Origin of the sequence: Bacillus sp. FJAT-26390, from assembly GCF_001682865.1 — a bacterium.
GTDB lineage: Bacteria > Bacillota > Bacilli > Paenibacillales > Paenibacillaceae > Pristimantibacillus.
This window is the reverse complement of record NZ_MAQX01000011.1, coordinates 55587-286272: the sequence shown is the minus strand read 5'-3', so window position 1 is coordinate 286272 and position 230686 is coordinate 55587. Positions and strand designations below refer to the sequence as shown.

Below are 230686 nucleotides of genomic sequence, written 5' to 3'. Positions count from 1 at the left end.
CACGACCAGCTTGTTTCTAATTTTGGCATAAGGAATTAATATGCGATCATCCATAGCCCAGAAGAAGCTTTTGTCCCCGGTAAAAAGCATATGCGTCAGGAGGTTTCCCTGCTCATGCTCTAAAAAGGCTTGCAGCTTTGCTTGCTCATCTGGAGTGGCGCCGTCAATCGATAACGGTTTTGGCCGAAATAGATAAAGCAGCGACAGAATGAGCCAAGCAATCAAGAGACCAAATACCGCGACGATCGTATGCTGAGTCGGCTCTAACAGCCAATCGGCGTGGGCTCTCTTCGGAAGATGCCTAAGGAATGCCGGATGAATATGGGAGCCGACGAGGTAATACCCGTAGACGATAAGAAGCGTAACCAATCCCCAGCCAGCCGCATTATATTTGCCAAGGGGCACTGCAATACGGTAAAAGCGGTGCCTTGAAACCCATAGCAGCAGCGCCACAATGAGCAGGAATATGGCCTCCTCGTAATCGAAGGCTTTGGCTAAGGTGAAAACGGAGCCTGCGCAAAGCAGCAAGAGCGTCCAATAATAAGCGCGTCTTACCCTTAACGAAATTCCGCGTGAGAGCACGATCAGAAGGATGCCGATAATAACGCTGAGCTGGTGGGATATTCGCATAATAGGGAGCGACAGCAGCTCTTCCGTGTATCGCAGACGGTACAGCATGCCGGGCGTTGCGGCGGATAACAGCAAAATGACCCCGCTTGCGAATACAAGCTTGCCCAGCGACCAAGCGCCAATTTCGCCAACAAATCCGAACTGGCCAGGCCAGCGCCAAACCTTCTGCCATAAATTCAAGGCACGGTCCATGATGCCGCCGTCAGATTGCTCATTGCGTTTAAGGTTGATCGGAAATTCGAAAGCAGCCATCATAAGGCCGATCAGCCATGGCACGATATAGTACAGAACCCTGAACAATACGAGTACGACAGCGCACTTGTCAGGAGGAAATCCGAGCAGCTGCAAACCAAGTATCGCCGTTAAATCAAAACCTCCGATGCCTCCGGGCGCCATGCTGATAATGCCGGCAATAGCGGCAACGGTATAGATGCCTAGTGCATTCGTAAAGGTGAGATCCGGAAGGAACATCGCCCCAATAAGCCAAAAAGTCATGCCGGCAAAAAACCACTCCAAGAAGGAAGCCCCGATTGAAGCGCTCATGATGCGCCAATTAAGCTGCCCTCGATTCCGATTAATCCATTTGGAGAACAGCGACGTACGCTGCAGCAAAATGAAAAGCGGCAAATAAAGGGCTGTTGCCCACACGGCGTAAATGAGCCAATGATGTTCTTCAGTCATAGCTTTGATCGGAAAAATGCCAATGATGCCAAGCCATGCCATTAGGGATAGTCCGGTAAACGTAATCGTGGAGAGGAAAGCAACCGAAGCCGCGATGCTTGTGATTGGAATATCACGGTTGCGGTATAGGATCGTTCGCAGTCCAGCTCCTGTTAAGCCTGCGAAACCAATGAGATTGTTGGAGGTGTTCGCAATCCAGCCATAACGAAACGTATCCCATTTACCCGTGGAAAAATGAAAATGCTTGCGTATTAAAAAATCATAAGCACTCATCACGGATACAGCTAGGAGAGAAAAACTCAGCATCAAAATAATCGTTCGCGGATGAACATGGTGAAGATGACGCAGCGTTATTCCCCAATCGATCGTACGGAACTCCTTCTGTCCTTCCCAGTAAACAAGCGCGATGATCGCGAACGGGAGCAGGATTCGGAGCAGCTTAGCACGATAAAGGATCGATAAAAGTTTAATGAGTTGCAGCTTTTGTGCGATTTCGCGAATCCAATTCATTGAATTTCCCCTTGCGTCTATGTATGAGAGTGGATGGTGATAGTCACCAGACGTGTTTATGTATCGCTAAATGCTTTAGAATTTATGTTCTAACTCCATTTGTTATTATATAACAAAAGGCTCATCTTCAACAATGAAGATGAACCTTTGGATGATTTGGCTTCTATTATCAGCGGCAACTGAATATGCGGCAATCCTGGTGCCTTTAAAGATTGCGGAGTACGGCCTTTTGATCGGAAGTCGTATTTATGATCATTTTATATAGAACATACCCTCCCGCTGCTATTGAGAGCAGGAAGCATGCACACACGAGAAGCGAAAGCGGCGACCAATCGATGATGCTGCGGCCAAGATACGTCTGCCAGCCAATTACGATTAAACCGAGCAAGAAAGTAATCCCCGTAAAATGAATCCATAAGCTGCGAGCCCTTGCCGTAAATGAAGTTCGCTCAGTGAGCCAAGCGACAACGGGTACGGCTTGAAGCGCGTGGAATCCAAGGCCGTGCAGCACAATAATATTTCCCTCGGCACCAACAACGCGGCCTTGATTGATGGAAATCCAGATGCCTGCAGCAAACGAGAACAGGGTTGCGATCATAGCGTAACGTATGCCGGTGACCAGCCCTGGTCTGAGCAAATAAGCTTTTCTGCGGAAAAAATGAATGGCAAGGAACAGATAAAACAAGATGAGCAACAATGCGACGAAGGTGAAAATGGAACCGACTGCAACGTCAAAGGACGAGCCGCCATTTACAAACCTCGGGTTGGCGCCGCGGAAATTTTGCACCGTTTCGGCAAAATAGGAATATAGCGCAAGCAGGATAAACGACCATCTGAAGAAAGCTCTGCTTCTTGATCCCATAGCGGAAAAAGGAACGATCGCCGCCGTCGACAGCAAAAAGATTCCAAGTGCTGCATTAAAGGAAAATGCATGTGATGCGTTCCCATTTGGTGCGACAGGCGCTCCGTAAAGCAATACCCATACGGCACAAATCCCTGCAAGCAGGAAGCCGAGCAGCCCGGTAAGGACGAGCCCTTTTTCCCCTTCAAAAAAGGCAACTGATGGCTTCGGCTTTTCAATGGTCCTCCTCTTTCTCTCCATAGACATGGTATCTTCTCCTTATTTTCCATATTCGGCTTGATGTAATCATTGTATGGGGAGAGTAAGATGGGAAAAACATCCTCCAGTCTACCTCTTGGTTTAGACATTGGTCGTGATAACGATCAGACCAGAGACGGAATAGAAGCATGGCTCCATGAATCCTATTCCTCCGATAAAAAAAGTTTTTTTGGAATTATTGGGGTTAAAGGAAGGAAAATGAAGAATTTTGTCGAAAAATATGATACATGTAGGATAAAGCAGATGGAGGTAGTTTTATTTATGGTTCGTTCAGCAGAAAATTACGAGAAAATCTATAACCATGTTGAAAAATATATTGGCCCAATCGCAGGCGTATTTCGTGAAATCATTTCAGATAGTACAGCCATCGATATTATCGTTGCGGGTCCAACCCCGAAGCGGAATTATTATACATTGGTTACGTATGGAATGAGTGAATTGCCGATGACCGTTCCGGAAGGGGCGGAGGAATACCGCTATTCCGAGCTGATGATCTGCCTGCCGCCTACTTGGAAGATTTCAAACGAGGATTTTGAGGATGAGCGTTATTACTGGCCCGTTCGAGCGTTGAAAACATTGGCGAGATTTCCGCATGAGTTTCAAACATGGCTTTATATGGGACATACCCTTGCGAACGGTAATCCAGCGAAACCTTACCACGCGGATGTGAAGTTTACAGGCATGCTTCTCGCGCTTCCGGAAGTGGAAGATAAACCGGCGTTTTTTAATTTGAGCCTTTCCAGAGACAAAGTCGTGCATTTCTTCACATTGATCCCGATCTATCAGGAAGAAATCGACTACAATCTGAAACATGGCATGGAAGCGTTGTTCGCGAAGCTGAATAAAATCGGGACGGACGATGTCGTTAACCTGCGACGAAAAAATAGCTGCAAAAAGGTGTTTGGACTGTTTTTAACATGAACTTTAGCAGCAGCATGCACAAAAAACGCCCTCCAAACGAATCAGCATCATGATTCGTTTGGGGGACGTTTTTGATTTAAGGATGGATAACGGATTTACCTAGCTGCCGCTACTGCGGAAGGCAGAAGCGAATACACATTTTGCAGCAATAGGAGACTGCGGTTTAGCTTGAATTTTGAGCCAGAGAACGTGCACCGGTCATAATTGAAGCGAAGGGAAGAGATATGAATCGTACAGTTCGTGAACGAACAGCCGATATAATGTGATCCGTCAAAGTAAACCTCTTCATCTTTAAATGATTTGTTTAGTATATATTCCATTTCATAATCCTCCCTTAGTGAAAACTACTATTCTATTAAATGATATGTCTCTAGTTAATTGTTTATAACCAAATGGCTGTTAATTGAAACATTTGAACTACATTTTTAGGCTAAAACGAGAAACACCACGAGAGAGCGATAGGTCGCTTTTCGTGGTGTTTTTTCATTACTCGCTGCTTACGCGCGGCAGTTTTTCTATGAATGCATGCAAGGCGCTGCTTACAAAAGAGTCCTTGCGGGTAATAAACTCCGTTTTCATGTACTTGATCGTTTCGGGTATCGCATGCGTTCGGATAGCGCCCTCTGCTTCTTGTCTTACAACGACGATTTTGGGCATCAAGGAGATGCCAAGCCCAGCGGATACGCCGCCTACGATCGCTTCAAGCGTCCCAAATTCCATAATCGTCGGATTTGTTAAGCCGCTTGCTTGCAGCCATTTCTCTAGGACGGCGCGGTAGGAACAGCCCATGCTATAGACGAGGATAGGCTTAGCGAACGCTTCTTCGATGCTTCTAACGGAGATATGCGACACGATGACGAGTTCTTCATTAAATACAGCAAAGGAGCTAAGGTCCGGATGCTCGCATTCGCAGCCGATAAACGCGCCGTCAAGCTCATATTGAAGCACTTTATCCATTAAGGCTTGGGAATGTCCAGTGGTCAGCGACAGCTGCACCTTGGGATGCTGTCCATAATAGTCGGCGAGCAGCGTTGGCAGCCGGACCGCTGCAGCCGTTTGCGTTGAGCCGATCGTAAGCGGGCCGTTCGGTTCATCCGTAGAGGTGAGCGCCTGCGTTGCCTCCTCTAATAAGCCGATAATTTTGTCGGCATATGCAAGCAGCGTTTTGCCGCTTGAGGAAAGGGTCATTCCCCGGTTATGGCGGAGAAATAGTGCCGTGCCAAGCTCAGACTCAAGATTTCGAATTCTTGCGGTAACGTTGGACTGGACATAGCCTAGCTTAAGAGCAGCTTTAGTAATGGAGCCCTCGCGTGCAACCATATGAAAGACACGCAGATCCGCACTCTCCATCGTAAGTAACCTCCCCAGAAATCGTTCCGATAAATACTTTTTCTCAGCTATCACTAATTATGATACTTAATATCTTTAATGATCATTATACATAAAACCAAGGCCTGCTTACAATGGAGTTAGAACGGTAAAGCGCAAGGGGAAAAGTCGGAATGGCCAATTAAAAATAGTTAAAGGAGAGATGCACGATGGATATGAAAAACAAGGTTGCACTCGTAACAGGCGGGGGTACGGGAGTAGGAAGAGCAGCAAGCATAGCGCTTGCTGGCATGGGCGTCCGGGTAGCAGTTAATTATTCGAGATCCAAAGCGGATGCGGAGGAAACCGTCCAGCTTATTCATAGCGCGGGCGGCACGGCAATAGCGATCCAAGCAGATGTGTCCAAGGATAACGAGGTAAAGGAGATGGTGAACTCGGTTGCGCAGCTTTTTGGAACCGTCGATTTGCTGGTGAATAATGCAAGCATCACGCGCCATATTCCGCTTGATCGATTAGAGGATGTCATGGATGAGGATTGGGATGAGCTTTACGACGTTAACGTAAAAGGCATGTTTTACTGCGCACGTGCGGTTAGTCCTTATATGAAGGCAAATAATCAGGGGGCCATCGTTAACGTTGGCAGCATTGCGGGTGTAACGGGCCTAGGATCATCGCTGCCATACGCCGTTTCCAAAGCGGCGGTGCATGGCTTAACGAAATCTTTAGCACGTGCGCTTGCCCCTGAAATAAGAGTATGCTGCGTCGTGCCGGGCGCGGTTGCGACAAGGTGGTGGGAGGGACGGGAAGAGATTATGCGCCGGTTGGCCGGTCAAATTTTGCTCCAGCGGATCTCAACCCCCGAAGACATCGCAAGCTTAATATGCGCCGTATTGCAGCAAGAATCGATGACAGGTCAAATGATCACGGTAGATGGCGGGCAATCGCTATAACTTTTGACAGCTGGAATGGCAGATAGAAAGGACGTACACCATGAACAAATACAAATACATGAGTCTAATCGTTGTGACGACATTATTAATGGGCATAGCGTTTCCAATCGGTAAAATCGGATTAAACTACGCGCCGCCATTTTTTCTGATGGGGCTTAGGTACTTGCTGGCAGGCGGCTTGCTTGCTCTAATCGTAGCGAAGAGACCAAGGCCTCGCGGCAGGAAGCAATGGCTGCAGGCTGTAGTAATTGGGTTGTTCCAAACAGCTGCGGTGATGGGCTGCGTCTACTACAGCATGTACTGGATTACGTCCAGCGAATCCGCCATAATTACGAGCATTAGTCCGCTTATCGTGATCATTATTGCGACTTTGTTTGCAGGCGCAATCTACAGCAGGCGACAATGGCTCGGCGTTGTGCTTGGCTTCATAGGCGTAGCCTTCACGTTCGGTCTCCATCTGTCGCTCCAGCCGGGAACGTTCATCAGCTTCGGCGGGGCAGCCTGCTTCGCTGCTGCGACTTTGTTGATCAAGCGCTGGGGTCCAGGCTTTGATATGACCGCGCTCGCTGCTTATCAGATGCTTGCCGGCGGTGTCGCTCTGCTTCTTATAAGCGGATTCACGGAGCATCCGTATTTTACAATATCGATTAAGTCGGTAAGCGTACTGCTCTGGCTGGCGATTTTCTGCTCGATCATCCAGTTTTCGATTTGGTTTTATTTGCTGCGAAGCGGAGATGCGGCGAAAACCAGCTCCTTTTTATTTTTAGCTCCGTTTTTTGGTGTGCTCAGCAGCTGGCTTCTGCTCGGAGAGCAGGTGAAGTGGTATGCGTTAGTTGGCGGCGTATTTATTTGCATCGGCATCTTTCTGGTTAATTGGGAGAACAAAGCTAAAAGGTTTATTGAAATATAACGTTGACAAATTAGATGATCACTTCTAAAATTAGTTTGAATTCAAACAAGTTGAAGGGCGTGAGGCTCCTTATGGGAGATGATAACCATATTTCTCGTTTTCCTTGGGAGCATGAGGATAGCCATACTTTACTCATAAAGCTCGCTTTCATTAATATTCGGCGTGAAATTGATTCGGCGCTGCGTCCGCTTGGATTAACCCCGCAGCAGTCCCAATCCCTGCACTTGCTGTCGATGAAGCCGGGAGCGATGAACGCCGATTTGGAGAAGCTGCTGTTTATTGATAAATCGAGCGTAACCAGCTTAATAAATGGCATGGTAAGGAAGGGCTGGGTCATTCGTTGCGATCATGAGCAGGATGCACGAATGAAGCGGATTTATTTGACGGAGCAAGGCAACGCAATGCATCAGCAAAGCTTGCAAGCCGTCATGAAGGCAAAGGATAAAGCGAATCTGCCTCTAAATGATGAAGAGTCCGCAACCTTTCGAGCACTGATTAGAAAAATCATTAGCGCTTACGAGTAGACGTCTTGTAAGCATATTTTTTAAACATTTAGTTTGAATTCAAACAATGTTGGATTATAAGACAGAAAGGGTGTATAGGTCAAGATGGAAACCGCAAGTGTTCAGAACAACGGCGAGAAGCTTATGCCAATTTTGGCGTTCACATTAGTATTCTCCATTATGAATGCTTCCATGTTTAATGTCGTTATGCCGGTTATTAGCAAAGAATTCGCCATTTCGCCCTCGCAGGTAAGCTGGCTGCTGACCGGCTATATGATCGTATACGCAGTTGGCTCCGTTACATACGGCAAGCTTGCGGATAAATACAGATTGAAGGACTTATTAACGTTTGGCTTGATATTTTTTGCGCTAGGGTCTATCGTCGGGCTCCTTGCTAATGAATATTGGATGATTGTACTTGGACGAATATTGCAGGCTAGCGGAGCGGCAGTTGTTCCTGCTACGGCGATGATTGTTCCGGTCCGTTATTTCTCGCCTGAGAAGCGAGGCAGGGCGTTAGGTTCTGTAGCTGCCGCGTTGGCGCTCGGTACGGCGCTTGCTCCTATCGTTGCAGGTTTAGTAACGAGCCTGATCAATTGGAGATTTTTATTCCTGCTATCGTTGATTCCGCTGCTCGCACTGCCGTTCTTTAGAAAGTATTTAGACAACCAGAGGGGCGCCGCGCAAAAAATAGACTTTATAGGCGGCATACTGCTCGGTGCGGCGGTTGCTTTATTGCTGCTATCCATTTCACTAGGGAACTTGTTATTTTGTTTAGGGGGAGTTGTTTCGTTAATTCTGTTTATCGTACGGATTAAGACGGCTGCAGAGCCCTTTATTCAACCTAAACTTTTCAGCAATAAAAAGTATTCCTTTGGACTGTTTATTACTTTTCTAGCGACAGCTTTAAGCTTCGGCATGCCGTTTGTGACGCCGCAGTTTCTAGCTGGCCTGAATAACCTCTCACCGGCGATAATTGGTCTAATCATGTTCCCGGCAGCCATTACCTCAGCGTTCATGGGCCGGCGAGGCGGCAGGCTTGCCGATGAGAAAGGAAATTCTTTCTTAGTATACACAGCGATCTCGCTAAGCTTCACTTGCTTTGTTCTGCTCTCGACCTTCGTTGGAGCGTCGCCGTATCTCATTCTGTTTGTCCTCATATTTGGCAACATGGGCCAAACCTTCATGCAGATCGCAATGTCCAATACGATCTCGCGCACGCTGACGAAGGAGCAAATCGGGGTTGGAATGGGACTGATGTCCTTGCTCAACTTTATTTCCGGCGCGATGACTACGAGCGTGCTCGGAAAGCTGCTGGACGCGAAGGAAACGAAAATCCATTTTAATCCGTTCGCGCTTCATGGCGCAGCTTATCTGTACAGCAACATTTTCTTTTCCTTGGCTATACTTGCCGCAATTATAGTCGGCATCTATTATTTCGCGTTTAGCTCGTTCGGGGGGAAAGCGGGAATGAAGACGGATCTGAAGGAACGCAAATCATCCTCTACAACGGCTTAAAAGCAGCTCCTTTATGAAAAAGAGTGAGGTTGTCTCAAACAGATTACATTTTCTCGGAGATTTTTGATCCATAAGGTTGGAAGGCAGCTTGCTCTTTTGGCGGGTGGAGTGCACAGAAATAAGGCTAGTTTCTAGACTTATTTCTGGTATTTCGGCTGGTTTGAGTGAAATAGAGCTAGTTTCTAGCTCTACTTTCTCTCTCATGTTCACAATCTGGTTTAAAAAATAGCGGTACAGGAATAGCCTCCTGTACCGCTATTTTACATGTGAGCTTACAATTCAAAAAATACATATATATACAATTTTATGATTTGCATGTGCTGTATATGTTAGGTTATATATTTAAATCTAATATATTTATTAAAAAACCATTAAAAATCGAGTGATCAATTGAATGATGGAGCAATAACTAGCATTGAGGCTATGAAAGCGTTTTTTCTAGCATATTTCAATTTGTAAAAGCTAGATTAATAAATATACTAGAGTTATATATGTTAGATAACATTACACATAGGTGGATTAGGGGGAGTTTAAACACTTTTCAGTAGCTGGAATTGAGGTTATTTTCTGTATTATCGATTTACTAGTGTAATGTTTATTGACATTCCATAGACACCCAAGGAGGATTCGATGAAAAATTCACTTTTTAAAAAGCTATGTGCAGCTATCGTAACGACTACTCTATTAACAAGTCTTGCATTTATCGCAGCACCAACACGTACATATGCCCAGCAAGAGGAACCGATTGCCACGAATGAACAGGCGGCTGCCAACGTCATCACGCTGGAAGCGGGATCGCCATCGATTGGACTTAGCGGCCCTGTCCTAGCAAAGGTTGGCGAGCAGTTTCAGGTCAGCGTTTCGTTATCTACGTATGCAAGCGGAGTGAAGGCGGGCAAGTTCACGGTTGATTATAATTCGGCGCTGTTCGATTATGTGTCAGCAAGCGCGGCAACCGCCAAAACACAAATCATTAATGAAAATAAAGGCATCAGCCAAGTTACGATTGTAACGGCTAACCCGGGAGATGCGCTAGTCGACGGGGAAAAGGTGCTGCTCTTGACCTTTACCGCCAAAGTAAGGGCCGGAGTCAACAACATCCAAGTATCCGCCGAGCTTGGCGTTGATGCGGAGGGGGCTATGATCAAAGCTCCTGCATCGACGCATGGCATTGCTGTCTCAGCCGAGGAAACTGGCGTCAAGGGCGACCTTAACGGTAACATTGTCGTGGATATTGGTGATTTAGCGGTATTGATCACTTATTTCGGGATTAACAATAGCAGCCCGGATTGGTCCAAAGTAGCTGCCTCGGATTTTGACGGCAATGGCGTCATTGAAATTTCGGATCTAGCGGCGCTAGGGAAGATCATCGTCTTTGATGCCGGTAAATCATTTGATGTGATGGAGACCAGCGTCATGGATATTCAAAATGCGATGGAAGCGGGTACGTTAAGCGCGGTTGAGCTTGTGAAAATGTATTTGGCGCGTATCGCGGCTTATGATTCTGCCGGCCCCGCATTGAAATCGATTATTTCGATCAATCCAGACGCTTTGACGATTGCAAAGCAGCTTGACGATGAGCGCAAAAAGACAGGTGCGAGAAGCCTGCTGCACGGCGTGCCCATCATTGTTAAGGATAACTACAATACGATTGGAATGGCTACAAGCGCAGGCTGTACTTGCCTCAAAAACAATTTTACGACTAGCGATGCTTTTATGGTAGAGAAGCTAAAGGATGCCGGAGCGATTATTTTGGCAAAATCCAATTTGCATGAGTTTGCTTTTGGCTTATCAACAATCAGCTCGCTTGGCGGCCAAACGCTCAACCCATATGATTTGACGAAAAATCCGGGCGGATCTTCCGGCGGCACAGGCGCAGCGCTTGCAGCCAACTTTGGTGTTATTGGCCTGGGTACGGATACAGGCGGCTCCATTCGCGTTCCATCGTCCTACAACAACTTGGTCGGGCTTCGTCCAACGATCGGCTTGACTAGCCGTGAGGGCATCATTCCGCTAGCGCTGTCGCAGGATGTTGGCGGACCGATTGCAAGATCAGTAGAGGATATCGCCATTTCGATGGATATTTTGAAAGGATATGACCCGGACGATGCTGCTACATTGTATAGCGTTGGCAGAACGCCGACGACCTACACCAAATATTTGGACGCGGACGGCCTGAAGGGAGCTCGCATCGGCGTTATCGATGCACTGCTTGGAACAAATGCCAAAGTAAAAGGACTGACTGAACAAGCGATTGCAGATATGGAAGCGGCAGGAGCAACGATCGTTCATGTCGAGGTACCGAATTTAACGAAAATTTTGAATTACAGCAGCTTGAGCGGCTATGAGTTCAAATCGCAATTAGATGAGTATTTTGAAAAATATATCAATAATGTACCTGGGACGCTTGTACCTTATCGTTCATTGGGCGATATTATTGCATCGAATACCGATATGTTAACCGATCAATTGGCGTCGTATAAGACTCGTAATGCGATTGGCGATTTGAGCACGAATACGGCGTATATCGACATTATTTTGAACCGTCCGAAGCTTAGCCAGCAGTCCTTGCTGAAAGTAATGACCGATAATGATCTGGATGCTCTTCTGTATCCATCGACAGCCAACCCTCCTTCCAGCTTGTCGGGAACGAGCGCGGGCAGCGCGAATCGGTTAAGTCCATTCTCCGGGTTCCCGGCGATTTCAGTACCAGCAGGTTTCGTAGATAACGGCATGCTTCCTAAGCTTCCGCAAAATATTGAGCTGTTAGGCAGACCGTTCGATGAGCAAACGCTAATCAAGCTTGCTTATTCCTACGAGCAGCATACGCATCACCGTGAGGCGCCATCGACTACGCCTGCACTGGTAGAAGCTCCGCAGGAACAACCAGCACTGCTTGAGCCTGCTGCCTAATCGGCAATAGCAGCAATTACAGGATGAGAGGGGCTTCGATCGGTTCCTCCCATCCTTCCACTATGGACGCGAATTCAACCTGAAAGGAAGATCACAACCTATGGCACGTAAATGGCTTATCCTGTGCAGCACATTGCTTCTGATGCTGCTCGTGCTTCCAGCTGCGGCTTTCGCGGCTGAGTCGCCTGTCACCTCAATTGTCGTCTCGGACAATCAGCCTTCCTTGGGCCAGAGCGTTCAAGTTACCGTTAAAGCGGATCACATATCCGATTTGTATGCGCTCGAGCTTGCCGTTTATTATGACCCTGCTCTGCTGGAATTCCAGGCGGGCAGCGAGAAAACGGAGCTTAAAGGATTTGCCGTTCCAGTTAAGCAGTCGGAGGCAGGCGGCCATCATCTCCTTTTCGTGCATACGAAAACAGGCTCGACCGCAAGTGTGAGCGGTTCGGCAGACCTGGTTACGTTCACGTTTGTTGCCAAGCAACAATCTAACGCGGCTATTACGATTAAAGATGTAAAGCTGATTGATTCCAAGCTCAATCAGACATCAGTTACAACCCCTTCTATCGCTACGATAACGATCGCTGGCGGCGTTGGCGGACCGCCTCCTACACCAACGCCTACTCCAGGAGCTGGAGCTGAGACGGATGTGGTAGATGTCTTGGCGCAGCAGCTGACTAGCGCCGAAGGGAATAAAGTTACGGTTACTTTACCGGCTAATATAGCTAAGGTAAGACTTCCTTACAATGCTGCGGAGCTGCTTGGCAGCAGCAGTCTTGAGGTGCAAGCAGGCGGTATGAAGCTGCTGGTTCCACAGGACGTGCTCAAGCAGTTGGAAGGAAAGGTATCGGCGGATCGGCTGAAGGACAGCTCCATCATCCTGCTAGCAGAACCATTGAAGGAAAGCCTGAGCAACGAATTAATGGGCCTCGTTCAAACCAAAACAAACGGTGAAATAAAGGCAGGCGGCAGTATCTTCGATTTTGCGCTTTATTTGCAGTTTAAAGACGGCAGTACGGAAGCGTTAACGGCATTCATCAAACCGCTAACGATTAAAATGCCGCTGGCTTCCTCCATCAATGCTAAGCTTGCTGGCATTTTCTACGTGGCGAACGACGGATCGCTGGAATATGTTGGCGGCGAAGTGGTTGGCGGAGAGATGGTTGCGGAAATTAGCCATTTTAGCAAATATGCTTTATTAGAAGTGAATAAATCGTTCACGGATGTGCCAAGCAGCCACTGGGCATCAGCTGTTATTAAAGAGCTGGCCGCCAAGCAGATCGTAACCGGAACATCCGCAGCAGCATTCGAGCCGGCTCGCAGCGTAACGCGTGCGGAATTTACCTCGCTTCTAGTCAGAGTGCTGAAGCTGACGGATGAGGGCGCTTCAACCTTTACGGATGTGAATGCAACTGCTTGGTATGCGAATGATATTAATAAAGCTGTAAAAGCGGGCTTAATTCAAGGGCGAAGCGCTTTGACATTTGCTCCAGCCGAGCAAATTACGAGAGAAGAATTAGCTGTACTGGTTCTAAGAGCGTATGAGCTGAAGTCTGGTGCGGCTCAGGAAACATCGCATCCCGCCTTCAAGGATGCTTCTCAAATAAGCGCTTGGGCAGTCAAAGATGTAAACAAAGCTGCGGCGCTTGGCTTGCTCCAAGGTCGTACAACCGGGCTGTTTGTGCCAAAAGGCATCTCTAACCGCGCAGAAGCGGCTCAAGTTATTTATCATTTGTTATTCAAATAAGTAATCGGAAGTCCCCCAATGTGGGATGCTTACAGGCTATGCTTGTATACATCGCACCTTCGGGGACTTTTTTAATTGGAATAACAGGAATTCTATAAACCAATAGAATTTATTGATTAGAAAAAGATTATTAGCAGTGATAAAGTTTGTAATTACTTGGATGCTAGCCTTCAATTGGACGACTGTCATATAAACGAAAAGGAGAGAACAAAAATGAGCAAACCGCTATTAGTCATTGTTGGTGCAGGACCGGGCGTTAGTGCGGGGGTTGCAAGGAAATTCGGCAAGGAAGGGTTTCGGATCGTGCTTGCTGCTCGCAACGAAGCATCGCTTAAGCAGTATGCGAAGGAGCTTGAGGAGCTGGATATTGAGGCGTATGCTGTTATAGCTGATGCAGCAGACCCCGATTCCATTGCGAATGCATTTGCGCAAATTAAGCAGCAATTTGGAGAGCCGGACGTACTCCTTTATAATGCGGCGGTCATTTCTCAGGTTAAGCCGACTGACTTGACCGAATCCCGGCTTATCGATGAGTTCAAGGTGAATGTAGTGGGAGCTCTGACCAGCGCGAAACATGTGATTCCGGCCATGATCGAGCGGAAGCAGGGTACGCTGTTATTTACGGGCGGAGGGCTTGCTTTGGCGCCGGCAGCAGCGGTATCCTCCTTGTCCATAGGCAAAGCTGGCATTCGTTCGCTTGTTTATACATTAGCTGAGGAGCTGAATCCGCAAGGCATTTATGTCGGTACGGTAACGATAGCCGGTTATGTATCCAAAGGGACCTTTTATGATCCGGATTTAATTGCGGAAGAGTACTGGACATTGTATACCAATAGAAGCGATATTGAATTTTTATATAAACAAGCATAATTGTTAAGACTAAGAAAGCATTTGGGCCAAGTGGTTCAATATGCTTTTTTTTTGCCGCTTGACAGTCGCAACTGTATAAACTAATATTACAGTATCAAAAAAAGTTACAGTTAATGTGTGAATATAAATAGGATAACGGGAGAGATGTAAGTAATGAAATCCAATTATAAGCCATTGTTTGAATCGTTTTCTTTGAATAGCGGAGTTGAATTAAAAAACCGCGTCGTGATGGCGCCGATGACCCATTTTTCCTCAAATGAGGATGGAACTGTTTCCGAATCCGAGCTCAGCTATTATAGCCGCAGATCAGGCGGTGTTGGCCTTGTCATAACGGCTTGTATTTATGTTTCGCCAAATGGCAAAGGTTTTGCTGGTGAATTTGCGGGTGACAGCGATGAAATGATCCCTAGCCTAAGAAGCTTAGCTTCTACGATTAAAGAAAAAGGTTCAAAGGCGGTCTTGCAAATTTTTCATGGCGGCAGAGAATGTCCTCCGAGTTTAGTTCCCGGCGAAGATGTCGTTAGCGCAAGCGCGGTAGCGTCAGAGCAAAACGCGACTGTAGTTCCTAGAGCTTTGCGCGACGAGGAAATTGTGGAAATTATCCGCCACTTTGGAGAAACGACAAGAAGAGCGATTGCAGCAGGCTTTGATGGTGTTGAAATTCATGGCGCCAACGGTTACCTATTGCAGCAGTTTTTCTCATCTCATTCGAATACGCGTGAAGATAGATGGGGCGGAAGCATTGAAAATAGACTTCGCTTCCCGCTGGCAGTAGTTGATGAAGTAAAACGAGTAGTCGCTGAGCACGCAAAAGCGCCGTTTATTGTCGGTTACCGTTTCTCTCCTGAGGAAGCGACAACACCAGGCATTACGATGGAGGATACCTTCAAGCTGGTTGATGAGCTGGCGGGCAAGGAGCTCGATTACCTTCATGTATCGTTGATGGATTTCTGGTCTCTGCCAAGACGCGGCGCAGATGAGACCAAAGCACGCGTGGAGTGGATACAGGAGCGCGTTGGGCATTTAGTGCCTATTATCGGTGTAGGCTCCATTCATACGCCGGATGACGCGGTGAAGGCTCTTGATACGGGAATTCCGCTTGTTGCTATTGGAAGGGAACTTATCGTAGAGCCGGACTGGGTTGAGAAGGTGGCCGAGGGAAGAGAAGCAGAAATAAAAACAACGCTTAGCAGAGCCGACCAAGATCGTTTGGTCGTGCCAACACCATTATGGCAGGCTATTGTCCATACGCCAGGTTGGTTTCCGTTAGGCGATTAATATAGATGGAAGCAAACAGGCCAGAGATTACTCTGGCCTGTTTTTTTTTACGTTCTTAATGCTTTTATTGCGGTGCTTTCAATTAAAATGATTTGCCAGTTGTTTTAGTACTAAAGTTATTGTATCATCATATAATAGGTTGGCAACCTAACTAAATTTAATAAAATTAGTTTTGCTGCCAATGGGTCATAATAAAATAAAATGTTTAGGAGTGCAGGGCAAATGGAGCAATTAACTCAAAAGAAAAAAGTTACCATCATGATTGCTCTGATGGCAGCGATGTTCTTCGCAGCTATCAATCAGACGATCGTGAGTACGGCAATGCCGCGAATTATTGCAATTTTAGGGGGCATCGAGTATTACACTTGGGTCATCACGATCTATATGCTCACCTCAACAATTGCCACTGTGCTGGTAGGGAAACTGTCTGATATTTATGGACGAAAACCATTCCTGTTAGTCGGGATTGTACTCTTTATTATTGGCGCCTTTCTTTGCGGAACGTCATCATCGATTTTTCAGTTGATTACGTATCGAGGCATACAAGGTTTAGGAGGCGGTATTCTAATGTCCGCCACCGTCACGGCGGTAGGGGATTTATTCGCACCGCGTGAGAGAGCAAAATGGACCGGCATCATGATGGCTATTTTTGGTTTCTCCAGTGTCCTTGGTCCAACGCTTGGCGGATTCATGGTTGACCATATCGCGTGGAAATGGATTTTCTGGATCTTCCTTCCGCTTGGTCTAGTAGCATTTGGGATGATTTGGAAAATGTTTCCGAAAACAGCGCGCAAAACGACGGAATCGATCGATTACTTAGGTTCGTTATTTTTAACGCTGACGATTATCGCGTTGTTGCTTGGCTTCTCATGGGCAGGAACGAAATACGACTGGGGTTCCTTCGAAATAATCGGACTGCTTGCGGCAGCCGCTGTATTTTTAGTTATTTTGCTTCTTATTGAGCGCAAAGCAAAAAGCCCGGTGCTGCCTTTGGCGATGTTTAAAAATGGCATCGTTACGGTTTCCAACTCCATCGGCTTCCTCATGAATGCCGGAATGATGGGCGCCATGATGTATCTGCCGTTTTTCGTACAGGGTGTGCTTGGCATTTCGCCAACAACATCAGGCTTCGTTAATATGCCGATGTCGATTGCGATGATTATTCTTAGTACCTTATCAGGTCGCTGGATTTCTAAATCAGGCAAATATAAACGATTTGCAATGGCGGGTATGCCATTCATGGTTATTGGTATGCTTATGATGGCCTTTATGACCAATGTTGGCGTGGCTGTTGCCGCTATGATCGTATTTGGTATTGGACTCGGTATTGCAATGCCAGTATTTACGCTGACGGTTCAAAACGCCGTAGCGCCTTCTGAGCTGGGTGTAGCTACGGCTACTGCTACCCTGTTCCGTAACCTAGGCGGTACAATCGGGATCGCGGTAATGGGTACGGTTATGAACTCAACATTAACAAGCAAGCTGGAGGCTGCCGTAAAAGCAGGTGAAGGGCCGGATTTATCGAAGGTAGATCCTGCAACAGCCGAGAAATTAACGAGCTTCCTGAACCCGCAAATGCTTCTTGATCAGCCTAAGCTGAAAGAGCTGCACGCGACGCTTCCGGAGCAGATTCAACCATTATTTACGCACATTATCGAAATGGTACGTTCGGTACTAAGCGATTCGTTAACCGTTGTTTTCTTATTCGGCATGTCCTTGCTGATCGTTGCATTCGTACTTGTGTTTTTCTTAAAAGAAATTCCGCTTCGCACTTCGAACGATATGAAAGCCAAAGCGAATCCGGAACAGCCTGAACAAGCAGATAAATTAAAAAAAGAGCCGGCTCTTAATTAATTCTAAGGAGCGGCTCGGCAGAGGAGGGATTTCGTTGTTTGCAGCAATGCTTCCAACGGAATCCCATTTCTATATTCAGCTAATCGTTCACTTGTGCCGTTTGAAGGTAATCAAAAACTTGATTGAGCATGCCGACAAGCTGATCGCTTTGCTCTTTGCCGAGCATATCGATCATACCGGTGAAAATAGTTTGGAAGCGTTCAATTGCTTTTATTGCTAACTGCTCGCCTTTGTCCGTTAACGTTATTTCCGTAATTCTTCGGTCTGTCTTATCTGCGGAGCGCAGCACATAACCCGCGGCAATTAAGCTGTTGAGCATCTGCGTCACGGTAGGCGATGTGACTTGAAGCAATTTGCTTATTTCAGACACGTTCGTATTGGCGATGCCTTTATCATTGCTCTGCTTTACACAGATAAGCATGCGAATTTCGCTGGGCTTAAGTCCGCCCCACATCGTTTTTTTACGCCAGTCGGCTCGTCCGAAACGCTGGAAAACCTCGATTAACTGGCCGACATTTTCATATTTATCCTTGCTCATTCGATTCACCTCGGTGAATTTATTTTATCATTTAATTAGGTTGCCAACGCAATTATAGTAAGTTTGAGGTTAATAAGTCAACAAACGAACAGAAATGAGGTGCGAAATGAACGACTACGATGAATGGAAGGAGCTGTTTCCCCTGTTAAAAGGGGTTTATAAAAAGCTGAAAGCCGAGTGGTACAAGGGAATGGACTGCAGCTTCTCAGTCAATCAAACGAGAATGATTCAATATTTGGACCGCCAAAGCCCAATGAAATCGACGGACCTTGCCGAGCTCTTGTTCATAACAGCCGGTGGTGTTACGCTTATTGGGGACAAGCTTGTCGAGAGAGGGCTTATTCGAAGAAATCGGGGAGAAGAGGATAGGCGTGTCGTCTATTTGGAAATTACAGACGAGGGCAGGCGATATATCAAGTCCTTTGAAGAAAGCGATGAGGCCATTATTCGGTACATGAGCGAACGAATCTCACCGGAGGATTTGGCGCATTTGAGAAGGATTTTTACCTTGTTTGATGATTAGCAAGTTTTAGGAAGGGGAACATGAACGCATGGCAGCAATGGATCAAATGCATAAAATTAAAGAAATGAAACATCAGATTACACGTTTCTTGATGATGTACAAGTTTGCGCTTCAGGAGCTGGAAACAAAGATCGAGATTTTAAAAGAGGAATTTCATTTATTGCATGCTTACAATCCGATTGAGCACACAAGCTCACGCATGAAATCGCCGAAGAGCATATTGGAGAAGCTTTATCGAAAGCAATCCGAGCTTAATTTCACCAGCATCCGAAACAATATTAAGGATATCGCAGGACTTCGGATCACCTGTTCATTCATATCAGATATTTACCGCATTAGCGATATGCTGAAAAATCAAAGCGACCTAAAAATTTTAGAAATAAAAGATTATATTAAAAATCCTAAGCCAAACGGCTATCAAAGCCTCCATATGCTCGTTGAGGTACCGGTATTCATATCGGACCGGGTCGAAAACATGTGCGTAGAGGTACAAATTCGGACAATCGCAATGGATTTTTGGGCAAGCCTTGAGCACAAAATCTATTATAAATATCAGCAGTCCATCCCGCCGCATTTGCTGGAAGAGCTGAAAGAGGCTGCGGAATCGGCATCCGCGCTGGATCTAAAGATGGAGCGGCTCCACAATGAGATCGAGGCGATCAAGGAGGAGCGCGAGGGCGATATCGGAGATGAGATGGTTCAGCTCATCATGAACAATCAAAGCTTTTCGATTCCAGGCATGCTGCTTGACCTGTTCGACGAAGGCGAGACAAAATAATAGTCGTGAACCTTTTGCCAACGACATAAAGTGAAAGTAGTGCAATACATACTACCGATCGAAAATGCGTTGTTGAAGGGTGGTCATAAAGCGATGGTCATATCTAGCTTTCAAGCCTTCATTCAGGTGTTTGGTTTATCGATCTCCATGAGCTTAGTGGGCGGCCTAATTGGTCATTTTGTCAAAAATGGCATTATCGAATTGCCAAAGCTCGTCATAGAATATGATGAGGAAGGCTTAGCGCTGTCTTCGAATTGGCTAATGAAATGGATACAGCGGGTGTATTATTTTGTTATTTTCGTCATTGGCTTCAGGGATCATAGCAATGCAAAGAAAAAGATATTTTTTGATCTTGGTTTTTTGGGCGATTTATTGATTGCCATCGGGACGGGAATACTGGCGAAGACGGCGTTAGCCATGGCAAATACGTCGGACAATTTTGCGGTAGTGAGCAGCTCGCTCCTAGCGGGTTATGCAGGGTTATCGTATTTGAAGAGCAAGCAGAACAAAGAGTTCGCTGATTTGTTCCCGGAAGAAATGGATGATCAAAATCCGCGAACGCAGGCTAAATAACATGCAAGTTTACTTAACTGCTGCGTATAATGAGCATAGATGATTAAGGTAAAGCTTATGAATAAGTTTTTTATTCCAAAAAACTTTAAAGGAGGGCGGCGCGTGGGAAAAACAACGGTTAAAGTGACCTCTGAAGAGATGCAGGAGCTCAAGAAGCTCGCTGAGATAGTCAAAAATCCTCAACTTCCGATGTCTGACCGTCGCATAGCTAAGACCCAGTATGAGTCTATCATAAACTTTGCGAAGAACAGCAACCGCGGCATTATTTCATCTGTCTAATACGCAGCACGGTCTGATCAAGCCGTTCCTTTCCGGAACGGCTTTTTTTTGTGTGCCGGTCTTATTGAATTAGCAAATACCATACACGAACCGCAGCATTGATTGTCAGCTGTCCAGGCTCGATTGGCGTCACCGCAGCCTCTGCGGCAAAAGCCCTTTGCAAAGGGACTGGCACTGATGAAGGAGATAGCTCTTGGACTTTGCTTGGGACAGGAGCGATGGAGACGCCAAGTGTATTCGCGATCGCAACCGCTTTAAGCCGGGCGTTTTGGACGGCAAGCGATAAAGCCTGATTTTCATGCTGTTCTTTATGCTGCAACGAAAATTGAATGGACGAAACGATGTTGGCGCCGTGAGATACGGCTGTATCAACAACGATGCCCGTCTGATCGACTTGATCGACCGTAATTTGCAGAAGGTGGGTTACTTTATAGCCTTTAAAGACTTGTTGGCCATCCGGAAAATCATATTGCATTTCGATTCGATAATCGTTTGTTTGAATTTGGTCGCGTGGGATATTTAGTTGTTCTAGGGAATGGATGATGTCCGTGCTGATTTGCGCATTATCGGATTGGACCGATTGCAGCACCGTTCCTTCTGTCATGGCTCCGAGTATGATTAAGGCGCGATCTGGAGCGGCTGCAGTTGTTGCTTCTCCTATAACGTCAATGGTGGGCAGACTTCTGTGAGGAATGGGGGAAGCCGCATAATAGCTGGGGTTACCGTACATAGGCTGGACTCCTTTCATAAAAAAGGAATTAACTAATGTATGGATAAATGGCCTTGGGCATACAAAAAAAGACGGGCAAGATTAAATCTTGCACCGCCATTATTTTGAAACCCGTTACTTAAGGCAATTCGATCGTTACCTCGCGCTTGCTTGCTGCGGAGCGGAGTACGCCGTCGATAATCGCTTGGTTATACAAAATTTCCGCACCCGGAATGGGAGCCGGGCGATTATCCGCAATCGCAGCGACAAAGTCCTTAACCTTCTCGTCGAACAGATTAAGGCCGTGCTGGATAACCGGAATGGTCGATTCAATATGCTGGTTGGCGACATCATGATATAGCGTCATGCTGCCCACGCTGCCATCCCATACGCCGCTCCAAGGGCCGGTGCCGGCCGGCGTAACCTTTAGTCCGCCGTCGGTTCCGAGAAACATCGTAGCTCCGAGCGTATCCATGTGCATAGCCCAGCTGATTTTGTAATTCAGCACGATATCGCCTTCAAGGCGAACCATCGCAACGCCAAAGTCTTCCACGTCAAAATTAGCGGCTTCTCTATGGTATTTCGGGTTTGTTCCAAAATGATTGGATGTATAAGCCGATACGGTAAGCGGCTTCGGATAACCAAGCGCGTTAAGCGCCATATCAAGCGAATAACAGCCGATATCGGCCATAGCGCCTGCGCCAGCCAGCTCTTGCCGGATAAACGTGCCGCCAGGCATGCCGCGGCGTCTGCCGCCGCCTGTTTCTATAAAATAAACGTTGCCAAGCTTTCCTGATTGCACGATATCTTGAATGAGCGACATGTTGGGGTCGTACCTTGGCTGGAAGCCTACGGTCAACATTTTGCCGCTGCGCTCAGCAGCCTGAACCATATCGATGGATTGCTGAAGCGTGACGGACATTGGCTTTTCAACCAATACATGTTTGCCTGCATTTAATGCGTTTACGGACGTCTCGTGATGAGCGAAGTTAGGCGTACAGATGCTGACGCCGTCAATATCAAGCTCAAGCAGCTTCCTGTGATCTTCGAATGCGGTTGCATGAATAAGCTCTTCTTGCTCGATGAAGGCTTGCGCTCTCCCTGCCAAGCTGTCTGCTACCGCGACGATTTCAACATGGGGCATTTTCTTATAAGCTGAAGCATGCGCCCTTGCAATGCCGCCGCTTCCTATAATTCCAATTCGGATCGTTCTCGCCATCGTATATGTCCCTCTTTTCATTGTATTGCTTTTACTTTAGCACAGCTCTACTAGCCATGAAATTGCGAGAAAAGGACATCCCTTCTACAAAATCAGGACATCGACGGCTTTTTGGTGGAAAGCTTCATTTTGTACAAAAAAATGCTCGCGTTTGTCCATTGTTTCTTATTAGGCTTTTGTTTTACGATAAGATGGCTGTAAATGATAACGATTTTCATTACGCATATACAATTGATTGGATAGGAAGGAAGCTGAGTATGCTGCGTCGTTTTTTTGCTTATTACAAGCCTTATAAGAAGCTATTTATTTTGGATTTTTCATGCGCCATATTGGCTGCCTTGCTGGAGCTTGCTTTTCCGCTTGCGGTGAACCGTGTCGTGGACGATTTGCTGCCAAGCGGCAACTGGAAGTGGATTTTGTATGCCTGCATCGGACTCTTGGGCATTTATGTATTTAGTGCCGCACTGCATTATGTCGTTACCTATTGGGGGCATAAGCTTGGGATCAATATTGAATCCGATATGCGCAAGCAGCTGTTCGACCGGGTGCAGAAGCTAAGCTTCCGTTTCTTCGATAACAATAAGACCGGCCATCTGGTTTCCCGAATGACGAATGACCTCATGGATATTGGCGAAATCGCCCATCATGGTCCCGAGGATTTGTTCATTGCCTTGATGACGCTGACCGGGGCGTTCGCGATTATGCTGAGCATCAATTGGCAGCTTGCTTTAATGACCTTTGTCATTATTCCGCTTATGATTTATTTGTCATTACATTTCAGCCGTAAAATGTCGGCTGCCTTTAATCGCATGTTCTCTGATATTGCCGATTACAACGCGCGTGTTGAAAATAACGTTAGCGGCATCCGCGTTGTTCAAGCGTTCGCAAATGAAAAGCATGAGATGAAGCGTTTTGCTGAAAATAACGGCCGTTTCCGCTTGACGAAGCTTGTAGCTTACCGCGTTATGGCATGGAACTCTTCAATCAGTTTTATTCTAATGAAGCTAATCTCGTTGTTTGTGCTCGTCTGCGGCACGTGGTTTGTCATTCAAGGCGATATGAGCTACGGCGAATTTATCGCATTCGTTATGCTGTCGAACGTGTTTCTAAGCCCGATCAATCAAATCAATTCCGTTATCGAAACGTATCCGAAAGGGATTGCCGGCTTTAAACGTTATTTGGAACTGCTGGAGACAGCGCCTGATATCGACGATGCGCCGGATGCGAAACGAATGAGCAGCCTTAAAGGGGATATTCATTTTAATAACGTAACGTTTGGTTACGAGAATAAAGAGAAGGTGCTGCAAGGACTGAACCTGACCGTACGCGCAGGTGAAACGGTGGCGCTTGTTGGTCCATCCGGAGCCGGCAAAACGACGCTTTGCAGCTTGCTGCCGCGCTTCTATGATGTAGATGAAGGATCGATTACGATCGACAATGTGGATTTGCGCCGGATGACGCTGGAGTCGCTGCGCGCGAACATTGGAATTGTGCAGCAGGATGTTTTTCTCTTTGACGGAACGATTAGAGAAAATATTGCATATGGCAAGCTTGGGGCATCGGAGGAGGAGATTATGCAAGCTGCTCGCCAAGCGCAGCTGGAGGAGCTCGTCCTATCGCAGCCGGAAGGGCTGGATACGTTCATTGGCGAGCGGGGCGTCAAGCTCTCTGGCGGACAGAAGCAGCGCCTCTCGATTGCCCGCATGTTTTTGAAAAACCCGCCGATTCTTATTTTGGACGAGGCGACCTCTGCGCTTGATACGGAGACAGAAGCTGCGATCCAGCTTGCGCTTGCCGAGCTGTCTCGCGGCCGTACGACGCTTGTCATTGCCCACCGGCTTGCAACGATCAAAAATGCTGACCGCATTGTTGTGGTAGCGGAGCAAGGGATTGCCGAGCAGGGCAAGCATGACGAACTGATGCAAATGCGCGGATCATATAGCCGTCTGCATCAAGCCCAATTCGGCGCATAATCATTTAGGAGGTTTGGTTCAGCAGCTCGGGGAGCAGCGACAGCAGCTTGTCTCGGGAGGAAGCGTCTTCTTGGTTCCAATCAAGCTCATCAAGCACGTAGCTGTAACCGTTTTTGACGGCGGGAAGACTTCTCCAAATCGGGCTGCGAATCAATTCCTCCATAGCCGCTCTTGAGTCGGGACTCTTGGGCAGCATCATGAATACGCGATCTCCGGCGTATTGATTAAGGGTCTTCTCCGTTATTTCCTTGTATAGCCGGCCTGACTTCAAGACGTCCTGCACCTTGCCTGCGGGACGGAAGCCGTCGGGATGGTAAAGCACCGAGGATAAGCCGATATTGCCCATCACAAACAATCGTTTGCCGCGGTGATAAACAAAGACGGAAGCCGTTTCCTTTGGACGAAGTAGCGTCTGAAGCTGCTGCCACATTAATAAGGCATTGTTATTGTGATGAAGAAGCCATTGCTGGGCTTCTTTTTTTTTGCCCAACCATTCGCCGAGCATAAGCAGCCGATCCTCAAGCGTTCCTCGCGAGTTATAGGTGAGGGTTGGGGCGATTTGGGAAATTTCTGCATACAGCTTTTCATTGGATTGGTCGCAAATAATTAAGTCCGGCTCCAAAGAAGCGGCCTCTTCGGGATTAAAGGGGGCGTCTCTATGCATCATTTGGCTGCCTACAAGCTCAATGCCAAGCGTCTTCAAATCACCGACCGAATCACCGCAGTAGAGGATGCGGTTAGGCTGCGCAGGGATGCTGACCTCATGGCCGTCCCAATCTTTAACGAGCATGTTTTGACGCATCGAGACCGCATATTGCCTTGGAGAGAAGCCGGTCATAAGACGGAAGCGGCGGCTAAAATAATACTCATCGGTAAAGCCGACACGCTCTGCAATGTCGCGAAGCGGGCTGTCGGTATGAATCAGCCATTCTTTGGACCGGTTAATCCGAAGCTCAGTCAAATAATCAAGCGGCTTCTTGCCCGTCAGTTCCTTGAAGATGGAGGTGAACTGCCACGAAGGAACGTCAGCCATCTGGACAAGCTGCTTGACCGTTATGTTGTCCTGGAAATGGTTTTGCATATATTGAATCGTCTGCTCAACCGTTTGAGTGGAGCCTGCCTTATGATCGGTTTGCAGATTATGCTCAAGCAAAAATCCAATAAGCTTCTGGAAGTGCAACTGCTGCCGAAACGCTTCAATGTTGTCGAAGTTCGTATTGCCGGCATGCAGCTGGCCCAGCAAATCGATCCACTGTGCGAGCGGATAGACACGAAGCATAGGATTGTTTGGGAACAGCGGCTTGCCATATGGCGCAGGCTTACCCTTTTCCAAACAAAAAACATGAAAGGAGATGGTGTGGTATTCCAAAGTGTTGTCATCCAAGCTCTCGAATTGATAGGCGGTTTTTGGCGGGAGGAGGAAAGAGCTGTATGACGAGAAAAGGGAGCTGTGATTATCCGTAAATAATCTGCCGCTGCCGCTTTTGAATATAAGAAGCATATAGCCGGATGTTATTTGCTCCGCCAATACGGAGCCTGCCGAATGGCTGTGCAGCTTCATGTCTTCAAAATGAAAGACCAAGGAGCGAAGCGGTAAAGACGAATGTATGGGTTCAGACATGGCTGTAGCCTCATTTCTAATTGAGAATAATTATCAATTAAATTCATTATAGACAAAAAGAAGAAGCTAATCAACATAAGTTGAAGAGCTCCTTCCAATTAAGCAAGCAATAATAGGCTGTTATTTTTGGATAAGCGCTTTGGGCAGCTCTTCTAACAGCCATTCTCTTGAAGTCGCGTCACTGGATGCTTTAAGCAGATCGAAATTGTACACCTGGCCGTTTTTCACGGCAGGCAGCTTCAGCCACAGCTCGCTTTTCATAAGCTCATTGGTCGATTGCTGGGCGCTAGGATCAACGGGATTCAGGATGAAAATGCGGTCAGCCGCATATTCAGGCAGCAGCTCGGAGGAAATTTCAACAAAGCCTTGCTCCTTATTAATGATATCTTGGACGATAGGCGTTGGCTTGAAGCCGCCCGGCTCATACAAAAATTGCGGAAGACCGGTACCCGCCATAATAAACAACCGGTTCCCAGGATAGATCGTAAATACGGAAGCCGTCTCGCCTTCCTTGATGCCGCTCTCGTGAAGCTGCTTCCACATTTCCGCCGTTTTCTCCGCATGTGCGGCGAGCCAATCCTCCGCCTCTTTTTTCTTATTTAACAAATCGCCTAAAATGCGCATTCTCTCCTCAAGCGAACCGAAGGAGTTGAAGGTTACGGTAGGTGCAACCTTGGAAATGGCTTCATATTGCTGCTCATCCGCATTTGAGAAAATAATCAGGTCCGGCTGCAAGGTCAACGATTTCTCGACGCTCAAAGGGAAACCTACATCCTCTGCGTCTTGGAGCTGCTCCTCAAATACGGTGCCTTTAATCATATCCTTCATGAGCCCGACAGGCTTAACGCCAAGGGCAAGCAAGTCTCCGGCCGTTTCTCCATGGAAAATGACGCGCTGCGGGTTAACGGAAACTTCAACCTTATGGTTTGTCCAATCGGTAAAGGTTCGCGTAGTCGCTGCAGCTTGCTCGGTTGCCTCCGGCGCTTTCGTCGCCTCGGCAGCAGGGCTTGCCGTATTGCCAGTATTAGTAGAGTTGCTGCCGCAAGCTAGCAATAATGCCCCCATTAGTGCGAATGTAGTCAAAAGAGCGGCTGTTTTTGTACTTCGATGCATGTTGTGATTCCTCCGGAAAATGTTTTGAGATAATGATAATCATTATCGATATAATCAATCGTAATCGATTAAACGGGAGTGCTCAATGGACAAAATAAAGGAGATCTTTTGAGTTTGTCCAAATGCGGCTCTAAGAGCTGAATCCAAACCTATTGATGGCATTGAAAAGCAACTTTGCAAAGCGAAGGTTTTCTGTTATTATTAATTAGTAATTATTACGAATAAGGAGGTTGAGATTATGGCTAAAAAATCAAAAGTAGTGATGGAACAAAAGAGACAAGCGCTTGTCGCCAAATATGCGGATCTTAGAAGAGAGCTGAAGGAGAAGGGCGATTACGCTGCTTTGCAGAAGCTGCCGCGAGATTCGTCAGCTACGCGCCTGCATAATCGCTGCGAGCTAACGGGCCGCCCACACGGCTATTTAAACAAATTTAAAGTGTCGCGGATTAAGTTCCGTGAGCTGGCGCATGCGGGCCAAATTCCCGGCGTTAAGAAAGCCAGCTGGTAGGGACAGGCTGTTACCAGATTTGATGAGGTGATTTAGAGTATGATTGATCCCTTTACCGTCAAAAGGATTGATTCGATTATGAGCGGCTATATCGACCAGAAGATACCAGGGGATCTGCGGGTGTCCGTTCGGCTTAGGCATGAAATCGTCGATAATCAATTGACGTTAGCTGAGGAGAGGCCAACTTCTAAACGAAACGAGTGGGATCGCATTGACATCGTACAATTCCGCTTGGAATCGAAGCAATGGAAAGTGTATGCGAAGAATGGCGATCATAGATGGACATTTGTTGAGATGATATCTCCAAGCGCAGATTTCGAGCGGCAGCTTGAGCAGGTAGAGATCGACCAAGCGGGACTTTTCTGGAAGTCGTAAGCATCTGCTTGAAGCTCTCCCTGTAGCCCGGCGTGCTCTGAACATAGCATGAAAAGGATCGGCTGTCATAGATGAAGAGGGTATCCTTTAAGGTTAATAGCCTTGAAGGATACCCTCTTTTTTTTGTGTTGCTATAGAACAATGGCTATAAAATCTTTGACAGCTTCCGGTATTCACGGGGGGAAATCCCCTCGTGGCGGCGGAAGATCCGGCTGAAATAGTGAATATCGGAATAGCCGACGAGGCTGCCGACGTTCTCAATCGATTGATCCGACTCTCGAAGCAGCCTTCTCGCTTCACGGTGGCGAATAGATTGCACATATTCGCTCGGCGGCATGCCGGCGATTTGTTTAAACAGCTTGGCCGTATGGTCGATGCTCAAATTCATATTTTCAGCGATTGTACGATTGGTCCAGTTGGACGAAGGCGCGGCTTCGATCTGTTCCATCAATTCAGCAAGCTTTCCGCCATGCAAGGAGGCTTGACCGGAGGTGCGCGATAGGGGAGATCGAAGCAAGTGAGTGAGTATTTGGAGCATCAATGCCTTGCAGACCAGCTCATAGCCGAGCGGGCGCATCGTGAACTCGTGGACAAGCTGCTCCATCAGCTGCACGCAAACGAGCGGCGGAGTATATACCGGATGATCGGACAACGGTGCAACACCTTCGATACAGGGCTCAAGCGAAAACTTATGAGGCTGAACGGAAGCTTCATTTACTACCATGTCAGATTCGGTCTGAATATCCAGCTCATCAAAGAAATCAAAATGAATGCCCAGAAACCGAGTGTCAGAGGAAGAGACGACTTCATTTTGGTGATAAACGCCGGAAGGCAAAAAGATAAGCTGTCCGGCCTCAATGGTATAGCGCTGTCCTTGCATCGTAGTCGCGGCTTCGCCTTGGCATACGTAAAGCAGCTCGAAATCATAGAGTCTGCGCCTCGGAAGGACACCGGTCGGCATGCGCTGGAATTGCGCATAATGGACGCTTGGCGACCACTCTCGGAACTTTGTCATACGGATGCCGGGATAGTTGGAATCGAGCTTTTCCAAGAGGCAGCCCCCTTCCTGCAATGAATTAAAAAGAGAACGGAATTGTCCAAATAATCGCTTTATCAGCTAAATCTATTTACGCAAAAATCATTTATTATATACGTATTATCACATGCTCTGGCAACCAATTCAATATCACGTAATAAGTTAAAAGCATAGGAGGACTTCAAATGAAAAAAGGGATTAATATCTGGTCATTTAAAGGCGATTCTACCATTGCGGATTGCATCACAACCGCCAAAAAAGCTGGCTTCGACGGAATCGAGCTGTCTTTGAACGAAACGGGCGAGCTAAGCCTGGCGGCAACGGACAATGAAATTCGCGACATTCAAAATCGTCTCGAAGAGGCTGAGCTTGAAATCGCGGGGCTTGCAACCGGCTTGTATTGGTCTTACCCGATGACTAGCGAAAACGCGGCAACGCGGGAGAAGGCGATCGACGTCTGCAAGAAGCAGCTAGAGCTTGCGGCTGCGCTTGGCGTCGACACCATACTCGTCATTCCTGGCGCGGTAGGCGTAGATTTTATTCCGGATAGTGAAATTACCGACTATGAATACGCATATGACCGGGCGCTTGAATCGATAGGGAAGCTCGTTCCTTTCGCAGAAAGCGCAGGCGTTTCCATTGGCATCGAGAACGTTTGGAATAAATTTTTGCTTTCGCCCCTAGAGCTGCGTTCATTTATTGATGCGCATGGCTCGGCGAATGTCGGCTCTTATTTTGACGTTGGCAATGCGCTGCAAAACGGTTATCCGGAGCAGTGGATACGGATTTTGGGCCACCGCATCAAGAAGGTGCATTTTAAAGATTACCGCCGTCAAGCAGGCGGCCTGCATGGATTCGTGGATCTGCTGGCAGGCGACGTAGATTATCCGGCCGTTATGACAGCGCTTCGCGCGATCGGTTACGACAATTACGTCACAGGTGAAATGATTCCGCCGTACAATCATCATTCGGAGCAAATCATATTCAACACTTCTAAAGCGATGGATGCGATACTGGGCCGTCAATATTCATAATTCATAATTCACAATCTACTGGGAGGTTATTGTATGTTAAAGGTTGGTTTAATCGGCTTCGGGTTTATGGGACGCATGCATTTTGACAATTATGTGCGGCTTGCTGCAGAAGGCGCGCCGGTGCAGCTTGTAGCAATCTGCGATCTGCTGATCGAGGAGCTGAAGGAAGGCAAGGCGTCTGGCAATATCGCGACCGAGCAGGACGTATATGATCTTACTCCTTACAACTTATACGATAATATTGCTGCGATGCTGGAGAATGAGGAACTGGATGTCGTTGATATCACTTTGCCAACCTACTTGCATGCTGATCTAGCCTGCAGCCTGCTGGAGAGAGGGCTTCATGTGCTATGCGAGAAGCCGGCAGCAGGAAATGCGGAGGACGGCTGGCGGATGGCCAATACGGCAAAACGTACAGGAAACACGCTGATGATCGGCCAATGCCTGCGCTTCTGGCCAGCCTATGAATATTTGAAGGCCAGCGTAGAGGACAAACGGTACGGAGCGGTTACGGGCGGTTATTTCTTCCGGGGCTCAGGCGCGCCAAAGGGCTGGTTCCTTGAAGGCGACAAAAGCGGAGGCTGCCTGCTGGACATGCATATCCATGATGCGGATATGGTGCACTGGCTGTTCGGCAAGCCGGAGAAGGTGTCGACGATTGCGCGCAATGTCATTCCGGGCAGCGCCTATGACGTAGTGTCCACCAATTACATTTATCCCGACGGCAAGGTGCTGAATGCGCAAGCGGACTGGACGCTGGAGGGCGATTTCGGGTTCGCGATGACGTATCGGGTTAATTTCGAAGGCGGCAATCTAGTCTTTGAAAATGGTCAAGTGAAGGTGAATCCGAACGACGGACCGGGCTTTATCGCCGAATTGTCGGAGGATATGGGTTATTACCGCCAGATCAAATATTTCATTGAGTCGGTTGAAGCAGGCACTCCTGTATCAATCTGCTTGCCGGAAAGCGCGGTAGGCACGCTTGAAATGATCGAAGCGGAGATGCGATCGGCTGATGAAGGCGGCACATTGATCAAGCTATAAGAAGCTGCGCCCACGAGGCGCAGCTTTTTTATTTTATACTCCATAAAGCTGGCGATATACAGTTGGCGTCATCCCCTCGTGCTCCATAAACCGCTTGTTGAAGTAGCTAACGCTTGGATAACCGGCATCGCCGGCAATTTGGCCGATGTTGATCTCTTTGCGCTCAAGCAGCCATTGCTTCGCCATTTGAAGGCGGCAGCGCGTAACAAAATCCATCGGCGTCATTTCCATTACGCTGCGAAAGAGCTTGCAGAAGTAATAAGGGGATACGCCGGCATGCTCCGCCCAATGCTCAAGCACAAATGGCTGCGTTGCTTCCTGCTGCATGAGCGGTAGCAGCTCTAGGATGCGGTTGCCGGCTGTGCTTGCTTTGCTGCCCGAAATCGGAACAGCCTGCTCGACGAATACGGCGAGAATCGCATAGGTCAGCGCGGACAGCTTCGTCGGATGCAGCATCCGGTGAGACTCCGCTTCGACAAGCAGATCCTCGTGAACCTGTTCCCAAGCGGCAGGCTGGCGAATCGTCCAAAGCTGGCTTTTGTGAAAGCCTCGTTCAATCATGTAGTCCTGCAAGCCTGTGCCATAGAAATGTACCCACCTGATGTCCCAAGGATCATCCTTGCTGCTATAGTAATGCTGCCGCTGCAGCGGAAAATAAAGGACCGCCTCCCCTGCCTCAAGCGTATGCACCTTGCCGTCATATTCCACATACCCTTTGCCGGATACGACATAATGGATGTTGAAATTGTTCAATGAGCCGGCTTTGCGCATGGAATAATGCTCGGGGTGATTCCAGTAATGACCGACGGATTCGGGGAAACAAAAGAACGGATTTTGCGGGAGCGTCAGCAGAAGGGACTGCCTTTGCATAGCTTTCACCTCGATGACAATATTGTTGTAATCCATAGCAAAATAATATCATTTTATTTTTGAATGTTCTACTTTAAACTAGAGGAAAGCATAAGTTAACCGTTCTATTTCTCCTATTATTAAAGACATTCGATAAGCTGTGATGAGAACAAGCGGTACGGCTAGTTATGCTTACAATCACAATATAATAATAAAATAATAGCCGAGGTGACGGTAGGATGAAGACGGATAAGCTAAAATGGGGCATTTTGGGCTGTGCAGGAATCGCCAAAAGAGCGGTTATTCCTGGCCTTAAGCTCTCAGAGTTAAACGAGGTAGCGGCAATTGCCAGCCGCAGCTTGGACAATGCCAAGAAAACGGCAGAAGAGCTTCATATCGAGACTGCTTATGGCAGCTATGAAGAGCTGCTGGCTGATCCTTCAATTGATGTCGTATACATTCCGCTCCCAAACCATTTGCACCGGGAGTGGACGATTCGGGCCGCGGAAGCCGGCAAACATATTTTGTGCGAGAAGCCGCTGGCATTGACGGCGAAGGAAGCGGCTGAGATGGCCGAAGCAGCTGCGAAGGCTGGCGTCCTTCTATCGGAAGCCTTTATGTATAGATACCATCCAAGGTACGACATGATCAAGAAGCTGATCGACGCCGGCGAGATAGGCGAGGTTCGCGGCATCCGCAGCGCGTTCACCTTCAATAACGCAGGGCATAAGGAGAATGTCAGATACCGCAAGGAATGGGGCGGCGGCTCGATTTACGATGTAGGCTGCTATCCGATCAATGCCGCGCGCCTGCTGCTGGGCAAGGAGCCGGAAGCGGTGACGGTGCAAGCTTTGTTTTCGCCGGAGCATGATGATGTCGATATGATGGCATCGGGACTTGTGGAGTTCGAAGGTTCGGTGTCGCTGACGTTTGATTGCGGCATGTGGGCGGCTTTCCGCAACCCGCTGGAGGTGCTTGGCAGCGACGGCACCATAGAGGTTCCATCCGCATTTGTAACGGGCGAGCCAGGCAGCGGCAATTTCTTCGTAAGCGCCAAAGGTGAACGCCGAGAGGTCGAGGTGCCGCATGTAAACGCTTATACGGCGCAAGCCGATCATCTCGCTCAAGCCATTAAAGGCGGTACGCAGCTGCAATTCGGCGGATCGGACGCTGTACGCAATATGAAGGTCATTGATGCTTGCTTGGAATCGGCGCATGAGCGTAAGCGCGTTCTGCTTTAAATTAGAAGATAAACGAAGGAGGCAATAACGATGGAATATATTCAAATCGAAGGTTCGCCAAAGCCGGTATCGCGCTTAATGAAGGGTTCGGACTATTTTTATCATGATGCTTACGAGAAGGCTTCGGCTAATTTGGACGCTTTCCTTGCCATCGGTGGCAATTCAATCGACACGGCGCATATTTACTGCGGCGGACAAAGCGAGGAAGTCATCGGCCGTTATATGCTGGAGAGGGGCAACCGCGAGCAACTCGTTATTTTGACAAAGGGGGCGCATCATAATCAAGACGGCCCTAGAGTGAGCAGAGAAGCGATCCGCCAGGATTTGGCTGACAGTCTCAAACGTCTGCAAACCGACTATATCGACCTCTATGCGCTGCATCGTGATGATCCGTCGGTTCCTGCAGGAGAAGTGATCGATATTCTAAACGAGCATGTGCAATCAGGCGCCGTCCGGGCGATTGGCGTATCGAACTGGACGTGGCAGCGGATTAAGGAAGCGAATGAATATGCGGCTGCAAAAGGACTAGTTGGGTTCTCCTTCAGCAGCCCGAACCTTAGTCTTGCGAAAGCGAATGAGCCCTTCTGGTCTGGCTGCGTATCGGCTGACGAGGAAACCTGCGCATGGCATGAGGAGCAGCAGTTCCCGCTGTTGTCATGGTCTTCGCAAGCAAGGGGCTTCTTTACGGGCAGATTCTCGCCTGAGGTTCGCGACAACGCAGATCTGGTACGCGTATTTTATAGCGATGACAATTGGGAGCGGCTTGAGCGCGCGAAGCAGCTGGCAGCAGAGAAAAACGTCAGCGCGATCCAAATCGCGCTTGCCTATGTGCTGAATCAGCCGTTTCCGACCTGTGCGTTAATCGGCGCGCAGTCAGCAGAGGAGCTTCATTCCTGCGACGCGGGCTCGCTTATTCAGCTTACCAAGGCAGAGATGGATTGGCTCGACCTCGCAACGCAGAAAGTTTAATGCGGAATAGAAAATGAAAAAGGACAAAGCTACTCTCTGCGGGCAGCTTTGTCCTTTTTGTACGTTCTTGGGCTTGTGCCGTACGTATTGCGAAATAATGCGGCAAAATGATTGTAATTGTAGAAGCCGACATCGAGCGAGGCCTCGGTAGCCGTACGTCCCATATGCTCCATTAGCAGCGCAGCCTGCTCAAGCCGCAGCCGGTTCAAATGCTCAAGGACGCTAGCGCCCGTTTCCTGCTTGAAGAGATGGGAGAGCCTGGAGACGGAAAGCCCGACGGATTTGGCTAGATCCTCGATTCGGACCGCTTGCTGCATGTTGCGGGATAAATATTGCAGGGCGAGTTCGATGCGCGGGTCAAGCCGGCGCTCAAGCAGCTGTGCTGCGAGAAGAATAACTTCACGCAGCGCATTTTCGCAAAGCATATGCCAGAAGCTCGCTCTCTCGCGGGAATCGTTCAAAATATGATGAAAGGTGTGCTGCACCCTGCTTTGCATATTGCTGTCGGGCACGGTGGCCACGATACATTCTTCGTTAGGCAGGTAGTCGATTTCAGGTAGTTTCTGAAAATGCGCCCAGTAAAAATGCCAGCGGCTGCCGGGCACGGTTCCGTATTCATGCGGAATGCCGGAGCGGAGCAGCGCGATTTGTCCGCTTCGGCAGCGCTTTTCCCCATGAGGCGTACGCAAATAGCCTTCGCCCTCCAAAGTGTAAAAGAGGAGCCAGTCGCTTATGCCGTTTGGCCTGCGATACCGATAGGAATCGGATTCATCGAAAAGCCCGCTTAGCAGCGCACCGCCATTCGTCTCGGTAACCGTGTCGTTGTCGTTAGATGGATGCGTGGCGATCTCCTCCTTGGAATAAAAATAGCAGAATACCGATAGTTTTCAGCAGTAATCATTCTTCCTTAAAAATAACGAAAGCTCTATGATTATGTCAAGAACATTGATTAATTCAGTGAAGGAGAGCTAAGCGATGACAAAGCGTTTGAACGTATTGACGCAAGAGCAAGTGGATCAATTTGTGGCAGAGGGATATATCGTGATTAAAGATCTGTTCTCGCAAGAGGACATTCGCACGATTGAGGATACGTTTGAGGAGATCAGCCATACGACTGTACCGGGCTTGTTCGAGCCGGATTTGACTGGGGCCGGGGATGATCCGTTAAAACGGTTTCCTCGGGTCATGCATCCGCACAGGTTCAATGACACGGCCAAGCAATATTTGCTGCATGAGCCGGTAATGAATGTTTTAGCCGATTTATACGGCGAGGAAGCGCTGGCAGCCCAAAGCATGTTTTATTACAAGCCGCCGGGCTCACGCGGCCAAGCGCTGCATCAAGACAATTTCTATTTGCAGGTGGAGCCTGGCAACTGCATCGCGGCATGGACGGCAATCGATGCGGCAAATGAGGAAAATGGCGGCTTGCTGGTCGTTCCAAAGACAAGCGAGCACGAGATAAGCTGCCCCGAGATGGCGGATTCCACCGAATCCTTCACGACACATTACGTCAAGCCGCCTAAGGACCAGAAGGCGATGCCGGTAATTATGGATAAGGGTGACGTGTTGTTTTTTAACGGGAATCTCATTCACGGCTCCTACCGAAACAAGACGAAGGATCAATTCCGCCGCGCGTTTATATGCCATTACGCGAATGCGTCAGCAACTCATATCAGCAATCACTATCGCCCGTTGTTCCGCCAAGACGGCACGCCTGTCGATTTGGAAATCAATACAGACGGAGGTCCGTGCGGGATTGAATTCGAAAATGCGTATCCGCACTAATTTATGAAGAATATAAACGATCAATTGCAGGTGGAGATGTCTTGGTGGGGAATGAATGCGCTGGAAGGTACAGCGGGGCATGCGGCAGATACGGAAGGGAAATTCAAGCTAATTGCGGAGAGCGGCTTCGACGGCATTAACGCTTTTGTGCCGGCGCCTGAAGAGAGCGGACTTTGGAAGGAGCTCCTTCACAATTACGGCTTATCGTTCAGCGTGAACGCTTATCCTGCGTCGCTGAAGGACATGTCCGACTTTTTGGATAAGGCCGCTGCATTCGGAAATATTGACTATATCAACGCACAGGTAATGACGCCTTTTCTAATCGGCGACTCGGCGCTTGAACTGCTCTCGGGCATCGACGCGCTCGCAAGGCAAGCCGGCATTCCGGTGTTTATCGAGACGCATCGGGGAACGATTACGCAGGACCTCATTCGGACGCGGCAGTTTTTGGAGTCGCTGCCGCTGCTTAAGCTTACGATTGATTATTCCCATTATGTGCTGGCGGGTGAGATGCATACGGTATCGCCTGAAGCGGAGCAGATGCTCCAAAGCTTGCTGCCGTATGCATGCAGCATCCATACGCGCATCTCGAATGGCGAGCAAATTCAGATCGATCCCGGAGAAGCAGGCGATCATCCGATGCTGCCCCATTTTGCAAGATGGTGGGAAAGCGCCATGCGTCATTGGCTAAAGGGAGCAAGGCGGGATAATGAAATATTCCCTGTAGTGATCGAGCTCGGACCGCCGTCCTATGCGATTACGAGAGACGTCGCCGGTTCAGGGCAAACCGAAGTTAGCGATCGCTGGCTGCAGTCTCTCTATTTGAAGAAGCTCGTCAAGCAGCTTTGGCAAAATCTTTAACAAAAACCCGACTTGGACAGCGCTGTCCAGTCGGGTTTCTTATGGGTTCCGCCTTTCCATGCTACTCATCATCCCCGGTCACATCAACCTCTAGCGGATTGGATACAGCCTCCCCGTTCATGCTTCGGCCATCCGCCTCATACGTATAGCTTGCTATGACGTATCCTAATATTTTTTCTGACAAATACGCATCCGTTACGACGGCCGAATATACGATTAGTAGTCTAGATCCCGGCGGTACGCTTCCTAGCAGCCATGTTCGGTTCCCGTCATAAGCGCTTGGATTTCGTTTGGCGCCATCTACGCGGTACGTCTTCGGTAGAAGATCGACGCCATAAGGAAAGTCGCTTATGAAGGACACGTCTGCAGCCAAATTCCCGTTGTTTGTGAGAATGGCATGAATGGTTATGGCATCGCCATATTCGACGACCGCAGGCGCAACCCGCCCGCTGATTTGGATGATTGGAGCGGCGATTTCCGTTGCAGCGGAATTGGAGAGCGAGGTGTTGCTAACCACTCTGCCATCCGACAGCCGGAAGGTGTAGATGACTCTTGCAGCATTCGTTATCGGATCAATAGAGGAGATTTGCGGCGGGATTTGAGCGGCAAACGTTACGACATTTAGTGATTGCCCGAGCAGCGTGCCGAGCGTGATGCCATCCTCGAGCCTTGCGCTGGGCATTGGAATGCCATTTAGCTTTAGGCTGTTCGCAACAAACCTCACCCCGCCGGGCAAGGAATCCTCCAGTCTTGCATCGACCGCTATATGGGCTGCATTCCGAATTTGAATGGTGTAATGCAGCGTGTCGCCGGGAACCGCGAGTTCTTGATCCACCTGCTTAGTGACGATAATCTCAGGTTTGACAAGGGTAACGATTACCTCATTAGACAATACAAAGCTTGGCGTGCCGGAAATGAGATAACGAATCGCTGCTTGGCTGACAGTCTGATAGGGCGTTTCCTCGGTCGTTTGGGTGCGATAGGTAATCATAACGGTAGAATGGGGCTGCAATAGACCAAGCGGAATGCCGGATCTTGGGTCGGCTTCCGGTGAGATCACGTCGTCTACCGTTACGCTGCCGGGTACAAAAAGTACGCCGGCAGGCAGGGTAAGGAAGGCGACAGCATCTCTAAGGCTGAGATTGCCTTCATTGACGATTGTTAACGAATACGAAACAAAGTCAGAGGGAAATGTGTGACTGGTGCTGGCTTGCAGGCTTGCAGATACAGATAAAGGATTGACAGGCGTCACAAGGGCGTTGGAATAAGTGGTGCTCGTAACCCTTCTTCCCTCGGCAGTCTGGAAGACGGAATCGGCGCGCGCTTGATTAACAAGCTGCAGGCTGTTGGGCAGCGAGATGACGATGAGCTGGAAAACGATTTGGGCACTAGCCTGAGGCTCCAGGCTGCCAATGGTTATGCCGGATTCCGGCGTAGAGCCGGGAAGCGGCGTTCCGTTTAGCAGCAAGCTGTTTGCAACAAAGGATGTTCCCTCAGGCAGCTTGTCGGTAAGGGTAACATAGCCGGCTACATTGCCAGTGTTCGTGGCGATAAGTTTGTACGTTATCGTGCTTCCTAATGAGACCTCGCTTTCAAACGCGCTTTTGTTGATTTCGACGCGAGTGCCTACCAATGCGGTATTAACCGTATTGGAGTAAGTGACAAACGCTGCGCTTCCAGAAGCAAATTGAACGAGCGATTGGTTCTGCACAATGGGATTATTGCTTGAAATCAGGCTCATATCGAGACAACCAGCACTTGGAAAGTAACCGTTGAGCTGGCACCCGGAGCAATAGTGCCGATCGTGATGCCGTTATTCGGATTCGCCGAAGGCCGTGATATGCCATTAACAATGACACTGCCGGCAGTAAACGTCGTTCCAGCAGGTACAGGATCGATGAGGACAACGTTGCTGACGGCTGCAATTCCGTTGTTAGTCACGAGCATAGTATACGTAATCGTATCGCCTACGACAGCATCAACGGAGGAGGCGCTCTTCACGACCGTCACATTTGGCGAGGAAACAGGGATAGACAAAACATTGGACAAAACGGTGCCTGTCAGCAAACGGCCATCCGGCGGCGAATAGGAGTAATTGGCTGTCGCTTGATTGACGAGCAGCTGCGGTGACGGAAGCGCATCGACGGTAACCTGAAGCGTAATGAGAACGCTGACGGATGCTCCCGGTTGGACGGTACCGACGGATACGCCAGTCGCCGGATTCGCCCCCGGCTGAGGCACGCCGTTGACCAGCACGCTGTTTGGAACGAATGCGGCTCCGGTAGGAATCGTATCTAATACCGAAGCATCGGCGGCAATGTTGCCCGTATTTTTGATGGTTAATGAATAGGTGACGGTATCGCCGACAGTCGCGTTTGCGGTATCAGCCGATTTGCCAAGCGAAATCTGCGGCTGGTAAACCGGCGTGACGACAGTGTTGGAAAACGTGTTTCCAGAAAAAGCGCCGGAGGTAAAGCTTACGGTCCCCGCATTGCTTAATGAAGCAGGGCTCGGCAATGACGTAACGAGTATGCTGAAATCGACCAAAATGGTTATGCCGGGCGCTATTGTACCAAGGAGTATGCCTAATGTAGGGTCGGCTGATGGTACAGGCACGCCGTCGACGACCACGCTGCCGGTTTGGAAGGCTGCGCCAGCGGGAATCTGATCGATTACGCGCACATTGTTTATATTTTCAATACCGCTATTCGTAACGGATAAACGATACGTGAGAGTATCACCAACGACGGCATCGATAACCGTTGTGCTCTTCACGACAACGACGTTAGGAGCGGATACCGGAATCGATAGCGTATTCGTTACAAAAGAACCGTTCAAGGTGCGAGTATCAGGCAGAGTGAAGCTGTACGTTGCAGATGCTTGGTTGGCAAGCTGCTGGGTAGGCGGCAATGTATTGATGACTACGGAAAACGTGACGGTTGCGGCAGTTGTCACACTGCCAAGCGAAATTCCTGCTGCCGGATCTGCGCCGGGCACGAGCTGGCCGTTGACGATGACGCTGTTCTGGACGAGGCTTGTTCCGGCTGGAATCGTATCGGTTACGGTAACGTTGCCCGGATAGTTTCCAGCGTTCTGCACAGCTATCGTATAAACGATCGTGTCGCCAATGGTAGCGTTGCTTGTGCTGCCGGTCTTGATGCCTGTCAGAATAGGCTGATAGACGGGAACGATTACCGTATTGGAGAAAGTGACGCCTGAGAACACGCCGGAAGTAAAGCTGACAGACGAGCGGTTGCTGAGCTGTCCGGAAGCGGGCAGCGAGGTCACGGTCACGTTAAACGAAACGACAACGGTTTGCCCTTGGGCAATCGTGCCGATCGCTACTCCGGCGGCGGGATTTGCGGCTGGCCTCGCTGCCCCGTCTACGAGCACGCTCCCTGCTACGAGTGCAGTGCCAACCGGCAAAGGGTCGGTAAAGATGACATTGTTAACGGCTGCGATTCCGCTGTTAAGGATCGATATGGAATACGTAACGATGTCTCCGACAGCTGCAGCTGTTGAAGCTGTGCTCTTAACTACGCTGACGTTTGGGGCAGATACGGAAATAACGACCGTGTTGGAGCTTGCGCTTCCGCTAAGCGGACGGCCGCTCGGCAGGACAAACGAGAAGGCTGCCGCTGCTTGGTTGGAAAGCTGCTGCGGATTCGGCAGCGAATCAATGATGACGGAGAAGATGACGGTAACGGTTGTATTTGGGGCAACCGAGTTAATCGTGATGCCTGTCACAGGGTCTGTGCCGGGCTGAGGCAATCCGCCTACGAGGACGCTGTTAGGCTGGAAGATTGCGCCGGCAGGAATATTGTCCGTCAATACTACGCTTCCAGCATAATTTCCTGTGTTACTGACATCGATTCGGTAGCTAACGGTGTCGCCTAATGTTGCATTGATGGTATTGGCACTCTTCACAAGCGAAATGATTGGCTGATATACCGGTGTATTCACGACGTTAGACGTCGTCATGCCGGAAAATGCGCCTGAAGTAAAGGTGACGCTGGCCTGATTGCCGATTTGTCCGGATGCAGGTATGGCGATTACGCTTAATTTGAACGTGACGGTAACCGTGCTCGACGGTGCAATGGTGCCGAGGGGAATGCCGCCAGCTGGGACGCCTGGGACTGGCGTGCCGTTAACCGTCACGCTGCCGGCAACGAATGCCGCGCCATCTGGGACAGGGTCGGTTAAGACGACGTTATTTATCGGCTCGATTCCGCTATTGGTAACGCCTACCGAATACGTAATGATTTCGCCTAGCGCGGCATCAACTGCGGTTGTGCTTTTGACCACGGCAACGTTAGGGGCTGAGACCGAGATGGACAAGGTATTGGATTGCGCGGATCCGCTTAACAACCTTCCATCCGGCGGCGTAAACGTATAAGAGGCAAAAGCTTGATTGACGAGAAATTGCGGATTCGGAAGCGATGTGACGATTACCGAGTAAGTGACGGGTATTGAAGCGCCCGGCGGAACGGAGCCTACGCTGATGCCGGTAACCGGCGATTCGCCAGGATGCGGCACGCCTCCAACGACGACGCTGTTTGGCGCAAAGGTTGTTCCAAGCGGAAGGGGATCACTTAGCGTAAGCTGGCCTGCCAGATTCCCGGCATTGCTCACGAGCACCGTATAGGTAACGGTATCACCTACTGTTGCATTGCTCGTATTTGCGCTTAACAGCAGGGCGATCTGCGGCTGCGTTACGGGTGTCGTTGTCATATTCGACGAGGAGGAAGCCGAGAACACACCTGATGTGAAGCTGACTGTTGATTGGTTCGTAATTTGGGATGGTACTGCCATCGTCACTCTCACCTCAAATGTTACGGTAGCCGAGCCGCCTGGGGCGAGGGTACCGATTGGAATGCCGGAGGATGGGTTCGAATCCGCCCGGGGCGTGCCGTTCACAATAACGCTGTTGTTGATAAATGCAATATTACCGGATAAGGGATCGTTAATGACGACATTGTTTACGGGAGCGATGCCATTGTTGGTTACGACGGAGGTATAGGCGAATGTATCGCCAACAACGACGGCGGTAGTCGTTAATGATTTGACTATGGTTACGTTTGGCGGCGATACGGGTATCGAGACTGTATTGGATGTAGAAGCTCCATTCAACTGGCGGCCATCCGGGAGTGAATAGTTATATTGCGAAACTGCTTGGTTAACCAGAACCTGCGGCGAAGGCAGCGATGTTACGGTAACGACAAAGCTGATCTCGGTTGTTGTGCCGGGCTGCAAAGCACCGATTGGAATGCCTGTAACGGGGCTTAACCCCGGGAAGGGAACGGCATTAATCAGCACGCTGTTTGCGGCGAAGGTTGCACCGGCAGGGATATTATCCGTTATCGTCACATTCGCGGTTGTATTGCCTGTGTTGCTCGCTCTTATCGTGTAAGTGTAAGTATCGCCTTCGGTTGCGCTTTGCGTGCTTGCGGATTTCACAAGTCCTATCACAGGCTGAAAAGCAGGGATGTTGATCGTATTGGAAAGCGAAGAACCGGTAAAGGCGCCTGATGTATAGCTGACGCCTGCCACGTTGGCAATAACGGCCGGACTTGGCAGGGAGGTTACCTGAACTTGAAAAACAATCGTAATGACGGCAGAAGCATTGAGTGTACCGACAGCAATCCCGACGTTCGGGTTTGCGGCTGTTGGGACCCCGTTAATGGTTGTGCTGCCTGCCACGAAGGTGGTTCCGTTTGGCAGCGAATCCGAAATGTTGACGTTGGTTACGGATACGATGCTGTTATTTGTAACGGCAAGCGTGAAGGTAATGATATCGCCGATTGCCGCTGCGGTAGCGTTAGCGGATTTGGATATGGATACGTTTGGTGCTTGTGCTGAAAGGGTAACCGTATTCGAGCTGCTGCTGCCGGCCAAAGCTCGCCCGCTTGGCAATAGATACGTGTAGCTGGCAACAGCTTGATTGACCAGCGTTGGCGGGGACGGCAGCGTATTAAGAATAATTTTGAAGGAAACGGTCGACGATCCGGACGAGGGTATGGAGCCTAGCGAAATGCCTGTAACCGGACTGTCGCTCGGACGGGCCGTTCCGTTCACGGTTACGCTGCCTGCTATGAACGATGAGCCGTTTGGTATATTGTCTGTTAATGTGGCTTGCGCGGCAATATTTCCGGTATTCCTAACCGTGAACGAATAGGTAACGGGTCCCCCTACGGTTGCGCTTGTTGGCAAGCCGCTCTTGACGATGCTTATGATCGGCTGATAGACGGGCGTTGTCACGATTCCAGACAGAGAGAGGCCAGAGAATGCTCCCGAGCTGTATGAGACGGACGCTTGATTGACAAACGAGCCAGAGCTTGGTACGGAGAGCGCGCGGATCGCGAAAGTGACGGTTACAGAGCCGCTTGGCGCGATAGTCCCAATACTGATGCCGCTGGCCGGACTGGCCGTAGGCCTTGAAGCGCCAGCGACCACTACGCTGCCGGAAACAAATTCCGCGCCTGCGGGTATGGCATCAGTCAACGTGACATTGGTAACGGCCGCGATTCCGCTATTTGTAACTACGATCGTATAAGTAAGCGTTTCTCCTACGGCGATGTCTGTTAAGTTAGCCGTCTTAACGGCGGTTACGCTTGGAAGCCTGACCGGAATCGTAACGGTATTGGAAACTAATGAGCCTGGGAAGATTCTCCCATCAGGAATCTGGTACGTATAGGTCGCGGATGCCTGATTCACAAGCTGCGGAGGCGATGGAAGCGAATTGACCTGAACTTGGAACGTAACCGTTGATGATCCGCCTGCCGCGACGGAGCCGATTGCGACTCCGGCGGCTGGGTTAGCACCTGCCACCACAACGCCATTTACACGAAAGCTATTCGCAATAAAGGACGTGCCCGCCGGTATGTTGTCGGTTAAGGTGAGCGTTGCCGCCGAGCTGCCGGTATTGGCAACAAGCATCGTATAAGTGACCTGATCGCCAACGGTTGCATTTTGCGTATTCGCGCTTTTGACGATCGATAAATTCGGAGCAAATACGGGGACGGTTACGGTGTTTGATGGAATGACACCTGTAATGACCGATCCTCCGGCGACACTTTGGAATGTAAACGCCGCATTGGCCGTGCTTGAAATCTGTGCAGAGCTGGGCAAGGAGGTTACGACAACTTGATAAGTAACCGTGATGGAGTTCGCAAGATTCAGTGAGCCTAGCGGCGCTCCGGTTCTTATGTCGAAGGTAGGTTTAGCAACGCCGCCTACGGTAACGCTGCCCGCCACGAAAGAGACGTTCGAGGACAGCGTATCGGTTAAGACAACGCTTGCTGCGTTCGCCGTTCCTGAATTGCTCACCGTAACGGTGTAGGTGATGATGTCTCCGATCGTGGGCCCCGTTACGTTATCGCTGAGCACAACGCTGATAATAGGTGCATTGATATCAACTTGAATCGCGTTAGCGTTCAGCACATAAGCATCCCCGGAGGTTGTTAGCGACAACACGGCCGAGCTTTGGTTATTCGTAAGTCTTGCCGAAACGTCGACATTAGTAATATCCCAGCCTTGACGTCCTCCGATAATGTTTGTGCCAGGGGCACCGTTCGTTTGATTGCGGTTGCCAAAGGTTCCAGTCGTGTTTAAGGCGCCTGAATCGTTGTTGATTTGCGAGGCAAAAAAATTGTTCGCGAAATTGTTCGTTCCCGATAATGCGACTAAACTCGCTGCAGTTGGGCCAAACAGCGCTTGATCCCCTGTTCGGTTGGCGTCCCCTTCCTGCGCGCTGAACAAGGCTCTCCCGCCTAAGGCACCCGAGATCGGCGTTGCAAAACCGGTAATCGTCGTATTGACGGGCCCTGATGCGCTTTGCACAAGAATGGCTCCAGCGCGAAGAGACATATTGCGAAAGGGCAGAGAAGGGTTCTGATAGATGACGGCTAGCGTCCAGCCGGCATGATTGGCGGTAGAATCGCCTGGGATAATAATCGTCCCGACGACAGAGCCAGTCGAATATGTCCCCGCGCCGCCGGCCTGCACGAATGCGGTGACATTCGCCGACCTTACATAACCTAATGCGCCGCCTCCAAGGTCAAACGTATTGCTCGTTGCCGCATCGGGCGTTACGCTAAAGGTATTGAGCGGTGTTCTAAAGGTAACGGGATTGTTAATGGCCGCGGATAAATTGACAGTTCCATTAACATAGGTTCCGCCCCAAATAAGCTCAGCATAAAGAACGGTGCTTCCTGTGGGAAGGACAAGAATGGCAGCTGAGCTGTTCTCCAAATAGTTGCTTGTTGTTCCAAGCGGATATGTGCCGTATTGCGCGGCCGAATTCGTCGTAATGAAAGCGCCAATGCTATCGGATGTGCCAGGTACCCCCGCGACTTCTGAACGGCTGAGGCCCAGCGTATTTCCTGTAAACGTAATGGCGCCGGTTGCATTTAATGTTGCTCGGACGACCAGAGGTATTGAATTCACCCCCTTCGCAAACTAGGATTCTTGTTGCTATGCATAAATGGATTGATTAAGTGTATGAGCCTTTATTCGCAATTTTGTTTGTCTTCCTAAAATATAGTTTTAACATTATTTGGATTTAGTTTAATATTGTCCAACCATAGAGTCTAAGATTGTCCAATTAAACGCTTTCATTTACAGGATATAATGATAAAAACGCTTACAAGAAGCTGGGTTTGCGGTGATGATACAGAAACGGATACAATGGTGTCCAAGCCCGAAACCGAGCTATTGACCAATAAACCTATAGAGTAAACCGATAATGGAAATGCTAATCTCATGATCACAGTGACGTGCACCCATATAGCTGCACCGCAATCCTTTCATACGATCATCATTCCATGCGGATGATGAAAGCATATAAACTAACGCCAGCAATCGATGGGGCGTTAGTTTTTTGCACACAAAAGCTAGAATAGAAGCGGGAGGCGCAGAGCATATGTTGGCCAAGCTGATCCGTTTACTGACTGACCCCTTCCGGCGCAGTATTCGGAATAAATTGATTTTTACGATGATTTTTTTGTCCGTTATTCCGATTATAGCGGTTACCGCTTTGGCAGCCGAAAACACCCGAAAGTCGATGGAAGCGGAAGTAATCGGAACGAATTTATCCAATATGAAGTGGACGGGCGTTTATTTGGGGGAGCAGTTCTCGCAATTAAACAATCTCGTTTATTCCGTGCTCATCAGCCCTCATCTTAGTGACTATTTGGCGAGCACGGAAGGTTCGCTGCTCATTAACCAATTTGCCGCCCAAAAAAACATAATGGATACGCTGAGCAATTTATTTTATTCCGCAGGCAATCATGTGATTGGTGTTGAGTTGTTTTTGAAAGAACCGAGAAAGTTGTTTACCATAAGCGGGAACCAATATGACTTGGAGACCTCGCCAGATATCCCATCCCCGTATAAGGAGCTGTTCGAGGAAGACAAGGATTTTCTTATCCAATCCAATAGCGGGGACGAAGGCCACTTTCAGCTTATAAGGAGCATTAACCGTTTTGAGAACCGTGAGAAGCTAGGCGGCATTTCGCTTAAGATCAGATGGTCGATGCTTGATCAGACGCTGGACTTGATCGGCCGCGGCGAGGAGCATCAGGTGCTCATCGCGGGCGATGACGGGAATGTGCTTTACCAGCGTTTTGGCGAGCGCCCTTCGGACGACATTATGCTGCGGATCAAGGAGACTAAAGCGGCTCAAGGCTATTTCCGCATGCCAAAAGAGTATGTCTTCTATAACACGATTGATCCCGTCGGCTTGAAGCTGATTACGATCATTCCGACCAGCTTTATTAACAAAAGCGCGCAATCGACGATGCAATTTGGCCTTATCGTCGGCGCGATTTCAATCTTGCTTTCGATTTTGATCGCTGTGTTGTTAGCTTGGCGGACGGCCACGCCGATTGTCACGCTGGCAAGATCGATGCAGGGCCTTGGCATCATCAAGGAGACGGAGCTGCCCCAAAGCAACCGCGTGGATGAGATCGGCTTGCTCGAAACGAAGCTTTACAACATGTCCTACCGAATAAGAGAGCATATTAAAACCGAATACAGCATCAATCTGGAGAAGAAGACCGCGGAGCTAAAGGCGCTTCAAGCGCAAATCAATCCGCATTTTTTGCAAAACACGCTTCAAATGATCGGCAGCATGCTCTTTACGAAGAAGCCCGCCGAGAGCTATGAAATCATTCGATCGCTCAGCGATATGTTCCGGTACGTCATTCGTGATCCCAATGATCTCGCATCCTTAAAAGCGGAAATCGAGCATTTGAACAATTATATGCTTATCCAGAAGCAGCGGTTTTCATCCAAGCTAACCTATCATACGGAGATGGACGAGACGGCGATGCTTTCTCCGATTCCGAAGCTGACGCTACAGCCGATCGTTGAAAATGCTTTTTTCCACGGGCTAGAAAATAAATCAGGCAATTGGGAGCTCAGCGTGAGCGTGGTGCGCGAGCATGCGGGGGTCCGAATTCGAATCCGCGACAATGGCGTTGGCATACGCGAGGACAAGCTTGCCGACCTGCAAAAGCGGCTTCACCATCATAGCGGGCAAGTATGGACGCACGGCAATCGCATCGGCATTCAAAACGTTGCGTCCCGCATTCAGATGCATTTTGGCCCGGACTACGGGATTACGGTTGAAAGCGAGTTAGGAGCGGGAACGACGGTCACCGTCACTATTCCAAACAAAGCAGGGGGAGAGCAGCATGCTTAAAGTATTAATTGTGGATGATGAGAGCTGGACAAGAGACATCATTAAGGCATTCGGCGAATGGGAAAGCCTTGGCATGGAAATCGTAGGAGAAGCAGAGGACGGCAAGGAAGCGCTTCGTATGACGGAGCAATTGCAGCCTCATATTGTCATTACCGATATGCGTATGCCCGGAACGGATGGGGCAGCTCTCTTGCAGATGCTTAATGATCAATTTCCGGCGATCAAGACGATCGTCGTTAGCGGCTATGATGATTTTCAATATGCGAAACATGCTATTCGGTTTAAAGCGATCGATTACCTGCTTAAGCCAGTTGATCCGAAAGAGCTGAATACGGCGCTGCAAAATTGCAAAAGCGGGCTTGAGGCTGCCCTTATGGAGCGTGGGCCCTTATCGCTCGATCTTGATATCTCATATTCGCTGGCATCGTATAAGCAGCTTTTAAAATCGCATTTTAACGAACTGAATACAGATGGCGTCCAGGCAACGATTGCTCAAATGATGGAAGAACTCGAGCGCAGCGGAAATACGAAAGCGGTTATGCTGGAGCAGGTCGTACAGGAGCTGCTCCTGCTGCTTAAGGAATTGATGAACGCGAATTCGCAGGACAGCGACGCGCTGCATGCGCCGTACGGGCAGGAGGTCGTAGAGTCGGGTGCGAATACGTCTGCTTTTCTTACCCATCATTATTTGACTACGCTTGCGCAGCTTATTCACCAACGGAAGTTTAAAAACAAATTAAATTTGGATGAAGTCAGGCATTACATGGAGAAGCATTATTCGGAGCCGGTTACGCTGGAGCAGCTCGCAAGAGTTTTTTTCGTGAGCAAGGAGTATTTGAGCAAAATGTTCAAGCAGGAGTTCGGACGCAACGTTACCGATTATATGCTGCACCTGCGCATGGTGAAGGCGAAGGAGTGGCTGCAGGATGAGAGCATTCCCATTAAAGCGATTGCGGAAATGGCGGGCTATGAGGATATCACCTATTTTTACCGCGTATTCAAGAAACATTTCGGCATTGCGCCAGGCGAGATGAGGAAGAGCAGCGAGGTTTAAAAATGTCCAACGAAAGAGTCTAATTCTGTCCAATTAAACGCTTTCATTTTTTAGATACAATGAAAGCGCAAACAAAACAAGCTTCTGGGAGGTCAAATTAGATGAAAAAAATAGTTAAAGGTTTACTCGTTACAGCGCTTGCAACGACGCTGCTGGCTGGCTGCGGAAACAATGCAAACAATGCCGGCAGCACAGATGGCGCAGCAAGCGGCGGCGGTGAGACAAAAAGCGTGAAGCTTAAAATGTTTATTGCACTTCCGCGGTTTAAAGAGCATTTCGATAAATATATTGCGGATTTTGTGGCGAAGGAAAAAGCAGAGAAAAATATCGACGTTACGGTGCAGCTCGAAATGCCGACATCCGATAACGCGGCGCAAATTTTGAAAACGCGCCTTGCTTCCAACGATGCGCCTGATATTTTCGCGCTTCATGCCATCAACGAAATTCCTTCCTACTACAAAGCGGGCTACTTAGAGGATTTGTCCGACCAGCCTTTTGTTGGCAAGCTGCTTGAAAGCGTGAAGCCTGCCGTTACAACGACGGACGGCAAGGTAGTAGCCGTTCCTTTGGAAACATTGTCATGGGGCTACTTGTACAACAAGAAGATATTTGCCGATCTTGGGCTGACGCCTCCTAAAACATTGACGGAAATGAAAGCGGTTGTCGAGAAGCTGAAAGCGAATAAAGTAACGCCATTCGTGCTTTCTTACAAAGAAGCTTGGATTCCGCAGCTTGTGCTGCCGCTAGCGGCAGGCGCCCTTATCCAAACGGAAAAACCTGATTTCATTGATCGGATGAATAAGGATGAAGGCTCTTTTACCGAACTAAAAGCGATGTTTGACATCTTTGATCTGATTAATGCAAACGGAACGGATAAAGCGACGGAAGTTGGCGGCGATGATGGCGCGGCGGCGTTTGCTTCAGGCAAAGGCGCAATGTGGCTGCAAGGTCCGTGGTATGCAGAAACGATTCTTAAATCGAATCCGGATATGGATTTTGGAGTGGCACCGCTGCCTATCAACGATAACCCGGATGCGACTCTCATTAACCTTGGCGCTTCTACATCGCTTGCCGTTTCCAAAACGACTAAAAACAAAGAAGTTGCGCAAGATTTTATCAACTATATTTTGGATGACACAGCTTCAAACGCATTCTTCCAAGCGCTTAAATTCAATCCGATTTCTACCATTCATACGTATGACAGCTACCCATGGGTAAACGATGCGACGGCTTATGTCAAAGAAGGCAAATCCTATCAAGACCCTCATATTCCTCAATCCGTGAAGGATGAGGTGGGCAAAGGTCTGCAAGCTTACTATGCCGGCCAATTGTCTCAGGATGACGTGCTCAAGGCGCTTGATAAAGCTTGGAAATCGTACAACAAAGTAAATAAGTAATACGAATCAATCTCGGGATGAAGGGGAGACAAGGAGAATCCTGCTTCGCTTCATCCCGTTTTTAGTACAGACACATAGGAGAGGGGCGGATACTGTGCCGATCAAGAGCTACAAAAAATACATCTCGTTATTTACGTTTGTCGCGCCCGCGTTTATTTTATATGCCGTCTTCCTGCTGATTCCGACAATCGGCGGAATGTTCTACAGCTTCACCGATTGGAACGGCTTGAATCGAAGCTATGATTTTATCGGTTTTGGCAACTTTGTCGAAGCGCTTAGAGACGATCCGGATTTTGTCGGTTCGTTATTGTTCACCTTAAAGTATGTGCTGTTCATGGTTGTGCTGCAAAATGTTTTCGCGTTGCTGCTAGCCGTATTCATTGAATCGCGCCGCAAAAGCAAAGGCTTCTTCCGTACGATCTTCTTTATGCCGAACATGATAAGCACGATCATCAGCGCGTTCATGTGGACGTTCGTATTCGCGCAGGTGCTGCCTCAGCTCGCTGAGAAGACAGCGTTTACGTTTCTGGACCAAGCTTGGATCGGCGATCCAAAGATAAGCTTCTTCTCGATTCTAACCGTCTCGCTATGGAACGGTGTAGGCTACATGATGATTATTTATTTGGCTGGGCTGCAAGGCGTGCCTCAAAGCTTGAAGGAAGCAGCTGTCATCGACGGTGCTACCGCTTTCCAAACGTTCCGCAACGTGACGCTGCCGATGATTTCACATGCGATTACGATCTGTTTTTTCCTCACGCTAAACGGTGCGTTTAAAGTGTTCGAGGTCGTATATGGCTTGACTGGCGGAGGCCCGGGACGGAGCACGCAGGTTATCACGATGAACATTTACGAGGAAGCCTTCTCCAACAACTTCCGATATGGATATGCCAGCGCAAAATCGGTCATTCTATTCATCATTATTTTAATATTCACATTTATTCAAATTCGAGTCATGAAGAAAAGAGAGGTGGAAGCATGAGCCAGAAAAAATCAACCTCCCTCCTTATTACTATTATTCTGTCGATTGGGGCAGCGATCTCGTTCTTCCCCATCTACTTGGCCGTCATCAACTCGTTCAAGACGCAAGGCGAGATGTTCGAATCTTTTGTCTCTTTGCCATCGAAAATTCAATTCGATAACTACGTAAATGCTTTTCAACAAATCAATTTGCTGGGCAGCACGGTTAACTCGATCATAATTTCGGTGCTAGGCATCGGCGGAATCGTCTTTTGTGCTTCGCTTGCTGGTTATAAGCTGTCCCGTACGAGCGGTAAGATCAGCAATCTGATCTTCTTCCTGTTTATCGCATCGATGCTCGTGCCGTTTCATTCGATTATGATTCCGTTGACTAGAATGGCCAAAGCGTTGTCCGTTCAAGGCAGTACGTATGGTCTTGCAATCATATATATTGGACTCGGCGTCAATATGGCGATCTTTCTGTACCACGGCTTCGTGAAGTCCATTCCGAAGGAGCTGGAGGAGGCGGCGCAAATTGACGGCTGCAATGAATACCAAACGTTCTTTAAAATTATTTTCCCGCTGCTGGTGCCGATTACGGTAACGATAGCGATTCTGGATTTCCTTTGGATCTGGAACGATTTCCTGCTCCCGCTGCTCATGCTGACGGACGTAGGCAATTATACGCTTATCTTGTCTACGAATACGCTGTTTGGAGAGTATAACAAGGAATGGTCGCTTATTTTGGCGGCGCTCGTGCTGACCGCGATTCCGGTCATTATTATTTACTCGTTCTTCCAAAAGTTTATTATGCATGGCATTGCCGAGGGGGCTGTCAAAGGATGAATAAGCTGTTATATGGCGTCGCCTATTATGACGAATATATGCCTTATGAACGATTGGATGCAGATATTCGGATGATGAAGGAAGCGGGCATTAACGTCGTTCGAATCGCGGAATCGACCTGGAGCACGCATGAACCGCAAAACGGCGTGTTCGACTTTTCTTCCGTGGACAAAGTGCTGGATGCGATGCACGAGGCGGGTATCGCGGTTATTGTTGGAACGCCAACCTACGCCGTGCCTGCATGGATGGTCAAGGAGCACCCGGATGTGCTTGCCGTAACCCCACAGGGGCCAGGCAAATACGGCGCTCGGCAAATTATGGACATTACGAATCCTTCCTATCTCTTCTATTCAGAGCGAATCATAAGAAAGCTCATTAGCCGCGTAAGCAAACATCCGGCCGTCATCGGCTATCAGACGGATAATGAGACGAAGCACTATGATACGGCGGGGCCTAACGTACAGCTTCAGTTCGTCAAATACATGAGGGAGACCTATGAAACATTGGACGCCGTCAATCGGCTGTTCGGGCTTGATTATTGGAGCAACCGCATCAATAGCTGGGAGGAGTTCCCTTCCGTTGTCGGTACAATCAATGGCAGCTTAGGCTCGGAGTTCGCGAAGTTCCAGCGGAAGCTAGTGAACGAGTTTCTGGCATGGCAGGTCGCTATCGTGAACGAGTATAAGCAGCCCGGACAATTCGTCACCCAAAACTTTGATTTCGAATTCGCATCGCACGGCCATTCGTTCGGCGTCCAGCCGTCCGTTGATCACTTTGCTGCTTCGGAGCCTTTCGATATTGCCGGCGTCGATATTTATCATCCCTCGCAGGATGATTTAACCGGCATCGAAATCTCGTTTGGCGGCGACATGACACGTTCGCTCAAACATGGCAATTACTTGGTGCTCGAAACGCAGGCGCAGGCTTTCCCGCATTGGACGCCTTACCCGGGGCAATTGCGGCTGCAGGCGTTCAGCCATCTCGCTTCCGGCGCGAATATGGTTGCGTATTGGCACTGGCATTCGATCCACAATTCATACGAAACGTATTGGAAAGGGCTGCTGAGCCATGATTTTCAGCCAAACCCTGTCTATAACGAAGCCAAGACGATCGGTGCGGATTTTGCTAGGCTAAGCACGGAGCTTGCCAGCTTGCGCAAAAACAATCGAGTCGCCGTAATGGTCAGCAATGAGGCCTTATCCGCAATGGAATGGTTTAAGCTGCCTGGCGGTAAAACGTATAATGATGTCGTTCGCGCCCTCTATGACGAATTGTACAAGCTTAACGTCGAGGTCGATTTTATTCAGCCTTCCTGTTCTCATTTGGAAAAATACAAGCTGGTTGTCGTTCCGGCGCTTTACGCTGCCCCTTCAGAGAGTTTGGAGCGGTTAAATGAATTTGTTCATAGCGGCGGTCATGTTGTCTATACGTTCAAAACCGGCTTCGCCGACGAGGTCGTAAAGGTTCGTACTTCACAGCAGCCCGGTATCATACAAGCAGCCTGCGGCATATCCTATAGCATGTTCGTAACGCCAAATCACGTTGGCTTGAAAGGCCCGTTGATCGAGGAGAGCACGGAGGCAAGCGAGGTTGAAACGTGGATGGAGCTTATTACGCCTACAACAGCTGAAGTGCTTGCTTATTACGATCATTCGCAGTGGGGACAATATGCGGCAATTACGAGAAATCATTACGGCAGCGGAACGGCAACCTATATCGGCTGCTTGCCAAGCGCCGCAGTTGTGAGGCGCGTGCTTAGCGGTGCTTTGCAGGACGCAGGCCTTTGGGGAGCGGAGCAGGAGCTTGTTTTTCCAATCATCGTGAAAACAGGTTTGAATGCCAGCGGCAGGCAAATCCGTTATTACTTCAACTACTCGAACGAGGCTGCTGCATTTGACTATAAGCACCATTCCGGCACGGAGCTGCTGACAGGAAGCATTGTTAGAAACGGACAAAAGCTAGAGCTGGCGCCTTGGGGATTTCTCATTATAGCGACTTGAATAGTAAGAACCTTCCGATCACAAATGCTGTGGTTATGAAGGTTCTTTTGTACATTGTAAGCGATATAAAATAGGCATCATGCTTGCTAACTTGACGCATCTTAATAACTTATGTATCATTACTTACGTAAAGTAACTAGGTACGGCAAAAGAAGACGTTCTCTGTCTTTTGATCTATAAAGCATGGAAAGCGGTGTTTGACATCAAAGAGGAAATCCAGCAGGAAGCTCCTCCTGCGAAGGAGCAGGCAGGCGCATTTGAGTTTGGCATTTATACGTTAGGTGATATTAGCGCAGACCCTCTGACTGGGCAAACGCTCAGCGCGAGAGATCGCATGAAGGAAATCGTAGCGGCAGCAAAGCTGGCGGATGAAGCGGGCATTGATGTGTTTGGAGTAGGCGAGCATCATCGCTTGGATTTTGCGGTTACCTCTCCGCCCGTTGTACTCGCAGCCATTGCGCAAGCAACGAAGAAAATCCGGTTAACGAGTGCGACGACAGTGCTTGGAACCTCAGATCCGGTAAGGGTATTCGAGGACTTCTCGACCTTGGATTTGTTGTCTGACGGGCGAGCGGAAATCATTGCAGGACGCGGGGCTTACGTGGAATCCTTCCCCTTGTTCGGTTACGAGCTAGCGGATTACAAGGAGCTTTTTTATGAAAAAATCAATCTGCTGCTTAAGCTGAACGATAGCGACAGAATGACTTGGAACGGCCGCTTTCGCACCGCGCTGAAAAATGCTGAAATCGCGCCTCGTCCGCTGCAGCCGGGTCTGCCGGTATGGGTCGGCGTCGGCGGTACGCCGCAGAGCGCGGAGCTGGCGGGCAAACTAGGAGTTGGCATGGCTCTTGCCATCCTCGGCGGTGATCCTGCCCATTTCAAACCATTAGTGGATGTATACCGGGAAGCGGGCATACGAGCTGGCCATCACAAGGAAGATCTAAAGGTCGCGATCACAAGCCACGGTTATATTGCCGAGTCGACGCAGCAGGCGAAGGATGAGTATTATCCCTATTACGCAAGCTATGTAGCCCAGTTCATGGGTGGCAATGCAAGAGGCGAGAAGCTTGCGCGCGGGCAGTTCGAGCAGCTGGCGAATCCGGTGAACGCGCTGGCGGTAGGAAGCCCGGATTTGATCATCGAGAAAATTTTGGCACAGCATGAGCTGTTTGGGCATAGCCGGTTTATGGCCCAGTTCGATATCGGCGGAATCCCCTTCTCTAAGGTGGCGGCTTCGATTGAGCTGCTCGCTACCAAGGTTGCACCGGTTGTGCGCAGAGAGCTAAGCAAACCATCATAATTGAATTTTAAAGTGGAGACTCTCCAGCGTGTTGAGGCGCAGGAAGGTCTCTTTTTTTGGTGCTAAAAACCTGCCAATCGTCAAATAGTTAAGCGCGCATAGCCGATTAAGCTCATGAAATGGTACAATTAAAGAAAATAGATAGATAAGGGAGAGGCGCATGGAGGCTTCTAGGTTAGATGAATTAAGAGTAAATATCGATCAATTGGACGAGGAAATCATTGCCTTGCTGGCAAAACGGTTTCAATTAACAGAAGAAGTGGGTATTTATAAAGCAGCAAATAAGCTTACAGCGCAAGACCCAAGCCGTGAATCCAAGCAATTTGCCAAAATAACGAAGCTGGCAAGCCGCAACGAGCTTAATCCGGAGCACGCAACGGCTATATACAGATGTTTGATGGATGTCGTCATATTGCGCCACAAGGAAATTGGGCGAACCTACGGGCAAAACAATCGGATTGGACAGATATAAGCAGGCATATCGGCCTTATTGGTACGATGGAAGGGATGGCAACGATGATCGTATACGAGAAGGAAGACGCATTCATATTAATTGCACAGCATGATCATGCACGCATTTCCGGGGATCTTGTCTCAGCATGGCAAAGCGGACTATTCTTAAGCGACGAGCGCAAAGAAGAGTTAGCATATGCCGCATACGAGCATGACAGCAGCTGGATTGATTTGGACCGCATTCCCATTTGGAATGACGCCGCCCAAATCCCTTTCTCATTCCGCGATTTTCCGGGCAACATCCGATTTTTCTTTTATTCCAAAGGACTGGACCACATTCAAGAAACGAGCGAATATGCTGCCTTGCTCGGCAGTATCCTATACACGACGTTAGCAGAGCGATTCAGAAACGAGGATACGATCGCCTTTGTAGAGAAAGAGTTCGCACGCCAGAGCGCGATTATTGAACGTCTGCAATTGGATGTGAAGCTGCTCCAGCAGCACGCGAAGTCGCTGCTGTTATGCGACGAGCTGTCGCTGTTTGTTTGCATGGAGAAGCCCGGCACGCCGCGGCGGAACTATGAATGGTTTTCGAATGGTTTTCCTTATTGGTTTGACCGAACCGGAAACACTTCTTTGATAGCGGAGTGGAAGGATGAATCAACGATTGAGCTGTATCCGTTTCCATTCAGCAGGCCCGTCGAGACGTCCCTGTCCTTCAAAGAAGTAAGCAAAACGGATATTGCGAAATATGGCGTAGCCGAGGCTTATACGCGCGCGAAATTGCAGGAAAATAGGCTGGTATTTCAACAGAAGCATCAGTAGGCGCTAATAGGAATGGAAGCAGAAGGACACCGCCGAGCATTTTGAAGCGCACCCCTAATAGTAGACATTGGACTAACCCAAATGGGAAACCGATGATACGTTAGGGGTGTTTTTTGAATGCAAAATAAAGGCAGAGTCCGTAAATGGGTGTCTAGGCTTCATTAAGATAATGTGCGGGCGGTCACGTACTTTGTTAAAAGATTACATTTGTCAACGCTCCTTTCTCCGATTTTGCTCGCCGCCTACTGCTTCTGGCCGGGCAGGTGGAAGATCATCTCCATTTAATCATTGAATCGGCAGACCGGAATTTGGTCTGCCGATTTGTCTAACAAATGGAGCTTGAGCATTTAGGCAGGTTGTCCTTTTTTATTCACGCATTCATTACGTGACCGGTCCCATAGATCCGATGGACAGCTCCAATTTGACGTTAATGACCGCATCCTGAACGGCCTCGCCCCAGCGATCCTCTACTTTTTTATATGCTTCATACTCAAAGGCTCTCGCATGTACGCCGAGCCCGATCGGATCGATTTGATGCTTCTGCACCTTCTTTATTACTTTTTCTATCTCTGCATTCATTTGCTTGCCGATTAGCTGTTCAAGCTTGTTATCCTCATTTGAGACATCAAACGTAAACAATCGCTCGAAGAGTGTAATCGTCATGTTGATACGAAAATCAAATTGAAATCGGTCGTTGTGATAGGAAGTTTTGATTTTTGTTTTAATTTTGCTTGCGCTAAAGCTTATGATATCGGTTGCGAATGGGCCGGTTTTGGGCTCGCTAGGTATGCGATAGGATAAGCTGACGCCGGGTGCTGCCTTCTTTTGCAATAGGCTAAGCAGCACCGTTTCTTGTGCATTGAGCGAAGCGACATATTTGCCCTTCTGGTTGAGTAAAGCCGATCCTTCGAGTCCGATATCTTTTTTGGTCATTTTAACTTCCGCCATGTAAGGCGTGACGCCTTTCTCGTAAAACTGCCGGTGCAGCTCCTGGACAGTCGTCGCATACGTCTCTGATTTTTTGCTTTTGGTATCGACCATCCCGCGTATTAAAATGGGCATTTGCGGCTGTTCCACATTGTTTAAGTAGAAGAGCTCCGATACTTTGCCATCGACGATAACGACGCGGTCCATAACCGTATTTCTTGCATCGCGGAATAAAACATCAAGCATTTCAAACCACCCCTCATGCTGCACCAACCGTTTTCCGATCAAAATAACTTTGAGATTCCGTCCTTGCCAATTGCCTGCCGTAAAGGCATCCTGCCTCGTCTTCGCTTGCCGAAGAGTATTCGTCGTCCCGCTGCTCTGCTGGCTCTGCCGGTCTTTCTTTCGGCTATAAACGGGCATTGTAGAAAAGTATTGCAGCTTATCATTTTTATCTAAATCGATGCCAAACGCCAGCGGAGTTGCCGCGTTTTCCAAATTTAATTGGTCGCTGCACCCGGATAACGTAAGGACGGTAAGGAGAAGAAGGCTGGTGATGAGTTGTTTATTCATAAGCTATTCTCCGTCCTGAAACGTTTTCTAAGCATGAGATAACCAAGCAAAATGAAGGGAAACACATATTCCATCCCGATCCCGTACCACCCCATCCAAATGCCAAAACGATCGCTTTGATTAAAGGTTGGGATGTAGAAGTAGGAGCTTACGACAAGCAAGAAGCATAATATTTGCAGCGGCCGAATGACATTTTCGGAGCCAAACGTCCAGCTGATGCAGTATGCGGCAATATAAGTGGAAGGAATCCACGCGAGTGAATAGATGATGATGTAGTAGGAAATAAACGGAACTTCGATTCTCTCCATAAACTGAAATTCAATCGTTTTCAAAATGCTGACGATAGGCTCGTTGAACATTTTTATTTCGTCGGGACTGAAATAAATAAAGCAAGCGAGCGTGATCAGCAAATAAGCGAGCATCGTCAATCCGTTTGAGAGCACCATGTTGCGGAACGCTTTTTTCTTATTGCTTAAATATGGATATAAAATAAAGATGGTCACCATGCCAAGGCTGGGGTAAAGCAAAGCGGGCAAAGCGGACAGAATGGGCACTATGCCTTCCTTGAACATAGGGAGCAAGTAGAGCCAGTGCGCTTGCTTTAGCGTGAACAAATAGATGAACGGAATCCAGCAAGATAGAAAAAAAACGACCTCTGCGTACCTGCCAAGCACTTGGGGGCCGTGTTTGCTGATCATGTAAGTAGGCACCAGAAATAAAAACATGAACATATAGGACGGTGTAGTCGGCATTAACCATGCTTTTGTAATGAGAATGCCCCGGTCAAGACTGTCGTACATAAACGTTAGATAATAGAGGCTGAAGAGAAGGGCATAACCTTTTCCAACCCATACGCCAAAGTTCTGTGCGAGCAAATCAAGTATCGTGCCATTTGGATGATACTCCATAATTTTCACCACAACATAACAGACGACAACGTTTATCGCAAAAGCAAGCGGAATCGCCATCCAGCCATCGGTCCCGGCGGCATCGGCGAGATCTTTTGGCAGAGAAAGGATGGATACGCTTAGTTGAAGGCCTGACAATATAAAAATGAGCTGCATGGATGAGATTGGATGTCGCCGGGCGCCATTCATTCGTTTTTCTCCTTTCTCACAGCTCCTCTCCTTTTCCGCTGCAAGGGAATGCTGTTTGTCGGGCGATTTTTAATTAGCCAAATAGGAACACGAACGAGAGCATCCTTCCAGTCGGCTAATCGCATAGGTGTAATCGGGCTGCCGTAAGGCATGCCTAGTGATTTTAAGGTCAGCAGATGAGCGATCATGATCATTAAACCAACCACGAGCCCAACAAACCCAAATGCTGTCGCAAGACCCATCAAAATAAAACGGATAAGCCTTACCGCAGCCACCATATCGTAGTTGGGCAAAATAAACGAGGATATGGCCGTGAAGGCGACGACGATCACCATAATATTGCTTATTAAACCGGCCTGCACGACAGCTTGGCCAATGACGATACCGCCAACGATGCCGACCGTTTGGCCGATCGGCGCCGGCAGCCGGATGCCTGCCTCGCGAAGCATCTCCAAGGTGATTTCCATAAGAATCGCCTCTACGAAAGGCGGAAACGGAACCTGCCCGCGAGATTCTCCGAGCGTCATGAGCAGCTTCATCGGAATAATCTCAAAATGATAGGAGACGACAGCGATATAGAAGGCAGGGAGAAAGGCGGCGGTAAAAAAGGCAAACAGCCTGAGCAGTCTAAGAAACGTAGCAATCGGCCAGCGAATGCTATAATCGTCTATATTTTGAAAGAAGGTGAGAAACGTAACTGGCGCAATTAGCACATTTGGCGATCGGTCAACGACAACGACGCATCTTCCCTGCATTAACTGTGACGCAGCTGTATCGGGACGCTCCGTTGAGACAAATTGAGGAAATAAAGAGAAGGGATCATCCTCAATCAACTCAGAGAGCTCTCCCGCGTTTAAAATAACATCGACATCCACTTTGCTTATTCGCTGCTCTAATGCATCGATGAGGTCTGGATTTGTCACATCAGCCAAATACAAGATCGATACAGCCGTTTGCCCGCGCCGGCCAACGGTCATCCTTCTCATCTTCAGCTCACGATCGGTAATATAGCGACGAATCATTGCAATGTTTTGCCCGCCCGTTTCGACGAAACCTTGATGCGCGCCTTTTAAAGAAGATTCAAGCTGAGAATCTTGAATGGCTCTTTGCGGCAAGCCCCTTGTATCAAGAATGTAAGCTTCATCTCTGCCGTTTACGAACAAGATGCTGCTTCCTTGAAGAAAGCAAAATTCAAGACGGGAAAATGATTTCTCTGCTATAATTTGTCCCACATTTATAATCAGATCATCGCCTGGCTGTCCGCTGCCGGATTCTTGCTGAAGCGGACGCAATACATCATGGTTAATGGCAGAGCGCTCGGTCAAGCTTTCTAAATAGATGATTAGCGCTTGCTCGTTCGTTTGTTTGATCGTTAGCTTGCGAATGACTAGATCAGGAGTATCTGAAAACTTGCTATTGATAAGGGAAATGATTTCAAACAGGTCTGAGCTTATGTGATCCGTTTCATCATGAATCATATTTTCAGACTTATCATTCATCGCGTACGCCTCCTTATCGCTGCCATTAATGATTCGCTGCTTATTTTGTCACGTATTTCCAAAGCTATGCATCAAACAGCAAATCCCCCATGCCTAAAGGCAAGGGGGGATCGTTTTAGCATGCTATGCAGTTATGGCAAAATCAGTTAGGTGCCAGCCTTGAAAAGCGTTGCAATAGAGCCGCCTTCTGTAATGATTTTGATTGCTGTAGCCAGAAGCGGAGACATAGGCAGGACGATAAACTTATCGGAGCGCTCCTCGCCAATCGCGATCGTATCGGTGATGACGACCTCGCGAATGTTCGGATGATCCAGCTTCTCAAGCGCATTGGCTGAGAAAAGCCCGTGCGTTGCACATATGTATGAATCATGCGCGCCTTTTTTCTTAAGCGCCTCTACGACATTTACGATCGTGCTGCCCGTATCGATTAAGTCTTCAATAATGATCGGCGTCATATCCTCTACGTCACCGATAATATGCGTTATCTCGGATTGGTTATGCGCTGGACGATTTTTGATCATAATGGCAAACGGGCAATCGAGCAGGCCAGCCAGCTTCTCGGCGGTTGTTGCGCGGCCCGCATCCGGTGATACGACAACTGGGTTTTTAATTTGTTTGCCTCTTAAATATTCAATGATCAAATCAAGCGCCGTTAAATGATCGACCGGAATATCGAAAAAGCCTTGGATCGGATCGGCATGCAAATCGACCGTAATAATTCGATTGGCGCCTACGGTAGTTAGAACATCCGCTACCAGCTTCGCAGAAATCGGCTCGCGCGGAGCAGACTTTCTTTCTTGCCTAGCGTAGCCGTAATAAGGCATAACGATATTGATGGTTTTGGCTGATGCGCGCTTAGCTGCATCAATCATGACGAGCGTTTCAATTAAATGCTCATTAACGGGATGGGATAGCGACTGTACGATAAAAACATCGCAAGTACGAATCGGCTCTTGGTACGATACATGTATTTCTCCGCTTTGATGCCTGGAAATGGCTACTTTACCAAGCGGCATATCAAGTTCCTTACATAGCTGCTCGGCAAGCCTCTGGTTAGAGGTGCCGGAAAAAATTTTTACTTTTTGCATAAAATCTCTCCTTAAAATCTACGTGAATCGACATTGTTTGCTCAATCATAACAAACATAGCTTGGAAGGACAAATAATTGCTGGGCGTAAGAGGTATTGGAACAAATAATAAAAGGTGATAAAGTGAATCCATGCAAAGGAAAGCGAAGAAGGAGCTGCCGTACGTGATTGATCAAAGCAAAACACATTCGATGGAAGCGAATCCGTCAACAGGGGCAAGGCGGTTATGGCTTATTATTTTACTTGGCTCATTGTCTGCATTTGGGCCGTTGTCCCTTGATATGTATTTGCCTGCATTGCCGAAGCTAACGGATGATTTTAATACGAGCTCATCACTCGTACAATTGAGCCTGACGGCCTGCATGATTGGACTTTCCGTCGGACAATTGTTTGCGGGAACCTGGAGCGATATAAGGGGACGAAGGCTGCCTCTCCTCCTGTTTGTGGCTGTTTATGGGCTATCATCCATTTTATGCGCGCTTGCGCCATCGATTGGCGTGCTTGTCGCGCTTAGGTTTATACAGGGATTTGCCGGCGCAGGGGGCATCGTTATTTCCCGGGCTATTGTGCGGGACATGTACGCGGGTCCTGAGCTTACTAAGTCTTTTGCGATGCTTATGCTGGTCAATGGCGCAGCGCCTATTTTTGCGCCGATTGCAGGCGGACAGCTGCTTAAAGTAACGTCTTGGGAAGGCGTATTTATCGTTCTTGGCGCATGGGGTGTCGTTATTTTCGCAGCCGTATTTTTTGGCATGCCGGAAACGCTGCCGCCTTCGAAACGGATGGCCGGAGGCTTCCGCCAGACGTTATCCACCTTCGGAATGCTGCTGCGCGATCGTTCGTTTATGGGGTTTGCGCTGGCGCAGGGCCTCGTCATGGCGGCGATGTTCGCTTACATAGCAGGATCTCCGTTTGTGCTTCAAAATATTTACGGCGTTACGCCCGAAGGCTTCAGCTTATTGTTTGCCCTTAATGGTTTAGGCATTATTTTATTCGGGCAGCTGACAGGACGATTGGCGGCAAAGGTGGGAGAGCATAGGTTATTCGTTGTTGGCCTTGCAATTGCAGCGACGGCAGGCTTGGTGCTGCTGCTGATGATCCTCATCAAAGCGCCGCTTGCCGCGGTTCTTATTCCTTTGTTTTTTGTTGTATCTAGCGTAGGAGTGATCAGTACGACGGGCTTCTCGCTTGCCATGCAGAAGCATGGTCATGCCGCAGGCAGCGCATCCGCTTTGCTTGGACTACTGTCATTTACGTTCGGCGGCATTATGGCGCCGCTTGTGGGCCTTGGCGGAAGCGCAAACGCGCTGCCAATGGGCATTTGGATCGCGCTAGCAGAGCTTGGCGCTGTAGCCTGCTACATTTTTATGATCAAACGACCGCTTAAGAAACGATAGGAGCGGGCAGCTGCCATTCTGTAAAGCAGTCAATACTGCTTTATGGAATGGCTCTTTTTTTTGCTGCGGCGAAGGGTGTATAATGTGTGCTTAGAAGGGAGTGGGGAGCATGTCACAAGAGATAAGAGCTTATGAGCTGGTCGCGCTTAAGGAAATAGCGGAGATGCTTAACAGCACGAACGATATGGACCAAATGCTTAATGACGTGCTCGTCAAGCTGCTTCAAGTAACAGGCTTTACCACAGGCTGGATATTTATGATCGATAATCGCAGCGATAGGCTATGCGTAGCCACACATAATTTGCCGCAAGGGCTGAATGCGAATAATCAGGCGGTCATGTGCGGCTCGGAATGCTGGTGCGTGGAGAGCTACAAGCAGAACAAGCTGCATCATGCCGTCAATATAATAGAATGCTCCAGAATTACATATGCCAATACCCATGATTTTGGAGATACAGAGGGTGTGTCGCATCATGCGACAGTGCCGCTCAAAGCCGGCATAGACCAGTTCGGCCTATTAAACGTCGCATCCGCGGGCAAGGTTCGCCTGACAGAGGAGGAGCTGGCGCTGCTGCAAGCGGTAGCTTATCAGATCGGAACGGCGGTCAAGCGCATCCGTCTTTACCAGGTGCAGGAGCAGCATGCGATGCATTATGCGAAGCTCGGCGACGTCATCCAAAAAATCAATGCGATACAGGATATTAACCAGCTTCCGCTTCAAGCGGTTAGACATATCGGCGATACGTTTCATTGGCAGCATGTGTCGCTCTTCATGTATGAGCAGCAGCAGTTATCGCTTCGCGCCCATTATTCGGACAACCAAGTCAAAAAAGAGTGGCTGACGCTTGCGATTGATCAAGGAGGTCCGGTGAGCACCGCGTTTAGCGAAAATCGATTGGTTAAGCTATCGGATTGCCATGAAGTGCCTCGTTCGTCCCTGTCGACGATCGGCATCCCGCCATTCTCGTCGGCGGTCGCGATTCCACTCCGCATCAGAAGCCGTCCGATAGGCGTGCTGTTCATCAGCAGCCAGCTTGGCAATCAGTTCGACGATTACTTGGAGGACTTTATGTACTCGCTTGGCGATCATTTTACTCTCAGCGTAGAGAATTTACGGGTTTATGAGCAGCGGCGAGAGCTTGCACGGATGGAGGAAAGGAACCGGATGGCTAGAGATTTGCATGACTCGGTTATCCAGAAGGTGTTCTCCTTGTCCTTTCTTGCCAAAGGCGCCGAGACGGTGCTCGCTGGCAAGGAGCCGGTAGTCGAGCGCTCGCTGCAAGATATTAGGCAGCTGTCTCAGGAAGCCTTGAAGGAAATGCGTACGCTCATTTGGCAGCTTCGGCCAGCCGGGCTGGAGCATGGCTTGATCACTGCGCTTAAGCAATACGGGAAAAGCATGGATTTGACCGTATATGAGCAGGTGGAGGGCGTGCGCGAGCTGCCGCGGGCGATCGAGGAAGCATTTTGGCGAATCGGGCAAGAGGCGCTCAATAACGTGAAGAAACACGCGGAGACGAATGCCGTACATATTCGCTTGTTGAAATCGGAGCATACGGCAAGCATGGAAATTATGGACAAAGGCAAAGGCTTCTCGCCGGAGAAGCGAAGCGGCAGGCTGACGATGGGGATGCTCTCCATGCGGGAGCGTGCGGAGACGCTTGGCGGCGACTTATCGATCAAAAGCAGCAAGGGGCAGCCGACAGTCATTAAGGCTACGATTCCGGTTGCGACAGAGATGGAAATGTGGGACGAGGAATGAGGAGCGGCTGTGAAAATAAAAATTTTACTGGTAGATGATCATTTAATCGTATTAAAGGGTATTTCGTTTTTTCTGAGCATGCAGCCTGATTTTGAGCTGGTTGGCGAAGCCCATAACGGACTGGAAGCGGTGGAGAAAGCAGCCGAATTATTGCCCGATATCGTATTGATGGACCTGAACATGCCCGTTATGGACGGGATTGAGGCGAGCAACCTCATCGCGCAGAACAAACCGGAAATTAAAGTGCTTGTGCTGACGAGCTTCTCGGATCGGAGTCATATCGTTCCGGCTCTGCAATCCGGGGCAATCGGCTATATGCTGAAGGATGTGGAGCCTGACCAGCTTGCAGAGGCGATTCGCAGCGCCTATAAAGGCAATGTTCAGCTGCATCCCGACATCTCTGCCGCGCTGCTGGCACAGGCTGCTCCCCAGGCAGAGGAGGCCAAGCAGCTTCCTGGCCGCGAGCTATCCGAAGTTTTAACGCCAAGAGAGATTGAGGTGCTGCAGCTGCTGACAAAAGGAATGAGCAACAGAGATATCGCTCATGCGCTGACGGTTGCCGAGAAGACCGTAAAGACGCATGTTAGCAGCATTTTGAGCAAATTAAATTTGACGGATCGCACGCAAGCTGCCTTGTACGCGGTGCAAATGATGAATGGCAGCGATTAAACAAACAGTTCTACGCCAATAGTCTTAGGACTAGTCCTCCGCCTTTGGCGGTTTTTTTATGCCTATTTTTCGGTCTATTTGCCGATGCTGCCGAGGATAAAACTTAATACAATAAAGGTACTTACAAAAAGTAAACACAAACAAACCTTGGAGGGAATTATACTATGAGTACAGTACTATTTGTTAAAGCAAACGATCGCGACATCGAGCAGGCAACAAGCGTTAAGCTTTACCAAGCGTTTCTAGACAGCTACAAAGCAAGCAATCCAGAAGATACAATCGTTGAGCTTGATTTGTTCAAAGAAGAATTGCCATACATGAACGCGAACATGATCAACGGTAACTTTAAAGCAGCCCGCGGCTACGATCTGACTGCAGAAGAGCAAGCGGCTGTAACCGTGTCCGATAAATATATCAATCAATTCCTTGCAGCTGATAAAGTGGTATTCGCATTCCCGCTTTGGAACTTCACCGTACCGGCTGTATTGCACACTTACATCGACTACCTTTCCCAAGCTGGCAAAACATTCTCTTACACAGCTGAAGGTCCTGTCGGCCTAATTCCTGACAAAAAAGTGGCGTTGCTTAACGCTCGCGGCGGCATCTATTCCGAAGGTCCAGCAGCTTCCGTTGAAATGTCTTACAACTTCATCCGCACAGTAATGGGCTTCTACGGCGTGAAAAACCTAGAGAGCGTTATTGTTGAAGGCCACAACCAGCTTCCAGACCAAGCGGAAGCAATTGTATCAAACGGCATCGAGCAAGCTAAAAAAGTTGCAGCAGGCTTCTAATTAACAGCTACAATCGATGGCAGCCGGACTTTAATCGTCAAGGGCGCCGATAAATAATACGCAACGAGCCTTTAGAATTTTCTAAGGCTCGTTTTGCGTGTTAAAAGCCGCAACTATTCGTTCCCGCCTCCGTAATGATCATCCACCATTCCTTTCATAAGAATCGTACAGGAAAAACTCCATCTAATTTTTCTTTTATTGAAGCAAATCGATCTTTAACCGGAAAAAGTACCGTTAATCATGCTGTAAACCGGTAGCCGGGCAGTCGGATACAGCAGACGAGCCTTTCCCGCAATGGCAGGGCTTCCATCAAAAAAAGGGTTGACTTAGCAGGTCCATAGATGTTTTTATTATATAGACCGATCGTTATAATCGAGGAGTGAATCAATGTCGGAAAAACAAAATACTCGGCAAACTATATTGGATACAGCCTCGCGGCTTTTTTTCACAAAAGGGTATCATGCTACAGGATTAAGCCAAATTATTAAAGAGAGCAGCTGTCCTAAAGGCTCTTTGTATTATTATTTTCCCAATGGCAAGGAAGAGCTGGCGCTGGAATGCATTGCTTGCACCAAGGCGTTTGTCATCGAGAGATGGAAAACAAAATTTGCGGCATACGAAGACCCTTCCGAGGCGGTACAAGCATTCGTGCTTGATATGGGAGAGGATGCCGAGCAATATGATTTCCAAGGTTATATGCCGTTTAGCTTCTGGATGGCGGTCGAAACGTCGGCGATTAGCGAGAAGCTGAGAGCCGCCGGTCAGGATGTGTTTGCCTCATGGCAGGCCGTTATCTCCGACCGTTTGATTGAGACTGGCATGGTTGCAGAGAAAGCAGAGGAAGTCAGCGTGGTGCTCGTTTCCTTGCTGGAGGGTGCTTTGATCCTCGCCATAACGAAGCGGGATAAGCAGCCGTTAATGAGTGCGGCGAAGTGTGTGCCGTATTTGATTCATAAATGCCCATCTCTATGAGAGGTCATAAATAAAAGATAGATAGAATGTAGGAGAGTGGAAAGCTTGCAAGCAACAATGGCAGAAACACAGCAAAATACGGGGCAGAAATATAGAGTGCTCCCCATCATGATTTCCTTATTGTTAAGCGGATTTATCGGCATGTTCAGTGAAACGGCTCTAAACGTAGCGCTAAGCGATTTAATACGCGTATTCGACATCACCGCGCCGACCGTGCAATGGCTGACGACCGGATACCTGCTGACGCTCGGTATTTTGGTGCCGGTCTCGGGATTATTGCTCCAATGGTTTACGACAAGGCAGCTATTCATAGCTGCATTAAGCTTCTCCGTGCTCGGCACGCTAGTAGCGGCGCTTGCGCCAAGCTTTGAAGTTCTAATGACGGCGCGTGTCATTCAAGCCGTGGGCACAGCGCTGCTGCTGCCGCTTATGTTCAATACGATCCTTATTATTTTCCCGGCTGAGAAGCGGGGAGCGGCGATGGGCGTTATCGGGCTTGTTATTATGGTCGCACCGGCTGTAGGCCCTACGATTGCAGGTCTTCTTATTGAAAACTTGAGCTGGCACTGGATTTTCTGGCTTTCGCTGCCGTTCTTAGTTATTGCTTTGTTGTTCGGTATGATGTACATGCAAAACGTCTCGACGATTACAAAGCCTAAAATTGATATCATGTCTCTTCTATTCTCGACGCTAGGCTTTGGCGGCATTGTGTTTGCTTTCAGCAGCGCAGGCGAAGGTGAAGGCGGATGGGGCAGCACAAAAGTCATTGTTTCCATGGTCATCGGTATTTTAGCCCTTATCTTATTCGCGGTTCGTCAATTGAGAATGAAGCAGCCGATGATGAACCTGCGGGCATTTAAGCATCCGATGTTCGTCGTAGGTACGCTAATGGTATTTATTTGTATGATGGTTATTTTGTCTTCGATGCTCGTATTGCCGATGTACCTGATCAGCGGGCTTGGGCTTAGCGCATTAACGGCAGGACTCATTTTGCTGCCAGGCGGACTATTAAACGGTATTATGTCTCCGATTATGGGCAGCTTGTTCGATAAATTCGGACCGAAATGGCTCGTTATTCCAGGTCTTGTTATCGTCGCAGCCGTGCTTTGGTTTTTCTCGGGCATTACGACGGCATCAACGATTACACTTATCATCGTTCTTCATTCCTGCTTGATGATCGGGATCTCCATGGTATGGATGCCTGCGCAAACCAACGGCCTTAATCAGCTGCCGCGCGAGCTGTACCCGGACGGAACGGCGATTATGAACACGCTGCAGCAGGTAGCTGGCGCGATCGGAACAGCGGTTGCCGTGAGCATCATGACGGCAGGTATGAAAGACTTTATGAAGGGCGTGGCAGATCCGGCAGATCCTGCAAATGCGCCGCTAGCGATGACAGCGGGCATATCGGATGCGTTTATCTTTGCCATGATCGTTGCGATTGTTGGTTTGGTCGTCGCTTTCTTCATTAAACGGGTCCATGTTAGCAAGCAGCATTAATAGATAATAGTTTTGTGTACAAGAAGATTCGGTTGCCACGTGCGATCGAATCTTCTTTGCTGCTAGCTGCCATTCTGTTATAGACAAACCCCGGCAATCCCGATATGATTGATTCAACAATCAAATAAAGATATAGAAAAGGTGCAGACAGAGCTTGCTTTGTTTGCTTAAAAGGGAAGTCCGGTGCAAGGCCGGCGCGGTCCCGCCACTGTATGTGAAGAGCGCTTCTACCCTAACATGCCACTGTCCTCTTACTGGATGGGAAGGCTGGGAAGCGTGATGACGCACGAGCCAGGAGACCTGCCTTTTCTTATTTTGTTTCTCATTCTTCGGGGGATAAGAATGTGGAGGCGCAATCGTCAAGCAGAACGCATGATATCATTTTAATATGCTGTGCCGATCTTTTATTAGACATGCAGATCCCTTTCATTTAGGGGTCTTTTTTTATTTTTTAACGTCTTTTGGATAGTTGGATGAGAGGGAGTAGAAATAAGTTGACAGCAATGAACAGTAAAAAATGGTTTTCCGGCATAATCGTACTCCTGTTAATGATTAGTTTATTAGCTGGCTGCGCCGCTCCAGGGCAACAGGCGAACGTGGAGCCGAATCAAACGCAAGAGAGCAGCGAGGCACAAACAGAGCGAGAAGCAAATGACGGAAATGTAGAGCAGCCTACAGCTTCTAGCGTGACGGCGGAGCAAATGCAGACTGCAGTGCCGACCGAAACGCCGGCAGAAACAGAAAGCGCAGGGAAAGACAAAGCTACAGCTGCCGCAAGCGATAAGCCGGGGGCAGCCAAGCCAACGCCTAAGCCGACTGTCGCTCCTCCTGCCAAGGATCAGAAAAATCAGCCTATAGCGAAACCAAGCACTACGGCACAGCCCGTTAAGACGGAGAAAACGGCGCCAACCAAAGCGCCGCAGCCAGCCAATATCGTCACCATTTCGATCATTGCGGACGAAGAAACGGGGACTGTGCTTGATCCTACCGCGGTTGAGCTGAAAAAAGATGATACGGTGCTTGACGTGTTGAAGAGAATTACACGAAAAAATAAAATTCAAATGGAGTATAAAGGATTAAAAGCGACAGCTTATATCGAAGGAATCGATAACGTCTATGAGTTCGACCGCGGTGCAAAGAGCGGCTGGATGTACAGGGTTAACGGCGAGTTTCCGAACAAAAGCGCAGGCGCCTATGAACTTAAAGAAGGCGACGTTATTGAGTGGTTGTATACGATTGATCTCGGCAAGGATCTAGGAGCTGAATATGAATGAACACCGCCTTTGGTTCCGTACATCCGATTACGAGCTTCAGCTATTACGCGGGCGTCATAGCCTTTAGCATGCTGCTCTTCCATCCTGTATTTCTCGTGACCTCTCTTGCTGCGGTTACGCTAGTTATTATCATTCACGGCGAAGGGAAGCGGCTGCTTAAGCTGCTTCCTTATTATGTGCTGATGGGCGGCTTCGTCGCCGTTCTAAATCCGCTTTTTTCGCATCGCGGCAGACATATTTTATTTTATTTCATGGATCAGCCGATTACGCTGGAAGCGATTTTGTATGGCGTGACGATGATGCTTTCATTACTTGGGATACTGCTCACCTTCGTATCGTTTCAGTTTATTGTCACGACCGATAAGTGGATGTATTTGTTCTCTCGCGCGCTGCCGCGAACGTCTCTGCTCACGTCGATGTCGATCCGCTTCGTGCCGCTGTTTTTGCGGAGGCTGGAGCAAATAACGACCGTACAGCGGACGAAAGGTGTATCGATTATGGAAGGCAGCCTGCGCAAGCGCAGCAAGGATGGCATGCTGCTCATTCGCGTGCTGCTCACATGGTCGCTTGAGGAGGCGCTGCAGACGGCAGATTCGATGAAGGCGCGCGGCTATGGCGCAGCCAAGCGAAGCTCATATGTCATTTACCGCATGGATCGAAGGGACGTATACACGCTTTTGTTTTTGGCGGCGATGGGCATTGTGTGCGTATGGGGCTGGGTGCAGGGCTTTGGCGTGCTGACCGTATACCCGCGGCTTGAAACGATGCAATTTCACCGAGGGGAAGGCTTTGCCTATGCGTGCTACTGTGCCTTTTTGTTAACGCCAGTCGTACTCGAAGGAATGGAGAGAAGGTCATGGAAGTGATTCAAGTAAACAATTTGACGTTCCGTTATCCCGAAGCAAAGGGGGCAGCGCTTGATGACGTTTCGTTTCATGTGAAGCAGGGTGAGTTTGTTGTTTTGTGCGGCGCTTCAGGATGTGGCAAAACGACGCTGCTTCGGCATTTAAAAAAAGAGACGCTTCCGGTAGGCAAGCAATCGGGGACTGTTAGATATAACGGCACATTGCTTGCGGAGCTGCCTGCGATTGAAGCAGCAGAGCAAATCGGCATGGTGTTTCAAAATGCTGATAACCAAATCGTTATGGATCAGGTGTGGCATGAACTTGCCTTTTCAATGGAGAATGTCGGTTATGATCAGGCAGTCATGCGCAAGCGTCTAGCTGAAATGAGCCATTTCTTCGGGCTTGAGGAGCTGCTTTATAAGTCCGTGCATGAAATATCGGGAGGGCAGAAGCAGCTGATTAACCTAGCTTCCGTATTGCTGCTTCAGCCGAAGCTGCTCCTGCTCGATGAGCCGACCTCGCAGCTTGACCCGGTAGCTGCCCGTGATTTTTTGCAGCTTCTCTATCGCCTGAATCAAGAGATGTCGATGACGGTTATTATTAGCGAGCATCGGCTCGAGGATGTTATCCCGCTTGCGGATCGGATCGTGATGCTGGAGGGAGGCAGGGTAAAGCACGACGCTGCCCCAAGAGAGCTTTGCGAAGCAATCGGTGCGGATGAATCGACAAATGATCTGTCGTATTTACCGTCCGTTACGAAGCTGTTTTTGTCAGCGCAAGCGGCAGGCAAGCCTCTTGCGGCGCAAGATATTCCGCTAACAGTACGCGAAGGCAAGCAGTGGCTAGCAGGCCAAGGCGGATTAAAGCCGAACTTATCGCATCAGAATGGCGAGCGCGTCAGCAGCACGCTTGATCCGAGTCAGCGGCTGCTAACTTGCGATGAGATAACCTTCAAGTATGAGAAAACGGGTTCAGAGGTGCTGAAGAAGCTGTCGCTTGATGTGTATAAACATGAGTTTTTGGCGGTGCTTGGCGGCAATGGGGCTGGCAAAACGACGATGCTGCAGATGATGGCCGGGCTTTTGCAGCCCCAGCGCGGCAAGGTGAAGCGGGAGAAACATGTAAAGGTCGGCTATTTAGCGCAAAATCCGCTGCTTTACTTTAGCTATGATACCATTCTGGAAGAGCTGCAGCGGATGGCCGATTATGCAGGGCTCGCGGATCGTGAACGCAAGATAGCAGAGGTTGTGGAGGCGCTCCAGATCGCCGCTATTTTGCCTAAGCATCCCTATGATTTGAGCGGCGGGGAGCAGCAAAGAGCGGCGCTAGCGCTAGTGCTGCTTGGCGAGCCAGACGTGCTGTGCCTGGATGAGCCAACGAAGGGGCTAGATCCTATTGCAAAGCAGCGAACAGCAGAGCTGCTGCAGCAGCTTTGCCAATTAGGCAAGACCATCGTTATGGTTACGCATGATATTGAGTTTGCAGCGGAGCATGCGACGCGCTGCGCGATGCTCTTTGACGGAGCAATAGCTGCCGAAGCCGATCCGGCTCTATTTTTTGGAACCAACTACTTCTATACGACGGCTATAAACCGAACGGTGCGCGAGTGGCTGCCGGAAGCTTTGACGACCAAGGACGTGATTGAGCAGTGGGCAAATTAAAGCTTTGGTTTTTGGCTAGCATCGGACTGTTCATAGCAGCTATGGCGTTATCGGCGGCGATTACGGAGGACCATTACCTGCTGCTGAGCATTGTGCTCCTTTTTGTGACGATGCTGCCATTCTTCGCGAGGTTCGAGAGACGGTCGATTGAAGCGCGCGAGATCGTTATTTTAGCCGTGCTGGCTGCTATCGCAGCCGTCAGCCGCGTACCTTTTGCACCATTGCCAAGCGTACAGCCAACATCGTTCGTTATCATTATTGCGGCAATCGTGTTTGGCGCAGAGTCAGGCTTCATTATCGGAGCGATTGCCGCGGTAGTATCGAACGTTTTTCTCGGACAAGGGCCTTGGACGCCGTGGCAAATGTTTTGCTGGGGCATGATTGGAGCAACGGCTGGATGGCTTCGCCATACTTGGCTCATCAAAACCAAAATCGGCTTGCTCACTTTCGGCTTTGTATGGGGCTTTTTGTTTGGCTGGATCATGAATGTATGGTATATCATTGGATTGCCGGATGCGCTTAGCTGGAATTTAGTTATTGTCGCCTATATTCAAAGCTTTTATTTTGATCTTGCCCATGCGCTGTCCAATGTGTTTTTTCTTGCCGTGTTCGGCAGCAGCTGGATCGCGATATTAAGCCGTTTCAAGACGAAGTACGGCTTACTGGATTCCTAACCGTTCTAACCCTAACAAAGACAGGCGTCAGCCAATAGGCTGGCGCCTGTCTTTGTTAATTAAATTGGCTGGGCAAAATACATGCCAATTGGACGGTTACAGAAAGGGAAGATCCATTTATGATAAAACGAAAAGGATCAGCTAGGCAAAGCGCTCGGGATTAAAAAAGGAGACTTACATTATGAATGAACGTATTGTAAAGGTAGCCGTCGTTCAGGCGGCGCCGATCTTATTCGATAAATTGTCCGCTTTTCAACAGATAGCAAGCTATGCCAGGCAGGCCAAAGCTCAAGGCGCCAAGCTGCTGTTATTTCCCGAAGTGTTTATTGCCGGTTATCCAAGAGGACTTTCCTTTGGTGCCCGGGTCGGCAGCAGAACGATGGAAGGACGCGAGGACTTTGCCAGGTACTGGGAGAGTGCCATTGATGTGCCTGGATCAGACACGGATTTGCTTGGTGAAATCGCGAAGGAAGCAGGCGTTTATTTGATCGTTGGCGTCGTAGAGCGGGATCAGGATTATAGCCACTCGACGCTATATAATAGCATGATCTATATCGGACCGGATGGCAGATTGCTTGGCAAGCATCGGAAGCTGATGCCGACTGGCTCGGAACGATTGCTGTGGGGACAAGGCGACGGGAGCACGCTTACCGTTATTGAAACCCCATTTGGACGAATTGGCGGATTGATTTGCTGGGAGAACTATATGCCTCTTGCCAGGACGGCGATGTATGCGAAAGGGATCGATATATTATTGACGCCCACAGCCGATGCAAGAGATACATGGCAAGCGACACTGAAGCATATTGCCTGCGAGGGGAGGTGCTACGTATTGTCCAGCAATCAGTTTGTGACAAAGGCAACTTATCCTGCAGATTTGAATGGTTATGCGGAGCTTGCGCAGGACCCTGAGACATTATGCCGGGGAGGCAGCGCAATCGTTGGTCCTTTAGGTGAATATGTAACGGAGCCGGTATACGGGGAAGAAACGATTTTATACGCGGATTTGGATATGTCGCTTGTGACTAAGAGCCGCTTCGACTTTGACGTTGTCGGCCACTATAATCGCCCCGACGTCTTCCAGCTTCATGTAAATGAAACGAAGCAAAATATCGTAACCTTTACCTGATTATTTAATTATGAGGAGGAGAGCAAATGGAAGTGCCAGTAGGCGTATGGATCGCATCAGCTATTATTGTTGTTATTTTAGCATGGATTACGTTTTGGATTACGAACAAAGCTTATTCCCGTAGATGGGAAGATCAAGATACTGAAAATAAAGGCAAGCACTATTAGTTTGCAGAAGCTGGTTCCATGCAATTAGGGTGAAGCTCCCATGGCCTTGCAATTAATGCTACAATAGTAGAAAAACATGAGGGGACGAAATCGGGAACATCGCAAGAGAGATGCCCCCGGACAAACTGATGGATGAAACAGAACCTCTTGCCACGAAGCAATGCGCCAGCTGCAAGGAAGAGAAGCCGCTCACCCAATTTCTGCGACGAACGGGCAGGCGTTCAAGTGCAGGTTCACGCCGCGGCGCATGCCGGGAGTGCAGAAAGTCGAAGGCTGCGGCCCCTTTAACGGCTGTTACCGCGAAAGAGCCAATAGCAGTGAGAAGCAGCGTCAAGGCTAACAAATCGCTGCCTATGCCTCCAAGACCTTCTATTCCATTGCCGAATGATCCCGCAGCTCTAAAGACGACTCGTCAAGGGACGATTTGGATGAGGGGCAAGACGGACAAAGGTCGGCGCTGGTATCAGGAAATTGATTTGGAGCTCGCGGTAACGCTCGTGAAGGAGCATGCTGCGGTTATCGTGAATCGGCATACGATTCGAAGGCTGTTTAGCAACAAGGATTTCCGGCGCTATATTTTGGAGCGGGACAACCATACTTGTTATTTTTGCGGGCAATTTGGCGATACGATCGATCATATGCTGCCGCGTGCCAAGGGAGGGCATACGACGCCGGTCAATTGTGTTTGTGCCTGCAATGCTTGCAACCAGTCAAAGGCCGACCAAGATATAGAATCGTTTATGAAATAAGTAAAGAAGCTGCCACCGTTCCGTAATAGGGATGGTGGTATTTTGTTTGTGCCTTATTTGTCACTGAATTTCTTATGCCTCACAAAATGCATTGACCGAATAACGGAAAACAATGATTTGTTATTAAAAGTTATTAATTATTTTTTGTTGATCAAATATCGTTATTCATGTTATGTTCTAATAACAAATTTTATTATGGAGTTACATCAGCTAAGATGTGAATACCCAGTGACTGTTTTTTCATCTCTAAAGTGTTTCTAAAGGAGGTGGTGGGATCGAATAGATAGGTGGGAAGTGTACCGATTTACTTGCAGCTAGATCGATCACTAAAAGCCAGGCCTTCATCACAAAAAACAGTAGGAGGGATTTCGTAATAATGATGATCCGAAAAATGAAACTAACACTTATGTTTGCTATTATGCTGGCTTTGGTTGTTCCGTTTATTTCTAATGAGCAAAGCTTTGCAGCCAATGGGTTTTATGTAAGCGGTAACAAATTGAAGGATGCGAACGGAAATGATTTTGTTATTAGGGGTATTAATAACCCTCATGCTTGGTATGATACCCAAGCTTATAATGCTCTGAGCACGATTAGCTCAAAAAAAGTAAATGCGGTCAGAATCGTGTGGCAAACGAGCGGAACGGCAGCACGTTTACAGCAAATTATCGATCGCTGCAAGGAGCTGGGGATGATTGCGATTGTAGAATTGCATGACGTAACTGGCTCTAACAGCGCAAGCGGCTTAAACAATATGGCTAGTTATTTCGCCAGCAGCGCGGTAAAGGCTGTTCTGACCAGTAATGAAAAGTATGTGCTCGTCAATATTGCGAATGAATGGGGAGACTCCACGCTAGCTGATACGTCTTGGCGCGATGCTTACAAAACGGCTATTACAACCATAAGAAATGCAGGTATCCATAATGCAATCGTAGTAGACGGTTCTGGCTGGGGTCAAAATTCTTCTCCAATCAAGGCTTACGGAAACGCGCTTCTTTCGCATGATCCTGATCATAATGTTATGTTCTCGATCCATATGTATGGCTCTTGGAATGATTCCGCTCGAATCGGCTCGGAGCTGCAGGCGATTAAGGATCTGGGCTTGGCGGTCATGATTGGGGAGTTTGGTTATAACTATAACAACGGCAACAATAACTTGGGTAGTCAGGTTAATGCTCAGGAGGTTATGAACCAGAGCCAGGCAAAAGGAATTGGCTATATGGCATGGTCTTGGACAGGAAACGATTCGGGGAATGCTTGGCTTGATATGACGACAAGTGACTGGCAGACGCTTACGTCGTGGGGGAATCTTGTCATTAACGGAACAAATGGCATAGCGGCAACTTCAACGAAAGCAACTGTTTTCAGCAGCGGCACAGCTTCCGCCTTGTATGATTTTGAAAATAACAGCACGCAAGGGTGGACCGGTTTAAATATAACAGGCGGCCCCTGGCCGGTGACGGACTGGGCAGCAAGCGGCAGCAATTCATTAAAAGCGGACGTTACGTTAGGAGGCGGTCAATTTACGCTAAAATATACTGGGTCTAACAATTTTAGCGGAAAGTCCTCCATCTCAGCAAAAGTAAAGCATGCAGCGTGGGGAAATGTAGGGAGCGGCATACAAGCGAAGCTGTTTATCAAAACAGGAGCAAGCTATACATGGTATGAGTCCGGAACGGTAAATATCCAATCCTCAGTCGTATCGACGCTCACGTTGAGCTTGTCCGGCGCAGCTAATTTGGGTGATGTACGTGAATTGGGCGTATTATTCCTGTCACCGGCTAACTCTAGCGGAACATCCGCCGTTTATGTCGATAGTGTAACGCTTCAATAAGCGATAAGCGGAGTTGTTTGAAGGATAAGGGCTGGTATTCCAGTCCTTATCCTTTCTTTGACAAGGCGGCTGACTTAATTTCTAATCATAACCTCAGCTTGAATGAGCGTTTTTTCATAGCTGGTGCTTGGATTAAGAATGCGCCATAACATTTGATCAACCGCTCTCTTCCCGAGCAGCTCCTTATCAACATTCACCGTCGCTAAAAATGGAATTTGCGGATGCGTATTGTCGAAGCCGGTAAAAACAAGATTTTCAGGAATGTCCATCCCTATATCCTTGAGCGTTTCCAACGCAAATAATGCGAAGGTATCGTTGGCGCAAACGAACACCTCCGGCAAGCCATGCTCAAGGACAGCAGCCTTAAACGTATCGTGAAAGTTTTCGATGTCTGGTCCCATTAGAGAAGGGATCTGCTTTAGCTCGATGTCGTGATCCTCCAGCGCGGAGCGGAAGCCTAGGTAACGCTCATAGAAGCTTTGCGCATCTCTAATATTTCCTAAAAACTGATAGCTCTTGTAGCCCTTCGTAATGACCGAGTTCATGATTTCTCTCATGCTGGATAGATTGTCGGTAAAGATAGAGTCGCAATGAAAGCATGGATCATAATGGTCAACCATAACGACAGGAATGCCTAACCGTTTAATATCGAGCAGCACAGGCGTCGAAATCGATCCAACGGTTATGATGCCGAGTATAGCCTCAGGATTTAAGAGGGAAAACATAGAATCATCCGTAGGCTCCGTTAAGGTTAAAATGTTAATGCCCTTCAGGTTCAGCCTAGCCGATATGCCGTTAAATATAGGGCCCCAGTATAAGGACTCGGTGTTCTGATAACGTACATTTGGAAAAAGTACGAGAATCGTTCCTGACCAGTTCCGTGTATCAATGTCCAAAAGCTCGCTTGGAACAGGTGCAGCTTGGGCGTCCTTAAAGTAACCTAATTGGCCTGCTGCCCTTAAAATGAGCTCCCTTGTTTGTGTGCTGACTCCAGATTTCCCAGACAATCCCCGTGATACAGCGAACTTCGATAATCCAGTAAAATCAGCTATTGATTGAATCGTTACTTTTCGCCGCATATCTGTCATCCTACCTTACTATTTTTGTTTGTTAGTTAATTTGCGTTTTGTTATTTTGTTATGTGACTAAATATAGCTGGTTTTTCGATGAAATACAAGCGCTTGAACTTAAAAAATGAGCTATTGTAGCGGTTATCTCTGTTGTTATTTATAATAACATTAAGAAAACAATTGACCATATTTGTTTTTGGTGATACATTTGTTATGCAAAACAAATAGAACAAATAACAAAACAAATACGAGGCGGTGGTTTAGGGAAATCAGGCAGTCGCGTTATTTTTTTATTCCTCTATGCAAGCGCTTTATTCTTGGAAGGTTTTCGTGTAATACCCACTGATGAATGTAAAATTGGGAGGTTCGGTCATGAGAAAAATAAAAGGATTATCTGTTCTGGCATTATGTTTGATGCTTATCCTTACAGCTTGCAGCGGCGGCAATAACGGAAATAAAGGCAACAATGCCACTCCAAAAGAAAGCGCTGCCACAGAGGCGACTGCTGCACCGGAAGAGGCAGCTGCAACGCCAGAGCCAGTAGATATGGGCGGTCGCGTTATTAAAGTAGCAGCTTGGTGGGATTTGAAGCCTGCTGGAACAACAACCTCTGAGAAAGCCCGCCTTGCGAAAATCGAAGAGGTGGAGAAGAAATACAACGTCAAAATAGAATTCGTAAACGTGCCATTTGAAGAATATATGCCGAAATTCACAGCGACGATTTTGTCGGGCGAGCCGTTTGCCGATATCGTGCAAATGGAATACAAAGCGGCTTTGCCTGCTATTTTGAAAGGGCAGCTGCTTCCTCTAAGTGACTTCACGACCAATGCCTCGAACATTAACGGCGAAGCGAATCTAATCGCGAAGGCGCCTCCTATTGCAGGGAAAGATTATGCGTTCGACGATCCGGGTACAGGCGGCACGGGGCTTCATTATAACCGTGACCTCTTCAAGAAGCTTGGCCTTCCAGATCTGCAAGAGCTGTACACGAGCGGTCAATGGAACTGGGACAAATTCATGGAAATCGCTAAGCTAGCAACAAAAGATACAGACAATGACGGTAAAATTGACGTTTATGGCTACTCCGGCTGGTCGCATGACTTATTCCGCAACCTGGCTGCTGCAAACGGCGGCTTCATCGTTAACGAGACAGATGGTACACAAGGCTTCACAGACCCAAAAACAATTGAAGCGGCAGAGTTTGTAAACCGCATGTACAATGTCGAGAACGTTGTAAGAGTCAAATCAGGCAATAAAACGAACTGGGAAGAGTCGAATACATTTAAAGACGGCGATGTGGCGATGTTTATTTCCGCAGCATGGAATCTAGGCGGCTTAACTTTCGATATCGGTGTGGTTCCGATGCCGAACGGCCCTCAAGGAAGCCCGGAAGTGACATTTGCGAATAATGCCGCAGCAGCTAAGTTTATTCCGAAGGGCGTTAAAGATCCTCAGCTCGTTTATCAAATCTACGAAGAAACGTTTGACATTCCGAACACGCAAGAGTTCCCAAGCCAAGAGTGGTTGGAGAGCCTTTATAACCACGAAGAGGATATTCTCATGACTCGCGATCATATCAACGGTACCGGCCAGATTTTGCTGGATGATGCTTATCCGGACTTTCCGACTGGGAAATTCATTGAAGACATTCTTGTAAACAATCAATCGGTTACCGCAACGGCTGAGAAATACAAACCGGAAGCAGAAGCTTCTATCGCCAAGCTGGGCAAATAATCTTGATTATTCATTGATTATAGGGACTTATCATGAAGGTTGGGGGATGTCCTTGTGACCTCCCCTGATTTTATGAATAGGAGATTTCAAGCTTCCCCGCCATTGGACGGAGAAACCATTTCCGCTTGTAAGGAGGACTTCTGGTGGTAAGCAATTTGCGGTTATCATACATAACAAGGAAGATCGTGCCTGTTGTTTTGGCATTTTTAATTGTCCTTCCCTTTGGCTCTGGCGTTCAGGCAGATACAAGTTCAAGCAGTTCTTCAACGAACGAACAATTGGGAAGCGGCACTGATAAAACTGCTTCTAATAATGAACGCAAATATGCTCAGTATATGAAGGAATACGAAGGCGCTGCAAGGCCAGAGAAGGAAATCGTACTGGAAGCAGCGGGCTACAGCCGATTGGATGGAGCAGGATTCGAGAAAATCGATCAGTACGAGGGTATGGATGGCGTGTCGCTGTTGACCGGAGAAGCAGGCGAGGCAGATTGGACCTTTCAAGTTGAGGAGGCAGGCTTGTACAACCTATCGCTGCTCTACTATCCGATAGAAGGAAAAAGCTCTGCCATCGAGCGCGCTTTATGGATAGATGGAGAGCGTCCTTTCCGTGAGGCTGCTTTTTTGCAGTTTGACCGGATTTGGGACAATCAGAAGGAGAAGATCGTACAGGACAACCAAGGCAATGATTTAAGGCCGAAACAGATCGAAAAGCCGCGATGGAGCGAGAAAGCCTTTCAAGATTCCGACGGCTATGAGAACGAACCTTTTCTATTTTATTTTTCACGCGGCACTCATACGATTACGTTAGAATCCACTAGGGAACCGATGGTGATCAAGCAGCTCAAGCTATTCCAGCAGACAGCGCCCTTGCCATATGAACAAATGCTTCAGCAATATGACGCAGATGGATTAAAGGAAACGGAAGGCCAGATGATTACGATCGAAGGGGAAGCCTCGAGAGCCAAATCGTCGCCGACTTTGTATCCACTCAGTGAACGCTCCAGCGCTGCTGTATATCCATATAGCGCTTCGAAAATAAAAATCAACACGATTGGCGGCTTCAACTGGCGATTGCCAGGACAGTGGATGGAATGGGAGATCGATGTCCCAGAGACGGGACTTTACAAGATCGCCTTCAAATCTCAGCAAAATTTTGTAAGAGGCATTTATTCGACCCGGACACTTACGATTGATGGAGAAGTACCCTTTAAGGAAATGGAGAAGATCCCGTTCCGATATAAAAGCGGCTATCGGCTCGATGTAATGGGCGGCAAAGATCCTTATTTGTTCCCGCTGGAGCAGGGCAAGCATACGCTGCGGCTTGAGGTCAGCCTTGGCGAATTCGCTCCGCTTATTAGAGAAGTGGAAGAGAGCCTCTATAGCCTGAACGAAATGTACCGCAAAATATTGATGATTACCGGTACGAAGCCAGATGAGTTCCGTGATTATCAGCTTGATAAAAAAGTACCGGATTTGCTATCGGTATTTGGCTCCGAGCGTGATCGCCTGAAAGCCATTGCGAGTCAGCTTGTGAAATTGTCAGGCCAATCCAGTGACCAAGAGGCGCTGCTTAAGACGATGGCAGTGCAGTTGGATGAGATGATAAAGGATCCGGACACCGTTCCAAGAAGGCTAACGGCTTATAAGACGAATACGGGCGGGCTCGGAACATGGGTTCAGCAAGCAAGGCAGCAGCCGCTTGAGATTGACACGATCTATGTCGCCTCGCCGGATAAAAAGTTTCCGAAGAAGGGGATGGGACTTGGCTCGAAGCTGAAGCATGAAGCAACAACCTTCGTATCCTCTTTCTTCACGGATTATAACCAAATCGGCAATGTAGCCGAAGATGATGCGCAGCGATCCATTACGGTATGGATCGGCAGCGGCCGGGATCAGGCGAACACGATGAAAGCGATGATCGACGAAACGTTCACCTCCGTTACAGGCATTAATGTCAATTTGAAGCTGGTTAATATGGGAACGCTGCTTCCTGCTACGCTCGCTGGCCAAGGCCCCGATGTTGCGATGCAGATCGACAATGATATTCCCGTTAACTTTGCCATGCGGAACGCTTCCGCAGATTTGACCCAATTTGCAGATTTTACAGAGGTGAAGGATCGGTTTCGTCCTAGCGCAATCGTGCCGTACAGCTATGAGAAGGGTGTATTTGCACTGCCGGAAACGCAAACGTTCAACATGCTGTTTTACCGCAAGGATGTGCTGAGCGAGCTGGGCCTTGAAGTGCCGCAAACCTGGGATGATGTATCTAACCTGCTTGCTGTGCTGAGCAAAAACCATATGCAATTTGGTTTGCCAGTCGTCGCCCAAGCAGCTGTTCAAGGGCAGAACATTCCTCCCAACTCGATGTATGCAGCGCTTCTCTTCCAGAACGGCGGCGCATTTTACCGCGATGGCGGGAAGGAGTCGGATCTGGATTCGCGCGTTGGGATCGAGACCTTTAAGCAGTGGACGGAGTTTTACACGGATTATAAGCTGGAGCGCGAATATGACTTCGCCAACCGGTTTCGTACAGGACAAATGCCAATCGGCATAGCGGATTATACAACGTACAACCAGCTTTCGGTGTTCGCGCCGGAAATTCGCGGCATGTGGGGATTCGCGCCAATTCCGGGAACGGCGCAGAAGGATGGAGCCGTTAATCGCGAGGTGCCAAGCGGCGGCAGCGCGGTCATTATGCTAAACAAAGCCGAGGATAAGGATGCAGCTTGGCAGTTTATGAAATGGTGGACGAGCGATGCAACGCAAACGGTATTCGGCCGGGAAATGGAGGGCCTGATGGGCGCTGCGGCACGTTATCCGACTGCGAACATTAAGGCGCTGGACAGCTTGCCATGGCCGGTTGCCGATTATGAAAATTTAAAAGCACAGTTTGAATGGGTGCAGGGCATGCCGGAGGTGCCAGGCGGCTATTTCACTGGACGGCATTTGTTCAATGCCTTTTACAAGACGGTAGTCGGCCAAGTGGAAGCACGTGAGTCGATCATGGACTATGTTCAGTACATGCAGGATGAAATTCGGACGAAACGAAAAGAATTTGGTTTACCGCAATAATGGGGGAGGGTCAAGCATGCAAAATTGGTGGAGCCTGAAGTTGCGGGAAGTGAAAGCCAATAAGCATTCGTACATTTTGCTGGCGCCATACATGGTGTTGTTCGCCGTCTTTACGATATTGCCAGTCATTATTTCGATTGTACTGAGCTTTACTTATTTTAATATGCTGGAATTTCCGAAGTTTATCGGCTGGCAAAACTATACCCGTCTGTTTCTAGAGGACGATGTGTTTCTAATTGCAGTGAAAAACACGATATTGTTCGCCGTCATTACCGGCCCGATCAGCTATATTGCTTGTTTTGTGTTCGCATGGATTATTAATGAGCTGTCGCCAAAGGTAAGAGCGGTCATGACGCTTGTATTCTATGCGCCTTCGATATCCGGAAACGTATTTTTTATTTGGCTCATGATCTTCTCAGGCGACCGCTATGGGATCGCCAACGGGCTGCTTCTCAAATTAGGCTTTATATTGGAGCCGCTGCAGTGGCTGAAGACAGAAGCTTATATTTTGCCGATCATTATTCTCGTCCAATTATGGCTCAGTCTCGGAACGGGCTTCCTCGCTTTTATCGCAGGGCTGCAGACGGTGGACAGCACTTTGTATGAAGCAGGGGCAGTGGACGGCATCAAAAACAGATGGCAGGAGCTTTGGTATATTACGTTGCCATCCATGCGGCCGCAGCTTATGTTCGGAGCGGTTATTCAGCTGACAACCGCGTTCGCAGTTGCAGATGTGTCGATTGCGCTTGCGGGTTTTCCGAGCGTCAACTATGCAGCAGAAACGATTGTTACGCATTTGATTGATTTCGGCACCACCCGCTTTGAAATGGGATATGCCTCCGCAATCGCCACTGTACTGTTCATGATCATGGTGGGGTCCAATCTGATCGTCCAAAAACTTCTTCGCAAGGTGGGTGAATGAAATCATGACTTTCTCGTTTCGTATCCGCAGGAAACGGGTGAACCGATCGTTCTGGGGCAGCTTTTCCCTTTTTCTATTGCTTGCGGTGTTCGGCGCATTCATGATCTTGCCGCTCATCTACGCCATTAATAACGCATTCAAGCCATTGGATGAAATTTTCATGTTTCCGCCGACGCTGTTTGTCCGCAATCCGACGATGAATAACTTCGTTGATCTTATGGGCTTGCTCGGCAATTCATGGGTGCCGTTCTCCAGATACATTTTCAACACGGTATTTATTACGGGGATGGGGATTATCGGGCATGTGCTGCTTGCTTCGGCTGCAGCCTACCCGCTGGCTAAACATAAGTTTCCCGGCAAAAACATGATGTTCGGGGTAGTTGTTCTATCCCTGATGTTCACGCCTGCGGTTACGGCCATTCCGACGTACATGATCATGTCATGGCTCGGCTTAATTGACACGTATTGGGCGGTCATTATTCCGGCGTTCGCGTATTCGCTTGGCTTGTATCTCATGAAGCAATTCATGGAGCAAATTCCTGACGTGCTGCTTGAGGCAGCCAAAATCGACGGTGCGAGCGAATACCGCATTTTTTGGACAATCGTCATGCCTAACGTGAAGCCGGCTTGGCTTACGCTCATCATTTTGTTATTTCAAATGCTTTGGGGCAGCGATGGAAATGGTTTCATTTATAGCGAGCAGCTGAAGTCGCTGCACTTTGCCGCGAATCAAATCGTACAAGGCGGTATCGCACGCGCCGGGGCAGCCGCCGCTGTTGCGCTTATTCTAATGAGCGTGCCTATAACATTGTTTGTTTTCTCGCAGAGCCGAATTATAGAGACGATGGCAACTTCAGGAATGAAAGACTAAGGGGGGATTGCGCTTGGCAGCGAAAAAATGGCTTCTCGTGGTTGCGGTAGCATTCCTGTTGCTTGCTTATGCAGCGCCGGTACCTGCGCTGGCATCGTCGACGCCTTATGAGAGCTATAACTATAACTATTGGGAAGAAGCGGTGCCCGCGCCAGCGGCATATGTTCCGAGCCGATCGATAACCGGTTCGGACCTTGGCATCGGCGACTTTCTGGAGCCAGCCGACATGGTCGTTGCAAGCAGCGGGCTCATCTATATTGTGGACAGCGGCAACAGCCGGATCGTCTGCTTGGATGACAAGTGGAACGTGCAAAGCATAATCACAGGTTTCGACAACGCAGGCAAGTCGGATAGCTTCAAAAATCCATCAGGCTTGTACATTGATGACGAGAACAATCTTTATGTGGCGGATACGGATAATGGCCGCGTCGTCGTCCTCACCAAAGAGGGAGCTTTGCTCCGCTTGATTGAGAAGCCGCAGTCCGATATTTTAGCAGGCGAATTCAAGTTTAATCCGTTAAAGGTAACGGTGGATAAGGCCAAGCGGGTTTACGTCGTAGCCAAAGGCGTATACGAAGGCATTATGCAATTTGACGGCAACGGCAGCTTTATCGGGTATGTAGGGACGAACAAGGTGAAACGCGACTATACGGAATTTTTGTGGCGTTTCCTCTCAACCAAAGCGCAGAAGGCCCAAATGGTGCTGTTTATTCCAACGGAATTTTCTAATATCGATATTGATGCCAAAGGATTCGTCTATGCGACGAATATCGATCCAGACTCCAGGGAGCCGGTTAAACGGCTTAATCCTTCGGGCGAGGACGTTCTGAAGCGCTTCGGATATTTTGATGTTAGAGGTGATATTCTGTTCCGCAGAGTGGTTGGCCCCTCCAAGCTGATAGATGTAAAGGTGCAGGAGAATGGCATGTACAGTGTGCTCGATGCCAATCAAGGAAAGGTGTTCACTTACGATGACGAAGGCAATCTCCTTTATGTGTACGGCGGGAAAGGCAATCAAACGGGTACCTTCAAAATACCGGTAGCCATTGAGAGCTCGGGAGAGAACCAGCTGGTGCTTGACCGGGGAAAAAGCAATATCGTCGAATTCAAGCCGACGAAATTCGGCGCAAGCGTTAATGAAGCTATAGGGCTTCATTATAACGGTGAGGATAAGCTAGCCGTACCAATCTGGCAGGATGTGCTTCGGCTGAACTCGAACTACGATATTGCGTATATCGGTATCGGCAAATCGCTGCTGATGGAGAAACGGAACGGTGAAGCGCTTGAATACTTCAAGCTTGGCATGGACCGCGACGGTTATTCCGTCGCCTACAAGCGGTATCGCAGAGAAGTGATGAAAGAGCATTTTGGCACGTTCCTGACTGTGCTATTGATCCTGGCTGCCGCATGGGCGGCATTCAAGCTGGTTAGCTCTCGGAGACAGAAACGAATGCTGACGATGCCCGGTTTTGCCGCGCAAAGCCTGAAGGGGGAGAAAGCGCCATGAAGCAGGATTTCATTAAGTTTCCGCTGCACCTGATTGTGCATCCATTTGACGGCTTCTGGGATATGAAATATGACGGCAAAGGAAAAGTCCGGGTTGCTCTAGTTATACTAGCGCTGGTCGTCTTGTCTATCATTTTGCAAAATCAGTTTGCGGGTTTTCTAGTTAACTATAATGACCCGCGTTATTTGAATAGTATCTCACAGCTGCTTACGATCGTATTTCCTTTCTTCCTGTGGTGCATCTCCAACTGGGCGATTACAACCCTAATGGACGGGGAAGGGAAGTTTAAGGAAATCGTTATGGCAACGGGCTATGCGCTTGTACCCATCGTCCTCCTGTACGTGCCGATTACAGTCGCTAGCCGGTTCATGGTGGAGGAAGAGACTGCTTTTTATTATTTGGTCATTTCAATTTCTTCGATCTGGTTTGTAGGGCTCCTCTTTGTCGGTACGATGACGGTTCATCAGTATTCGGCGTTCAAGACGATCATCACGATGATTCTAACGATCATTGTAATGGGCATCATCGTTTTTCTAGGAACGCTCGTGCTTAGTATGATGCAGCAAATTTATGAATTTATCGTTAACATTTATCGAGAAATTATTTTCCGTACGTAGAGGAGGCCGCAACCGTGAGAAAACGAAAAATGCTGTTTGCGGTGCTGGCCTGCGCCGCAGCAATCTGTATCCTTGCCGTTATCTTGCTGGTGACGAACCGCGGGGTGCGGGCAATCGATGCAGCCGCTTATTTAAAGCCGACTGTAGAAATGGAAGCGGGCAGTGAGCTGAAGCTGCTGTCTGACTCGTCGGAAGGCGTGCCTGGCATGAAGCTTGTGGCGGACAACTCCGAATTATCGCTCTATTACAACGCTGACACAACTGAAATAGCGGTGAAAGACAAACGGCAGGGTGAGGTGTGGTACAGCAATCCGGCTAACCGGAGCGAGGATAAAATCGCCTCAGCGTTCGAGAAGGAGGTGTTGTCCTCCCAAATAACGGTGCTGTTCCGGGACTCTGTCGGCACATTGGACAATTTTACGAACTTTGCTCGAAGCATCAGCGCGAAACAGTTCACTGCCGAAAGCATTGAAAATGGCATTCGGATTACGTATACGATTGGCGATATGTCACTCGGCATCGACGCTTTGCCAAAGTATATTAGCAAAGCCCGCTTGGAAGAGAAGGTGCTGACTAAGCTGGACGAAACCTCGTCCAAATATGTATCGGTACGTTATTATCCGAGTGCGGCGAATCCGGATGTCATGGAGCGGCTCGATGAGCAAATCTCCAAGCAGCTTGTACTGAACAAGATGATGGCTGCCTTCCAGAAGGCGGGTTATACCGAAGACGATCTTGCTTTCGACAATGAAGAGAACGGGGCAGCAGGAGGAAGCCAGTCTTCCAAACCAAACTTCGTCATTCCGCTGGAGTATCGCCTGGATGGGGATTCTCTTGTCGCATCGATTCCGGTGAAGCAGGTGAAGGAGAGCGCAAACTACCAGATTCGCAGCATCGAGCTGCTCAACTTCTTCGGCGCAGCAGGTTCGGAGCAAGAAGGTTATATGTTCGTGCCGGACGGCTCGGGCAGCATTATTCATTTGAACAACGGCAAGGTGAAGGAAGAGCAGTATGTGCAGAAGGTTTACGGCTTCGACCCGAACGACAATAGCTTTAGACGCGGGCAAGTGAGCGAGAGCGCCCGCATGCCGGTATTCGGTCTGAAGGCAGGCAGCTCCGCATGGTTTGCTGTCATTGAAGAAGGAGACGGTATAGCGAGTATTGCAGCGGATATTAGCGGCAAGAAAAACTCCTATAACTATGTGCACAGCAGCTTTGCTCTGCGCGGCGAGGATGAGCTTGAGCTGTATACCGGCTCTACCATTCAAGAAATTCAGCTGCTGAACGATGAGATTTACCAAGGCGATATTAAGGTTCGTTACAGCTTCTTGGCAGAAGATAAAGCTAGCTATTCAGGAATGGCCGAGCTTTACCGTGATAGGCTTGTGGCGGATAAGGCGCTTCAGCCGCTGGAAGCAGGCGAAGACATCCCTTTCTATCTGGATATCGTAGGGGCAGTCGATAAGCAAAAATCATTTTTAGGCGTACCGTATCGCTCGGTTATTTCTATGACCACATTTGATGAGGCTGCTCAAATGGCTGCGGAGATGAAGCAGGATGGCGTTAACCGCTTGCTTATGCGTTACACGGGCTGGTTTGGCAAGGGCGTCAACCATAAAACGCCGGTAAAATTAAAAACGGACAGCGTGCTCGGCAGCAAGGCAGAGCTTAAGGATTTGTCCAAGCAGTTGGAGCAAGCAGGGGGGACATTATTCCCTGATGTTGCTTTCCAGCAAATCTATCATGATGATAGCGGCTTCACGCCTTCCTCCGATGCGGCACGGTTCGTGACCCGCGAGCAAGCGGAGCTGTATCCGTATAACCGGGCATTGAACCGGATGGATATGTCACTTGGAGCCTATTATTTGTTATCGCCAGCGAAGCTTCCCTTCTACGTCGATACCTTCATGAGGAAGTATGAGCCGCTCCAGATGAAGGGTATAGCGCTTCGCGACCTTGGCAGCTTGCTAAGCTCAGACTACCGAGTCAGCCGGGTCATTCAACGGGAGACGGCAAAACATATTATCAAAGAGCAGCTTGAAGTGATCGACAATGGGGTAGAGGAAACGATGCTATCAGGCGCTAACGCATATGCGTGGCCGTATGCAGACCATCTCATAAATGTGCCGACAGCATCCAGCGGGTTCAATATTACGGATGAGGAAGTGCCTTTCTACGAAATGGTCGTACATGGTTATATGGATTACGCGGGCAGCGCGGTTAATTTGAGCGATGAGCAGGATTTGAAGAAGCAGCTGCTTCGTTCGCTTGAGCTCGGCGCGGCACCTTATTTCTCATGGACCTTTGAGCCGTCTTCGAAGCTGAAGTTTACCCCTTTTGATACCATGTTCTCTACTTATTACAAAGACTGGTATGACGAGGCGCTGTCCATGTACAAGGAATCGAATACGGCTTTAGCCGGGCTTCGAAATGAGCGGATGGTCAAGCATACGCGTCTCCAAGAAGGTGTAGTGGAAGTGGAGTATTCGAATGGAACAACGATCACGGTGAACTATACGGATAAACCCGTTGCCATTCATGGAAAGACAGTCGAAGCAGAGCATTACTGGATCGGAGGCGAGCGCTCATGAACGGATATAAGCTAACCTTAAGCCGCAAGCGCTCACTGCTAGGCTTCGCTTTTGTCGCACCTTGGCTCTTTGGTTTTGTGTTTATGTTTGCAACGCCGCTTATCCAATCGATCAAATTCAGCCTCAGCAAATTAACGGTAGCGCCATCGGGTTATGAGCTGGATTATGTAGGGCTGTCCAATTTCAAGGAAGCATTGTTCATCGATGCGAACTTTAACCGGATTTTAACGCAATCGATTACTGAAATGGCCTTAAACGTGCCGATGATTTTATTTTTCAGCCTCTTCTCGGCAACGTTGCTGAACCAAAAATTCCGGGGCAGAATTATCGCGCGCGCCATCTTTTTCCTGCCTGTCATTCTCGCCTCCAACGCGATTTCGGCAGCTGAGTCAGCAGGGCTGATTAACCTTGTTGGCGATGCAAGCGTCGTGAATGAGATGGGCAGCGAGTCTTCGGATTATAACATTATGTCGATGGTGATGATGCTCAGCGAGGTTGGCTTGCCGCTCTCTTTCATTGATTACATTATTGAAGCGATTACGCGAATCTATGAAATTATAACGAGCTCCGGCGTCCAAATTCTTATATTTCTAGCCGCGCTGCAGTCCGTGCCAGGATCGATGTATGAGGTTGCGAAAATGGAAGGGGCAACGGCGTATGAATCCTTTTGGAAAATAACGTTCCCAATGGTTAGCCCGCTTATTCTGACCAATGTCATTTATACGATTATCGATTCCTTCACTGGCAGCGCCGTTACCGACATGATCTTTACGACCGCGTTCAAAACACAAAACTTCGGGCTAAGCTCCGCGATGTCTTGGATTTATACGCTAATCGTCAGTATTGTCTTGATCGTGATTGGCGTCATTCTATCGCGAAGAGTCCATTACAACTAAGTAAAAAGCAAAGGAGGAAACAGCCTATGGAAGCTTCTCAGGCGGTTCGCAACGAGGAGACGAAGTATCGGATGCAAAAAGCGAGAAACAAAACGGTCGACATGCTTTATTCGATCTTCCGGTATGCGCTTGTGATCGGCATTTCGTTCATTATTATTTATCCGCTGCTGATGAAATTTTCAGTCGCATTCAAAGCCAAAGAGGATATATATAATCCGACGATCTACATGGTGCCCGTTCATTTTACGCTCGATAACATTAAGATGGCGATGGAGATTTTGAATTACTTCCCGCTGCTTGGCAACACGCTGCTCTTTGTCATTGTCACGACTGTGCTGACGGCCGCCTCCTGCGCCCTTGCCGGATACGGATTTGCCCGGTTCTCATTCCCCGGGAGCAACGTGCTGTTCGCGCTCGTCATATTGACCATTCTCATTCCGACGAGCACGCTGATGGTGCCGATGTACCTTCATTTCAGAAGCTTTGACTTACTAGGCATTGTGCAGCTTTTTACTGGCAAAGACGGCGTGAATCTATTGAATACGTACTGGCCTTCCGTTATTACCTCGGCAACAGCGATTGGTCTGAAGGCAGGCTTGTTTATTTACATCTTCCGGCAATTCTTTAAAGGAATGCCGAAGGAAATTGAGGAAGCGGCGCTTATCGACGGCGCTGGCGGCGTAAAAACCTTTCTGCGCATTATGCTGCCGAACGCAGTGCCGCCTATGCTGACGGTCGTATTGTTTTGTTTCGTATGGCAGTATAACGATACCTTCTTCACCTCGCTGTTCATGAGCGAGACGCAGCTTATGCCGCTGAAGGTCGCATCATTATCCGCTCAAGCGAATCAGCTGATCCCGCTTATGCTGGGCGTCGGAAGCGGTGCTAACGTTAAGGCTGATCCGAACCACGTGGCGATGATTATTGACACCGGTATTTTGCTCGCCATTATTCCATTGATTCTACTCTATTTGCTCGTTCAGCGTTATTTTGTTGAGAGTGTCGAGCGCAGCGGCATTATCGGCTAGGAGCCTTGGTTTATGCAGTCTTTCATATACAACTAGAAAACAATAAGGATGGGAGAAACCGTAAATGTGGAATTTGGAGCAGCAGCCAGCATTTAAAGTAGAGCCTAAGCTGATCAATCCGAATGCGGATGATAATGCCAAAAGGCTAATGACCTATTTGTGCGATAGCTATGGAACGAGGATTTTGACTGGGCAGCAAATCGGCGTCGTATCAACCCCCGAGCTTGATATTTTACACGAGGTCACAGGCAAATATCCAGCTGTTTATGGGTTCGATTTCATGAACTATTCACCATCGCGTACAGAACGAGGGGCAACATGCTCCGATACCGATATTGCCATCGATTGGTGGCAAAGCGGAGGTATCGTAACCTTCTGCTGGCACTGGAACGCGCCGAAGGATTTAATCGATTTGCCGCCGGATAGAACATGGGGCAGCGGCTTCTATACGAAGGCAACGACCTTCGATGTGCAGAAGGCGATGGATGATGAGGAGTCTGAGGATTACCGGCTGCTTATTAGAGATATTGACGCGATAGCTGCTGAGCTTGCGCGGCTTCAAGCTGCTGGAGTGCCCGTGTTATGGAGGCCGCTGCATGAAGCCTCGGGCGGCTGGTTTTGGTGGGGCGCGAAGGGGGCTGACCCATGCATACGCCTTTGGAAGCTGATGTACGACCGTATGACTAACCTTCATAAGCTCAATCATTTGATATGGGTATGGAATGGCCAGCATTCGGACTGGTATCCGGGAGATGAGTACGTTGATATTATCGGCGAAGATATTTATCCTCCCGAGCATAATTACGAGTCTCAGCAGCAGAGGTTTGCTGCGGCGAAGGCCTATACGAGCATGAATAAAATTGTTGCGTTATCGGAAAATGGGGCGATTCCCGATCCTGATCTTATGTTGCAGGATAATGCGCTTTGGGCATGGAATTGTACGTGGTACGGCACTTTTGTCTACGATACGATTGATGGTCGCAGAGTGTATGCGGAGAAGCACACGGAGAGGGAGCAATTGATTAAATTTTACAATCACCCTTTCTCTGTTACGAAGGATGAGCTGCCTAATCTCCAGAACTATAAGCTGCGAGAGTAACGTAAAGTAGCAAGGCAAAGCCTAAACCTTTATCGAGGAGTGCGTAACCCATGACGTTGTCGGTTTGGAAGCATAGAAATAAGCTGCATCACACGCTGCAAAAAGTAAAGGATGGACGCATAAAGGTGGGTTTTATCGGCGGCTCCATTACCGATGCAAGGCCGCGCCATAATTGGCCGGAGCCGGTTATTAGCTGGCTCGCTGAGCAGTATCCGCAGACTCGCATTTCGGTTGAAAATGCGGCTATCGGCGCGACTGGCAGCGATCTGGCTGCATTTCGAGCCAAGCGTGACTTGATCGATACGGAATGTGATCTCGTGTTTGTTGAATACGCGGTTAATGATGAGAACGAACCGACCTTGAAGCGCAATCGCACGCGAGAAGGGTTAATTCGGCAGCTGCTGGCTTCCGGCCAGCGGGATATCGTAATCGTATACACGTATTCGCAAAACATGTATGAAGCGATGCAATCCGGTGCGGTTCCAGATACGATAAGCGAATTCGAACGTATCGCTGAATACTATCAGATTGGTTCGGTATGGATGGGTTTGTATGCTCTTGAGGAGGTCAAAAAAGGCAGGCTGCGCTTTGAAGAGTGGCTGCCTGACGGACTTCACCCGACGAGCCGAGGGAGCCTCAGCTATGGGCAAAGCGTCATCACGTTTCTGACAAAGGAATTGCTCGAATCGGATGTTAACGCGAAAGGGCTGGATACACCCCTCCCAGAGCCGCTAGATGCTAAGTGCTGGGACAAGGTGTACGCATTATCCTTCGATCAAGTACAAACGAGCGGTCCTTGGGTTATCCGCAGATGGCCACACCTAGAATGGATCGATCAAGTACTTGAGACAGCGGCTGTTGGAGCGGGACTCTCCTTTCGTTTCGAGGGAAGGGGCCTCGCGCTTGGTTTTGACTTTGGCAGAAGCTCCGCAGAGTTCCGCTACCGAGTAGACGGCGGCGAGTGGCAACCTTCGGAACGAGAGCGTCCCTCCTGGTTAGCGGAGGACGGCTGGTATCGGCTTAGCTTTTTTGGAGATGATTGGTCCGGTGGAGCGCATCTCTTCGAGCTTGAAGTTATGCATGGCAATCAACCTAATTGTACGGGCACTAATTTTCGATTGGCAAAGGTAGGCATTATTCAGTGATACTAAAGCAAAAGAAAATGATTATAGGCGTTGCAATCTTAACAGGTTTAGCGTTTGCAGGCTCGGGCGCCGCTCTCGGTTTGGCAGTCAAGGCAAAGAAGGAAGAGCCATTCGTTATTTATGAGGCGGAGGATGGGCAGCTATCCGGCACCATCGCCGCGCAAGGAGCGGATGGGTTCTCTGCTTCGGGTTTTGTTACCGACTTTACCGATGAGGACGACCAGCTAACGATTGAAGCAGAGGCGCCCAAAACAGCGTTATACGATGTATGGGTCAGCTATCGTGCTCCAAACGGAAATAAAGTGGCAGGCCTTTCGCTTAACGACAGTCCTCACGGCGATTTGGCGTTGGAGCAGAGCAGCTCATTTACCGAGGTCAAGGCCGGAAAAATGCTCCTAAACAAAGGAGTGAACCGTATTAGTCTTAAGCGCGGCTGGGGTTACTACGATATTGACTATATCAAATTGCAAAAAACGAAGGCGGCAGCAAAGCATAAGGTCACCAATCAATTAGTGAATCCAAACGCATCTCCAGAAGCGAAGAAGCTTATGAATTATTTGGTGAAAAGTTATGGGAACATGGTGCTATCGGGTCAGACAGGGCTGGAAAACGTAGACTTTCTGGAGAAGATAACCGGCAAGAAACCGGCCATTGTCGGATTTGACCTCATTGATTATTCTCCAACAAGAGCGGAGCATGGTGCTGTCTCTTATGAAGTAGAAAAGGCGCTAGGCTGGCATAAGCAGGGAGGCATTACGACCTTCTTATGGCATTGGAATGCGCCTTCAGGCGTGTTGGACGAGAAGGGAAAAGAATGGTGGCGCGGCTTTTATACCGATTCGGTAACCTTTGATCTGGAGCAGACGTTAAGCCATCCCGAATCGGAGAATTATAAGCTAATGCTATCGGATATTGACGTTATTGCGGAGCAGCTCAAACGATTAAGAGACGCCCATGTTCCCGTTCTATTCCGGCCGCTGCATGAAGCGGAGGGAGGATGGTTCTGGTGGGGAGCTAAGGGACCAGAACCTGCGAAACAGCTTTACCGGATTTTATATGATCGGCTCGTTAACAAGCATGAGCTGAACAATTTGATTTGGGTGTGGAACTCTGTGTTGCCGGAATGGTATCCTGGTGACGATGTGGTAGATATCGTAAGTGTGGACAGCTATCCTGCGCCGGGCGATCATTCGCCGGTCAGCAATCAATTTGATAATCTTGTTGCACTCGTAAAGGACAATAAGCTGGTGGCATTAACCGAAAACGGCTCCATACCTGATCCGGATTTAATGAAGGCCTATAGGGCGAATTGGAGCTGGTTCGTCACTTGGGAAGGTGAGTATTTGACCGATGGGAAACATAACAGCGAGCAGATTTTAAACAAAATTTACAATCATCCAGACGTCACTACACTTGATGAGCTGCCAAACTTATTCGGAATGAAAAAAGATGCAGATATAGAAGAGTGACAATCGATAGGAAAACATAACCCTTCAGGAGGACATGATGAGAGAGACACAACAAGTACTGAACAATTGGAAGTTTAAAGCATGCAAGGACAATGAATGGCTGGGGGCAATCGTTCCGGGCTGCGTCCATACGGACCTGCTGCGAAATGGCGTGATCAAAGATCCTTTCTATGCGACGAATGAGCATGATTTGCAATGGATCGACAAAATCGATTGGGAGTATGAAGCGCGTTTTGACGTTGAAGAGCGGCTGTTTAACGCCTCCTCGCTGGAGCTTGTATTCGATGGACTTGATACGTATGCAGATGTATATGTGAACGGCAAACATGTGTTGTCCGCCGACAATATGTTTAGAACGTGGAAGGCAGATGTGAAATCGCTTGTAACGGCTAAGGACAATGTTATGCTGATCAAATTCCGCTCGCCTGTCCAAGAGGATTTGCCGAAAATCGAGAAGCTTGGCTATAATCTGCCCGCGTCGAACGATCAGTCGGAGCTTGGCGGGCTAGGCGCTCAGAAGATAAGCATCTTTGCTAGAAAAGCACCCTACCACTACGGATGGGATTGGGGTCCAAGGTTCGTGACTAGCGGTATCTGGCGCGAAGCTAGGCTAGAGGGCTGGTCTGACAGCAGGATTAATGACGTTTATGTAAGGCAGGACCAGGTATCAGCATCGGAAGCTAGCCTAACGGTTAGCGTGGAAATAGAGTCAGAGCACGCTTGGAGCGGCTTGGTGAGACTGAGCGCGGACGGCCAAACTTGGGAGCAAGAGGCCCATTTGGCAGAGGGTGTTAATGTCATTGAGATTCCTGTCACGATCGAGCAGCCGAAGCTCTGGTGGAGCAGAGGGCTGGGCGATGCCCATTTGTATACCTTTACAGCAGAGCTGAGTAAAGAGCAGCAGACGATCGCTGCCAAATCCGTACGCACGGGCTTACGCTCCGTTCGTTTGGTGCGCGACAAGGATGCGGTTGGGGCAACCTTTTATTTTGAGCTGAACGGTGTGCCGGTATTTGCGAAGGGCGCTAACCATATCCCAAATGACAGCTTTATTACCGATGTGACGGAAGAGCGCTACAGGCATGAAATCGTTACGGCAGCGGAATCCAATATGAATATGCTGCGGGTTTGGGGCGGCGGCATATATGAGCAGACGATTTTTTATGAGCTATGCGATGAGTACGGCATTTTGGTATGGCAGGACTTTATGTTCGCATGCAGCATGTATCCCGGCGACCAAGCGTTCCTTAATAATGTCCGCCTAGAGGCGGAAGAAAACGTGAAGCGTCTCCGCAACCACCCGTCAATCGTGCTATGGTGCGGCAATAACGAGATTGACTCCGCTTGGGCGCAGTATGACGAGAAAGGCGGCTGGGGTTGGAAGAAGGAATATACGCAGGAACAGCGAGCTGTCATTTGGGCAGACTATGAGACGATCTTCCATGACATTTTAGCTGAAGCGGTTGACGCTCATGCGCCGGGAACACAATATTGGCCGTCATCTCCGCTAATTTCGCTGTCGGGCGACATTAATCAGCATGCGCACCCGCTCTCCACTGAAGGGGACGTTCATTATTGGGGCGTTTGGCATGCGGTTGAGCCGTTCGAGAACTACAATGTCAAAATCGGGCGCTTCATGAGCGAATACGGCTTCCAGTCGTTTCCCGAATACGATACGGTGATGACGTTTGCGACGGAGCAGGATTTGGCGCTTGATTCGAAGGTTATGCGGGCGCATCAGAAGAATGGCGACGGCAACCGTCTCATTAAGGAATACATGGATATTTATATGAGCGAGCCTAAGGATTTTAGCGCATTTCTATATATGAGCCAAGTATTGCAGGCTGAGGCGATGAAGATGGCGATCGAAGCCCACAGACGCAGCATGCCATATTGCATGGGGACGCTGTACTGGCAGATGAACGATTGCTGGCCGGTTGCATCTTGGGCAGGCATGGATTATTACGGCAAGTGGAAAGCGATGCAATATTATGCCAAAAGAAGCTTCGCCGACACGATGCTGTCGTTTGACAAAACGGATGACGGAAAGGTTAATGTGCATATCGTAACCGATTTGTTAGCGCCGCTTTCCGGTGACCTGAGGCTGACGCTGTATGATTTTGCCGGCGCGCTAATCAAGCAGGTATCGACTAAAGTTGCAGTGGCGGGCAATAGCGCTGCAGTAGTCTTCTCTATTGATGAGCAAGAATGGCTGGCAGGCCATGAAGCAGGAAACGTTCTCTTGTATGCGGAGCTTGAGCAGGAAGGTCAGCTGGTGGATAGCAAGGAGCATTATTTGGTCAAGGCGAAGGAGCAGAAGCTGACGGCGGGCACTATTCACATCAGTGAAGTAGAAGGCAGCAATGGCACTCTATTCTCGCTTGCGACGGACGTGCTTGCGAAGCAAGTATGGCTAACTGCAGAGGGCGAAGGCATGTTCTCGGACAATTTCTTTGACCTCATCCCAGGCGTTGCCAAGACGGTAGAGTTCCGCTTGCGCGAAAGCGGCGAGAGGATGAGCAAACCGGCAGCGGCCGGCAAAGTCCAAGCTCGCTCGATGATTGAGTTTTTGGCTGAAAGCAAAGTAGAACAGGCTTAACAGGATACGCGAGGGCGCTAGTGACCAAGCTTTGGTCATCTAGCGTCTTTTTTTAGGCGAAGGAGATAGCGTTAAGAGAGTGGATTGTTAAGTTTATAAAAAAAGGTAAGTAAAGCTGCAACCTTTTATTTTGAAGCTCGTCTATGAGGAAGGAACGTTCCAAAAACTAGATGAGGTGACAACGATGACAGGAAAATTTAAATTGATTACACTAGCCGCTACTGCTGTTTTAACTCTATCTATTGCTGGACAAAGCTTTGCAGCCGCATCAACGTTTACAGATCTTACGAATGGAGCTGCAAAAGATAAAATTTCCTCCCTTCAGCAAAGGGGTCTGGTGCATGGCATCAGCAGCGATCGTTTTTCCCCGGATGCGACGCTTACTGCAGCTCAAGGCATTCAGCTCATTGTGAATGCTCTTGATTTGAATATGGATCTTATCCGATTCATTAAAGAGCCTAAGGCGACGGATTATTTTGAAAAAGCGGATAATGCCGCATGGTACGCTAACACGCTGATTATCGCTGCGAGCAATAACATGGATCTGCCGAAGGATCTTGATCCTAATCAGACTTGGACCAAAGAACAATTTACGCATCAGCTGATTTTAGCTATTGAGCTTCATAGCAATTTGCCGATGATCAAACTATTGCCGGTTGAGATTGGCGATGAAGCTGATCTATCGGTTGAATATGGCGGCTCCATCCAGCGCGCGCTCGCGCTAGGGATTGCAGCTTTGGATGCAGAAGGCAACTTTAAGCCGCAGGAGAGCATTACCCGCGCGGATGCTGCTGTGCTTATCTTTAATGCGCTAGCATATATAGAGGCACACCCGGCCCCGGCACAGCCGTTGTCTTAAATGATAGGAGGGAGGCGCCTGTGGGGGGCGCCTTTCTATTTACATATTAACAAAAGCCATATACGTATATTGTAGAATAATAGTCACACATTAATCCTTTACTGCGACAAAGAGTTAATGTATCATAGTGATAAAGTTTTCAAATAACGTCTATGAAGGTGAAGCCATTTATGAGCGGAAAAATCGAGGTTCAAGCACGCAAGGAATTAAAACAAATGAAGCCTTATTCCCCCGGGAAACCGATCTGGGAGGTGCAGAAGGAGCTTGGCCTTGAGCGGGTTGTGAAGCTTGCGTCCAACGAGAATCCGCTAGGTCCTTCTCCGAAGGCGGTAACGGCTATGCAGGCGGCATTAACGGATCTCCACCGGTATCCGGACGCCCAGTCCGTACAATTGAAGCAAGCGATCGCGACCCATTACGAGCTAAGTGCCGAGCAAGTGATCGTCACCAATGGCGGGGATGAGCTGATTACGCTCCTATCTGAGACGTTCCTTGATGCCGAAGATGAAATTATTGTTCCAGGGCCTACCTTTAGCGAATATGAATTTGGTGCTCAGCTGATGGGTGCCAAAGTGATAGTAGCGCCGCTTACGAATGATCTTCAATACGATCCAGAGGCTATTGTTGCAGCCGTGACGGAACGAACGAAGATGGTGTATTTATGTTCACCCAACAACCCAACCGGCACGATTTTGTCCAAAAAAGAGCTGCAATATATTCTCGACTCCCTTCCCAAGTGGGTGCTCGTCGTGCTTGATGCCGCATATAGCCACTTTGTCTCTGCGGATGATTATTCGGATGGGATCGAATTTGTGCGCACGGGCTATCCGCTGGTCGTCTTAAAAACCTTCTCGAAAATATACGGTTTAGCAGGCATACGCGTCGGCTTCGGGGCTGCGCCGCAGGCGATTATCCAAAACATTTTGCAGGTCAAAGAGCCGTTTAACGTAAACGCCTTGGCTCAAGCGGCAGCAATTGCGGCTATAGGGGACGAAGAGCATGTATCACGTTCGCGTTCGCTTGTTGCCGAGGAGCGCCAGCGGCTGTATGCATCATTCCGCGAGCTGGGATTAAGCTATACAGAGAGCATGAGCAACTTTGTGTTGGTAGAGGTCGGCGAGCAATCGGAGTTTATCTACGAGCAACTAATGGCTAAAGGCATTATCGTTCGTCTGGCAAAAGCATGGGGGCTGAATTCGCATTTGCGAATATCGATAGGCACGCCTGAGGAGAATGAGCTGCTGATCGAGGCATTGCATCATATTTTGAAAGAAAATACGTAACAAAAAAACAGCCATTCCGGACCTCCAGAATGGCTGTTTTTTAATATCGCTGTCTTGTAATAAGTTTATCCGGTAAACTCTTGAACCCATGCGCCCTTGAAGTAAGCAATTCCGATCTTTGAAAAGCTGCCGCTTAAAATATTCGCCCGGTGGCCTTCGCTATTCATCCAATCGTTCATAACCTGCTCGGGAGTCGGCTGGCCTTTGGCAATGTTTTCGCCAGCAGCGCTGTACGTAATTTGAAACTTTTTCATCATATCAAACGGTGATCCATAGGTGGGGGAATTATGGTCAAAGTATTGGTTGTTAATCATATCCTGAGCTTTGACCTTCGCCATTTTAGATAAATCGCTGTTCATGCTAAGGGAGCCTAAACCTGCTTTGGCACGTTCGGAATTGACGATTTGCAGCACTTGCTGGTCAAATTCCAGTGAGGTTGAAGGCTGCTCCGGCGCGTAGTCAATCGGATCTTGTTTGTTCGTGATCCATTTTGGAACGTTATGTTGATTTTTTTTCATCGGCATTGCGGACTTGCCTGTTTGAGGGGTGGTAATGGAAGAAGCTTGCGTTACCTTCGGCACCGATTGGATCGTCTTTGTCTTAATTTCCGAATGAGAAACGGCAGACTGTTTGTTGGTCACGTTATGATTGGCTGAACAGCCTGTGACGATTAATAAGGCAGCGATTACGATATACCTCTTCATTGTATGGACACCTCCATATCGGATTAAATTAAGTGCATCAGACTATATGTTTGCCAATAATGACGGCTTTTATGCCGTTCTGGAGCGGGAGGGGTTAAATTTTCGACTATTTTGAAATAAGACTTGCGTATTGTAAATGCCTATGTTATATTATCAATACAAACAACAAATTTAACCTTGAATTCACATATTGAAAAGGTTGTCATTTGTATGATGATATCTTTTTCAATGTGTGATTTTTAGTTTTTCTGGAAAAAACATGTTAAAAAACTTATTGGAGGTCATTTAAAATGGAACAAGGTACAGTGAAATGGTTTAACGCAGAGAAAGGTTTTGGCTTTATCGAAGTAGAAGGCGGCAACGATGTATTCGTACATTTCTCCGCAATTCAAGGCGAAGGCTTCAAATCCCTTGACGAAGGTCAACGCGTTGAGTTCAACGTAACTCAAGGCAACCGTGGACCACAAGCAGAAAACGTTGTAAAACTGTAGTATTTTAAACAAAGAGCCCTTAACTTCGGTTAAGGGCTTTTTTTTTGTTGCTGGAGCCAGGACGAGACAAGAAAAAAAGCCACTTCGAGCAAATGAATGCTCGAGGCGGCTTTTATTGGATTTATTTATTTGAGGTTAGTAATGTTAACTTCCGGATTCACGTCCGCTTCATAATTAATGCCGTCTGTTTCAAAGCCGAACAGCTGGAAAAACTCGCGACGATAGCCTTCAAGATCGGATAGGTCATATACATTTTCCGTAGAGAGCTTAGCCCATACTTCTGCAACCTCAGCTTGAATTTCAGGTCTCATCTCCCAATCGTCAACGCGGATAAGCCCTTTCTCGTCAACGAGCGTTTCGCCCTTGCCGTATAGGCGCTCGGAGAACAAGCGATACATTTGCTCGATGCAGCCCTCGTGAATGCCTTTTTCCTTCATGACTTTATAAAGAGCGGAAATGTAAAGCGGTACGACTGGAATTGCCGAGCTCGATTGCGTAACCAAAGCTTTGTTGACGGATACGAAAGCGCGGCCGCCATTTGAGCTGAGCTGCGCGTTAAGACGCTGAGCAGTAGCTTCAAGATCGTTTTTCGCTGCGCCGATCGTACCTTCGCGATATACCGCATGCGTAATTTCTGGACCGATATACGAATAAGCAACGGTAGTTGCGCCTTCAGCCAGCGCACCTGCTTGCTGCAGCTCGTCAATCCACATTTGCCAGTCCTCGCCGCCCATGACCGCGATCGTCTGGCGAAGCTCGTCCTCTGTTGCCGGCTCGATGGTTGCTTGTGATACCTCGCCGCTGTGGAAGTTAACGGTTTTGTTCGTGTACGTGCCGCCAAGCGGCTTAATAACGGAAGCGAAAGTTTCGCCAGTCTTAGGATGTGTGCGGCGCGGAGAAGCGACGCTGTAAACGACCAAATCGATTTGTCCAAGCTCGGTGAGAATGAGGTCGATCGTTTTTGCTTTAATTTCGTCGGAGAACGCATCACCTACGATGCTGTAGGATTTACGTCCAGCAGCGGAAGCAGCCTCTTCGAATGCAGCTGAATTGTACCAGCCCGCCGATGCCGTGCGCGCTCCTTCGGCAGCTTTATCGAAGTAAACGCCAATCGTGTTAGCGCCAGCTGCAAATGAGGATACGATGCGGGAAGCAAGGCCGTAGCCCGTCGAAGCACCGATAACAAGCACGTTGCGAGGGCCTTCGATAGCTGGTTGTGCTTTAACGTAATCGATCTGGCGCTGCACTTGCTGCGCGCAGCCCTCCGGATGTGCAGTCGTACAAATAAAACCTCTCGTTTTCGGTTGAATAATCATATTGGAATATTCCTTTCTTTTATGGAATTCGTTTGTTTACAGTATGTAACGGCAAAACGGACAACTCTATCTCATTTTACCGACTTTTGCTGCATAAGGGAAGTTCCCCGTTGAGGACTAACGCATTTATTTTGCAAAATTACAGCAGTATGCAAACAAATAAGCGCCGATTCAGCCTTTAGGCGTTCTCGGCGCTTATTTATGTGAAAGTTAACGACGACCTGAGAGCTGCTGCTCAGCCATTTGAACGAGTCGGCGTGTAATTGATCCGCCGATGGAGCCCATATCGCGTGTAGTCATATTGCCGTAATAGCCATCTTGCGGAAGTTGAATGCCAAGCTCTTGAGCGACTTCGAACTTGAGTTGCTCCAGCGCTGCGCGTGCTTGGGGGACAAGAAGTTGATTTGTGCGGTTTGCCATCTTTTCTCAGCCTCCTTCTTAACCCTATTATGCGGAGCGTTGGCAGAGATTATTCGCTAATTGCACCTAAATTTACCGCCGTTTTTCAGAATGAGTCCGTGCTAAAATGGATACACGGAAGGAGGCGGCATTATGTTTATGAAGCCAATGCTCATGACGAGATATGAGAAGCCTTTTGATGATGAAAATTATATTTTCGAACCGATCATTGACGGCCATCGGCTGCAGCTTTCTTTCATGTCGAGCAAAACGAAATTATATACAAGGCACTTTAATGAAGTTACGCAGCAGTATCCCGAGCTACATAACGTTCCTTTGAGAGAGCCTGCCGACGTTGTCCTCGACGGTGAGGTTGCCTATGTAAATCCTCATACTGGAGCGATTGAGTTCGATACGCTTCAGAAGAGATTCCGGCTGAAGAAGGAACCGAGCATACGAGATGCCAAGCGGATAAACCCTGTGAAGTTTTTTGTGTTTGATATTCTCTATTATAATGGAGTTGATCTGCGGGAAACGCCGCTGCTTGAGCGCAAGAGGCTGCTGGATGCTATTTTGGAGGATAACCTTTATTATAAGAAGATGCTGTTCGTAGAGCGGGAAGGGATGGCTTTGTTCGATCTAGTCAAACGTTCCGATCTTGAGGGCGTCGCATGCAAGCGAAAGGACAGTACTTATGCCGAAGGGCGCGGGGACAACTGGTTAAAAGTGAAAAATGATGAATATGGCGTGCTGCCTATGACGGAGATGCGCAACGAAGTAAGTAACGCTGAACAGAAATGTTGTTAATGTAAATGTTAATTAATATACGTTTATTAAAGTTTGGAAAAAGATGCTGACGGCAAATGTCGTTGGCATCTTTTTTGTTGCTGATCGCTTCTAATTATACAAATACGGCTAAGAGAAGCCCGTCATAAACGATAAATTTGTTATTGACGATAAGCGGGCGAAATCGTTACAATATAATCGTTAATATTATTAGTAATCAATTAATAAATTAACAAATGTAAGCGCTCTTTTAAATGCTTGCGTGGAAGGCGAGGTGCATGGCAAAAGTTTTTGTTTTTTATTGCGAAAGCCATTCAAAACATTCGTTTAAATCGGAAGGGGAGAGGCTGCTTTATTGTGGAAAAATGGAACGCGATCGCACCAGAAGCGGCTATCCGCGGAAATAAAGCAGGAAACTAGACATATGAAACCATGCTGCGCGAGTACATGTATATCGTCCATTAGCGTTATCGATTTTACACCTGCTCTGAAAGATCGCATTTCATATGGGCAAAGATCGTAAAGCAATGAATGTTTCATATTTCGTTTAAATGTTTAAATAGGTTGTAGAAACAACGCCGCTCAATTGCCTTAAACAAAAACAAAAAAAGAGCTGCAAATCGCATTCAGCGATCGCAGCTCCATCCATAATTCTAATTGACTACGCGTCTAGCCGTTACGTAGGTTTTTGACCAGTAGCTTGTATTCAGATTTGATACGGTAACGCCTTGGCTCGAAGAACTGTGAATGATTTTGTTGTTGCCAGCGTAAATAGCTACATGGCTAATAGACTTGCCGTTTGTTTTGAAGAAAACAAGATCGCCCATGCTCAGGGAGTCCTTGGGAACCTTCTCGCCAATTGTTGCTTGAGCAGTAGAAGTCCGTGGAAGAGAAACATCCAGCCCTTTAAACAAGAATTGCGTGAACGAAGAACAGTCAAAAGCGTATGTAACGCCAGCGGGTGCACCAAATCTATATGGAGTGCCAATGTATTCTTTGCCTGTGGAAATAAGATCGATCGTTTCAGGTGTTGCTGCATGCGCTTTCTGTGCAAATGATCCGAGTGTGATAGCTGACATGACGATCGCGCTGCATATGCCTGCTTTTGCAATTGATTTCATTAGGTTTGATTTTCTCATGCTGTCAGGATGTCCCTCCGCGTTTCGTATTATGTGTAATGACTATAACACATTTACAAAACGGCAATTTTCGCTCATGAGAGCGAAAAGACAGCTATTATCGGGATTATGAGCAATTATGAGAAAAAAATGAAAAATTATTAATGAAAAACAGCAAATAATGCGCCTTAAGGCATATTTACGCCTCTAGCGCTCACAAGAAGGGTATACCATTGCTCCCGAGTCATCAATTCTGCTTGTTTTACAGCGTCTTTACAAGCCAATATGCGCTCTGGATTTACCGTGCCGATGACAGGCTGTATGCGGGCAGGATGCTTCATTAGCCAGCCAAGCACTATGGATTCAGGCGTTGTATCGTTCTCCTCAGCCAGCTGCTTAACGAGAGCGGCTGTTTGCAATTCTGCCTCGTTCGCATTCTCCGATACCTTGCCGGAAAATCTCCCTTGCGCAAGCGGGCCCCATGCTTGAATTTGAATGTTTTCCATTTGCATGAATTCCATTAGCCCTTCAGGGAAGCTGTCGTTCAGTCCGGCTTTTTGATTGACGTGAACGCCGTGGTCAACCCAGTCATGACGCAGCAGGCTCATTTCCAGCTGATTCACGACAAGGGGATCGGGCAATTCACGCTGCAAGAAACGGATCTGGCCCGGGCTCATGTTGGATACGCCAAAGTTGCGCACCTTGCCTGAGAGCTTCAGCTTCGTGAAGGCTTCAGCGATTTCATCCGGTTCCACGAGCGGATCTGGACGGTGAAGCAGCAGAACATCCAAGTACTCCGTGCCAAGCCGCTCCAAAATGCCGTCTACCGAAGGCAAAATATGTTCTTTTGAAAAGTTAAAGCGTACGGGCAGTGCGCCGTCAGACAATTGAATGCCCACTTTGGATTGAATCACAATCTGCTCGCGCAGCTTAGGCTGCTGCTTGAGCACTTGTCCGAATACAGATTCGGCTTTGCCCCTTGTATAGATATCTGCATGATCGTACATCGTAATGCCGATTGATAAAGCAGCTTCAACTGCAGCTTCCGCCTGAGAGATATGACTAGATGTAATCGGGTCTGCAAGATCCCAGCTTCCGCCAAGTCCCATGCAACCTAGCGCAAGCCGACTGTCTGATATTCCGCGACGAGCTAATGGCATCAATTTCATTTTTAATCATCCTCCGCTATATAGGTTGGAAAAACCTTCAATCGGATTCTATTATAACGCTCTATTTCCAATCATATAAGCACTGAAAAAAAGTTCACTAACTAACCTTGTGACGCATAGGCTGGATCGAATAGACGTTGTTGCAAGCCAGCATTGCAAGCGCTTCTTTTTGATGCTACATTACTTATGATTAGGTTCAGTTCAAAAATGCTAGACGAAGTAGTCTAGCTTCACTAGATCAATTGGGAGGAATATCGATTGGCTTATATTACCTGTAACTTTTTTTCGGAAGCGCTGGGCTTAAGCACGTCAATGACCGTTATTTTGCCGCAGCAGACAACCTCGCAAATCGGTATGAATAATCGCAGCAGCCAGAAGCTGCACAAAACCTTATATTTATTGCACGGCCTGTCCGACGACGATACGATCTGGTCAAGAAGAACGTCTGTCGAGCGTTATGTAGCTGAGCTCGGGCTCGCAGTAGTCATGCCGAATGTTCATCAAAGCTTTTATACGGATATGGAGTATGGCAATAAGTATTGGACTTTTCTAACGGAAGAGCTTCCTGCTGTCGCTAGATCGTTTTTCCCTTTATCAGACGCACGCGAGGACAATTATGTTGCAGGCTTGTCGATGGGCGGTTATGGCGCGTTTAAATGGGCGCTTAGGCATCCGGATCGAATCGCAGCTGCGGGCAGCTTGTCCGGCGCGCTAGATATGGCCAACCATATCAAAGATCCGGCTCATATGAAGCCGTTATTCAACCTTATTTACGGTGACAAAGAGGTTAAAGGCTCGGATAATGATTTGCTGCACCTTGTTACCGAGCTTGCACCTTCTTCGTCTCCGAAGCCGGCGCTTTACCAGTGCTGCGGCACGGAGGATTTTTTATACGACGATAACCTGGCGTTCCGCGACGCTTGCAAGCAAGCGGATTATCCGCTGACATATGAAGAAGGTCCCGGCACTCATGAGTGGGGCTATTGGGACACGCATATCCAGCGCTTCTTGCGGTGGCTGCCCATTACGAATGAATAAATAGCAGCCTTACGATGCTAGTTAATAGAGGGAGAGAGGAAAGCTACCAAGCTGATGAGGCTGGCAGCTTTCTTTTTTTATTTAAGGGTTGCAAAATGTATCCGCTCCCATTATGCTTTGTATAGAATTAATGTTTATGTTTATGGATAAATAAATACATTAATTCAACCATTGGATATGTTATTTATTCTAATCATACAAAAAGCGAGGGCGAATGAAATGGCAAACCGCGTAACCATTAACGCCGATTTGGCAGCAGGCACGATTAACCGCAATATTTATGGACATTTTTCCGAGCATTTGGGCCGATGTATTTATGAAGGCATTTGGGTGGGCGAGGATTCTCCTATCCCGAATACAAACGGCATTCGCAATGACGTTGTAGCCGCGCTTAAGCAGTTGAAAATTCCAGTGCTGCGCTGGCCGGGCGGCTGCTTTGCCGATGAGTACCATTGGAAGGACGGCATCGGTCCGCGCGAATCACGCAAGCGGATGATTAACACACACTGGGGCGGCGTGCTTGAGAATAACCATTTTGGCACACATGAGTTTTTGATGCTGTGCGAAATGCTGGAGTGCGAGCCGTACATCTCAGGCAATGTAGGAAGCGGCACGGTTCAGGAAATGTCGGAATGGGTGGAGTACATGACGTTTGACGGCGTATCGCCAATGGCGGAATTGCGCCAAGAGAATGGCAGGGAGAAGCCGTGGAACGTCAAATATTTTGGCGTCGGCAATGAGAACTGGGGCTGCGGCGGCAACATGCGTCCCGAGTATTACGCGGACCTCTATCGAAGATACCAAACCTACGTGCGCAACTACGGCGAGAACAAGATCCACAAAATCGCCTGCGGACCTAACGTTGACGATTATCGCTGGATGGAGGTGCTGATGCGTGAAGCGCATGGGATGATGGATTCGATTTCGCTGCATTATTACACGATTCCAGGCGAGTTCTGGACGCAAAAAGGCGCGGCGACGGGCTTCTCCGAGGATGAGTGGTACTCCACGCTGAAGAAAGCGCTATGGATGGATGAGCTGATCACGCGTCATTCGACGATTATGGACAAGTATGACAAGGGCAAGCGGATTGGCCTAATCGTAGACGAATGGGGAACTTGGTTCGATGTAGAGCCGGGCACGAACCCAGGCTTCCTGTACCAGCAGAACACGATTCGTGATGCGCTTGTGGCAGGCGTTACGCTGAACATTTTCCACGACCATTGCGACCGGGTTCAAATGGCAAACATCGCGCAGGTGATCAACGTGCTGCAATCGGTTATTTTGACCGAGGGCGAGAAAATGATTTTGACGCCGACGTACCATGTATTTGATATGTACAAGGTGCATCAGGACGCAACGCTGCTTACGACGTCGATTGACAGTCAGGATTACGCCCATAATGATCAGCTGATTCCTCAAGTATCCGTATCGGCTTCGAAAGACGCGGAAGGCCGCATTCATATCAGCTTGTGCAATTTGGACAATCATTCCGGCGCAGACGTTGAAATCGATCTTCGCGGCTTGGCAGGCGCAGGTCTTAAAGTAAGCGGAACGGCGCTTACCGCTACAACGAAGGATGCACACAATACGTTCGAGCAGCCTGAAGCCGTGGTGCCGACCGCTTATCAAGCCTTTAAGGTTGATGGCACTACCATTAGCGCGAAGCTCTCGCCGATGTCCGTTACGGTCCTTGAGCTGATTTCGGAATAAGGAACGCCTTATGATGAGCAGCAAAAATCAGTGCAAAGGCTGCCGCGACGAGTACATTGTGACGGACGAGCAGATCGATCGCATTTTGGCAGCGCCGATGTTTCAAACGGATATCAGCGTGCCCGATGACGTGTACGAGCAGCGCTTGATGCAGTGCGGCGGCTGCCCGAAGTTTCAATATGGAACGACATGCGCCATCTGCGGCTGCTTCGTGCGCATTGCCGCCAAATACAAAAACCGTGCTTGTCCACTGCCGGGCGATAGCCGCTGGGCGAAATATGCTTAATGAATAGAAACAGGCCGCTTTCCGGCTTCACGGAGAGCGGCCTTCTTGCATCAAAAACGTGCATGCCGCATTTGCCAACGCTCTAGCCCATTACGGAACGGCGGAAATTCACAACTTTTGACCTGATATTGCAAATACAATCCGATTTCATCTTTGTACAATAAAGCTAATCGGGAGGAAAGCTAGACCTGCGCTGAAAAGAGGGGGACCCTGCGCACATCAGCTGAATCGATAGGTTAGATGTGATACATATTGTATCGTAATGCGTGGAATATGCTGCCTAACAGCTGCTGTGATCCTCTCAACAACAACTCTATGAATCTGGAAGGGACGATTTCAATGAAAAATTGTAAGCGTTTTACGATGATGGGTTTGATAGTTCTGCTATTCGCCATGGCATTGCCGGGCTTCGCGTTTGCGGCTGAGACGCCTAGCTTCACGCTGACTCAGGATCGGTCTGACAATCAAATCAAGATTGCCATTACAGGTGATAAATTAAAAGATATGTACGCCTATGAAGTGAAAGTCGCTTTTGATACGAAGAAGCTTCGCTTCAAGAGCGCAAGCAGCGGAGTTACAGGCTTCTCGATTACGCCAATCGTAGAAGGCGCGCAGATCGTATACGCAACGACCAAAATCGGCAAAAAAGCGGGTGACAGCGGAAAGGTTGTATTATCCAGCTTGAATTTTGAAGCGATTGGCAAGGGAAAGGCGGAAGTGAAGCTCACGGATGTGAAGCTAGTAAACAGTGCTTTGGAATCCGTCACCTTGAAACCAAACGTGAAAATAGCGGCAGAGCTGGGCAGTTCGTCCATATTCTTCAAGGATATTGCGGGGCACTGGGCGATTGCATCGATTGAACGGGCAGTTGAGCTTGGCTTCATTAATGGCTATGCCGACGGATCTTTCCGGCCGAATGCGCAGGTAACCCGTGCCGAGTTTGCCGCTATGCTCGTTCGCGCTCTTGATCTGCAGACAGCAGCAGGCGCGAAATTATCGTTTAAAGACGCAGCAAGCATTCCAAGCTGGGCAACTGAGTTCGTCGGCACTGCCGTAGACGCTGGCATTATAACGGGCTATGAGGATCAGACATTCCGTGCAAGCACGCCTATCAAGCGCAGCGAGATTGCTGTCATGGTAGCCCGGGCGCTTAAATGGCAGGTTGATGCTTCCAAAAAATCATCGTTTGCCGATCGTGACAAAATTCCGGCATGGGCAGACCCCTCTATCGCAATGGCTGCGGAAGCAGGCGTCCTCAAGGGAAGAGGCGCTAATCTGTTTGTACCAAGCGCGAACGCCACACGGGCGGAAGCTGTAACGCTGCTGCTCGCTATGATCGATCTTAAAGCCTAACAGCAGGCAATTATTTGCGCACGGGGAGTAGATAGGATGAAAAGCACGATTTGGATACTAGCAGGATTTTTGCTCGCAACCGCCTTTGGCGTCGCATTAATCGTGAAAACGGACCGTACGAGCGGCGAGGAAGGGAAGAAGCTGGATGCTTCCGCGCTGGAGAGCGTGCTAAGCGTAGACCAAGAAGCGGCGCTGCATCGCAAAACATCATCGGGCGTGAAAGCACCCGCCTTTACGCTCAAAGCGCTGGACGGCAAAACCTATACCATCGGAGAAACGAGCGACAAACCGATCGTTTTGCAATTTTGGGCCAGCTGGTGCGAGGCGTGCACCGTGGAAGCTCCTACGCTGAAGAAGCTGCATGAGGCGTACCGGGATAAGGTTGATTTTTATGGCGTCAACCTGTCCTCCGAGGAGAAGCAAGCGGGCAATATCTCGTCATTCGTCCAGCAAAATGAGTGGAGCTTTACCAATCTGCTCGATGCCAATAAACGTGCCTCCTACTTATACGAGCTGCATGCGCTGCCAACCACATTCATTATTGATACGGATGGCACGCTGCTGGACACCTTTCATATGGTTGATCCGATGGAATTTGAGTTGAAGCTGGATCAGCTGACGGAAGGGAGGTGAGCACGGGATTAAGAGCTATTAAGGAGAAATCAGCTTCGAGCTCAATATAGTTGCTTGTTTATTTTGACCAAAGTCCGAGGGAGTGAAGCAAGATGAGATTCAGCGCAAAGCTGAAGCCAAGCGTGGTTATGCTGCTTATATTTGCCCTGTACGTAAGCAGCTTTCTGCCAGCTGTCCATGTAGAGGCAGCGGCGGAGGATGAGCCTGGTTTTTTCGAGGATCATTTCAATCGATCGGTCATCAATGAAAAATGGAATGTTGTCGATGGCAATTGGTCGACAGCAAGCGGCAAAATGACAGCAGAGAGCGGCAACGGCTCGAAAGCGCTAATTAAACAGACAGAGCTACAGGATGGAAGCATCGAAGCGGACATTAGCTTTGCTAATCGAAACGGCGATGCGGGCTTATTGGTCCGTACGGTTAGCGCAGCGCCTGGCGCCGACAATGTAAAAGGTTATTACGCGGGCATTTCCGCGCAAGGAACGGGCAGCGTATTTCTTGGGCGCATGGACAACAAATGGACCGAACTGAAGCGCGTTAAGATTGCGGTAGATCCAAGCACGGTTTATCGGTTTAAAGCTAGTGCCGAAGGATCGCAAATCAAGCTTTATGTGAACGACACGCTCGTTTTAGAGCAGACGGACACGACCTATACGAAGGGACAGGTGGGCGTAAGGCTCTACCAGTCGCTGCCGACATACGGCAATGTTCAAGTTGCGGATCAGCAGAAAACGGTCGTATTCACGGACAACTTTGATGCTCCCGCGCAGGAGTTGGCTTTGCCGAACTGGCAAACGATTCTAGGCGATTGGAAGCTGCAATCAGGAGGGATTACGGTTAATAAGGGCTCTAATCAAACGCTGCTTGTGAAAGAAACCTCGTTTAATGATTTTACGGCAGAGACGGACTTGAAGCTGACGGCAGCAGAGGGTGCCGCAGGGCTCGTATTTAGAACCCAGTCCAGCGAAGCAGGAAAGCTGGTTCAAGGTTACTATGCTGGCTTGCAAGCGGATGGAAGCCTCGTTCTCCGCCGTTTAAATGAGGAATGGTCCGATTTGAAAGCCGTCAAAGCTCTGGATGCGGTCGCTCCAAACAAGTTTTATCAGCTGAAAGTCGTCACGTATGGCTCGGGCATTAAAGTCTATCTGGATGATATGCACAATCCGGCGCTGGAGTACAGCGACGACAGCGCGCAGAAATTCGCTTCGGGCGGGGTTGGCGTCTGGGCTGATGCGGTGCAGCCGGCGTTTGACAACTTTATTGCCAGCGATTATTACGTGCCGGCGGAGTCGTTCAAAGAGCCGGTAGCCAATAAAGATCCGCTCCTGCAAACGCCGTTCGTACCTCTTCCGCTAGGAGCAGTGAAGGCGGAGGGCTGGCTGCTTAAGCAGCTTGAGCTTATGAAGGATGGAGCGACCGGTTATGCGGAGGATTTGTACGGCGAGCTGAACACCAATTCGGAATGGCTTGGCGGAACAGCGCCGGAATCGAACTGGGAACGCCCCGTTTATTATGTGAAAGGATTAGTAGCGCTTGCCTACACGCTGGATGACCCGGATCTGATCGCCAAGTCGCAAAAATGGGTGAATTGGATGCTGAACAGCCAGCAGGAAGATGGCAATTTCGGTCCAGCCAGCGATAATGATTGGTGGCCGCGCATGGTTGCTATCTATGTGCTGAAGGATTACTACGAAGCGACTAACGATGAGCGGGTCATTCCTTTCCTAACGAATTATTTTCACTATCAATTAAACAATTTGGATAAGCGTCCTTTATTCGATTGGGGTCAAATCCGCAGCGGCGACAACCTGAACGTCGTTCTGTGGCTCTACAACCGTACCGGTGACAGCTTTCTGATTCAATTGGCTGAGAAGCTCCATGAGCAAGGTACGGATGCGACTGATGTTTTTACGAACAATAACTTTTTGACAGCCGCTAAGAGCAATGCTGGCAACTTCTACACGCAGCATACGGTGAACGTCAACCAATCGATCAAGACACCTGCCATTTATTATCAATTATCGAAAAATGAAGCGGACAAAGACGCCTACCAAGCAGGCGTGGAGCATCTGAATCAATCCCATAACCAAATTACCGGCATCAATTCCGGTACGGAAATGCTCGCTGGCCTTGCATCGACGCAAGGGGTAGAGCTATGTGCCATCGTCGAGCGCATTCACAGCGATGCCGTCACCGCGATGATAACCGGCGATCCGACGATCGGCGATGCGCTTGAGAAGCTTACGTTCAACTCGCTCCCGGGAGCGATGAGCAAGGACATTAAGACGCATCAATATTATTCGCTGCCCAATCAAGTGCAAAGCGGCTTGACCGATCATGGCTTTAAGCAAAATTACGATTCCGGCACGGTGCAATCGCCGTATTCGGGATTTCCTTGCTGCCGCTTCAACATGCATATGGGCTGGCCTTATTTTGTGAAGGATATGTGGGCAGGCACGGCTGACGGAGGGCTTGGCGTTATCGCATACGGGCCTAGCCGCGTCTCTGCCAAAATTAAAGGCGCCAACGTCACCGTTAAGGAGACGACGAACTATCCGTTCGAGGATCAAATCCGCTTTACGATCGAAGAGGCGTCGGAGAGCGTGAAATTCCCGCTTAAGCTGCGTATTCCAAATTGGACAGAGAATGCGACGATTACGGTGAATGGTCAGCCGCAGGCAGCGGTGAAAGCAGGTGAGTATTTCTCCATTGACCGGGTATGGCAAAAAGGGGATACCGTTGTGCTGACTTTGCCGATGGAGATCAAAACCTCGACATGGGTAAACAACTCTATCGGCATTGAGCGCGGACCGCTCGTTTTCTCGCTCAGAATCGAAGAGAGCTGGGTGGAGCAATCGAATCCGGCACCTCAAGTGAAGGAACCCGGCTTCAAGCAGTACAACATCAACGCCGAATCGCCATGGAATTATGGCTTATTGCTAGATCGCGACAATCCTGAGCATTCGATCGAGGTTGTCATGTCAGACATGCCGGAAAATCCATTTATACAGGAGACGACCCCGATTAAGCTCATCGCGAAGGGGAAACGAATCCCTGCATGGGGCAAAGCGCCTAACGGCGTCTCGGCAGCGGAGCCGCCTGTCGGCCCTGTTTATTCCGCTGAGCCTACGGAGGATATTACGCTGGTGCCGTTCGGAGCGGAGAATCTGCGCGTAACTTATTTCCCTGAGGTGACGGAAGACTTGGCCATTCAACCGGCTAAGTATGAGGCTGAGAAAGCTGAGCTGTTCAAAGCAAGCGCTCGCAGCAATAACGTTCATGCCTCCTCAGGCGGCTATGTCGGCGGTATCGATTACGAGGACAGCTACGTTCATTTCAATCAGGTTGAGGCTCCAAAGGCAGGAACCTACAAAATGTTCATTTGGTACGCTCAAAACACGAACAACTACCAGCCTGCAACCGCCAAAATGATTATAAATGACGGCGTGGAGCAGACGGCACAGCTTGCCGGAACGATAAACTGGGGCAGATTTATGGCGACCAGCGTAAACGTTGAGCTGAAGGAGGGCGTCAACTCCATTAAATTTATGCGCGGCTCAGGAGCAAATCCCGGCTTTTACGAGCTGGATTACATTGCTTTGTCGGCAGCAAGCAGCGAGGATGTTGAACCGGAGTTGAAACCGGCTGCGACGTTAACAGGCGACGCAAGCGCGGCGAGCGGACAAATCATTGATCTTACGTTCGGGGTAAGCCGTGTTACGGACAGCGTCTATCAGAGCGTTTATGCGCAGGATGTGACGGTATCCTATGATCCGAGCAAGCTTGCTTTCGTAGGCGTCTCCTCGCTAAGAGAAGGGCTGAATGTGCTTGAGACTAAAGAGCTTGGACCGGGCAAAATCCGCATTCTCGCATTTGCGCAAGGAATGGGCCTAGCGCCAAACGCGGATTGGCTGAAGCTAACCTTCCAAGCTGCTTCGCTGGAGTCGGCGGAGTCAACCAGCGTCACGTTGACCAATGCGAGACTTGCAAACGGCGATGGCGCCGAGCTTGCGCTAAGCGATGCTAAGCACGCTCTGCAAATAGCGGCACGGCCGCCATCAGGCGATCTAAATCAGGATAACAAGGTTTCAATAGGCGATCTTGCCATAGTAGCTGCGGCTTACGGCAAAACGAGCGCTGATCCGAATTGGACACAGTTTAAGAAGGCAGATCTAAATCAAGACGGAAAAGTAGATATTGAGGATCTTGCGATGCTTGCTAAATTAATAATCGGCTAAAAGAACCATGGGGGAAGGCACATCACTTCCCCCACCCAATTTTAATATGAAATATTGGAGGTTCCATACATGTTGAAGCGAAGCAAAGCAATAAGTATGCTTGTAACTTTATCGATGATTTTGAGCATTGCGGCTTCCGCAATCTCGTTTGCCCCAAGGGCTGCGGCAGCGGAAGGCTCGGCGGGAGGAGCTGCGCCGGCTGCGTACCATGGCTTGAAAGCCGAATATTATACCGCGGGAGGACCTCCCAATTTTACATTCGACACCTTTAAGGGTACCGGGTATGACCCGAATCTGGACATTTCTAATCTTGAGCCGTCGATTAAAATGTATACAGGGCAAGAAAATCGCGTCGGGATTAGATGGACGGGGTTAATCCAGCCCGAATTCTCGGAGAACTATACGTTTTATATTACAGGGGACAATGGTTTCCGGCTATGGATTGATAATAAGCTGACGATCGATCACTGGGTCGCGGATTGGGATAAAGAACAAACCTCGCAGCCGGTCGCATTGGTTGCCGGTCAAAAGTACAGCATTAAGCTGGAATTATTCGAGGATTCCGGCGGCTCGAATGTACACATGCGCTGGGCTAGCCCGAGCGTAGCGAAGGAAGCGGTGCCGACGCAGGCATTTTATTTGCCGGACGGCTTTGCGCCTGGCGGCATAGTATCGGAGGATGGGCTGCAAATCGAGCTTCCCTTCGAAGCGTCGTTAAAACCGGTTACAGCCGAGCTTGTGAAACATTTGAAAGTAAATATCGCAACAGGCAGCTTGTCCCTTGCTTCTGCGGCTTTGAAGGAAGGCGATGACAAAGTCGTTGCCGTTAAGCTAACAGAGCCGCTTAATTCCAGGGATATAGGCAATGTCAAAGCGGTTTATGACGGCAAGGGCGGTCTAGAGACGCTGGCGGGCGAGGTCGTAGCTGGCTTCGATAAGCCGCTGCTTAACGGCTCGAAATATCAAATTATGTCCCCATGGGCGGATGACGTGGATAAGGAAAATGTGCTCCCGGAATACCCAAGACCGCAATTGGCGCGTGAAAACTGGGTTAATCTGAACGGCGAGTGGGAGTTCCAAGCGGCTAAGAAGGGAGAGGCAGTTCCTGCCGGCTTAACGCTGAAAGAAAAGATTCTCGTGCCATTCGCGGCAGAGGCGAAGCTTTCAGGCATCAACCGCGTCGAGGATTTAATGTGGTATAAGCGTACGTTCACCATTCCGAAAAACTGGGACGGTGAGCGCGTGAAGCTTAATTTTGGCGCGGTAGACTATTTGGCAACGGTGTATGTGAACGGACAATCGGTAGGCAGCCATAAAGGCGGCTACACGTCCTTTAGCTTCGACATTACCGATTATCTAGTAGCTGGCGACAATGAGCTTATCGTCCACGTGCTTGACGAGACGGATATGGGAGCAGACCAAGCGGTCGGCAAACAAACCGTTAAGAAGCTCGGCGGCATTTGGTACACGTCCGTATCCGGTATTTGGCAGACGGTATGGCTGGAGCCGGTAGCGGCAGCGCATATCGAGAAGCTGGATATGGCGACGGATATCCACAAGGGAGAATTGAAGCTGAGCGTTGCGGGAAGCGGCATTCAAGGCCAAACCGTTGAAGCCGTCGTGCTCTCAAATGGCGATGTAATCGGAACGGCGACAGGTGACGTCGGCTCGGAGATTGCAGTACCAGTGCCAAATGCAAGACTATGGTCTCCCGATGATCCGTTCCTCTACGATTTGAAGGTTTATTTGAAGGATGGATCGCAAACGGTAGACGAGGTAACGAGCTATTTCGGGATGAGAGAGATCAAGCTAGGCAAAGTTGATGGCGTAACCCGTCCGCTACTGAATGGAAATTTTGTGTTCCAAATGGGCCCGCTCGACCAAGGGTTCTGGCCGGACGGCATCTATACGGCGCCTACGGATGAAGCTTTGAAATTCGATATTGAAGCGGTCAAGCGCGTGGGCATGAATACGATCCGCAAGCATATTAAGGTAGAGCCTGCCCGTTGGTACTATTGGGCGGATAAGCTCGGCGTACTCGTATGGCAGGATATGCCGAGTCTGGAGGATCGCCAAGGCAATAAAGGCTCCGATATTACGCAGCCAACAAAAACGCAGTGGTTTAAGGAATACAAGGAAATGGTAGACCAGCTTCGCAGCGTTACATCTATTATTGTATGGACTGTGTTTAATGAAGGCTGGGGGCAATTCGACCAAGGCGGTCAACAGACGAGGGACGCTACGGCCTATGTAAAAGGACTGGATTCGACTCGTCTCATCAACAGCACGAGTGGCTGGTGGGATGCCGGAGCGGGCGATTTGCTCGATATGCACAGATATCCTGATCCTGGAGCGCCGAATGCAAGCGATACAAGAGCTGCGGTGCTTGGCGAATACGGCGGTCTAGGGCTGCACGTGCCTGGACATGAATGGAGTCCGCTCGTGTTCTCCTATCAATTAATGAACAGCAAGGAACAGCTTACTTCCACTTACATCAATTATATTAATAGGCTGAAGCAATTGAAGGAAGGCGGACTAAGCGCCGCTATTTATACTCAAATTACGGATGTGGAGTATGAAATCAACGGCTTGCTGTCCTATGACCGGAAAGTAGAGAAAATGGACTTTGACCGCATTGCGATCGCACATCGCGAGCTTATCGGCACAGCGACAAAAACGGATTTGCTTGCTGAAATCGCGAAGGCGGAGGCGATGGTCGGCCAGGCGAAAATCGGCACGGGTGCCGGCGAATATAAGCAAGCGGTGGTTGATGCTTTTAATGCCGTTCTAGATGCGGCTGAGGCGGTTGCTGAGAACGCGAATGCACTTGCCGGAGATATCCAAACGGCACTAAAATCGCTGCAAAACGCGCGCGGGCAGCTGTTCGCTGCCGTTAATGATCCAATTGAAGCAGGCTCGAGGGTAGATGGCTTTGATGCTGCGGCGCTAAATGAAGAATGGTCGGTATTTAAAGCGGATAACAGCAAATGGTCGCTAACGCGCAAGCCGGGCTTCCTCAGCCTAGACACGTCCGCCGGCGATACGTTCCAAGGCTCTAATAATTTGCCGAATATTTTCTTGAAAGACGCACCGGCCGGCGATTTTGTTATTACGACTAAAGTCGAAGCTCCCGTTCGGAAAAACTATCAGCAAGCAGGTCTCTTCCTATGGCAAAATGAAGACAATTACGTGAAGCTAGGCCATGTATGGGATACGGACGGTTCAACAGGCAAAAGCCTGGAGACTGCTTACGAGAAAAACGCCGCTTATGTAAAAGCAACAAACATGGCGAATCATCCAGGTTTTGATACGTCGTATTTGCAGATTCGCAAGATTGGCAATGTCGTTTCCACGTTCTATTGGAATGGAACGGCTTGGAAGGCTGCGGCAGATCCGATGACTGTCAGCCTATCCAATCTGAAAATCGGTTTCTACGGCTTATCTTCCGGGGATAAAACCTCCATTCAAGCCAATTTTGATTATTTCTCGGTTGGTCCTGTGCAAGCCGCTGATAAAGCAGCGCTTCAAGCTGCGATAACAGCCGCCGAAGCACAGCTTAGCGCAGCGGTAACCGGAACGGAGCCGGGACAATATCCGCAAGTCGCGAAGGAAGCTTTCGGCGCGGCGATTGCGGCGGCAAAAGCAGCAGCAGCTAACGCGGCTGCGGATCAAGCGGCAGTAGATGCAGCAGCAGCAGCGCTGAGCCAAGCGGCAGCAACGTTTGCAGCCGCAGTCGTACCGACTGCTCCTGCAGAGGCGTCAGCTACGCTTGCTGGTCCAGCACAGGTAAAAGCAGGTCAATCCTTTGATCTGAAGGTGGGCTTATCGAATATTACAGCAGAGAAGTTCCAGTCGCTTTATGCTCAAATTTTAACGATTACCTTCAATCCTAACCAGCTGGCGTTGTCGGAGGCTGTTTCCTTGCAGGAGGGCTTTGGCATTCTGGAGAAGCATGCCATTGAGCCAGGCAAGGTTCGCATTATTGCGGCGGGCCAAGGCAGCAGCCTATCTGCGGATGCGGAATGGTTGAAGCTTACCTTTCTCGCCAGCGTAACAGGTGCGCCTGTCCGTGCGGATATTTCCGTAAGCGGAATTGAAGTCGCCAACAGCTTAGGGGAAGAGCTTGCGGTAAATGGCGCAGCGCATACGGTACAGATTAGTGCGCAAGTAGATTTGACTGCACTGAATGAAGCTATTGCGGCAGCGGAGGCTCTCTACAACGGAGCGGTAGCGGGCACGCAGCCTGGACAATATCCAGCTGCAGCTAAAGCGGCATTCGGCGCTGCGATCGCAAAAGCAAAAGAAGTCGCGGTCAACCCGAATGCAACCGATGTACAAGTAAGAGACGCAATTGCTCAGCTTCACGCAGCTGCGACAGCCTTCCAAGCATCGGTCTTGTCAGGCGACATCAACAACGATCAGAAGATTACGGTCGGCGATCTTGGCATCGTGGCTGCTGCTTACGGTAAAACAAGCGCGGATCCGAACTGGTCGCAGTACAAAAAAGCCGATCTTAATGCCGATGGCAAAGTCGACATTGAAGATATCGCGATGCTTGCGAGATGGATTCTTGGCTAATGCGGATATAGGGCAATAAAAAAGGGTGACCAGAAGCCAAATGGCTTTTTGGTCACCCTTTTTCTCATTATTTGTAGCTTGGCAGCCAGCTGCCATGTGCTTCGATGAGCTCGTCGCAAAGCGATACGATGTCATCCATAGACAGCTCGGCAGAGGTATGGGGATCGAGCAGAGCGGCGTGATAAATATGTTCACGCTTGCCGGTAATTGCAGCTTCGATGGTCAGCAGCTGCGTGTTGATGTTCGTGCGGTTCAGCGCAGCGAGCTGAGGCGGCAGGTCGCCAACATAGGTTGGCGTTACACCGTTCGCGTCGACTAGGCATGGCACTTCTACGCAAGCTTCCTTCGGCAGGTTCGTGATCAAGCCGGTATTCATGACGTTGCCGCCGATTTTGAACGGGTTGTTCGTTTCGATCGCTTCCAAAATATAAGAAGCATATTCCAGGCTGCGGCAATGCTCAAGGTTGCGGTCGTTAACGAGCGAATCGCGCATCGACTTCCAGCCTTCGATTTGGCTCACGCAGCGGCGCGGATATTCATCGAGCGGAATGTTGAAGCGTTCGATAAGCTCCGGATAGTTGCGCTTGATGAAGTAGGGATGGTATTCGGCGTTATGCTCGGAGGATTCGGTGATGTAATAACCGAATTTCAGCATCAGCTCATAGCGGACCATGTCGCTATGCTGCTCCTTTTGCTTCTCGGCCGCGCGGCGTTTGATTTCCGGATAAAGATCGACGCCGTCCTTGCTTGCTTCAAGCAGCCATGCCATATGGTTGATGCCTGCTATTTTGTATTTAACGCCCGTTGGGTCTAGATCCAAGTGCTCGAACAGATGCGGTACGCATACTTGTACACTGTGGCATAGGCCGACGGTTTGGACGCCGCCATGCGTGTTCATCACATTGGTGAGAACAGCCATCGGGTTCGTGTAGTTCAGGAACAAGGCGTCTGGACAAACCTCGTTAATATCGCGGGCAAAATCGAGCATGACCGGAATCGTGCGCAAATTGCGGAACAAGCCTCCGATTCCAACGGTATCGGCAATCGTCTGACGCAAGCCGTATTTTTTTGGTATTTCAAAATCGGTGATGGTGCAAGGATCATAGCCGCCTACTTGGATAGCGTTAACGATATATTTAGCTCCGCGAAGCGCTTCTTTACGATCGGAGTAAGCTTTAATGTGACAGGTGCTTGCGCTGGTTTGCTTAAGATTAAGCAGCATTTGCTCCGAATCATGCAGACGCTCTGCGTCAATATCAAATAAAGCGATTTCAAATCCTTGAAGCGCTGGTGTTTGCATGACGTCGCCGAGAATATTTTTCGCAAATACGGAGCTTCCTGCGCCAATAAATGTAATTTTAGACATTAGACAATAGCCTCCTAGTGGATGATTGCTGACTCCTCTAGTATAAGGAGGAAAGAGGGAAAAGAATATGGAAGGAACGAAGCATTATATGGAGAAATGTTGCATCATTTAGTATGATAGCTAGAGCAGGCACGATTGGAGGTGTGACGTTGGAATCGCATCATAGTCTTTCATTAAGTATTAACGCAGCTCCGTTAAAAGGAGAAATGTCCGTTTTGTTTAGCGGAAAGGGACAGCCGGTCGCTGGCCATTTTATCGGACCGGCGGTTCACGATTATTATCTCATTCATATTGTGCTGGACGGCGAGGGCATGTTTGAAACGCTAGGAAAGGCTTATTCGTTGAAGAAAGGCGATGCCTTCGTTATTTTTCCCGACATTCTGGTCAAGTACGAGGCAAGCATGAGCAATCCTTGGAAGTATATGTGGGTCGCATTCTCAGGTGAGATCGTAGAGTCTTCGCTCAGCTCGATCGGCATTACGCCGGATCAAGGAGTCATCTGTGATTGCTCGCTGCCCGTCATGCAGAAAATGTTCAGGAGCATGCGCAGAAGCATGGAGAAAACGAATGCCCCCGCTCTTGGAAACATGGAGTCTTCGGGCTGGCTGCGGTTGATTTTGCATGAGCTAGGACGGCTGCACCTTACTGAGAGCACCGCGGCTGACGTGCCGGCGTCTCGCTCTTATCGCCAGATTGACCAGGCCATCCGCCTGCTTTCCTTGCAGTATGGGCAGCAGCTGTCCATTGAAAGCATCGCCCGCACGCTTGGCTACCATCGCGCTCATCTAACGAGGCTGTTCAAAGAGGCGACAGGCCTGCCGCCTATGCAATATTTGTTTAAGGTGCGCATGAAGAAGGCGGAGGAGCTGCTCGAGGGTGAGCTCACCATAGCGCAGATCGCCACTTCTGTCGGCTACAATGATCCGCTTTTTTTCACCAAACAATTTCACAAATGGAGCGGGCAATCGCCGACCGATTTTCGGAAAAACATGTTGAATGAATAGTTTTTGTCCGCTATGAAAAGTTATTCGGCTGTTAGCCGAATGGCTTTTTTATTTTGTCCAAACGCGGCAAAGGCATGCTCCATATAATGTATCGGAACAAATTAGGGGGAGCGGAAACCGTGATTACGATTAGCTTGTGCATGATTGTCAAAAACGAGGAGCAGGTTCTGGCTAGGTGTTTGGATTCTGTCAAAGAGCTAGTTGATGAGATCATCATCGTCGATACAGGATCAACTGACCGTACGAGGGATATTGCTGCTAACTATACGAATCGCATTTTTCATTTTGAATGGATCGATGATTTTTCTGCTGCGAGAAACTACTCGTTCGAGCATGCGGAAAGTGATTATATTTTATGGCTGGATGCGGATGATTGGGTGCAGGAGAAGGATTTGGAGGCGTTCAAAACGCTCAAACAAAGCTTAGATCCGGCTGTTGACGCTGTTTGCATGGACTATTACGTCGCATTTGATCCGCTTGGGCAGCCAGCGGCAGTGATCAAAAGAAACAGGCTCGTCAAGCGCTCCGCTCATTTTGAGTGGCATGACCCGGTGCATGAGCAGCTAGCGGTCTCAGGAAAGGTGGTTTTCTCAGACATTGCAGTTAGTCATGGGCGTGTGCATGCGAAGTCGGATCGGAATTTGCGAATCTATGAGAGCAGGCTAGCGAAGGGAATTAGTCTTTCGAATCATCAGCAATTGCAATATGCAATGGAGTTAACGGCTCATGGTTATTTTGACAAAGCAATCGGAATCTATCAAATAATCATAGCCGATCCATACCGTTATTTTGAAGATAAATTGTTAGCTTGTGACCGGATGGCTCATTGCCATCACGAGCTTGGTTATAAAGAGCAAGAGCTGCAATCGCTGCTGCAAACGTTTAACTACGACATCCCGCGCGCCGATTATGTATGCCGGATTGCTTACTATTTTCAGGAGAACCTTGATTTTGAAAAAGCCGTGAATTGGTATCAGCTGGCGCTGAGGCTGGAGAAACCAAAGGATCGCCTGCGCGGCATTAATCATATGGCTTGGACGTGGTTTCCCCATCTTCAGCTCGTCAAATGTTATGGCAAGCTTGGGCAGCTGGAGAAAGCTTATGAGCATAATGAAATTGCGCTTTCGTACTCTCCAAATGATCAAGCCATCTTAGACAATAAGCAAGTACTGGTGAAGCATTTGAGCAGGAGAGGTTATTTTAAATGATGGTGATCATGGCTTTCCGACAGGCTGCATTAAGGAGATTTCAGCAGCTAACGGGAAGCCTATTTCGTATAGTTAGGGCGAATATCGTATCTATTAGCTGCGGCAATCCATATGATAATTACATGCTAGCAAGATTTAACAGGTGGAGGAGAAGCAATGACGATTAAAAGAGTAGGTTTAAAAAAGCTCGTCTGCAAAAGCATCGTTCGCAAGAGTGTTAGCAAAACAATTATTTGCAAGAAGATTGTCGCCAAGAAGCGTGTGAGAAAGCCGGTTGTTTGCAAGCCGATTGTCAGGAAGAAACGCGTGTGCAAACCTATCGTGTGCAGGCCAATTATTAGGAAAAAGAGAGTCATCAAACAGCGTGTTAGGCGCAACTCTGCGTTTAGAGCGGTCTCTGGTGTTGATCAACAACTGCTTGATGGTATGACAGAGCAGGTTCAATATCAGGTCGAAGAGCTTGATCTGGGCAACGAATATAATTCGGCTACCTCGACTTTTCGCCCCAAAAAAGACGGTGTATATACGTTGTTTGCGAGCGTCTTTTTTCAAACCGTTACCGTGACAGCCTATACGCTAGATTTAGAGATTAGAGTCAATGGCGTGCCGAGAATTTCCGACCAAGAGGATTTTAACAATACGTCAGGCATTATAGAAGCTAGCGGTATCGTAGAACTAGAAGCGCGTGATAGAGTGCAAGTATTTGCTACCGTTTTTGAGAAAAACGTAGAAATTCAAAGCGGATTATCGACACGTTTTGAAGGCGCTAGAATCAGTTAAAGAGAGTATGTGAATAAGATCATATACAAAAGCGGGCGCTAGCGGCGATTCTAGGGGCTCGTTTTTTCATTTTCCTTGTTCGTTCAGCAACCCGCTTTGTGGCTACTCGATCAACCAAATATTTGTCAAACAGAACATGCACCATCCCAACAACTAACCACCCGACCAGCTGAACACGCGTCACGCCTTGACTAACCAGCTGTTCAACCAATCACACCAACCCCTTCAAACGTCCACCAACCAACCCCCGTCCCGCCAAGATACACTCTAGCATTAAGATTAACGGGAAATCTTCCCGCTAATTCAAGCGCTTTTGAGGGTGGAATCAGTATTAGAGGGAATTTCTCCCGCAAATTTTCTATTTTCAGTCGAATATGAGCGAAAGTACGATATTTAACGGGAGGTTTTCCAGATAAGTGATTTAATTTCCTTCAAATCAGAAAATTAGATGGAGAATTTCCTGTTAATGCCGTCCAACGGCATGGGGGAAGGATGGTTGACATGGTATTTCTATGGGGCGAACGAAGCGCGCGAAGGATATACGTGGACGCTGAAAACAGCTTTTTGAGAAAAAGTTACTGATGTTTTCCAGCTAGGCGATTTATTCGCAGCCACATCGACAATTTCACGTTACTCCTGTTCGACTGCGAAGGGGGACTAGGGCTGTGGCGACAAGAGACAGTCAATATAAAACGAGCCTTAGAAGCGATTCGAAGGCTCGTTTTCGTTATGATTTCTTAAAGCGTCGTTATTTCCTTCACCGACCTGCGGATCAACAAATCCGCTGGCAATACGATCTTTTTCCAAGGCAGCGCCGTTTCGCGCTCTTGAATGCGCTCGACGAGCATTTGCATCCCCATGTACCCGAATTGGTAAGCTTGCTGGGCAGCAACGGTCAAAAAAGGCTCGACCTCCGAATACGGTCCAAGATCGTCGAAGCAGACGATGGACATTTCCTCCGGCACACGCAAACCGCGGTCGCGAAGCAGCCTTAATATTTCTACGGCAAGCACGTTATTGCCCGCCACGATAGCGGTAGGAGCAGGCTCCAGCTGGTCCAGCCACTGGCCCATCTCCGTTAAATCATTTAAAGGGCCGAAGCTCGTCTCAAAAACATATCGCTCATCATACGCCAAATCGTTTAGCTTCAATCCGTCCTGATAGCCCTGCAGCCTAAGGCGCGCACTGGAGATGGAAGGAGAGCCGTTCACCATCGCGATGGTGCGATGCCCTTGCGAGGCAAGATGCTCGACGAGTCGTCTCGCGCCATCCTTGCTGTCGCCGAGCACGATGTCGCATTCGATGCCGGGCACTTCGCGGTCAAGCAGCACGAACGGAACGTTATGCTTGCGCAGCGACTCCAAATGAGGCAGCGACGGATCGCCGGCGGGCGCGACCAGAACCCCGTCTACGCGCGTGGTCAATATTGTTGTCACATAATCGGATTCCTTCTCCAAGCTTTCATCGCTGTTTCCGAACAGCAGGCGGTAGCCTGAGCGCTTGGCAGCATCCTCGGCGCCGCGGGCCAGCGTTGTATAGAACGGGTTCATAATATCGGTTATGAGCAGAAAGAGCAGCTTGGTCTGCTGGAGAACGAGGCTGCGCGCCGTTTGATTCGGTACATAACCAAGCTCCTCCATGACACGCTTTACCTTTGCTCTTGTTTTCTCGCTTATTTTACCAGTGTTATTGATAACTCTGGAGACGGTCATAGCGGATACGCTAGCCTTGGCCGCTACATCATATATCGTTACCATATTTTTGTCCCCTTATCGCTAAATCATAGTTTCTATCATACAGAAAAGTAGTCATTGACAGCAACCTTTTTTATTGTTATTTTGAGGTTATCGGTAACATTATTATAACCTAATGGAGGTTTTATTCATGACGGACACAAATTTGCGTTTCCAAAGCGGATTTCCAAAAATCGGCATTCGACCAACAATTGACGGCAGACGGAAAGGGGTTCGCGAATCACTAGAGGAGCAAACGATGAACATGGCAATCGCGACTGCGAAGCTGTTGTCGGAGCATTTGCGCTATCCAAACGGTGAGCCGGTCGAATGTGTCATTGCTGACAGCTGTATTGGCGGAGTATCCGAAGCGGCGGCATGCGCCGATAAATTTGCCAAATCCGGCGTTGGGGTATCGATAACGGTAACGCCATGCTGGTGCTACGGTACAGAAACGATGGATATGGACCCGTCCATTCCGAAGGCGGTATGGGGCTTTAACGGAACGGAGCGCCCGGGTGCTGTGTATTTGGCGGCTGTATTGTCCGGTTATGCGCAAAAAGGGCTACCTGCGTTCGGCATTTATGGCGAGCATGTACAGGATTCAGGCGACACCTCCATTCCGTTTGATGTGAAAGACAAGCTGATTGGTTTTGCTAGAGCGGCGCTTGCAGTAGCTTATATGCGCGGCAAATCCTACTTATCGATGGGCTCGGTTTCGATGGGTATTGCAGGTTCAATCGTAAACGACGCTTTCTTCCAAGAGTATCTTGGCATGCGTACCGAATATATTGACATGAGTGAATTCGTACGCCGTATGGAAGAAAATATTTTTGATCCTGCGGAGTATGAGAAAGCGCTTACGTGGGTGAAGGAAAACTGTATAGAAGGCAAGGACAACAATCCAGCCCATCTTCAAACCTCAAGAGAGCAGAAGGATACAGACTGGGAAACGGTTGTCAAAATGACGCAAATTGCCCGTGACCTCATGGTCGGCAATCCAAGGCTCGCAGAGCTTGGCTTTGGCGAGGAGGCAGGCGGACACAACGCGATCGTGGCAGGCTTCCAAGGCCAGCGGCAGTGGACGGACCATTTTCCAAACGGCGATTTCATGGAAACGCTGCTTAACTCCTCCTATGATTGGAACGGCATTCGGGCTCCCTATATGGTGGCAACGGAAAATGACAGCTTGAACGGCGTCGTGATGCTGTTTGGGAACCTGCTTACGAATACGGCTCAAATTTTTGCGGATGTTCGTACGTACTGGAGCCCTGAATCGGTGGAGCGCGTAACCGGACATAAGCTTGAGGGAGCGGCAGCGAACGGTCTCCTTCACTTGATTAACTCAGGCTCTGCAACGATGGACGGAACTGGCGAGCAGACAAGAGACGGCCAGCCGGCTATGAAGCCTTTCTGGGAAATTTCCGAGGACGAGGCGCAAAAATGTCTAAATGCTACATCATGGCGTCCTGCTTCCGTTGAATATTTCCGCGGCGGCGGTTACTCCTCTGATTACTTGACACGCGGCGGCATGCCGATGACGATGTCACGCATCAACTTGGTTAAAGGCATCGGTCCTGTTCTTCAAATCGCGGAAGGTTATTCGGTTGATTTGCCGGAGGATGTGCATAACACGCTGGATAATCGTACAGATCCAACATGGCCGACGACTTGGTTTGCTCCAACGATTACGGGCGAGGGCGCTTTCCACTCCGTATATGAGGTAATGGACAATTGGGGTGCGAATCATGGCTCGATCAGCTACGGACATATCGGCGCAGATTTAATTACGCTTGCTTCGATGCTGCGGATTCCAGTTAATATGCATAATGTTCCGGAAGAACGCATTTTCCGTCCTAGAGCATGGGGCTTGTTCGGTACGGCAAATGCAGAGAGCGCGGATTACCGTGCTTGTCAAAATTTCGGACCTATTTATAAATAAATTGGAGGTTTTACAATGAGCAGCACTAACATTCGCAATGAGCTATGCAAATATGCCCGCAAGACGGTAACGAACAAGCTGGTCGTTGGGCCAGGCGGCAATATTAGCGCTAAATTCGAGGGTAAAATGTACCTTTCGCCAAGCGGCTTCGCGCTTGATGAGGTAGAGCCGCATCAATGGGTCGAGGTGGATATCGAGACAGGGGAAATTACGGATATCGGCCTGCGTCCGTCCTCAGAGGTGCTGATGCATCTTTATGCATACCGCGCAAATCCGGATATCGGTGCAATCGTTCATACGCATCCGCCTTATTGCATTGCTTTTACGTTAGTTGAGCAGGAGCTGCCGATCATGTTCCCGGACCAAGCGGCGCTCGTCGGCAAAACCGTATACGTGCCTTATGTTCTTCCTACAACGGATAAGCTCGCTGACGCTTATGTAGCGAAAGTGAATGAAGCAAGCTCCGTCTTGCTCGGTAACCACGGACTTGTGACTTCGGGGCGCAATTTGCGCGAAGCCTACTACCGTACCGAAGTCGTGGAGGAAAGCACGAAAATTTATTTGATCGCCAAAGCGATTCGCGAGCCGAAGGTGCTTACGAAGGAAGAGTTCGAGGAGATCGCATCGCTTGAGAGCGAAGCATACCGCATCGAACTGCTGCAAAAGATGAAGTGACCGGCTGGCGCCATCATGGCGCTGGCTTTTACTCAAAGGAGGCTCTAAAGCATGACGAAGCTTGCGACCGTGCTCGCCTTTGATTTAGGCGCAAGCAGCGGCAGGGCGTTAATCGGCGAGCTGCTGCCTGATGAGGCAAGCGGGCAAAGGAAGCTGAAGGTGACGGAAATCCACCGTTTTCCGAATCAGCCGATCGCCGTAGGCGGCCATTTGCACTGGGATATATTGCGCCTCTTGCAGGAGCTGAAGATTGCGATTCGCAAAGCCTTCCAAGAAGGCTACACGCCGCAAACGTTTGGCATTGATACTTGGGGCGTTGATTTTGGGTTATTGGATGCGAATGGGGAGCTTCTGGGCAACCCGTATCATTACCGCGATCCGCAAACGGAGGGAATCATTGAAGAGCTGAACGAGCTGATCGGCAAAGACCGCTTGTATGAACAGGGCGGCTTGCAGTTCATGCCCTTTAATACGATCAACCAGCTGTATGCGATGAAAAAGGCAGGTTCGCCTAAGCTGGCGGCGGCAAGCACGCTGCTGCTTACGCCCGATCTGTTAGCCTATTTCCTGACAGGCGAGAAGGTGTGCGAGTTTACGATGGCAACCACGACACAGCTGTTCCAGCCTAAGGAGCAGCAGTGGAACAGGGAGCTGATGGAGCAGCTGGGCATTCCTAGCCGGTTGTTTCTCGAGCCGATTCACCCTGGCAAGAAGGTGGGCAGCTTGACGCCCGAAGTATGCGAAGAGCTTGATGTGCCGCCTATTACGGCGGTTGCGGTCGGCACGCATGATACGGAATCAGCGGTTGCCGCAGTTCCGGCAGCTGGCGAATCCGCATTTGCTTACCTCGTATGCGGCACTTGGTCGCTGCTCGGTACGGAGCTTGCAGGGCCGCTTGTTACGCCAGAGGCACAGAAGCTCGATTTCTCTAACGAAGGCGGAGTCGGAGGCACCTACCAGCTTCTCAAAAACATTATGGGCTTATGGATTTTGCAGGAATGCAAGCGCGAATGGGAGGAGCAGGGCAACGACTTGTCGTTCGCAGACATCGTTGTGCAAGCGGAACGCGCCGAGCCGTTCCTCAGCTTCATCCATCCCGACGATCCGTCCTTCTATGCGCCGTCTGGCATGATTGGCCGCATTCAAGCCTATTGCCGCCAAACGTCGCAGAAGGTTCCGGAGTCGGTGGGTGAAATCGCAAGATGTATACTAGAGAGCCTTGCGCTTAGATACCGTCAGGCGTTGACGCAGATGGAAGCTTTAACGGAGCAGTCCTTCAGCGGCTTGCATATGGTAGGCGGGGGCATTCAAAACGAGCTGCTGTGCAGGTTCACGGCGAATGCGATTGGCCGTCCGGTATGGACGGGTCCAGTGGAAGCGAGCGCAATTGGCAATATGCTCATGCAGCTCGTCGCGCTGGGCGAGTGCGCTGATTTACAGGATGCGCGCATGCTTGTTGCGTCGTCGTTCCCAATCGAGGAATACGCTGCTGCGCATTCGCAGGAATGGGACACGGCGTTTGCATCGTTTGAGCGGCTAGCAGCGGTGAAATAGTTACTATTAATCTATTAGGCTGGAGCATAGAAAGGACGAGGCACATATGCTGATCGGCATATCGAAATTGATTTCCCCTGAGCTGCTTAAGGTGCTCAGTGAAATGGGCCATAGCGACGAAATCGTCCTCGCGGACGGCAACTTTCCGGGCGCAAGCCACGCACAGCGCCTTATCCGCGCCGATGGGCATAACGTGCCCGAGCTGCTTGACGCGATTTTGCGGCTGTTCCCGCTCGACCAATACGTCGAGAAGCCGGCTGCGCTTATGCAGGTAGTAGCCGGAGATACGGTACAAACGCCGATATGGGACCAATATCGTTCAATCATCGAGCAGCGGACGGGGCTTTCGGAGCCTTTCGAGCAGGTGGAGCGCTTCGCGTTCTATGAGCGGGCGAAGAAGGCCTACGCCGTCATTGCGACAGGAGAGAGCGCGTTGTACGCCAATCTTATTTTGAAAAAAGGCGTTATTACGGAAGGCTAGCAGGTTATTTATTACGAATTAGGATGATCTATAAGACTGCCTCACGGTCAAAAACCGGGGCGGTCTTTTTTCCACTTTAGGAAACAATTGGGTGATCTTTTGTGTTATAGTAAGTATATACTTGTTTTCGTTGATTAAGGGGAGGTATCTGCTCTGAAAAAAAACCAATTATATCCCTCACTCATTTTTGTTGCGCTGCTTATTATTCTTAAAGATCATACGGGAACTTCGTTAGGTGACCGCATTTTTAATGCTATTGGTTTATCCCCGTGGACCAAATCCAATGATTACGGTTTTTATCTTCCTGGAATAATAGGCATAGCGCTGCTTATTGCCGCTATTGTTTTAACGCTCAAATCTTACCGGTCCAATGAGAGAAAGGTCCGTAACCGTATAATAATTGGCTGCATTTTGCTTATATGGTTGTTCCCGTTTGCTTCGGAGAAAAGCCATTTTCTGCTCCTGTATCATACATCCGCAGCGGAGAAAATGGATTATTCGTTAAAAAACAATGAGTGCACATTCAGCGGGGAAGAGAATAAAGTGAATGCGAGCTGCTCAGTTACTTTATATAATTACGGCAAAGCGGACAGCGTGTCCATAAGGCCTATGCTCAAGCATTCATCTGCAGATGTGGAATTTGATGCTAAAGTCGTTTCTATCACTCCCCACCAAAGGATGACACTGCTTATTGGTTTTGTAGGCACGCAAAAAAATGGCGGCAGCTTTTCAGGATTTAGTAAACAAGTGGAGTTTGAGCTAATGGCTCCCAATAAGGATGCAACATACAACGCTATGAGAATGCGGGAAATTGCCTGGAAATCCTTAATAGAAGAAGAGAAAGAGACCGTTACGGGCAAATTGGGCACCGAGGCGATCATAGGCAACAATTTTAGGCACTAGTGAGAAGGAGCGGGAGTTTTGAGAAATAAGACCATTTGGTTGCTTGCTGTATTGATCGTTATTGTTGGCATCTTTTACTTCGTAGATAAGGGGAAAAATACGACGGTTCAAAAAGAAGTTTTTGCTGGAATAGGTGAAATGGATGCTGTGGGGATGTCGTTAGAAAGATATTCCGACGAAACGAGAATCTCAATTAAAGACAAAGAAACTGTGGCAAAAATGGTAGAGGGTTTATCCGGTGTGAAGCTGAAAAAAGTAAGCGATTTTTCTTCCGAGAGCGAATATGCCATAAGAATATATAGCGATCATGCTGGCAATCTCGGCTTGGAAATGACAAAAGATAAAAAATATATGGCGATATTTAAGGACTCGTGCCATATCAAATATAAGATTGTTAACGATGACCACGATTTAGATATGATCGATAGCTTAGATTGGGAACAAAAGGACTTCGAAAATTGAAGTCCTTTCTGTTTATTCGGCAGCAGCCGTCTTCAAATAGTCCTCGCGCAAAATCGCGTAATAAGCGATGTCCACGTACTGATCCCATTTGCGAATATGCTCGCGGAAGGTGCCTTCGTATTGCATCCCGGCTTTTGTCATGACGCTGGATGAGGCGGGGTTTTTGGTCATGGCTGCGGCATGGATTTTGTTAAGCTGAAGCTCCTCGAAGCCGTATTTTGTAACGCGCTTAACCCCTTCGGTGACATAACCTTTGTTCCAGTAACGTTTGCCCAGCCAATAGCCAAGCTCTGCTCGGTCATGCGATTGATTAAGATTCATTCCGATCGAGCCCATAAAAGTAAGGTCTTCTTTGTTGATAATGGCAAACGTATAGCCTTCGCCATTCTGGGCGGCCTCCAGTCTACGATGGATAAAAGCTTCGGCAGAACCTTTTGGATAGGGATAAGGGATGTTTAACGTCGTGCTGGCAATTTCATAATCATCGATCAGTAACTCCAAGGCTTCAGCATCGCATGGTTCCAATTGTCTAAGCATCAGTCTCTCCGTATACATAGCAGCCACAAAGCATCTCTCCCCACATAAATTTTAATTAAGTATAAAGGAAATTTTGGAAGTTACAAGAGTTTAAAGCAGATTTAGTTAGAACGGTACTGTTTGCGGAACGCTTTAGGCTTCGTGCCTGTATGCTTGCTAAAGCTGCGAATGAAATAGGGGAAGGAGCCGAAGCCTGTATCCTCAGCGATTTTTCCGATCGGCTCATTCGTATGAATGAGCAGCTGCTTGGCTTTATCGATCCGGTAACGGGTCAAATATTCAAGCGGCGTGCAGCCGAATGTCTTTTTCATGCAAATGGCAATATAGTTGGGGTGAAAATGCAGCTCCTCCGCCATCAGCTTATAGCTGAGCGGGTCTTGATAATGGCGGCGAAAGAACAGGGCAGCCGCCTCTGCGATTTGCAAATAAGGATTGTCCGCTGCTGCCCCGCTCTCCTCCTGGAGCATTTGGAGCAGCGTATGAAATAGCTGCTGCTGCGACCAGCGGGAATGTAAGGAGGGCTGCTCCTGCAATTGAAGCAGCTCGTGCATTTTCTCTTCAATGGCTTGCGGCGTCGGCAGCTTCCCTTGCCTAGGAAGGTGAAAAGGAAAATATTCGATTTGTGCAAAGGGTAGCTCGTGCTTGGAGAGTGTAAAGGGTTCTTTTTCATTCGCAGCGTTCCACGGACCTACGGTATGAAAATGAAGCCAATAGAAGTGGGTTTCCTCGCTGCAGGGCTTCGTCGTCCGGTGTGCTCGGTCGGGACGCAAGATCGCATAGTGACCGCCTGAGATGTCGATTTCTCGTTGTTCCTCCTCCATATATAAACAACCGCGCGTCACGACGATTAGATCGAACACGCCAATATTTGAGCGGTCTGCATGTTTGCCGAAGACTGGATAAGTATCCTCGCCGACTTGCATGAAATGAGGCAGCGGCGGACATATGAATTGGAACATTCGGGCTACACTCCTTGATGAATCATTGTCGACTAATCATAAATGATTATTGCAGCTAGAGTAAAGATATCACTTTCATGTCGATGTTGTGATTGGATAAATAGTGGTTGCGATCGGCTATCCAAATGAAGCTGCTTGGCATGCTATATTCGGTTAGTGGTCATTACGCTATGAAGGAGTGTGTTAGGCATGAGTAATGGGAATGAAGCATTTGCAGCGCTGCCGCTGGGCAGCATTAAGGCCGAAGGCTGGCTATATAATCAGCTTCGGATACAAGCAGACGGATTAACGGGTCATTTGGAGGAGCAATGGGCTGATGTTGGATCAAGCAGCGGCTGGATTGGCGGGGATGGCGAGAGCTGGGAGCGCGGCCCATATTATTTGGACGGCCTGCTGCCGCTTGCTTATATTTTAGGAGACGAGCGGCTTATTGCCAAAGCGAATAGGTGGGTGGAGTGGTCGCTTGCAAGCCAGCAGGAAAACGGATTTTTTGGTCCAAGAGTAATCGAAACGGTGAATCAAGAGGTAGACAAGCAGCAGGACTGGTGGCATTTCATGATTATGCTGAAGGTCATGATGCAGTTCGAAGAGGCTACGGGAGACGAGCGGATCGTACCGTTTCTGAGCAAATTTCTAGGTTTTGTAAGGGCGACAATCGAGGAGCAGCCGCTGAGGAGCTGGGCGGAGTCCCGCGGCTCGGAGCTGCTGCTTTGTATCCTATGGCTCTATAAGAAAACGAAAGACGATGAGCTGTTGAAGCTTGCGGATATCGTTGCGAGTCAAACGCTGGATTGGACTGATATCTTTTATGATTTTCCGTTTTGGCGCAAGGTTGATGAATGGGATTTGCGGACGCATGTCGTGAATGTGGCTATGGGAATCAAGATGCCTGGCATTTTGTATGAGCTGTACGGGGAAGACATACAACGGGAGGCGGTTCATCGCGGGATAGACAGCTTGATGACCTATCACGGACAGGCGCATGGCATGTTCTCTGGGGATGAGTGGCTGTCGGGCACGCATCCGAGCCAAGGCGTCGAGCTATGCGCGGTTGTGGAGTATATGTACTCGATGGAGCAGCTTACTCGTATTTTTGGAGAAGGGCGCTTTGGGGATATTTTGGAGAAGGTGGCGTTTAACGCGCTTCCGGCTGCGATTTCCAAGAATTGGACCTCGCATCAATACGATCAGCAAGTGAATCAAATCATGTGCAATGTTGCGCCAAGAAGCTGGACCAATGGACCGGATGCGAATGTGTTTGGGTTGGAGCCTCATTTTGGCTGCTGCACGGCAAACATGCATCAAGGGTGGCCAAAGCTTGCAGCTCATTTGTGGATGGCGGAATCTGGCGGAGGATTGGCAGCCGTATCGTACGTACCATGTTGCGTGGAAGCTATCGTTGCTGGCGGCGTTGCAGCTCAGGTTCGAGTAAGCGGAGAATATCCGTTCCGCGATGAAGTGGCAATCGAGCTGACACTGGAGCGTGCCGCTGCATTCCCGCTATCGCTGCGCATACCGGGATGGTGCAAGGCAGCAAGCTTAACCATAAATGGAGAATCGATAGCATTGGATGCCGTAAACGGCTATGCGCGCGTAAATCGGGAATGGCATGACGGGGATAAGCTGCTGCTTAAGCTGCCGATGGAGGTGCTTACCATATCCCGCAACCTGTACGCGGTAAGCGTAGAACGCGGACCGCTCGTATACGCCATGCCGATTGCAGAAAACTGGCAGCTTCTCCAAGAGCGGGAAATGTTCCACGATTGGGAAATTTATCCGGGCTCGCCATGGAAGTATGGCCTGCTTGCGGATTCTGACTTTGAGGTAAAGGAAAGCGGGGAGGCTATTCCTTATCAACCGTTCGATGCATCTGCCTCGCCAATTCGCTTGAAGGCAAGCGGCAAGCTCGTGCGCGACTGGAAAATGGAAGGAAACAATGCAGGCACGCCGCCGCTGAATCCGAACACGGAAGGTCAGCCGGTAACGGAGCTTGAGCTTGTTCCCTACGGCAGCGCGAAGCTGAGAATCGGCGAGTTTCCGCTGCTGGGGCAGCGAAAGCCGGTTGGCCGCACACAGCAATTAACTAGGGAATAACAAATAAGCTGGAGCAGCTCTTAGGTGATTTCACCTAAAGGAGCTGCCCCAGCTTTTATTTATGATAGCCGCCGACTACTTCTTGAAGAAGCTGTTAAAAATTTCCGCTGTCTTCTTCTGGTCCGGCGATATGGAGAAGAGGACGAAATTTCCGCTGCGTAAAATTTGATAGTTTAGCGATTGCTCGTATTGGTCGGGCAAATAGGTTTCGAAAGCCTTTTGCACCGCTTCCGCACGCTTCTCAAATGCTGCCTCGATATCGGCATAGTCTTTCTCCGATTTGAGGTGGACGACGGAGAATTCCCCAGCTTGAATCATCATCTTAGGCTGATTGAAAATGCCGTCAACCAGCTGGGCTTCCATGTCTATGCCATAGACGTCCTTCACTTGATCGTCCTGAACAGCCGTTAGCGGTCCGAGTCCGGCATCTGCTGTTATTTTGGCTGCAATGTCGGCAACGGTGACCTTGCCGAATGGATTTTCCGGATCTGGCTTCGTTGTTGGCTTAGGCGTAGGCGATGGCGTTGCCATTGTAATGGTGGAAGGCGTTGGCGTTGCCGACGGCTTCGTGCTTGGTTCCTGTGTTGGAATAACTGCTCCCGGCTGTTTAGTTGGCATCGCTGTCGGGACGGGCTTTGGCGTTGCACCGGGCTTTTTGGTCGGCTTTGCCGTTTCCTTGGCAACCGCCTCATTGGCCGGTTTTTTGGTCGCAGCAGGCTTCTGCGTTGATGAATTCTCTGTTGGAGCTACTATCGCTGTTGGCTCCTCAGTCGCCGTTTCCTTCGCCGGTGCAGAGGTAGGTGTAGCTGTAGCTGTAGGTTGTTCGGTTAAGGCAGTTTCACTGGGCGCTAGCGTCGGTTCGGGCGCCTTCGTCGCTTCTGGCTCTTCCGTGGAATTCGTCGCTTCGGCTGCGCTTGTTGTATCTGTTGGGTTTGCGTTATTTTTCACTTGGCTTGATCCATCGCTGCAGCCAGCAGCCATGACGGCAATCAGCATCGCGAAGATCGCAACGGAGAAATATTTATTTTTAATCGGAAACATCCAGTTATCCCCTTTAATCATCGTTGTATATTAGACGCTAGCAGGGTATACAAAGTTGCTAGATTCATCATTCTCCTTTAATAGCGACTAAAAATAGTTATAATGAATGTTTTTACATGAATAATAAATCGCGCATATATATGCACAATATCTCGTTTATGTCTTCCGCGTCTGCGAAGGCGTAGTCCCTTTATACTGCTTGTACAGCTTCGTAAAATAGTTCGGATTCTCGCATCCGACCTTGGCGGCAATTTCGGTTATCGTGTCATTGCTCTCGCGAAGCAGCCGCTCCGCTTCGTTCATGCGGCAGACGTTGACATACTCCACAAAGGTGCGGCCGGTCAGTTTTTTGAATAGCTTGCAGAAGTGGTAAGGGTTCAAGCTAACTTGCTTCGCCGCTTGTTCGATCGACATTTTCTCGCCAAACTGTGATTCGATGCGCTGGATAAGCGCTTTGAAGCGATCCCGATTGACGAAGTATGGCTCCGCCGGCTTGCCTGCGAGCTGCCGTTCCATGAAGGTGCGGGAGAGCAGGGTGAACAGCGTGTGCAGCTTAGACTTTACGATAAGCTGGTAAGCAGGCGGTTTCGCGGCAAGCTCGGCGGTCACTTCATCGAGCAGCGAGTAATAGCGGAGGACTGCCTCATCCTGCGCCGACGGCTTGACGGGATAATGAAGCCGGCCCTCCAGGTAGGGAGCGACAAACTGGGCATGCACAGGATCATGAACCCAATCATTAAAGAGCGATGCGTTCAATACGATGCAATCATAATGCACATTTTCGTAACGAAGCGCATAGCCGACATGCAGACCGCCGCCAGGAATAATAATAACGTCACCCTCATTAAGGATGTATGGACGGCTGTCGATATGGAAGAGGGCGCTGCCTTCCCTCATGATGATGATCTCGAAATGCTCATGCCAATGCAAATATAGAATGCAGTCATTTGGCGCTGCGTCATGACAGCGGTTTTGAAATAGCTGGATCGGGTATGTTTTATGCTCGAGACGGGTATTTTCCCAAAGCTCCTTAGGATAGGTCAATCTGCTCACCACCACAAGATTAGACTATTATTGCTCAAGATTGTATAGAGTGATCTGCATAACTCCTAGCTATAATGGAGTTGTTACGAATACTATAAGCCAATATTGGAGTGATATACAAGGATGGATAACAAATTGCGAATTGGAACGCTTGTAGGCGGAGGAAATGCGGATCACGTCATTCCGCAAATAGTGAAGCATGGATTTGAATCATTTAATTTAACCTTTTGGCAAACGACCGGCAGCACGGATTTGGTTGAAATGGCTAAAAGGGTTAGAGCGCTCGCTGATGAGCATGATTTTGTCGTTCCAGCTGTAAGCGTTTTCGGAAATCCGTTGACAGGGGAAGGCAATAATGCCGATACGCTAGCCAGCTGGGAACGTCTCATTGACCATGCCCACTTATTCGGAGCGGATATCGTATCCGGCTTCACGGGCCGACTGACGGATCAATCGATCGACGAATCGATTCCAAGGTTCAAGGAAGTGTTCGGCGAGCTAACGAAGCGGGCTGCGGCTAAAGGCATACGGATCGCTTTTGAAAATTGTGATATGGGCGGCACTTGGACAACCGGTGATTGGAATATTGCGCATAACCCGACCGCCTGGGAGCTGATGTTTAATGCAGTGCCGGAGGACAATATCGGACTGGAATGGGAGCCCTGCCACCAAATGGTCAGCTTGATCGATCCGATTCCGCAGCTGCGCAAATGGGCGGGCAAGGTGTTCCACGTACATGGCAAGGACGCAACGATTGCGTGGGATATCGTAAAGGAGCATGGCGTGCACAGCAAGCAGCAGTTCGTATGGCACCGGACGCCGGGCTTTGGCGATAGCAATTGGTCGGATATTATTACGATTTTGAGACAGAATGGCTACAAAGGCACGATCGATATAGAGGGCTGGCATGATCCTGTGTATAAGGATGAGCTGGAAATGACTGGACAGGTTCATGCTTTGAATTATTTGAAGCGCTGCCGCGGCGGCGATTTTGTTCCAAATCCAGTTTAAATTAGCGGAGCGAAAGCGAGGAGGAAATCAAATGACAACGAAGCATCGAGTAGTCATTGCCGGCTGTGGCGGGATGGCGAATACGTGGGTGGACTATGCGAAGGATCGGGAAGACACGGAAATTGTTGGACTTGTTGATATAAAGGAGGAGTTTGCTGCGGCGATGGCGGAGCGCAAAGGGCTTGCTTGCCCAACTTTCACCAATATTAAGCAAGCTATTAAGGAGACAGGGGCGACTTTGGTATTTGACGTTACGATACCGGCGAGCCACTATGCGATTAGTACGGCTGCGATAGAGCTTGGCTGCAATGTGTTTGGCGAGAAGCCGCTCGCGGAAACGATGAGCGATTGCAAGGAGATCGTGCGAATGGCTCAAGAGAGTGGCAGGACGCATGCCGTTATGCAAAATCGAAGGTTTGATCCGCGCATTCGCGCCTTTCACGGGCTAATCGAGAGCGGAACGATCGGCAAAGTGGGGTTCGTAAGCGCGGACTTCTTTATCGGCGCGCATTTTGGCGGCTTCCGCGATGCGATGGAGAGCCCGCTGCTGCTCGATATGGCGATCCATACGTTTGACCAAGCAAGATATATTTCCGGCGCAAATCCCGTTTCGGCCTATTGCCATGAATTTAACCCTCCCGGTTCTTGGTATGCCGGAAACGCGATGGCGATCTGCATCTATGAAATGTCCGACGGCTCGGTCTTCAATTACCGCGGTTCTTGGTGCGCAGAGGGCGTGCCAACTTCATGGGAAGCGTCTTGGCGGGTGACCGGCGAGCATGGCACCGCGATTTGGGACGGCAAAGGAAATCCGTATGCGGAGATCGTTGCTGCAGGCGATCAAGACGGCAAGTTTATCCGCGATTACGAGCGGGTTGAAACGCAGCTTCCCGAAATGGCGAATACGTTCCATAAGGGCTGCTTGGATGAAATGTTCGCCGCTCTCGACGAAGGCCGCAAGCCGGAAACCGATTGCAGCGACAACATCTACAGCATGGCGATGGTGCTTGCCGCCGTAGAGAGCGCCAAAACCGGGCAAAAGGTGCTGATTTCTGATTTTATGGGAACGGCTGCGCTTAAATAAGGCTTAAAAGGACTGACAAACAGAGGGTGTCTCGGCAGCAAGTAAGCGGCCAAGGCATCCTCTTTTTGTCATGCAAAAAAACGCGATCGCGCTGGCAACATCAAGCGTCCGCTGACCTAAATGTCCGAATTGTTTAAAAAAAGACCTATATTTCTAAATACGCATGCCTGCTCTTTTTCCTACAATTGGAGGTGAAAATGGAAAGAGGTGAAGGTCAATGAGCACTGAATACGTGCTTCATATGAAAGGGATTAGCAAATCGTTTCCTGGCGTCAAGGCGCTGTCTAATGTTGAATTTGGCCTCAGAAATGGCGAAATTCACGCTCTGATGGGAGAAAACGGAGCAGGCAAATCGACGCTGATTAAAGTTGCGACAGGCGTTCATAAGTGGGATTCAGGCGAGGTGAAGCTGGCCGGACGGCCGATTGCACCCAAATCTCCGCTCGAGGCACAGCAGCTTGGCATCAGTACCGTCTATCAAGAGGTTAATTTATGCGCCAACCTAACGGTGGCCGAAAATATTTATGTAGGCAGGCATCCGAGGAAACGCGGACTTATCGATTGGGAAAAAATGTACCGGGACAGCGAGCGCCTGCTGGCGCGGCTTGATCTCGATATTGATGTGAAGCAGCCATTGTCCCATTATTCGGTGGCGATTCAACAGATGGTTGCCATCGCCCGGGCGGTTGATATTTCGAGCGGCATTCTTATTTTGGATGAGCCAACCTCAAGCCTGGATGCCAATGAAGTGAAGCAGCTATTCAAGGTAATGCGCAAGCTGAAGCAGGACGGGATGGGCATCGTGTTCGTTACCCATTTCCTTGATCAGGTTTACGAGATAACGGACCGAATTACAGTGCTGCGCAACGGCGCGCTCGTTGGTGAATATGTGACAAAGGACTTGTCCAAAACAGAGCTCGTCTCGCATATGATCGGCCGGGAATGGACTACGGAGGACGCTGCCGGCAAAAAAGCGGTGGAGCGCATTTCCGGCGAAGGTTTCCTTAAGGCGAGCTCGCTCGGGAAAAAAGGCAGCATCAATCCCATCGATCTCCAGATCGGAAAAGGCGAGGTGCTTGGGCTGGCAGGGCTGCTCGGCTCAGGCCGGACGGAAATCGCCAAGCTGATCTTTGGCATCGATAAAGCCGATGAAGGCACGCTGACGATTGACGGCGAGCAAATCACATCGATGTATCCGCAAAAAGCGATTCAGAAGGGGCTTGGCTTCACACCGGAGGACCGCAAGGTAGCTGGCATTGTGGGCGAGCTGACTATACGTGAAAATATCGTGCTTGCGCTGCAAGCGCGCAAAGGCATGTTCTCGTTCATCCCGCTGCGCAAGCAGAAGGAAATCGCGAACAAGTATATCGAGCTGCTCAAGATCAAGACGCCAAGCGCGGAGCAAAAGATCGAAAATTTAAGCGGCGGCAATCAGCAAAAGGTTATTTTGGCAAGATGGCTTGCCACTCAGCCCAAGCTGCTCATTCTGGACGAGCCGACGCGCGGCATCGATGTTGGGTCTAAGATGGAAATTCGCAAGCTCATTCTCGATTTGGCGGCAACCGGCATTTCGATATTAATCATTTCCGCGGAGCTTGAGGAGATGGTGCAGTGCTGCAACCGGATTATCGTGCTGCGTGATCGAATTAAGATTGGCGAGGTTGCCGGTGCGGACATGCGCGAGAATGTCATAATGGAAATGATTGCGAAGGGAGCGGAAATGTATGGCGGGTCTGACGGGATTGGCGCGTAGCTTAGGCAGGCAGAAAATGATATGGCCGATCCTTGCGATCGTCGTTTTATTTCTATTTAACTTAATGGTCATACCGGATTTCTTCCGAATGGAGTGGAAGGATGGCCATTTATTCGGCAATTTGATCGATATTTTGAAAAATGGCTCACCCCTCATTATTATCGCGATTGGCATGACGCTCGTGATTGCCAAGGAGGGGATCGATATTTCGGTAGGTTCCGTCCTAGCGATTTCGGGAGCCATCGCGGTCTTTATGCTTGATGGTTATCCGCTTTGGCTAGTTATTTTGGCAGGCGTCGGCGCTGGCTTGATCTGCGGCTTATGGAATGGGATGCTGGTCGCGATCATCGGGATACAACCGATGGTGGCGACGTTGATTTTATTGACGATTGGCCGCGGCATCGCCCAGCTCATTACGGGCGGCCAAGTGCTTACGACAAGCGACAAGGCATACCAGTTCATCGGCAAAGGGCATTTGCTGGGCCTTCCTTTTCCGCTGTTCATTGCAATGGGCGTTTTCCTAATCGTCTATCTCTTCAAAACGCGTACCGCTTTCGGGCTCTTTCTTGAGGCGGCTGGAGGCAATAAGACAGCGAGCAGCTATGCAGGTATCCGGCCTAAAGTGATCTTCATGACGGCTTATACGATTACAGGCGTTTGCGCAGGCATTGCCGGCATCATTATTAGCGCGAACGTAGCAAGCGCAGATGCAAATAACGCAGGACTATGGATTGAGCTCGATGCGATTCTTGCCGTCGTCATTGGCGGAACATCGATGCGCGGCGGACGTTTTTACCTCGGCGGAACGATATTTGGCGCGTTGTTCATTCAAAGCCTCACGACAACGATTTATTCGCTAGGCGTTGAGCCATCCAGCATTTTGCTCGTGAAAGCCGTAGTCGTTATTGTCGTCTGCTTAATTCAATCCGATATATTCCGGCAGTCGTTTAAATTGGCGAAAAAGAAGGTGGCGGCACAATGAAGCAGATATCGATGAAAATTAGCCATAACAACATTATTGTGCTCGCGACGCTGCTGCTTTTATTTATTTTGTACGGCTCGGGCGCTGCGCTGTATACCGGATTTTTCTCGATGCAGGTTTTTCTGAATCTATTTATCGACAATGCCTACCTCATCATAGTAGCGACCGGGATGGCTTTCGTCATTATAAAAGGCGGCATCGATCTATCGGTAGCCTCGGTCGTTGCGCTTATCAGCATGGTTTCCGCCGAATTGTTCAGGCAAGGTGCCAATGCGATTGTCGTAACGATCGTAGCGCTCGTAATCGGCACGCTGTTCGGCGCAGGGCAAGGTTATTTGATTCAACGCTTTCAGCTCCACCCGTGGATCGTCACGCTTGCGGGCATGTTCCTCGCCAGAGGGATCAGCTTCTTAATCAGCACGGAGAGCATCGTCATTAACAATCCGTCCTACGTCTGGCTATCCCAGCACAAAATACACGTATGGGGAGATAGCTTTATTACGATCAGCGTACTCATTGCGGCTGCCGTGGTTGTCGCGGCGCTCTTTATTGGCCGCTACTCTTCCTTTGGCAGAGCGGTTTATGCCATTGGCGGCAGCGAAAAGTCGTCGGTATTAATGGGCTTGCCAGTAGCGAAAACGACTATTCTGGTTTATACGTTAAGCGGTTTGTTCTCCGCGATCGGCGGCATCGTATTTACGCTGTATATGCTGTCGGGCTATTCCCTGCATTTGATGGGCATGGAGATGGATGCGATTGCGGCTTGCGTCATTGGCGGCATTTTGCTAACAGGCGGGTTTGGCTACTTGATCGGGCCGACGCTTGGCGTGCTCTGTACCGGCATCATTCAGACGATCATCATGTTCCAAGGAACATTAAGCTCATGGTGGACCAAAATTACAATCGGATTTTTATTATTTCTTTTCATGGCATTTCAACGAATTATTGTGATGAGAAAAGAAAAAAGCGCATTGCCGGCTTCCAAAAATAAACCGAAATTTGAAAATAAAGTCGTTAATTTGTAAATACAGATCAAATGTAAAATTTGTATATTGAAAGTGTAGCCAATAGATGCTTGAAAGGGAGGAAGTAAGAATGAACAGAAAGAAACCGTTTTTTATGACCATGCTTGCAACGATTATGCTAGTAGGCTTAATCGCAGGCTGCGGGAACAGCAGCAACAATGGGGGCAACAAACCGGCAAGCGGCAATGCAACGAACGAGCCTAAGACCGAGGAAGCGGCAACGGATGCGCCGGCAGAGAGCAAGAAGCTTGTCGTAGGCTTCGCGCAAATCGGTGCAGAGAGCGGCTGGCGTGATGCCGAGACGGATTCGGTTAAAGCGACATTTGGCGAAGATCCGAATTTCGAGCTGAAGTTCTCCGATGCGCAGCAAAAACAAGAAAACCAAATTAAAGCGATCCGTACGTTCATCGCTCAAAAAGTAGACGCGATTGGACTTGCGCCTGTCGTTGAATCGGGCTGGGAAACGGTATTGAAAGAAGCAAAGGATGCTAACATTCCCGTATTTCTCCTTGACCGCGGCATTTCAAAAGGCAATGAAGACCTTTATGTATCGTTCATCGGCTCTGACTTTATTCTTGAAGGCCAAAACGCAGCAAAATGGATGATCGAAGAGTTCGGCGCTGGCGCACAAGTAAACATCGTTCAGCTCGAAGGAACAGTAGGCGCAAGCGCGGCGAATGACCGTAAAAAAGGGTTTGAAGACGCGATTGCAAGTGAAGCTGGCTACAAAATCGTTTATTCCCAAACCGGCGATTTCACTCGCGCCAAAGGGAAAGAAGTTATGGAAGCTTACCTGAAAAAGGATAAAAACATCCAAGTTGTGTACGCACACAATGATGACATGGCGCTAGGCGCGATTCAAGCGATTGAAGAAGCGGGCCTTAAACCGGGCACGGATATTAAAATTATCGGCGTAGACGGCATCAAAGCAGCTTTCGAAGCGATTGCTGAAGGCAAAATGAACGTTACGGTTGAATGTAACCCGCTTCTTGGGCCGCAGCTCAAGCAAGCTATCCTTGATTACAAGGCTGGCGCAACGCTGGAAAAATGGATTAAATCCGATGAGGACGTTTATTTTGGCCAAAAAGCAATCGATGCATTGCCTAATCGTAAATATTAATTTATAAGTTAATGGAAAAGTAAGGAAAATACGAAATTACAAAAGAGAAAAATCTCTTTTGTAATTTCGTTTTTCGCATTAAAATGGAATTGCAACACTATTTTATGAGAACGGATTGGATGTCTATGCTAAGCGGGTTGTTTGCGAATAGAAGTATCCGTTTCAAGTTGTTGTTTTATTTTGTTATTATCACTTTATTTTCCATTTTAGCGCTCAGTTTTTTGGGCAGCACCTTGTACAAAAACGCCATTGAAGAGGAAACGAATGCACACACGGTGCAGATGATGGATCAGGTTAAAAACCACATCGAAGTATACATACAAGAAATGGACAACATTATTTACTACCTGTCGCAGGATTCGTCGGTCATCCAGTTTATGAAATGGTCCAATACCGATTCGAAGCTTTTTCCAGTACTGGATTCTAAAGTGAAAAAACTGCAGGGGGTCTATATTGAGAAGCATGTGGAAATTGCAGGCGCAATGATTGTAAGCGATAACAATCAGTTCGCCAGCGCCGGGTTGGAGCAGATTACTAGAGATCCGATGACGGAGGAGCAATGGTACAAGAAAGCGGTGCAGCAGCCGGATCACATCCATTTGTTCAGCCATCCGATCGGAAGAAATATTAGAGCCGAACAAAATTTAAGCGCCGATCAGGTGTTATCGTTCGTGAGAGCGGTGAAGGACCCTTCGACGGGTGAAGTGCTTGGCGTTATTTTGATCGATATGAAGCTCGACATCATCCAGGATATTATCGAATCGGCACCGCTTGGCAAGAGCGGCTTTATCTTCATCATGGACGAGAAAGGCGGTGTCGTCTATTCGCCGGTCAATCCAACCGTTTACCGCATATCGGGGAACTGGCTGGAGGGCCGCTCCGGCAAAGTTTTCCGTCATATCAATGAGCAGGAATACCAGATGGTCTATAACACCTTTCCGGAATTTGACTGGCGGATCATTGGCGTATTCCCGCTGAAGGAATCGCTGCAGGTCGTTGCCGATATTCAATTTTATACGGTTATTATTGCGCTGGTCACGCTGCTGCTGGCCTTTATGGCATCGTGGTATTTCACCAATTCAATCGTTCGTCCCGTCGGCAAGCTGCGCAGCTTAATGAAGAAGGTGGAGGAAGGCGAGCTGCATTTGCGCTTCCCAAGCAAGACGAAGGACGAGATCGGGCAGCTCGGCAGCAGCTTCAACAATATGGTGCAGGAAATCGACAACCTGATCCATCTCGTCTATTTGGAGCAAAAGGAAAAGCGGGAGGCGGAGCTGAAAATATTGCAGGCGCAAATTAAGCCCCATTTTCTCTACAACACGCTGGATACGATTCAGTGGATGGCCCAAGACCGGGATGCGGACGATATCGTCGATATCGTTGTCGCACTGACCCATCTTTTTCGGATTAGCCTCAGCAAAGGGCGCGAGGTCATTCCGCTTAGCGACGAGATCCAACATGTGGAGAGCTACCTGATCATTCAAATGGCGAGATACGAGGATAAGCTTTCCTATGAGATCGAGATTCCGCCGGAGCTAGCGGTGCAAAGCGTGCTCAAAATTATTTTGCAGCCGCTCGTTGAGAACGCGATTTATCACGGCATTAAAGCAAAGCTGGGCAAAGGCAAAATTCGGATCACGGGCAAGGAGGAGGATAGCAAGCTGGTGCTCATTGTTGAGGATGACGGCATCGGCTTTGAGGCTGAGCGGCTCGCCCAGATGAACGAATCCTTTCATGCCATCCGGCAGAGCAGCGAGGATCGGGGTTATGGCTTGTATAACGTGAACGAGAGAATCAAGCTGACGCATGGCACGGGGTACGGTCTTACGATTGAAAGCGAAAGCGGACGAGGTTCTAAGATCGTGGTCCGTCTTCCGTTAATGCTAGCATTATTTTAAGTGGCAGGGAGGGAATCGTATGTGGAAACTGCTTATTGCGGATGATGAGCCGAAGATTCGTAGAGGATTGTCTAAGGTGCTGCCTTGGGAGGAGCTTGGCATTGAGCTTGTCGGCGAAGCCGAGAACGGCTTGCAGGCGCTCGAGCTAGCGGAGGAGCGAAAGCCCGATATTTTGTTCGTTGATATTTGCATGCCATTCGTAGACGGGCTTGAATTTATTGAACGGCTGCGGCTTACGCTGGAGCGCTGCATTGTCATCGTTATTTCGGGCCATGACGAATTTCGTTATGCCCAGCAGGCTGTGAAGCTGCATGTCTTTGAATATATGCTTAAGCCAGTCGTGAAGAGCAAGCTGGAGAGCGTCGTCCGCAAAGCGATCGGCGAGCTTGAGCAGGCGCGTAATCAAGAACAAAAGCTCGTATGGATGGATCAGCAGCTCAAAACGAACTCCATTGCCATTCGTGATACCTTTCTATTGAAGTGGCTCGAAGGCATCTTGGCAGCGGAGGAGATTCATAGCCAAACGGCATTTCTGCAGCTCGGCTGGGAAGGCGCGATCGGCATGATTGCGTTTAAGGTCATTCATAACGTAGAGTCCGGCAAGGCGATGCGGGTATGGGACCGGGATTTGCTGGAATTTGCTTTGAAAAATATTACCGAGGATTTGCTCGCCGCAGGCGGAACGGGCAGACATGTCGTCCTGAACGATAAGAAGGGTCATATCATCGTGCTTGGGCGGGTAGACCACTATGCGGAATGGCTGAGGCTTGGCCAGAAAATTCAAGACAAGATGGAAGCGCTGCTGGAGAAAACGATTATCATCGAGCAGCAGGCGGCGGATTTTATCGAAGATATTCCGAAGCTGTACCGCTCATTAGTGAAGGAGCTTAGCAGCAAAGGCAGCTTGTCTCCGATCGTTATTTTGACCAAAAAATTTATTGACCGCAATTACGGCTTGCCGACGCTGACGCTTGGGGATGTTGCCGAAGGCGTGCAGGTAAGCCCGACTTACTTAAGCAAGCAGCTAAAGCGGGAGCTTGGCTTGTCCTTTATCGATTATTTGACGGAGGTACGCATTCGCAAGGCGATTCAGCTGATGAGTGATCCTTTGTTCAAGGTATATGAGATCGCGGAGAAGGTGGGCTACAGCAGCCAGCATTATTTTAGCAGCGCCTTTAAGAAGGTGACGGGAACCTCTCCGATGGTCTATAAGAAAGGGATACGTTCATGACCGCCAGGCAAATCGCAAAACGGGTACTCTTCCTTCTCATGCTCATCGTGGCGGTTGTGTTTGCCCGCTCTTGCATCATGAACTCAGAAAACGGGGATCACGATAACGGCTATAAATATTTGATCGGCGTGTCGCAGCCCAATTTGAGCGAGCCTTGGCGCGTTGCCATGAATGAGGAGATCCAGCAGGAGGTAAGCAAGCACGAGGATATGCGCGTCATCTTCACCGATGCGGCCCAGAGCAGCGATCAGCAGGCGCAGGATGTGCAGAAGCTGGTCGGCTATGGCATTGATTTGCTCATTATTTCGCTGGATGATCCGGTTGCCCTTACGCAAACAGTAAGCGCCGTGTACAACGATATTCCCGTTATTGTGCTGGGCAGAGGAGTGACGGGTTACGATTATACGCTTTATGTCGGTACGGACGACGAGATGATCGGACGCAAGGCAGGCGAATTCGCCAAGAATACGCTTGGCGCAGCCGGCGGGAATATCGTGGAAATACAAGGCCTTGCGGGCTCGCCGACCGTGGAGGAGCGGAGCAAGGGATTTCGCGATGCGATTCAGAGCTCCAAGCTGAGCATCGTACAGACGATGAATGCGGATTGGCAGCGTGATCGGGCCGAGGATTTGTTAATCGATTGGCTGAAGGAGCATCGGGACGTCGACCTGGTATTTGCCCATAATGAAGCGATGGCGCTGGGCGCTTATCGGGCGGTGCAGAGGTATGATATTAAAAATATTAACATTATCGGAATCGACGGGGTCAATTCCGAGAACGGAAGCTTGAAGCTGGTGTCCGAGAACAAGCTGACGGGAACCTTTACAAGCCCGCCTGGCGGCAAGGAAGCCATTCGGTATGCGATCGATATTTTGAACAAGGAGAAGGGCATACCGAAAAAAGTCATTTTGCGCAGCCAGAAAATAACGGATCAATGGGTGGATACGAGCCAAACCAAGTTTACGCCGTCTCCTGACCCGTCTACGGATTCTCCTGAAGCTCCGTTAGTCGTCGGATTTGCGCAGGTTGGCATGGAAAGCGGCTGGCGGATTGCGCATACGAAGTCCGTAATCGATGCGGCGAAGGAGGCAGGCGTTGAGCTTCTTTATGAGAATGCCGACCAGTCGCAAGATAAGCAAATTGAGCTCATCCGCCGGTTTATCAAGCAAAAGGTTGACGTTATTGCTTTCTCTCCGAAGACGGAGACCGGCTGGGACGAGGTGCTGCAAGAGGCCAAGCAGGCAGGCATTCCGGTGATTTTGTCCGACCGGGAAGTAAACGTCAGCGATGATACGCTTTGGACGGCATATATTGGCTCGGATTTTCGCGAGGAGGGACGGCGGGCAGCGAGGTGGCTGATCCAGCAGGCGAAGGAAGAGCAACGCTACCAGATCGTCGAGCTGCAGGGCACGCCGTTCTCGGCGCCTGCCGTTGGACGGAAGCAAGGCTTTAATGAAGTGATCGGAACGGATAATCATTTCGCTATAGTTGAATCGCTGGAAGGGGATTTCACGAAGAAGCAGGGCAAGGAGCTGATGGCCGCCGCATTGAAGCGGCAAGGCTCCAAGATTGACGTAGTCTATTCGCATAATGACGATATGGCTCTCGGTGCTGTCGAGGCTATTGAGGATTTTGGCTTGCGGCCGGGAAAGGACATTATTATTATTTCTGTCGACGCGACCAAATCAGCGCTCAAAGCGCTCAGCATCGGCAAGCTTAATTTTGCGGTAGAATGCAATGCGCTGCTTGGCCCGCAGCTTATGAAAGCCGTTAAGGATTTATCCGAGGGCAAGGAGCTGCCGATGAAGATCATTACCTCCGAAGGGGTATTTACGCAGGAGTCTGCCAAGATGGCGCTGGCTAGCAGGGAATATTAGACTTTGGCGGCTGGCACAAGCCTTTCACAATGGTTGACAAGCGGCGCCAACCAAGAGCAAAATAAAGCATATCCTTAACGAAATGAGGCGTAACGATTGTCATCCCTTATCGATAAAGTTAAGAAGCTTGCCGCTGGATTTGATGAAGAAACGCTGCGTTCCATCGAAATTAACCCGCTTCGGGTTGAAGCGGGTGCCATTCAAGAGGTTGCTCCTTACTTGAAGGAGCAGCAATATAGCCGCGTTATCATTGCGGCGGACGCTATCACTTACGAAATCGCAGGAAAAACGCTGGAAGAAGCAGTAGCCGCGCTTGGCATTTCCGTTCATGTTACTAACCTTAAGCCAGACCGTCAGGGCGACGTGATTGCTGATGAGGCATCGATCGTACAGCTTTTGCTTGATATTCAGCAGTATAAGGCACAGGTTGTCATTGCAGCAGGATCAGGAACGATTCATGATATTTCCAGATATGCCGCTTATACGGCTAGCATTCCATTCGTATCCGTTCCAACGGCGCCGTCTGTGGACGGCTTTAATTCCAAAGGCGCACCAATTATTATTCGCGGCGAGAAAAAAACGATAGCCGCGATTGGCCCCGATGCGATATTTGCAGATCTGGACATACTCGCGAGTGCGCCGGCTGCGATGGTGGCAGCGGGCTTTGGCGATATGCTTGGCAAATATACGTCGCTTCTTGACTGGAGCTTTGGCGCGTCGGAGGGCGGTGAGCCGTATTCGGTGGAAGTAGCCGAAATTACGAGAATCGCGCTTAACAAATGCGTAGAGCATATCGATCTTATCGCACGCCGCGATCCGGAAGGCATTCGCATCTTAATAGAAGCGTTGATTGAGTCAGGGCTTGCGATGCTGCTGTTTGGCCAGTCGCATTCAGCGTCGGGCTCGGAGCATCATTTGTCGCATTTCTGGGAGATGGAATATATCCGCCTTGGCAAAAGACAGCTCTTGCACGGCGCTAAGGTTGGCGTAGCGTGCGCGGAAATTTCCAAGCTCTACCACCGCTTAGCGGAAGAAGAGTCCGGGCTTGCTTTCACGGCTCATCCTGAGAAGGTGCGAGAGGCGATAGCCGCTCTTCCGGGTGAGAGCATGCTTCGCGAGTGGCTTAGCCAAGTAGGCGGACCATCAACGACAGAGGAGCTTGGCGTCGATTCGGAGCTGCTTATGCGCAGCCTGCTGGAAGCTCATCATGTAAGACCGAACCGCTACACCTTGCTGCGAGCTTATAACTCGCTTTAATGCCTGAGGCTCTTTACGCTCAAACGGCTCCGTCCCTTTAAATGGGGCGGAGCCGTTTGTTTATATATGGAGTTAGAAATTGAAGTTGTCTGGGTCCGGACCATAGCGGTGATCGCGGTTAAGCGCGCTGATCTGTGCCACTTCCTCTGGCGTTAGGGCGAAGTCGAAAATATCCGCATTTTCCTTCAAGCGAACGGGATTGATCGATTTTGGAATCGTAACGACCTCGTTCTGAAGATCCCAGCGAAGCACGACCTGAGCAGGCGATTTGCCATATTTGGCGCCAATCTCAGCGAGAATGCTCTGGTCAAGATTGCCTTGCATAAGCGGGCTCCATGCCATCAGCTGAATGTTGTTGCTCTTCGCGAAGGAGTGCAGCTCCTGTTGTGTCAGAAGCGGGTGATACTCCACCTGATTGACCATTGGAACCACCTCGCCGGAGGCGATAACATCCTGCAAGTGATGGATTTGGAAGTTGCTTACGCCAATTGCGCGAACATAGCCGTCACGGTAAAGCTTCTCGAGCGCACGCCAGGTTTCGGTATATTTGTCTTTGACTGGCCAGTGGATAAGAAGCAAATCAACAACCTCTACGCCGAGCTTGCGTCTGCTGTCCTCGAATGCGGTTAGCGTGGATTCATATCCTTGATGCGCATTCCAAATTTTTGTCGTGATAAAAATCTCATCGCGCGCGATGCCGCTGTTGCGGATGCCGGCGCCTACGCCCGTTTCATTATTATAAGCGGCTGCCGTGTCGATGAGCCGGTAACCTTCCTCGATAGCTGAGGCAACGGTTCTCTCCGCTTCACCGTCATCCTTCACCTTCCAAACGCCAAGGCCGAACCAAGGCATCTTAACACCATTACTTAATGTGGTAGAATCGATTCTTGCATTTGTCATGAATAAACGACCTCCATATTATAGTGATAATTCTAAAATAGCCTTAACATCCTCTTTCTCCAAACGTTTGAACGAACCGATAGCGCCGTAACGAACGGCTTCCTCCGCCATGCGATCAAGCTTTTCGCTTCCGATCTCGAAGTCGGCAAGACGTGATTCGGCACCGATGCGCGTGAAGAAATCACGTGTTGCTTGAATGCCTTCAAGCGCGATTTCTTGATCTGATTTTCCTTCCGGATTGACGCCCCATACACGTGTTGCATACTGAACGAAACGATCAATGCGCTCTCCATGCACGTATTTCATCCAGTTCGGGAAAATAACCGCTAGTCCAGCGCCGTGCGGGATATCATAAATGGCGCTTACTTCATGCTCGATGCCATGCGAAGCCCAATCGTTTGTCATGCCAACGCTAATAAGTCCGCCGTTTAGAGCCATCGTGCCGCACCACATGAGGTTGGCGCGAGCGGCAGCATCTTCCGGATTTTCAAGCGCGATCTCGACGTTTTCAATAACCGTTTGCAAAATAGATTCGCAGAAGCGCTCTTGCAGCGGCGTATTTTCGGTTAAGCTGAAATATTGCTCGAACACATGCGACATAATGTCGACAGCGCCGTTAACCGTATGATTGCGGGGTACCGTATAGGTTAGCGTTGGATCAAGGATTGAAAATTTAGGATACGTAAAAGGGCTGCCAAAGGCGCGCTTTAAGTTCTCTTCCCAGTTCGTTACGACGGAGGAGCCGTTCATTTCCGATCCGGTTGCTGCCAGCGTAAGAATCGTTCCAAGCGGAAGAGCTTTCTGGATGACAGCTTTGCCTGTGAAGAAATCCCATACATCGCCTTCGTAGAGAACGCCTGCTGCAATCGCTTTGGCTGCATCAATAACGCTGCCTCCGCCAACAGCTAGAATGAAATCAACGCCTTCTGTGCGGCAGATATCAATTCCTTTTTTTACTGTAGATAGGCGTGGATTTGGTTCAATATTTGGAAGCTCGTGTACCTTGATGCCAGCCTCGTTAAGAAGGCTGACCGTGTTATCGTACAAGCCTGTTTTCTTTATGCTGCCTGATCCGTAAACGAGAAGAATCGTTTTACCGTACTTGGAGGCTAGTTGGCCTACTTGACTCGCCGTGCCTTCGCCGAATACGATGTGTGTTGGGTTTACAAATTGAAATGAATTCATGACTTACCTCCTAAGTTTGTTTAGATAACTAAAAAAGCAACTAAATATCTTTTAAGTTATGTATACGCCGTTAATTCTAGTGATATTGAAAATAAATGTCAAGTTTTAATCCATTAAAGCATTGAAAGCTTAACTTTTTAGTTATATAATGAGGGGCATTAGATAGAAGCAAAGGGGTAGCGGTAATGGAAGTGGAAGTTAGCACGCGTAATATGAAGTTTCTTGAATGCTTCTCATCTCAAACGCGGGTGAAAATGATTGAACTGCTCAGCGTGCAGCCAATGAATATTAAAAGCTTGTCTGAAGCGCTAGATATAAAGTCTCCTATTGTAACGCGGCATATTCATATGTTGGAGGAAGCGGGCATTGTTCGCTGCGAAAGCTTGCCGGGAATACGCGGCATGCAAAAGATTTGCCATTTGCAGCTGACGCAAACGATGCTTCTATTTAAAGGCATGCCTGCTGCGGACGAATCCAAAAGATATAACGTATCGCTTCCGGTGGGGCATTATTCATCCTGGCAGATCAAGCCCACATGCGGGCTGGCTAACGATACCCAAATGATCGGCATGTGTGATGATCCGCGGTATTTTGCCGACCCGGAGCATGTCCATGCCAAGGTACTGTGGTTTGGCTCGGGTTTCGTTGAATATCGCATTCCGAATTATATGGTCAATAATGAAACGCCGGAATCGCTGGAAATATCGATGGAAATTTGCTCGGAAACACCGTGCAGCGTCAATCATTTGCCATCGGATATCGCATTTGTGTTAAATGGCGTAAGCATCGGAACATGGACGTATCCGGGTGATTTTGGCAGCACGCGGGGGTTGTATACGCCAGAATGGTGGCATAAGAACATAAAACATGGCTTGATTAAGACGATCCGCGTGAATGCGCAAGGCTCATTCATTGACGGCATCCAAGTTTCCAATGTGACGATCGATCAGCTTATGCTGGCTTATGACAAAGAAATTTTGTTCCGCATTTCTAGCAGCGCGACAGCCAAAAACTGCGGCGGTGTCACACTTTTCGGCAAAGGCTTCGGCAATTACAACCAAGATATTGAAGTGACGCTTCGCTGTCAATAGTGGCAGGTAAGGGACGCGCTCCGCAAAGTCATTTGTGACTTTGCGGAGCTTTTTTTGATTGGGTTTATGCGGCTGGGCTGGGTTATTCAATTGAAGAGAAAGTTTAAGAGGACTAGAGACAAGCTCCGGGGAAATGGTTGTCTTGCAGCTGAAAAAATCCAGTTGACAGGCTGCGGGTAGGGGATGAGATGCCGTTTGCTGTGAGATCTGCTATTTCGTAGCAGATCTTTTTTTTATCTGTTTTTATTTACGCTTTTACTCCTGTTTTGTTTTTGTTTTAGCGCTATAAAACGTCGCTTATCATTTCCGTTTGTGTTTGAAATATGTGTATTCAAAAATAAACAAATATGTTATGATCGATTCAAACAAATACAAAACATCATTCGGAGGTATATCCATGGTACAAAGCTTATGGGAAAATGAAAAAGCATCGCAGCTTGAGAACGGATTAGCTGAGCTTGTTTACCGCTCCAACATTATCGGCTCGGATCGCCGGGTATGCAACTATGGCGGCGGCAACACGTCCAGCAAAACAATCGTAAAAGACTTCCGCGGCCGCGAAGTTGAAGTGATGTACGTGAAGGGCAGCGGCTCTGATTTGGCTTCAATGAAGGCAGGCAACTTTACGGGTCTTCGTATGGATGATATCCGTCCATTGTTCGAGCGTTCCGAAATGCCGGATGAAGAGATGGTTGCTTACTTAGTGAACTGCATGATCGATTCGAAGCACCCGCGCGCGTCTATCGAAACGCTGCTGCATGCTTTTCTTCCTTTTAAACACGTGGATCATACGCATCCCGATTCTATTATTAGCTTGTGCTGCGCGGATAACGGCAAAGCGCTAGCGAAGGAAATTTTCGGCGACCGCTTCGTATGGGTTCCTTATGTGCGTCCTGGCTTTAACCTGTCGAAAATGATTGCGGAAGGCGTTCTCGCTAACCCGAATGCGGAGCTCGTGCTTATGGAGAAGCACGGCTTAGTGACATGGGGCGAGACGAGCGAGGAATGTTACGCGCAAACGATCAAAATCATTTCGGAAGCGGAAGCGTTCATCGAATCCCGCTTTGACGAAGCATCGCTGTTCGGCGGCGTAAAGCACGAGGTGCTGGAAGCGGATGTGCGCAGAAGCGTTGCCGCTCAAGTAATGCCAACCATTCGCGGCGCGGTTAGCGATGCGAAAAAAATGATTTTGACCTTTGACGAGGAGGCGGATGTGCTTGCATTCGTCAGCGGACAGGATTCGCCGCAACTATCTCAAGTAGGCGCTGCTTGCCCGGATCACCTTGTGCACACAAAGGTTGTTCCATTGTTTATTGATTGGACGCCTAACGCGGAGGATATCGACGGCTTGAAAGCGAAATTGTCAGAAGGTATCGCTGCTTATAAGGAACAATATAAAGCTTACTTTGACCGCAACAAAAACGAAGGCGACGTGATGTTCGAAGCAGCGCCGCGCGTTATCCTCATTCCAGGTATCGGCATGATCAATACCGGCAAGAGCTGGGCGATGGCACAGGTCAGCGGAGCACTTTATCACCGTGCGATTGCGGTTATGCGCGGCGCAACGGCACTCGGCGAATTTGTATCGCTTAGCGAGAACGAGTCGTACAACGTGGAGTACTGGCCGCTTGAGCTTTACAAATTGTCGCTTGCTCCTGCTGAAACAGAGTTTTCGCGCAAGGTTGCCTTTATTACGGGCGGCGCAGGCGGCATCGGCAGCGAAACGGCACGCCGTCTAGTGTCGGAAGGCGCGCATGTCGTGCTTGCTGATCTCAATTTGGAAGGCGCGCAGAAGGTTGCCGCTGAAATTAACGAGAAATACGGCGATCACCGTGCGACAGCCGTCAAAATGGATGTGACGAGCGAGGAGCAGGTAGTCGCTGCTTATGCGGAGACGGCGCTTGCATATGGCGGAGTTGACATCATCGTCAACAATGCAGGTCTTGCGACATCAAGCCCGTTCGATGAGACTTCGCTTAAGGAATGGAATCTGAACATGAACGTGCTCGGTACAGGCTACTTCTTGGTAGCGCGCGAAGCGTTCAAATTGATGAAGCAGCAAAGCATCGGCGGAAACATGGTATTCATTGGCTCGAAAAACTCGGTTTACGCTGGCAAAAATGCTTCCGCATACAGCTCTGCCAAAGCGCTTGAAGCACATTTGGCACGTTGCATCGCAGCGGAGGGCGGCGAGTTCGGTATCCGCGTGAATACGATTTTGCCGGATGCGATCTTGCAAGGCTCTGCGATTTGGAACGGAAGCTGGCGCAATGAACGTGCAGCGGCATACGGCATCGAGCCGGACCAGCTCGAAGAATACTACCGCAAACGCACAACGCTGCTCGTTAACATTTATCCGCGCGACATTGCGGAAGGCATTGCTTTCTTCGCATCGTCCAAAGCGGACAAAACGACGGGCTGCATGCTGACCATTGACGGCGGCGTGCCTGCTGCATTCACTCGATAGGAGGACTGATGCGATATGTTTCAAGCGCGAGGAGAAAAAAATTGGTACATTCCCGACGGTTTTATTCCGCCAGACAGCACGGGAGCGCTCATCAGCCACGAAGCGGTATGCGTGCTGAACTGTTCCTCGGAAGAAGCACTTATTCGTTTTACGATTTATTTTGAGGATCGCGAGCCGATAGAAGATGTTGTGGTTGTCGTGCCAGGCAGACGTACGAAACATATCCGCACCAGCACATTGATGAAGGAAGGAGCGTCGATTCCAATCGGCGTTCCTTACGCCATCGAGGTGCAGAGCGATATTCCGATTATCGTACAATACAGCCGCCTGGACTCTACGCAAGCTGAGAATACGTTAATGTCTACAATGGCTTTTCCAATGAAATAATAACTATAGATATGGAAGGGTGTTCAACATGTCCGATAAAGCTTATATGTTATTTGAGGAGCAGCAGCAAGCTAGAGGCATTAACATAGATGATGTGAAATCAAAATTGAAAGCGCTAAAAATCGAGACGCCATCATGGGGCTACGGCGATTCCGGCACACGTTTTAAGGTGTTCCAGAAGGAAGGCGTTCCCCGCAATCCGTTCGAAAAATTTGACGATGCGGCGCAGGTGCATAATCTGACAGGACTTGCCCCTTCAGTTGCGATACACATTCCTTGGGACAAAGTTGACGATTACGGCAAGCTAAGAAGCCACGCAGAGAGCCTCGGGCTTACGATTGGCGCGGTCAATCCCAACCTGTTCCAGGATGAGGATTATATGCTTGGAAGCGTTACGAATTCGGATGCGGCGATTCGCCGGAAAGCAACGGATCACTTGCTCGAATGCGTAGATATCGCCAAGGAAACGGGCTCGCGTGATTTTAGCCTATGGTTCGCTGACGGTACAAACTACCCAGGCCAAGGCCATATCCGCAAGCGCAAAGGCTGGATGCAGGAAGCGTTGACCGAAATGTACAATGCGATGTCGCCGCATATGCGGATGCTGATTGAGTACAAATGTTTCGAGCCTGCGTTCTATCATACCGATCTCGCGGATTGGGGCATGGCCTATAATCTAGCGCAAAAGCTCGGTCCGCAAGCCGAGGTGCTTGTTGATACGGGGCATCACTTGCCAGGGGCAAATATTGAGCATATCGTCGCTTATTTGATCGACGAGAAACGTCTCGGAGGTTTCCATTTCAACAGCCGCAAATATGCCGATGACGATCTCATTGTCGGCTCTGTGAACCCGTATGAGCTGTTTTTGATTTTCTATCAAATTCTGAACGGCGCAAATGACGCAGATGCTGCCATTCGCAGCAACGTAGAAAATATCGCTTATCTTATCGACCAATCGCATAATATAGAGCAAAAAATTCCGGCCATGCTGCGTTCGGTTTTGAACGTTCAGACACAATACGCGAAGGCGCTGCTTATTAATCATGCCGAAGTCGACGAGGCTGCTGAGCGCAACGATGTTCTAGGCGCGGAAGACGCTGTTCGGCGCGCTTTCGAATTTGATGTGACGCCGCTGCTGCATTCGCTGCGCGAAGAGCAAGGGTTGCCGCTTGATCCGATGAAAGCCTACCTGAGCAGCAGCTATGGCAAAGACATCTTGGTGAGGGGCAAGGGCGGTGCCAGCTGGTGACCATCCTCGCTTATGATCTCGGGGCGAGCAGCGGAAGAGCGCTGCTCGGAAGGTTAAATAACGGCAAGATCGAGGTTGAGGAGCTGCATCGTTTCCCGAATGATCCGGTGCAGGTCGGCGATCGGCTGCACTGGGATATTTTGCGGCTGCTGCATGAGCTTAAGCAGGGATTGCTTAAGGTGAAGCATCGCGGCATTACGCTGGACAGCATCGCTATCGATTCTTGGGCCGTTGACTTTGGCTTGATCGGAAGCAGCGGCGAGCTGCTGGGCAATCCTTACCATTACCGCGACCATCATACGGATGGGGTCATGGAGCAGGTGGTCGAGGAGCTGACCAAAGCTCGTATTTTTGAGAAGACGGGCATACAGTTTCTGCCGTTTAATACGATTTATCAGCTTGCGGCTTTGAAGAAAGCCGATTCGCCGATTTTGCGGGACGCGAAACATTTTCTGATGATTCCGGATTTGCTCCGTTATTTTTTGACTGGCGAAATGTTCAACGAACTCTCCAATGCGACGACGACTCAGCTGTATAATTCGGTAACGGGCAGCTGGGATGAGGAGCTGATAAGGGCAATCGGCATCTCGCCGGAAATGTTCGGTAAAGTTGTGCAGCCTGGAGCTAGGGCGGGCAGCCTGCGTCCTTCCGTTTGCGAGGAGCTGGGCATCGAGCCTGTTCCTGTATACGCGGCTGCGGAGCATGATACCGGATCGGCGGTTGCGGCAGTGCCAGCGCTTAACCCCTCGTTTGCTTATCTGAGCTGTGGCACATGGTCGCTTATGGGAACAGAAGTTCATGAGCCTGTTATTAATGAGCTTGCTCAGCAGCTGAACTTTACGAACGAAGGCGGCGCATACGGCACTTTCCGCTTGCTGAAAAACATTATGGGCTTGTGGATTTTGCAGGAGTGCAGACGCTCGTGGGAGCGAGCAGGAGTTTCGTACTCGTTTCCCGAATTAGTTAAGCTGGCTGATGAAGCGAAGCCATTCGCGGCGTTCATTGATCCTGATGATCCGTTGTTTCTCCGCCCAGGCGATATGCCCGCTAGAGTAGCGGAATATTGCTTGCGTACAGGGCAATCGGCACCTGAGGGTGCGGGCGCGATCGTTCGTTGTATCTTGGAGAGTCTGGCGCTTAAATACCGTTATGTGTTCGAATTGACGGAGCAGCTTTCAGGGCAATCCTTCAACGGTCTTCATATGGTAGGAGGCGGCATTCAGAATACGCTGCTGTGCAAATGGACGGCTAATGCGATCGGCAAGCCGGTATGGGCAGGTCCAGTAGAGGGCAGCGCGATCGGCAATATGGTCGTTCAGTGGATTGCAAGCGGCGAGATTGCTGATATTTGGGAAGCGCGCAAGGTCATTCGGGAGTCTTTCCCGGTTGACGCGTACGAGCCGGAGCAGCGTGCGGAATGGGAGCATGCATACGGTGCATTCAAAGAAAAAACAGGAATCGCTAAAAAGGCGAATACAAATATAAGTTAGAAAGAGGTACGCTATGCTGGTCCAGGAACGGTACGACAAAATTGTGCAGCTGGTAAATGAGAGAGGCAGCATCCGTGTAACGGAGCTAAGCGAGCTATGTCAAGTAACCGAGGAAACGATTCGGCGCGACCTTGACCGCTTGGAGCAAGCCGGACGTTTGCGCCGCTCCCACGGCGGCGCGGTTAGCGTAAAGGATCAGCAGCCGGAGATTCCGTATTTTGAGCGGGAAATTACGCGCGCGGAGGAGAAGAAGCGGATCGCTGAGGAAGCGATTAAGCTGATCCAGCCTAAGGACCGTATTTTGCTCGACGCGAGCTCCACCGCTTGGTATATGGCGGCTAGCATGCCGGACATACCGCTGACGGTGCTTACCAATTCCATCAAAGTAGCGATGGAGCTGAGCAGCAAGGAGAAGATCGAAGTGATTTCGACGGGCGGCATATTGGCATCGCGTTCCTTGTCTTATGTCGGGCCGCTCGCAGAGCGCTCACTTGATGCGTATCATGTGGATAAAGCATTTTTCTCATGCAAGGGCGTTCACTTGGAGCGAGGCGTAAGCGAGTCAAATGAGCTCCAAGCGCGCATCAAGCAGAAAATGGTCGGCATGGCCGACCAGGTGATTCTGCTGGCTGACTCCAGCAAATTCGGCGTTCAAGCCTTCACGCATGTCGCTGATTTGAGCGATGTCGATACGATCATAACCGACAGGTATTTGTCGCCTGGGCTGTTGTCACAGCTCAAGGAGAAACAAATCTCCGTCACAACGGTTTAACCGAACACGGCGCTGGCTTCAGTAGAAGCGCAGCGCTGTTTTTGTAAAAGTGCGGATGGTCTATGGCGCTGGAAAGCAAGCTGCTGACGCGGGATAGGGAGCTTTAAGCGCCAATAGGTGCTTACAGAGCTTCGAACGAACATTAGCACAATCGCGTTTCAAAATCCGATTGGACATTCTCTTTTTTAACCAAACTTGTCTGACAACCTGATAAAATAACATCAACCATGACAAAAGGGGTGCGGGTATGAAGGTTTCCTTATTTATTACTTGCTTAAGCGATGCGCTATATCCAAGGGTCGGCGAAGCGATGGTGCGCTTGCTGGCGAAGTACGGCGTCACATTGGCGTTTCCGACGGTACAAACCTGCTGCGGGCAGCCGGCTTTCAACAGCGGCTACTGGAAGGAAGCCAGGGAGTCGGCTAAGACGATCTTGGATGCTTTTGAAGACAGCGATTTCGTTATTTCGCCTTCGGGCTCCTGCACGGGCATGATTCATCATTATCCAAAGCTGTTTGAGGATGATCCGGTTATGTTAAAGCGTGCGAATAAGCTGCAAAGCAAATCGTATGAGTTTACTCAGTTTTTGGTGCAGGTGCTCGGCGTTACGGATATCGGTGCCGCATTCCCTCATAAGGTGACGTACCATCCTTCCTGCCACGGCAGCCGGATTCTCGGCGTCAAGGACGAGCCGCTCGCGCTTATTCGGAACGTGAAGGGGCTTGAGCTTGTCCCGCTTCCATTTGCGGAGGACTGCTGCGGCTTTGGCGGAACGTTTGCGGTCAAAATGGCGGATATTTCAGGGGCAATGGTGACGGAAAAAGTTGATCATGTGCTGGAGACGGAAGCGGAAGTGCTGGTCGGACTCGACATGGCATGTCTTCTAAACATTGCCGGCAACCTGCGCTATCGCAACGAGCCCGTTCGCGTCATGCATTTGGCAGAGCTTCTCTATGAAGGGGTGAAATAAGGATGGCTGGAGCAAAAACGGAAGCTACCGTAAAAGCTAGGGCAGATCTTGCGCTCAATGATGAATTTCTGCGCAAAGCGGTAAGGTTTACGACGGAGCGTCTTCGCAACGGAAAAAAGAAAGCGACAGACGAGCATGGCAATTGGGAGGAATGGCGGGAGCGCGGCAAGCAAATTAGGCTGCATACGATCGCTCATCTCGATTACTATTTAAATCTGTTTGTAAATAACGCCCGTGCGAACGGCGTCCATGTGCATTTTGCAAGCAATACGGAGGAAGCTGTGAAGCTAACGCTTGATATCGCCGAGCATGCGAATGCCAAGTCAGTCGTCAAATCCAAGTCGATGGTGTCGGAGGAGCTGCATCTGAACCACGCGCTTGAATCAATCGGCGTCGAAGCGGTAGAAACCGATTTGGGCGAATACATTATCCAGCTAGCAGGCGAGATGCCTTCACATATCGTTATTCCGGCGATTCACAAAAATCGCTATCAAATTGCCGACCTCCTCTCCAAGGAGGCGGGCTACACGCTGCCGCCGGATACGACGGCGCTTGCAGGCTTTGTTCGCAAAAAGCTGCGCGAAAAGTTTTTGGATGCGGAAATCGGCATGACCGGCTGCAATTTTGCGATTGCGGAGACGGGCTCGATGGTGCTTTTTGAAAACGAAGGCAACGCCCGTATGGTTAGTACGGTTCCCAAAACACAAATTACGCTTATGGGCATGGAACGCATTATTCCGTCATGGGCTGACCTTGAGGTCATGGCGACGCTGCTGCCGCGCTCGGCAACGGGACAAAAGCTTACGATGTATATGTCCGGCATTACGGGTCCGCGCCGCTCGGAGGATGCGGATGGTCCGGATGAAATGCATATCATTATTATCGATAACGGCCGTTCGCTGCAGCTGGGCGATCCTGAGTTTCAAGAGCTGCTGAACTGCATTCGCTGCGGCGCCTGCTTAAATGCTTGTCCCGTCTATCGCCACATTGGCGGCCACGCCTACGGCAGTACCTACAGCGGTCCGATTGGAGCCGTACTGACCCCATCCTTGAACAAAAATATCGCGGAGTGGGACGATATCGCCAACGCCTCCAGCTTATGCGGTGCTTGTTATGAAGCGTGTCCGGTCAAAATCCCGCTGCACGACATGCTCGTTTATTTGCGCAGACGCAAGGTGGAGAGCGGCAACGGCAGCAAAATGGAGTCCATCGGCATGCAAGGTTTCGCTACCGTCATGGGGAATTCCTCGCGCCTCGGCGGCGTGCTGCGGCTGGGCAAGCTGGGGCAAAAGCTCGTTGTCCGCAGCGGCGTCATCAAGACGAAGCTTGGTCCGCTTAAAGGCTGGAACACGTACCGCGTCACGCCAAGCTTGCCGAAGGAGTCGTTCCGCGATCGCTGGGATACGCTTGATCAAGAGCTGAAGCAGGGGCTCAAACAAATGGAGCCGTCGATGCAAATTCGGATGGAGGAGCTTGTGCGCCAACGCGAGCTGGATGAGAAAAACGGCAAAGGAGGACACGGTCATGGCTGATTCGCATAAACAGTGGTTAGAGAAGCTTGAGGCGGAGTCACGCGTGAAGCAGGAGCATTTTATGAACGATATCGCCGCTAAGCTGAGGCATCCTAGAATGGTGAATAAGCCGCAGCAACCGTTCCGCGGCGCGCCTGACTTTTGGAATGCCTTCGAATGGTCGGAAGATGAGCGAATCCAGCAGTTTACCGATAATTTTTTATCCGTAGGCGGTCATGTGGCGCGTCTTCAGACGATGGAGGAAGCAAAAGCTTTTATCGTGCAAAAGGCTGGGGAAATGAGCGCGAAATACGTTGTTCGCCAAAATCAGCCGGAGCTGGATGCGCTTGATCTTGAAGGCTCTCTCACAGACTCAAAAGTGTCCACATGGAATACGGATGCGGAGCAATACTGGCGTGCGCGTGCGGCAGAAGCGGATTTTGGCATCGTCATTGCGGATCATGCTGTCGCCTATACAGGCTCGGTAACCGTATTGTCGGCGCCGAACAAAGGCCGTTCGGTCAGCCTGCTGCCGACCGTCCTCATTATAATCATTCCGATAGAGCGGTTGAAAACGAGACTAGGCGAGGTGCTCGTAAAGTTTGATGAAGCGGGTCAAGGGCAGCTGCCGGCGGGGATTCATTTTATTTCCGGCCCAAGCCGCTCCTCCGATATTGAAAATGATCTGACCATCGGGGTTCATGGCCCAGGAATTGTATACGCGCTGCTGGTCGGATAGGATTAAATTCGTTACTGATAGCGAAGGGCACGATTGCAAGGCGGCGCGTGCCGTATACTGCATAGGAGGTTAGTGTCCATGCCGTCTTTAGAGGTAGAGAAGCTTTCAAAGCGCAACCACTACGAGGCAATTACCGAGCAAGTGAAGCAGCTGATCGTGGAGGGCAAGCTCAAAGTCGGAGATAAGCTGCCTTCTACGAAACAAATGTCCGAGCAATTTGGCGTTGGCCGTTCGACCACCCGCGAGGCTTTGAGCGCGCTTAAAGCGATGGGCTTAATCGACATTCGGCAGGGCGGGGGCTGCCGCGTTATTCGCAACGCGCCAATGGATATGGAGCTTCCTGAGCTTACGTCGCTTCGCTTGAACCGCGAAACGGTGCTTGAGCTATTAGAGGCTCGCGAAGCGCTGGAGGTATCGGGCGCGGCAATAGCCGCTGCGAAGCGGACGGATGAGGATGTAAAGCTGCTGCGTGATTTGATTGACGAGATGGAGCGGACAGTTGGCGATGAGACCGAAGGCGAGCGGCTAGACCTGAAGTTTCATCTTACGCTCGCAAGGGCGACACATAACTCCATCATGGTGCGCTTGTTCGAGTCGATTATGAATTACATTGAAACGGCCATCCACGATATTCGGCGAGTCGAGCTGTATGCCAGCACAGCTGTTGCGGAGCGGCTTTATAAGGAGCATCTAGCTATCTTCGAGGCGATTGAGCAGCAAAATTCCGAGCAAGCAGCCGAACGAATGAAGCAGCATTTGCAGCATATTGAGAGCATCGTGCTAAAGCATTTGGGCGAAGGCTAAATGGGCGGGATGCATATACCCATTTATAGTCCCCCTTTTTTGCAGCGCTGGATAAATCCCAAAGCGGCTGCCTCACAAAATAAAAAGCCTGTATGCCGCCGACATCATCCTGATGGCGGCGGCATACGGGCTTTCATCGACTAGTTCTATTTCACTGTACGCAAATATTTTTTGATAAATTCTCGCGCTTTCTCCGGGTTTTTGCTGTCGAGGCGTATCCCGATGATCATGTTCTCCTTGTAAAGAGGAAGCTGATCGACAAGGGCGCTTTTGCTTATATCGATGCCGTACACATGCTCCACGGTATCGTCTTCGGTCTTCGCCTTCAACGTCAAACCATCTTTCAGCAATGGTTTGAGCTCGCCGTTAACGTCGTTATCGAGGTTCATCAGTACGCCCTGATTGCCGATCCACTCAAAAATATTCCGATCCATGATGTAAACATCCGGATGCTCTGTCGCCAAAATCAGCACTGCTTTCTGCATATAAGCCATTTGCGATTGTTCGTCGGCAGGTACGAAGGTTACCGTGGAAACGAATCTTTTCCATTCGGGAAACGCTGTCAAAAGTGCGCTTTCAATCGGCTCTTCCTTAGGAGCGTCATCCTTCAGCATGTAATTGCCCATAAAAGATACGTTTAAATCGACAGGCGGCAGACTAGCAAGCCGTTCCTGCTCCTCACGGTAGTTCATGAAGCTGATTACCCCATAGATAATAAGTGCTACTGCTGCAATTGCGCCAAGCGTATGGAACTTGTAATAGCGCCAGAAATGGTCCATTTTCTGAGCTTGTCCAGCCATCTTCTTGTACTTGCCGTATTCCTGTTCGTTGAAGGCATCGGTCAGCTTGCGATCCTCATACTCTAAAATCAGCCGATACGCCTGTGTAATCTTCGCAAAAGAATCCTCCGCGTCACCCGCGTCGTCCTTCTGCTGCTGCGTTCTGGAGCGTGCTTGACGCATAAGCGTCGTATAGCGTTTCTCCACTTCCTCTTTTGCCGCTAGCTCTGGCAGCCCCATCGTTTCATAGGCTTGTTTCAACTCTTCCACTTGCGTCACCTCAATTAGTAAGTAGCTCCTGCATGATTCCTATCTATTAGTATACGGAATTCCACAGGTAACGCAAACTTTGACAGCGTTAAACGGGCATTTGTCATTTCCTGCCGCACGCTGCCATTTCCAGCGATCGTTATGCGGCGTATGCTCAGCTCGATCCTTAAATAACAAATAAACGGTACACATGTGCAGGGGGTCTGATTTTTGAACAAAATAGACGAATTATTGGCTTCCTATCCACACGTCATTTGTTATTCTACTAATAGGACAATCAACGGATAGGATGGTGCTGGCATGACTACATCGTTTCGCTTTGATTTTGGGATTGGCAACGCGCCTGCTTCCCCTTATATACAAGTGCTTCCGGATACCGTTTATAGCGAGGCGGCAGGCTACGGCTTCGAGTCTAACGAGCGTGTCAGCTCGCGGAATCGCGACGACCAGGATCGCCTGCGCGGCGCCTTCTGCATACCGCTAGATGCTGTGTTTGCCGTCGATCTGCCTAACGGCTGCTATACGGTAACCGCAACGATCGGCGATGCAATTGCCCCGACCTCAACGACCTTAAAATATGGCGTGGGGCGCATCGTACTCCACAAGGCAGTTACATCGGCGGGGCAGTATGCGGTGCACAGCTTTACGGTCAAGGTGGTTGATGGGCGTTTGCGCCTTGCTTTCTCTGGCATTGCACCGCGCATTAATGCGCTGCGGATTGAAGAGGCGAAGCAAGCGACCACCATTTATTTGGCTGGCGACTCGACCGTGACCGATCAAGATACGTTTCCGTATGCGGGCTGGGGACAAATGCTTCCGTTATTTTTTAAGACGGATGTGGCGATTGACAACCATGCGATGTCGGGCAGAAGCTCTAGAAGCTTCATTGATGAGGGACGCCTTGCAGCGATATTGGAGCAAATTAAGCCTAACGACTACTTGTGGATACAGTTCGGACATAACGACGAGAAGCCGGACGCCGAACGGGCAACGGAGCCTTTTGGCAGCTTTAAGGAGATGCTCACGATCTATGTGGAGGGGGCTCTTGCACGCGGCGCAAGGCCGGTACTGATTACGCCGATGCATCGCCGCAAGTTTGACGAGCAGGGGCGGATCATCGACACGCATGGCGATTATTTGCTTGGCATGAAGCAGCTTGCGTCGGAGCTTGACGTTCCGCTTATTGATTTGGCTGCAAAAAGCAAAGCCTTGTATGAGCAGCTGGGCGACGAGCCCTCGAAGGCGCTGTTTATGTGGGCATATCCAGGCGAATTCATTCATTTTCCTGATGGAGTACAGGACGATACGCACTTTCAAGAGCTTGGCGGTATTCAAATTGCAGGGTTGGTTGCCGAAGGCGTACGCGAGCTTGGTCTGTCGCCGCTATTCTTATATTTGAAGGGATAATTACAAAAGAAAACTCGATTCTACGTTCCTTATAGACTACAATAGCTTAGTACCTACTGCTGTAAAAAAGAGAGGAATCCATGATGTTTGATCCAACTGTATTTGAAAACTTGAAAGTCGCTTTTGAGAACCAAATTTATGACCTAGACACGCTGGATCGAAAGGTTGATATCATCAATCGGATAGACCGGTTGGAATTAGCCGTTATGTCTCGCGAGTTTGCGCTTCAATTCACGCTGGCTGGCCGCGCGGAGGTGTCAGCGGAAATACAGCTCACTGCATCGCTGAAGGATTTGGCGGCTGAGCTCTTAGAGCAAAAGGGCGAGACGCCCGCTTGTACGCTGAGGCTTCGCTTCTATATGCAGGTGAATGATGTAAACGAGCAGTGCAGGCAGATCGAGGACATCCTGCAGCGTATTTGGGAGCCGGAAATGGCGCCGACGCAAACGATAAGCTATTTATTCGGCGATGAAGCGCCGAGCTATTCGAATGTGATCGAGCTAAGTTTTAACCGTAAAATAAGCGAGGAGCAAATGGAAGACATTCCTGAGCTGTCCCAGCATGTTCTTCAGACGCTTGCAAAGCTGGTGGAGATCGTATAATAAAGCAGAAGGGAATGGAAGCTGGTTAGTAAAATACTGTCTGTTTCCATTTGCCCAAAGCTATGCTATAGTACTTGAGGATATGCAACTAAAGAAGAAATTCCGGTGCCTCGTCAATCGACTTAACGGGCGGCCGGGAGAGGTTCGCGAACTCCCTCTATAAAAAACTATGCGAAACGATTGTCCCGTCAGGTGACATCGTCGTTTTTGCGTTCGGCGCGAACCGGTTTTTTACCGTTTCGCGCCGTTTCTTTGGTTTTTTAGCAACTTATGAAGGATGTCAGGCGATCTCTATCTTCTCAAACCAGAGAGGGAGATGCAGCATGAAAAAGGAAAAGGCGGTCGTCGTATTCAGCGGCGGCCAGGACAGCACGACTTGCTTGTTTTGGGCAATGGAGCGCTTCTCGGAGGTTGAGGCCGTTACGTTCAATTATGGACAGCGGCATAAGTTAGAGCTCGAATGCGCGGCGGATATTGCCAAGGAGCTGAATATTAAGCATCATATTCTCGATATGTCGCTGCTTAATCAATTGGCGCCTAACGCGCTCACTAGAGATGACATTGCGATTGAGCAAAAGGAAGGGGAGCTCCCTACCACCTTTGTTGATGGCCGCAATCTCTTATTTCTAACCTTCGCAGCCGTGCTGGCTAAGCAGCTAGGCGCGAAGCATATCGTGACAGGCGTATGCGAAACGGATTTTAGCGGATATCCGGATTGCCGTGATATTTTCGTGAAATCGCTCAATGTCACGCTGAATTTGTCTATGGATTATCCGTTTGTCATCGATACGCCGCTCATGTGGCTAAACAAAGCCGAGACATGGGAGCTTGCCGAGACGCTCGGCGCGTTTGAATTTGTACGGGAGCGGACGTTAACCTGCTATAACGGCATTATTGCTGACGGCTGCGGCGATTGCCCGGCATGCCAGCTGCGTAAAAACGGATTGGACGAATATTTGGCCAAACGAATGGATGGAGTGAAGCAATGATGCTGCAGCAGGTGTATCCAGCAGCCGCTCACCCTTACTCTTATGAGCTGAACAAGGATTTTCAGTTCGCAGCGGCACATTATGTGCCTGCCGAGGAAGCAGGCAAATGCCGTCAGCTTCATGGGCATACGTATTATGCCAATGTGACGGTAGCGGGCGACGAGCTTGATGCGGCTGGTTTCCTAGTCAATTTTGCTATTATCAAGCAGCTGATTCATGACCGGTTTGACCATACGCTGCTTAATGACGACAAGGAGAGCTTCAGCGACACGCAGCCGGAGCGATTTCCGACGACGGAAGTGGTAGCACGCACGATTTACGAGATCGTTCAGCGTTATTTGGACAGTACGGTGAATCGCCCGCAGTGCGTTCAGGTTTATTTAAGAGAAACGCCGACAAGCTACTGTATCTACCGCCCTAAGAGAAAGGCGGGTTCGGATGCAGGCGATTAAACGAATTCCCGTTCTGGAAGTATTCGGTCCCACCGTGCAAGGCGAAGGGATGGTCATTGGCCGAAAAACGATGTTTGTTCGTACCGCAGGCTGCGATTACAGCTGCTCATGGTGCGATTCGGCATTTACTTGGGATGGAAGCGCGAAAGCAGATATTCGCATGTTAACGGCGAATGAAATCATAGAGGAACTAATGGCAATCGGCGGAAAAACGTTCGAGCATGTGACGATTTCCGGCGGCAATCCCGCGCTGCTCCCGCAGCTTAGCGTATTTATTGAAGAGCTGCACACGCGGGGGATAAGCGTAGCGCTAGAGACGCAAGGCAGCCGCTGGCAGGACTGGTTTTGGTCGATTGACGAGCTGACCTTGTCGCCGAAGCCGCCAAGCTCCGGCATGAAGACGGATTGGCAAATTCTCGACGAGATTGTATCCAAGCTAAACGAAAAGGAAGCAAGCTTTTGCTTAAAAACGGTCGTCTTTGATGACGAGGATCTCGAATACGCAACTTTTGTTCATATGCGCTATCCGAATGTTCCCTTTTACCTGCAAGCTGGAAACAGTCAATTGCAGGAAACGGAGCCGCACAGGATGCTGCCTTATTTGGTAGAGCGTTACGAATGGCTGATCAACAGAGTAATGCCGAATGATGAATTGAAGCGGGTTCATGTGCTCCCGCAGCTTCATACCTGGGTATGGGGCAATAAAAAAGGCGTTTAATAGGAAAAGGAAGGGTGGAGACGAGCATGGAAGGAAGAAGCAAGGAAGAGCTTAATGGCGTAACGCTGCTCGGCAATCAAGGCACACAATATTTGTTTAACTACTCGCCGGAAATTTTGGAGGCATTCGATAATAAGCATCCGAACCGCGACTATTTCGTTAAGTTTAACTGCCCGGAGTTTACGAGCCTTTGTCCGATGACGGGGCAGCCGGACTTTGCAACGATTTATATTTCATATATTCCCGGTCAAAAAATGGTAGAGAGCAAATCGCTCAAGCTGTATTTGTTCAGCTTCCGCAACCATGGGGATTTTCATGAGGATTGCATGAACATCATCATGAATGATTTGATCGCGCTCATGGAGCCGAGATATATCGAGGTTTGGGGCAAGTTTACGCCTCGCGGAGGCATTTCTATCGATCCTTATTGCAACTGGGGCCAGCCCGGCACCAAATATGAGCAAATGGCGGAGCATCGCCTCATGAACCATGATCTTTATCCGGAGAAAGTGGATAACCGCTAACTTAACGCATAGGAAAGGGACACCTGTCGAAGGTGTCCCCAGAATATCGGCTAAGCCCCTCATTTGGGGCTTTTTTTAGTTATGGAAGCTTACCGAAGGTCCCATCCAGCTGTCAGGATTGCTGGCCACGAATTTATAAGTGCCGGCCGGCTGATTGCCAAGATTTAATGTGCCTTGATGCATATCATGGCCAGGCCTGCCGCCTTCTTCCGAATAAGAGGTAATGAAAACATCGCCTGATGAAGTAACGCGATAAATCGTGATGTTCAAATATCCGCTTACATGCGAATCGTACGCAGAATAATAGACGAACAGGTTGCCTCCGCCGTGCGTATAAGTACCCGTTTCAACCCGGTTTGCCGCGGAAGCGGACGAAGCAAATGCAAGCAACATGACGAGTACGATGAAGCTTAAGCCCATTTTTTTCATCATTGTATTCCTCCTCTTCAAATGGTGATCGCCAATCAACGGAATGTACACATGCTCCTCCAAGCGCGGGCTCTTGGAAGCCAATCGTGTGCAGGATCGAAGTTGAGAATCACCTCCTTTAAATAAAGGAATAAAAGATGCGTTATTTCGGACTGAATGGATGGAGGAGCTCTAGGGAGCAGCCAATCAATAGAGTGCAGCAGAGGATTTGCTGGATTATCGTAAAAGTTAATAGATGATATAGGCGGGAATAATTCCCATTGTACTAGCAAGTTAACCTATTGGCAAACAAAAATGTAAGCATATGCATGTTAAGTATTCGATTATGTATGGGGTTAACCCGCCTAAAGTCTAGGCTTCTATCCTTCCTTAAGTCCATAGCTTTTTATTTTCATTGCTCTATACTTAGGAATAGAACGGCTAATGAAATAGCGAGGAAATGAGTGGAACGTCTATGATAAGAAATGTGATATGCATGTCTGTGCTGCTTTGTACGATAGCGGCGGCGCTTACGAGCTTTGATATGGCGCCGGAAAGAGTGAATGCTGCGGCGGCGGAGCAATCGAAGTATGATGTAAAGCCTCTTACGGCAGTAGCGGTTATGCAGCTTGAAGTTGAATCGGCGGCAAATTTTAATCTTCGAATATGAAACAATAGCTCAAAGAAAACGCCGCTTCCATCCCGGAAGCGGCGTTTTCTTTGGACGAAATAGGCTACTCGCCCCGAAGCCTGCGCCGGTAAGCAAAATGATTCGTAGGCCCGTGGCCATCGCCAAACCCCAGCTGGTCTTCGATGGCAGCTTGAATGAAGGCTTTGGCTGTACGAATCGCCTCGGGAACGGTTTTTCCTTGCGCGATTTCCGCCGTTAATGCGGCTGAGAAGGTGCAACCGGTCCCATGCGTATGACGGGTTTCGATTCGCCGGCTTTCCAAGTAATCGAATCGCTCTCCATCATAAATAAGGTCGACTAGCCGTGCGCTGCCCGAATCATGCCCGCCCTTGATGACGACATAACGGGAGCCTTGCTGGAACAAGATTTTTGCTGCTTCCTCCCGTTCGCTCAGCGTGCGGATAGCCATCCGTGCGAGCAGCTCGGCTTCGGGAATGTTTGGCGTCGTTACGAGCGCGAGCGGCACCAAATGTTTAACGAGCGCTTGAATGGCTTCCTGCTGAAGCAGGGAAGAGCCGCCTTTGGCTACCATGACAGGATCAATGATCAAGTTCTGCCATTGATACTGCTTTATTTTGGCAGCTACAATTTCAATAATTTCGCTGCTGAATAGCATGCCTGTCTTAAGCGCGGAAGGCGTTAAATCCTCGCCGATCGAATCCAGCTGCCTTCTGACGGCAGCGGCTTCTACCGGATATACGCCTTGGACGCCAAGCGTATTTTGCGCCGTTACTGCGGTTAGGACTGACATGCCGTAGGCGCCAAGCTCTTGAAAGGTTTTGAGATCGGCTTGAATGCCTGCGCCGCCCCCGCTGTCTGAGCCTGCAATCGTTAACGCTTTATAGATGTTCATCGACTCGTTCCCCCGATCGTATCAATTCGCTGTCTTACAAATTGGAGAAAGCATCCTCAGCCTTTATGTCTGGCGGCAGCAGATCATTGTTAAGCAGCCATTCTCTTACATGGGACCAGGAAGCCGGGTCCTGATAGCCGAAGGTTTGCTCTCCCGCATCCATAAGCGGCAGCAGGATGTCCAAGCTTTTTGTCTCGATCTCCTTGTCGAGCGGGGACGTTTGATCCTCGTGCTCGAACAGGATCGACAGCGCTTGCTCGGCATTGGCGGAAACGTATTGCTGGCCTTCTGCCATGGCTGTAATGAATTTATGAAAAAGCGCCTTTTTCTTGCTTAGACCATCGTCGCTGGCAACAAGCACCAGCTCGTAATAGTCAGGCACGCCATAATCGGCTGGGTTAATCGCGGTCATGGGATAACCTTCCTTGGCAAGCAGCAATTGCTCATGATTAATGAAACCGCCGATGATGGCATCTACTTTGCTCGTCGAGATCGCCGGAATAAAGCTGAAGCCTACGTCGATCATTTGTACAGCTTGCGGATCTCCGCCGTCCTCCTTAATCATCGTGCGCATCATCGCCTCGTAGAGGGGGATAGAGGAGTAGCCGACTTTTTTGCCGACCAGATCCTTAGGCGACTTTACGCTTCCGCCTTCAGGCACCATCAGATGATTGAGCGGATGCCTGACGATTGCCGCAATGGACTTGACAGGGATTTTCTCGCCGCGAGCCATCAGAACTTGAGGCTGGTAGCTGAGTGCCAAATCGATTTTGCCTGCGGCTACCAGCTTTAAAGCATCGTTTGTGTCGGCGGGCATCTGAATATCAACCTCTAGTCCTTGCTTCTTGAAATATCCGTTCTTCTGAGCGGCGTATAAGAAGGAATGAACGGCGTTTGGATACCAGTCGAGCATAATCGATATTTTCTCTATCTTCTGATCATCGGCTGAAGCATCGGCCTTGGAGGCTTCGTTATTGTCCGTGGCAGCCCCGCCGCATCCGCTTATTACAAGCAGCATGGCAGCAAGCGTGATCAAGCCGCTCCAGTTTTTTTTAGCTTTTGTCATCATTTCTTCGTTCCTCTTCTCTTTAAAATCATTTTCTCAAGCAGCATCGCGCTGGCAAATAAGAGAATGCCAATGAGCGATAGCAGAAATACGGATGCAAACATGGCATCGGTGTTCAAATTGCCGGACATTCGCCGGCTGTAATAGCCAAGCCCTTCGCTGCCGCCTAGCCATTCGCCTATCGTAGCGCCTACGACGGAGTAGACGACGGACAGCTTAAGACCGGAGAAGAAGGAGGGCAGGGCAGCCGGAATTTGTATTTTGCGGAAAATGTCCCATCGGGTCGCTCCCATCGTCAGCAGCAGCTCCCGATACTCCGCATCCCCTTTGCTCAGGCCGTCGTAGGTGCTGACGACGATAGGGAAGAAGGCAGTCAAAAAAACGACGGCGACCTTGCCCCAAATCGTATAGCCGAACCATAAAATGAAGATCGGCGACAGAGCAATTAACGGGATCGTCTGGCTAATGACGATGAAGGGATACAGCGCCTTCTCGAGCGTGCGGAACGCATTCATGGCAGCTGCAAGAGCAACCCCGCCTATGACGGACAAGAGGAAGCCAAGCGCGACCTCTCGCAGCGTGGCAGCAAGATGCTTGCCAAGCAGGAGGCTGCTGTCCTCGACCAATGCCCCGCCGATTGCAGTTGGCGCTGGAAGAATGAAGGCGGGAACGAAGCCAAGGTGCACGATCCATTGCCAAACGATAAGAAGGAGCATAAGCAGCAGAATAAAAAGTCCGTAATTTTGCACCCATGTGTTAAAACGTAGTTTGCGCATGCAGTCGTCGCTCCAAATCTTGCCGCAGCTTCACAAAAGCAGCTTCATAATTCAGCTCATAGTGTCTGGGGCGCGGCAGCTGAACGGCGATTTCCTGCACGCCCTGCAGGCTGCTTTCGGACATCAAATAAATGCGGTCGCTAAGCAATATAGCCTCCTCCAGATCATGCGTAATAAAAAGGACGGTTTTGCGCAGGTCGCCCCATAGCTCAAGCAGCCATTTGTGCATGCCGCGCTTAGTCATCGCATCCAGCGCGCCGAATGGCTCATCAAGGAGCAGAAGCTCTTGCCCGGTCACGAGCGTCCGCAAAAAAGCGGCGCGCTGCCGCATGCCTCCCGATAGCTCATCCGGATAAGCCTGCTCATATCCAGCAAGCCCGAAGCGGCTGAGCAGCTCCCGTATTTGCGCGGAGCCAGCTGCGCGGTCTCCTCGCGCAAGCTCAAGCGGCAGCAAGCAATTATCGAGCACGGTCCGCCATGGGAGGAGCAGATCTTTTTGCGGCATGTAGGCGACCTTGCCTAACCGGTGCGGGGCAAGCTCGCCGCGCAGCCTAATTTCTCCTTCGGCAGGCTGAAGCAGCCCGGCCATAAGCTTGAAGAGCGTGCTCTTGCCTGAGCCGCTTGCCCCGATGATCGATACGAATTCGCCGGCGTGAGCCTCCAATGATAGATTGGAGAATACAGGCTTGCTGTTAGATGGATAGGAGTAGGTCAAATGGTGAAGCGATAATAGCGCGGTAATACGCATCCCCCCGTAAACAAATAAAGACCCACCCATTTCCGGAGGGAAATGAGCGGGTCTAACGAACAAACAAGGCTTGCGCGCATGAATGAATGCTGTTTCTGCTCCACTTCCCTCCGCTGGAATGATCCAGATCAGGTTCAAAGGGTCCGGAGCATGCGCTCCATCTCAGCCGTTAGACTCCCCTAGTGAAATAAAATAGGTCCATATTCAATTTGTATTTTTTCTACTATAGCATACACTGGAGAGATGTAAACCATAATTATCCGAAAAGGCGTTGAATAAATGAAAAATTTACTCGTTACGGGCTATCGCGCGCATGAGCTTAATATTTTTAACCAGAAGCATGAAGGCATCGTTTATATTAAAAAAGCATTGACAGGCAAGCTGGTTCCGCTCATCGAGGATGGGCTTGAATGGGTCATCACACCCGGACAATACGGCGTTGACCTCTGGGCATGCGAGGTCGTCATCGCGCTTAAGGAAATTTATCCGCATCTGAGACTCTCGATTATTGCGGCGTATGCAAATCCGGAAGAAAAGTGGAAGGACGATAAAAAGGAATTTTACCAGCAGGTGCTGAAAGGGGTCGATTATTACGCATCCGTCAGCAATCAGCCGTATAACGGGATATGGCAGTTTAATGCGCGGGACGAGCTGCTCTTCCGCAAGACGGACGGCATTCTGCTCGTTTACGACGAGGATGCGGGCGAGGGCAGCCCAAAGTTTATTAAGGAAAAGGCGCTCAAGAAGCAGCAGGCGGAAGGCTATGAATATATCAGCATAAGCTCGGAGGATATTCAAAGCATCGCGGATGATGACAATTTGCATTCCGAACATTAATGGTTGAAACGGTAGGAGATACATGCGTTCCCAGTGATTTGACAAATCACGGGAACTGCATTATCATCTGATTAGATAGTTATCTAATTAGACGAATGTTAAATATACTATAAAGAGAGGATTTAAAACGATGCAGCTGGATAAAGTTGTCGCGTACCATAAGGCGCTGGCAGATGCGACGAGAATCAAACTATTGATAATGCTCGCTGATGGCGAGCTGAATGGCCAGGAGCTGGCTGAGAAGCTAGGCGTAACGCCTGCTACGGTCACGCATCATGCGACTAAGCTTCGCGAAGCGAGCTTAATTAATGAGCGAAGAGAAAAAAATACGATTTATTTTTCGTTGAACCATTATTTTATTAAGAGCAATGCGAGTGCCGCGGAGCAGCTCATTTACCGAAACGCGGGAACAGAGAGGAGGTTGGAGAGCATGGAGGAGAGCAGCAAGCGATTGCAGGACTCGGTTATCCGAAATTTTTTTACGGGAGAAGGAAAGCTAAAGCATATTCCGGCTCAGCATAAGAAGAAGCTTATCGCGCTGCAGCATATCGTGTCGCAGATGACAAGGGGACAGAAGTATACGGAGAAGGAGATAAATGCTTTTATTAAAGGCTTCCATGATGATTTTGCTACGATTCGCCGGGAATTTATTATGCATCAATACATGTTTAGAGAAAACGACATTTATGAACTGAATCCGCAGGAAATGTGGGCGAAATGGGAGACGTTAACTTAGAGGCGGTGGAAAAAATGATTATACCTATTTTGGGCCTGTAAAGCCCGCAGCTTCCCGGCTAAGATGAACGTATACCATACATTAAGGGAGCTGTTTTATTGTCTGATAGAAGTGAACTTGTTTCACAGTTGCTGTTGACTGCCGAGAAGCTTGGATTAACGGATATTGATCCTGTTATTTTAAGCAAAGGCGGAAATTTGATTATTCATTTGACTCCTCATGAGGTTATTGTCCGGGCAGCTGTTGTTCTATCCGAACAAAATGCAGGGCATGCACATGACATTTTAGAGCGGGAGGTGCGGGTAGCCTTTCATTTGCATAATTATGGCGTGCCCGTGCTGAAGCCCATGCCAGACGCGGGGCCTCACCGCGCCGCAGGCGTGTGGGCGACATTTTGGCGTTACGCGCCGCCTGTGCAGCTCGAGCCCCTTTCACCAAGCGAGGCCGTTGCGCTCGTAAACAAGCTTTCTTTAGCGATGCGCGACTTCGCTGGCCCCATGCCCGTGCTCGGCGTCTGGGAACGGGCTTGTCAGGCGGCTGCAAGGCTGAGCGAACACCCGGATGACCGTATCCAGTCTTTATTGCGGGTTTTTCGGGAGATAGACATTCAAATTCGATCGATTAAACGAGAAGCTTTGATGCCTGCCCATGGAGATGCCCATGCCGGCAATGTGCTTCCAAGCCCGGAAGGCTGGCTTTGGATCGATTTTGAGGATGTATCCTACATGCCTGCTTACTGGGATTTGGCATCGTATATATGCAACCTTGCTTTGTTTGGCGGCTCCGAGGAGCCAACCTATGTTTACTTGATGAGCCAAGCCGAGATGATAAAGGATCCTTCAGCTTTTGCGCTTGCGCTGACGGCGAGGACGTTGCTTGCTACCTTATCCAATCTCGATTTAGCGCTTGTCGGTGACGGGGATTTGCCATTCGCGATCAGGCAGCTGGAGCTTGCGGAAGCTTTTATCAGCAGGATTAACGAGAGGGTTTAACGCTTCCTATTGAATCGAACCTGTATATAGTAAAAAAGCATTGCTATATGTTCTTATTCCTCATACAATAAAGTAAATATCTGGTATGTGCGACTGGCGTAAACGTGGATAACCACGAGGAAGCACTTATTTATATCGCCGTACGCCTGGGCAAAGTATTTGATCTTTGATCAAGTACTTTTTTTTTATGATGAAAGGTCAGGTGTTTACGCATGAAGATGGCATTCATTCTGTTTGACAGCATGACGACGCTGGATTTTACCGGTTTTTATGAAGCGGTAACGTGGATGGGAATTTTGAAAGCAAAGGAAACGATGTCATGGGATTTTTGTTCGAACAAAGAGGAGATAACGGATGATCGGGGGCTTACGATGAAGATCGACCGGGTTCTGCCTGACCTGTCAGCCTATGATTTAGTATTTATACCGGGCGGGTTATCGACAAGGCAGCTCAGATATGATCCCGATTTTATGTCATGGATTCAAACTGCGCGAGATGTGCCGTACAAGGTATCCGTGTGCACTGGGGCATTGATTTTGGGTGCTGCTGGTTATTTGCATGGCAAAAAAGCGACAACCAATCCATCTGCCTACGACCTGCTTGCCCCTTATTGCGAAGAGGTGATTAAGGAGCGTTATGTGAGAGACGGGAATGTTTTTACAGGCGGAGGGGTATCGGCTTCCATTGATTTAGGTTTATTTGTCGTAGAATCCCTTACGAATGAAGCGGTGGCCCGGAAAATTCAAGAGAAGATGGATTATCCTTACTATACTGCGGGTTTGCGAAAATAGAGGTGCCGGGAGGATGGTTTAGATGCAGATTCGTTTGTTGGAAAAAAGCGATCAATCGCAAGTTGAGTACATAATGGCGGGGCACCCGCTGCAATTTCCTCCTTTTATTATGGAGAAGTATCCTGAGCGCTGGCAAGCTTTTTTGGCTATCCAAAATGACAAGCAATGCCGTTACTATGTCTATTTAGCGGAGTCAGGCGAGGTAGCGGGCCATGCCGGATATTTGTTGAACGAAGAATTGGCGCTATATGAAATCGTGGGGGTAGCGGTGTCGCCCAAAAACCAGCGGCAAGGGATCGGGAAAGCCCTGATCGATAATATTTGCAAACAGATAAGAAAGTTGGGAAGGACGCAAGTATTCTCTACACGTTAGGCCATGCGGGCAATGAAGATACGTTGTCCTTCTATCGCGGCATTGGCTTTGAAATGATGAACTGGGAGAACGATTATTTTCAAAAGGATTACCACCGGGTCACCTTCGTCAAAGGCTTATAAAACTGATTTTCATCTAACGAAGGAGGCATGCTGGCAATGAAAGGAGGTTGTCAGGCATTGCAGCCAAGTATACAATGTGTAAGGGGAAAAATAAGGACAATAATTGTTCAAGGAGAGTGCAACAGGTTTGTCATCAAGTGCTATCGCTACAACTTCACTTTCATCTCGTTTTCGTTTAATTACTTTGCTGCTGGTCGTCGTAGTTGCGGGCATGAGCCAAGGGCTGCTGCTTCCGCTGCTGTCCATTATGCTGGAGGACTCCGGCGTTTCGGCGGATATGAACGGCATTAACTCAGCGGCTATGTATATCGGAATTTTCTGTACCATGTTTTTCGTAGAGAAGCCGGTCTTGCGTTTTGGTTACAAAAAAGTGATCGTAGCAGGTATTTCGCTAGTTACGCTTGCGAGCCTGCTATTCCCATTCACCGAGTCGCTTGCCTTATGGTTCGCCTTGCGGCTCCTCGTAGGCGTGGGCGATAGCTCGCTCCATTATGCTACCCAGCTGTGGATTGTAAGCTCAAGCCCTGCCGATCGGCGCGGGAGATACATCTCGTTGTATGGAATGGCATACGGACTTGGCTTTAGTCTAGGGCCGCTCGGCATCAATCTTCTTCCGCTTGGCAGGGCGGTACCGTTTATTGTTTCTAGCCTGTTTTTTGTCACGGTGCTGCTGCTAGTGCTGCGTATGAAAAGCGAGATGCCAGAGCGAGCCCCAAGAGATGCTGCGGCTGAGAATCGGTTCGTTAGAACGTACCGGATGGCGTGGTTCGTGCTTATACCGGGCTTCTTGTACGGCTTGATGGAGGCTTCCATGAACAGCAGCTTCCCGCTGTACGGCTTGCGCATTGAATTAAGCCAGCACTGGATCTCGCTGCTTTTGCTGGCATTCGGGGTAGGGGGGCTGGTTTTGCAGCTGCCGCTTGGTATCTTGAGCGACCGAATCGGACGTAAACCGGTACTGATTGCCTGCGGAATAGTCGGGTCGCTTGCTTTCTTCGCGATTCCTGCCGCCGGGAACAATGTTGTGCTGCTATTCTTGTTGTTCGCAATTGCTGGAGGCGTGGTAGGATCGTTCTACTCACTCGGACTTGCTTATGCGGCTGATATTTTGCCCCGGGCCATATTGCCGGCAGCAAATGTCATCGCCTCGATCCATTTTAGCATCGGAAGCATTATGGGGCCGACGCTCGGCGGTTACGGCATACGTTATGTATCTCCTTCCATTAACTTTCTGTTCTTGGGCGCAGCGTTTCTCGTTTTCGCCATGCTCGGATTCGGATTTCGTCCGAAAAGGCAAGCCGGAGACGTAACCGCGTCGGTGTAGAGGTTTGCAGTAACGATTCAGCCAATTTAACGGGAAAAGACGGATTCGAATACGATTCCCGACACGCAAAATGAGCCTTAGAAGCGATTCTAAGGCTCATTTTTATTTTTGGCCGCTTAAGTTGTCACTCATACTTATTTGCACTGGATGATTTGTGCTTCGTCTCTTCCTTATGTTTCTCATCCTGCACCTGAAGCTTCAGATCCTCTACCGGTATGGGATCAACAGTCTGCTCGCTTTTGAACTTATCGAACAAGCTCTCCTTGTCTGTCGGATATTGCTCGGGGTGATCTCGTTTGCCATTCTTCGCTGCACCGTCTGCATCCTTCTCGAATTCATTCATGCGAATCCACCTCATTTCGTCGTTTCTATGTATGTACCCAAACTTTTGGCGGATCAATCGAAATGGTTGTAACTTTTTCCCAAAATTGGCGTCTAACTTTTATCTGGATAACAAATGGAAGGAAGGTGAACGAGATGAGGGGGAATTGGATGAAGCTAGTCATTGTATCGATTATTGTGGCGGCTGCGGTAACTCCGATGTCTGCTTCTGCTAACGCGGCGAAGGCGCCGCTGCTGGATGGCATTGTATCGATAGATGGAAATTATGCGCTGGACAATAAAGGCGTGTTATGGGCTTGGAATGAGGATACGTTCGAGGCCGTGCGGGTGCTGAGTGACGTTAAGAAGATTTCTGAGCGCAATGCGGCAGTAAAAAAGGACGGAAGCGTGTGGACGTGGGGAAGAAAAACAGAAAGCGTAGCTGCACCGGGCGGCGGGTTTGTTTATTTTAATTCCTTCGATCAACCGGCCCCCGTGGAGGGGCTTAGTAACGCAGTCGACATCTCTGGCCAGTATGTGCTTAAAGCGGACGGAACCGTTTGGTCGCTAGGAGGATTATGCGAGTACCAGCTGCCTTCGGACGCCTGTGCCGCAGGAGCAAGCGTGGAGGAGAAGCGCAAGCCAGGCCGGATCGGCAAGCTTACGGATATCGTGGCGATTGAGGGAGGAGGATATTTTCCGATTGCGCTCGCAAAGGACGGTACGATGTGGATTTGGGGAAGAGACAAATATAATGAGCCATTTCTTCCTAGTAAAGTGCTGGATAATACCGAGACTAACCCAACGATTTTCAAAAAAGCGGCATCCATCTCTACAGGTATGGCGATTAGCGCATCATGGGATGTCTATTTAATGAACCGATATGCTATTTATGGGCTATCCATTCCTAATTTCAACCTTGCGAAGCTGGCTCCAAAAGTGGCAGCAGTTGCAGGGGCGATGGATGATTTAGGGGATTTCTCCGCCTTCTCCTACGTTCTCATGAAGGATGGCTCGGTGTCGTATTGGATTTGGCCGAATGTGGATAAGAAGCTTTATCCATTAAAAGGGCTTAGCCAGATAAAGGCGGTTAGCGCTTTGAGCGAAGGTGGAGGCACGGCGCTTCATAAGGATGGCACTGTCTCGTCATGGGCTCGGATGAGCAATTACTACGGAGATGACAAGTTCAAATATAACCGGAAAATCATCCCGAAAAAAGTTGTCAAAGGGATCGGGATTCGTTTGAATGGCAACTATCAGCTCGTAGAAAAGCAGCCTGCGATGGTGAACGGCTCCGTGCTCATCCCGGTTCGGGGATTGTTCGAATCACTTGGCGGCACCGTCAGCTATGCGAATGACATCGTAACCGTCAAATTTGGCGCGCAAACCATCAGGATGGAAGTGTGGAAGCAGGAAGCGACTGTAAACGGTACAGAGGTGGAGCTGGCTGAACCCGTGCAGATCATCCGCGGAAGTACGATGGCGCCGCTGCGTTTCGTTGCTGAGTCGATGGGAGCAAGCGTAGTCTGGGATGCAAAGAACAGGGAAGTGCAGCTTGGATTGTAGCAAAGGCATCGACACAAACGAGGCAATCGCCGTACAGATTAGCGACGAATCATTTTTGAAGGCAAACTACGAGGGTGAGTATGAAGGAAATCATTTTAGCTGGAAAAATGTTTTTCTTTATCTTGCGGGGCTATTCGTGCTCGTCATGGTCATCCTCTTTGTGAAAAACAATTGGAAGTGAGACCAAGCGCGAGGCGCTGAGGGGGATATGAATATGGCAATGCCAACACATATTGTGGCAGTAGGCGGCATCGTTGAGGATGAGCATGGAAACATTCTGCTCGTCAAAACGCAGCATGACGGCTGGGTTTTTCCTGGCGGGCAAGTGGAGGTTGGTGAAAATTTGATAGACGCATTAAGCAGAGAGATAAAAGAGGAAAGCGGGATCGACGTCATTGTCACTCAATTGATAGGCGTCTATTCCAATACAGCGACTTATAAATGGCATGACGGAGTAACGGATGTGCCTACCAAAGTAATGCTTGACTATGTCTGCAAGCCTGTAGGCGGCCAATTGTGTACATCGGAAGAAACCTCGGAAAGCTGCTGGGTCGCCAAGAATCAAGTGCTAGATCACATTACGGCGCAGGCTATTCGCACCCGTTATCAAGCGTATTTAGACTTTTCTGGAAAAATAGCTTATATGGACTATGTAACGAAACCCGAGTTTGAGGTGAAATTGAACAGGACGATTTAAATAACGATAAAGCAGACAGTTGATTATAAAAGATTTTTACCTTTATCTGGGGAATGGGCTGCTATATGATGAGGCTAAAAAGATTAGGGGTAACGCCATGTATACTGGGCCTACAGCTTTGCGGTCCGTCCTAGACCAGAACTATTTGCAGTATGGTTTAAGCGACCAATATGATATTGGGCAGTGGAGCGAGTGTTTGTTTTGGCTGCGAGGCTTGAACGATACCTATCGCGTTCGAACGTCTAAAGGGTATTATATTCTACGTGTCTATCGTCAGGAGATCAAAGAGCAGGATGTTTCGTATGAGCTATCTTTGTTGACACAACTCAAGGCGCTCTTAAGCTCCGAGCACACGGGTGTAGCAGAACCAATAGCTAAAAAAGACAGTCGTTATTATACCGTAATCGATGCAGCTGAAGGTAAAAGGGCCGCTGTCCTTTTTCGATTTATTACGGGTACGGAGAACAGGCTGCAAGACGAAGAGTCCTGCTACGCTTTCGGCAAGTCTGCTGCTGAGCTGCATGCGGCTATGGATCAGGTTGTTTTGGATCAGCACCGTTATGAGTTGGATACCAAGTTTCTTATTGATCAACCGTTAGAGCGTATTTTGAACTACATAGGCGAAAATCATGAGTCAGCCCCTTTTCTGCAGCAGTTTGCGCTTGCATTAAAAGAACGGATTACTGCTGCCGCTGATCAAGGGTTGGATTTTGGCATTTGTCATGGTGACATGCATGGGAATAATAACGCGATGGAACAAAACGGACATTTCACCCATCTCGACTTTGAATGGGCTGCCAAGGGCTGGCGAGCCTATGATCTTGCGCAAGTTCGGGCAAGAAAAAGGCAGCAACCAGAGACAAAGGAGCAGCTATGGCATGCTTTAATGGCGGGTTATCGGTCTGTCCGACCATTTTCGGTGCAGGATGAAGCGGCGATTGAGCTGTTTGTTTTTGCTCGCAGATTTTGGGTGATGGGCCTTGATGTTGCTTTTATCCATAGCGATAACGGCGCCATTGATTACACGGAGGATTGGCTTGACGGATTTATAGCTGAATTTCGCAAAACGAATTTGGTTTAGCCATGCATAAGCGAGTGGGTGCGGCGGTTCAGCAATTAATAGCTTTTAGCTCATTCTAGAACAAAACGAAGCCACCGCCCAAGATACATGGACACACATCTATAATTGTTACTTTTGAGACAGCCTCTTATTTTTTTCATCAATCATGTAGAATAGATGAAAAGGGTTTATAAGAGGGGGTAAATAGATTGAAGCAATGGTCAAGAGAAATTGAGATAAACACTCCTATTGAACATGTATGGTCTTATTTTGATGGTTCGTTAGAACAGATGCAAAAGATTATGCCTCAAGTGGCAGAGAATAAACCAGTCCGCATTACTGAAGAGGTTGTCGGCAGCATATATCGTCAAAAGTATAAAGAAGGCAAACGCATAGAGGAATATGACGTTCACACGCTAGAATATGCGAATAATCAAAAGGACAAGAAGATGAAAATCGGGTTCACATTGGCAAATATCTTTGAGATCACTGCTTTATATGAACTGCATCGAATAAATGACCAGAAAACAAAGCTTAAATACACAGTTACCAATAAAGCATTGAAGTGGTTTGCAAAGCTGTTTATGCTATTTGCGACGGAGAAGATCGTTGTTAAATTTTTAGAAGATGTAAAAAAGGTTGCTGAATCAGAAGCTTAACCTATGTCATCCGTACATATAATCTAGCCCCAAATCCCCCTGCCCTTGCCTTGGCAGGGGGATTTTTTGTTCAGGTCAATGCAGCAAGGAAAATGTCGTAATTTCAGTATTGCGCTATAACGCATTTTTATATATTATAACATACATACGCTATAGTGTACTTTTGTGCGCTGATAAAACGAGAGTGTTTTTTAAACTTAAACCTAACTGATACGAGGTGGCATACGGATGAGAAACCAAAGATTATCTTCCATTTTACATCGGGAACTTGACGAGCTTCGAAACCGGGGGCTGTATCCGACGATTGATTCGCTGGAAGGAGCAAACGGACCTGTTATTCGGTTGAAAGGCAAGGAACTGGTGAACCTCTCTTCCAACAATTATTTGGGACTGGCGACGGACGGAAGATTAGTGGACGCTGCGGTTCAGGCAACGATCAAGTACGGAGTGGGAAGCGGGGCTGTACGGACGATTAACGGGACGTTATCGCTGCACGTTGAATTGGAAGAGAAGCTGGCTGCGTTTAAAGGAACCGAAGCCGCCGTCGCTTATCAATCGGGCTTCAACTGCAACATGGCGGCGATTTCCGCGATCATGGGTGAAGGGGATGCCATTCTGTCGGATGAGCTCAACCACGCCTCCATCATTGACGGCTGCCGGTTAACGAAAGCAAAGGTCATTCGGTACGGCCATTCCAACATGAGCGATTTGCGGATTAAGGCACAGTCAGCAAGGGAATCGGGTGTATTTGATAAAATTATGGTCATTACGGACGGCGTGTTTTCAATGGATGGCGATATCGCGAACCTGCCTGAAATCGTAAAAATTGCGGAAGATTACGACCTGATCACATACGTGGATGACGCGCACGGCACAGGGGTGCTTGGCGGAGGAGCGGGTACCGTGAAGCATTTTGGCCTTTCCGATCACATCGATTTTCAAATCGGAACCCTGTCCAAAGCAGTCGGAGTGGTCGGTGGTTACGTGGCGGGAACGCAGGAGGTCGTTGACTGGCTCAAAGCGCGCAGCCGTCCGTTCCTCTTCTCTACGTCGCAGCCGCCGGGAACGATTGCGGCATGCATTGCAGCGATCGGTATTATCCAAGACAGCAAAGAGCTGCAAGAGAAGCTGTGGAACAACGCGGCATATTTGCAGAATGGCCTCAAGAAGCTTGGTTACTCGATTGGCCATACGGTGACGCCGATCACGCCTTGCCTTATCGGCGATGAGCAGTTGACCCAGCGCTTTAGCGCGAAGCTGTATGAAGCAGGCGTCTACGCTAAATCCGTCGTATTCCCGACCGTGCCGAAGGGAGCGGGGCGCATTCGCAACATGCCTACTGCCGCGCACACGAAAGAAATGTTGGACCATGCGTTAACCGTATACGAGCAGGCGGGACGCGAGCTTGGCATCATCCTTTAGGAGGAATCGATATGAGGCGTATTCTTATTACCGGCGCGTTTGGGCAAATCGGCAGTGAATTGGCTATTCGGCTGCGTCAGATTTATGGCAATGATGCGGTTATGACGACAGACATTCGGCAAAGTTCCAGCGAAACGGCACAATCGGGGCCGTTCCAAACGCTGGACGTAACCGATGGCAAAGCCTTTTATCATGCGGTGAAATCGCATCAGGCAGATACGATTATCCATCTTGCGGCTTTACTGTCCGCGACGGCAGAAGCATTGCCAATGCACGCATGGCAGTTGAATATGGGAGGGCTGCTGAACGCGTTGGAGGCGGCAAGAGAGCTTGATTGCCAGCTCTTCACGCCGAGCTCGATTGCGGCATTCGGCATGGAGACGCCGAGAAACGGTACGCCGCAAGACACCATGCAGCGCCCTGCGACGATGTACGGCATCAATAAAGTGGCCGGAGAGCTGCTCTGCGATTATTATTTTCATAAATACAAAGTGGACACGAGGGGACTTCGTTTTCCTGGATTAATCTCCTATACCGCTCCTCCGGGAGGAGGGACGACCGATTATGCGGTCGACATGTACGTAAGCGCAGTGAAGACCGGCCGCTTCACCTCGTATATCGATAAAGGGACCTTTCTGGACCTCATGTACATGCCAGACGCAATCAATGCGGTTATTAAGCTGATGGAGGCGGACGCGTCCCGGCTTAAACATCGAAACGCCTTTAACGTGACGGCAATGAGCGTTGACCCTGAAGGGATTGCGGCCAGCATCCGCAGGTATATACCAAGCTTCGAGCTCGATTACGGCATTGATCCTCTAAGGCAATCGATCGCGGACGGTTGGCCGGATGCGATCGATCCGTCGGCGGCTCGCGAAGAATGGGATTTCGACCCTGAGTACGATTTGGATTGGATGACTGATGATATGCTCTCTAATCTCAAAGGAAAATCGACTTATAGCAAGACAAGTGCGAATCTGTTATAATACGCTTAACTTTGGCTGTATGACGGTTTGAAAAGAGGCTTCGAGAGATGGAACAGATACACAAGAAGGTCGGAAAAAATTTGCTGGCTATTCGAAAATCACGCGGCTTAAGCCTGGATAATATGGCCGAAATGACCGGCGTGAGCAAGGCGATGCTCGGGCAGATTGAACGCGGGGATTCGAATCCGACGATCTCGGTGTTGTGGCGAATCGTCAACGGGCTAGGCATCTCGTTTACGACGCTTATCGAAGACGTAGATTCGGAAGTAACGGTAGCGACGCCCGGCAATTTGGAACTGTTTTCGGAAGAAGACGGCGCTTATCGCGCTTATCCGATGTTTCCGTACAGCTTGCGAACGAAGCTTGAGTCTTACATGGTCACAATTGAACCTGGCTGCTTGCACGGCTCCGAGCCCCATAACGACGGGGTAGAGGAATATATTTTTGTTCATCAAGGTGTCTTGGAGCTTACGCACGACGAGGAGTCTTACGAAGTGCCGGCGGGCAGCGCTGTTCATTTTCATGCGAACCGGGCGCATTGGTATCGCAATACGGGTTCCGAAGCCGTACATTTCTTTACGGTTATCTTCTATGCCGACGCTGCGGCACGAGGATAATGAAGATCGCGTTGCTTAGGAAGAACAAAGGAGCTATGCGCACACAAGCCGCTTAGCTCCTTTTTTATTTTCAAATTCACACGTTTGCAGATTAAATCCTTCACACACATCTATAATTGTTGCTTTTGGGACAGCCTCTTTAAATAATTTCATTGACACTTATGTTTTCCAGTTGGTATACTATGGAACATTACATATTTCCGATCAAAACTATCGGAATTAAATTATAATGGAGGTAATGTTCATGAGAAAAACACAATCATCGTACACCAAACTGCTAGTAGCACTCCTCTTGTCCGTCTCTGTCATTTTCACACAATCCGCAGCTTTTGCCGCATCGCCAGCTGCTCCTGTGTCTCAGGTTTCACAGGTATCGCAGGAGGATGGCGCAGCACAGTATAAGCTGTTTTTAAAAGACAAGTTTGATGTCAGCCTATCGGGCAAAGTAACTAAAGGTGACTTCATTAAAGCGGTAGCGGATATTCTTGGCTACAAGCCATCCGGCAAAGAAGTAACGTTCTCCGATGTAAAATCCGGCAGCGAATGGTTTGATGCTGCGGCAGCTTTGTACGAGAAAGGCATTTTGTCGGGACCAGCCATTCAGGGCGAGCAGGTGCTAACTACTTCGGTAGCGGTATCGATTGCGGTTAGAGCAGCAGACCTTAAAGAGCTTGCTTATACATACCCGGAAGCTAAAGTGAATAAAGCGTTGACTAAGCTGAACGTAAAAAGCAGCGCGCTTGGCACAAAAGGCGCTCAAGAAACTGCTGCTGCGGTTGACACCGGTTTGCTGACAGCTGACCAATACGCCAACTTTAAGCCCAAAAATGCAGCTAGCGAGCAATTGATCAACACGCTGTTAGGTAAAGTATTGATTACAAAAGGCCTTTACAAAAAGTATATCGGCTATGTGAACGATGGCGATATTTTCGCGAAGCTGAGCAACGCATACAATACTTCTGATATTATTAATGCTCCTAAGCTGCAAGAGCTTGTAAATACGGCACTAAAACAGGATTTGATTACAGGCTACAACATTAAGGATTCCCGTTTCAACGCTAACTTCGTTGACTCCTTATCCCTCATTTATGGACATTCCGATTTTAACCATGCGATTCAGCTGATCGGCTTGCTTCGCAGTGAAGGCTTAAATGCAAAGGTACAATTTGAGCCAAAAACATCTGCTTTTATCTTCTTGGCTGAGTGGGGCACACCTGGACCAAATGTCGTAAAAATTGAAAATGGCAACTATATTTCTTACTCCAAAGAGTATGATCTTGCCTTTGAATTCGCGACAGCAGCAGATAAAGCCGCTTTCCAAGACGTTATTTTGAAATACGCTAAAAAAGATAAAGCAGACCAAACAGGTCTGATCATTGCTTCATGGTGGCAGCCGCTGTACTATTCCCAAACGGAATTGAAGGATTATGAAATTATTACGAACAACTTTATTACTGATCCGGATAGCCCGTATACGGTAAATCCTTTCTCCCTTAACGAGGATTCCGCGAAGGTAGTTGCAGGCTTGAAAGCGATCGACCCTAGCGTGAACGTTACGCCGATTCAATTCTGGGTAGATAAACCGTTCTACAGATATTTGCATGACGAAGCGGTTTAATACCAATTCAGAAGAATAATGATGAAGAGCAGCCCTGACCGTCATTGATGGTTGGGGCTGCTTTATGTTATCGTTCAAAGTAAAGGAGCTGCTATCTTATGACTGCGATTGCACAGGCGCTTGAAGCACGATTTAGGGAAAACGAAAACCCGGAACATGCATTGCCCATGGAAGCATACATGCGCGGCCAATTCGTTTTTTTGGGCATTAAAACACCAGAGCGGAAACAACTGCTGCGAGAGTTCTGGAAGCATAACGAGAAGCCTAAGGGCGAGGAGCTGCTGCTAACAGCGGAATACCTGTGGCAGCTAATCGAGCGGGAATTCCATTATGTTGCGATGGGTCTGCTTGAAAAATACAGCAAAGAGGCTGCGCCTGCTCATATCGAGAGGCTGGAGCGGTGGGTAACGACCCATTCGTGGTGGGATACGGTTGATTTTATAGCGGCGCATCTCGTTGGTTATCATCTGTCGAAATACCCGGCGTTAATAGCGGAGCACACAGAGCGCTGGATCGTGTCGGACAACCTGTGGCTGCGCCGCACGGCGATTCTTTTTCAGCTCAAATATAAGCATCATACCGATGCAGCGCGATTGTTTGGATACATAGGCAAGACGAAGGATGAAAGCGACTTTTTTATAAGGAAGGCGATCGGCTGGGCGCTGCGCGAATATGCAAAAACCGATGCATCGAGCGTGCATCGGTTCGTTATGGAAACGGCGCTCTCCCCGCTAAGCAGGAAGGAAGCGCTGAAGCATATGCTTTAGCTTAAAGCGGCTTTTTAACTCCAAGCTGCTGCCTTGACGATGAGTAATACAGCCAAGTGGCTGCAATGGCAATAACAGCAATGACGGCCATTCCCCAAAAAATATTCGAAAAAGCGCTGCTGAGCGGAAGCTTGCTTTGTGATGCGAGTACGATTCCGCTGATCGCCACGCTGAACGCACCGCTGATGAACTGCGATAGCTGGAATAAGCCCATACCTGCGCCTACATGCTCACTAGGCAAAATGCGTGACAGCTCGTTGGATACGCTCGAATTTAAGGCAGAGAAGCCAACGCTCATTAAAATATAGATAACCATAATGACGTAGATCGAACGATCTGCAAACAAGGCAAATGAAATGGCAGCGAGCAGCAAAGGCAATGGCGCAAGACGAAGCAGCATGCTGTTGCCGTGGCGATCGATGATTTTGCCAATTCGATTCGACGACAGCATCGCGACGAGCGCTCCCGGGAAAATGATCAGGCCGGCTTGACCGGGCGTCAGCTTGAATAAGTGAATGAGCACCTGCGGCAGCAGGAACAGCGTTGCGAAATTGTTAATATACGAGACGATGCCAAGCGTAATCAGACGGATATACCTTTTATTCCGGAACAAAGTGGGCTGTACAAAGGGATTTACGGCACGATTAATGCGAAGCCAAAATAATACGAGCGCCGTAATTCCGACAATGAGAGCAATCCAGAAATGGTTCGTAATATACAGCAGTACGCCGGTTGATCCGATACCGACAAGTAAAGCGCCCAAGATGTCGAAGGTGCCTTTGCTAACCGCTTCATCCGGGAGCAGTTTATAGAAGACAGGAATAAAGAGCAGCGAAATGCCGGTTACGATGAACAGGTCGTTCCAGCCTAAATACTGGGTGATCGCGCCGCCGATTACCGGACCTAGCCCAAGCCCAAGCGATGCGGCGGAAGTAATAAGCGCCATCGATTTGCCTCGTCTGTCGAGTGGAATAAACCTCGTAATAAGGACGATGGTCAAGCTGAGGACGGAGCCAGCGCCCGATGCCTGAATGAGCCGAGCGACGAGCAGCAAAATATAATGATGGCTAAAAAAACCGAGCACAGACGCGCCGCCCATTGCAATTAATCCAATCATAAGCAAACGGCGAATGGGAACGAAGTCGGAGAGCCTGCTGTAGGTAATGGATGAAATCGCAAAGACGATGGAATAACCGGTTATGATCCATGAAGCAGCGGAGGAGGAAAGCATAAACTCTGCCGTTACTTGCGGAAGCGCTAGATTGAACATCATCGTATTCATAATGACGATGATGACGGTTAAGCCAAGCAAAGGAACAACAAGGCCGTCACGAAAAGCGGGCCGAGCCTCGGCGGTTAGTGTTGGGGCGGTAATCGTTGCAGTGTTTCTCATGGAAACCTCCAAAGGGAATATTTGTCACTGAATTTATTGTTTTCATTGTACGACGATTATCGTACTATGAGAATATAGCATGATCCGTAATATCAAGCAATGAATAATTAATTGGAGAGGAGCGAAGCGGATTGAAAATTTTATTCCATCCCAATCGCGAGGATATCGAGCTTACTTCCGTGCTCTATGCATTAAGCGATCCCATTCGTCTCAGCATCGTTATCGAAATTGTGAAAAGCGGCGAGCAGCCCTGCGGCTATTTCGACTTTCCAGTAGTCAAGTCTACGATGACCCATCATGTTCGGACGCTGCGGGAGGCGGGTGTGCTGAATGTTCGCAAGCAGGGCACCCAGCATTTTTTGACGCTGCGCTCAGAGGATTTGAATATGCGCTTTCCCGGACTGCTCACGGCAATTTTACAGACTGCTTCCGTATAAAAACGTATGGAAAAGTATTTAATTTCTCGTCCTTTTACGCTAAAAAGAAGCTGCACTTTAGCAACGAGAGAAGGAACATCCGTGAGTACGCGCAAAGGCTTGAGGCTTCGATTTGTATTAGGACTATTAGTGATAGGCTCCGTTCTTTTAACCGCCGTTATAGGCGGTTATTTTGCATGGGCGGCGAATGAGGCTTCTTTAAAATCGGGTTAAAGGAAATCCGATTAGACGGATTAACAGGTCTTGCGAACAGGAAAACATTTGATTTGACCATACGGGAGTGGCTGGAGGAAAAAATTCCGTTCGCGCTAATTTTGCTCGATATCGACTATTTCAAAAAAATCAATGATGAGCAAGGCCATCTCATTGGCGATGAGGTATTGATGCATACGGCTTCGCAGATATTAGCTTTCTCCAGAAGCGAGGATCTATGCTGCTATAATTCCAACTGGCAGTCCGATCTACGTATCTATCGGCATTTCTGTGTCGATCGCTGGAGGTGCGGATGTTAAGGAAATCATTGAGATGGCGGACAAAGCGCTTTATCAGTCCAAAACGAAGGGCAGAAACCGAACGACCGTATATAAAAAAGAACAGGATGGCTAGCTCGCTAGCTATCCTGTTCTTTTTTCATTAAGGCTTCTTCAACAAGGCGCGAAAGCAGTATAATCGGCCCCATAAATCAGAATGGACAGCATCTGGCGGCGGCGTCCATTCAAAATCGTTCGCAAACGTCAGGCCCGCGGACTCTACGGCACGGTAAAGCTGCTGCAAGTCGACAGTGGGGTAATCAAAGGTGAGCGCGACTCTGCCTCCCCGCTTAACCACTCTGGCGAATTCTTTTAGGCTGAGATCCTGATCCACGTGTCTGAGATGCTCCAGTACGGAAATGCAGAAGACGATGTCAAATTGACCATTTTCATAAGGGAGATCGGTTATGCTCGCTTGCGCGTACCGTACGTTCGAATAGCCCTGATGGGCGATAATGGACGAGAGGGCTTCTTGGCCAACGTCCTGGATGATTTCTTGTTTGATTGCCTCCCATGAGACAATCCGGGGATCAAAATCGCACGCATGAGTCTCCTTGCATAGTCCGCCCAAATAAAACTTTAACGGGTGGGAAATCCCGCATGCCGCATCAAGCGCGATATCGCCAGGAGCTGCGAGCGACCGGCACCATTCGTATTCATATGGACGACTCCACCATGTTTCTGGCAAAGGATAGATAAGTGTATCCGTCTTTGCATCGGCTGCTGTGAAGAAGCGAGCTTTCTCAAGGCGATTCACATTTGGGTCTAACATCGGTTATTTCTCCTCCCGCGGAATGCGAATTTTCTCCGGGTTTGCACATGAAGCCCATTTTACAAGCTTATGATTCAGGTGGGGGAATATGTATAGCGAGCCATTACAAATGCTTTCACTTTTTTGGAGGATTGTGGTATGTTATCTGATCATGCAGGGGCAAGCGGCAGTCGGTTGAATAACCGCAAGCTGGATTATTGTTTTTATGATTAAAAGGGGCTGGGTGGATGGCGTTATCATACTCATTTCAAGTGTTTCCTCGGATGGAAACGGAGCGGTTTATTTTGCGCAAGACGCAGGAGCGGGATACAAAAGATTTGTTTGAGCTTTATTCGGAAGAGGAGGTCGTCAAATTTACCCCGTTGCTCCCTTTCTCGGCTGAGGAAGAAGCGTGGCAGGAAATGAATTGGCATTTGGAGATTTTTGCTCAGCAAATAGGCATCAGATGGCTGATCGAGGAGAAGAGCACAGGGAAGGTGATCGGTACCTGCGGTTTCTTGCATTACATGAAGGAGTATGCCCGTACTGAAATCGGCTATGATCTGGCACCAAGCCATTGGCGCCAAGGCGTTATGAGCGAGGTAGCGGCGCCGATTGTTGCTTTTGGCTTCAACAGCATGAAGCTGTACTGTATCGAAGCGAAGGTAGATCCGGCAAATCAAGCCTCGATCGGGCTGCTGTCCAAGCTTGGGTTCAAGCAAGCCGGCGACGTACGGGAATATGAGATTGAAAAGGGAACCTTCGTGGAGCTGCTTGTATTCTCGATGCTGAGGAAGGAATTTTCTATGCTGGAAAAGGGTTAAACGGCTTTCGAAAAGGCAGCGTAGCGCGTATAATAGAGAGAAGCGAATGGTTGCGAAGTAAGTTTTTTTCCAAAAACTTTTTAGGAGGGCAAAATCATGTCCATTAGCAAGGCGAAAAAAGCAAGGCAGAAGCTGGCACAGCAAGGGCGAATAACGCCGGATGTGCTGCGAGGCAGCTGGCAGGGCGTCAATCCAACGATCAAACGAACACCGACCCTACAGGAGAAGCAAGCAAAACTAAATAAGAAACACCGAAGGAATCACGCGAATTACAGCGATGGTTCCTTTTGCATTTATAAGAGGCAAAAGGCGCAAGTCACGGCGGGTTAGCTCCCTTTGAATTTCGCAATTTTGATATGGTAAAATGAAAGTTGCGTATATAGAAATACTGAACGGAGATGATCCAAACTGTTAAAACTATTTCGTGATTTGAGAACGTATTGGCTGATGATCGCATTTGTTTTTCTGCTCGTATTTTTGCAATCGCTATCAGAGCTTTATTTGCCAACGCTAATGGCGGATATCGTGAACATCGGCATCATTAAAGGAGACACGGGTTACATAATGAAGCTTGGCGGTCTCATGCTCCTGATTACCGCTGCTGGTGTCGTATTTTCGATCGCGGCCAGCTATTATTCCTCGTCCATCGCAGCAGGCTTTGGCAAGCGGACGCGCAGCAAGCTTTTTGCCCTTGTTGAAAACTTCTCCTTGCACGAATTTGATAAAATCGGAACCGCCTCGCTCATTACGCGAACGACAAACGACGTGACTCAGGTGCAGCAGGTGCTTATTATGATGCTGCGCATGATGGTCATGGCACCGATGATGTGCATTGGCGGCATCATTATGGCTGTGTCAAAGGACGCAACGCTGTCGCTTGTATTTGTCGTAGTCGTTCCCATACTTGCGGGCACGATTATTTTTATCGGCTCCAAGGGCGTTGTTTTGTTCAAAGCGATGCAAATCAAAATCGACAAGCTAAATCTTGTGCTGCGCGAGGGCTTGACCGGCATACGCGTCATCCGCTCGTTTAACCGGACGGGCTTTGAGCAGCAGCGCTTTGAAAAGGCGAATAAGGATTTGACCGACACAGCCATCAAGGTAAACAAAGTGATGGCTTTTATGATGCCTGTTATGATGCTCATCCTTAACCTGTCGAGCGTTGCCATTTTGTGGTTTGGAAGCATAAGGATCAGCAATAACGATATGCAAATAGGGGATTTGATGGCTTTTCTGCAATATGCGATGCAAATTCTTTTCTCTTTGATCATGGTTGCGATGATGTTCATAATGGTGCCTCGCGCTTCCGTATCTGCCGTTCGTATTAACGAGGTGCTGGACATGAAGCCGGACATTGTCGATAAGCATGATGCTGGAGATGGCGAACGCGCAGTTTCAAGTGACGGCGTGGAATTCCGTGACGTAACCTTCAGCTACCCAGGCGCGGAGAAGCCTGCATTGTCAGCGATTTCGTTCACCGCGAAAGCGGGCGAGACGACTGCTATTATCGGCGGAACCGGATCGGGGAAATCGACGCTTGTCAATCTGATTCCGCGTTTCTATGATATTCAGGCGGGCAGCGTGCTTGTAAATGGTTTGGATGTTCGTAGCCTTTCGCAGCATAATCTGCGTGCGAGGATCGGATATGTGCCGCAGCAGGCGGTGCTGTTCACCGGAACGATAAGCGACAATATTAAGTACGGCAAAGAAGATGCGACGGATGAAGAAATTAGGCATGCAGCGCAGGTTGCGCAGGCCGCATCGTTTATCGCTGAAATGCCGGAGGGGTATGAGTCCATAATCGCGCAGGGAGGCACCAACGTATCAGGCGGACAGAAGCAGCGGCTTTCGATTGCGCGGGCGCTTGTGAGGAAACCTGATATTTATATTTTTGACGACAGCTTCTCCGCACTCGACTTTAAGACCGACGCGCTGCTTCGGGCAGCCCTAAAGGAAGAAACAAAGCAAGCCGCTGTTCTTATTGTGGCGCAGAGGGTAAGCACGGTTATTCATGCTGATAAAATTATCGTGCTTGACGAAGGCGAGATTGCCGGCATCGGCACACATCACGATTTGATGCAAACAAGCAGCGTTTATCGGGAGATCGTATCTTCGCAGCTGTCAGAGGAGGAAATGGCATGAGTGAGCGTCCGCATGACAAAACACCATCCAAGCCGGGCGGAGGACCTGGCTTCGGTCCTCCCGGCAGAGGCCCGATGGGGCCAGGAGGCGGCGGTGGGCCAATGGGCGCGCTGGGGATGCCGGTGCAGAAAGCGAAGGATTTTAAAGGAACGCTTCGCAGGCTGCTCGCTTATTTAAGGCCCCAACGAAAAAAACTGATTGTCGTAGTCGTGATGGCTATGCTGAGCACAGTGTTCTCGATCGTCAGCCCTAAGCTTATGGGTAATGCTACGACTGAAATTTTTGAAGGAATTATGGGCGGCGGCGTCGATTTTGACGCGATCATGCGCATCATTCTTATTTTGCTCGGACTGTATGTGTTAAGCTCGCTTTTTGCATACGTGCAGCAGTATGTGATGGCTGGCGTTGCCCAGAAAACCGTATACGGACTTCGCAATGACGTTAACGCCAAGCTGGCTAGGCTTCCTCTCGCGTTCTTCGATTCAAGGACGCATGGGGAAATTTTGAGCCGGACCGTCAATGATGTCGATAACATAAGCAATACGCTGCAGCAGAGCTTGACTCAGCTGATTACCTCGGTTGTGACGCTGATCGGCGTCATTATTATGATGTTGACGATCAGTCCGTTATTAACCGTAATCTTGCTGCTTACGCTGCCGCTTAGCTTTTTTGTGATCAAGGCGATCGCTTCCAGATCGCAAGGTTATTTTAAGTCGCAGCAGGCGCAGCTAGGGAAGCTTAACGGACATGTAGAGGAAATGTATACCGGCCATAAAATTATTAAGGCGTTTGGCCATGAGCGCAAATCGGTAGCCACCTTTGATGACATTAATGATGGTCTGTACCATTCCGGCCGCAAAGCGCAATTCATTTCCGGCATTATGATGCCCCTGATGTCGTTCATCAACAATATCGGTTACGTGCTGATCAGCGTCGTAGGCGGTATTCTCGTAACCCGTCAGGCGATCAAAATCGGAGACATTCAAGCCTTTATTCAATATGCGAGGCAGTTTTCCCAGCCGTTGACGCAGACAGCGAACATCGCAAACATTATCCAATCGACGATTGCATCGGCGGAGCGGGTGTTCGAGCTGCTTGACGAGCAGGAGGAGAGCGTGGAGCCAATTGGCAAAGAGGCAGCTGTTATCGCTTCGCCGAAAGGAAATGTTCGGTTTGAGCATGTGAAGTTTGGCTACAAAGAGGATGCAGTCCTCATTGGAGATATGAATATCGATGTGAAGCAGGGACAAATGGTTGCGATCGTAGGCCCGACGGGAGCCGGTAAAACGACATTAGTCAATTTGCTCCTTCGGTTTTACGAAATTAGAGATGGCAGCATAACCATTGACGGTGTAAATATTGCGAAGCTTAGACGGGGCGATTTGCGCACGCTGTTCGGGATGGTGCTTCAGGACACGTGGTTGTTCAACGGCACGATTCGTGACAATATCGCTTACGGACGCGAGGGAGCGACGGAAGCGCAAATTATTGAAGCGGCGCAAGCGGCGCATGCCGATCATTTTATCCGTACGCTGCCCGATGGTTATGACACGATTCTAAATGAGGAAGCATCGAACATTTCTCAGGGGCAGAAGCAGCTGCTTACTATCGCAAGAGCGATTCTTGCCGATCCTGCGATCCTCATTCTCGATGAAGCAACTAGCAGCGTTGATACGCGGACGGAAGCGCAAATTCAGAAAGCGATGGGCAGGCTGATGGAAGGGAGAACGAGCTTCGTCATTGCTCACCGCTTATCGACCATCAAAGATGCCGATATGATTCTCGTCATGAACCACGGTGACGTAATCGAGAAGGGCAGCCACGAGGTGCTTCTGGAAAAAGGCGGCTTCTATGCCGACTTGTACAACAGTCAGTTTTCCGACGAATCTGGCTCGGTAGCTTGATGGATTTGTGGTCTGTAAGCACGTATGCTTGCTTATAGACAGATATCGGCGAATCGGCGTTCTGTTCCGCGTCAGCTACCGCTGTTACTATCACAGTAAAAAGGTCAGTATCGAGGCGAGGGGAATCGCTTCGATGCTGACCTTTTCTTTTTTAGCAATTGGCGCTTGCTGCCAGGCATCTACAAGCTCCCGGCTTTTAAAAAAACGACAATCTTGCTGCGATCCATATCATAAATCGTATAGACCGTCTCAAAGGCGTGCTGTTCGCTCACGATAAAATGGTCTAGCAGAAGCTGAGCGAATTCCAGCGGACTTGCCGGGGATGGCTGAGCCAGCGTGCAAGGATTAAACCGATGGCCGTTCCACAGCAAATACTCCACTTCCACATTAGGGGAGACGGTAACGTATTCATGAAGCGCGGTGCGGATGGCTTGCCCATAAACGGGATCGTCGTAATCATGAAAGGGCTTCGCATAAATTAGATGGCGCGTCCCGTCCTCGCATTCGTTGGCCGTATGCTCGAACAGGCTGCTCTGGAATACGGTTGCATTTACGAGCTTGCGCATAAAAATATCGTCTCGTGTTATCACTTCATCGGTAATGGTTCGTACTACACGCTGATCCGGCTCGGACCATTCCATGTAGGCTAGCGAACAATTCACATCGATTACCGCCTCTCTGATTTAATCTTCGTGATGGTCTCGTCATTTGAAATAACGAATAGACGGGCTTCGGCTGGTATAAGCTCGTAGAGCTAACGAGTACGAGCAAGCGTAACCAAAACAACAAAGTAATGATTTAGACGAAGAAGCTTTATCGTAAGTTTCAATAACGGCTGCATGCCTGTAACCCTCTCTTCGAATACGGCTGTATCCACCATACTATCTTTTCAAGCATTTTCCAATGTGAATACAGCCTAAGCTGATCGCCTTCTTCATAGAATGAAGCCTTCCCATCCAGCTGTTAACGGACAACCTTTGTTCTACATGCATATGTTATAGCAGCAGAATGAAGGCGAGGTGGGGATTGTGCCCCAAATATGGTTATGTTCGATTAGCGGCTTGGCAGGTGCGGCAATTACGTTTGCATTCGGAGGCTGGGCTGAGTCTCTTACCTTATTAGTAGTTGCAATGGGCATAGATTATGTTACAGGAATTGCGGCAACCATTAAAGAAGGGAAGGGCTTAAACAGCGTCTTTGGCTCATGGGGACTGGCGCGCAAAGGTTTGATGCTGCTCGTTATTTTATTAACGCACCGAATCGATGTATTGCTTGAGCTGAACAATGTGACGATGGGTGGCGCCATTTATTTTTATATTGCCAACGAATTGATATCGATTACAGAAAATTATGGGCGGATCGGGCTGCCTCTGCCCGAGCAGCTTCGCAAAATAATCGAGGTGCTTAAAGAAAAGAAGTAAATATTGGATAGACGGAAATTCACTTGCATGAAATCGTTGTCCCTGGCTATAATAAGAACAGATGTTCTTATTTGGAGGGGTGGCAATGGCCGCTAATGAGGAAGAAGCCCGCGGCAGAGTCAGAACGGCATCGCATCCGCCGATACAGACGGAGGAAGAGCTTGAGCTCGTGAAGCGTTACGTGCTGCTTGGAATCGTTATGCGTATTTTGGATCATGATATACGAGTAATCGGCACATCCGCGATTAAGCTTCCGCGGTTTTACGATTCCATGCTTCGCGGCATGCAGGATCGCGTGCTGCTTGAGCTTGCCGCGATCAGAAGACAGTTTCGGGAAACGGGCATTAAGGTATACGAGGAGAAGCGTGAAACGGACGGCTTGCATGCCGAATATGTGTGCAGAGGCTACCATCACAAGTTTTTTATGCTGTGGGGTTTCGTGAAGGCGGAGTCCGAACGAGTATTAAAACAGTATTTGTCCAGCTAATTTTGAATTTGTTCATGGTTTTGTCAAAATAACAAAAAAACTTTTCCTCTTTCGGTAGTTTAAGGTTGAGAACATCGGACCATCTTATGTAATATAAGAGGTAGACATTATGAACGCAAAGGGGAGCACATAGCAATGCATAAGTGGATTATGTTTACTTTATTTGCAGCGGCGTCGTTGCTGGGCTTATATTTGCTCACATTCGCCTTGCCGCCTAAGCCGGTTGACGAGTCAGCCTCGTTGCCAGAGGGCATGAGTTTAATGAAAGTAGTAGCATCCAACGATTTCGTATTTGATCAAGCGGAGTACAAGGTGAAAGTTGGAGACAAGGTTAGACTTAAGCTATCCAATAAAAGCGGCATTCACGGTTTGAAAATTGATGAGCTTCAAGTAGCTTTGGATAATGACCACCCAGAAACGGACTTGGAATTTACAGAGCCAGGCACCTACAAGATCTATTGCTCCATCCCGTGCGGCCAAGGACATACAACGATGCATTCTACATTAGTTGTTGAAGCTGCCTGACCCCTAAACCGATTGATGGACCGTAAACATGCGAAAGGAGCCGAAAGGCTCCTTTTTGTTGAAATAAATAGTTATCGTGCCGAGCGGGGATGGCGTTCGCTATCTCGGCCGCGCGCAATCAGCACATCGGCTACAAAGCCAAGCAGCGCCCAAGTGATGATGGTAAGTGCATACATAAGCAGGACGCTTACCTCATGCACGTCGACAAATAAATCAACGACCCATGCGGGAATGCTCAGCATGAAAAAAATAAAGTTGTGCGGGTCGTAACCCGTGTAATTAAACAAGCAGATTGCAACTCCAATTAATGTAGCAACAATTGTTACCGGGTAGCGCATAACGTTCCGATCTCCTTCGCGTTAAAGATTGCCGTAATGCGACTGCATAGGTTATTATGTGACAAAAGGACGAAAGTCATGCGACAAAATCAGAGGAGGAACAATAAATGATTACTCATATCGTATTTTTTAAATTAAAGGATGGCAGCGAAGAGAGCGTGGCACGTACCGCACAGGTGCTTAGAGATATGGAAGGCCAGATCGAAGTGCTGAAATACATTGAGGTTGGCATTGACATCGTACATTCGGAGCGTTCATACGATATTGCGCTTATTACGAAATTTGAATCCTTGGAAGCATTAGAGGTTTATCAAGTGCACCCTGTACATAAAAAAGTAATCGAGCATATGATGCAAGTTCGCGAAGCTTCCGTCAGCATTGATTTTGAGAGCTGAGAGGCAGGTTAACGGCTTATGAGTGACATGAGAGATGTTTATGAAGTGCTGACGTATTTGTTAGTCATTATTTTTAGCAGTATTATTATGGTAGCATGGCTTAAACGCAAGGCGAAAAAAAAGAAGTAAGGCTGAAAGCGGGCGACTGATTGATGTATTATGTGAATCGCGAACAAATTGCCGTACGGTTGAATTCGATTACCGAAGTTGCATCTGCGCTGCAGTCGCTTGCCGCTAATTGGCAGGGGACAGTGCTTGAAGGCTTGGCGCAGGAGAGAGCGCTGCATCTGGCCATAGAAACCGTGACGGATGTGGGCAGCTTCCTGATCGACGGATTTATTTTGCGGGATGCGAGCAGCTATGAGGATATCATTGATATTACGGGCGAGGCAGGCGCATTCCCAGCGGACATGCACGGAACGCTGACGGAGCTTGTGAAGCTGCGCAAGCCGCTCGTACAGGATTATTACGTCTGGCAGCGGACGGAGCTTCATCCCCTTACCGAAGTGCTTTCCACGCTCATGCCTGCCTTCAAGCAAGCGGTTGAGCACTATTTGGAACGCGAGCTGTAGGTAAAATATGCTTGATTTACGAAGAAGTCAAAATACGTTACAATGACGCTATCAAGCCTGCAAAGGTGGTGAAGGGTTGAAGCGGACAAGAGCGGTAGAAGCGGCAGACATGACGGCAGATTCACGGAGAGACAGTTCTACGCGCGAGAGAATTTTGATGCTGCTCAAAACTAGCGGCAGAATGAACGCCGGCGACTTGTCGAGCGAGCTTGCGCTGACAGAGATGGCGATTCGGCGGCATATGTATGCGCTTGAGAGCGAAGGCAGCGTTAACATCGTGGCTGTGCGCCAGGCAATGGGCAGACCATTGCATGCGTATGAGCTGACGGCTGAGGCGGACGAGCTTTTCCCAAAAAATTATCATGTTCTCGCGCTGGATTTGCTTGACGAGCTGGCGGAAGACCCGGATACTGCAGCGCTTATCGATCGGATGTTTGAAGGCAGGAAGAAGAAGCTGCTTGATCGCTATGAGCCGCGCATGGCGGGCAAAAGCTTGGAGCAGAAGGTCAGCGAGCTTGCTGTCATCCAAAATGCCGGGGGCTACATGGCAGAAGTGGAGACGAGGAGCGACGGCAGCTTTATGCTCTACGAGTATAACTGTCCGATTGCGCAGGTTGCCGGGAAGTACCAGCAAGCATGCCGATGCGAGCTGTCATTGTTTAAATCATTGCTTGACGTGCCTGTAGAACGAACGGAATGTTTGGCTAAGGGCGGCGGCAAATGCAGCTATCACATTGGTTAACGAACATATTTAGACAATAGCAAGGTTGTTTTGGCAGATCTGAGAAGATCTGCTGAGGCAGCCTTTTTTTGTTGGGCAAAAAATGATTTTTTTATCAGCTGTGTCCTGACAAGCCCATGCTGCTTATACTGTCATTACGCCAGTGGGCATTCGTCTAGGAGCGCAAACGTATGGTCCTGCGATTGATTGAGGGGGAGGGATACGGTCATGATCATGACATGGAGTGCGGCCATTGCAGCCGGTGCATTTGTTGTACTGGCAGCAGGCATACTACTAGCATTGCGAGCAGCGCTTAACAAGCTTGGGCAAGTGCAAGCAGCGGCTGATAAGGTGCAGCAGGATTTGCAGAAGCTGTCGCTTGAGCTTAGCGGGCTTATACAACCGGCAGAAGAGACGATTAGAGCTGCGCATAAGCAACTGGAATCCGCGAGCAAGCTGTTCGAGGCTGCGGGGCAGGTCGGGGGAGCGATTGCGCATACGACATCGGCAGCCGAGCGCATATCGTCCGTATTATCGGAGTCGGCGGAGCATCACGCGAAACGGTACGAGACGAAGCGGCAGGTCGGCGAAGCGCTTGAATGGGCTGAGCTAGGAATGGCGGCATGGCAGCTGTGGCAAACTAGCCGAAAGGCGGCGGCACCTGCTGAGAATGACATGGACGCGTACCAGAATCGGGTTCCTGATCAATAACCATAGACGAAGAGCACGCTAAAAACGAGAGGAGCAACTATAATGTCAACACGTAAACAAACTAAAGGATTTTTGCTTGGCGCATTAGCCGGAGGTGTCGTAGGTTCGGTTACTGCTTTATTATTGGCGCCAAAGGCTGGCAAGGAGCTGCGTCAGGATATTTCAGTTCAAGCGCATAAGGTAAGCGATACGACAGTGAAGGTTGCTGGTCAAGTAAGTGATACAACGGGCCGCATTGCCAAGCAAATTGGAGATCAAGCGGTTCAAATCGCGGGCAAAACACGGCAAGCAGCAAGCAGCGTCGTCAGCAGCGTAAGATCGCGCAGCAAAGGCACGGAGGAAACAGAAGCCGTTGAAGCTATCATTGAAGCGACTGACGGCCAAGAAGCAAGCGCAATCGGAGCGGTAGAAGCTGGAGAGACAGAAGCGGCTGCATCCAAGGAGCTTTAATCCAAACATAGTCATGCATGGTGTGGGATAAGGACGAAAAAAAAGGCAAACTGCTCTGAGCGATTGCTCCTGCAGCTTGCCTTTTTCTTCGAAACGAGAATTAACCCACTATGTTGCTGTGATCACGAATGGCGACTGCATGAAGAAGAGATGCGAGCGGCTCCATATTGTAATCTTTTCTGGATGGGGACGAGGCGGTTATCGCTTCGCCTGGGCCAACAACGAAGATCTCGTCGTTCAAATGGCCGATATAGGCTCCGTCATGAACGACGGCGCCTTCGCCGATAATGGCGCGATGAATAGTGACATTCCGACCGATTCTGGCGCCAGGCATAATGATGCTTTCGTATATTTCGGTATTTGCTCCAATCGACACACCCGAGCAGACGATGGAGCGGGTCACTTCCGCTTCTACGGTGGATGCCGGATGAAGAATGGAATCTGTAATCGCCGCTCGTGGACTCAAGTAGGGCTTGTCGATGGTCGTATTTTTGCCGGACATTGCAGGCCATCCGTTAGACCCAAGCCGCAGCTCGCCATCCAAGAGGTCCATGTTGGCCTCCCAGAGGCTGTCGATTGTGCCGACATCCCGCCAATAACCCTCGAACGGGTAAGCGGCCATATGAGCATTAGAGGAAAGAATGGCTGGAATGACATCTTTGCCAAAATCATGACTGGAATCCGGATTAACGGAATCCTCTAGCAGGAACCTCTTTAAATCCGCCCACCGGAACAAATAAATGCCCATGGATGCTAAATTGCTTTGCGGCTCAGCCGGTTTTTCATGGAAGGAGCTGACGCGATACTGCTCATCCGTTGTTAGGATGCCAAATCGGCTTGCCTCGCGCCATGCCACTTGCTTGACGGCTATCGTAGCTGCTGCGCCGCGTTCCTTATGGAACTCCAGCATAGGCTTATAATCCATTTCATAAATATGGTCGCCGGAGAGAATCAGCACATGCTCAGCGCCTTGCTGGTCGATATAATCCATGTTCTGATAAATCGCGTCGGCGGTTCCGGCATATCCCGTTAAGCATTTGCGTGAGGATGGGAGAAGGGAAATGCCGCGTGAACCAATATTTTCGGAAAATTCATGATCCGTGTTTGCTACATAGTTATGGACAGAGTCCGCGCAGTACTGCGTTAGGACGCCGATTGTCGTGATATTGGAATTTGCACAGTTATTCAGCGGGAAATCGATCATTCGAAAGCGATCGCCAAAAGGAATGATAGGTTTGGCTGCTTGACTCGTAAGCGGAGCTAATCGTCGACCTTCACCGCCGGCTAACAACATGGCAATGCAATCAGTATGTTTTTTCAATGAAATTTCCCCCTGTCCGTTATGAGTAGTTGCTGCGAGCGTCCGTTAACGACTAAAAATCTTTAACCTACCGAAGCGGCTTTTAAACCGAAGCGTCAAAATTAAATGTCCCGGCATAATATCCGGAAGTCGAGCGGCTTAAGCTCGAGCTGAAGCTGCTTGTCGATTGTCGCTACCTGATCGCCAGTAAGCGCGTCGCGCCAGTCGTCCGCTTCCATGCCATGCGTAAGTGTGAGCGCATCCTCCGTATTGTTCATCCAAATCGTAAAATGCTGCTTATTGTTCAAACGCTCAAAGAGCAAAGCTCCTTTTTCGTTATCGGCAAACAGGAAGCGGAATCGCCCGTCGCGGAGGGCAGGATGCTGCTTGCGCAGCGCAATCATGAGCTGGTAAAAATCAAACAGCTCACGATCCTGCTTCTCCTGGTCCCATTCCATACATCTGCGGCAATCGGGATCATCTCCGCCCTCCATGCCGATTTCATCGCCATAATAGACGCATGGAATACCCATGGATGTGAGCATAAAAACGACGGCCAGCTTTAAACGCTGCTTGTTGCCGCCGAGTGCCGTCGCCGCACGGACGGTATCATGGCTGGATAGAAGATTAAATAAGGCCTCATTGGTTTGCTGCGGGTATCTCATGAGCAATCGGTTAATTTGGTCGGCAAAATCCGATGCGAGCCCTTCGGACGAAGCGAAAAAATCCAAGACACAATTCGTAAACGGATAATTCATCGCGGAATCAAATTCATCCCCATGCAGCCAATTGAGCGAATTGCCCCATACCTCGCCGATAATGAAAGCATCGGGTTTCTCCGATCTGATCGCAGCGCGAAAATCCCGCCAGAAGGCGTGGTCGATCTCATTGGCGACATCAAGTCTCCATCCGTCGATATCGGCTTCTTTTATCCAGTAAACCGCAATATCAAGCAAATACTGCTTGACCTCGGGATTCGCCGTATTCAGCTTGGGCATATTGCCATAAAAGCCGAAGGTGGCATAATTGGCGACGCCATCTTTAACCTCAACGGGAAAATCCTTCAGATGGAACCAGTCCTTGTACTTGGAGCTTTCTCCATTCTTCAGCACGTCTTGAAAGGGTGGGAACTGCTCGCTCGTATGATTGAATACGGCATCCAGCACGACACGGATCTCAAGGTCATGGCAGGCTTTGACGAGCTTCTTAAGCAATTCGGCATCTCCGAACTGAGGATCGATTTGCTTATAATCGACCGTGTCATATTTGTGATTGGAGGGAGCAGTAAATAAAGGCATCAAATAAATCGCATTAATGCCTAGATTCGTTAGATGGTCAAGATTGCCAAGGATGCCTTGCAGATCCCCGCCAAAATGGGATTCGCCGGATGGCGGCTCGCCCCAAGGCTGCGTGCCTTCAGGATCATTGCTTGTATCGCCATTCGCGTAACGATCAGGCATGATTTGATAGAAGATGGCATCCTTCGCCCATTCGGGTGCTGCAAACAGATCGATGGCATGTATGTATGGAACATCATAATACCCGCCGGCTGGGGCAGGCTGCTCCTCAAAGATGCCGTTCTCGATAAGCCATAACGTCTCTTCGCCGCTCCGAACGCGAAAGCCGTAAGAAAAGCGCCGCTGCTCGGGTTTGATGACCGCCTCCCAATAATCGAATAAGGGGTCCGCCGCAATTTTCTCCATCTGGACGTCCAGACGATAGTTATCCCAGTCGTATTTGTCGCCTGTTAACGCTACAGCTTCTTCGACATCGTTCCGTTTAGTGCGGAGCCTGAGATGATAAGTATCGCAATCGTAAGCATATGCCCATTTCAAATCGGGCGAATGGTGCAAGCATTCCTTGAACATTGGCTCCCACTCCTCTATATATGATTTTGGCCTGCAAAAAATAAGCGTTATCCGCGAAGCAATGATTCTGCGCCGTCAATGAAGATGGCTGTACCTGATATATGGCTCGATTCCTCTGAAGCAAGGAACAATGCCAGCTTGGCCACTTGCGCGGCGCTTCCTGGCCCATGCTCCAGCGGCTGGCTGCCCTCGGGATATTCAACGGGAATCGTTACGCGCTCCAGCTCCGGCGTCCGCTCGGTGTTTTGTTCGATATTCGTCTGAATAGCGCCAGGGCAGATGGCATTGACCCGAATTTTGTACTTGGCAAGCTCCAGCGCTGCCATTTTGGCGAATGCAACCTGTCCCGCCTTGGTGCTGCTGTAAGCGCTAAATCCGATATTGGAAAATACGCGGTTGCCGTTAATGGAGCTAGTAATCAGGATGCTGCCGCCTTTTTCTTTTAATAAAGGGATCGCATGCTTAACGGTAAGGAAGGTTCCGCTCAAATTTACCTGCAGCGTCGTATTCCAATCGTCGAAGTCCATAAGCTCGATCGGTGTCAATACGCCGTTAATGCCGGCATTGGCATAGACGATATCGAGCTTACCGTAATGTTCCCCCACCTGCCGGTAGGCGTTTGCAAGCTGAATTTCATTCGAAATGTCAGTCTCGATCGCAAGGCAATCTACGTTATAGAGGCGAACACTGCGGCAAACCTCTTCCATTTCAGCTTCCTTGACATCAAGAAGGGCCAGGTCAGCGCCTTCCTTCGCAAACTTCAATGCGGTTGCTTTGCCTATTCCGGAGCCTGCCCCCGTAATGAGCGCAACCTTCCCTTGCAATCGGCCGACGGGGAATTGATTATTTGTCATCGAAAATTCCTCCTTATTCATAAAAAAGGTTTAACATACGCTGTGTAATTGTTTTAATGCTATTTACCCGATATCGAGCTAACGAAACAAGCAGCCGATTCGCATATAAAGCAAAAAAGGACCACGAAGCTACTTAACGTAGCCATTCGTGGTCCTTATTGACGCGCATAAGGCGCGTAGGTGAATCATTTTTATTACATATGATTGACTTGAGGCTCTGTGCCTGCGGCTGCTTTTTCTTCCTTCGTCTGTTGGACAAGCTTTACGTTTCTCAGCAGCAGCGTAAGGACCGTTCCGATTAGAATGAATACTAACCCAACCCAGAAGACGGTATGCAGAGAATCGATCAGCGTTGATTTTACGACGGGCACCATTTTGTCGGTAAGCTCCTTCGGAAATTGCGTCAACATCTTCGGATCAAGCAGCGTTGAATAAACGGCTTGCGGATTTGAAGCAACGGTTGCCGAGGTTTGATCCGCGAATTGCTTCGCTTCCTCAGGCAGCTGTCCGAGAAGCGGAACGAGCCGTTCCTTCAAATGGCTGCTCGATTGCATGTTCATAACAGCACCCAGCAGCGTCATGCCGAACGTACCGCCGATCTGACGGAAGAACGTACTGGAGGAGGTAACGACGCCGAGCTGCGATTTTGGATACGATTCTTGAAGGACGAGCGTGAGAAGCGGCATAACAAGCCCGATTCCGATACCCAAAATAACCATGAAGGATGATGCGGTCAGTTTAGCCGTCGATGCGTCGAGCGTTGTAAGCAGGAAAAATGCGGCTGCTACAACGATCATACCGATTGCGAGCTGCAAGCGTACGCCGATTTTGTAAACGACTTGACCGCCGATCACGCTGAAAATCATCATGGAAATCATCATGGGCATCATAACGGTACCCGACTCGGAAGCCGAAATGCCTACGATCCATTGCATGAAGAGCGGCACGAACATAATAGCGCCGAACATCCCAAGGCTCATAAAGAAGCCGATTCCGTTGATCATCGTAAAGGTTCTGTCTTTGAATAGCTTAACTGGCAAAATAGGCTCTTCTGTCGTTGCTTCGATGCGGACAAACACCGTCAAAGATACGATGGCTAGAACGAATAAGCCGATGATTTGCCAAGAAAGCCAGTCAAATTCACTGCCGCCAAGCGATAGGCCAAGCAATAGGCTGACTACCCCGATAACCATGGTGAATATACCTGGCCAGTCAAATTTGACAGGGCCTTCTGCCTTTTTGCCGCTGAGGGAGATTGCAATCAAAATCGTTGCAAGGATACCAACGGGCAAGTTGATGTAAAAGACCCAGCGCCAGTCCCAAGCATCGACGATCCAGCCGCCAACCTGCGGGCCAAGCACGGAGGAGAGGCCGAATACCGCTGCAAAAACGCCCTGCCATTTGGCACGCTGCTTGCCTGTGAACAAGTCACCGATAATGATCATCGCCATCGGCATCATAATACCGCCGCCAAGACCTTGAATCGCGCGGAAAATAATAAGCTGTTCAATATTTCCGGCCAAGCCGCATAACGCCGAGCCAATAATGAAAATAATAATACCGCTGACGTAAACGAGCTTCCGGCCAAGCAAATCGGCGAGCTTGCCAGCGATCGGGACGATCGTAGTTGAGGTAAGCATGTAGGCGGTAGTCAGCCATGCCATCAGCTCTAAGCCGCCCATTTCTCTAATAATAGTTGGCATCGCGGTGCCGACGATCGTGCCGTCAAGCGCTGCGAATAACATCGCAATGAGCAATCCGATAATCAATAAGCCGCGCTTATTGCCGGAATCGGATGAAGGTAGCGGTGCCGCCGCTTGTTTTGTGTTTTCCATCTGTGTTTAACTCCTGTTCTTCTGTTAGTCAGTCGCTTCGCGGCGCGTTAATTGTCCTTCGAAAGCTCGGCTGCTATTTTCTCAAATGTTTGTACGAATTGAAGCATTTCCGCCTGGTCCATCTCTCGCAGATGATGCTTCATCAAAGCCTGGACATCACCTTTTATACGAAGCAGCGCTTCGCTTCCTTTGTCCGTGCACTGAACAAGAACGACGCGTCGGTCTTTCGAATCGTGGATGCGCTCGGCGTAGCCGTTGTTCACAAGACGATCGAGCATCACCGTAATGGCGCTTGGTTTCACTTCCATCTTGTCGGCCAAACGGGATACGGTAATGTTTTGCTCGTTCGAAATAATGCCCAAAATAAAGCACTGGGGAGCGGTCAAGTCGTTGTCCAGCTTCTGCGAAATGAGTGATCCAAGCCTGCGATGGGTTGTCATCATGGCTCTATGGAATCGTTCTACGATAAGCTCAGAAGTCGGATCAGACTGCGGCTGCATATGGGTTCACCTCTTTTTCTGTTCAGTAATTAATAGTTAAAGCATTTAAATATTAAGTTATATACATTTAAGTTGTCAACAAGAAAATAAAGCTCACGGAACGCTGATTTTTGGCAGCCCGACCGGTCGTGAAAAAGAAGCGCAAGGCATGCTGTTTTGGGCTTTTAACTTCGTTGAACCTTGTCCGAGTTTGCGCTAAGATAGAGGTACGTTTTTGTGCCTGTTTTCATATGCTATTCTGTCTCGATTCATTACACTTTGTTTAGGAAAGCGGTGTGTTTGTGCAGCAACCGATTGCGATACTAGATTCAGGCGTAGGCGGCATTACTGTTGCCAAAGAAGTCATGCGCCAACTACCGCGCGAAAAAATCCTTTACTTCGGAGACACGGCGCGGACGCCTTATGGCCCACGTTCTTCTGAGGAGATCGTTCGCTTTACGAGAGAGATCGTTGATTATCTCATACAGTTTAATCCGAAAATGATTGTTATAGCATGTAACACAGCAACCGCTGCCGGGCTTGAGGATATACGCTCTAGAGTGGCGATCCCCGTTGTAGGCGTCATTAATCCTGGCGCCAGGGCGGCAATCGGGCTGACGGTCACGGGCTGCGTCGGCGTTATCGGCACGGAAGGCACGATCAACAGCGGCGCATACGAGCAGGCATTGCGAGAGCTTTCTCCACAGGTGAAGGTAATCAGCTTGGCGTGTCCGAGGTTCGTGCCTCTGGTAGAGAAGGGGAAGTTCCGGTCTCTTGAAACGTATGAGACGGTGCGCAGCTCTATTGGGCATTTGCGAGGATATTCGATGGATACGTTAATTCTTGGCTGTACGCATTATCCGTTTCTGTCGGAGACGATCTCCGAGGTGATGGGCCCAAATGTCAAATTGATCAGCTCGGCAGATGAAACGGCGCGCGAGATCAGCATGATCCTACATGAACAAAGCAAGCTGTCGCGGGGCGACAAGATTCCGTTACATCAGTTTTTTTGCAGCGGCGATCCCCAAATGTTCCAGTCCATTACGCAGCAGTGGCTGGGCAAGCAGATCGAGCTAACGCCCGTCATCTGGCAAATACCGAATATCGTATAAGCATCATACGCGGTTACACCGAAGCTGGGCCCTGAGCGGGCTTGGCTTCTTTTTTTGATTTCGCTTCATAGGACAAGTGCGGCGCCGCATAACATGATAGGAACAAATCGATGCAGCAGGAGGCGATTGCGGTGTACTCCTTACAAACCTACGGCTACGTGGACTTAACAGAGGGTGTGAGGCAGCTGACGGGAAGATATCCTTTTTTATCGGCGCATGTTATTGGACATAGCGTGATGGGCAAGCCGATATTAGCGCTTCGCTGCGGCAACGGCCCGCGCCGTATCCATATGAACGGCTCTTTTCATGCAAACGAATGGATAACCTCTGCTTTGCTTATGCGGTATGTCGCGGATTTATCAGCAGCCTATTGCAGCGGCGACAAAATCGGCAATCAGCATGTGGATGACCTGTGCAGGAAGGTGACGCTTTGGGTTGTTCCGATGGTAAATCCCGATGGAGTCGAGCTCGCGCAATTTGGCGCGGCGCCTACGCATCCATTTTACAGGCAGCTAATGGAATGGAACGGAGGCTCTGAGCAGTTTAGCGCCTGGAAAGCGAACGTAAGGGGCGTTGATTTGAACGATCAATTCCCGGCGTTCTGGGAGGAGGAATGCAAGCGCAGAGGGATAGCAGGACCTGGTCCGAGAGACTATCCAGGGCCGTATCCGCTTAGCGAGCCAGAGGCGATGGCGATGGCCCGTTTTACGCAAACGATCGGATTCGACGCTGTCATGGCGCTGCATACGCAAGGACGGGAGATTTACTGGAACTATCGCGATTTTGAGCCGGCAGAAGCGGAGGAGCTTGCACGCAGGCTAGGCCGCGTTAGCGGTTATGAGCCGGTTAAGCTGACGGGCAGCGACGCAGGTTACAAGGATTGGTTTATTCAGCATTTTCGCAGACCGGGCTTTACGGTAGAAGCCGGCTTTGGCGAGAATCCGCTGCCGATGGGCAACTTTGACAATATTTATATGGAACTGCAGCCGCTGCTGCTAGAGGCGCTTCGTCTTTAGCGGCTGCCCGCCGTTTGCGGGGAGTAGGTATGACGGACATGGATATGCTATAATAATCGGAAAAGATCAGCAAAGGTGGGATTCAGATGCGTAAAATGCTGTCGCTGCGCCATTGGCAGCGGACGTTTGCCCGAATTTTCCAGCTGCTTCGTTCTAAGAACGTATCTATGCTGGACAAGCTGATTTTTACCGTGCCTGTTTTCCTTTACTGGGTATTGCCTGATGTGCTTCCGCTGCCGTTTTTGCCGATAGATGATATCGCGGTGACGATGCTGCTTGCGGAATGGTTTGCCCGTAGAATGGAGACCAAGTATAATATGAAATTATGATCATTGCCGCAAGGCATAACGATAAGAGGAGCTGGATAAATGATGAACTGCAAAATTTCCAAAAACGCTGCAAAAGTTATTCAAGTAGAGCTGGACAAGCCTGAGAATGCAGGCAAAAAACTTCGTATCTACGTTACGCATTCGCACGGAGACCATGCGCATTACGGCATGGGCATCGACGAGCCAACGGAGAAGGATGAGGTCGTAACGACTGACAAAGGGATCGACGTTATTTTGGAGAAGGACAACGCTTTTCTAGACGGCGTTCGCATCGATTATTTCTATGTGCCAGAAGAAGGTTTTGCAGTTACGAATCCAACCAAGGGCAACCACGGCGATCACTAAGCAATATCCGAATCCGGTTGAAATAGGAAGTTGAATAATGGCTAACGATATAATGGTTTGCGACAAATGCAAGCATATGAAGATGAAATCAATTGTTCCTAAGCTGCAAAAGCTGGTGCCCGACACGGAAGTGCGCGTCGGCTGCAAGTCTTACTGCGGGCCCTGTGCCCGTTACGCATTCATATTTGTTAACGGCCGTTATATTAAGGCGGCATCCGAGGATGAAGCGATCGAGAAGATCCTTCCCTTTATCAAGAAATAAAAAATTTTATATGGCTGAACACACAACAGGACCCTGCGATAGCTTTATTCGTAGGGTCTTTGCGCAAATAGAGGCTATTGCCATTTGAAAGGAGCACGAGGGTGGACATAACGACGCCGCAGCTGTTATATCACGGCACGACAAGCGATACGGTGCAATCGTTTAGTCAAAAGCTGTTGAATTCGCCATATTGGCGGCCAGGCAAAGATTTTGGCGAGGGATTCTATACGACGATATCCATTGCGCAGGCTCGCAAATGGTCGCATAAGGCGGCGAAGGAGTCATGGGATGGAGGCCGTCCCTGCGTGCTGGTCGTTGAACTGACGTCGGTGCCGGAGCGGGTAGAGCCGCTGCTGTTCCTCTCCGATTCGCCGGCATGGGCATCCTTTATCTATGCTCACCGTAAGGCGGCGGTTAAAGGAAGCGATCCTTGCGAAGCCCATCCGGACATTATAATTGGTCCGATGGCGGACAATGACACTGGAAAAATCGTACATAAAGCAGTACAATTAAATAAAGATGAGCATTGGTTTTATGAACAAATTACGATTTCGCGCAAAGGCACGAAGCTGGACTCGCTGCGGCTTGGCAATCAGGTCGTCTTTTGTTCCGAACGTTGGGAAGCTCATTTGAAACTTGTCGGCTACCATATTTATACGGGAAGCAGGTGGATCTATCATGAAAGTGAAAACGCAGGTCAGGTTAAGCTTGTATGAGCGAGGCATTGTAGAGGCGTTAACAGCCGAATATGGTTACACGCCGGCTGATGCAAGAGTGCTTGTTGTCGAATATATCGAGGTTGTGCGCAAGCTTGGAGGTTATGATCATTGCGGTCAATACGCGCAGCTGCTCGATCGTGCGCGCCGGATGAATCATCCCCCTTCGCAGTGGCTTGAACGTATTCAGGATATAGAGAAGGGCGAGCTGAGAGACAGAGGCATCGGATCGGAAGAGCGCCAATATTTGCAAACGAAGTAGGACCCCGCGATACGGATCGTCGGGTCTTTTGTTTGTTTTACGGCTTAGGCATATGCTAGTCAGAGGAAGCTTAGGAGGAACAAAAGATGCTGAAGCCAGCACGTTATTACCTATTTGGACTAGCCCTTGCGCTAGCTTGCTTGGTTGCGGCAGAGCTGATTTGGCTGCCGGCACCGCTTAGAACGGGCGGTGGCATGCAATGGATCGAAATGATAGACCGGCTGTTTAACGTGCTTGCGCTCGTTCCGCTCAGCTGGGCGTTCGGCGCTTTGTTAGGCGCGTGGCAGCAGCGCAGAAGGATGGGCTTTTTTCTTTTATTGCAGCTGCTGCGGATCATAATAGCCGGGCTGGGTATTATCGGCGCGGCTTTCGTGCTGTTTGCGCCGGAGAAGCTGTTTCAGCTGCTCTTGATCATTGGCGCTGCGGCTCCGCTTGTATTTGAGGATATGCTGCTTAGCGAAGGCTTGGAGCGCGTGCGTGCGGCGAAGCTGGTGAGCTTGGAAGAAGCTGAGGGGCGGCATTCAATCGTTGGGAGAAGGCTTCGATGGCTGCCAAAGCGAGGCGCAGCCGCTTTGCTTGCTACGATCGTCTTGTTACTGGTTTTGCTATGCCCTACAGGCTACCGGGTAACTTACCCAGGCATGACGCTGAACATGAATCGGTATGCGCATGTGGAAGGCGGCAAGGAGGTTGGCACGATTAACGGCGTTCTCGTATTCGATAGGCCGGCGGTACCGGCGGATTGGTTGTATGCGAGACTTCTGCCGCTGTACAGCTTTGAGAAAATTCCGGCTGACGAGCCGCCGCTAACGGAGTCGTATGCGCAGGTCGTTCACATGAAGACCGATGCGAACAGCTTGGCTGCTGCCATAGCGATGCAAAAGGCAGGAGTAGGGAAAGGCATAACGGCGGACGGCGTCAGAGTGATTGCCGTCGTGAAGGACAGCCCGGCCGATAAGCGGCTGCAGGCAGGCGATATCATTGATAAGCTTAACGGACAAGCCGTTCGTTCGATCATCGACATGACAGACTATATGGGAAAAGCCGTTAAGCCAGGCGATTCCGTAGCCGTTACGCTGAGAAGAGGTAAGGAAGCTGCCGAGGTTGAAGTGAAAACAAAGGCATCGGAGGATGATCCTAAGCGGTCTGTATTCGGTATTTCGGTACAAACGGAGCTGCTTTTGGACACCCCTCGGAGCATCGGCTATAAAAGGTTCATGGCTCATATCGGAGGGCCGTCGCATGGCGCGATGCTGACACTGGCGTTAATCGATCAGCTGACGCCTGGCGGCGTTACGAATGGCAATCAGGTAGCAGGTACGGGTACGATTGAACCGGATGGCTCCGTTGGCCTTATCGGAGGCATTAAACAGAAGGCTTACGCGATCAGCCGTACGGACGCCGATGTGTTTTTTGTACCGGAGGAGCAAGAAGCAGAGGCTCGCAGCGGCGCGCCAGATCTGAACATCGTACCGGTGAAGACGATCGACGATGTGCTCGCATGGCTGGCGCAGCACGGGAAATAGATAAAGGGCCGACCCGCCATGTTGTTGACACGGTGGGTCAGCCCTTATTTTTTGCGCGCGCATCCGACATTCGGCTCTTTCATCACGCGGATACGTGGCAGCTTCTGCAATACAATGCTGAGAAACTACCGATTGGTGAGCACAGGCTGCAGTTGGTACAGCGGAATTAGCTCAAACTGGTCAAATAGCCGGTTAGGCGATCTATTAAGCTGCATTTGCTATCGTTGTGCGGTCACTAGGTCGCTATTGGCGCGTGCTTCCGTAGCTTTTTGCTCCTTGAAGTCATCGATTAAATCGTTCATGACGATTTGGTCGGACATGCTCAGCTCGGTGCGTGCGCTTTTGTACTCGTCCAGACATGCGTTAAGATCGCCCGGAGCGTTGTTTTGAATGTTCCAGCAGGTCCCGTTCTTCGCGACACCATCGCTAGAAGGCTTGAAGTAGAAGGTGCCGTCAGTAAATGCACCGTTTCTTAACACGATTTTTTTGCCGGAAAGGGGCTTGTCGGTTAGAAGCGGCGTTCCAATCAAATATTGATCAGCCGTCGAAATGCCGAGCAGATGCATAATCGTAGGCGTAACATCAAGCTGTCCGCCAACCTGCGTATAGGTTCCAGCATGCTCGTCACCCGGCAAATGAACAAGGAAAGGCACCTGCTTCAAAATCATTTGGCGCTCGAGCTCGTTAAGCTCCTTGCCAAGGAATGTCTCAAACAGCGACCAATCCTTAATGGAATTGTCGTGATCCCCGTACATGGCCAGTATGGTGTTGTCCCAGAGCCCTTCTTTTTTCAGCCGATCGACTAGTTCTCCAAGCGCCGCATCCACATAATGAATCGCCTGCAGGTAATCGCCCATCATCGTTCCTTTTAGCTCGCCAACATCAAGCTTTTTCTCCGCTGCCGGCATCGTGTAGGGATGATGGCTGGATAGCGTGATCAGAAACGAATAAAAGGGCTGCTTTTGCTCGGATATGACATCGAGTGATTGCCTGAAGAAAGACTTGTCCCCGAGCGCCCAGCCGATCTTCTCATCCAGCGTAAAATGCTTCAAGCTGTAAAACTGATCGTATTGCATATTGTTGTACATAATGTTCCGATTCCAGAAGCCGCCCTCATAGGAGTGAAAAACGGATGTGCCATAATCGTTTTCCTTCAAGGTTTTGGACATGCAGTCGAACGCATTGGGCGCATATTGGATGAAGACGGAACCGTTCGCTACCGGTTGCATCGAGCAGTTGGCGGTAAAATCGGCATCAGACGTTCTTCCTTGGGCCGTTTGATGATAAAACTGACTGAAATACGCGCTTTGCTTGATCAGACCGTTAAGATGAGGCGTAATCTCTTGTCCGCCAATGGATTTGTTGATCATAAAGTTTTGGAACGCTTCAAGCTGCACCATCAAGACGTTGCTGCCTCTATAGGCCCCAAATAGCGTGTCCTGCTCAAGCGAGCCGCGGAGAACGCCGCGCGCTTCGATCCATTTTTGAGCTTCCGACGATTGCTCCGCGGTTACGGTCTGAGCATCCAGGTAGTTCTGCTTCACATAACGGTAAACGTCATAGCCGTGGAAGCCAAGCGCTCCCGTGACATTGTAAATGGACAGATTCCACCAATTGCCGTCAAATATGCCCTGCCCCCATGTACGCTTGGCTTCGTTCACATTCGTGAATACAAGTGAGGAGCCGATTGTAAATATAACGGCGCTCAGTAAGATGCGGACGACTGCTTTTTGCCAAATGGCCGTCCTTCTGCGATGCTCACTTGCCCTCCGGAGATCGCCGCGGCCTCTCCAGATCACATAGAGCGCAAACGGCAATATGGCAATAAAGTCAAGGAAAAGCAGAAAATCCTTCGCGCGAAGCAGCGTTCCGATGCTTTCGCCGAGCGAGTCGACTTGGCTGAATTGAAGCAGCACGGGAACCGAGATCAAATCCTGAAAATAACGATAATAAATGAGATCGGCATATAAAACGATAGATGCGATCACATTTAGTGCGATAAGGGAAATGATTCGCCCGCGCGCGGGCAGCCAAATGGTCCAGAAGCTGAAGAGCAGAATGGAGCCAAGCTCAATCAGCGCGTCTGTGCCGGTCATTTTCATATTGGCGACATGCAGAATTTCCGAAAACAAATACATCTTGGCAAGCATTACGCCAGCAAATAGCAGCAGATCGATAGCTTTAAAGCGTTCAAGCCATATCAAAGCCGTGCTCATGCCGTGGCGTAATGGCGTTTGCCTGGTAGATAACATAAGTGAAATATCCTTCCTGTTCCGTTAATGCCGATTTCCGCGAGGGGGAAGCGGGCCGAAAAATTGCAGGTAGTTACATTCAATCCGTCCATTGAACAGCTTCCGCTTCTTGTCGGCGGGTCGGCCGAAATAATGCTCAATCGTTGTTGAAGGGCTAATCGAGAAATACGACCATGTCGGATAGTGCAGCGCCGTTAGGCCGAATTGGCGAAGCGCCGCCTCTGCCTGCACGTCATCGCCGAGCCTCTCGCCATATGGCGGGTTCGTTATAATGACGCCATAATCGCCTTGCAGCTTCACCTTGGCGACAGGCTGGACGGAAAGTTTGATCTCTTTGCCGAAGCCAGCTTTCTTTATTGCGGCCTCAGCGATCTCGATTGCGCCGGGATCAATATCGGAGCCGGCGATTTGGAGCGGGATATCGTCCTTCACTAAATCGAAGGCTTCGTCACGCGCTTCCTCCCATAGCTCACTCGGAATAAGCGGCCAGCCCTCACTATTAAAGTTTCGACGAAGTCCTGGTGCAATATTCCATCCGATCATAGCTGCTTCAATTAAAATTGTGCCGGATCCGCAAAACGGATCATAAAGCGGCCGATCAGGACGCCAGCGGCTAAGCTGAACGAGAGCAGAAGCAAGCGTCTCCCGAATCGGAGCTTCGGTAGCTACTTTACGATAGCCGCGTTTATGCAAGCCGTCGCCGGTCGTATCAAGCGTAAGCATCGCGCGGTCATTCATCAGCGTGACTTCAATGACGTAACGTCCGCCGTCTTCGGGGAACCACTCGGTGCCGTAGCGTTCGCTCATTTTATCAACGACGGCTTTTTTAACGATGCTTTGGCAAGCTGGCACGCTTGTTAGCAGAGATTTTTGCGAGCGGCCATTAACGGGGAATTCTCCGTCATTCGGAATCCACGTCGGCCAATCGAGCGCTTTCGTGCCTTCAAAAAGCTCGTCGAACGTAGTTGCAGGGAACTCTCCCATTTTAATAAGAATTCTGCCAGCGGTGCGCAGCCAAAGATTGGTGCGGCAAATATCGATCGGACCGCCTGTGAAATTCACGCGTCCGTTTTCTACTTGAAGATCGGTATAGCCAAGATCCTTCAGCTCGCGTGCGACAACCGCCTCAAGACCCATCGGCGCGGTTGCGATTAGCTGTAACTTTTCCATTTTACACTCTCTTTTCATCAATTCTTGGCGACATGAGCGTCGCATTAAAGGCTAAAGCTTGTAACCCCGTGAACAAAAACATACAATCAAGTATAGGACAAACTAGGTTGTTATTACAAATTGTAAAATTGGAGAGAGAAAAATAATGTTGCTGAACGAACAATATGTAGATTCGCTTTATGGGGCAGATGCTGATCTGGAACGCGCAAAAGCAGGAATAGCGGCAAACGGAATGCCGGATATATCGGTTGCCGACGGCTACGGAAGGCTGCTCACGATGCTAGTATCGTTATCGAAAGCTGACAATATCGTCGAAATTGGGGCGCTTGGCGGATATAGCGGCATTTGCTTGGCACGCGGGCTGAGAGAGGGCGGAAAACTAGTTTCGCTAGAGCTTTTGCAAAACTATGCAGACCTAGCCAAGGTACACATGGAAGCGGCTGGCCTAGGGGACAAGGTCGAGTATATGGTTGGCGATGCGAAGCAAAGCTTGGAGGTGCTGAAGTCTGCTGGCCGGAAGTTTGATTTCTTCTTTATAGATGCAGATAAAGAAGGCTACCCGATCTATCTGGATTATGCCATCGCACTTGCCAATCCGGGAGCCATTATCGTAGGCGATAATATTTTGCTTCGTGGCAGAACGACCGATCCGGCGAAAGAGGGGCCTTCGGTTCGCGCAGTGCGATTCTTTAATGAGACAATCGCGTCAGACGAGCGGCTGCAGAGCACGGTGCTGCCCGGTTACGACGGACTTGCGATTGCAATCGTCAAGTAAACGTAAGTTGAAAAGCATTGATCTACTTCATGTTCGCCGAAGTGGGTTGGTGCTTTTTTTTATTTGGCAAGGGAAGGGGGATAGGCACGTATGTGCTCTTAACGCCGAGGAGCAGCGAAATTTGGCTTCAACGCTCAATAAGAAAAGCGGCGCAAGAGAATGGATTTCTCTCACGCCGCTTCGCCACTACTATTTAACGGCGTCAGCCGTCCTTGCTTGGTTGTTTCTGTGGTCGCTTGCGCAGCAGCGATTGCCATACCCATCCTGCGTTAACCATAAGCATGACCGCGGATAGGAGGAACAAGCCTTGAATGCCGATCCAGCCGGAGAGAGCACCGCCGGTGATCGGGCCAATCATGTTGCCGAGGCTCATTGTGCTGGTGTTGAAGCTGTACGAGCGGCTCTCCATGCCGTCCGGTGTGTATTTGCGAATAAGGGAGTTTACCGCTGGAATAAGCCCCCCAAGAAAAATACCGAGCACAAAACGAGCAATTAGCAATTGCCAGACCGTTCCGGCCAAAGCCTGCGGGATAAAAGCAAGCGAGGCGCCGACAAGCGCGACCCCAAGCACACGCTCCGCGCCAATTCGATCGCTAAGCTTGCCAAGCAGAGGTGAGGCCACCAAATTGGAGAGGCCTGTAACCGAGCCGACAAAGCCGGCAAAAAAAGCAAGGTTAGCGGTTGTGCCGTGAAGCTCCTGCACGTAGAGCGGAATGAGCGTCATCGGGCTCATCATCGCGAACTGGATGAGGAAGGTGACAGCAAACAATGCGGTAAGCTGCGGAATTCCGCTTAGCTTCCGAAAGCCTTCAATGACGGAGGCCTGCATGCGAGCAGCTGCTTTCATCCGGTCAAAAGGTTCTTTTACAACGAACAAGGCAAGAAGAGAAGCCGCAAAAAGCAAAGCCCCCGTTAGATAGAAAATTGGGCGGAAACCGATCGTGTCCGCCATTAAGCCGCCGATGAATGGTCCAAGAATCGTACCCGCAATTCCCCCGGATTGAATCGTTCCCATCGCGAAGCCCATTCGATTTTTTGGCGTTGTTGCCGAGATCAGAGCGATTGAGGCTGGGTTAAAGCCGGAAATCGTACCATTTACCATGCGAAGCAAAAGCAAATGCCAAGGGTTGGTGGCGAAGCCCATCAATACCATAACGATCGACATGCCGAAGCCTGAGCGAAGCAGCATCATTTTGCGACCGTAACGGTCGGCCATTTTACCCCATATCGGTTGGAAAATAAACGAAGTAACAAAGTTTCCGGCAAAAATAAATCCAGCCCAAACACCGATCTCATGCTTATCCGATAAGCCCAAATCAAATTGCAGATAAAGGGACAGGAACGGAATGATCATCGTCATCCCAGCCATAACGAGAAACTGTCCGAACCACAACACAACCAGATTTTTTTTCCATTGTTCCATAAGCTGAGTATAGCATAACTTTAATGTCCATTTCCTCAAGCGAGCTTGACCAAAATCGAAAGCGCTTCCGACAATATTTATTTTTATTTTTATTATATTAATGAAGAATAATTTCTAAAAAGAAAATTTTAAGCCCATTTTCAGCTGAAATGTAGTAAAATAAAAGTGTTATTCGACACATAACGCTACTATTTTTAACATGGGAATGATTTCCTTAGTACATTAATACTACATGGATAATATTACTATTATAAATAGGAAATTATGCTTATCCAGAAAACGGAATATATAGGTCAAAAGTCATTGACAGGGATTATATAACTTGTTTTAATTAAAGCAAGTTTCATTCACCTTATCTCTGTTTCAACATGGTTTGCAAATCTATTGATAGTTGGTGATGAATTATGTCAGGTACCCGTAAGCGAATAGGAGATTTGCTAGTCGAGTCTGGCGTAATTACGGAAGAACAGCTGCAGCAGGCGTTAATTCAGCAGCGGGAATTAAAGACAAGGCTCGGCGATATTTTGATTTCCAAAGGTTACATAACCCAGCAGCAATTTATTGAAGCGTTAGAATTTCAGCTTGGCATACCGCATGTGCAAATCTATCGCCAGAAGATAGATCCTAAAATTATTCAGCTTATCTCTCAAAAGCTAGCAGATCAGCATTGTGTCATGCCGATTCGGATGGAAGGCAATAAACTGATTTTGGCCATGGCCGATCCGCTGGATTATTTCGCAATAGATGAGATACGAATCGCCACTGGTCTTCGCATTGAACCTGTCATTGCCTCCAAAGAAGAGCTTGTTCGTGCTATTAACCGCTATTATGGACTGCAGGATACGATCGAGCAGATCAGCCAGAACCTGCAGCTAAAAGATATAGACGAGGATCACGCCATTCAGGATGAGGATTCTCCTGTCGTGAAAACCGTCAATCAGGTCATTGTACAAGCCGTTCAAATGGGAGCAAGCGATATTCACTTGGACCCGCAGGATGGTAGCTTCCGCATTCGTTACCGTGTGGATGGCGTAATGAGAACCGAACGAATGCTGCCGCCTAACATGCATGGCATTATTGTCGCCCGCATCAAGATTATGGCTAATTTGAACGTTGCCGAGCGGCGCCTTCCCCAGGATGGACGAGTAGAGCTCGATATCGATTTTCGAAAAGTTGACGTTCGGGTATCGACATTGCCAACGATTCACGGCGAGAAGGTTGTTATTCGTGTATTGGATTTAGGGAATTCGCTGGCCGATATTTCTAAATTAGCATTATCCGAGCGCAACGAGCAGGTTTTTCGCAAAAGCATTGAAATGGCGTACGGTGTTGTACTCATAACAGGCCCTACGGGAAGTGGAAAGTCGACGACGCTCTATTCTGCGCTTGCCCACTTAAACAAAGATGACGTCAATATTATCACGATTGAGGACCCGGTCGAGTATCAGCTAGAGGGTGTCAATCAGGTACAGGTTAATCCGCTAAGCGGACTTACGTTCGCTAGGGGACTGCGGGCTATTTTGCGGCAGGATCCGAATATCGTCATGCTTGGAGAAATTCGCGATTCCGAGACCGCTGAAATATCGGTACGGGCCGCAATGACCGGACATCTTGTCCTTAGTACATTACATACAAACAACGCCGTTAATTCGATTACTAGATTAATAGATATGGGCGTTGAGCCCTTCTTGATTTCGTCTGCCGTCAATTGTATCGTTGCACAGCGGCTTGTGAGACGGATTTGTACGCACTGCAAGCAGCGATATACGCCGATAGACAAGGAATTAGAGCTTATTTCCAGCCACGGCATACGAACGGATCATCTGTACAAAGGCGCAGGCTGCGGAGAATGCGGGCGTACCGGATATAAAGGCAGGCTTGCGATTCACGAAGTGCTGCTCGTCGATAATGATCTTCGATCTTTGATTATTTCTAAACGATCAGACAACGAATATTACGAGCATGCGCTTAAGCAAGGCATGATTCCGATCTTGGCCGATGGTTTAAGGAAAGCAGTAGAAGGCCACACGACGGTGACCGAAGTGTTCCGCGTACTTGGGCAAGGAGAATAAAAGGCAAGTGTTCAGCAGGGAGGGTGCTGCTTATGCAAGCGGAGGAATTGCTTTATTTAGCTCATTCAAAACAAGCATCCGATATCCACATCACCGTAAACTCGCCAATTATTTTTCGAATACATGGGGAATTAAAGCCGATTAACGATGTTTTGTTAAAGCCGAGTGAAACGCTTGAGCTCGCTAAGCAATTTATGACGGACGAACGTTATGAGGCGCTTCAGCAAAATGGTGACGTCGATTTTTCTTACGGAGTTGCCGGACTTGCTAGATTTCGTATTAACGCTTATAAGCAGCGTGGAAGCGTTGGGCTAGCGATCCGTATCGTGCCTAGCCGCATTCCTTCGATGGAGGAGCTGCGGCTGCCCCCTATTGCAGCTGAATTCGCGAAAAAGCCGCAAGGCTTGATGCTTGTAACCGGACCAACGGGCAGCGGTAAGTCTACCACGCTGGCATCGATCATCGATCACCTGAACAAAACGGAAAATGCCCATATCATTACGCTGGAGGACCCGATCGAATTTATATACGATCATAAAAAATCGATGGTCAATCAGCGAGAGGTGGGCCTGGATACGCCGTCTTTCTCCCATGGGCTAAGAGCAGCGCTGCGGCAGGATCCGGATATTGTATTGGTCGGCGAGCTGCGTGATTTGGAGACTATCAGTACCGCAATTAGCGCAGCAGAGACCGGGCATCTTGTATTTGGAACCTTACATACTGCGGACGCACCGCAAACGATCGACCGCATCATTGACGTGTTCCCGCCTGCCATGCAAGCTCAAATACGAATACAGCTTGCCGCCGTTTTACTCGGAGTCATCTCGCAGCGTCTTTTGCCGAAGTCCGATGGCAGAGGAAGAATCGCTGCCTTTGAAGTGCTAGTGAATACGCCAGCTGTCGCCAACCTTATCCGTACCGAGAAAATCTTTCAAATTCGTTCTGTGATGCAGACGAACAAGGCGCTAGGAATGCAGACGATGGAGTATGCCTTAAGGGAGCTTGTCCAGCAGGGTCAAATTAAATTAGAAGATGCGCGCGAGGCTCTATTTGGATTCGGCGAGCTTTAAGCAAAACAATTGATTTGTTATGGAGTTGGTATAATGCCGAAATATCGGTACAAAGCGGTTACTTCCAGTGGCAAGAAGTCTATCGGAATTCTTGAGGCCAGCACGATGCAGCGCGCACGCGAGACATTGAGCGAGAAGGGCTTGTGGGTTACGGATATATTGGATACGAACGATACGACGTTATACAAGGATATTTCGTTTGGCGGTCCGCGTGTCAAAATGGATCAGTTTACGGTATTTTGCCGCCAATTGGCTACGATGTACCGAGCGGGTGTCAGTTTAGTAGAATCCGTTCAGATATTGAGCGACCAAACCGACAGCAAAACCTTGTCCAAATTGCTTATAGCGATCGCTGAAGAGATGCGGGGCGGCAAGCAGTTCTCTGAGTCCGTATCCGCTTACCCTACCGTATTTTCACCCATTTTCGTCAGTATGGTTCAAGCGGGCGAGGTGGCAGGGAACCTGGATACGATGCTTGAGCGTCTAGCCGTTTTCTTTGAGAAGGAGCGCAACACGAGAGAGAAAGTAAAGTCGGCGATGGTTTACCCTACGGTTATGCTCGTGATGATGGTACTCGTCGTTATTTTTATGATGCTGTTTGTTATTCCGCAGTATGTAACCAGCTTTGCAGGAATGGGCATCGAGCTGCCATTGCCGACCCGGATCGTTATGGGGATTAGTGAGTTCATGCAGCGTTTCTGGTATATCGTAATTGCGGCAATGTTTGTGCCAAGCTTAGTATGGAAGCTTATCCGGCGCACAGCTGCCGGGAGACAGAAGCTGGATTATTGGCTGCTCAAAATCCCGGTATTCGGCACATTATGGCATAAGCAAGCTATCGCCCGTTTCGCACGGACGTTTAGCTCCCTGATTGCCGCGGCTATTCCGCTTATGCAGGGCTTGTCCATCGTTTCGAATGTCGTGGGCAATGAGGCAATGGGCAAAGTCATCTCGGACATTCGGGAGAAGGTACTGAGCGGAGAGCCGATGTCGGAGCCGCTTAAGCAATCTAACCTATTTCCGCCTATGGTCGTACAAATGATTGCCATCGGCGAACGTTCAGGCGCGACTGAAAACATGTTGGATAAGGTTGCCGACTTCTACGAGACGGACGTCGATCAGATGGCAGATCGTCTGAAGGCGCTGCTAGAGCCGCTTATGATTGTTTTGCTAACTGGAGTAGTCGGCGTCATCGTAATGGCTGTAATGATGCCTACGTTTAAGATGATGCAGAGCTATTTATGAGCATCAGAAAGCAGTAAGCAGGTTGTTTCTGAGCATAGATGTACCCCTTGCTCAGAGCTGCTTGAAAGAATAATAGCTTTATCAAGCCGCATCCCATTGATTACCAGTTAGTCGTTTAGGGTAAATAGCGGTTGTAAGCAGTAGCAGTTATAAGGAATAGCATCTGTTTGCTGGAACTTAGACTGCGCATTTCATTGGTTTTACTTTTTTAAATAAGCTTTGAAAATTGAGAGGAGAATGTTTATGTTGATGGCATTAAAACGGAATCAAAAGGGTCTAACACTTATCGAGTTGCTTGCGGTGTTAGTTATTGTGGGGATTATTGCAGCGATTGCTATTCCTGCTATTAGTGGGACAATTAACAAATCAAAAGAAAAAGCAGATGCTGCAACTGATCAAATGATCATTGAATCTGTTTTGCGTTATGTAGTTGATGAAAATTTAAATGAAACGGTCACTGCTAAAAGCATTTCAACAGAGTTAGTTGCTAAGGGTTATCTAAATTCTGACCCAGTGTGGCAAGATACTTCTAAAAAGAAGTCAACCTTCACCGCGACACTTACAGGAAATAAATGGACAGTAACATTGAATACCTGACAAGTATAGAAAGGCAACCTTTGATGGTTGCCTTTCTATAAATTTTCAAGCAAGGAAGGGATAGAATGACCGCAACAGCTATAATCGCATTCGCGCTTCTTGGGTTGCTTCTCGGTGGTGTATTTAACGCTATTGCTATTCAATGGGATAGCCGGTTTCTATCTGTTTATCCACCAATATACCAACTGAATAAACAGGAAAAGCCAAAGCGATTTGCGGTTGTTCCATTAATCCCTATTCTACTCTCCAATCTACAGAATACAGCTGATCGCAAAACGATCGTTTGGCGCTATCCCATAAGCGATCTCATCACGGCTATTCTTTTTGCGCACGCTGCGTATCACATAGGCTGGAAGCTCGAACTACTCGCAGTATTATTCTTCATAAGCATCCTCGTCATCATCGTTCAAACAGACCTAACCGATATGATTATTCCAAATAAAGTGGTGGCGGCCGGTGTAGTCGGTGCAGTATGCATTCGATTATTCGTTCATCCGCTTCCGTTATTGAATTACGGTATCGCTGCTCTTGTCGGCAGCGGGGCCTTGTTAGTCATAGGCATAGTTGGAAGCTGGGTATTAAAGAAGGAGACGATGGGTGGGGGCGACATCAAGCTATATGTGTTTATAGGCTTGATCTTAGGCATTAAGCTTACCTTGCTCAGTCTGTTTCTCGCCAGTTTATTTGGATTAATCGGAGGGCTTGCCTTGATCGCAGCAGGAGCTCATTCCAGAGGCAAAACGATACCGTTCGGTCCCTATATCGCCGCAGGCGCGTTAGCGGCGTATTATTGGGGGGACGGTTTGATTGATTGGTATTTATCGTTACTGAGTATGTAACAATTAGCGCTGCGTCGTATATACGGTTGTTAAGATTTCTTTAGTTGAGTTGTTAGGAAGCTGCATGACTAACGTGATTTGCAGTTTGCCGTTATTTGCGTCAAAGCGAATGTTTTGTACGTGATCGGAGAGCACGACCTTGGTCGGCGAAGCTGCAAGCGTGCCATTTTCTTTTGCTAGGCGGTACACGACTTCAAGAGTATGAGTTGAACTGTTGAAGTTATACTGGGCGTACTGACCGTTGACGCCGTTTAAAAACAAATTGTTGGATGTGCCGTTAAGCGGCGTAGGAATTAATCCTTTCCGGACGGTATTTACAATATGACTCACGGTATCCCGCGACTGCTGCATCACATCTTCTCGTCCAGAAACTTGGTTGAGACTCGTGTTTGTATAATTAAGCAGGTAGATTAACGAACTCAAAATCATTGCAGTTAGTACAAGCACGCCTAGCACTTCTACCAGCGTTAAACCTTTTTCATTATTTTGCAGCTTCTGCATCTTGTACACCACACAATCCTATGATTTGTATTCAATATATGCTTCCAGATTGTATTTTTTGGCAGAAGCAAGCTCTTCGCAAACGATGGTAACGCGTCTGAAATAGTCGTTCGGATTGAGTATGACACTATCGAGCTGCACCGTTTCAAGCGAACCCGGATAGGATTGGATACGGAGCGAATATTGTTTGTCAGCCGCATTCGGATAATAGATGGTCGCTGATGATAGATTTCGAATGTTGGCAAGCGATAAATTTTGCTCGTAAATCGAAATCGTTGGAGTAGTTGACTTTAAATTTCCTTTAATCTCTTCCATTACATTTCGAGAGATAACGACGGATTGGTCAATCTTTTCATTCATTTTAGTATTGATCGTTGATTGCTGCAAAATGTAAGTAATTCCGAGTACCGCGATTGCTAACAGTACGAGTGAGCCAAGCACTTCGACAAGCGTCAATCCCTTTTGATTTCGCATCTTAGGCCCCTATCTATTAAAAGTAATCGTATAGATTTACTCATAGAATAAACTGATGTAGGAGGAAAACGCAATGTTTAAATGTTTTCAATCAGAAAAAGGCGGCACGCTTATGCTCGTTTTCGGATTCATTGTCATGATTGCCTTAGTCATTGCTCCGCTTGCTATGAGTACGAATATTGGCTTGCTTCAAGCGAAGACAAATGGCAATAAAGAGGCTGCATTCACTAAGGCACATTCGGCAATGACCGTATTTGCTAGACTCTATGAGGAATCGAAAATAAAAGGGGTAATAAATACAAAAGCACAGGTCGAGAAGCTTGTTGCTGCTGTTAATGGCATGAACGACCTGCATGCTGAATTGACTATCGAATCTGACAGTTCAAATAATCCGATTGCCGTACTATTCTCAGCGGATGATGGTTATGACAAGCTTAAGCGCAATGATAAGGTGCGTTATAACTTAGGACAGATCGCGCCAGAACCAACAGCGACGCCGATGCCAACCCCGACGCCAATCGTAACGCCAACGCCGATGATCCCGACACCGCCGCCATCGACCGTTACGGAGAAGGTGCTTGTGAAAGACAACACAACTACACCGAACAAACATAATAAGCTGTTTGCCGCATGTTATTATGCGCCGCCTGTCGGCGAGCCACTGCCGGACAAATATTTTAAAAACAGCTATACACAGACGCAGTTCAACAACTGGTTTGGTGCTACGGCAGATAGCTATCTAAATGCTGCCACTCTAGCCATTTCAAATAAGATTGCGGATCCAAGACTCGCTAAAGCTTTGGCACTGAGCAATACAACGCCATCGGGCGCAATTTCGATCTCGCAATCAAGAGCTGCGGTTAATCATACGGGTACGGTAAATATCGGAGGAACCAGCTCGCAAAATATTACGCAGGCCTTGCTGGTCAATTCGGATTCGAATGGGAATGCGTTAACGGCAACCGGCAATCTAGACTTTACGGATATTATCAAAAGCGAAGTTAAATTTGCCGGGAATGTTAAGGTTGGCGGCAATCTTCGAGTAAGGGATACAACTTCTGCCGGATCAATTGTATTTGGAGGAGACGTATACGTTCGCGGCGATGTCGACTTTGGTTACAACGGCGATATCGACAACATTGTCGTTGAAGGAGATCTCATCATCAACGGCAATTTGAAAATGAGCAATACGCTGCAAAAGCTCATTGTTCACGGAGACATTATCCTCGGCGGAACAACCAGCTCCACCTATCCAATCCATTTGTGGGAAGTTAGAGGGGAAATGGTTGCTAAGGGTGCGGTTACCCTGAGCAATACGGTTTACGCGTTCAAGGTAACGAAAAATGTCATTATCGGCGATAAGCTCTCTCTCAACAGCACGGTTCAAAATTACTTTAATGTTGGAGGATCGTTGCTCGTCAAAAACGATTTGACGTTCAACAACACCGTTTATAACGTGAACATCAACGAGCATATTATTGTAGGCGGAAAAGTGCAATTTACGAACACCATCGAGAAAGCGTTTATCGTAGGCCGATCTTTTGTCGCACGAGGAGACATTACATTCGCTAACGATACGAAGCAATTAATTCATATTGGCGAAAATATGATTACGAAATCGAATCTAAGCTTTAATCCTTACGGGATTGACGGAGGGCTCCAGATAGACGGCATGCTGCTCGTATTCCAAGATGCTAATTTTCAAGCCTTAGAGAAGGATTGGCATTTTAATAAAATGGAGGGCTTTTATATCGGAGGAGTGACAACGTTCTACTCTAACTATTCACAATCCTGGTATATAAACAACCTTAATTCCGGAGCTCAGCAAGAAAGCATTTGTATTACGAAATCTTAGACATCACGCACTCGCAGAGGAGGATTAGGTTGATTCAATCCATATTGCGTCAAATGAAAATAGGCAGTAAAACGCTTGGTCTTGAGATCACAGACAGCCATATAAAAATTTGCGAGACGGAGAGCAAACGAAAGGATGTGCCTCACATCCTCAAATATGCGACTGGAGTGCTTCAAGAAGGAATCGTACGCGATGGCAAGATTCTCAATATGGAGCTGCTCCATACGGCTATTAAGAATCTAATAAACGAGCATAAATTCAGTTCGAAAAATGTGCATTTTGCAATTCCGAGCCAAATGGTGATGGTACGGAATTTAAAGCTGCCGGACCTCTCGCACCATGAGCTTAAAAAGCTCGTACAGTTTGAAATTAAAAACAACCTGGCAGTAGCGTTTGAACATCCTCATTATGATTTTATTAAATTGCCGAAAAAGGTTGCGAAAGAGACGGAAAAACGGCCTTCAATGCTCAAAAAGCTGTTAAACAAAAATTTGGGCGCAAGCCCGGAGCAAACGGAGGAGCCTTCCGAGGATCATTTATGCGATGTTCTTGTTGTAGCAGCGCCAATGGACATGCTAAGGGAATATTCGGAGATGTTCGCATCTCTAAAGCTAGTGCCGCGCAGCTACGAGATTAAACCATTCTCGATACTTCGATTGCTCGAGAAGAGTCCGATCGAGTCAACGGGACTCACGATTTTGTTGGATGTAAACGAAGCAAACAGCGAGCTGACGATCGTAGAAGATGGCATTTTCAAAATTACGCGTAATGTGGAGATTTCGTTTAAGGCGCTGCAGCCAAATACAACCGAAGACAATAACCAATGGATCTCAGAGTTCACTAGTCCCGAACACACATTTGTTTCTGCGGCCGAGGATCTTATTTCTGAAATTGAACGCTTAATGAATTTTTATTACTATACGCTCAACAAGGGAAATGTCCAATTCGACTCCATCATGGTGTCAGGCAGCATTGCGAATATGGAGATTTTAGTAAAGGCTCTGGAACAACGGATGACGCAGCGGATTGTTGCAATCGATTGGATGAGCTTGGAAGTTGCTAACCATTCAGCTCACTGGAGCGTATCCTCCTATGCAGTATCGCTGGGCCTAGCTTTAAGGGGGAGCGACTGATGAAATCGATTAACTTATTGCCAGGGAAACCGAAGAAAGAGCGAAGTGTATCCTATATTACGATTCTAGTCGTTATCGCAGTCGCATTTGTAGCTCTTGTATTGCAGAGTTCCTTATATTTGGTGTGGTCAAAAAATCAAGACGAGATTGAACAGCAAATAAGTTCCTATGATGCCCAGATCATAAAATTGAAAGAGGAAGGGCAGTCCCGAGACTTAATTGATAAATTTCATTCAGCGTCTTCTACCCTCTCCCAGTTGAAGGAGCAGCGTCCCGAATACATCTCTTATCTCGCAGCCATAATCGGGTACTTGCCGAGTAGCGCAAAAGTAGTATTCATAGAAGCTTCGGAGAAGGACAAGCTTACCATGCTGATCAACTTCAAAGCTTATGCTGAATCGGTAACGTATTTGGAAAAGCTTGAAGCCAGCCCGCAACTAGGCAATGTGCAGTTTGGTTCATATACCAACAAAGTTGAGGAAAACAACGCAGCAGGCGGCAAAATGACCGTATTTGAAATGCTGCTGCAGG

General features: G+C 49.0%; 210 protein-coding genes and 4 riboswitches (2 of these 214 only partly in view). Of the genes, 157 read left to right on the top strand and 53 right to left on the bottom strand.

Annotation, left to right across the window (positions count from 1 at the left end; translation table 11 throughout):
• Together mprF and A7975_RS12960 are read right to left on the bottom strand one after the other, a co-directional pair.
• Positions 1-1821, bottom strand: partial view of a bifunctional lysylphosphatidylglycerol flippase/synthetase MprF gene (gene mprF / locus A7975_RS12965; RefSeq protein ID WP_065385368.1) — the 5' portion only. It extends 828 nt beyond the left edge of the window; only the first 1821 of its 2649 coding nucleotides appear in the window; its start codon is at positions 1819-1821; its stop codon lies off the left edge, out of view.
• Between the two features lie 205 nt (positions 1822-2026).
• Complete coding sequence (locus A7975_RS12960) at positions 2027-2929, bottom strand: hypothetical protein (RefSeq protein ID WP_065385367.1); 903 nt, start codon at positions 2927-2929, stop codon at positions 2027-2029.
• 273 nt (positions 2930-3202) lie between these two features.
• On the opposite strand from A7975_RS12960, the gene A7975_RS12955 reads away from it, so the two are divergent.
• Positions 3203-3862 carry a suppressor of fused domain protein gene (locus A7975_RS12955; RefSeq protein WP_065385882.1) on the top strand — a complete coding sequence of 220 codons (660 nt, stop codon included), beginning with the start codon at positions 3203-3205 and terminating at the stop codon, positions 3860-3862.
• Positions 3863-3957: 95 nt separating this feature from the next.
• Here A7975_RS12955 and A7975_RS12950 read toward each other — a convergent pair whose 3' ends face one another.
• Together A7975_RS12950 and A7975_RS12945 are read right to left on the bottom strand one after the other, a co-directional pair.
• Complete coding sequence (locus tag A7975_RS12950; RefSeq protein WP_053377116.1) at positions 3958-4182, bottom strand: hypothetical protein; 225 nt, start codon at positions 4180-4182, stop codon at positions 3958-3960.
• 166 nt (positions 4183-4348) lie between these two features.
• Complete coding sequence (locus tag A7975_RS12945; protein WP_065385366.1) at positions 4349-5212, bottom strand: LysR family transcriptional regulator; 864 nt, start codon at positions 5210-5212, stop codon at positions 4349-4351.
• Between the two features lie 188 nt (positions 5213-5400).
• Between A7975_RS12945 and A7975_RS12940 the strand changes: the two genes are divergently transcribed.
• From A7975_RS12940 to A7975_RS12900, 9 genes are all read left to right on the top strand, one after another.
• On the top strand, positions 5401-6141 hold the full coding sequence (locus A7975_RS12940) for an SDR family NAD(P)-dependent oxidoreductase (RefSeq protein WP_065385365.1): 741 nt from the start codon (positions 5401-5403) through the stop codon (positions 6139-6141).
• A 40-nt stretch (positions 6142-6181) separates the two neighbouring features.
• Positions 6182-7051, top strand: coding sequence for a DMT family transporter (locus A7975_RS12935; RefSeq protein ID WP_065385364.1), 870 nt, complete (start codon positions 6182-6184; stop codon positions 7049-7051).
• Between the two features lie 71 nt (positions 7052-7122).
• Positions 7123-7575, top strand: coding sequence for a MarR family winged helix-turn-helix transcriptional regulator (locus A7975_RS12930; RefSeq protein ID WP_053377113.1), 453 nt, complete (start codon positions 7123-7125; stop codon positions 7573-7575).
• Positions 7576-7659: 84 nt separating this feature from the next.
• Positions 7660-9072: an MFS transporter gene (locus A7975_RS12925; protein WP_053377112.1), complete on the top strand. Its 1413-nt coding sequence runs from the start codon at positions 7660-7662 to the stop codon at positions 9070-9072.
• Between the two features lie 630 nt (positions 9073-9702).
• Entirely contained in the window at positions 9703-11985 is a 2283-nt protein-coding gene (locus tag A7975_RS12920) for an amidase family protein (RefSeq protein ID WP_082198174.1), read from the top strand.
• Positions 11986-12085: 100 nt separating this feature from the next.
• Entirely contained in the window at positions 12086-13732 is a 1647-nt protein-coding gene (locus A7975_RS12915; protein WP_065385363.1) for an S-layer homology domain-containing protein, read from the top strand.
• A gap of 213 nt (positions 13733-13945) precedes the next feature.
• On the top strand, positions 13946-14602 hold the full coding sequence (locus A7975_RS12910; protein WP_053377110.1) for an SDR family NAD(P)-dependent oxidoreductase: 657 nt from the start codon (positions 13946-13948) through the stop codon (positions 14600-14602).
• A 153-nt stretch (positions 14603-14755) separates the two neighbouring features.
• Positions 14756-15880 carry an NADH-dependent flavin oxidoreductase gene (locus A7975_RS12905; protein ID WP_053377109.1) on the top strand — a complete coding sequence of 375 codons (1125 nt, stop codon included), beginning with the start codon at positions 14756-14758 and terminating at the stop codon, positions 15878-15880.
• A 222-nt stretch (positions 15881-16102) separates the two neighbouring features.
• Positions 16103-17734: an MDR family MFS transporter gene (locus tag A7975_RS12900; protein ID WP_065385362.1), complete on the top strand. Its 1632-nt coding sequence runs from the start codon at positions 16103-16105 to the stop codon at positions 17732-17734.
• A gap of 79 nt (positions 17735-17813) precedes the next feature.
• On the opposite strand, the gene A7975_RS12895 is transcribed toward A7975_RS12900, so the two are convergent.
• The gene (locus A7975_RS12895; RefSeq protein WP_065385361.1) at positions 17814-18272 is read right to left on the bottom strand and encodes a MarR family winged helix-turn-helix transcriptional regulator; all 459 of its coding nucleotides are present in this window, start codon (positions 18270-18272) and stop codon (positions 17814-17816) included.
• Between the two features lie 106 nt (positions 18273-18378).
• Between A7975_RS12895 and A7975_RS12890 the strand changes: the two genes are divergently transcribed.
• The 4 genes from A7975_RS12890 to A7975_RS34135 all read left to right on the top strand — a co-directional run bounded on the left by A7975_RS12890 (position 18379) and on the right by A7975_RS34135 (position 20425).
• Entirely contained in the window at positions 18379-18795 is a 417-nt protein-coding gene (locus A7975_RS12890) for a MarR family winged helix-turn-helix transcriptional regulator (protein WP_053377106.1), read from the top strand.
• Between the two features lie 28 nt (positions 18796-18823).
• Positions 18824-19573 (top strand): GTP pyrophosphokinase, encoded by a 750-nt coding sequence (locus tag A7975_RS12885; RefSeq protein ID WP_053377105.1) that lies wholly within the window; start codon positions 18824-18826, stop codon positions 19571-19573.
• A 93-nt stretch (positions 19574-19666) separates the two neighbouring features.
• Complete coding sequence (locus tag A7975_RS12880; RefSeq protein WP_065385360.1) at positions 19667-20146, top strand: hypothetical protein; 480 nt, start codon at positions 19667-19669, stop codon at positions 20144-20146.
• A gap of 102 nt (positions 20147-20248) precedes the next feature.
• Positions 20249-20425, top strand: a complete 177-nt coding sequence (locus A7975_RS34135; protein ID WP_157266023.1) for a hypothetical protein — start codon at positions 20249-20251, stop codon at positions 20423-20425.
• A 61-nt stretch (positions 20426-20486) separates the two neighbouring features.
• On the opposite strand, the gene A7975_RS12875 is transcribed toward A7975_RS34135, so the two are convergent.
• Both A7975_RS12875 and A7975_RS12870 read right to left on the bottom strand, forming a co-directional pair.
• Complete coding sequence (locus A7975_RS12875; RefSeq protein ID WP_065385359.1) at positions 20487-21155, bottom strand: SIMPL domain-containing protein; 669 nt, start codon at positions 21153-21155, stop codon at positions 20487-20489.
• A 118-nt stretch (positions 21156-21273) separates the two neighbouring features.
• Positions 21274-22353 carry a Gfo/Idh/MocA family protein gene (locus A7975_RS12870; RefSeq protein ID WP_065385358.1) on the bottom strand — a complete coding sequence of 360 codons (1080 nt, stop codon included), beginning with the start codon at positions 22351-22353 and terminating at the stop codon, positions 21274-21276.
• Between the two features lie 257 nt (positions 22354-22610).
• Between A7975_RS12870 and A7975_RS12865 the strand changes: the two genes are divergently transcribed.
• The gene (locus A7975_RS12865) at positions 22611-24326 is read left to right on the top strand and encodes an ABC transporter ATP-binding protein (RefSeq protein ID WP_065385357.1); all 1716 of its coding nucleotides are present in this window, start codon (positions 22611-22613) and stop codon (positions 24324-24326) included.
• Positions 24327-24330: 4 nt separating this feature from the next.
• Here the strand turns inward: A7975_RS12865 and A7975_RS12860 are convergent, their stop codons facing one another.
• Both A7975_RS12860 and A7975_RS12855 read right to left on the bottom strand, forming a co-directional pair.
• Positions 24331-25947 (bottom strand): ABC transporter substrate-binding protein, encoded by a 1617-nt coding sequence (locus tag A7975_RS12860; RefSeq protein ID WP_065385356.1) that lies wholly within the window; start codon positions 25945-25947, stop codon positions 24331-24333.
• A gap of 120 nt (positions 25948-26067) precedes the next feature.
• Positions 26068-27060, bottom strand: coding sequence for an ABC transporter substrate-binding protein (locus A7975_RS12855; protein ID WP_065385355.1), 993 nt, complete (start codon positions 27058-27060; stop codon positions 26068-26070).
• A 238-nt stretch (positions 27061-27298) separates the two neighbouring features.
• Between A7975_RS12855 and rpsN the strand changes: the two genes are divergently transcribed.
• Together rpsN and A7975_RS12845 are read left to right on the top strand one after the other, a co-directional pair.
• Positions 27299-27568, top strand: coding sequence for a 30S ribosomal protein S14 (gene rpsN, locus A7975_RS12850; RefSeq protein ID WP_053377099.1), 270 nt, complete (start codon positions 27299-27301; stop codon positions 27566-27568).
• 39 nt (positions 27569-27607) lie between these two features.
• A complete protein-coding gene (locus A7975_RS12845; protein ID WP_065385354.1) occupies positions 27608-27943 on the top strand; it encodes a DUF3024 domain-containing protein in 336 nt (111 codons plus the stop codon).
• Between the two features lie 145 nt (positions 27944-28088).
• Here A7975_RS12845 and A7975_RS12840 read toward each other — a convergent pair whose 3' ends face one another.
• Positions 28089-28994, bottom strand: a complete 906-nt coding sequence (locus A7975_RS12840; protein WP_141680287.1) for an AraC family transcriptional regulator — start codon at positions 28992-28994, stop codon at positions 28089-28091.
• A gap of 170 nt (positions 28995-29164) precedes the next feature.
• On the opposite strand from A7975_RS12840, the gene A7975_RS12835 reads away from it, so the two are divergent.
• Together A7975_RS12835 and A7975_RS12830 are read left to right on the top strand one after the other, a co-directional pair.
• Positions 29165-30013 (top strand): sugar phosphate isomerase/epimerase family protein, encoded by an 849-nt coding sequence (locus A7975_RS12835; RefSeq protein WP_053377098.1) that lies wholly within the window; start codon positions 29165-29167, stop codon positions 30011-30013.
• Positions 30014-30046: 33 nt separating this feature from the next.
• The gene (locus tag A7975_RS12830; RefSeq protein WP_053377097.1) at positions 30047-31057 is read left to right on the top strand and encodes a Gfo/Idh/MocA family protein; all 1011 of its coding nucleotides are present in this window, start codon (positions 30047-30049) and stop codon (positions 31055-31057) included.
• A 33-nt stretch (positions 31058-31090) separates the two neighbouring features.
• Here the strand turns inward: A7975_RS12830 and A7975_RS12825 are convergent, their stop codons facing one another.
• Entirely contained in the window at positions 31091-31927 is an 837-nt protein-coding gene (locus tag A7975_RS12825) for an AraC family transcriptional regulator (protein ID WP_053377902.1), read from the bottom strand.
• A 218-nt stretch (positions 31928-32145) separates the two neighbouring features.
• Between A7975_RS12825 and A7975_RS12820 the strand changes: the two genes are divergently transcribed.
• Positions 32146-33147, top strand: a complete 1002-nt coding sequence (locus A7975_RS12820) for a Gfo/Idh/MocA family protein (RefSeq protein WP_065385353.1) — start codon at positions 32146-32148, stop codon at positions 33145-33147.
• Between the two features lie 30 nt (positions 33148-33177).
• Positions 33178-34116, top strand: coding sequence for an aldo/keto reductase (locus tag A7975_RS12815; RefSeq protein WP_065385352.1), 939 nt, complete (start codon positions 33178-33180; stop codon positions 34114-34116).
• Between the two features lie 29 nt (positions 34117-34145).
• Here the strand turns inward: A7975_RS12815 and A7975_RS12810 are convergent, their stop codons facing one another.
• A complete protein-coding gene (locus A7975_RS12810; protein WP_231637655.1) occupies positions 34146-34907 on the bottom strand; it encodes a helix-turn-helix domain-containing protein in 762 nt (253 codons plus the stop codon).
• Positions 34908-35091: 184 nt separating this feature from the next.
• On the opposite strand from A7975_RS12810, the gene A7975_RS12805 reads away from it, so the two are divergent.
• A complete protein-coding gene (locus tag A7975_RS12805; protein ID WP_053377093.1) occupies positions 35092-35901 on the top strand; it encodes a phytanoyl-CoA dioxygenase family protein in 810 nt (269 codons plus the stop codon).
• Between the two features lie 36 nt (positions 35902-35937).
• Positions 35938-36762, top strand: coding sequence for a sugar phosphate isomerase/epimerase family protein (locus tag A7975_RS12800; protein ID WP_065385351.1), 825 nt, complete (start codon positions 35938-35940; stop codon positions 36760-36762).
• Positions 36763-36823: 61 nt separating this feature from the next.
• On the opposite strand, the gene A7975_RS12795 is transcribed toward A7975_RS12800, so the two are convergent.
• A complete protein-coding gene (locus A7975_RS12795; protein ID WP_065385350.1) occupies positions 36824-38503 on the bottom strand; it encodes a DUF11 domain-containing protein in 1680 nt (559 codons plus the stop codon).
• A complete protein-coding gene (locus A7975_RS12790) occupies positions 38500-45207 on the bottom strand; it encodes a DUF7507 domain-containing protein (protein WP_065385349.1) in 6708 nt (2235 codons plus the stop codon). The genes A7975_RS12795 and A7975_RS12790 overlap by 4 nt, the downstream gene beginning before the upstream one ends.
• Positions 45208-45682: 475 nt before the next feature.
• Here A7975_RS12790 and A7975_RS12785 point away from each other — a divergent pair, with 475 nt between their 5' ends.
• The 9 genes from A7975_RS12785 (at position 45683) to A7975_RS12745 (ending at position 56296) form a co-directional block, all read left to right on the top strand.
• Positions 45683-47464, top strand: a complete 1782-nt coding sequence (locus tag A7975_RS12785) for a sensor histidine kinase (RefSeq protein ID WP_053377089.1) — start codon at positions 45683-45685, stop codon at positions 47462-47464.
• Positions 47457-48518, top strand: coding sequence for a response regulator transcription factor (locus A7975_RS12780; protein WP_065385348.1), 1062 nt, complete (start codon positions 47457-47459; stop codon positions 48516-48518). Before A7975_RS12785 ends, A7975_RS12780 begins: the two co-directional genes overlap by 8 nt.
• A gap of 101 nt (positions 48519-48619) precedes the next feature.
• Positions 48620-49915 carry an ABC transporter substrate-binding protein gene (locus A7975_RS12775; protein ID WP_065385347.1) on the top strand — a complete coding sequence of 432 codons (1296 nt, stop codon included), beginning with the start codon at positions 48620-48622 and terminating at the stop codon, positions 49913-49915.
• A gap of 94 nt (positions 49916-50009) precedes the next feature.
• Complete coding sequence (locus A7975_RS12770; protein WP_053377086.1) at positions 50010-50894, top strand: carbohydrate ABC transporter permease; 885 nt, start codon at positions 50010-50012, stop codon at positions 50892-50894.
• Entirely contained in the window at positions 50891-51718 is an 828-nt protein-coding gene (locus A7975_RS12765; protein ID WP_053377085.1) for a carbohydrate ABC transporter permease, read from the top strand. Before A7975_RS12770 ends, A7975_RS12765 begins: the two co-directional genes overlap by 4 nt.
• Positions 51715-53718 carry a beta-galactosidase gene (locus A7975_RS12760; protein WP_065385346.1) on the top strand — a complete coding sequence of 668 codons (2004 nt, stop codon included), beginning with the start codon at positions 51715-51717 and terminating at the stop codon, positions 53716-53718. The genes A7975_RS12765 and A7975_RS12760 overlap by 4 nt, the downstream gene beginning before the upstream one ends.
• A gap of 202 nt (positions 53719-53920) precedes the next feature.
• Positions 53921-55018, top strand: a complete 1098-nt coding sequence (locus A7975_RS12755) for an LLM class flavin-dependent oxidoreductase (protein ID WP_255314309.1) — start codon at positions 53921-53923, stop codon at positions 55016-55018.
• A 160-nt stretch (positions 55019-55178) separates the two neighbouring features.
• Positions 55179-55490: a chorismate mutase gene (locus A7975_RS12750; protein WP_053377083.1), complete on the top strand. Its 312-nt coding sequence runs from the start codon at positions 55179-55181 to the stop codon at positions 55488-55490.
• A gap of 35 nt (positions 55491-55525) precedes the next feature.
• Entirely contained in the window at positions 55526-56296 is a 771-nt protein-coding gene (locus tag A7975_RS12745; protein WP_176707724.1) for a DUF3891 family protein, read from the top strand.
• A gap of 381 nt (positions 56297-56677) precedes the next feature.
• On the opposite strand, the gene A7975_RS12740 is transcribed toward A7975_RS12745, so the two are convergent.
• The 4 genes from A7975_RS12740 to A7975_RS12725 all read right to left on the bottom strand — a co-directional run bounded on the left by A7975_RS12740 (position 56678) and on the right by A7975_RS12725 (position 61480).
• Complete coding sequence (locus A7975_RS12740) at positions 56678-57796, bottom strand: Ger(x)C family spore germination protein (RefSeq protein ID WP_065385345.1); 1119 nt, start codon at positions 57794-57796, stop codon at positions 56678-56680.
• Positions 57793-58893, bottom strand: a complete 1101-nt coding sequence (locus tag A7975_RS12735; protein ID WP_065385344.1) for a GerAB/ArcD/ProY family transporter — start codon at positions 58891-58893, stop codon at positions 57793-57795. Before A7975_RS12735 ends, A7975_RS12740 begins: the two co-directional genes overlap by 4 nt.
• Positions 58890-60392, bottom strand: coding sequence for a spore germination protein (locus A7975_RS12730; RefSeq protein ID WP_065385343.1), 1503 nt, complete (start codon positions 60390-60392; stop codon positions 58890-58892). Before A7975_RS12730 ends, A7975_RS12735 begins: the two co-directional genes overlap by 4 nt.
• 146 nt (positions 60393-60538) lie before the next feature.
• The gene (locus A7975_RS12725) at positions 60539-61480 is read right to left on the bottom strand and encodes a ribose-phosphate diphosphokinase (protein WP_053377078.1); all 942 of its coding nucleotides are present in this window, start codon (positions 61478-61480) and stop codon (positions 60539-60541) included.
• Between the two features lie 191 nt (positions 61481-61671).
• On the opposite strand from A7975_RS12725, the gene A7975_RS12720 reads away from it, so the two are divergent.
• The 14 genes from A7975_RS12720 (at position 61672) to A7975_RS12660 (ending at position 76901) form a co-directional block, all read left to right on the top strand.
• Complete coding sequence (locus tag A7975_RS12720; RefSeq protein ID WP_065385879.1) at positions 61672-62877, top strand: multidrug effflux MFS transporter; 1206 nt, start codon at positions 61672-61674, stop codon at positions 62875-62877.
• 109 nt (positions 62878-62986) lie between these two features.
• Positions 62987-64639, top strand: coding sequence for a sensor histidine kinase (locus tag A7975_RS12715; RefSeq protein ID WP_053377077.1), 1653 nt, complete (start codon positions 62987-62989; stop codon positions 64637-64639).
• Between the two features lie 9 nt (positions 64640-64648).
• Positions 64649-65308, top strand: a complete 660-nt coding sequence (locus tag A7975_RS12710; protein WP_065385342.1) for a response regulator — start codon at positions 64649-64651, stop codon at positions 65306-65308.
• 164 nt (positions 65309-65472) lie between these two features.
• On the top strand, positions 65473-66099 hold the full coding sequence (locus tag A7975_RS12705; protein ID WP_053377075.1) for an FMN-dependent NADH-azoreductase: 627 nt from the start codon (positions 65473-65475) through the stop codon (positions 66097-66099).
• Between the two features lie 387 nt (positions 66100-66486).
• Positions 66487-67071 (top strand): TetR/AcrR family transcriptional regulator, encoded by a 585-nt coding sequence (locus tag A7975_RS12700; RefSeq protein WP_053377074.1) that lies wholly within the window; start codon positions 66487-66489, stop codon positions 67069-67071.
• Positions 67072-67128: 57 nt separating this feature from the next.
• Positions 67129-68571, top strand: a complete 1443-nt coding sequence (lmr(B), locus tag A7975_RS12695) for a lincomycin efflux MFS transporter Lmr(B) (RefSeq protein WP_065385878.1) — start codon at positions 67129-67131, stop codon at positions 68569-68571.
• 122 nt (positions 68572-68693) lie between these two features.
• Positions 68694-68893, top strand: a riboswitch (cobalamin riboswitch).
• A 181-nt stretch (positions 68894-69074) separates the two neighbouring features.
• The gene (locus A7975_RS12690; protein WP_255314308.1) at positions 69075-69845 is read left to right on the top strand and encodes a DUF4430 domain-containing protein; all 771 of its coding nucleotides are present in this window, start codon (positions 69075-69077) and stop codon (positions 69843-69845) included.
• Positions 69842-70711 carry an energy-coupling factor transporter transmembrane component T gene (locus A7975_RS12685; RefSeq protein WP_065385340.1) on the top strand — a complete coding sequence of 290 codons (870 nt, stop codon included), beginning with the start codon at positions 69842-69844 and terminating at the stop codon, positions 70709-70711. The genes A7975_RS12690 and A7975_RS12685 overlap by 4 nt, the downstream gene beginning before the upstream one ends.
• Complete coding sequence (locus A7975_RS12680; protein ID WP_065385339.1) at positions 70702-72351, top strand: ABC transporter ATP-binding protein; 1650 nt, start codon at positions 70702-70704, stop codon at positions 72349-72351. The genes A7975_RS12685 and A7975_RS12680 overlap by 10 nt, the downstream gene beginning before the upstream one ends.
• 41 nt (positions 72352-72392) lie before the next feature.
• A complete protein-coding gene (locus tag A7975_RS12675; protein ID WP_141680323.1) occupies positions 72393-73025 on the top strand; it encodes an ECF transporter S component in 633 nt (210 codons plus the stop codon).
• Between the two features lie 181 nt (positions 73026-73206).
• Positions 73207-74154 (top strand): carbon-nitrogen hydrolase family protein, encoded by a 948-nt coding sequence (locus A7975_RS12670; RefSeq protein ID WP_065385337.1) that lies wholly within the window; start codon positions 73207-73209, stop codon positions 74152-74154.
• A 26-nt stretch (positions 74155-74180) separates the two neighbouring features.
• The gene (locus tag A7975_RS34130) at positions 74181-74321 is read left to right on the top strand and encodes a hypothetical protein (protein WP_176707723.1); all 141 of its coding nucleotides are present in this window, start codon (positions 74181-74183) and stop codon (positions 74319-74321) included.
• A 110-nt stretch (positions 74322-74431) separates the two neighbouring features.
• Positions 74432-75070, top strand: a complete 639-nt coding sequence (locus tag A7975_RS12665; protein WP_065385336.1) for an HNH endonuclease — start codon at positions 74432-74434, stop codon at positions 75068-75070.
• A 376-nt stretch (positions 75071-75446) separates the two neighbouring features.
• Positions 75447-76901, top strand: coding sequence for a cellulase family glycosylhydrolase (locus tag A7975_RS12660; RefSeq protein WP_065385335.1), 1455 nt, complete (start codon positions 75447-75449; stop codon positions 76899-76901).
• A gap of 74 nt (positions 76902-76975) precedes the next feature.
• On the opposite strand, the gene A7975_RS12655 is transcribed toward A7975_RS12660, so the two are convergent.
• Positions 76976-77980: a LacI family DNA-binding transcriptional regulator gene (locus tag A7975_RS12655; protein WP_065385334.1), complete on the bottom strand. Its 1005-nt coding sequence runs from the start codon at positions 77978-77980 to the stop codon at positions 76976-76978.
• A gap of 363 nt (positions 77981-78343) precedes the next feature.
• On the opposite strand from A7975_RS12655, the gene A7975_RS12650 reads away from it, so the two are divergent.
• The 15 genes from A7975_RS12650 (at position 78344) to hisC (ending at position 99665) form a co-directional block, all read left to right on the top strand.
• Positions 78344-79705, top strand: a complete 1362-nt coding sequence (locus A7975_RS12650; RefSeq protein ID WP_053377067.1) for an ABC transporter substrate-binding protein — start codon at positions 78344-78346, stop codon at positions 79703-79705.
• 143 nt (positions 79706-79848) lie between these two features.
• On the top strand, positions 79849-82779 hold the full coding sequence (locus A7975_RS12645; RefSeq protein WP_255314269.1) for an extracellular solute-binding protein: 2931 nt from the start codon (positions 79849-79851) through the stop codon (positions 82777-82779).
• A gap of 16 nt (positions 82780-82795) precedes the next feature.
• The gene (locus A7975_RS12640) at positions 82796-83701 is read left to right on the top strand and encodes a carbohydrate ABC transporter permease (protein ID WP_231637557.1); all 906 of its coding nucleotides are present in this window, start codon (positions 82796-82798) and stop codon (positions 83699-83701) included.
• A 4-nt stretch (positions 83702-83705) separates the two neighbouring features.
• Positions 83706-84572, top strand: coding sequence for a carbohydrate ABC transporter permease (locus A7975_RS12635; RefSeq protein ID WP_053377066.1), 867 nt, complete (start codon positions 83706-83708; stop codon positions 84570-84572).
• A gap of 13 nt (positions 84573-84585) precedes the next feature.
• Complete coding sequence (locus tag A7975_RS12630) at positions 84586-86079, top strand: NHL repeat-containing protein (protein ID WP_065385333.1); 1494 nt, start codon at positions 84586-84588, stop codon at positions 86077-86079.
• Entirely contained in the window at positions 86076-86696 is a 621-nt protein-coding gene (locus tag A7975_RS12625; RefSeq protein WP_053377064.1) for a Yip1 family protein, read from the top strand. The genes A7975_RS12630 and A7975_RS12625 overlap by 4 nt, the downstream gene beginning before the upstream one ends.
• Before the next feature lie 14 nt (positions 86697-86710).
• Positions 86711-89287, top strand: coding sequence for a DUF5696 domain-containing protein (locus tag A7975_RS12620; RefSeq protein WP_065385332.1), 2577 nt, complete (start codon positions 86711-86713; stop codon positions 89285-89287).
• Positions 89284-90183, top strand: coding sequence for a carbohydrate ABC transporter permease (locus A7975_RS12615; protein ID WP_053377062.1), 900 nt, complete (start codon positions 89284-89286; stop codon positions 90181-90183). The genes A7975_RS12620 and A7975_RS12615 overlap by 4 nt, the downstream gene beginning before the upstream one ends.
• A gap of 26 nt (positions 90184-90209) precedes the next feature.
• Positions 90210-91211, top strand: coding sequence for a carbohydrate ABC transporter permease (locus A7975_RS12610; protein WP_176707722.1), 1002 nt, complete (start codon positions 90210-90212; stop codon positions 91209-91211).
• A gap of 64 nt (positions 91212-91275) precedes the next feature.
• Positions 91276-92310, top strand: coding sequence for a glycosyl hydrolase (locus A7975_RS12605; protein ID WP_065385331.1), 1035 nt, complete (start codon positions 91276-91278; stop codon positions 92308-92310).
• Between the two features lie 50 nt (positions 92311-92360).
• Complete coding sequence (locus A7975_RS12600; protein WP_065385330.1) at positions 92361-93455, top strand: SGNH/GDSL hydrolase family protein; 1095 nt, start codon at positions 92361-92363, stop codon at positions 93453-93455.
• A complete protein-coding gene (locus A7975_RS12595; RefSeq protein WP_053377059.1) occupies positions 93452-94924 on the top strand; it encodes a glycosyl hydrolase in 1473 nt (490 codons plus the stop codon). Before A7975_RS12600 ends, A7975_RS12595 begins: the two co-directional genes overlap by 4 nt.
• A gap of 37 nt (positions 94925-94961) precedes the next feature.
• Positions 94962-97523 carry a beta-mannosidase gene (locus tag A7975_RS12590; protein WP_065385329.1) on the top strand — a complete coding sequence of 854 codons (2562 nt, stop codon included), beginning with the start codon at positions 94962-94964 and terminating at the stop codon, positions 97521-97523.
• 184 nt (positions 97524-97707) lie between these two features.
• Positions 97708-98382 carry an S-layer homology domain-containing protein gene (locus tag A7975_RS12585; RefSeq protein ID WP_065385328.1) on the top strand — a complete coding sequence of 225 codons (675 nt, stop codon included), beginning with the start codon at positions 97708-97710 and terminating at the stop codon, positions 98380-98382.
• A 170-nt stretch (positions 98383-98552) separates the two neighbouring features.
• Positions 98553-99665, top strand: a complete 1113-nt coding sequence (hisC, locus tag A7975_RS12580; RefSeq protein WP_065385327.1) for a histidinol-phosphate transaminase — start codon at positions 98553-98555, stop codon at positions 99663-99665.
• 65 nt (positions 99666-99730) lie between these two features.
• On the opposite strand, the gene A7975_RS12575 is transcribed toward hisC, so the two are convergent.
• Positions 99731-100369, bottom strand: coding sequence for a CAP domain-containing protein (locus A7975_RS12575; RefSeq protein ID WP_065385326.1), 639 nt, complete (start codon positions 100367-100369; stop codon positions 99731-99733).
• Between the two features lie 290 nt (positions 100370-100659).
• On the opposite strand from A7975_RS12575, the gene A7975_RS12570 reads away from it, so the two are divergent.
• Entirely contained in the window at positions 100660-100860 is a 201-nt protein-coding gene (locus A7975_RS12570) for a cold-shock protein (protein ID WP_053377054.1), read from the top strand.
• 125 nt (positions 100861-100985) lie between these two features.
• On the opposite strand, the gene fabV is transcribed toward A7975_RS12570, so the two are convergent.
• Positions 100986-102176 carry an enoyl-ACP reductase FabV gene (fabV, locus tag A7975_RS12565; protein ID WP_065385325.1) on the bottom strand — a complete coding sequence of 397 codons (1191 nt, stop codon included), beginning with the start codon at positions 102174-102176 and terminating at the stop codon, positions 100986-100988.
• Positions 102177-102386: 210 nt separating this feature from the next.
• Positions 102387-102596, bottom strand: coding sequence for an alpha/beta-type small acid-soluble spore protein (locus A7975_RS12560; RefSeq protein WP_053377052.1), 210 nt, complete (start codon positions 102594-102596; stop codon positions 102387-102389).
• A gap of 132 nt (positions 102597-102728) precedes the next feature.
• Between A7975_RS12560 and A7975_RS12555 the strand changes: the two genes are divergently transcribed.
• The gene (locus tag A7975_RS12555; protein ID WP_065385324.1) at positions 102729-103382 is read left to right on the top strand and encodes an ATP-dependent DNA ligase; all 654 of its coding nucleotides are present in this window, start codon (positions 102729-102731) and stop codon (positions 103380-103382) included.
• A 632-nt stretch (positions 103383-104014) separates the two neighbouring features.
• Here the strand turns inward: A7975_RS12555 and A7975_RS12550 are convergent.
• Positions 104015-104500 (bottom strand): C40 family peptidase, encoded by a 486-nt coding sequence (locus tag A7975_RS12550; protein ID WP_053377050.1) that lies wholly within the window; start codon positions 104498-104500, stop codon positions 104015-104017.
• A gap of 167 nt (positions 104501-104667) precedes the next feature.
• Positions 104668-105648, bottom strand: coding sequence for an aldo/keto reductase (locus A7975_RS12545; protein WP_053377049.1), 981 nt, complete (start codon positions 105646-105648; stop codon positions 104668-104670).
• A 258-nt stretch (positions 105649-105906) separates the two neighbouring features.
• On the opposite strand from A7975_RS12545, the gene A7975_RS12540 reads away from it, so the two are divergent.
• The 7 genes from A7975_RS12540 to A7975_RS12510 all read left to right on the top strand — a co-directional run bounded on the left by A7975_RS12540 (position 105907) and on the right by A7975_RS12510 (position 119487).
• The gene (locus tag A7975_RS12540) at positions 105907-106686 is read left to right on the top strand and encodes an alpha/beta hydrolase (protein WP_065385323.1); all 780 of its coding nucleotides are present in this window, start codon (positions 105907-105909) and stop codon (positions 106684-106686) included.
• A 219-nt stretch (positions 106687-106905) separates the two neighbouring features.
• Complete coding sequence (locus A7975_RS12535; RefSeq protein WP_065385322.1) at positions 106906-108399, top strand: alpha-N-arabinofuranosidase; 1494 nt, start codon at positions 106906-106908, stop codon at positions 108397-108399.
• 10 nt (positions 108400-108409) lie between these two features.
• Positions 108410-108685: a DUF6171 family protein gene (locus A7975_RS12530; protein ID WP_369688919.1), complete on the top strand. Its 276-nt coding sequence runs from the start codon at positions 108410-108412 to the stop codon at positions 108683-108685.
• A 339-nt stretch (positions 108686-109024) separates the two neighbouring features.
• Positions 109025-110038: an S-layer homology domain-containing protein gene (locus A7975_RS12525; RefSeq protein WP_065385321.1), complete on the top strand. Its 1014-nt coding sequence runs from the start codon at positions 109025-109027 to the stop codon at positions 110036-110038.
• Positions 110039-110074: 36 nt separating this feature from the next.
• Positions 110075-110671, top strand: coding sequence for a TlpA family protein disulfide reductase (locus A7975_RS12520; RefSeq protein WP_065385320.1), 597 nt, complete (start codon positions 110075-110077; stop codon positions 110669-110671).
• A gap of 92 nt (positions 110672-110763) precedes the next feature.
• Positions 110764-114909, top strand: a complete 4146-nt coding sequence (locus A7975_RS12515; protein ID WP_065385319.1) for a beta-L-arabinofuranosidase domain-containing protein — start codon at positions 110764-110766, stop codon at positions 114907-114909.
• A gap of 69 nt (positions 114910-114978) precedes the next feature.
• A complete protein-coding gene (locus A7975_RS12510; protein ID WP_065385318.1) occupies positions 114979-119487 on the top strand; it encodes a PA14 domain-containing protein in 4509 nt (1502 codons plus the stop codon).
• Positions 119488-119554: 67 nt separating this feature from the next.
• On the opposite strand, the gene melA is transcribed toward A7975_RS12510, so the two are convergent.
• On the bottom strand, positions 119555-120853 hold the full coding sequence (gene melA, locus A7975_RS12505; RefSeq protein WP_053377043.1) for an alpha-glucosidase/alpha-galactosidase: 1299 nt from the start codon (positions 120851-120853) through the stop codon (positions 119555-119557).
• Between the two features lie 215 nt (positions 120854-121068).
• On the opposite strand from melA, the gene A7975_RS12500 reads away from it, so the two are divergent.
• The 3 genes from A7975_RS12500 to A7975_RS12490 all read left to right on the top strand — a co-directional run bounded on the left by A7975_RS12500 (position 121069) and on the right by A7975_RS12490 (position 123845).
• Complete coding sequence (locus A7975_RS12500; protein ID WP_483295917.1) at positions 121069-121857, top strand: AraC family transcriptional regulator; 789 nt, start codon at positions 121069-121071, stop codon at positions 121855-121857.
• Between the two features lie 119 nt (positions 121858-121976).
• The gene (locus A7975_RS12495) at positions 121977-123065 is read left to right on the top strand and encodes a tetratricopeptide repeat-containing glycosyltransferase family 2 protein (protein ID WP_065385317.1); all 1089 of its coding nucleotides are present in this window, start codon (positions 121977-121979) and stop codon (positions 123063-123065) included.
• Positions 123066-123221: 156 nt separating this feature from the next.
• On the top strand, positions 123222-123845 hold the full coding sequence (locus tag A7975_RS12490) for a hypothetical protein (protein ID WP_065385316.1): 624 nt from the start codon (positions 123222-123224) through the stop codon (positions 123843-123845).
• Positions 123846-124582: 737 nt separating this feature from the next.
• Here the strand turns inward: A7975_RS12490 and A7975_RS12480 are convergent.
• Positions 124583-125602 (bottom strand): LacI family DNA-binding transcriptional regulator, encoded by a 1020-nt coding sequence (locus A7975_RS12480; RefSeq protein WP_053377039.1) that lies wholly within the window; start codon positions 125600-125602, stop codon positions 124583-124585.
• Positions 125603-125729: 127 nt separating this feature from the next.
• Between A7975_RS12480 and A7975_RS12475 the strand changes: the two genes are divergently transcribed.
• From A7975_RS12475 to A7975_RS12450, 6 genes are all read left to right on the top strand, one after another.
• Positions 125730-127520 (top strand): L-fucose isomerase, encoded by a 1791-nt coding sequence (locus A7975_RS12475; protein WP_053377038.1) that lies wholly within the window; start codon positions 125730-125732, stop codon positions 127518-127520.
• A gap of 15 nt (positions 127521-127535) precedes the next feature.
• Positions 127536-128195: a class II aldolase/adducin family protein gene (locus tag A7975_RS12470; RefSeq protein ID WP_053377037.1), complete on the top strand. Its 660-nt coding sequence runs from the start codon at positions 127536-127538 to the stop codon at positions 128193-128195.
• Between the two features lie 51 nt (positions 128196-128246).
• A complete protein-coding gene (locus A7975_RS12465) occupies positions 128247-129749 on the top strand; it encodes a rhamnulokinase (RefSeq protein WP_065385314.1) in 1503 nt (500 codons plus the stop codon).
• 46 nt (positions 129750-129795) lie between these two features.
• A complete protein-coding gene (gene fucU, locus A7975_RS12460; RefSeq protein WP_053377035.1) occupies positions 129796-130230 on the top strand; it encodes an L-fucose mutarotase in 435 nt (144 codons plus the stop codon).
• Positions 130231-130719: 489 nt separating this feature from the next.
• Positions 130720-131133, top strand: a complete 414-nt coding sequence (locus A7975_RS12455) for a hypothetical protein (protein ID WP_141680286.1) — start codon at positions 130720-130722, stop codon at positions 131131-131133.
• 18 nt (positions 131134-131151) lie between these two features.
• On the top strand, positions 131152-131595 hold the full coding sequence (locus A7975_RS12450) for a hypothetical protein (RefSeq protein WP_065385312.1): 444 nt from the start codon (positions 131152-131154) through the stop codon (positions 131593-131595).
• A 12-nt stretch (positions 131596-131607) separates the two neighbouring features.
• Here A7975_RS12450 and A7975_RS12445 read toward each other — a convergent pair whose 3' ends face one another.
• Positions 131608-132150: a GNAT family N-acetyltransferase gene (locus A7975_RS12445; protein ID WP_053377893.1), complete on the bottom strand. Its 543-nt coding sequence runs from the start codon at positions 132148-132150 to the stop codon at positions 131608-131610.
• A gap of 83 nt (positions 132151-132233) precedes the next feature.
• On the bottom strand, positions 132234-133091 hold the full coding sequence (locus tag A7975_RS12440; protein WP_065385311.1) for a helix-turn-helix transcriptional regulator: 858 nt from the start codon (positions 133089-133091) through the stop codon (positions 132234-132236).
• A gap of 189 nt (positions 133092-133280) precedes the next feature.
• Here A7975_RS12440 and A7975_RS12435 point away from each other — a divergent pair, with 189 nt between their 5' ends.
• A complete protein-coding gene (locus A7975_RS12435) occupies positions 133281-135185 on the top strand; it encodes a beta-L-arabinofuranosidase domain-containing protein (protein WP_065385310.1) in 1905 nt (634 codons plus the stop codon).
• Positions 135186-135260: 75 nt separating this feature from the next.
• On the opposite strand, the gene A7975_RS12430 is transcribed toward A7975_RS12435, so the two are convergent.
• Together A7975_RS12430 and A7975_RS12425 are read right to left on the bottom strand one after the other, a co-directional pair.
• Positions 135261-136226, bottom strand: coding sequence for a DUF4358 domain-containing protein (locus A7975_RS12430; protein WP_065385309.1), 966 nt, complete (start codon positions 136224-136226; stop codon positions 135261-135263).
• Between the two features lie 156 nt (positions 136227-136382).
• A complete protein-coding gene (locus tag A7975_RS12425; RefSeq protein ID WP_053377029.1) occupies positions 136383-137270 on the bottom strand; it encodes a helix-turn-helix transcriptional regulator in 888 nt (295 codons plus the stop codon).
• 123 nt (positions 137271-137393) lie between these two features.
• Between A7975_RS12425 and A7975_RS12420 the strand changes: the two genes are divergently transcribed.
• The 10 genes from A7975_RS12420 to A7975_RS12375 all read left to right on the top strand — a co-directional run bounded on the left by A7975_RS12420 (position 137394) and on the right by A7975_RS12375 (position 150508).
• A complete protein-coding gene (locus A7975_RS12420) occupies positions 137394-138281 on the top strand; it encodes a sugar phosphate isomerase/epimerase family protein (protein ID WP_065385308.1) in 888 nt (295 codons plus the stop codon).
• 31 nt (positions 138282-138312) lie between these two features.
• Positions 138313-139365 carry a Gfo/Idh/MocA family protein gene (locus tag A7975_RS12415; protein WP_065385307.1) on the top strand — a complete coding sequence of 351 codons (1053 nt, stop codon included), beginning with the start codon at positions 138313-138315 and terminating at the stop codon, positions 139363-139365.
• Between the two features lie 217 nt (positions 139366-139582).
• Positions 139583-141118, top strand: a complete 1536-nt coding sequence (locus tag A7975_RS12410) for a sugar ABC transporter ATP-binding protein (RefSeq protein ID WP_065385306.1) — start codon at positions 139583-139585, stop codon at positions 141116-141118.
• Complete coding sequence (locus A7975_RS12405) at positions 141090-142100, top strand: ABC transporter permease (protein WP_065385305.1); 1011 nt, start codon at positions 141090-141092, stop codon at positions 142098-142100. Before A7975_RS12410 ends, A7975_RS12405 begins: the two co-directional genes overlap by 29 nt.
• A complete protein-coding gene (gene yjfF, locus A7975_RS12400; protein WP_065385304.1) occupies positions 142097-143125 on the top strand; it encodes a galactofuranose ABC transporter, permease protein YjfF in 1029 nt (342 codons plus the stop codon). Before A7975_RS12405 ends, yjfF begins: the two co-directional genes overlap by 4 nt.
• Positions 143126-143195: 70 nt before the next feature.
• Positions 143196-144245, top strand: a complete 1050-nt coding sequence (locus A7975_RS12395; RefSeq protein WP_082198166.1) for an ABC transporter substrate-binding protein — start codon at positions 143196-143198, stop codon at positions 144243-144245.
• A 119-nt stretch (positions 144246-144364) separates the two neighbouring features.
• Positions 144365-146143: a cache domain-containing sensor histidine kinase gene (locus A7975_RS12390; protein WP_065385303.1), complete on the top strand. Its 1779-nt coding sequence runs from the start codon at positions 144365-144367 to the stop codon at positions 146141-146143.
• 19 nt (positions 146144-146162) lie between these two features.
• Positions 146163-147374: a response regulator transcription factor gene (locus tag A7975_RS12385; protein ID WP_065385302.1), complete on the top strand. Its 1212-nt coding sequence runs from the start codon at positions 146163-146165 to the stop codon at positions 147372-147374.
• On the top strand, positions 147371-149251 hold the full coding sequence (locus A7975_RS12380; RefSeq protein WP_065385301.1) for a substrate-binding domain-containing protein: 1881 nt from the start codon (positions 147371-147373) through the stop codon (positions 149249-149251). The genes A7975_RS12385 and A7975_RS12380 overlap by 4 nt, the downstream gene beginning before the upstream one ends.
• Before the next feature lie 96 nt (positions 149252-149347).
• Complete coding sequence (locus A7975_RS12375; protein WP_065385300.1) at positions 149348-150508, top strand: sn-glycerol-1-phosphate dehydrogenase; 1161 nt, start codon at positions 149348-149350, stop codon at positions 150506-150508.
• A gap of 72 nt (positions 150509-150580) precedes the next feature.
• Here the strand turns inward: A7975_RS12375 and A7975_RS12370 are convergent, their stop codons facing one another.
• Positions 150581-151408 carry an aldo/keto reductase gene (locus A7975_RS12370; RefSeq protein WP_065385299.1) on the bottom strand — a complete coding sequence of 276 codons (828 nt, stop codon included), beginning with the start codon at positions 151406-151408 and terminating at the stop codon, positions 150581-150583.
• A gap of 18 nt (positions 151409-151426) precedes the next feature.
• Entirely contained in the window at positions 151427-152593 is a 1167-nt protein-coding gene (locus A7975_RS12365) for an iron-containing alcohol dehydrogenase (RefSeq protein ID WP_065385298.1), read from the bottom strand.
• Between the two features lie 185 nt (positions 152594-152778).
• Here A7975_RS12365 and A7975_RS12360 point away from each other — a divergent pair, with 185 nt between their 5' ends.
• From A7975_RS12360 to A7975_RS12315, 10 genes are all read left to right on the top strand, one after another.
• Positions 152779-153684 (top strand): ArsR/SmtB family transcription factor, encoded by a 906-nt coding sequence (locus A7975_RS12360; RefSeq protein ID WP_065385297.1) that lies wholly within the window; start codon positions 152779-152781, stop codon positions 153682-153684.
• Positions 153685-154081: 397 nt separating this feature from the next.
• Positions 154082-156151 (top strand): bifunctional aldolase/short-chain dehydrogenase, encoded by a 2070-nt coding sequence (locus A7975_RS12355; RefSeq protein WP_065385296.1) that lies wholly within the window; start codon positions 154082-154084, stop codon positions 156149-156151.
• 15 nt (positions 156152-156166) lie between these two features.
• Positions 156167-156538, top strand: coding sequence for a sensory rhodopsin transducer (locus A7975_RS12350; RefSeq protein ID WP_053377015.1), 372 nt, complete (start codon positions 156167-156169; stop codon positions 156536-156538).
• Positions 156539-156566: 28 nt separating this feature from the next.
• A complete protein-coding gene (gene rhaI, locus A7975_RS12345) occupies positions 156567-157787 on the top strand; it encodes an L-rhamnose isomerase (protein ID WP_065385295.1) in 1221 nt (406 codons plus the stop codon).
• Positions 157784-159277 carry a rhamnulokinase gene (locus tag A7975_RS12340; protein WP_065385294.1) on the top strand — a complete coding sequence of 498 codons (1494 nt, stop codon included), beginning with the start codon at positions 157784-157786 and terminating at the stop codon, positions 159275-159277. The genes rhaI and A7975_RS12340 overlap by 4 nt, the downstream gene beginning before the upstream one ends.
• Before the next feature lie 13 nt (positions 159278-159290).
• Positions 159291-160049: a DeoR/GlpR family DNA-binding transcription regulator gene (locus tag A7975_RS12335; protein ID WP_065385293.1), complete on the top strand. Its 759-nt coding sequence runs from the start codon at positions 159291-159293 to the stop codon at positions 160047-160049.
• Between the two features lie 247 nt (positions 160050-160296).
• Positions 160297-161019: a (Fe-S)-binding protein gene (locus tag A7975_RS12330; RefSeq protein WP_065385292.1), complete on the top strand. Its 723-nt coding sequence runs from the start codon at positions 160297-160299 to the stop codon at positions 161017-161019.
• A gap of 2 nt (positions 161020-161021) precedes the next feature.
• A complete protein-coding gene (locus tag A7975_RS12325) occupies positions 161022-162551 on the top strand; it encodes a LutB/LldF family L-lactate oxidation iron-sulfur protein (protein ID WP_065385291.1) in 1530 nt (509 codons plus the stop codon).
• Entirely contained in the window at positions 162544-163269 is a 726-nt protein-coding gene (locus A7975_RS12320) for a LutC/YkgG family protein (RefSeq protein ID WP_065385290.1), read from the top strand. Before A7975_RS12325 ends, A7975_RS12320 begins: the two co-directional genes overlap by 8 nt.
• 78 nt (positions 163270-163347) lie before the next feature.
• Positions 163348-164073: a FadR/GntR family transcriptional regulator gene (locus A7975_RS12315; RefSeq protein ID WP_065385289.1), complete on the top strand. Its 726-nt coding sequence runs from the start codon at positions 163348-163350 to the stop codon at positions 164071-164073.
• Positions 164074-164219: 146 nt separating this feature from the next.
• On the opposite strand, the gene A7975_RS12310 is transcribed toward A7975_RS12315, so the two are convergent.
• Positions 164220-165122, bottom strand: a complete 903-nt coding sequence (locus tag A7975_RS12310) for a molecular chaperone DnaJ (protein ID WP_065385873.1) — start codon at positions 165120-165122, stop codon at positions 164220-164222.
• Between the two features lie 300 nt (positions 165123-165422).
• Here A7975_RS12310 and A7975_RS12305 point away from each other — a divergent pair, with 300 nt between their 5' ends.
• The 6 genes from A7975_RS12305 (at position 165423) to queF (ending at position 169814) form a co-directional block, all read left to right on the top strand.
• Complete coding sequence (locus A7975_RS12305) at positions 165423-166529, top strand: rhamnogalacturonan acetylesterase (RefSeq protein ID WP_065385288.1); 1107 nt, start codon at positions 165423-165425, stop codon at positions 166527-166529.
• An 83-nt stretch (positions 166530-166612) separates the two neighbouring features.
• Complete coding sequence (locus A7975_RS12300) at positions 166613-167131, top strand: hypothetical protein (RefSeq protein WP_065385287.1); 519 nt, start codon at positions 166613-166615, stop codon at positions 167129-167131.
• A 133-nt stretch (positions 167132-167264) separates the two neighbouring features.
• Positions 167265-167308, top strand: a riboswitch (PreQ1 riboswitch).
• A 146-nt stretch (positions 167309-167454) separates the two neighbouring features.
• Complete coding sequence (gene queC, locus A7975_RS12295; RefSeq protein ID WP_065385286.1) at positions 167455-168120, top strand: 7-cyano-7-deazaguanine synthase QueC; 666 nt, start codon at positions 167455-167457, stop codon at positions 168118-168120.
• Complete coding sequence (gene queD / locus A7975_RS12290; protein ID WP_053377891.1) at positions 168120-168572, top strand: 6-carboxytetrahydropterin synthase QueD; 453 nt, start codon at positions 168120-168122, stop codon at positions 168570-168572. Before queC ends, queD begins: the two co-directional genes overlap by 1 nt.
• The gene (gene queE / locus A7975_RS12285; RefSeq protein ID WP_065385285.1) at positions 168559-169290 is read left to right on the top strand and encodes a 7-carboxy-7-deazaguanine synthase QueE; all 732 of its coding nucleotides are present in this window, start codon (positions 168559-168561) and stop codon (positions 169288-169290) included. Before queD ends, queE begins: the two co-directional genes overlap by 14 nt.
• Before the next feature lie 26 nt (positions 169291-169316).
• Positions 169317-169814: a preQ(1) synthase gene (gene queF, locus A7975_RS12280; RefSeq protein WP_065385284.1), complete on the top strand. Its 498-nt coding sequence runs from the start codon at positions 169317-169319 to the stop codon at positions 169812-169814.
• Between the two features lie 75 nt (positions 169815-169889).
• Here the strand turns inward: queF and A7975_RS12275 are convergent, their stop codons facing one another.
• Positions 169890-170246 (bottom strand): hypothetical protein, encoded by a 357-nt coding sequence (locus tag A7975_RS12275; protein ID WP_065385283.1) that lies wholly within the window; start codon positions 170244-170246, stop codon positions 169890-169892.
• A gap of 451 nt (positions 170247-170697) precedes the next feature.
• On the opposite strand from A7975_RS12275, the gene A7975_RS12270 reads away from it, so the two are divergent.
• Entirely contained in the window at positions 170698-170892 is a 195-nt protein-coding gene (locus tag A7975_RS12270) for a hypothetical protein (RefSeq protein WP_053377000.1), read from the top strand.
• 64 nt (positions 170893-170956) lie between these two features.
• On the opposite strand, the gene thiD is transcribed toward A7975_RS12270, so the two are convergent.
• The 4 genes from thiD to A7975_RS12250 are packed head-to-tail and all read right to left on the bottom strand — an operon-like array spanning position 170957 to position 174356.
• A complete protein-coding gene (gene thiD, locus A7975_RS12265; RefSeq protein WP_053376999.1) occupies positions 170957-171766 on the bottom strand; it encodes a bifunctional hydroxymethylpyrimidine kinase/phosphomethylpyrimidine kinase in 810 nt (269 codons plus the stop codon).
• A gap of 34 nt (positions 171767-171800) precedes the next feature.
• The gene (locus A7975_RS12260; RefSeq protein ID WP_255314268.1) at positions 171801-172835 is read right to left on the bottom strand and encodes an ABC transporter substrate-binding protein; all 1035 of its coding nucleotides are present in this window, start codon (positions 172833-172835) and stop codon (positions 171801-171803) included.
• Positions 172832-173608, bottom strand: coding sequence for an ABC transporter permease (locus tag A7975_RS12255; RefSeq protein WP_065385282.1), 777 nt, complete (start codon positions 173606-173608; stop codon positions 172832-172834). Before A7975_RS12255 ends, A7975_RS12260 begins: the two co-directional genes overlap by 4 nt.
• Positions 173589-174356, bottom strand: coding sequence for an ABC transporter ATP-binding protein (locus tag A7975_RS12250; RefSeq protein ID WP_065385281.1), 768 nt, complete (start codon positions 174354-174356; stop codon positions 173589-173591). Before A7975_RS12250 ends, A7975_RS12255 begins: the two co-directional genes overlap by 20 nt.
• Before the next feature lie 88 nt (positions 174357-174444).
• Positions 174445-174547, bottom strand: a riboswitch (TPP riboswitch).
• An 88-nt stretch (positions 174548-174635) separates the two neighbouring features.
• On the opposite strand from A7975_RS12250, the gene A7975_RS12245 reads away from it, so the two are divergent.
• The 6 genes from A7975_RS12245 to A7975_RS12220 all read left to right on the top strand — a co-directional run bounded on the left by A7975_RS12245 (position 174636) and on the right by A7975_RS12220 (position 179531).
• Positions 174636-175193 carry an SLOG family protein gene (locus A7975_RS12245; protein ID WP_065385280.1) on the top strand — a complete coding sequence of 186 codons (558 nt, stop codon included), beginning with the start codon at positions 174636-174638 and terminating at the stop codon, positions 175191-175193.
• Between the two features lie 130 nt (positions 175194-175323).
• Positions 175324-175929, top strand: coding sequence for a DUF2087 domain-containing protein (locus A7975_RS12240; RefSeq protein ID WP_065385279.1), 606 nt, complete (start codon positions 175324-175326; stop codon positions 175927-175929).
• Between the two features lie 98 nt (positions 175930-176027).
• Complete coding sequence (locus A7975_RS12235) at positions 176028-176921, top strand: aminoglycoside phosphotransferase family protein (protein ID WP_065385278.1); 894 nt, start codon at positions 176028-176030, stop codon at positions 176919-176921.
• Between the two features lie 79 nt (positions 176922-177000).
• Positions 177001-177080: riboswitch (ZMP/ZTP riboswitch) on the top strand.
• A gap of 53 nt (positions 177081-177133) precedes the next feature.
• Positions 177134-177712: a DJ-1/PfpI family protein gene (locus A7975_RS12230; RefSeq protein ID WP_065385277.1), complete on the top strand. Its 579-nt coding sequence runs from the start codon at positions 177134-177136 to the stop codon at positions 177710-177712.
• 22 nt (positions 177713-177734) lie between these two features.
• The gene (locus A7975_RS12225; RefSeq protein ID WP_065385276.1) at positions 177735-178085 is read left to right on the top strand and encodes a GNAT family N-acetyltransferase; all 351 of its coding nucleotides are present in this window, start codon (positions 177735-177737) and stop codon (positions 178083-178085) included.
• Positions 178086-178334: 249 nt separating this feature from the next.
• Positions 178335-179531 (top strand): MFS transporter, encoded by a 1197-nt coding sequence (locus A7975_RS12220; protein ID WP_065385275.1) that lies wholly within the window; start codon positions 178335-178337, stop codon positions 179529-179531.
• Between the two features lie 124 nt (positions 179532-179655).
• On the opposite strand, the gene A7975_RS12215 is transcribed toward A7975_RS12220, so the two are convergent.
• Entirely contained in the window at positions 179656-179874 is a 219-nt protein-coding gene (locus tag A7975_RS12215) for a hypothetical protein (protein ID WP_053376990.1), read from the bottom strand.
• Between the two features lie 149 nt (positions 179875-180023).
• On the opposite strand from A7975_RS12215, the gene A7975_RS12210 reads away from it, so the two are divergent.
• The 10 genes from A7975_RS12210 (at position 180024) to A7975_RS12165 (ending at position 189244) form a co-directional block, all read left to right on the top strand.
• Positions 180024-181418, top strand: coding sequence for a stalk domain-containing protein (locus A7975_RS12210; protein ID WP_065385274.1), 1395 nt, complete (start codon positions 180024-180026; stop codon positions 181416-181418).
• A complete protein-coding gene (locus tag A7975_RS12205) occupies positions 181408-181599 on the top strand; it encodes a hypothetical protein (RefSeq protein WP_065385273.1) in 192 nt (63 codons plus the stop codon). Before A7975_RS12210 ends, A7975_RS12205 begins: the two co-directional genes overlap by 11 nt.
• Before the next feature lie 33 nt (positions 181600-181632).
• On the top strand, positions 181633-182115 hold the full coding sequence (locus A7975_RS12200) for an NUDIX hydrolase (protein ID WP_065385272.1): 483 nt from the start codon (positions 181633-181635) through the stop codon (positions 182113-182115).
• 97 nt (positions 182116-182212) lie between these two features.
• Positions 182213-183196 (top strand): phosphotransferase, encoded by a 984-nt coding sequence (locus A7975_RS12195; RefSeq protein ID WP_065385271.1) that lies wholly within the window; start codon positions 182213-182215, stop codon positions 183194-183196.
• Between the two features lie 188 nt (positions 183197-183384).
• Positions 183385-183834, top strand: a complete 450-nt coding sequence (locus A7975_RS12190; protein ID WP_065385270.1) for an SRPBCC family protein — start codon at positions 183385-183387, stop codon at positions 183832-183834.
• A gap of 228 nt (positions 183835-184062) precedes the next feature.
• The gene (locus A7975_RS12185; protein ID WP_053376985.1) at positions 184063-185256 is read left to right on the top strand and encodes a glycine C-acetyltransferase; all 1194 of its coding nucleotides are present in this window, start codon (positions 184063-184065) and stop codon (positions 185254-185256) included.
• A gap of 11 nt (positions 185257-185267) precedes the next feature.
• A complete protein-coding gene (locus tag A7975_RS12180) occupies positions 185268-186242 on the top strand; it encodes an NAD-dependent epimerase/dehydratase family protein (protein ID WP_053376984.1) in 975 nt (324 codons plus the stop codon).
• 47 nt (positions 186243-186289) lie between these two features.
• Positions 186290-186859, top strand: a complete 570-nt coding sequence (locus A7975_RS12175; RefSeq protein WP_065385269.1) for a helix-turn-helix domain-containing protein — start codon at positions 186290-186292, stop codon at positions 186857-186859.
• A 244-nt stretch (positions 186860-187103) separates the two neighbouring features.
• The gene (locus A7975_RS12170; RefSeq protein WP_065385268.1) at positions 187104-188477 is read left to right on the top strand and encodes an S-layer homology domain-containing protein; all 1374 of its coding nucleotides are present in this window, start codon (positions 187104-187106) and stop codon (positions 188475-188477) included.
• Between the two features lie 98 nt (positions 188478-188575).
• Positions 188576-189244, top strand: coding sequence for a DNA alkylation repair protein (locus A7975_RS12165; RefSeq protein ID WP_065385267.1), 669 nt, complete (start codon positions 188576-188578; stop codon positions 189242-189244).
• Between the two features lies 1 nt (position 189245).
• On the opposite strand, the gene A7975_RS12160 is transcribed toward A7975_RS12165, so the two are convergent.
• The gene (locus tag A7975_RS12160; protein ID WP_053376980.1) at positions 189246-190637 is read right to left on the bottom strand and encodes an MFS transporter; all 1392 of its coding nucleotides are present in this window, start codon (positions 190635-190637) and stop codon (positions 189246-189248) included.
• Between the two features lie 131 nt (positions 190638-190768).
• Between A7975_RS12160 and A7975_RS12155 the strand changes: the two genes are divergently transcribed.
• From A7975_RS12155 to A7975_RS34860, 4 genes are all read left to right on the top strand, one after another.
• Complete coding sequence (locus A7975_RS12155; protein ID WP_053376979.1) at positions 190769-191074, top strand: ArsR/SmtB family transcription factor; 306 nt, start codon at positions 190769-190771, stop codon at positions 191072-191074.
• Between the two features lie 81 nt (positions 191075-191155).
• The gene (locus A7975_RS34870) at positions 191156-191287 is read left to right on the top strand and encodes a hypothetical protein (protein WP_255314267.1); all 132 of its coding nucleotides are present in this window, start codon (positions 191156-191158) and stop codon (positions 191285-191287) included.
• 53 nt (positions 191288-191340) lie between these two features.
• Entirely contained in the window at positions 191341-191586 is a 246-nt protein-coding gene (locus tag A7975_RS34865; protein WP_065385266.1) for a diguanylate cyclase, read from the top strand.
• Positions 191558-191680, top strand: coding sequence for a hypothetical protein (locus A7975_RS34860; RefSeq protein ID WP_255314266.1), 123 nt, complete (start codon positions 191558-191560; stop codon positions 191678-191680). The genes A7975_RS34865 and A7975_RS34860 overlap by 29 nt, the downstream gene beginning before the upstream one ends.
• Before the next feature lie 27 nt (positions 191681-191707).
• On the opposite strand, the gene A7975_RS12145 is transcribed toward A7975_RS34860, so the two are convergent.
• Positions 191708-192376, bottom strand: a complete 669-nt coding sequence (locus A7975_RS12145; RefSeq protein ID WP_065385265.1) for a class I SAM-dependent methyltransferase — start codon at positions 192374-192376, stop codon at positions 191708-191710.
• A 227-nt stretch (positions 192377-192603) separates the two neighbouring features.
• Here A7975_RS12145 and A7975_RS12140 point away from each other — a divergent pair, with 227 nt between their 5' ends.
• The 4 genes from A7975_RS12140 to A7975_RS12125 all read left to right on the top strand — a co-directional run bounded on the left by A7975_RS12140 (position 192604) and on the right by A7975_RS12125 (position 197225).
• The gene (locus A7975_RS12140; protein ID WP_053376976.1) at positions 192604-193179 is read left to right on the top strand and encodes a GNAT family N-acetyltransferase; all 576 of its coding nucleotides are present in this window, start codon (positions 192604-192606) and stop codon (positions 193177-193179) included.
• 96 nt (positions 193180-193275) lie between these two features.
• Positions 193276-193509, top strand: coding sequence for a hypothetical protein (locus tag A7975_RS12135; RefSeq protein WP_053376975.1), 234 nt, complete (start codon positions 193276-193278; stop codon positions 193507-193509).
• 78 nt (positions 193510-193587) lie between these two features.
• Positions 193588-195321 (top strand): ABC transporter ATP-binding protein, encoded by a 1734-nt coding sequence (locus A7975_RS12130; protein ID WP_065385264.1) that lies wholly within the window; start codon positions 193588-193590, stop codon positions 195319-195321.
• Entirely contained in the window at positions 195318-197225 is a 1908-nt protein-coding gene (locus A7975_RS12125) for an ABC transporter ATP-binding protein (protein ID WP_065385263.1), read from the top strand. The genes A7975_RS12130 and A7975_RS12125 overlap by 4 nt, the downstream gene beginning before the upstream one ends.
• Before the next feature lie 179 nt (positions 197226-197404).
• Here A7975_RS12125 and A7975_RS12120 read toward each other — a convergent pair whose 3' ends face one another.
• A complete protein-coding gene (locus A7975_RS12120; protein WP_141680284.1) occupies positions 197405-197887 on the bottom strand; it encodes a hypothetical protein in 483 nt (160 codons plus the stop codon).
• A gap of 357 nt (positions 197888-198244) precedes the next feature.
• Here A7975_RS12120 and A7975_RS12115 point away from each other — a divergent pair, with 357 nt between their 5' ends.
• The 3 genes from A7975_RS12115 to A7975_RS12105 all read left to right on the top strand — a co-directional run bounded on the left by A7975_RS12115 (position 198245) and on the right by A7975_RS12105 (position 199658).
• Positions 198245-198646 (top strand): phage holin family protein, encoded by a 402-nt coding sequence (locus A7975_RS12115; protein WP_065385261.1) that lies wholly within the window; start codon positions 198245-198247, stop codon positions 198644-198646.
• Positions 198647-198731: 85 nt separating this feature from the next.
• Positions 198732-199133 (top strand): YhjD family protein, encoded by a 402-nt coding sequence (locus A7975_RS12110; protein WP_053376970.1) that lies wholly within the window; start codon positions 198732-198734, stop codon positions 199131-199133.
• 135 nt (positions 199134-199268) lie between these two features.
• Positions 199269-199658: a cupredoxin domain-containing protein gene (locus A7975_RS12105; protein ID WP_053376969.1), complete on the top strand. Its 390-nt coding sequence runs from the start codon at positions 199269-199271 to the stop codon at positions 199656-199658.
• Positions 199659-199729: 71 nt separating this feature from the next.
• Here A7975_RS12105 and A7975_RS12100 read toward each other — a convergent pair whose 3' ends face one another.
• A complete protein-coding gene (locus A7975_RS12100) occupies positions 199730-199996 on the bottom strand; it encodes a hypothetical protein (protein ID WP_053376968.1) in 267 nt (88 codons plus the stop codon).
• Positions 199997-200103: 107 nt separating this feature from the next.
• Here A7975_RS12100 and A7975_RS12095 point away from each other — a divergent pair, with 107 nt between their 5' ends.
• The 5 genes from A7975_RS12095 (at position 200104) to A7975_RS12075 (ending at position 202845) form a co-directional block, all read left to right on the top strand.
• Entirely contained in the window at positions 200104-200391 is a 288-nt protein-coding gene (locus A7975_RS12095) for a Dabb family protein (RefSeq protein ID WP_053376967.1), read from the top strand.
• A gap of 152 nt (positions 200392-200543) precedes the next feature.
• Positions 200544-200963 carry a DUF86 domain-containing protein gene (locus A7975_RS12090; protein WP_053376966.1) on the top strand — a complete coding sequence of 140 codons (420 nt, stop codon included), beginning with the start codon at positions 200544-200546 and terminating at the stop codon, positions 200961-200963.
• Positions 200964-201039: 76 nt separating this feature from the next.
• Positions 201040-201705 carry a helix-turn-helix transcriptional regulator gene (locus A7975_RS12085; RefSeq protein ID WP_483295916.1) on the top strand — a complete coding sequence of 222 codons (666 nt, stop codon included), beginning with the start codon at positions 201040-201042 and terminating at the stop codon, positions 201703-201705.
• A 207-nt stretch (positions 201706-201912) separates the two neighbouring features.
• The gene (locus tag A7975_RS12080; RefSeq protein ID WP_065385260.1) at positions 201913-202395 is read left to right on the top strand and encodes a DUF948 domain-containing protein; all 483 of its coding nucleotides are present in this window, start codon (positions 201913-201915) and stop codon (positions 202393-202395) included.
• A 42-nt stretch (positions 202396-202437) separates the two neighbouring features.
• On the top strand, positions 202438-202845 hold the full coding sequence (locus A7975_RS12075) for a YtxH domain-containing protein (protein WP_053376964.1): 408 nt from the start codon (positions 202438-202440) through the stop codon (positions 202843-202845).
• A gap of 100 nt (positions 202846-202945) precedes the next feature.
• On the opposite strand, the gene A7975_RS12070 is transcribed toward A7975_RS12075, so the two are convergent.
• From A7975_RS12070 to A7975_RS12050, 5 genes are all read right to left on the bottom strand, one after another.
• On the bottom strand, positions 202946-204166 hold the full coding sequence (locus A7975_RS12070; RefSeq protein ID WP_255314265.1) for a sugar phosphate nucleotidyltransferase: 1221 nt from the start codon (positions 204164-204166) through the stop codon (positions 202946-202948).
• A 101-nt stretch (positions 204167-204267) separates the two neighbouring features.
• The gene (locus A7975_RS12065) at positions 204268-206013 is read right to left on the bottom strand and encodes an alpha-glycosidase (protein ID WP_065385259.1); all 1746 of its coding nucleotides are present in this window, start codon (positions 206011-206013) and stop codon (positions 204268-204270) included.
• A 47-nt stretch (positions 206014-206060) separates the two neighbouring features.
• Positions 206061-206867 carry an SDR family oxidoreductase gene (locus tag A7975_RS12060; protein WP_053376962.1) on the bottom strand — a complete coding sequence of 269 codons (807 nt, stop codon included), beginning with the start codon at positions 206865-206867 and terminating at the stop codon, positions 206061-206063.
• A gap of 194 nt (positions 206868-207061) precedes the next feature.
• Positions 207062-208702, bottom strand: a complete 1641-nt coding sequence (locus A7975_RS12055; protein ID WP_065385258.1) for an MDR family MFS transporter — start codon at positions 208700-208702, stop codon at positions 207062-207064.
• Positions 208703-208749: 47 nt separating this feature from the next.
• Positions 208750-209202 (bottom strand): MarR family winged helix-turn-helix transcriptional regulator, encoded by a 453-nt coding sequence (locus tag A7975_RS12050; protein ID WP_065385257.1) that lies wholly within the window; start codon positions 209200-209202, stop codon positions 208750-208752.
• 281 nt (positions 209203-209483) lie between these two features.
• On the opposite strand from A7975_RS12050, the gene racE reads away from it, so the two are divergent.
• The 9 genes from racE to A7975_RS33640 all read left to right on the top strand — a co-directional run bounded on the left by racE (position 209484) and on the right by A7975_RS33640 (position 214919).
• The gene (gene racE, locus A7975_RS12045) at positions 209484-210293 is read left to right on the top strand and encodes a glutamate racemase (RefSeq protein ID WP_065385256.1); all 810 of its coding nucleotides are present in this window, start codon (positions 209484-209486) and stop codon (positions 210291-210293) included.
• Between the two features lie 131 nt (positions 210294-210424).
• Positions 210425-211309, top strand: coding sequence for a M14 family metallopeptidase (locus A7975_RS12040; protein ID WP_231637554.1), 885 nt, complete (start codon positions 210425-210427; stop codon positions 211307-211309).
• A gap of 86 nt (positions 211310-211395) precedes the next feature.
• Positions 211396-211638 (top strand): hypothetical protein, encoded by a 243-nt coding sequence (locus A7975_RS12035; protein WP_053376958.1) that lies wholly within the window; start codon positions 211396-211398, stop codon positions 211636-211638.
• Between the two features lie 42 nt (positions 211639-211680).
• A complete protein-coding gene (locus tag A7975_RS12030) occupies positions 211681-211983 on the top strand; it encodes a heme biosynthesis protein HemY (protein ID WP_053377886.1) in 303 nt (100 codons plus the stop codon).
• A 37-nt stretch (positions 211984-212020) separates the two neighbouring features.
• Positions 212021-212245 carry a YuzB family protein gene (locus A7975_RS12025; RefSeq protein ID WP_065385255.1) on the top strand — a complete coding sequence of 75 codons (225 nt, stop codon included), beginning with the start codon at positions 212021-212023 and terminating at the stop codon, positions 212243-212245.
• Between the two features lie 101 nt (positions 212246-212346).
• Complete coding sequence (locus tag A7975_RS12020; protein ID WP_065385254.1) at positions 212347-212961, top strand: DUF3990 domain-containing protein; 615 nt, start codon at positions 212347-212349, stop codon at positions 212959-212961.
• On the top strand, positions 212924-213223 hold the full coding sequence (locus A7975_RS12015) for a hypothetical protein (RefSeq protein WP_065385253.1): 300 nt from the start codon (positions 212924-212926) through the stop codon (positions 213221-213223). The genes A7975_RS12020 and A7975_RS12015 overlap by 38 nt, the downstream gene beginning before the upstream one ends.
• 86 nt (positions 213224-213309) lie before the next feature.
• Entirely contained in the window at positions 213310-214749 is a 1440-nt protein-coding gene (locus A7975_RS12010) for a PDZ domain-containing protein (RefSeq protein WP_065385252.1), read from the top strand.
• Entirely contained in the window at positions 214725-214919 is a 195-nt protein-coding gene (locus A7975_RS33640; RefSeq protein WP_141680282.1) for a hypothetical protein, read from the top strand. The genes A7975_RS12010 and A7975_RS33640 overlap by 25 nt, the downstream gene beginning before the upstream one ends.
• 48 nt (positions 214920-214967) lie before the next feature.
• On the opposite strand, the gene A7975_RS12005 is transcribed toward A7975_RS33640, so the two are convergent.
• Positions 214968-217001: an LTA synthase family protein gene (locus A7975_RS12005; RefSeq protein ID WP_065385251.1), complete on the bottom strand. Its 2034-nt coding sequence runs from the start codon at positions 216999-217001 to the stop codon at positions 214968-214970.
• A 24-nt stretch (positions 217002-217025) separates the two neighbouring features.
• Entirely contained in the window at positions 217026-218171 is a 1146-nt protein-coding gene (locus A7975_RS12000; protein WP_065385250.1) for a THUMP domain-containing class I SAM-dependent RNA methyltransferase, read from the bottom strand.
• A 145-nt stretch (positions 218172-218316) separates the two neighbouring features.
• Between A7975_RS12000 and A7975_RS11995 the strand changes: the two genes are divergently transcribed.
• The gene (locus A7975_RS11995; RefSeq protein ID WP_065385249.1) at positions 218317-218946 is read left to right on the top strand and encodes an O-methyltransferase; all 630 of its coding nucleotides are present in this window, start codon (positions 218317-218319) and stop codon (positions 218944-218946) included.
• A 202-nt stretch (positions 218947-219148) separates the two neighbouring features.
• Here the strand turns inward: A7975_RS11995 and A7975_RS11990 are convergent, their stop codons facing one another.
• Entirely contained in the window at positions 219149-220369 is a 1221-nt protein-coding gene (locus A7975_RS11990; RefSeq protein WP_053376949.1) for an MFS transporter, read from the bottom strand.
• Between the two features lie 404 nt (positions 220370-220773).
• Here A7975_RS11990 and A7975_RS11985 point away from each other — a divergent pair, with 404 nt between their 5' ends.
• The 5 genes from A7975_RS11985 to A7975_RS11965 all read left to right on the top strand — a co-directional run bounded on the left by A7975_RS11985 (position 220774) and on the right by A7975_RS11965 (position 226192).
• Complete coding sequence (locus tag A7975_RS11985; RefSeq protein ID WP_053376948.1) at positions 220774-222441, top strand: GspE/PulE family protein; 1668 nt, start codon at positions 220774-220776, stop codon at positions 222439-222441.
• A gap of 32 nt (positions 222442-222473) precedes the next feature.
• A complete protein-coding gene (locus A7975_RS11980; protein WP_053376947.1) occupies positions 222474-223511 on the top strand; it encodes a type IV pilus twitching motility protein PilT in 1038 nt (345 codons plus the stop codon).
• 33 nt (positions 223512-223544) lie between these two features.
• Positions 223545-224756, top strand: a complete 1212-nt coding sequence (locus A7975_RS11975) for a type II secretion system F family protein (RefSeq protein ID WP_053376946.1) — start codon at positions 223545-223547, stop codon at positions 224754-224756.
• Positions 224757-224999: 243 nt separating this feature from the next.
• A complete protein-coding gene (locus A7975_RS11970) occupies positions 225000-225353 on the top strand; it encodes a type II secretion system protein (RefSeq protein ID WP_065385248.1) in 354 nt (117 codons plus the stop codon).
• 65 nt (positions 225354-225418) lie between these two features.
• Positions 225419-226192 carry a prepilin peptidase gene (locus tag A7975_RS11965; protein WP_065385247.1) on the top strand — a complete coding sequence of 258 codons (774 nt, stop codon included), beginning with the start codon at positions 225419-225421 and terminating at the stop codon, positions 226190-226192.
• Between the two features lie 3 nt (positions 226193-226195).
• Here A7975_RS11965 and A7975_RS11960 read toward each other — a convergent pair whose 3' ends face one another.
• Positions 226196-226693, bottom strand: coding sequence for a prepilin-type N-terminal cleavage/methylation domain-containing protein (locus A7975_RS11960; protein WP_065385246.1), 498 nt, complete (start codon positions 226691-226693; stop codon positions 226196-226198).
• An 18-nt stretch (positions 226694-226711) separates the two neighbouring features.
• The gene (locus A7975_RS11955) at positions 226712-227167 is read right to left on the bottom strand and encodes a type IV pilus modification PilV family protein (protein WP_065385245.1); all 456 of its coding nucleotides are present in this window, start codon (positions 227165-227167) and stop codon (positions 226712-226714) included.
• A gap of 73 nt (positions 227168-227240) precedes the next feature.
• Between A7975_RS11955 and A7975_RS11950 the strand changes: the two genes are divergently transcribed.
• The 3 genes in view from A7975_RS11950 to A7975_RS11940 are tightly spaced (at most 29 nt apart) and all read left to right on the top strand, a layout consistent with a single transcriptional unit that may run on beyond the window.
• A complete protein-coding gene (locus A7975_RS11950; protein ID WP_065385244.1) occupies positions 227241-229022 on the top strand; it encodes a hypothetical protein in 1782 nt (593 codons plus the stop codon).
• 29 nt (positions 229023-229051) lie between these two features.
• Complete coding sequence (pilM, locus tag A7975_RS11945) at positions 229052-230155, top strand: type IV pilus biogenesis protein PilM (RefSeq protein ID WP_065385243.1); 1104 nt, start codon at positions 229052-229054, stop codon at positions 230153-230155.
• Positions 230155-230686, top strand: partial view of a PilN domain-containing protein gene (locus tag A7975_RS11940; RefSeq protein WP_065385242.1) — the 5' portion only. 35 nt of this gene lie beyond the right edge of the window; only the first 532 of its 567 coding nucleotides appear in the window; it begins with the start codon at positions 230155-230157; its stop codon lies beyond the right edge, outside the window. Before pilM ends, A7975_RS11940 begins: the two co-directional genes overlap by 1 nt.

Bases quoted from the DNA above. Each gene is read 5' to 3' on its own strand.
- A7975_RS12960 (WP_065385367.1), bottom strand. From the start codon at position 2,929: ATGTCTATGGAGAGAAAGAGGAGGACCATTGAAAAGCCGAAGCCATCA.
- A7975_RS12955 (WP_065385882.1), top strand. From the start codon at position 3,203: ATGGTTCGTTCAGCAGAAAATTACGAGAAAATCTATAACCATGTTGAA.
- A7975_RS12950 (WP_053377116.1), bottom strand. From the start codon at position 4,182: ATGGAATATATACTAAACAAATCATTTAAAGATGAAGAGGTTTACTTT.
- A7975_RS12945 (WP_065385366.1), bottom strand. From the start codon at position 5,212: ATGGAGAGTGCGGATCTGCGTGTCTTTCATATGGTTGCACGCGAGGGC.
- A7975_RS12940 (WP_065385365.1), top strand. From the start codon at position 5,401: ATGGATATGAAAAACAAGGTTGCACTCGTAACAGGCGGGGGTACGGGA.
- A7975_RS12935 (WP_065385364.1), top strand. From the start codon at position 6,182: ATGAACAAATACAAATACATGAGTCTAATCGTTGTGACGACATTATTA.
- A7975_RS12930 (WP_053377113.1), top strand. From the start codon at position 7,123: ATGGGAGATGATAACCATATTTCTCGTTTTCCTTGGGAGCATGAGGAT.
- A7975_RS12925 (WP_053377112.1), top strand. From the start codon at position 7,660: ATGGAAACCGCAAGTGTTCAGAACAACGGCGAGAAGCTTATGCCAATT.
- A7975_RS12920 (WP_082198174.1), top strand. From the start codon at position 9,703: ATGAAAAATTCACTTTTTAAAAAGCTATGTGCAGCTATCGTAACGACT.
- A7975_RS12915 (WP_065385363.1), top strand. From the start codon at position 12,086: ATGGCACGTAAATGGCTTATCCTGTGCAGCACATTGCTTCTGATGCTG.
- A7975_RS12910 (WP_053377110.1), top strand. From the start codon at position 13,946: ATGAGCAAACCGCTATTAGTCATTGTTGGTGCAGGACCGGGCGTTAGT.
- A7975_RS12905 (WP_053377109.1), top strand. From the start codon at position 14,756: ATGAAATCCAATTATAAGCCATTGTTTGAATCGTTTTCTTTGAATAGC.
- A7975_RS12900 (WP_065385362.1), top strand. From the start codon at position 16,103: ATGGAGCAATTAACTCAAAAGAAAAAAGTTACCATCATGATTGCTCTG.
- A7975_RS12895 (WP_065385361.1), bottom strand. From the start codon at position 18,272: ATGAGCAAGGATAAATATGAAAATGTCGGCCAGTTAATCGAGGTTTTC.
- A7975_RS12890 (WP_053377106.1), top strand. From the start codon at position 18,379: ATGAACGACTACGATGAATGGAAGGAGCTGTTTCCCCTGTTAAAAGGG.
- A7975_RS12885 (WP_053377105.1), top strand. From the start codon at position 18,824: ATGGCAGCAATGGATCAAATGCATAAAATTAAAGAAATGAAACATCAG.
- A7975_RS12880 (WP_065385360.1), top strand. From the start codon at position 19,667: ATGGTCATATCTAGCTTTCAAGCCTTCATTCAGGTGTTTGGTTTATCG.
- A7975_RS12875 (WP_065385359.1), bottom strand. From the start codon at position 21,155: ATGTACGGTAACCCCAGCTATTATGCGGCTTCCCCCATTCCTCACAGA.
- A7975_RS12870 (WP_065385358.1), bottom strand. From the start codon at position 22,353: ATGGCGAGAACGATCCGAATTGGAATTATAGGAAGCGGCGGCATTGCA.
- A7975_RS12865 (WP_065385357.1), top strand. From the start codon at position 22,611: ATGCTGCGTCGTTTTTTTGCTTATTACAAGCCTTATAAGAAGCTATTT.
- A7975_RS12860 (WP_065385356.1), bottom strand. From the start codon at position 25,947: ATGTCTGAACCCATACATTCGTCTTTACCGCTTCGCTCCTTGGTCTTT.
- A7975_RS12855 (WP_065385355.1), bottom strand. From the start codon at position 27,060: ATGCATCGAAGTACAAAAACAGCCGCTCTTTTGACTACATTCGCACTA.
- rpsN (WP_053377099.1), top strand. From the start codon at position 27,299: ATGGCTAAAAAATCAAAAGTAGTGATGGAACAAAAGAGACAAGCGCTT.
- A7975_RS12845 (WP_065385354.1), top strand. From the start codon at position 27,608: ATGATTGATCCCTTTACCGTCAAAAGGATTGATTCGATTATGAGCGGC.
- A7975_RS12835 (WP_053377098.1), top strand. From the start codon at position 29,165: ATGAAAAAAGGGATTAATATCTGGTCATTTAAAGGCGATTCTACCATT.
- A7975_RS12830 (WP_053377097.1), top strand. From the start codon at position 30,047: ATGTTAAAGGTTGGTTTAATCGGCTTCGGGTTTATGGGACGCATGCAT.
- A7975_RS12825 (WP_053377902.1), bottom strand. From the start codon at position 31,927: ATGCAAAGGCAGTCCCTTCTGCTGACGCTCCCGCAAAATCCGTTCTTT.
- A7975_RS12820 (WP_065385353.1), top strand. From the start codon at position 32,146: ATGAAGACGGATAAGCTAAAATGGGGCATTTTGGGCTGTGCAGGAATC.
- A7975_RS12815 (WP_065385352.1), top strand. From the start codon at position 33,178: ATGGAATATATTCAAATCGAAGGTTCGCCAAAGCCGGTATCGCGCTTA.
- A7975_RS12805 (WP_053377093.1), top strand. From the start codon at position 35,092: ATGACAAAGCGTTTGAACGTATTGACGCAAGAGCAAGTGGATCAATTT.
- A7975_RS12800 (WP_065385351.1), top strand. From the start codon at position 35,938: ATGTCTTGGTGGGGAATGAATGCGCTGGAAGGTACAGCGGGGCATGCG.
- A7975_RS12795 (WP_065385350.1), bottom strand. From the start codon at position 38,503: ATGAGCCTGATTTCAAGCAATAATCCCATTGTGCAGAACCAATCGCTC.
- A7975_RS12785 (WP_053377089.1), top strand. From the start codon at position 45,683: ATGTTGGCCAAGCTGATCCGTTTACTGACTGACCCCTTCCGGCGCAGT.
- A7975_RS12780 (WP_065385348.1), top strand. From the start codon at position 47,457: ATGCTTAAAGTATTAATTGTGGATGATGAGAGCTGGACAAGAGACATC.
- A7975_RS12775 (WP_065385347.1), top strand. From the start codon at position 48,620: ATGAAAAAAATAGTTAAAGGTTTACTCGTTACAGCGCTTGCAACGACG.
- A7975_RS12765 (WP_053377085.1), top strand. From the start codon at position 50,891: ATGAGCCAGAAAAAATCAACCTCCCTCCTTATTACTATTATTCTGTCG.
- A7975_RS12760 (WP_065385346.1), top strand. From the start codon at position 51,715: ATGAATAAGCTGTTATATGGCGTCGCCTATTATGACGAATATATGCCT.
- A7975_RS12750 (WP_053377083.1), top strand. From the start codon at position 55,179: ATGGAGGCTTCTAGGTTAGATGAATTAAGAGTAAATATCGATCAATTG.
- A7975_RS12745 (WP_176707724.1), top strand. From the start codon at position 55,526: ATGGCAACGATGATCGTATACGAGAAGGAAGACGCATTCATATTAATT.
- A7975_RS12740 (WP_065385345.1), bottom strand. From the start codon at position 57,796: ATGAATAAACAACTCATCACCAGCCTTCTTCTCCTTACCGTCCTTACG.
- A7975_RS12735 (WP_065385344.1), bottom strand. From the start codon at position 58,893: ATGAATGGCGCCCGGCGACATCCAATCTCATCCATGCAGCTCATTTTT.
- A7975_RS12730 (WP_065385343.1), bottom strand. From the start codon at position 60,392: ATGAATGATAAGTCTGAAAATATGATTCATGATGAAACGGATCACATA.
- A7975_RS12725 (WP_053377078.1), bottom strand. From the start codon at position 61,480: ATGCAAAAAGTAAAAATTTTTTCCGGCACCTCTAACCAGAGGCTTGCC.
- A7975_RS12720 (WP_065385879.1), top strand. From the start codon at position 61,672: ATGGAAGCGAATCCGTCAACAGGGGCAAGGCGGTTATGGCTTATTATT.
- A7975_RS12715 (WP_053377077.1), top strand. From the start codon at position 62,987: ATGTCACAAGAGATAAGAGCTTATGAGCTGGTCGCGCTTAAGGAAATA.
- A7975_RS12705 (WP_053377075.1), top strand. From the start codon at position 65,473: ATGAGTACAGTACTATTTGTTAAAGCAAACGATCGCGACATCGAGCAG.
- A7975_RS12700 (WP_053377074.1), top strand. From the start codon at position 66,487: ATGTCGGAAAAACAAAATACTCGGCAAACTATATTGGATACAGCCTCG.
- A7975_RS12690 (WP_255314308.1), top strand. From the start codon at position 69,075: ATGAACAGTAAAAAATGGTTTTCCGGCATAATCGTACTCCTGTTAATG.
- A7975_RS12685 (WP_065385340.1), top strand. From the start codon at position 69,842: ATGAACACCGCCTTTGGTTCCGTACATCCGATTACGAGCTTCAGCTAT.
- A7975_RS12680 (WP_065385339.1), top strand. From the start codon at position 70,702: ATGGAAGTGATTCAAGTAAACAATTTGACGTTCCGTTATCCCGAAGCA.
- A7975_RS12675 (WP_141680323.1), top strand. From the start codon at position 72,393: ATGGCGTTATCGGCGGCGATTACGGAGGACCATTACCTGCTGCTGAGC.
- A7975_RS12670 (WP_065385337.1), top strand. From the start codon at position 73,207: ATGAATGAACGTATTGTAAAGGTAGCCGTCGTTCAGGCGGCGCCGATC.
- A7975_RS34130 (WP_176707723.1), top strand. From the start codon at position 74,181: ATGGAAGTGCCAGTAGGCGTATGGATCGCATCAGCTATTATTGTTGTT.
- A7975_RS12665 (WP_065385336.1), top strand. From the start codon at position 74,432: ATGCCCCCGGACAAACTGATGGATGAAACAGAACCTCTTGCCACGAAG.
- A7975_RS12660 (WP_065385335.1), top strand. From the start codon at position 75,447: ATGATGATCCGAAAAATGAAACTAACACTTATGTTTGCTATTATGCTG.
- A7975_RS12655 (WP_065385334.1), bottom strand. From the start codon at position 77,980: ATGCGGCGAAAAGTAACGATTCAATCAATAGCTGATTTTACTGGATTA.
- A7975_RS12650 (WP_053377067.1), top strand. From the start codon at position 78,344: ATGAGAAAAATAAAAGGATTATCTGTTCTGGCATTATGTTTGATGCTT.
- A7975_RS12640 (WP_231637557.1), top strand. From the start codon at position 82,796: ATGCAAAATTGGTGGAGCCTGAAGTTGCGGGAAGTGAAAGCCAATAAG.
- A7975_RS12635 (WP_053377066.1), top strand. From the start codon at position 83,706: ATGACTTTCTCGTTTCGTATCCGCAGGAAACGGGTGAACCGATCGTTC.
- A7975_RS12625 (WP_053377064.1), top strand. From the start codon at position 86,076: ATGAAGCAGGATTTCATTAAGTTTCCGCTGCACCTGATTGTGCATCCA.
- A7975_RS12615 (WP_053377062.1), top strand. From the start codon at position 89,284: ATGAACGGATATAAGCTAACCTTAAGCCGCAAGCGCTCACTGCTAGGC.
- A7975_RS12610 (WP_176707722.1), top strand. From the start codon at position 90,210: ATGGAAGCTTCTCAGGCGGTTCGCAACGAGGAGACGAAGTATCGGATG.
- A7975_RS12605 (WP_065385331.1), top strand. From the start codon at position 91,276: ATGTGGAATTTGGAGCAGCAGCCAGCATTTAAAGTAGAGCCTAAGCTG.
- A7975_RS12600 (WP_065385330.1), top strand. From the start codon at position 92,361: ATGACGTTGTCGGTTTGGAAGCATAGAAATAAGCTGCATCACACGCTG.
- A7975_RS12590 (WP_065385329.1), top strand. From the start codon at position 94,962: ATGAGAGAGACACAACAAGTACTGAACAATTGGAAGTTTAAAGCATGC.
- A7975_RS12585 (WP_065385328.1), top strand. From the start codon at position 97,708: ATGACAGGAAAATTTAAATTGATTACACTAGCCGCTACTGCTGTTTTA.
- hisC (WP_065385327.1), top strand. From the start codon at position 98,553: ATGAGCGGAAAAATCGAGGTTCAAGCACGCAAGGAATTAAAACAAATG.
- A7975_RS12575 (WP_065385326.1), bottom strand. From the start codon at position 100,369: ATGAAGAGGTATATCGTAATCGCTGCCTTATTAATCGTCACAGGCTGT.
- A7975_RS12570 (WP_053377054.1), top strand. From the start codon at position 100,660: ATGGAACAAGGTACAGTGAAATGGTTTAACGCAGAGAAAGGTTTTGGC.
- fabV (WP_065385325.1), bottom strand. From the start codon at position 102,176: ATGATTATTCAACCGAAAACGAGAGGTTTTATTTGTACGACTGCACAT.
- A7975_RS12560 (WP_053377052.1), bottom strand. From the start codon at position 102,596: ATGGCAAACCGCACAAATCAACTTCTTGTCCCCCAAGCACGCGCAGCG.
- A7975_RS12555 (WP_065385324.1), top strand. From the start codon at position 102,729: ATGTTTATGAAGCCAATGCTCATGACGAGATATGAGAAGCCTTTTGAT.
- A7975_RS12550 (WP_053377050.1), bottom strand. From the start codon at position 104,500: ATGAGAAAATCAAACCTAATGAAATCAATTGCAAAAGCAGGCATATGC.
- A7975_RS12545 (WP_053377049.1), bottom strand. From the start codon at position 105,648: ATGAAATTGATGCCATTAGCTCGTCGCGGAATATCAGACAGTCGGCTT.
- A7975_RS12535 (WP_065385322.1), top strand. From the start codon at position 106,906: ATGGCAAACCGCGTAACCATTAACGCCGATTTGGCAGCAGGCACGATT.
- A7975_RS12530 (WP_369688919.1), top strand. From the start codon at position 108,410: ATGATGAGCAGCAAAAATCAGTGCAAAGGCTGCCGCGACGAGTACATT.
- A7975_RS12525 (WP_065385321.1), top strand. From the start codon at position 109,025: ATGAAAAATTGTAAGCGTTTTACGATGATGGGTTTGATAGTTCTGCTA.
- A7975_RS12520 (WP_065385320.1), top strand. From the start codon at position 110,075: ATGAAAAGCACGATTTGGATACTAGCAGGATTTTTGCTCGCAACCGCC.
- A7975_RS12515 (WP_065385319.1), top strand. From the start codon at position 110,764: ATGAGATTCAGCGCAAAGCTGAAGCCAAGCGTGGTTATGCTGCTTATA.
- A7975_RS12510 (WP_065385318.1), top strand. From the start codon at position 114,979: ATGTTGAAGCGAAGCAAAGCAATAAGTATGCTTGTAACTTTATCGATG.
- melA (WP_053377043.1), bottom strand. From the start codon at position 120,853: ATGTCTAAAATTACATTTATTGGCGCAGGAAGCTCCGTATTTGCGAAA.
- A7975_RS12490 (WP_065385316.1), top strand. From the start codon at position 123,222: ATGACGATTAAAAGAGTAGGTTTAAAAAAGCTCGTCTGCAAAAGCATC.
- A7975_RS12480 (WP_053377039.1), bottom strand. From the start codon at position 125,602: ATGGTAACGATATATGATGTAGCGGCCAAGGCTAGCGTATCCGCTATG.
- A7975_RS12475 (WP_053377038.1), top strand. From the start codon at position 125,730: ATGACGGACACAAATTTGCGTTTCCAAAGCGGATTTCCAAAAATCGGC.
- A7975_RS12470 (WP_053377037.1), top strand. From the start codon at position 127,536: ATGAGCAGCACTAACATTCGCAATGAGCTATGCAAATATGCCCGCAAG.
- A7975_RS12465 (WP_065385314.1), top strand. From the start codon at position 128,247: ATGACGAAGCTTGCGACCGTGCTCGCCTTTGATTTAGGCGCAAGCAGC.
- fucU (WP_053377035.1), top strand. From the start codon at position 129,796: ATGCTGATCGGCATATCGAAATTGATTTCCCCTGAGCTGCTTAAGGTG.
- A7975_RS12455 (WP_141680286.1), top strand. From the start codon at position 130,720: ATGGATTATTCGTTAAAAAACAATGAGTGCACATTCAGCGGGGAAGAG.
- A7975_RS12445 (WP_053377893.1), bottom strand. From the start codon at position 132,150: ATGTATACGGAGAGACTGATGCTTAGACAATTGGAACCATGCGATGCT.
- A7975_RS12440 (WP_065385311.1), bottom strand. From the start codon at position 133,091: ATGTTCCAATTCATATGTCCGCCGCTGCCTCATTTCATGCAAGTCGGC.
- A7975_RS12435 (WP_065385310.1), top strand. From the start codon at position 133,281: ATGAGTAATGGGAATGAAGCATTTGCAGCGCTGCCGCTGGGCAGCATT.
- A7975_RS12430 (WP_065385309.1), bottom strand. From the start codon at position 136,226: ATGTTTCCGATTAAAAATAAATATTTCTCCGTTGCGATCTTCGCGATG.
- A7975_RS12420 (WP_065385308.1), top strand. From the start codon at position 137,394: ATGGATAACAAATTGCGAATTGGAACGCTTGTAGGCGGAGGAAATGCG.
- A7975_RS12415 (WP_065385307.1), top strand. From the start codon at position 138,313: ATGACAACGAAGCATCGAGTAGTCATTGCCGGCTGTGGCGGGATGGCG.
- A7975_RS12410 (WP_065385306.1), top strand. From the start codon at position 139,583: ATGAGCACTGAATACGTGCTTCATATGAAAGGGATTAGCAAATCGTTT.
- A7975_RS12405 (WP_065385305.1), top strand. From the start codon at position 141,090: ATGGCGGGTCTGACGGGATTGGCGCGTAGCTTAGGCAGGCAGAAAATG.
- yjfF (WP_065385304.1), top strand. From the start codon at position 142,097: ATGAAGCAGATATCGATGAAAATTAGCCATAACAACATTATTGTGCTC.
- A7975_RS12395 (WP_082198166.1), top strand. From the start codon at position 143,196: ATGAACAGAAAGAAACCGTTTTTTATGACCATGCTTGCAACGATTATG.
- A7975_RS12390 (WP_065385303.1), top strand. From the start codon at position 144,365: ATGTCTATGCTAAGCGGGTTGTTTGCGAATAGAAGTATCCGTTTCAAG.
- A7975_RS12385 (WP_065385302.1), top strand. From the start codon at position 146,163: ATGTGGAAACTGCTTATTGCGGATGATGAGCCGAAGATTCGTAGAGGA.
- A7975_RS12380 (WP_065385301.1), top strand. From the start codon at position 147,371: ATGACCGCCAGGCAAATCGCAAAACGGGTACTCTTCCTTCTCATGCTC.
- A7975_RS12370 (WP_065385299.1), bottom strand. From the start codon at position 151,408: ATGACAAATGCAAGAATCGATTCTACCACATTAAGTAATGGTGTTAAG.
- A7975_RS12365 (WP_065385298.1), bottom strand. From the start codon at position 152,593: ATGAATTCATTTCAATTTGTAAACCCAACACACATCGTATTCGGCGAA.
- A7975_RS12360 (WP_065385297.1), top strand. From the start codon at position 152,779: ATGGAAGTGGAAGTTAGCACGCGTAATATGAAGTTTCTTGAATGCTTC.
- A7975_RS12355 (WP_065385296.1), top strand. From the start codon at position 154,082: ATGGTACAAAGCTTATGGGAAAATGAAAAAGCATCGCAGCTTGAGAAC.
- A7975_RS12350 (WP_053377015.1), top strand. From the start codon at position 156,167: ATGTTTCAAGCGCGAGGAGAAAAAAATTGGTACATTCCCGACGGTTTT.
- rhaI (WP_065385295.1), top strand. From the start codon at position 156,567: ATGTCCGATAAAGCTTATATGTTATTTGAGGAGCAGCAGCAAGCTAGA.
- A7975_RS12335 (WP_065385293.1), top strand. From the start codon at position 159,291: ATGCTGGTCCAGGAACGGTACGACAAAATTGTGCAGCTGGTAAATGAG.
- A7975_RS12330 (WP_065385292.1), top strand. From the start codon at position 160,297: ATGAAGGTTTCCTTATTTATTACTTGCTTAAGCGATGCGCTATATCCA.
- A7975_RS12325 (WP_065385291.1), top strand. From the start codon at position 161,022: ATGGCTGGAGCAAAAACGGAAGCTACCGTAAAAGCTAGGGCAGATCTT.
- A7975_RS12320 (WP_065385290.1), top strand. From the start codon at position 162,544: ATGGCTGATTCGCATAAACAGTGGTTAGAGAAGCTTGAGGCGGAGTCA.
- A7975_RS12315 (WP_065385289.1), top strand. From the start codon at position 163,348: ATGCCGTCTTTAGAGGTAGAGAAGCTTTCAAAGCGCAACCACTACGAG.
- A7975_RS12305 (WP_065385288.1), top strand. From the start codon at position 165,423: ATGACTACATCGTTTCGCTTTGATTTTGGGATTGGCAACGCGCCTGCT.
- A7975_RS12300 (WP_065385287.1), top strand. From the start codon at position 166,613: ATGTTTGATCCAACTGTATTTGAAAACTTGAAAGTCGCTTTTGAGAAC.
- queC (WP_065385286.1), top strand. From the start codon at position 167,455: ATGAAAAAGGAAAAGGCGGTCGTCGTATTCAGCGGCGGCCAGGACAGC.
- queD (WP_053377891.1), top strand. From the start codon at position 168,120: ATGCTGCAGCAGGTGTATCCAGCAGCCGCTCACCCTTACTCTTATGAG.
- queE (WP_065385285.1), top strand. From the start codon at position 168,559: ATGCAGGCGATTAAACGAATTCCCGTTCTGGAAGTATTCGGTCCCACC.
- queF (WP_065385284.1), top strand. From the start codon at position 169,317: ATGGAAGGAAGAAGCAAGGAAGAGCTTAATGGCGTAACGCTGCTCGGC.
- A7975_RS12275 (WP_065385283.1), bottom strand. From the start codon at position 170,246: ATGATGAAAAAAATGGGCTTAAGCTTCATCGTACTCGTCATGTTGCTT.
- A7975_RS12270 (WP_053377000.1), top strand. From the start codon at position 170,698: ATGATAAGAAATGTGATATGCATGTCTGTGCTGCTTTGTACGATAGCG.
- thiD (WP_053376999.1), bottom strand. From the start codon at position 171,766: ATGAACATCTATAAAGCGTTAACGATTGCAGGCTCAGACAGCGGGGGC.
- A7975_RS12260 (WP_255314268.1), bottom strand. From the start codon at position 172,835: ATGATGACAAAAGCTAAAAAAAACTGGAGCGGCTTGATCACGCTTGCT.
- A7975_RS12255 (WP_065385282.1), bottom strand. From the start codon at position 173,608: ATGCGCAAACTACGTTTTAACACATGGGTGCAAAATTACGGACTTTTT.
- A7975_RS12250 (WP_065385281.1), bottom strand. From the start codon at position 174,356: ATGCGTATTACCGCGCTATTATCGCTTCACCATTTGACCTACTCCTAT.
- A7975_RS12245 (WP_065385280.1), top strand. From the start codon at position 174,636: ATGAAAAATTTACTCGTTACGGGCTATCGCGCGCATGAGCTTAATATT.
- A7975_RS12240 (WP_065385279.1), top strand. From the start codon at position 175,324: ATGCAGCTGGATAAAGTTGTCGCGTACCATAAGGCGCTGGCAGATGCG.
- A7975_RS12230 (WP_065385277.1), top strand. From the start codon at position 177,134: ATGAAGATGGCATTCATTCTGTTTGACAGCATGACGACGCTGGATTTT.
- A7975_RS12225 (WP_065385276.1), top strand. From the start codon at position 177,735: ATGCAGATTCGTTTGTTGGAAAAAAGCGATCAATCGCAAGTTGAGTAC.
- A7975_RS12215 (WP_053376990.1), bottom strand. From the start codon at position 179,874: ATGAATGAATTCGAGAAGGATGCAGACGGTGCAGCGAAGAATGGCAAA.
- A7975_RS12210 (WP_065385274.1), top strand. From the start codon at position 180,024: ATGAAGCTAGTCATTGTATCGATTATTGTGGCGGCTGCGGTAACTCCG.
- A7975_RS12200 (WP_065385272.1), top strand. From the start codon at position 181,633: ATGGCAATGCCAACACATATTGTGGCAGTAGGCGGCATCGTTGAGGAT.
- A7975_RS12195 (WP_065385271.1), top strand. From the start codon at position 182,213: ATGTATACTGGGCCTACAGCTTTGCGGTCCGTCCTAGACCAGAACTAT.
- A7975_RS12185 (WP_053376985.1), top strand. From the start codon at position 184,063: ATGAGAAACCAAAGATTATCTTCCATTTTACATCGGGAACTTGACGAG.
- A7975_RS12180 (WP_053376984.1), top strand. From the start codon at position 185,268: ATGAGGCGTATTCTTATTACCGGCGCGTTTGGGCAAATCGGCAGTGAA.
- A7975_RS12175 (WP_065385269.1), top strand. From the start codon at position 186,290: ATGGAACAGATACACAAGAAGGTCGGAAAAAATTTGCTGGCTATTCGA.
- A7975_RS12170 (WP_065385268.1), top strand. From the start codon at position 187,104: ATGAGAAAAACACAATCATCGTACACCAAACTGCTAGTAGCACTCCTC.
- A7975_RS12165 (WP_065385267.1), top strand. From the start codon at position 188,576: ATGACTGCGATTGCACAGGCGCTTGAAGCACGATTTAGGGAAAACGAA.
- A7975_RS12160 (WP_053376980.1), bottom strand. From the start codon at position 190,637: ATGAGAAACACTGCAACGATTACCGCCCCAACACTAACCGCCGAGGCT.
- A7975_RS12145 (WP_065385265.1), bottom strand. From the start codon at position 192,376: ATGTTAGACCCAAATGTGAATCGCCTTGAGAAAGCTCGCTTCTTCACA.
- A7975_RS12140 (WP_053376976.1), top strand. From the start codon at position 192,604: ATGGCGTTATCATACTCATTTCAAGTGTTTCCTCGGATGGAAACGGAG.
- A7975_RS12135 (WP_053376975.1), top strand. From the start codon at position 193,276: ATGTCCATTAGCAAGGCGAAAAAAGCAAGGCAGAAGCTGGCACAGCAA.
- A7975_RS12125 (WP_065385263.1), top strand. From the start codon at position 195,318: ATGAGTGAGCGTCCGCATGACAAAACACCATCCAAGCCGGGCGGAGGA.
- A7975_RS12110 (WP_053376970.1), top strand. From the start codon at position 198,732: ATGGCCGCTAATGAGGAAGAAGCCCGCGGCAGAGTCAGAACGGCATCG.
- A7975_RS12105 (WP_053376969.1), top strand. From the start codon at position 199,269: ATGCATAAGTGGATTATGTTTACTTTATTTGCAGCGGCGTCGTTGCTG.
- A7975_RS12100 (WP_053376968.1), bottom strand. From the start codon at position 199,996: ATGCGCTACCCGGTAACAATTGTTGCTACATTAATTGGAGTTGCAATC.
- A7975_RS12095 (WP_053376967.1), top strand. From the start codon at position 200,104: ATGATTACTCATATCGTATTTTTTAAATTAAAGGATGGCAGCGAAGAG.
- A7975_RS12090 (WP_053376966.1), top strand. From the start codon at position 200,544: ATGTATTATGTGAATCGCGAACAAATTGCCGTACGGTTGAATTCGATT.
- A7975_RS12080 (WP_065385260.1), top strand. From the start codon at position 201,913: ATGATCATGACATGGAGTGCGGCCATTGCAGCCGGTGCATTTGTTGTA.
- A7975_RS12075 (WP_053376964.1), top strand. From the start codon at position 202,438: ATGTCAACACGTAAACAAACTAAAGGATTTTTGCTTGGCGCATTAGCC.
- A7975_RS12065 (WP_065385259.1), bottom strand. From the start codon at position 206,013: ATGTTCAAGGAATGCTTGCACCATTCGCCCGATTTGAAATGGGCATAT.
- A7975_RS12060 (WP_053376962.1), bottom strand. From the start codon at position 206,867: ATGACAAATAATCAATTCCCCGTCGGCCGATTGCAAGGGAAGGTTGCG.
- A7975_RS12055 (WP_065385258.1), bottom strand. From the start codon at position 208,702: ATGGAAAACACAAAACAAGCGGCGGCACCGCTACCTTCATCCGATTCC.
- A7975_RS12050 (WP_065385257.1), bottom strand. From the start codon at position 209,202: ATGCAGCCGCAGTCTGATCCGACTTCTGAGCTTATCGTAGAACGATTC.
- A7975_RS12035 (WP_053376958.1), top strand. From the start codon at position 211,396: ATGCGTAAAATGCTGTCGCTGCGCCATTGGCAGCGGACGTTTGCCCGA.
- A7975_RS12030 (WP_053377886.1), top strand. From the start codon at position 211,681: ATGAACTGCAAAATTTCCAAAAACGCTGCAAAAGTTATTCAAGTAGAG.
- A7975_RS12025 (WP_065385255.1), top strand. From the start codon at position 212,021: ATGGCTAACGATATAATGGTTTGCGACAAATGCAAGCATATGAAGATG.
- A7975_RS12015 (WP_065385253.1), top strand. From the start codon at position 212,924: ATGAAAGTGAAAACGCAGGTCAGGTTAAGCTTGTATGAGCGAGGCATT.
- A7975_RS12010 (WP_065385252.1), top strand. From the start codon at position 213,310: ATGCTGAAGCCAGCACGTTATTACCTATTTGGACTAGCCCTTGCGCTA.
- A7975_RS33640 (WP_141680282.1), top strand. From the start codon at position 214,725: ATGGCTGGCGCAGCACGGGAAATAGATAAAGGGCCGACCCGCCATGTT.
- A7975_RS12005 (WP_065385251.1), bottom strand. From the start codon at position 217,001: ATGTTATCTACCAGGCAAACGCCATTACGCCACGGCATGAGCACGGCT.
- A7975_RS12000 (WP_065385250.1), bottom strand. From the start codon at position 218,171: ATGGAAAAGTTACAGCTAATCGCAACCGCGCCGATGGGTCTTGAGGCG.
- A7975_RS11995 (WP_065385249.1), top strand. From the start codon at position 218,317: ATGTTGCTGAACGAACAATATGTAGATTCGCTTTATGGGGCAGATGCT.
- A7975_RS11990 (WP_053376949.1), bottom strand. From the start codon at position 220,369: ATGGAACAATGGAAAAAAAATCTGGTTGTGTTGTGGTTCGGACAGTTT.
- A7975_RS11985 (WP_053376948.1), top strand. From the start codon at position 220,774: ATGTCAGGTACCCGTAAGCGAATAGGAGATTTGCTAGTCGAGTCTGGC.
- A7975_RS11980 (WP_053376947.1), top strand. From the start codon at position 222,474: ATGCAAGCGGAGGAATTGCTTTATTTAGCTCATTCAAAACAAGCATCC.
- A7975_RS11975 (WP_053376946.1), top strand. From the start codon at position 223,545: ATGCCGAAATATCGGTACAAAGCGGTTACTTCCAGTGGCAAGAAGTCT.
- A7975_RS11970 (WP_065385248.1), top strand. From the start codon at position 225,000: ATGTTGATGGCATTAAAACGGAATCAAAAGGGTCTAACACTTATCGAG.
- A7975_RS11965 (WP_065385247.1), top strand. From the start codon at position 225,419: ATGACCGCAACAGCTATAATCGCATTCGCGCTTCTTGGGTTGCTTCTC.
- A7975_RS11960 (WP_065385246.1), bottom strand. From the start codon at position 226,693: ATGCAGAAGCTGCAAAATAATGAAAAAGGTTTAACGCTGGTAGAAGTG.
- A7975_RS11955 (WP_065385245.1), bottom strand. From the start codon at position 227,167: ATGCGAAATCAAAAGGGATTGACGCTTGTCGAAGTGCTTGGCTCACTC.
- A7975_RS11950 (WP_065385244.1), top strand. From the start codon at position 227,241: ATGTTTAAATGTTTTCAATCAGAAAAAGGCGGCACGCTTATGCTCGTT.